General features: G+C 71.2%; 230 protein-coding genes and 4 tRNA genes (2 of these 234 cut by a window edge). 58 read left to right on the top strand and 176 right to left on the bottom strand.

Features of this window, described 5'->3' with window-relative positions; all coding sequences use genetic code 11:
• The 15 genes from BS80_RS25485 to BS80_RS25420 all read right to left on the bottom strand — a co-directional run.
• Positions 1-174, bottom strand: the start of a protein-coding gene (locus BS80_RS25485) for a sensor histidine kinase (protein WP_063772047.1). The gene continues 1,134 nt to the left of window position 1, outside the view; 174 of the gene's 1,308 nt are visible here — the first part of the coding sequence; it begins with the start codon at positions 172-174; its stop codon lies off the left edge, out of view.
• Positions 171-842: a response regulator gene (locus BS80_RS25480; RefSeq protein ID WP_051967207.1), complete on the bottom strand. Its 672-nt coding sequence runs from the start codon at positions 840-842 to the stop codon at positions 171-173. Before BS80_RS25480 ends, BS80_RS25485 begins: the two co-directional genes overlap by 4 nt.
• A 71-nt stretch (positions 843-913) precedes the next feature.
• Positions 914-1,723 carry a hypothetical protein gene (locus BS80_RS25475; RefSeq protein ID WP_157536564.1) on the bottom strand — a complete coding sequence of 270 codons (810 nt, stop codon included), beginning with the start codon at positions 1,721-1,723 and terminating at the stop codon, positions 914-916.
• Between the two features lie 106 nt (positions 1,724-1,829).
• The gene (locus BS80_RS42020) at positions 1,830-2,408 is read right to left on the bottom strand and encodes a class F sortase (RefSeq protein WP_051967026.1); all 579 of its coding nucleotides are present in this window, start codon (positions 2,406-2,408) and stop codon (positions 1,830-1,832) included.
• Between the two features lie 76 nt (positions 2,409-2,484).
• Positions 2,485-2,883 (bottom strand): hypothetical protein, encoded by a 399-nt coding sequence (locus BS80_RS42015; RefSeq protein ID WP_051967024.1) that lies wholly within the window; start codon positions 2,881-2,883, stop codon positions 2,485-2,487.
• A 145-nt stretch (positions 2,884-3,028) separates the two neighbouring features.
• On the bottom strand, positions 3,029-4,843 hold the full coding sequence (locus BS80_RS25460; RefSeq protein WP_051967206.1) for a GMC family oxidoreductase: 1,815 nt from the start codon (positions 4,841-4,843) through the stop codon (positions 3,029-3,031).
• 17 nt (positions 4,844-4,860) lie between these two features.
• Positions 4,861-6,489: a succinic semialdehyde dehydrogenase gene (locus BS80_RS25455; protein ID WP_035800915.1), complete on the bottom strand. Its 1,629-nt coding sequence runs from the start codon at positions 6,487-6,489 to the stop codon at positions 4,861-4,863.
• A gap of 78 nt (positions 6,490-6,567) precedes the next feature.
• The gene (locus BS80_RS25450; protein ID WP_051967023.1) at positions 6,568-8,358 is read right to left on the bottom strand and encodes a serine/threonine-protein kinase; all 1,791 of its coding nucleotides are present in this window, start codon (positions 8,356-8,358) and stop codon (positions 6,568-6,570) included.
• Positions 8,359-8,493: 135 nt separating this feature from the next.
• A complete protein-coding gene (locus BS80_RS25445; protein ID WP_035800913.1) occupies positions 8,494-9,588 on the bottom strand; it encodes a protein kinase domain-containing protein in 1,095 nt (364 codons plus the stop codon).
• 39 nt (positions 9,589-9,627) lie between these two features.
• Positions 9,628-10,458, bottom strand: a complete 831-nt coding sequence (locus BS80_RS41100) for a hypothetical protein (RefSeq protein ID WP_157536561.1) — start codon at positions 10,456-10,458, stop codon at positions 9,628-9,630.
• Positions 10,344-11,546, bottom strand: coding sequence for a serine/threonine-protein kinase (locus BS80_RS41095; RefSeq protein WP_051967019.1), 1,203 nt, complete (start codon positions 11,544-11,546; stop codon positions 10,344-10,346). The genes BS80_RS41100 and BS80_RS41095 overlap by 115 nt, the downstream gene beginning before the upstream one ends.
• A gap of 254 nt (positions 11,547-11,800) precedes the next feature.
• Positions 11,801-12,916: a GuaB3 family IMP dehydrogenase-related protein gene (locus BS80_RS25435; RefSeq protein WP_035800911.1), complete on the bottom strand. Its 1,116-nt coding sequence runs from the start codon at positions 12,914-12,916 to the stop codon at positions 11,801-11,803.
• 122 nt (positions 12,917-13,038) lie between these two features.
• Positions 13,039-14,541 (bottom strand): IMP dehydrogenase, encoded by a 1,503-nt coding sequence (gene guaB / locus BS80_RS25430; RefSeq protein WP_035800909.1) that lies wholly within the window; start codon positions 14,539-14,541, stop codon positions 13,039-13,041.
• Positions 14,542-14,861: 320 nt separating this feature from the next.
• Positions 14,862-15,554: an RNA polymerase sigma factor ShbA gene (gene shbA / locus BS80_RS25425; RefSeq protein ID WP_083975188.1), complete on the bottom strand. Its 693-nt coding sequence runs from the start codon at positions 15,552-15,554 to the stop codon at positions 14,862-14,864.
• Between the two features lie 279 nt (positions 15,555-15,833).
• A complete protein-coding gene (locus tag BS80_RS25420; protein WP_014136228.1) occupies positions 15,834-16,445 on the bottom strand; it encodes a response regulator transcription factor in 612 nt (203 codons plus the stop codon).
• A 528-nt stretch (positions 16,446-16,973) separates the two neighbouring features.
• On the opposite strand from BS80_RS25420, the gene BS80_RS25415 reads away from it, so the two are divergent.
• Complete coding sequence (locus BS80_RS25415; RefSeq protein WP_035800907.1) at positions 16,974-17,288, top strand: WhiB family transcriptional regulator; 315 nt, start codon at positions 16,974-16,976, stop codon at positions 17,286-17,288.
• A 75-nt stretch (positions 17,289-17,363) separates the two neighbouring features.
• On the opposite strand, the gene BS80_RS25410 is transcribed toward BS80_RS25415, so the two are convergent.
• The 3 genes from BS80_RS25410 to groES form a co-directional block, all read right to left on the bottom strand.
• Positions 17,364-18,359 carry a LysR family transcriptional regulator gene (locus BS80_RS25410; protein WP_035800905.1) on the bottom strand — a complete coding sequence of 332 codons (996 nt, stop codon included), beginning with the start codon at positions 18,357-18,359 and terminating at the stop codon, positions 17,364-17,366.
• Between the two features lie 110 nt (positions 18,360-18,469).
• Positions 18,470-20,101 carry a chaperonin GroEL gene (gene groL / locus BS80_RS25405; protein WP_035800904.1) on the bottom strand — a complete coding sequence of 544 codons (1,632 nt, stop codon included), beginning with the start codon at positions 20,099-20,101 and terminating at the stop codon, positions 18,470-18,472.
• Between the two features lie 121 nt (positions 20,102-20,222).
• Positions 20,223-20,531: a co-chaperone GroES gene (groES, locus tag BS80_RS25400; protein WP_035800903.1), complete on the bottom strand. Its 309-nt coding sequence runs from the start codon at positions 20,529-20,531 to the stop codon at positions 20,223-20,225.
• A gap of 236 nt (positions 20,532-20,767) precedes the next feature.
• On the opposite strand from groES, the gene BS80_RS25395 reads away from it, so the two are divergent.
• On the top strand, positions 20,768-21,937 hold the full coding sequence (locus BS80_RS25395) for a class I SAM-dependent methyltransferase (RefSeq protein WP_035800902.1): 1,170 nt from the start codon (positions 20,768-20,770) through the stop codon (positions 21,935-21,937).
• 11 nt (positions 21,938-21,948) lie between these two features.
• On the opposite strand, the gene BS80_RS25390 is transcribed toward BS80_RS25395, so the two are convergent.
• The 5 genes from BS80_RS25390 to tsaB are packed head-to-tail and all read right to left on the bottom strand — an operon-like array spanning position 21,949 to position 25,389.
• Complete coding sequence (locus BS80_RS25390) at positions 21,949-22,839, bottom strand: polysaccharide deacetylase family protein (RefSeq protein WP_035800901.1); 891 nt, start codon at positions 22,837-22,839, stop codon at positions 21,949-21,951.
• A gap of 49 nt (positions 22,840-22,888) precedes the next feature.
• On the bottom strand, positions 22,889-23,155 hold the full coding sequence (locus BS80_RS25385; RefSeq protein ID WP_035800899.1) for a hypothetical protein: 267 nt from the start codon (positions 23,153-23,155) through the stop codon (positions 22,889-22,891).
• Positions 23,152-24,240 carry a tRNA (adenosine(37)-N6)-threonylcarbamoyltransferase complex transferase subunit TsaD gene (gene tsaD / locus BS80_RS25380; RefSeq protein WP_035800897.1) on the bottom strand — a complete coding sequence of 363 codons (1,089 nt, stop codon included), beginning with the start codon at positions 24,238-24,240 and terminating at the stop codon, positions 23,152-23,154. The genes BS80_RS25385 and tsaD overlap by 4 nt, the downstream gene beginning before the upstream one ends.
• A complete protein-coding gene (gene rimI / locus BS80_RS25375) occupies positions 24,233-24,703 on the bottom strand; it encodes a ribosomal protein S18-alanine N-acetyltransferase (protein WP_051967205.1) in 471 nt (156 codons plus the stop codon). Before rimI ends, tsaD begins: the two co-directional genes overlap by 8 nt.
• A gap of 32 nt (positions 24,704-24,735) precedes the next feature.
• Positions 24,736-25,389, bottom strand: a complete 654-nt coding sequence (gene tsaB / locus BS80_RS25370; protein ID WP_035800892.1) for a tRNA (adenosine(37)-N6)-threonylcarbamoyltransferase complex dimerization subunit type 1 TsaB — start codon at positions 25,387-25,389, stop codon at positions 24,736-24,738.
• Between the two features lie 139 nt (positions 25,390-25,528).
• Here tsaB and BS80_RS25365 point away from each other — a divergent pair, with 139 nt between their 5' ends.
• Entirely contained in the window at positions 25,529-26,092 is a 564-nt protein-coding gene (locus BS80_RS25365; RefSeq protein WP_083975186.1) for a hypothetical protein, read from the top strand.
• On the opposite strand, the gene BS80_RS25360 is transcribed toward BS80_RS25365, so the two are convergent.
• The 7 genes from BS80_RS25360 to glmS all read right to left on the bottom strand — a co-directional run bounded on the left by BS80_RS25360 (position 26,038) and on the right by glmS (position 33,074).
• Positions 26,038-26,253 (bottom strand): hypothetical protein, encoded by a 216-nt coding sequence (locus tag BS80_RS25360; protein ID WP_035800891.1) that lies wholly within the window; start codon positions 26,251-26,253, stop codon positions 26,038-26,040. The genes BS80_RS25365 and BS80_RS25360 overlap by 55 nt on opposite strands.
• Before the next feature lie 98 nt (positions 26,254-26,351).
• Positions 26,352-26,870, bottom strand: coding sequence for a tRNA (adenosine(37)-N6)-threonylcarbamoyltransferase complex ATPase subunit type 1 TsaE (gene tsaE / locus BS80_RS25355; protein ID WP_035800890.1), 519 nt, complete (start codon positions 26,868-26,870; stop codon positions 26,352-26,354).
• A gap of 57 nt (positions 26,871-26,927) precedes the next feature.
• A complete protein-coding gene (locus BS80_RS25350) occupies positions 26,928-28,076 on the bottom strand; it encodes an alpha/beta fold hydrolase (RefSeq protein WP_035800889.1) in 1,149 nt (382 codons plus the stop codon).
• Complete coding sequence (gene alr / locus BS80_RS25345; RefSeq protein ID WP_035800886.1) at positions 28,073-29,275, bottom strand: alanine racemase; 1,203 nt, start codon at positions 29,273-29,275, stop codon at positions 28,073-28,075. The genes BS80_RS25350 and alr overlap by 4 nt, the downstream gene beginning before the upstream one ends.
• Before the next feature lie 5 nt (positions 29,276-29,280).
• Complete coding sequence (locus BS80_RS25340; protein WP_035800885.1) at positions 29,281-30,756, bottom strand: NAD(P)H-hydrate dehydratase; 1,476 nt, start codon at positions 30,754-30,756, stop codon at positions 29,281-29,283.
• Between the two features lie 28 nt (positions 30,757-30,784).
• Complete coding sequence (locus BS80_RS25335) at positions 30,785-31,153, bottom strand: holo-ACP synthase (RefSeq protein WP_035800884.1); 369 nt, start codon at positions 31,151-31,153, stop codon at positions 30,785-30,787.
• A gap of 64 nt (positions 31,154-31,217) precedes the next feature.
• Positions 31,218-33,074, bottom strand: coding sequence for a glutamine--fructose-6-phosphate transaminase (isomerizing) (gene glmS, locus BS80_RS25330; RefSeq protein ID WP_083975184.1), 1,857 nt, complete (start codon positions 33,072-33,074; stop codon positions 31,218-31,220).
• Positions 33,075-33,174: 100 nt separating this feature from the next.
• On the opposite strand from glmS, the gene coaA reads away from it, so the two are divergent.
• Positions 33,175-34,173, top strand: a complete 999-nt coding sequence (coaA, locus tag BS80_RS25325) for a type I pantothenate kinase (RefSeq protein ID WP_083975182.1) — start codon at positions 33,175-33,177, stop codon at positions 34,171-34,173.
• A gap of 7 nt (positions 34,174-34,180) precedes the next feature.
• Here coaA and glmM read toward each other — a convergent pair whose 3' ends face one another.
• The 36 genes from glmM to rpsJ all read right to left on the bottom strand — a co-directional run bounded on the left by glmM (position 34,181) and on the right by rpsJ (position 56,547).
• On the bottom strand, positions 34,181-35,548 hold the full coding sequence (gene glmM / locus BS80_RS25320) for a phosphoglucosamine mutase (RefSeq protein ID WP_035800880.1): 1,368 nt from the start codon (positions 35,546-35,548) through the stop codon (positions 34,181-34,183).
• A gap of 189 nt (positions 35,549-35,737) precedes the next feature.
• A complete protein-coding gene (gene rpsI / locus BS80_RS25315) occupies positions 35,738-36,253 on the bottom strand; it encodes a 30S ribosomal protein S9 (RefSeq protein WP_035800879.1) in 516 nt (171 codons plus the stop codon).
• Positions 36,254-36,297: 44 nt separating this feature from the next.
• A complete protein-coding gene (rplM, locus tag BS80_RS25310) occupies positions 36,298-36,741 on the bottom strand; it encodes a 50S ribosomal protein L13 (protein WP_035800877.1) in 444 nt (147 codons plus the stop codon).
• A 205-nt stretch (positions 36,742-36,946) separates the two neighbouring features.
• Positions 36,947-38,611 carry an ABC-F family ATP-binding cassette domain-containing protein gene (locus BS80_RS25305; RefSeq protein ID WP_035800876.1) on the bottom strand — a complete coding sequence of 555 codons (1,665 nt, stop codon included), beginning with the start codon at positions 38,609-38,611 and terminating at the stop codon, positions 36,947-36,949.
• A 42-nt stretch (positions 38,612-38,653) separates the two neighbouring features.
• Positions 38,654-39,553, bottom strand: coding sequence for a tRNA pseudouridine(38-40) synthase TruA (truA, locus tag BS80_RS25300; protein WP_232246594.1), 900 nt, complete (start codon positions 39,551-39,553; stop codon positions 38,654-38,656).
• Between the two features lie 79 nt (positions 39,554-39,632).
• Entirely contained in the window at positions 39,633-40,097 is a 465-nt protein-coding gene (rplQ, locus tag BS80_RS25295) for a 50S ribosomal protein L17 (protein ID WP_035800875.1), read from the bottom strand.
• Between the two features lie 125 nt (positions 40,098-40,222).
• Positions 40,223-41,245 carry a DNA-directed RNA polymerase subunit alpha gene (locus BS80_RS25290; protein WP_035800873.1) on the bottom strand — a complete coding sequence of 341 codons (1,023 nt, stop codon included), beginning with the start codon at positions 41,243-41,245 and terminating at the stop codon, positions 40,223-40,225.
• Between the two features lie 123 nt (positions 41,246-41,368).
• Complete coding sequence (gene rpsK, locus BS80_RS25285) at positions 41,369-41,776, bottom strand: 30S ribosomal protein S11 (RefSeq protein ID WP_035800872.1); 408 nt, start codon at positions 41,774-41,776, stop codon at positions 41,369-41,371.
• Between the two features lie 73 nt (positions 41,777-41,849).
• Complete coding sequence (rpsM, locus tag BS80_RS25280; RefSeq protein ID WP_035800870.1) at positions 41,850-42,230, bottom strand: 30S ribosomal protein S13; 381 nt, start codon at positions 42,228-42,230, stop codon at positions 41,850-41,852.
• Between the two features lie 177 nt (positions 42,231-42,407).
• Positions 42,408-42,521, bottom strand: a complete 114-nt coding sequence (gene rpmJ, locus BS80_RS25275; RefSeq protein WP_003956441.1) for a 50S ribosomal protein L36 — start codon at positions 42,519-42,521, stop codon at positions 42,408-42,410.
• Positions 42,522-42,582: 61 nt separating this feature from the next.
• The gene (infA, locus tag BS80_RS25270; RefSeq protein WP_003956442.1) at positions 42,583-42,804 is read right to left on the bottom strand and encodes a translation initiation factor IF-1; all 222 of its coding nucleotides are present in this window, start codon (positions 42,802-42,804) and stop codon (positions 42,583-42,585) included.
• Between the two features lie 158 nt (positions 42,805-42,962).
• Positions 42,963-43,388 (bottom strand): large conductance mechanosensitive channel protein MscL, encoded by a 426-nt coding sequence (mscL, locus tag BS80_RS25265; RefSeq protein ID WP_035800869.1) that lies wholly within the window; start codon positions 43,386-43,388, stop codon positions 42,963-42,965.
• A gap of 54 nt (positions 43,389-43,442) precedes the next feature.
• Positions 43,443-44,282: a type I methionyl aminopeptidase gene (map, locus tag BS80_RS25260; RefSeq protein WP_035802803.1), complete on the bottom strand. Its 840-nt coding sequence runs from the start codon at positions 44,280-44,282 to the stop codon at positions 43,443-43,445.
• Positions 44,283-44,431: 149 nt separating this feature from the next.
• Positions 44,432-45,091 (bottom strand): adenylate kinase, encoded by a 660-nt coding sequence (locus BS80_RS25255; protein WP_035800867.1) that lies wholly within the window; start codon positions 45,089-45,091, stop codon positions 44,432-44,434.
• Positions 45,091-46,398, bottom strand: a complete 1,308-nt coding sequence (gene secY, locus BS80_RS25250; RefSeq protein ID WP_035800866.1) for a preprotein translocase subunit SecY — start codon at positions 46,396-46,398, stop codon at positions 45,091-45,093. Before secY ends, BS80_RS25255 begins: the two co-directional genes overlap by 1 nt.
• Before the next feature lie 324 nt (positions 46,399-46,722).
• Entirely contained in the window at positions 46,723-47,175 is a 453-nt protein-coding gene (gene rplO, locus BS80_RS25245) for a 50S ribosomal protein L15 (RefSeq protein WP_035800865.1), read from the bottom strand.
• A 1-nt stretch (position 47,176) separates the two neighbouring features.
• Positions 47,177-47,359, bottom strand: a complete 183-nt coding sequence (gene rpmD, locus BS80_RS25240) for a 50S ribosomal protein L30 (protein ID WP_030300409.1) — start codon at positions 47,357-47,359, stop codon at positions 47,177-47,179.
• Positions 47,359-47,997 carry a 30S ribosomal protein S5 gene (gene rpsE, locus BS80_RS25235; protein WP_035800863.1) on the bottom strand — a complete coding sequence of 213 codons (639 nt, stop codon included), beginning with the start codon at positions 47,995-47,997 and terminating at the stop codon, positions 47,359-47,361. Before rpsE ends, rpmD begins: the two co-directional genes overlap by 1 nt.
• Positions 47,998-48,045: 48 nt before the next feature.
• Positions 48,046-48,429 (bottom strand): 50S ribosomal protein L18, encoded by a 384-nt coding sequence (rplR, locus tag BS80_RS25230; protein ID WP_035800862.1) that lies wholly within the window; start codon positions 48,427-48,429, stop codon positions 48,046-48,048.
• A 3-nt stretch (positions 48,430-48,432) separates the two neighbouring features.
• A complete protein-coding gene (gene rplF, locus BS80_RS25225) occupies positions 48,433-48,972 on the bottom strand; it encodes a 50S ribosomal protein L6 (RefSeq protein WP_035800859.1) in 540 nt (179 codons plus the stop codon).
• 22 nt (positions 48,973-48,994) lie between these two features.
• The gene (rpsH, locus tag BS80_RS25220) at positions 48,995-49,402 is read right to left on the bottom strand and encodes a 30S ribosomal protein S8 (protein ID WP_035800857.1); all 408 of its coding nucleotides are present in this window, start codon (positions 49,400-49,402) and stop codon (positions 48,995-48,997) included.
• A gap of 269 nt (positions 49,403-49,671) precedes the next feature.
• Positions 49,672-49,857, bottom strand: a complete 186-nt coding sequence (locus BS80_RS25215) for a type Z 30S ribosomal protein S14 (RefSeq protein ID WP_035800856.1) — start codon at positions 49,855-49,857, stop codon at positions 49,672-49,674.
• A gap of 3 nt (positions 49,858-49,860) precedes the next feature.
• On the bottom strand, positions 49,861-50,439 hold the full coding sequence (gene rplE / locus BS80_RS25210) for a 50S ribosomal protein L5 (RefSeq protein WP_035800855.1): 579 nt from the start codon (positions 50,437-50,439) through the stop codon (positions 49,861-49,863).
• A complete protein-coding gene (rplX, locus tag BS80_RS25205; RefSeq protein WP_035802802.1) occupies positions 50,439-50,750 on the bottom strand; it encodes a 50S ribosomal protein L24 in 312 nt (103 codons plus the stop codon). The genes rplE and rplX overlap by 1 nt, the downstream gene beginning before the upstream one ends.
• Before the next feature lie 15 nt (positions 50,751-50,765).
• Entirely contained in the window at positions 50,766-51,137 is a 372-nt protein-coding gene (rplN, locus tag BS80_RS25200) for a 50S ribosomal protein L14 (RefSeq protein WP_035800854.1), read from the bottom strand.
• A gap of 102 nt (positions 51,138-51,239) precedes the next feature.
• A complete protein-coding gene (gene rpsQ, locus BS80_RS25195; RefSeq protein WP_035800852.1) occupies positions 51,240-51,521 on the bottom strand; it encodes a 30S ribosomal protein S17 in 282 nt (93 codons plus the stop codon).
• On the bottom strand, positions 51,521-51,745 hold the full coding sequence (rpmC, locus tag BS80_RS25190) for a 50S ribosomal protein L29 (RefSeq protein WP_035800851.1): 225 nt from the start codon (positions 51,743-51,745) through the stop codon (positions 51,521-51,523). Before rpmC ends, rpsQ begins: the two co-directional genes overlap by 1 nt.
• Positions 51,745-52,164 carry a 50S ribosomal protein L16 gene (gene rplP, locus BS80_RS25185; RefSeq protein ID WP_035800849.1) on the bottom strand — a complete coding sequence of 140 codons (420 nt, stop codon included), beginning with the start codon at positions 52,162-52,164 and terminating at the stop codon, positions 51,745-51,747. The genes rpmC and rplP overlap by 1 nt, the downstream gene beginning before the upstream one ends.
• Positions 52,165-52,169: 5 nt before the next feature.
• Complete coding sequence (gene rpsC, locus BS80_RS25180) at positions 52,170-53,006, bottom strand: 30S ribosomal protein S3 (protein ID WP_035800847.1); 837 nt, start codon at positions 53,004-53,006, stop codon at positions 52,170-52,172.
• Positions 53,006-53,353: a 50S ribosomal protein L22 gene (gene rplV, locus BS80_RS25175; protein WP_033824229.1), complete on the bottom strand. Its 348-nt coding sequence runs from the start codon at positions 53,351-53,353 to the stop codon at positions 53,006-53,008. The genes rpsC and rplV overlap by 1 nt, the downstream gene beginning before the upstream one ends.
• 52 nt (positions 53,354-53,405) lie before the next feature.
• Positions 53,406-53,687 carry a 30S ribosomal protein S19 gene (gene rpsS, locus BS80_RS25170; RefSeq protein WP_030232469.1) on the bottom strand — a complete coding sequence of 94 codons (282 nt, stop codon included), beginning with the start codon at positions 53,685-53,687 and terminating at the stop codon, positions 53,406-53,408.
• A gap of 11 nt (positions 53,688-53,698) precedes the next feature.
• The gene (gene rplB, locus BS80_RS25165) at positions 53,699-54,535 is read right to left on the bottom strand and encodes a 50S ribosomal protein L2 (protein WP_035800844.1); all 837 of its coding nucleotides are present in this window, start codon (positions 54,533-54,535) and stop codon (positions 53,699-53,701) included.
• Between the two features lie 42 nt (positions 54,536-54,577).
• Positions 54,578-54,898 (bottom strand): 50S ribosomal protein L23, encoded by a 321-nt coding sequence (gene rplW / locus BS80_RS25160; RefSeq protein ID WP_035800843.1) that lies wholly within the window; start codon positions 54,896-54,898, stop codon positions 54,578-54,580.
• On the bottom strand, positions 54,898-55,575 hold the full coding sequence (rplD, locus tag BS80_RS25155) for a 50S ribosomal protein L4 (RefSeq protein ID WP_035800838.1): 678 nt from the start codon (positions 55,573-55,575) through the stop codon (positions 54,898-54,900). The genes rplW and rplD overlap by 1 nt, the downstream gene beginning before the upstream one ends.
• Positions 55,576-55,579: 4 nt before the next feature.
• Complete coding sequence (gene rplC, locus BS80_RS25150; RefSeq protein ID WP_035800835.1) at positions 55,580-56,224, bottom strand: 50S ribosomal protein L3; 645 nt, start codon at positions 56,222-56,224, stop codon at positions 55,580-55,582.
• A 14-nt stretch (positions 56,225-56,238) separates the two neighbouring features.
• Positions 56,239-56,547 carry a 30S ribosomal protein S10 gene (rpsJ, locus tag BS80_RS25145; RefSeq protein WP_012785157.1) on the bottom strand — a complete coding sequence of 103 codons (309 nt, stop codon included), beginning with the start codon at positions 56,545-56,547 and terminating at the stop codon, positions 56,239-56,241.
• 598 nt (positions 56,548-57,145) lie between these two features.
• On the opposite strand from rpsJ, the gene BS80_RS25140 reads away from it, so the two are divergent.
• Together BS80_RS25140 and BS80_RS25135 are read left to right on the top strand one after the other, a co-directional pair.
• Positions 57,146-58,783, top strand: a complete 1,638-nt coding sequence (locus tag BS80_RS25140; RefSeq protein ID WP_035800833.1) for a hypothetical protein — start codon at positions 57,146-57,148, stop codon at positions 58,781-58,783.
• Positions 58,784-58,950: 167 nt separating this feature from the next.
• A complete protein-coding gene (locus BS80_RS25135) occupies positions 58,951-60,492 on the top strand; it encodes a DUF2142 domain-containing protein (protein WP_035800832.1) in 1,542 nt (513 codons plus the stop codon).
• A gap of 59 nt (positions 60,493-60,551) precedes the next feature.
• Here BS80_RS25135 and BS80_RS25130 read toward each other — a convergent pair whose 3' ends face one another.
• From BS80_RS25130 to rfbB, 6 genes are all read right to left on the bottom strand, one after another.
• Positions 60,552-61,865 carry a polysaccharide biosynthesis protein gene (locus BS80_RS25130; RefSeq protein ID WP_063772045.1) on the bottom strand — a complete coding sequence of 438 codons (1,314 nt, stop codon included), beginning with the start codon at positions 61,863-61,865 and terminating at the stop codon, positions 60,552-60,554.
• A 19-nt stretch (positions 61,866-61,884) separates the two neighbouring features.
• Positions 61,885-62,778 carry a glycosyltransferase family 2 protein gene (locus BS80_RS25125; protein ID WP_035800831.1) on the bottom strand — a complete coding sequence of 298 codons (894 nt, stop codon included), beginning with the start codon at positions 62,776-62,778 and terminating at the stop codon, positions 61,885-61,887.
• A 3-nt stretch (positions 62,779-62,781) separates the two neighbouring features.
• A complete protein-coding gene (locus BS80_RS25120; protein ID WP_035800830.1) occupies positions 62,782-63,573 on the bottom strand; it encodes a glycosyltransferase family 2 protein in 792 nt (263 codons plus the stop codon).
• Positions 63,570-63,971, bottom strand: a complete 402-nt coding sequence (locus BS80_RS25115) for a DUF2304 domain-containing protein (protein WP_035800829.1) — start codon at positions 63,969-63,971, stop codon at positions 63,570-63,572. The genes BS80_RS25120 and BS80_RS25115 overlap by 4 nt, the downstream gene beginning before the upstream one ends.
• A 132-nt stretch (positions 63,972-64,103) precedes the next feature.
• The gene (gene rfbD, locus BS80_RS25110) at positions 64,104-64,997 is read right to left on the bottom strand and encodes a dTDP-4-dehydrorhamnose reductase (RefSeq protein WP_035800827.1); all 894 of its coding nucleotides are present in this window, start codon (positions 64,995-64,997) and stop codon (positions 64,104-64,106) included.
• On the bottom strand, positions 64,994-65,971 hold the full coding sequence (gene rfbB, locus BS80_RS25105; RefSeq protein WP_035800825.1) for a dTDP-glucose 4,6-dehydratase: 978 nt from the start codon (positions 65,969-65,971) through the stop codon (positions 64,994-64,996). The genes rfbD and rfbB overlap by 4 nt, the downstream gene beginning before the upstream one ends.
• 83 nt (positions 65,972-66,054) lie before the next feature.
• On the opposite strand from rfbB, the gene rfbA reads away from it, so the two are divergent.
• Together rfbA and rfbC are read left to right on the top strand one after the other, a co-directional pair.
• Complete coding sequence (rfbA, locus tag BS80_RS25100) at positions 66,055-66,930, top strand: glucose-1-phosphate thymidylyltransferase RfbA (protein ID WP_035800823.1); 876 nt, start codon at positions 66,055-66,057, stop codon at positions 66,928-66,930.
• Complete coding sequence (gene rfbC / locus BS80_RS25095; protein WP_035800821.1) at positions 66,927-67,523, top strand: dTDP-4-dehydrorhamnose 3,5-epimerase; 597 nt, start codon at positions 66,927-66,929, stop codon at positions 67,521-67,523. Before rfbA ends, rfbC begins: the two co-directional genes overlap by 4 nt.
• A gap of 168 nt (positions 67,524-67,691) precedes the next feature.
• Here the strand turns inward: rfbC and tuf are convergent, their stop codons facing one another.
• From tuf to BS80_RS25070, 5 genes are all read right to left on the bottom strand, one after another.
• Positions 67,692-68,885: an elongation factor Tu gene (gene tuf / locus BS80_RS25090; RefSeq protein WP_035800820.1), complete on the bottom strand. Its 1,194-nt coding sequence runs from the start codon at positions 68,883-68,885 to the stop codon at positions 67,692-67,694.
• 191 nt (positions 68,886-69,076) lie between these two features.
• Positions 69,077-71,182: an elongation factor G gene (gene fusA, locus BS80_RS25085; protein ID WP_035800819.1), complete on the bottom strand. Its 2,106-nt coding sequence runs from the start codon at positions 71,180-71,182 to the stop codon at positions 69,077-69,079.
• 39 nt (positions 71,183-71,221) lie between these two features.
• Entirely contained in the window at positions 71,222-71,692 is a 471-nt protein-coding gene (gene rpsG, locus BS80_RS25080) for a 30S ribosomal protein S7 (RefSeq protein ID WP_035800817.1), read from the bottom strand.
• 3 nt (positions 71,693-71,695) lie between these two features.
• A complete protein-coding gene (gene rpsL / locus BS80_RS25075) occupies positions 71,696-72,067 on the bottom strand; it encodes a 30S ribosomal protein S12 (RefSeq protein ID WP_014144289.1) in 372 nt (123 codons plus the stop codon).
• 322 nt (positions 72,068-72,389) lie between these two features.
• Entirely contained in the window at positions 72,390-72,950 is a 561-nt protein-coding gene (locus tag BS80_RS25070; RefSeq protein WP_198045604.1) for a DUF1707 and DUF4190 domain-containing protein, read from the bottom strand.
• Positions 72,951-73,110: 160 nt separating this feature from the next.
• Between BS80_RS25070 and BS80_RS25065 the strand changes: the two genes are divergently transcribed.
• The 3 genes from BS80_RS25065 to BS80_RS25055 all read left to right on the top strand — a co-directional run bounded on the left by BS80_RS25065 (position 73,111) and on the right by BS80_RS25055 (position 76,482).
• On the top strand, positions 73,111-74,433 hold the full coding sequence (locus BS80_RS25065; RefSeq protein WP_051967015.1) for a DUF2786 domain-containing protein: 1,323 nt from the start codon (positions 73,111-73,113) through the stop codon (positions 74,431-74,433).
• Between the two features lie 209 nt (positions 74,434-74,642).
• Positions 74,643-75,749, top strand: coding sequence for an ADP-ribosylglycohydrolase family protein (locus BS80_RS25060; RefSeq protein WP_035800807.1), 1,107 nt, complete (start codon positions 74,643-74,645; stop codon positions 75,747-75,749).
• Positions 75,727-76,482, top strand: a complete 756-nt coding sequence (locus BS80_RS25055) for a VWA domain-containing protein (RefSeq protein WP_035800806.1) — start codon at positions 75,727-75,729, stop codon at positions 76,480-76,482. Before BS80_RS25060 ends, BS80_RS25055 begins: the two co-directional genes overlap by 23 nt.
• Here the strand turns inward: BS80_RS25055 and BS80_RS25050 are convergent.
• The 3 genes from BS80_RS25050 to BS80_RS25040 are packed head-to-tail and all read right to left on the bottom strand — an operon-like array spanning position 76,479 to position 79,416.
• Positions 76,479-77,489, bottom strand: coding sequence for an ADP-ribosylglycohydrolase family protein (locus BS80_RS25050; protein WP_035800805.1), 1,011 nt, complete (start codon positions 77,487-77,489; stop codon positions 76,479-76,481). The genes BS80_RS25055 and BS80_RS25050 overlap by 4 nt on opposite strands.
• Positions 77,489-78,694 (bottom strand): cytochrome P450, encoded by a 1,206-nt coding sequence (locus BS80_RS25045; RefSeq protein WP_035800804.1) that lies wholly within the window; start codon positions 78,692-78,694, stop codon positions 77,489-77,491. The genes BS80_RS25050 and BS80_RS25045 overlap by 1 nt, the downstream gene beginning before the upstream one ends.
• Positions 78,691-79,416, bottom strand: a complete 726-nt coding sequence (locus BS80_RS25040; RefSeq protein ID WP_035800803.1) for an SIR2 family NAD-dependent protein deacylase — start codon at positions 79,414-79,416, stop codon at positions 78,691-78,693. Before BS80_RS25040 ends, BS80_RS25045 begins: the two co-directional genes overlap by 4 nt.
• Before the next feature lie 83 nt (positions 79,417-79,499).
• Here BS80_RS25040 and BS80_RS25035 point away from each other — a divergent pair, with 83 nt between their 5' ends.
• Positions 79,500-81,923 (top strand): helicase-associated domain-containing protein, encoded by a 2,424-nt coding sequence (locus BS80_RS25035; protein WP_051967012.1) that lies wholly within the window; start codon positions 79,500-79,502, stop codon positions 81,921-81,923.
• A 21-nt stretch (positions 81,924-81,944) separates the two neighbouring features.
• Here the strand turns inward: BS80_RS25035 and BS80_RS25030 are convergent, their stop codons facing one another.
• The 14 genes from BS80_RS25030 to BS80_RS24965 form a co-directional block, all read right to left on the bottom strand.
• Complete coding sequence (locus BS80_RS25030; protein ID WP_035800802.1) at positions 81,945-82,625, bottom strand: response regulator; 681 nt, start codon at positions 82,623-82,625, stop codon at positions 81,945-81,947.
• Positions 82,626-82,639: 14 nt separating this feature from the next.
• The gene (locus BS80_RS25025; protein ID WP_051967011.1) at positions 82,640-83,848 is read right to left on the bottom strand and encodes a sensor histidine kinase; all 1,209 of its coding nucleotides are present in this window, start codon (positions 83,846-83,848) and stop codon (positions 82,640-82,642) included.
• Positions 83,849-83,936: 88 nt separating this feature from the next.
• Entirely contained in the window at positions 83,937-84,617 is a 681-nt protein-coding gene (locus BS80_RS25020) for a DUF4097 family beta strand repeat-containing protein (RefSeq protein ID WP_035800800.1), read from the bottom strand.
• A 188-nt stretch (positions 84,618-84,805) separates the two neighbouring features.
• Complete coding sequence (locus BS80_RS25015) at positions 84,806-88,696, bottom strand: DNA-directed RNA polymerase subunit beta' (protein WP_035800799.1); 3,891 nt, start codon at positions 88,694-88,696, stop codon at positions 84,806-84,808.
• A 98-nt stretch (positions 88,697-88,794) separates the two neighbouring features.
• Positions 88,795-92,268, bottom strand: coding sequence for a DNA-directed RNA polymerase subunit beta (gene rpoB / locus BS80_RS25010; protein ID WP_035800797.1), 3,474 nt, complete (start codon positions 92,266-92,268; stop codon positions 88,795-88,797).
• Positions 92,269-93,103: 835 nt separating this feature from the next.
• Complete coding sequence (rplL, locus tag BS80_RS25005; RefSeq protein WP_456298581.1) at positions 93,104-93,487, bottom strand: 50S ribosomal protein L7/L12; 384 nt, start codon at positions 93,485-93,487, stop codon at positions 93,104-93,106.
• A gap of 108 nt (positions 93,488-93,595) precedes the next feature.
• The gene (gene rplJ / locus BS80_RS25000) at positions 93,596-94,168 is read right to left on the bottom strand and encodes a 50S ribosomal protein L10 (protein ID WP_035800793.1); all 573 of its coding nucleotides are present in this window, start codon (positions 94,166-94,168) and stop codon (positions 93,596-93,598) included.
• Between the two features lie 363 nt (positions 94,169-94,531).
• Positions 94,532-95,386, bottom strand: a complete 855-nt coding sequence (locus BS80_RS24995) for a hypothetical protein (protein ID WP_035800792.1) — start codon at positions 95,384-95,386, stop codon at positions 94,532-94,534.
• A gap of 85 nt (positions 95,387-95,471) precedes the next feature.
• A complete protein-coding gene (locus BS80_RS24990) occupies positions 95,472-96,266 on the bottom strand; it encodes a hypothetical protein (protein WP_035800791.1) in 795 nt (264 codons plus the stop codon).
• A 287-nt stretch (positions 96,267-96,553) separates the two neighbouring features.
• Positions 96,554-97,273 carry a 50S ribosomal protein L1 gene (gene rplA / locus BS80_RS24985; protein WP_035800790.1) on the bottom strand — a complete coding sequence of 240 codons (720 nt, stop codon included), beginning with the start codon at positions 97,271-97,273 and terminating at the stop codon, positions 96,554-96,556.
• A gap of 72 nt (positions 97,274-97,345) precedes the next feature.
• Entirely contained in the window at positions 97,346-97,780 is a 435-nt protein-coding gene (gene rplK / locus BS80_RS24980; protein ID WP_035800788.1) for a 50S ribosomal protein L11, read from the bottom strand.
• A 170-nt stretch (positions 97,781-97,950) separates the two neighbouring features.
• Positions 97,951-98,940: a transcription termination/antitermination protein NusG gene (nusG, locus tag BS80_RS24975; RefSeq protein WP_035800787.1), complete on the bottom strand. Its 990-nt coding sequence runs from the start codon at positions 98,938-98,940 to the stop codon at positions 97,951-97,953.
• A 237-nt stretch (positions 98,941-99,177) separates the two neighbouring features.
• Entirely contained in the window at positions 99,178-99,564 is a 387-nt protein-coding gene (gene secE / locus BS80_RS24970; protein WP_035800786.1) for a preprotein translocase subunit SecE, read from the bottom strand.
• Between the two features lie 151 nt (positions 99,565-99,715).
• A tRNA-Trp gene (locus BS80_RS24965) sits at positions 99,716-99,788 on the bottom strand.
• A 235-nt stretch (positions 99,789-100,023) separates the two neighbouring features.
• Between BS80_RS24965 and BS80_RS24960 the strand changes: the two genes are divergently transcribed.
• From BS80_RS24960 to BS80_RS41090, 3 genes are all read left to right on the top strand, one after another.
• The gene (locus BS80_RS24960; RefSeq protein WP_035800785.1) at positions 100,024-101,262 is read left to right on the top strand and encodes a pyridoxal phosphate-dependent aminotransferase; all 1,239 of its coding nucleotides are present in this window, start codon (positions 100,024-100,026) and stop codon (positions 101,260-101,262) included.
• Positions 101,263-101,367: 105 nt separating this feature from the next.
• Entirely contained in the window at positions 101,368-102,423 is a 1,056-nt protein-coding gene (locus BS80_RS24955; protein WP_035800783.1) for an adenosine deaminase, read from the top strand.
• Positions 102,420-102,626 (top strand): hypothetical protein, encoded by a 207-nt coding sequence (locus BS80_RS41090; RefSeq protein ID WP_157536557.1) that lies wholly within the window; start codon positions 102,420-102,422, stop codon positions 102,624-102,626. The genes BS80_RS24955 and BS80_RS41090 overlap by 4 nt, the downstream gene beginning before the upstream one ends.
• Here the strand turns inward: BS80_RS41090 and BS80_RS24950 are convergent.
• The 8 genes from BS80_RS24950 to BS80_RS24915 all read right to left on the bottom strand — a co-directional run bounded on the left by BS80_RS24950 (position 102,616) and on the right by BS80_RS24915 (position 107,412).
• Positions 102,616-103,656, bottom strand: a complete 1,041-nt coding sequence (locus BS80_RS24950; protein ID WP_035800781.1) for a UDP-N-acetylmuramate dehydrogenase — start codon at positions 103,654-103,656, stop codon at positions 102,616-102,618. The two genes, BS80_RS41090 and BS80_RS24950, sit on opposite strands and share 11 nt — an antisense overlap.
• A 95-nt stretch (positions 103,657-103,751) precedes the next feature.
• Complete coding sequence (locus tag BS80_RS24945) at positions 103,752-105,227, bottom strand: DHA2 family efflux MFS transporter permease subunit (RefSeq protein WP_157536556.1); 1,476 nt, start codon at positions 105,225-105,227, stop codon at positions 103,752-103,754.
• Between the two features lie 94 nt (positions 105,228-105,321).
• Positions 105,322-105,888, bottom strand: a complete 567-nt coding sequence (locus tag BS80_RS24940) for a TetR/AcrR family transcriptional regulator (protein ID WP_232246593.1) — start codon at positions 105,886-105,888, stop codon at positions 105,322-105,324.
• Between the two features lie 86 nt (positions 105,889-105,974).
• On the bottom strand, positions 105,975-106,397 hold the full coding sequence (locus tag BS80_RS24935; RefSeq protein WP_408607423.1) for a MaoC family dehydratase: 423 nt from the start codon (positions 106,395-106,397) through the stop codon (positions 105,975-105,977).
• A gap of 2 nt (positions 106,398-106,399) precedes the next feature.
• Positions 106,400-106,858, bottom strand: a complete 459-nt coding sequence (locus BS80_RS24930; protein ID WP_035800779.1) for a MaoC family dehydratase N-terminal domain-containing protein — start codon at positions 106,856-106,858, stop codon at positions 106,400-106,402.
• 116 nt (positions 106,859-106,974) lie between these two features.
• Positions 106,975-107,139 carry a 50S ribosomal protein L33 gene (rpmG, locus tag BS80_RS24925; RefSeq protein ID WP_006604855.1) on the bottom strand — a complete coding sequence of 55 codons (165 nt, stop codon included), beginning with the start codon at positions 107,137-107,139 and terminating at the stop codon, positions 106,975-106,977.
• An 83-nt stretch (positions 107,140-107,222) separates the two neighbouring features.
• Positions 107,223-107,295 (bottom strand) — tRNA-Met (locus BS80_RS24920).
• Between the two features lie 44 nt (positions 107,296-107,339).
• Positions 107,340-107,412 (bottom strand) — tRNA-Thr (locus BS80_RS24915).
• Between the two features lie 237 nt (positions 107,413-107,649).
• Here BS80_RS24915 and BS80_RS24910 point away from each other — a divergent pair.
• Entirely contained in the window at positions 107,650-109,059 is a 1,410-nt protein-coding gene (locus tag BS80_RS24910; protein ID WP_035800773.1) for an amidohydrolase family protein, read from the top strand.
• 3 nt (positions 109,060-109,062) lie between these two features.
• Here the strand turns inward: BS80_RS24910 and BS80_RS24905 are convergent, their stop codons facing one another.
• From BS80_RS24905 to BS80_RS24860, 10 genes are all read right to left on the bottom strand, one after another.
• Positions 109,063-110,511: a hypothetical protein gene (locus BS80_RS24905; protein ID WP_157536555.1), complete on the bottom strand. Its 1,449-nt coding sequence runs from the start codon at positions 110,509-110,511 to the stop codon at positions 109,063-109,065.
• A gap of 341 nt (positions 110,512-110,852) precedes the next feature.
• Positions 110,853-111,536 (bottom strand): response regulator, encoded by a 684-nt coding sequence (locus tag BS80_RS24900; RefSeq protein ID WP_035800772.1) that lies wholly within the window; start codon positions 111,534-111,536, stop codon positions 110,853-110,855.
• On the bottom strand, positions 111,533-114,106 hold the full coding sequence (locus BS80_RS24895; protein ID WP_035802784.1) for an ATP-binding protein: 2,574 nt from the start codon (positions 114,104-114,106) through the stop codon (positions 111,533-111,535). Before BS80_RS24895 ends, BS80_RS24900 begins: the two co-directional genes overlap by 4 nt.
• A 92-nt stretch (positions 114,107-114,198) precedes the next feature.
• A complete protein-coding gene (kdpC, locus tag BS80_RS24890; RefSeq protein WP_035794950.1) occupies positions 114,199-114,837 on the bottom strand; it encodes a K(+)-transporting ATPase subunit C in 639 nt (212 codons plus the stop codon).
• A 20-nt stretch (positions 114,838-114,857) separates the two neighbouring features.
• Positions 114,858-116,963: a potassium-transporting ATPase subunit KdpB gene (gene kdpB / locus BS80_RS24885; RefSeq protein WP_035794951.1), complete on the bottom strand. Its 2,106-nt coding sequence runs from the start codon at positions 116,961-116,963 to the stop codon at positions 114,858-114,860.
• Positions 116,963-118,624 (bottom strand): potassium-transporting ATPase subunit KdpA, encoded by a 1,662-nt coding sequence (kdpA, locus tag BS80_RS24880; protein ID WP_035794953.1) that lies wholly within the window; start codon positions 118,622-118,624, stop codon positions 116,963-116,965. Before kdpA ends, kdpB begins: the two co-directional genes overlap by 1 nt.
• A 1-nt stretch (position 118,625) precedes the next feature.
• Complete coding sequence (gene kdpF / locus BS80_RS38670) at positions 118,626-118,715, bottom strand: K(+)-transporting ATPase subunit F (RefSeq protein ID WP_035794954.1); 90 nt, start codon at positions 118,713-118,715, stop codon at positions 118,626-118,628.
• Between the two features lie 450 nt (positions 118,716-119,165).
• Complete coding sequence (locus BS80_RS24870) at positions 119,166-121,205, bottom strand: APC family permease (RefSeq protein ID WP_035800771.1); 2,040 nt, start codon at positions 121,203-121,205, stop codon at positions 119,166-119,168.
• A 287-nt stretch (positions 121,206-121,492) separates the two neighbouring features.
• Positions 121,493-123,367, bottom strand: a complete 1,875-nt coding sequence (locus BS80_RS24865; protein ID WP_035800769.1) for an APC family permease — start codon at positions 123,365-123,367, stop codon at positions 121,493-121,495.
• A 331-nt stretch (positions 123,368-123,698) separates the two neighbouring features.
• Positions 123,699-123,780 (bottom strand) — tRNA-Tyr (locus tag BS80_RS24860).
• A gap of 201 nt (positions 123,781-123,981) precedes the next feature.
• On the opposite strand from BS80_RS24860, the gene BS80_RS24855 reads away from it, so the two are divergent.
• The 3 genes from BS80_RS24855 (at position 123,982) to mug (ending at position 126,582) form a co-directional block, all read left to right on the top strand.
• Complete coding sequence (locus BS80_RS24855; RefSeq protein ID WP_035800768.1) at positions 123,982-124,470, top strand: YajQ family cyclic di-GMP-binding protein; 489 nt, start codon at positions 123,982-123,984, stop codon at positions 124,468-124,470.
• A gap of 434 nt (positions 124,471-124,904) precedes the next feature.
• On the top strand, positions 124,905-125,993 hold the full coding sequence (locus BS80_RS38030; protein ID WP_051967007.1) for a phosphatase PAP2 family protein: 1,089 nt from the start codon (positions 124,905-124,907) through the stop codon (positions 125,991-125,993).
• A gap of 37 nt (positions 125,994-126,030) precedes the next feature.
• A complete protein-coding gene (mug, locus tag BS80_RS24845) occupies positions 126,031-126,582 on the top strand; it encodes a G/U mismatch-specific DNA glycosylase (protein ID WP_035800766.1) in 552 nt (183 codons plus the stop codon).
• 17 nt (positions 126,583-126,599) lie between these two features.
• Here mug and BS80_RS24840 read toward each other — a convergent pair whose 3' ends face one another.
• From BS80_RS24840 to BS80_RS24775, 14 genes are all read right to left on the bottom strand, one after another.
• Entirely contained in the window at positions 126,600-127,001 is a 402-nt protein-coding gene (locus BS80_RS24840; protein WP_035800765.1) for a YccF domain-containing protein, read from the bottom strand.
• A 42-nt stretch (positions 127,002-127,043) separates the two neighbouring features.
• Positions 127,044-128,351, bottom strand: coding sequence for a CehA/McbA family metallohydrolase (locus BS80_RS24835; protein ID WP_408607422.1), 1,308 nt, complete (start codon positions 128,349-128,351; stop codon positions 127,044-127,046).
• Positions 128,352-128,813: 462 nt separating this feature from the next.
• Positions 128,814-129,110 carry a YciI family protein gene (locus tag BS80_RS24830; protein WP_035800762.1) on the bottom strand — a complete coding sequence of 99 codons (297 nt, stop codon included), beginning with the start codon at positions 129,108-129,110 and terminating at the stop codon, positions 128,814-128,816.
• Positions 129,111-129,151: 41 nt separating this feature from the next.
• Positions 129,152-130,012 (bottom strand): zinc metalloprotease HtpX, encoded by an 861-nt coding sequence (htpX, locus tag BS80_RS24825; protein WP_035800760.1) that lies wholly within the window; start codon positions 130,010-130,012, stop codon positions 129,152-129,154.
• A 117-nt stretch (positions 130,013-130,129) separates the two neighbouring features.
• A complete protein-coding gene (locus BS80_RS24820; protein WP_083975174.1) occupies positions 130,130-131,743 on the bottom strand; it encodes an NADH-quinone oxidoreductase subunit N in 1,614 nt (537 codons plus the stop codon).
• 3 nt (positions 131,744-131,746) lie between these two features.
• Positions 131,747-133,309: a complex I subunit 4 family protein gene (locus BS80_RS24815; protein WP_035800759.1), complete on the bottom strand. Its 1,563-nt coding sequence runs from the start codon at positions 133,307-133,309 to the stop codon at positions 131,747-131,749.
• A 64-nt stretch (positions 133,310-133,373) separates the two neighbouring features.
• Positions 133,374-135,437, bottom strand: coding sequence for an NADH-quinone oxidoreductase subunit 5 family protein (locus BS80_RS24810; RefSeq protein ID WP_035800758.1), 2,064 nt, complete (start codon positions 135,435-135,437; stop codon positions 133,374-133,376).
• The gene (nuoK, locus tag BS80_RS24805; RefSeq protein ID WP_035800757.1) at positions 135,434-135,805 is read right to left on the bottom strand and encodes an NADH-quinone oxidoreductase subunit NuoK; all 372 of its coding nucleotides are present in this window, start codon (positions 135,803-135,805) and stop codon (positions 135,434-135,436) included. The genes BS80_RS24810 and nuoK overlap by 4 nt, the downstream gene beginning before the upstream one ends.
• Positions 135,805-136,464, bottom strand: a complete 660-nt coding sequence (locus tag BS80_RS24800; protein WP_035802779.1) for an NADH-quinone oxidoreductase subunit J family protein — start codon at positions 136,462-136,464, stop codon at positions 135,805-135,807. Before BS80_RS24800 ends, nuoK begins: the two co-directional genes overlap by 1 nt.
• Positions 136,465-136,466: 2 nt before the next feature.
• Positions 136,467-136,952, bottom strand: a complete 486-nt coding sequence (locus tag BS80_RS24795) for a 4Fe-4S binding protein (protein WP_051967199.1) — start codon at positions 136,950-136,952, stop codon at positions 136,467-136,469.
• A 50-nt stretch (positions 136,953-137,002) separates the two neighbouring features.
• Complete coding sequence (gene nuoH, locus BS80_RS24790; protein WP_035802777.1) at positions 137,003-137,959, bottom strand: NADH-quinone oxidoreductase subunit NuoH; 957 nt, start codon at positions 137,957-137,959, stop codon at positions 137,003-137,005.
• A 2-nt stretch (positions 137,960-137,961) separates the two neighbouring features.
• Entirely contained in the window at positions 137,962-138,897 is a 936-nt protein-coding gene (locus tag BS80_RS24785; protein ID WP_051967005.1) for an NADH-quinone oxidoreductase subunit C, read from the bottom strand.
• The gene (locus tag BS80_RS24780) at positions 138,894-139,520 is read right to left on the bottom strand and encodes an NADH-quinone oxidoreductase subunit B (protein WP_051967004.1); all 627 of its coding nucleotides are present in this window, start codon (positions 139,518-139,520) and stop codon (positions 138,894-138,896) included. Before BS80_RS24780 ends, BS80_RS24785 begins: the two co-directional genes overlap by 4 nt.
• On the bottom strand, positions 139,511-139,927 hold the full coding sequence (locus BS80_RS24775) for an NADH-quinone oxidoreductase subunit A (protein ID WP_035800752.1): 417 nt from the start codon (positions 139,925-139,927) through the stop codon (positions 139,511-139,513). The genes BS80_RS24780 and BS80_RS24775 overlap by 10 nt, the downstream gene beginning before the upstream one ends.
• 348 nt (positions 139,928-140,275) lie before the next feature.
• Between BS80_RS24775 and BS80_RS24770 the strand changes: the two genes are divergently transcribed.
• A complete protein-coding gene (locus BS80_RS24770; RefSeq protein WP_035800750.1) occupies positions 140,276-141,502 on the top strand; it encodes a sensor histidine kinase in 1,227 nt (408 codons plus the stop codon).
• 97 nt (positions 141,503-141,599) lie between these two features.
• Here BS80_RS24770 and BS80_RS24765 read toward each other — a convergent pair whose 3' ends face one another.
• On the bottom strand, positions 141,600-142,670 hold the full coding sequence (locus BS80_RS24765; protein ID WP_035802774.1) for a S1C family serine protease: 1,071 nt from the start codon (positions 142,668-142,670) through the stop codon (positions 141,600-141,602).
• 308 nt (positions 142,671-142,978) lie between these two features.
• On the opposite strand from BS80_RS24765, the gene galE reads away from it, so the two are divergent.
• The gene (galE, locus tag BS80_RS24760; protein WP_035800749.1) at positions 142,979-143,965 is read left to right on the top strand and encodes a UDP-glucose 4-epimerase GalE; all 987 of its coding nucleotides are present in this window, start codon (positions 142,979-142,981) and stop codon (positions 143,963-143,965) included.
• 4 nt (positions 143,966-143,969) lie between these two features.
• Here galE and BS80_RS24755 read toward each other — a convergent pair whose 3' ends face one another.
• Positions 143,970-146,438 (bottom strand): serine/threonine-protein kinase, encoded by a 2,469-nt coding sequence (locus BS80_RS24755; protein ID WP_035800748.1) that lies wholly within the window; start codon positions 146,436-146,438, stop codon positions 143,970-143,972.
• A 380-nt stretch (positions 146,439-146,818) separates the two neighbouring features.
• Between BS80_RS24755 and BS80_RS24750 the strand changes: the two genes are divergently transcribed.
• A complete protein-coding gene (locus BS80_RS24750) occupies positions 146,819-147,466 on the top strand; it encodes a TetR family transcriptional regulator (RefSeq protein ID WP_035800746.1) in 648 nt (215 codons plus the stop codon).
• A gap of 200 nt (positions 147,467-147,666) precedes the next feature.
• On the opposite strand, the gene BS80_RS24745 is transcribed toward BS80_RS24750, so the two are convergent.
• The 6 genes from BS80_RS24745 to BS80_RS24720 all read right to left on the bottom strand — a co-directional run bounded on the left by BS80_RS24745 (position 147,667) and on the right by BS80_RS24720 (position 153,225).
• The gene (locus BS80_RS24745) at positions 147,667-148,611 is read right to left on the bottom strand and encodes a beta-ketoacyl-ACP synthase III (RefSeq protein ID WP_035800744.1); all 945 of its coding nucleotides are present in this window, start codon (positions 148,609-148,611) and stop codon (positions 147,667-147,669) included.
• Between the two features lie 126 nt (positions 148,612-148,737).
• Positions 148,738-149,724, bottom strand: a complete 987-nt coding sequence (locus BS80_RS24740; RefSeq protein ID WP_035800743.1) for a L,D-transpeptidase family protein — start codon at positions 149,722-149,724, stop codon at positions 148,738-148,740.
• A gap of 74 nt (positions 149,725-149,798) precedes the next feature.
• Complete coding sequence (gene mqnE, locus BS80_RS24735) at positions 149,799-150,962, bottom strand: aminofutalosine synthase MqnE (protein ID WP_035800741.1); 1,164 nt, start codon at positions 150,960-150,962, stop codon at positions 149,799-149,801.
• Between the two features lie 64 nt (positions 150,963-151,026).
• Positions 151,027-151,989, bottom strand: coding sequence for a threonine ammonia-lyase (locus BS80_RS24730; RefSeq protein WP_035800739.1), 963 nt, complete (start codon positions 151,987-151,989; stop codon positions 151,027-151,029).
• Positions 151,990-151,996: 7 nt separating this feature from the next.
• Complete coding sequence (locus BS80_RS24725; protein ID WP_035800738.1) at positions 151,997-152,458, bottom strand: Lrp/AsnC family transcriptional regulator; 462 nt, start codon at positions 152,456-152,458, stop codon at positions 151,997-151,999.
• A gap of 119 nt (positions 152,459-152,577) precedes the next feature.
• Positions 152,578-153,225 (bottom strand): UbiX family flavin prenyltransferase, encoded by a 648-nt coding sequence (locus BS80_RS24720; protein WP_035800737.1) that lies wholly within the window; start codon positions 153,223-153,225, stop codon positions 152,578-152,580.
• A 40-nt stretch (positions 153,226-153,265) separates the two neighbouring features.
• Here BS80_RS24720 and BS80_RS24715 point away from each other — a divergent pair, with 40 nt between their 5' ends.
• The 3 genes from BS80_RS24715 (at position 153,266) to BS80_RS24705 (ending at position 155,423) form a co-directional block, all read left to right on the top strand.
• Entirely contained in the window at positions 153,266-154,060 is a 795-nt protein-coding gene (locus BS80_RS24715) for a cyclase family protein (protein ID WP_232246592.1), read from the top strand.
• Between the two features lie 82 nt (positions 154,061-154,142).
• Positions 154,143-154,616 carry a hypothetical protein gene (locus BS80_RS24710; protein ID WP_035800736.1) on the top strand — a complete coding sequence of 158 codons (474 nt, stop codon included), beginning with the start codon at positions 154,143-154,145 and terminating at the stop codon, positions 154,614-154,616.
• Between the two features lie 96 nt (positions 154,617-154,712).
• Positions 154,713-155,423, top strand: coding sequence for an MOSC domain-containing protein (locus BS80_RS24705; RefSeq protein WP_035802771.1), 711 nt, complete (start codon positions 154,713-154,715; stop codon positions 155,421-155,423).
• A 23-nt stretch (positions 155,424-155,446) separates the two neighbouring features.
• Here BS80_RS24705 and BS80_RS24700 read toward each other — a convergent pair whose 3' ends face one another.
• From BS80_RS24700 to BS80_RS24680, 5 genes are all read right to left on the bottom strand, one after another.
• Positions 155,447-155,659, bottom strand: a complete 213-nt coding sequence (locus BS80_RS24700; RefSeq protein WP_035800734.1) for a cold-shock protein — start codon at positions 155,657-155,659, stop codon at positions 155,447-155,449.
• Positions 155,660-156,003: 344 nt separating this feature from the next.
• A complete protein-coding gene (locus BS80_RS24695) occupies positions 156,004-156,873 on the bottom strand; it encodes an alpha/beta fold hydrolase (protein WP_232246591.1) in 870 nt (289 codons plus the stop codon).
• Between the two features lie 34 nt (positions 156,874-156,907).
• Complete coding sequence (locus BS80_RS24690) at positions 156,908-157,297, bottom strand: VOC family protein (protein WP_035800732.1); 390 nt, start codon at positions 157,295-157,297, stop codon at positions 156,908-156,910.
• Between the two features lie 97 nt (positions 157,298-157,394).
• Positions 157,395-158,303, bottom strand: a complete 909-nt coding sequence (gene mqnP, locus BS80_RS24685) for a menaquinone biosynthesis prenyltransferase MqnP (RefSeq protein WP_035800731.1) — start codon at positions 158,301-158,303, stop codon at positions 157,395-157,397.
• A 64-nt stretch (positions 158,304-158,367) separates the two neighbouring features.
• The gene (locus BS80_RS24680) at positions 158,368-159,825 is read right to left on the bottom strand and encodes a menaquinone biosynthesis decarboxylase (RefSeq protein ID WP_035800730.1); all 1,458 of its coding nucleotides are present in this window, start codon (positions 159,823-159,825) and stop codon (positions 158,368-158,370) included.
• A gap of 103 nt (positions 159,826-159,928) precedes the next feature.
• On the opposite strand from BS80_RS24680, the gene BS80_RS24675 reads away from it, so the two are divergent.
• The 3 genes from BS80_RS24675 to BS80_RS24665 all read left to right on the top strand — a co-directional run bounded on the left by BS80_RS24675 (position 159,929) and on the right by BS80_RS24665 (position 162,694).
• Positions 159,929-160,399: a PLD nuclease N-terminal domain-containing protein gene (locus tag BS80_RS24675; protein ID WP_035800727.1), complete on the top strand. Its 471-nt coding sequence runs from the start codon at positions 159,929-159,931 to the stop codon at positions 160,397-160,399.
• Positions 160,400-160,854: 455 nt separating this feature from the next.
• Complete coding sequence (locus BS80_RS24670) at positions 160,855-162,447, top strand: acyl-CoA carboxylase subunit beta (protein WP_035800725.1); 1,593 nt, start codon at positions 160,855-160,857, stop codon at positions 162,445-162,447.
• 52 nt (positions 162,448-162,499) lie between these two features.
• Positions 162,500-162,694 carry an acyl-CoA carboxylase subunit epsilon gene (locus tag BS80_RS24665; protein ID WP_035800721.1) on the top strand — a complete coding sequence of 65 codons (195 nt, stop codon included), beginning with the start codon at positions 162,500-162,502 and terminating at the stop codon, positions 162,692-162,694.
• Between the two features lie 106 nt (positions 162,695-162,800).
• Here the strand turns inward: BS80_RS24665 and BS80_RS24660 are convergent, their stop codons facing one another.
• From BS80_RS24660 to hemL, 7 genes are all read right to left on the bottom strand, one after another.
• Complete coding sequence (locus tag BS80_RS24660) at positions 162,801-163,205, bottom strand: hypothetical protein (protein ID WP_035800720.1); 405 nt, start codon at positions 163,203-163,205, stop codon at positions 162,801-162,803.
• A gap of 203 nt (positions 163,206-163,408) precedes the next feature.
• Positions 163,409-164,563, bottom strand: a complete 1,155-nt coding sequence (gene ccsB / locus BS80_RS24655; RefSeq protein ID WP_035800719.1) for a c-type cytochrome biogenesis protein CcsB — start codon at positions 164,561-164,563, stop codon at positions 163,409-163,411.
• 3 nt (positions 164,564-164,566) lie between these two features.
• The gene (gene resB / locus BS80_RS24650; protein ID WP_035800717.1) at positions 164,567-166,330 is read right to left on the bottom strand and encodes a cytochrome c biogenesis protein ResB; all 1,764 of its coding nucleotides are present in this window, start codon (positions 166,328-166,330) and stop codon (positions 164,567-164,569) included.
• Positions 166,331-166,332: 2 nt separating this feature from the next.
• The gene (locus BS80_RS24645; protein WP_157536612.1) at positions 166,333-167,067 is read right to left on the bottom strand and encodes a cytochrome c biogenesis CcdA family protein; all 735 of its coding nucleotides are present in this window, start codon (positions 167,065-167,067) and stop codon (positions 166,333-166,335) included.
• 44 nt (positions 167,068-167,111) lie between these two features.
• Positions 167,112-167,594, bottom strand: coding sequence for a TlpA family protein disulfide reductase (locus BS80_RS24640; RefSeq protein WP_332262190.1), 483 nt, complete (start codon positions 167,592-167,594; stop codon positions 167,112-167,114).
• A 268-nt stretch (positions 167,595-167,862) separates the two neighbouring features.
• Positions 167,863-168,546: a histidine phosphatase family protein gene (locus BS80_RS24635; RefSeq protein ID WP_035800714.1), complete on the bottom strand. Its 684-nt coding sequence runs from the start codon at positions 168,544-168,546 to the stop codon at positions 167,863-167,865.
• Between the two features lie 13 nt (positions 168,547-168,559).
• Complete coding sequence (hemL, locus tag BS80_RS24630) at positions 168,560-169,888, bottom strand: glutamate-1-semialdehyde 2,1-aminomutase (RefSeq protein ID WP_035800712.1); 1,329 nt, start codon at positions 169,886-169,888, stop codon at positions 168,560-168,562.
• A 326-nt stretch (positions 169,889-170,214) separates the two neighbouring features.
• Between hemL and BS80_RS24625 the strand changes: the two genes are divergently transcribed.
• On the top strand, positions 170,215-170,697 hold the full coding sequence (locus BS80_RS24625; protein ID WP_083975168.1) for a hypothetical protein: 483 nt from the start codon (positions 170,215-170,217) through the stop codon (positions 170,695-170,697).
• 31 nt (positions 170,698-170,728) lie between these two features.
• Here the strand turns inward: BS80_RS24625 and BS80_RS24620 are convergent, their stop codons facing one another.
• The 4 genes from BS80_RS24620 to BS80_RS24605 form a co-directional block, all read right to left on the bottom strand.
• The gene (locus tag BS80_RS24620) at positions 170,729-171,844 is read right to left on the bottom strand and encodes a MerR family transcriptional regulator (RefSeq protein ID WP_083975166.1); all 1,116 of its coding nucleotides are present in this window, start codon (positions 171,842-171,844) and stop codon (positions 170,729-170,731) included.
• Between the two features lie 41 nt (positions 171,845-171,885).
• Entirely contained in the window at positions 171,886-172,299 is a 414-nt protein-coding gene (locus BS80_RS24615) for an ML domain-containing protein (protein WP_157536553.1), read from the bottom strand.
• An 85-nt stretch (positions 172,300-172,384) separates the two neighbouring features.
• On the bottom strand, positions 172,385-174,037 hold the full coding sequence (locus BS80_RS24610) for an RICIN domain-containing protein (protein ID WP_232246590.1): 1,653 nt from the start codon (positions 174,035-174,037) through the stop codon (positions 172,385-172,387).
• Between the two features lie 194 nt (positions 174,038-174,231).
• On the bottom strand, positions 174,232-174,471 hold the full coding sequence (locus BS80_RS24605) for a chaplin (protein ID WP_035800701.1): 240 nt from the start codon (positions 174,469-174,471) through the stop codon (positions 174,232-174,234).
• Positions 174,472-174,848: 377 nt separating this feature from the next.
• On the opposite strand from BS80_RS24605, the gene BS80_RS24600 reads away from it, so the two are divergent.
• The 3 genes from BS80_RS24600 to BS80_RS24590 all read left to right on the top strand — a co-directional run bounded on the left by BS80_RS24600 (position 174,849) and on the right by BS80_RS24590 (position 175,966).
• Complete coding sequence (locus BS80_RS24600; protein ID WP_035800699.1) at positions 174,849-175,091, top strand: chaplin; 243 nt, start codon at positions 174,849-174,851, stop codon at positions 175,089-175,091.
• A 94-nt stretch (positions 175,092-175,185) separates the two neighbouring features.
• The gene (locus BS80_RS24595) at positions 175,186-175,452 is read left to right on the top strand and encodes a chaplin (RefSeq protein WP_035800697.1); all 267 of its coding nucleotides are present in this window, start codon (positions 175,186-175,188) and stop codon (positions 175,450-175,452) included.
• A gap of 151 nt (positions 175,453-175,603) precedes the next feature.
• Positions 175,604-175,966, top strand: a complete 363-nt coding sequence (locus BS80_RS24590; protein ID WP_035800694.1) for a hypothetical protein — start codon at positions 175,604-175,606, stop codon at positions 175,964-175,966.
• A gap of 80 nt (positions 175,967-176,046) precedes the next feature.
• Here the strand turns inward: BS80_RS24590 and BS80_RS24585 are convergent, their stop codons facing one another.
• On the bottom strand, positions 176,047-176,706 hold the full coding sequence (locus BS80_RS24585; protein WP_035800692.1) for a hypothetical protein: 660 nt from the start codon (positions 176,704-176,706) through the stop codon (positions 176,047-176,049).
• Positions 176,707-177,097: 391 nt separating this feature from the next.
• Between BS80_RS24585 and BS80_RS24580 the strand changes: the two genes are divergently transcribed.
• From BS80_RS24580 to BS80_RS24570, 3 genes are all read left to right on the top strand, one after another.
• Entirely contained in the window at positions 177,098-177,436 is a 339-nt protein-coding gene (locus BS80_RS24580) for a hypothetical protein (RefSeq protein ID WP_051967003.1), read from the top strand.
• 137 nt (positions 177,437-177,573) lie between these two features.
• The gene (locus tag BS80_RS24575; RefSeq protein WP_051967002.1) at positions 177,574-177,912 is read left to right on the top strand and encodes a hypothetical protein; all 339 of its coding nucleotides are present in this window, start codon (positions 177,574-177,576) and stop codon (positions 177,910-177,912) included.
• A gap of 138 nt (positions 177,913-178,050) precedes the next feature.
• A complete protein-coding gene (locus BS80_RS24570) occupies positions 178,051-178,341 on the top strand; it encodes a hypothetical protein (RefSeq protein WP_157536552.1) in 291 nt (96 codons plus the stop codon).
• 62 nt (positions 178,342-178,403) lie between these two features.
• Here the strand turns inward: BS80_RS24570 and hemB are convergent, their stop codons facing one another.
• The 7 genes from hemB to BS80_RS24535 all read right to left on the bottom strand — a co-directional run bounded on the left by hemB (position 178,404) and on the right by BS80_RS24535 (position 185,622).
• Entirely contained in the window at positions 178,404-179,381 is a 978-nt protein-coding gene (gene hemB / locus BS80_RS24565; RefSeq protein ID WP_051967001.1) for a porphobilinogen synthase, read from the bottom strand.
• 15 nt (positions 179,382-179,396) lie between these two features.
• Positions 179,397-181,061, bottom strand: a complete 1,665-nt coding sequence (locus BS80_RS24560) for a bifunctional uroporphyrinogen-III C-methyltransferase/uroporphyrinogen-III synthase (RefSeq protein WP_035800685.1) — start codon at positions 181,059-181,061, stop codon at positions 179,397-179,399.
• Complete coding sequence (hemC, locus tag BS80_RS24555) at positions 181,061-182,068, bottom strand: hydroxymethylbilane synthase (RefSeq protein WP_051967194.1); 1,008 nt, start codon at positions 182,066-182,068, stop codon at positions 181,061-181,063. The genes BS80_RS24560 and hemC overlap by 1 nt, the downstream gene beginning before the upstream one ends.
• Positions 182,069-182,109: 41 nt before the next feature.
• Positions 182,110-183,456 carry a glutamyl-tRNA reductase gene (locus tag BS80_RS24550; RefSeq protein WP_051967000.1) on the bottom strand — a complete coding sequence of 449 codons (1,347 nt, stop codon included), beginning with the start codon at positions 183,454-183,456 and terminating at the stop codon, positions 182,110-182,112.
• Between the two features lie 73 nt (positions 183,457-183,529).
• A complete protein-coding gene (locus BS80_RS24545; protein ID WP_035800683.1) occupies positions 183,530-184,354 on the bottom strand; it encodes a redox-sensing transcriptional repressor Rex in 825 nt (274 codons plus the stop codon).
• A gap of 161 nt (positions 184,355-184,515) precedes the next feature.
• Positions 184,516-185,178 (bottom strand): 3'-5' exonuclease, encoded by a 663-nt coding sequence (locus tag BS80_RS24540; RefSeq protein WP_083975164.1) that lies wholly within the window; start codon positions 185,176-185,178, stop codon positions 184,516-184,518.
• A gap of 165 nt (positions 185,179-185,343) precedes the next feature.
• A complete protein-coding gene (locus BS80_RS24535; RefSeq protein WP_035802751.1) occupies positions 185,344-185,622 on the bottom strand; it encodes a glutaredoxin family protein in 279 nt (92 codons plus the stop codon).
• Positions 185,623-185,684: 62 nt separating this feature from the next.
• Between BS80_RS24535 and BS80_RS24530 the strand changes: the two genes are divergently transcribed.
• The 3 genes from BS80_RS24530 (at position 185,685) to BS80_RS24520 (ending at position 189,337) form a co-directional block, all read left to right on the top strand.
• The gene (locus BS80_RS24530; protein ID WP_035802749.1) at positions 185,685-186,608 is read left to right on the top strand and encodes an HAD family hydrolase; all 924 of its coding nucleotides are present in this window, start codon (positions 185,685-185,687) and stop codon (positions 186,606-186,608) included.
• A 373-nt stretch (positions 186,609-186,981) separates the two neighbouring features.
• On the top strand, positions 186,982-187,824 hold the full coding sequence (locus BS80_RS24525; RefSeq protein WP_083975162.1) for an ECF subfamily RNA polymerase sigma factor, BldN family: 843 nt from the start codon (positions 186,982-186,984) through the stop codon (positions 187,822-187,824).
• 250 nt (positions 187,825-188,074) lie between these two features.
• Positions 188,075-189,337, top strand: a complete 1,263-nt coding sequence (locus tag BS80_RS24520) for a DUF5667 domain-containing protein (protein ID WP_063772044.1) — start codon at positions 188,075-188,077, stop codon at positions 189,335-189,337.
• A gap of 129 nt (positions 189,338-189,466) precedes the next feature.
• On the opposite strand, the gene BS80_RS24515 is transcribed toward BS80_RS24520, so the two are convergent.
• The 10 genes from BS80_RS24515 to proC all read right to left on the bottom strand — a co-directional run bounded on the left by BS80_RS24515 (position 189,467) and on the right by proC (position 198,350).
• A complete protein-coding gene (locus BS80_RS24515) occupies positions 189,467-190,489 on the bottom strand; it encodes a lysophospholipid acyltransferase family protein (protein WP_035800681.1) in 1,023 nt (340 codons plus the stop codon).
• A gap of 7 nt (positions 190,490-190,496) precedes the next feature.
• Positions 190,497-191,582, bottom strand: a complete 1,086-nt coding sequence (locus BS80_RS24510; RefSeq protein ID WP_035800679.1) for an NAD-dependent epimerase/dehydratase family protein — start codon at positions 191,580-191,582, stop codon at positions 190,497-190,499.
• A gap of 142 nt (positions 191,583-191,724) precedes the next feature.
• Positions 191,725-191,823: a 30S ribosomal protein bS22 gene (locus BS80_RS39705; RefSeq protein ID WP_003948845.1), complete on the bottom strand. Its 99-nt coding sequence runs from the start codon at positions 191,821-191,823 to the stop codon at positions 191,725-191,727.
• Between the two features lie 120 nt (positions 191,824-191,943).
• Positions 191,944-192,153 (bottom strand): helix-turn-helix domain-containing protein, encoded by a 210-nt coding sequence (locus BS80_RS24505; RefSeq protein WP_035802745.1) that lies wholly within the window; start codon positions 192,151-192,153, stop codon positions 191,944-191,946.
• A gap of 132 nt (positions 192,154-192,285) precedes the next feature.
• Complete coding sequence (locus BS80_RS24500) at positions 192,286-193,125, bottom strand: phosphatase (RefSeq protein WP_051966997.1); 840 nt, start codon at positions 193,123-193,125, stop codon at positions 192,286-192,288.
• Positions 193,122-194,321: an acetoin utilization protein AcuC gene (locus BS80_RS24495; protein WP_051966996.1), complete on the bottom strand. Its 1,200-nt coding sequence runs from the start codon at positions 194,319-194,321 to the stop codon at positions 193,122-193,124. Before BS80_RS24495 ends, BS80_RS24500 begins: the two co-directional genes overlap by 4 nt.
• Complete coding sequence (locus tag BS80_RS24490) at positions 194,302-195,501, bottom strand: MFS transporter (protein WP_035800676.1); 1,200 nt, start codon at positions 195,499-195,501, stop codon at positions 194,302-194,304. The genes BS80_RS24495 and BS80_RS24490 overlap by 20 nt, the downstream gene beginning before the upstream one ends.
• 198 nt (positions 195,502-195,699) lie before the next feature.
• A complete protein-coding gene (locus tag BS80_RS24485; RefSeq protein ID WP_035800673.1) occupies positions 195,700-196,491 on the bottom strand; it encodes a peptidoglycan recognition protein family protein in 792 nt (263 codons plus the stop codon).
• Between the two features lie 372 nt (positions 196,492-196,863).
• Complete coding sequence (locus tag BS80_RS24480; RefSeq protein WP_035802739.1) at positions 196,864-197,517, bottom strand: HAD family hydrolase; 654 nt, start codon at positions 197,515-197,517, stop codon at positions 196,864-196,866.
• A gap of 5 nt (positions 197,518-197,522) precedes the next feature.
• Positions 197,523-198,350 carry a pyrroline-5-carboxylate reductase gene (proC, locus tag BS80_RS24475; protein ID WP_035802737.1) on the bottom strand — a complete coding sequence of 276 codons (828 nt, stop codon included), beginning with the start codon at positions 198,348-198,350 and terminating at the stop codon, positions 197,523-197,525.
• A 211-nt stretch (positions 198,351-198,561) separates the two neighbouring features.
• On the opposite strand from proC, the gene BS80_RS24470 reads away from it, so the two are divergent.
• Together BS80_RS24470 and BS80_RS24465 are read left to right on the top strand one after the other, a co-directional pair.
• Positions 198,562-199,005: a hypothetical protein gene (locus BS80_RS24470; RefSeq protein ID WP_157536551.1), complete on the top strand. Its 444-nt coding sequence runs from the start codon at positions 198,562-198,564 to the stop codon at positions 199,003-199,005.
• Positions 199,006-199,154: 149 nt separating this feature from the next.
• Positions 199,155-200,465 (top strand): SCO2583/SCO2584 N-terminal domain-containing protein, encoded by a 1,311-nt coding sequence (locus tag BS80_RS24465; protein ID WP_051966994.1) that lies wholly within the window; start codon positions 199,155-199,157, stop codon positions 200,463-200,465.
• A 1-nt stretch (position 200,466) separates the two neighbouring features.
• On the opposite strand, the gene BS80_RS24460 is transcribed toward BS80_RS24465, so the two are convergent.
• The 5 genes from BS80_RS24460 to BS80_RS24440 form a co-directional block, all read right to left on the bottom strand.
• Positions 200,467-200,955, bottom strand: a complete 489-nt coding sequence (locus tag BS80_RS24460; protein WP_051966993.1) for a hypothetical protein — start codon at positions 200,953-200,955, stop codon at positions 200,467-200,469.
• 62 nt (positions 200,956-201,017) lie between these two features.
• Positions 201,018-202,862: a dihydroxy-acid dehydratase gene (ilvD, locus tag BS80_RS24455; RefSeq protein WP_035800670.1), complete on the bottom strand. Its 1,845-nt coding sequence runs from the start codon at positions 202,860-202,862 to the stop codon at positions 201,018-201,020.
• 108 nt (positions 202,863-202,970) lie between these two features.
• Entirely contained in the window at positions 202,971-203,735 is a 765-nt protein-coding gene (locus BS80_RS24450; protein WP_035800667.1) for a class I SAM-dependent methyltransferase, read from the bottom strand.
• Positions 203,736-203,765: 30 nt separating this feature from the next.
• Entirely contained in the window at positions 203,766-204,569 is an 804-nt protein-coding gene (locus BS80_RS24445) for a sugar phosphate isomerase/epimerase family protein (RefSeq protein ID WP_232246651.1), read from the bottom strand.
• Between the two features lie 261 nt (positions 204,570-204,830).
• Positions 204,831-205,769, bottom strand: a complete 939-nt coding sequence (locus BS80_RS24440; RefSeq protein WP_035800665.1) for a Ppx/GppA phosphatase family protein — start codon at positions 205,767-205,769, stop codon at positions 204,831-204,833.
• Positions 205,770-205,888: 119 nt separating this feature from the next.
• Between BS80_RS24440 and BS80_RS24435 the strand changes: the two genes are divergently transcribed.
• Together BS80_RS24435 and BS80_RS24430 are read left to right on the top strand one after the other, a co-directional pair.
• Positions 205,889-206,641: an alpha/beta fold hydrolase gene (locus BS80_RS24435; RefSeq protein WP_035800663.1), complete on the top strand. Its 753-nt coding sequence runs from the start codon at positions 205,889-205,891 to the stop codon at positions 206,639-206,641.
• Positions 206,642-206,671: 30 nt separating this feature from the next.
• Complete coding sequence (locus BS80_RS24430) at positions 206,672-207,553, top strand: hypothetical protein (RefSeq protein ID WP_051966992.1); 882 nt, start codon at positions 206,672-206,674, stop codon at positions 207,551-207,553.
• Positions 207,554-207,605: 52 nt separating this feature from the next.
• On the opposite strand, the gene BS80_RS24425 is transcribed toward BS80_RS24430, so the two are convergent.
• Together BS80_RS24425 and BS80_RS24420 are read right to left on the bottom strand one after the other, a co-directional pair.
• On the bottom strand, positions 207,606-208,754 hold the full coding sequence (locus BS80_RS24425) for an NADH-quinone oxidoreductase subunit D (protein ID WP_035802729.1): 1,149 nt from the start codon (positions 208,752-208,754) through the stop codon (positions 207,606-207,608).
• 2 nt (positions 208,755-208,756) lie between these two features.
• Positions 208,757-209,761 (bottom strand): SAM-dependent methyltransferase, encoded by a 1,005-nt coding sequence (locus BS80_RS24420; RefSeq protein ID WP_035800662.1) that lies wholly within the window; start codon positions 209,759-209,761, stop codon positions 208,757-208,759.
• Between the two features lie 93 nt (positions 209,762-209,854).
• Here BS80_RS24420 and BS80_RS24415 point away from each other — a divergent pair, with 93 nt between their 5' ends.
• From BS80_RS24415 to BS80_RS24350, 14 genes are all read left to right on the top strand, one after another.
• Positions 209,855-211,045: a sensor histidine kinase gene (locus BS80_RS24415; protein WP_035800661.1), complete on the top strand. Its 1,191-nt coding sequence runs from the start codon at positions 209,855-209,857 to the stop codon at positions 211,043-211,045.
• Between the two features lie 7 nt (positions 211,046-211,052).
• Positions 211,053-211,742, top strand: a complete 690-nt coding sequence (locus BS80_RS24410; RefSeq protein WP_035800659.1) for a response regulator — start codon at positions 211,053-211,055, stop codon at positions 211,740-211,742.
• 67 nt (positions 211,743-211,809) lie between these two features.
• A complete protein-coding gene (locus tag BS80_RS24405) occupies positions 211,810-212,736 on the top strand; it encodes a Rossmann-like and DUF2520 domain-containing protein (RefSeq protein ID WP_408607421.1) in 927 nt (308 codons plus the stop codon).
• Positions 212,737-212,844: 108 nt separating this feature from the next.
• A complete protein-coding gene (gene panC / locus BS80_RS24400) occupies positions 212,845-213,744 on the top strand; it encodes a pantoate--beta-alanine ligase (RefSeq protein ID WP_035800657.1) in 900 nt (299 codons plus the stop codon).
• A gap of 63 nt (positions 213,745-213,807) precedes the next feature.
• Positions 213,808-214,227, top strand: a complete 420-nt coding sequence (gene panD, locus BS80_RS24395) for an aspartate 1-decarboxylase (RefSeq protein ID WP_035800654.1) — start codon at positions 213,808-213,810, stop codon at positions 214,225-214,227.
• Positions 214,228-214,272: 45 nt separating this feature from the next.
• The gene (locus BS80_RS24390) at positions 214,273-215,961 is read left to right on the top strand and encodes an L-aspartate oxidase (protein WP_083975158.1); all 1,689 of its coding nucleotides are present in this window, start codon (positions 214,273-214,275) and stop codon (positions 215,959-215,961) included.
• A gap of 3 nt (positions 215,962-215,964) precedes the next feature.
• The gene (gene nadC / locus BS80_RS24385) at positions 215,965-216,933 is read left to right on the top strand and encodes a carboxylating nicotinate-nucleotide diphosphorylase (protein WP_035800652.1); all 969 of its coding nucleotides are present in this window, start codon (positions 215,965-215,967) and stop codon (positions 216,931-216,933) included.
• 27 nt (positions 216,934-216,960) lie between these two features.
• Positions 216,961-217,746: a type III pantothenate kinase gene (locus BS80_RS24380; RefSeq protein WP_035800650.1), complete on the top strand. Its 786-nt coding sequence runs from the start codon at positions 216,961-216,963 to the stop codon at positions 217,744-217,746.
• 80 nt (positions 217,747-217,826) lie between these two features.
• Positions 217,827-218,657: a hypothetical protein gene (locus BS80_RS24375; protein WP_063772043.1), complete on the top strand. Its 831-nt coding sequence runs from the start codon at positions 217,827-217,829 to the stop codon at positions 218,655-218,657.
• Positions 218,658-218,737: 80 nt separating this feature from the next.
• Complete coding sequence (lysX, locus tag BS80_RS24370; protein WP_083975154.1) at positions 218,738-220,321, top strand: bifunctional lysylphosphatidylglycerol synthetase/lysine--tRNA ligase LysX; 1,584 nt, start codon at positions 218,738-218,740, stop codon at positions 220,319-220,321.
• A gap of 4 nt (positions 220,322-220,325) precedes the next feature.
• Entirely contained in the window at positions 220,326-220,487 is a 162-nt protein-coding gene (locus tag BS80_RS42010) for a hypothetical protein (RefSeq protein ID WP_035800647.1), read from the top strand.
• 115 nt (positions 220,488-220,602) lie between these two features.
• The gene (locus tag BS80_RS24360; protein ID WP_035800645.1) at positions 220,603-220,998 is read left to right on the top strand and encodes a BlaI/MecI/CopY family transcriptional regulator; all 396 of its coding nucleotides are present in this window, start codon (positions 220,603-220,605) and stop codon (positions 220,996-220,998) included.
• 10 nt (positions 220,999-221,008) lie between these two features.
• Entirely contained in the window at positions 221,009-221,536 is a 528-nt protein-coding gene (locus BS80_RS24355; RefSeq protein ID WP_035800643.1) for an amino-acid N-acetyltransferase, read from the top strand.
• Between the two features lie 128 nt (positions 221,537-221,664).
• Positions 221,665-222,015, top strand: coding sequence for a histone-like nucleoid-structuring protein Lsr2 (locus BS80_RS24350; RefSeq protein ID WP_035800641.1), 351 nt, complete (start codon positions 221,665-221,667; stop codon positions 222,013-222,015).
• A 40-nt stretch (positions 222,016-222,055) separates the two neighbouring features.
• Here the strand turns inward: BS80_RS24350 and BS80_RS24345 are convergent, their stop codons facing one another.
• A complete protein-coding gene (locus tag BS80_RS24345; protein ID WP_157536550.1) occupies positions 222,056-222,568 on the bottom strand; it encodes a hypothetical protein in 513 nt (170 codons plus the stop codon).
• Between the two features lie 527 nt (positions 222,569-223,095).
• On the opposite strand from BS80_RS24345, the gene BS80_RS24340 reads away from it, so the two are divergent.
• The gene (locus BS80_RS24340) at positions 223,096-225,612 is read left to right on the top strand and encodes an ATP-dependent Clp protease ATP-binding subunit (protein ID WP_035800630.1); all 2,517 of its coding nucleotides are present in this window, start codon (positions 223,096-223,098) and stop codon (positions 225,610-225,612) included.
• A 335-nt stretch (positions 225,613-225,947) separates the two neighbouring features.
• On the top strand, positions 225,948-226,735 hold the 5' portion of the coding sequence (locus BS80_RS24335) for an immune inhibitor A domain-containing protein (RefSeq protein ID WP_035800628.1). Its footprint extends 1,564 nt past the window's final position; only the first 788 of its 2,352 coding nucleotides appear in the window; its start codon is at positions 225,948-225,950; the stop codon falls past the right edge of the window.

Raw genomic sequence — 226,735 nt, 5'->3', positions numbered from 1 at the left:
CTCACTGTTCTGGTTGTAGCCGGAGATCACGGCGGTCAGCGCCGTCTGCGCCGACTTGCGGGCCTGCTCGGTGTGCTGACGGACCGAGGCCTGATGGACCAGCACGCCCACCGCGAGCGCCAGCAGAATGGAGACCACGGCGACGGTGGTGGCGATCTGCCGCCGCAGGTTCACCGCAGCTGCCGCAGCTTGTAGCCGAAACCGCGCACGGTCTCGATCCGGTCCGCGCCGATCTTGGCCCGCAACCGCTGCACATGGACGTCGACCACCCGGCTGTCCGCACCCCAGGAGTAGTCCCAGACCCGTTCCAGCAGGGTCTGGCGCTCCAGCAGGATGCCGGGGGCGGCCGTGAACTCCAGCAGCAGCCGCAGTTCGGTCGGCGTCAGCGGCACCTGACGGCCCGCGACCCGGACCTCCATCGCGTCGGTGTCGACCTCCAGGCCGTCGATCTCCCGGACGCTGCGCGGCGCCGCGGCCTCGGCCACCGGCGCGGCCGGGGCGTGGGCCGGCCCGGTCACCGCCGGCTGCGCGACGATCCCGGTGCGCCGCAGCACGGTCCGGATCCGCGCCACCAGGACCGCGATCTCGAAGGGCTTGACGATGTAGTCGTCCGCCCCGGCCTCCAGGCCGGAGATCACGTCGATCGGCTCGGTGCGCGCCGACATCATCAGGATCGGCAGCTGGCTCTCCTCACGGATCCGCCGGCACAGTCCGACCCCGTCCAGCAGCGGCAGCATCACGTCGAGCAGCAGCAGGTCCGGCGGCAGCTCGCGGAACCGTTCCAGCGCCTCCAGGCCGTCGCAGGCGGTGTCGACGGGGAAGCCGTAGCGCTCCAGCGCCATCCGGGTGGCCTCCCGGATCACCTCGTCGTCCTCCACCAGCAGGATCCGTGGCGTGCCCGGCAGCGGGGCGCTCACGAGGACCTCACCGCGGTCGGCTGTGCGGGCGCGGCCGACGCGACGGGTGCCGGCGCGCCGGGTACCGGCGAGGCCGCCACCGAGGGGGCCCCCGGGCGGGGGCCGCGTGGGGGGATGTAGGCCTGCGACGGTCCGGCCGACGGTGCCGTCCGGTTGGGTGTGCAGAGCGGGGCGTCGGCCGCCGGGCCGGTCGCCACCACGTTCTGGCCCTGGAACGCCAGGCGCACCGCGTTCCAGGCGTAGGTGCTGATGATCTCGGTCGCCTCGGTGGTCTGCTGGTGCACCACCAGGTCGGCGCCGACGGTGTCCGCGGTGAAGCCGGGCAGCACCACGAGGTCCAGGATCGGCACCACCTGACGGTCGTGCAACGTGTAGACGCGCAGATAGGCCTGCTGGTCGCCGGGCAGCACCGCGGTGATCAGCTCGTCACGGCCGTCACCGGTCAGGTCGCGGTACTGCGGGGTGCGCAGACAACTCGGGCAGTCGGCCAGCGCCTTGCGCTCGTCCGGGCGCAGCTGCGGGTCCTGCTTCAGGACGGTGGCGACCGCCAGGTCCTCGATCCGGTCGCCCGGCGCGGTGATCCCGGGCAGCGCGCTGGGCGGCGGCTGGCTGCTCGCCGTCGCGGAGGGCGCCGAGGAGGACGGCGCGTCGGCCGGCCAGAGCAGCGAAGGGGAGGGCCGGACGGCGATCGCGGGAGTCAGCCCGGCGTCGTGCAGCTGTCCGGCGTCGGCACAGCCCGTCGCGGCCCCGGCCAACAGGACGGCGGGCACGGCGAACAGGGCGGCGCGACTGGGCCAGGTCCTCACGCGGATGAGCGCCTTTCGGGTCGGTGGGGCGGCGACGCGACGCGTCGCGAGCAGGGGGTGCAAGTCTGCACGCCCGGGTCCCCGCTCCCGGCCGCACCCCCCGACCCTACGCAGTGACCAGATCCGCGTAGACGACGATGTTCTCGGTGTAGTGACCGTTGCTCGCCAGCGTCCCGCCGCAGGTGATCAGCCTCAACTGCGGGGTGCTGGTGTCGCCGTAGACCAGCGCGGTCGGGAAGGCGGTCTTGGCGTACTGCCCCAGGACGCGCACCCGGTAGGAGACGGTGCTGCCGTCCTGGCGCCGGATGTCGATCAGGTCGCCCGCCCTCAGGTCCGGCAGGCGCGCGAAGACCGCCGGGCCCTTGGTGGTGTTGATGTGGCCGAGCAGGACAGCCGGCCCGAGCTGGCCCGGCGCCGGGCCGTTGCGGTACCAGTCGACCTGCCCCGGCTGGTTCATCGGCGGGGTCTCGACCGTGCCGTCGGCGTTCAGGCCGCCGGCGGCCACCGGGGCGTCCACCCCGATCCGCGGGACGGAGATCCGGACCGGCGGCGAGGTGGGACCAGCAGGCGGGGACGACGGGGACGAGGGCGGGGGTGGCGTGGCGGGGGCGGGATCCGTCGCGGGCACCTGGGCCGCGGCGCTGATCCGCACCGGCGCGGGCTCGGGGTCGTGCTCAAGCACCACGCCGCTCAGCAGCAGGGCGAGGAGGCCGGCCGTCGCCGCCGGCGCCCACGAGGGACGCCGGCGACGCCGGACCGGACTAACCCTGTGCGCCGGCACGGCGACGCACGACGGCGAAGCCGATGCCCGCCACGCCCACAGCGGCCAGCGCACCGCCGGCCACCCAGGTGGAGTCGGAACGCCCGGTCGTCCCCTCACCGGTCTGCGCACCGCCCTTGGGGACGGTGACCACCTGCGGGCCGCCCGACCTGGCCGGCGCGGGAGCGGCGGACGCGCCACCCGCGGCGACCGACGGGGCGGAGCCGACCACGCCGGCCGCGGCGCTCGGCGCGGCGCTCGGCGCGGATGCCGAGGCGCTGGGCGCGACGCTCGGGCCGTCCGCGAAGGCGACCGCGCCGGAACCGGCCACCGCGGCGGCGACACCCAGCGAGACCAGCGCGAGACGCAGACCGCGTCGGACAGTCGTGGCACCTGACATGAGGAGTCCTCCGAAAGCTCGCCACCCCCGGCCCGACTGGCCGGGGGGTTGACATCGCTCACAGTAGGAACCGCCCGACTCGGTCCGCCGCCGACGCTGTAACACCTGTCGGCCGACTCTGTAACAGCCTTGACCTGCTGCGCTGTTACTTCTTCTCGGGCACCTTCGGGACCGGCAGCAGCGGCAGTCGCAGCTCCCCGAACGCGCCGGCCGGCACCGCCGCTCGCAGCGGCTCGACCGCCGCCACCCGGCGGTACGCCTCGCCCTGCGCCGGGCGCTGGTCCACCGCGCCCTTGTTGGGCCACATCGACATCGCCCGCTCGGCCTGCGCGGTGATCGTCAGCGACGGGTTGACCCCGAGGTTGGCGGAGATCGCCGAGCCGTCCACCACACTGATCCCCGGGTGGCCGTAGAGCCGGTGGTAGGGGTCGATCACGCCGTTCTCGGGACTGTCGGCGATCGGGCAGCCACCGAGGAAGTGGGCGGTCATCGGGATGTCGAAGACGTCCCCGACCGTGCCGCCGGCGAAGCCGTTGATCTCCGCCGCCAGCGCCTTGGCGCCCTCCTCCGCCGCCGGGATCCAGGTCGGGTTCGGCGTCCCGTGACCCTGGCTCGACGTCAACTTCCCCTTACCGAAGCCCTTCTGCTTCAGCGAGACGGTGATGGAGTTGTCCAGCGACTGCATCACCAGGCCGATGATGGTCCGCTCCGACCACTTCCGGTTGCTCAACGAGCGCGCGAACACCGTGGGTTGCTTGACCGCGGCGACCCCGGCCCGCAGCCAGCGCGGCCCGCGCCCGGCGCCCGGCACCTGGATGATCGACAGGAAGCCCATCGCGTTGGAGCCCTTGCCGTAGCGCACCGGCTCGATGTGGGTGTTCGCGTCGGGGTGGATGGAGGAGGTGATCGCCACGCCCTTGGTGAAGTCCACCGGCTGCCCGTACCGTCGGTCGGTGGTCTGCGCGCCCACCAGGGCCTCGGAGTTGGTCCGGGTCAGCTCGCCCAGCCTGGCCGAGATGCCGGGCAGCCGGCCCTGCTCGCGCATGGTGTGCAACAGCGACTGGGTCCCGTAGGTGCCGGCCGCGACCACCACCCGGGCGGCGGTCAGGGTCCGCGCCCCGGCCTGTTCCGCGCTGCGGGAACGGGCGTTGGTGCGCCGCACGTCCACGGCGAAGCCCTCGCCGAGTTCGCGGATCCGGGCCACCGTGGTGAGCGGGTGGATCTCGGCGCCGTTGGCCTCGGCCAGGTAGAGGTAGTTCTCGGTGAGCATGTTCTTGGCGCCGCGCCGGCAGCCCGTCATGCACTCGCCGCACTCGACGCAGGCCTTGCGTCGCGGCCCGGCACCGCCGAAGTACGGATCCTCGACCTCGGTGCCCGGCGCGGCCTTCGTGCTGCCGTCGGCGTCCCGGCCGTCCCCGAAGAAGACCCCGACCGGCGCGAGGTGGAAGGTGTCACCGACGCCCATCCGCTCGGCGGCGGCCTGCAGATGGACGTCCGAGGGGGTGGTGGTCGGGTTGGTGCGGACCCCGAGCATCCGCTGCGCCTGGTCGTAGAAGGGGCTCAACTCCTCCTCCCAGTCGGTGATGTGCTGCCACTGCCGGTCCTCGAAGAAGGCCTTCGGCGGCACGTACAGGGTGTTGGCGTAGTTGAGCGAGCCGCCCCCGACCCCGGCGCCGGCCAGCACCACGACGTTGGCCAGCAGGTGGATCCGCTGGATGCCGTAGAGCCCCAGGCCCGGTGCCCACAGGTAGTTGCGCACGTCCCAGGAGTTCTTGGGCAGTTCGTCCGCGGCGAACCGCCGGCCGGCCTCCAGCACGGCCACCCGGTAGCCCTTCTCGGTCAGCCGCAGCGCGGCGACTGAACCACCGAAGCCCGACCCGACCACGATCACGTCGTAGTCGTAGTCGAAGTCGAAGTCGCCGTCCCGCTGCTCTGCGTGGTCCTCCGGCACAGCCGTCATCTCTCCCTTGTCCGCGGTCACTTGAATCCGAGAGCCTTCATCGCCCGCAGCCCCTTGGTGAACAGCGTGGCGAAGCGCTGGTCGTCCAGGCCGAACGCGGGGCCGATCGGCATCAGTCGCTGGGTGGCGATGGTCTGCGCCTCGGTGTAGCGCAGGATGCCGTCGGATCCGTGCCGCCGGCCGAGCCCGGAGTCCCCCATGCCGCCCATCGGCGAGGCCACCGAGCCGTACGCGGCCGCGTAGCCCTCGTTGACGTTGACGGTGCCGGTGCGCAGCCGCGCCGCGACCGCCCGGCCGCGCCGCGCGTCCTTCGTCCAGACACTGGAATTGAGCCCGTACGGCGTCGAGTTGGCCTGTCCGACGGCCTCGTCCTCGGCGTCGAACCGGTAGACCGAGACCACCGGACCGAAAGTCTCCTCGGCGCAGACCGTCATCTCCGGGGTGACCCCGTCCAGGATCGTCGGCTCGAAGAAGAGCGGGCCGAGCTCAGGGCGGGCCTGGCCGCCGGCCAGCACGGTGGCACCTGCCTTGACCGCCTCCTCGACGTGCCGGGTGACCACCTCCAGCTGCCGCTCGGAGGCCAGCGAGCCCATGTCCGCGCCGTACGCGAGACCGCCGCCCAGCCGCATCGACCGGGTCCGCTCGGCGAACTTCTCCAGGAACCGGTCCGCCACCGAGCGGTGCACGAAGAGCCGCTCGACCGAGACGCAGAGCTGTCCGGCGGAGGAGAAGCAGGCCCGCACGGCGCCCTCGGCCGCCCGGTCCAGGTCGGCGTCGGCCAGCACCAGCATGGCGTTCTTGCCGCCGAGCTCCAGCGAGGCGCCGATCAGCCGGCCGGCCGCCTGCCGCGCCACCTCGCGGCCGGTGCGGGTGGAGCCGGTGAACGCTACGTAGTCCGCCCGCTCGACCACGGCCGGGCCGATCACCGGGCCGTCGCCGACCACGATCTGCCACAGGTCGGCCGGCAGTCCGGCCTCGATCAGCAGCTCACGGGCCCAGAGCGCGCTGAGCGCGGTCTGCGTGTCGGGCTTGTTGACCACCGCGTTGCCCGCCGCGAAGGCCGGCAGCGCGTCGCCGACGGAGAGTTCCAGCGGGTAGTTCCACGGCGAGATCTGGCCGATCACGCCCTTGGGCCGGCGCGCCTCGACGGTGTGCGTCAGGAGCGGCAGCGCACCGGCCCGGCGGCGGTCGCGCAGGTGGGCCGGCGCGGTCCGCCCGTAGTAGCGGGCCGCCATGGCGACCGCGAGGATCTCGTCGAAGGCGTGCAGCCGGGACTTGCCGGTCTCGGCCTGGATCAGGTCCAACACCTCGTCCTGGCGCTTCAGCAGCAGGTCGTGGAAGCGCAGCAGGACCGCGGCCCGACGCCGCGGCGGCAGCGCCGCCCAGGCCTTCTGGGCGCGCCGGGCGGTGGCGAACGCCGCCTCGACGTCCGCGGTGGTCGACTGCGGCAGGGTGGCCAGCAGCGCGCCGGTCAGCGGCGCGGTGGTCTGCACCGTGGCGGCCGGGCCCTGCGGACCGCTCGCGGTGACGCCACGGGCCAGCCGGGAGACCAGGGACTGGGGAACCGCCGAGGCGACCGTACGGCCGGCGCCCGGGGCCACAGGATTGCGGCCACCGCCGCGGCTCTCTGCCGAAATGTCCGTCATGGGCGCAGCCTAGGCCCTGGAGCCGCGGTTAGATACCCGTCGGTAACAGGAAACTGTCCGGGCCCGCGCCCGCCCTGGCTAGTGCGTGACCGTGAAGTTGTTGAGCAGCGCGATGAAGCGCGCCTCGGTCAGCGTGGAGTCCGACGCCGGCCCGGAGGAGAGCATCGCGTACGCGGTGCCGTCAGAGTCCTGGAACTCCTCCTCGAAGTCCTTGCGCGGCCCGGGGTTGGGGCAGGTCGAGGGGCAGGTGAAGGTCCACACCCACTTCGCCGCCGGGTGCCCGTGCACCTGCGTCGCCCCCATGCTGACCCGGTGGTAGTCCTTGTACGTCTGCATGTTGTCGGCCTCCAGGGACTGGAGGTGGGCGAGCGGCGTCTCCAGCTGGCCGACCGTGACCCCGAACTGGATCATGTGCCGCTGGAGATCCGGGGTGTAGTAGATGTTGTTGTCGCGCATCGTGCGGATCCAGTTGCCGCCGGTCGTCGGCAGCAGGAAGCGGAAGCCCTGCTCGTCCTGCTGCCAGACGTAACCGGCCGGCGGGGAGTCCAGCGGCGCGGGCGCGCCGGTGGCGTCGTCCGGGGTCGTCGAGGCGCTCGTGCTGACCGTCGGGGACACCGGCGGCTCCGCCGTGGGCGTGTCGGCCCGGTTCAGGCCGCCGGTCGCCACGAATGCGGCCGTTCCGGCCAGCACCGCGGCGAGCAGCCCGGTCAACGCCAGCCGCAGGCCCGACCGGCGGCGGCGCTCCGGCCGCTCGGGGGCGGGGGCCTGTTGCCGGGCCTGAGCCCTGGTCGGCCCGGTCGGCGAGAGCTCGCTCTGCCGAGGGGGCGGCGGACCGACCGGTCCCGGCTCGGCCTCGACCGCGCTGCGGTCCACCACCGGCACATGCTGGGTGGGCGTGCGCGGCACCTCGCGGGGGGTCCGCTTGATGTCGACGGTGTGCCCCGCGGTCACCTCGGCCAGCAACCGCAGCGCCTCGTCGGCGCTCGGCCGGTCGGCCACCTCGCGGGCCAGCAGCGCCGTCAGCACCGGTCCGAGCGCGCCCGCCCGCTTGGGCTCGGGCAGCGGCTCGGAGACCACCGCGGCCAGCGTGCTGATCGGCGAGTCGCGGCGGAACGGCGACTGGCCCTCCACCGCCGCGAACAGCGTGGCGCCCAGTCCCCAGATGTCCGAGGCCGGGCCGGGCCGGTCGCCCTGGGCCCGCTCGGGCGCCAGGTAGTCCGGTGAGCCGACCAGGTCGCCGGGCCGGGTCAGCTCGGAGGAGCCCTCGAATTTCGCGATGCCGAAGTCCAGCAGCACCGCGCGTCCCGTGCCGTGCTCCAGCAGGACGTTGGCCGGCTTGACGTCCCGGTGCAGCACCCCGAGCTGGTGACCGCGGTGCAGCGCGGCCAGCACCTGGGCGCCGATCTGCGCGGCGTCGCGCGGCGCGAGCGTGCCGTCCTGGGAGATCACGTCGGCGAGCGAGCGGCCGTCGATCAGCTCCATGACGATCCACGGACGGCCGTCCTGCTCCAGCACGTCGTGGATGGTGATCACGCCGGGGTGCTTGATCCGGGCGGCGGCCCGGGCCTCCTGCTTCATCCGGGACTGCAGGATCGCCAGGTCCTCCTCGGGGAGGTGGTTGACGGTCAGCTCCTTGACCGCCACCTCGCGGTCCAGCATCCGGTCCTTGGCCCGCCAGACCGTCCCCATGCCACCACGCCCGAGCCGCTCCCCCAGCTCGTAGCGTCCGGCCAGCATCCGCTCGGCGGGCTCGCCGGGCTCGACCCGCCCGGCGGCATCGGCGGCGGGCCGTCCGGCCGGCTCCGGGGCAGGCACGGGCTCCGGTGACTCGTCGACGCTCTCCGCCCCGACCTGGTCCTGTCCACTCATGGCGACCGCTCCCCCTCTTCGGTGCACCACGCGACTGATCACCGTTCGAACAATGTCTTCCCCACAGATTAGGCGCCCTGTCCAACGGCCGACATCGCGACCCGGTCACGTGATCCGCCCGTGACCGTCCGCCCGCTAACCACCCAGCAGGACCACTGCGGCGAGCGCCAGCAGCATCGCGGTCAGCACCCCGCCGACCAGCAGGACGGGCGAGGGCGCGGCCGGGCCGCTCCTGGCGTGCTTGGCCGTGTGCTCGGGTGCCACCACCTCGGCCGTCGTCCGCCTGCGCACGCTCAGCGGCCGGGCCGGGCGCAGCACCGGCAGGCTCGACGCCTCCTCGTCCGGCCGGTACGGCTCGGGGGCGGTGGCCAGCAGCTCGGTGAGCCAGACCCGGATCGCCTTGGCGTCCGGACGCTTCGCAGGATCGGCCGCGAGCAGCTGGTCGACCAGCGGCCGCAGCGGACCGCAGCCCTCGGTGGAGGCCGGCCGGCCCGCCCGCACCGCGGCGAAGAGCGCGGTCGGGCTCTGCTCGGGAAACGGCCCGTAGCCGGTCAGCAGCCGGAAGAGCAGCACCCCGAGCGCCCAGCAGTCGGCCGGCTGCTCGGCGACGCCGGGCGCGCCGAGCAGCTCCGGCGGCCAGCGCTCCGCGCGGACCCCGGCCTGCCCGGTGCGGGCGTCCGTCCAGCGCCGCCCGTCCGAGCCGCCGAGGGCCCGGGCCAGCGCCTCCTGGGCCACCCCGAGCGCGTGGCCGCCGAGCAGTGCCGCGCCGTCCTCGCAGACCAGCACCTGATCGATCCCGAGGTTGCCGTGCACCCGGCCCGCCGTGTGCACGGCCCGCAGCGCACCGGCCAGGTCGGCGGCCAGTTCGGCCACCCGGAAGGGCGCCAGCCGGCCGTCGGAGAGCAGCTGGGCCAACGGGACGGCGGCCGGCAGCTCCCCGCTGATCCAGACCGTGCCGTCCTGCGCGACCACCTCGTAGGCCTGCCGCAGCCGCGGGTGCTCGGGGCAGCTCGCGATCGCCGCCGCGACCTCCGCGACGATGCCCTCGGGGTCCAGCCAGCGCCCGGTGATCGCCTGGTCGGCGCGGTAGAAGTCCGCGACGACGACCTCGGGCAGGTCCAGCCCCTCCAGCAGCACCCGGCGGCCGGTGCGCCCGTCGAGCGCGTACCGGTCGTCGCCGTGCGCGGCCGACGGCTCCGGGCCGTCCGTCACCTGGTAGCGGCCTGCCACCGTCTGTCCCGGGCCGGGGCGCACGGCTGTCCCCTCTCGCTAGGGAGCGGGCTGGAAGCTGGCAAATCCGGTCTCCCGGGCCTGGCTGAGCTCGGGCGAGTTCCAGTCGCTGTCGTTCGCCGTCCAGTAGAGCGCATAACCGTACTTGCCGGTGACGAAGCCCCGGTTGAGCGAGTGCCGCAGCGTGCCCGAACCGAAGGTCCACTCCCAGTCGGAGGCGTTGCTCCACGCCCCGTAGGTGATCGCCTTGAGCTGGAGCCGCTGGTAGTTGCTGACGCTGTTGCGCACCGACGGCTCCTCCTGCTGCCAGGCGGCGACCGCGCTGGGCCCGGGCGAGGTGGTCCAGTCGACCTGGAGCCGCACACCGTTGCCGTCGAAGACGTGGCTGGTCGCGCCGGAGGCGGAGGCGTCGAAGGCGAGCCAGCTGGGGAGCTGGATCGAGAAGCCCGAGGAGTCCTTGTAGAGCTGATAACCCGCGGGGGCGTCGGGCGTGGCGGCCGGCGTCGGGGCGGCCGCGGCGCTCGCCGGCGCCGACGGCGCGGGAGTCGGGGGAAGGCTGGGGGACGGCTGGGCGGCGGTCGAGGCGGGGCTCGACGCGGCGGTGGAGGCGGCGGTCGCCGGTGCGACGGGCGGCGGCGCCTGGGAGGCGGCCGAGGCGGGCGCAGCTGCCGGGACCGAGGCCGCCTTCGAGGGGGCGGTGGCGGCCTTGGTGGCCGCGCCGTCGGAGCCCTGCGCCAGCCAGACCCCGCCGGCTATCAGCAGCAGCACCACCAGCAGCGCGGCCAGCACCTGCCAACGCCGCTTGCGGCTGCGGACGCCGAGCGTCCCGCTGCGCGACCAGGTGCCGGTCTCGGCGAGTTCCGGCGGCACCGGCGCGGCGCTGGGGCGGGCGCAGCGGCCACGGCCGCGGCGCCGTCCGGGGCGGCGAGCGCGCTGCCCAGCCGGACGGTGCTCAGCCCGGGCACCCGCTTGGTCGTCGGCTTCTCCAGGACCGGCTTGCCGGCCGCGGCCTGCTTCGGCTCGGCGGCTGCGGCGGCGGCGGCGGTCGCAGTCTCACCCTTCGCTGACGGCGCCTCAACAGCCGCCTGCGGCAGGGCCGACTGCGTCGTCGACTCCGCCTTGGCCGTCGCGTCGGCGATGATCCGCCGCAGCATCGAACGGGTCGTCGAGGCGTCCAGCCGCTTGACCGGGTCCTTGTCGAGCAGTCCCTCGATCACCGGCCGCAGCGGTCCGGCGTTCGCCGGGGGCGGCAGCTCCTCCGTCATCACCGCGGTGAGCGTGGCCAGGGCCGAGCCACGGTCGTACGGCGGGGTGCCCTCGACCATCGCGTAGAGCGTCCCGCCCAGCGACCAGAGGTCGGCCGGCGGCCCGGGCTTCTGGCCGCGGGCACGCTCCGGCGAGATGTACGAAGGCGCGCCGACCAGCATCCCGGTGGAGGTCACCGAGGTGTCGCCCTCCACGCTGGCGATGCCGAAGTCGGTGAGCACCACCCGGTCGTCCTCGCCGATCAGCACGTTGGACGGCTTGACGTCGCGGTGCAGGATCCCGTGGCTGTGCGCGGCGCCGAGCACACCGAGCAGGTCGAGCGCGATCTCGGCGGCCCGGGCGGGCGCCACCGGCCCGTCCTCCTTGATGACCTCGGCCAGCGAACGGCCGTCGACGAGTTCCATCACGATCCACGGCCGGTCGTCCTCCTCGACGACGTCGAAGACGGTGACGGCGGCGGCGTGCCGGATCCGGGCGGTGGCCTTGGCCTCGCGCAGCGTACGGACGATCAGACGGTGCTTCTCGTCGTCGTCGACGCCGCCGTGCATCCGCAGTTCCTTCACCGCGACGATCCGGCCCAGCATCTCGTCCTCGGCCCGCCAGACGGTCCCCATGCCTCCGCTGCCGAGGATCGAGCCGAGCCGGTAGCGGCCGGCCAGGAGTCGTCCTGAAGTGCCCTGCGGCTGGGTCATTCGGGCGTTCCCCCATGTGCTGCTGCCGGTCGGGTGACGAGCCGTCGGTTCTCCATGCGACACCGGGACGGCCAAGCCTCCATCATCCCCTGTACCCGGGGCGTTTGTTCACGCGGCCCCTGGGTTTGTCGCTGCCGGCCGGAAGTTCGCACCCGTCCGCCCCCACAAGCAGGCCGGTGCGGCCGCCCCATGGGCGACCGCACCGGCCTCGCACCCGTTCGCCCGAGTGATGACCCACCACCCGGAGAGTCTCATCAGCGGTGGCTGACCGTCACCTCGACGCGCTGGAACTCCTTCAGCTCGGAGTAACCGGTGGTGGCCATCGCCCGGCGCAGCGCGCCGAAGAGGTTCATCGTGCCGTCGGGGGTGTGCGAGGGACCGGTCAGGATCTCCTCGGTCGTGCCGACCGTGCCGAGGTTGACGCGCTTTCCGCGCGGGACCTCCTCGTGCACGGCCTCCATGCCCCAGTGGAAGCCCTGGCCGGGGGCGTCGGTGGCGCGGGCCAGCGCGGCACCGATCATCACCGCGTCGGCGCCGCAGGCCACCGCCTTGGCGATGTCGCCGCTGTAGCCGACGCCGCCGTCCGCGATCACGTGCACGTAGCGGCCGCCGGACTCGTCCATGTAGTCGCGGCGGGCCGCGGCCACGTCGGCGACCGCGGTCGCCATCGGCACCTGGATGCCGAGCACGGCGCGGGTGGTCTGCGCCGCGCCGCCGCCGAAGCCGACCAGCACGCCGGCCGCGCCGGTCCGCATCAGGTGCAGCGCCGCGGTGTAGGTGGCGCAGCCGCCGACGATCACCGGGACGTCCAGCTCGTAGATGAACTGCTTCAGGTTGAGCGGCTCGGCCGCACCCGACACGTGCTCGGCGGAGACCGTGGTGCCGCGGATCACGAAGACGTCCACGCCCGCGTCCACGACCGCCTTGGAGAACTCGGCGGTGCGCTGCGGGGAGAGCGCGGCCGCGGTGACGACACCGGAGTCGCGGACCTCCTTGATCCGCTTGCCGATCAGGTCGGCCTGGATCGGCGCGGCGTAGATCTCCTGGAGCCGGCGGGTGGCGACGGCCTGGTCGGGGATCTCGGCGATCTCGTCGAGCAGCGGCTGCGGGTCCTCGTAACGGGTCCACAGGCCCTCGAGGTTGAGCACCCCGAGGCCGCCCAGGTTACCGATGGCGATGGCCTGCGCGGGCGAGACCACGCTGTCCATCGGGGCCGCCAGGAACGGCAGCTCGAAACGGTAGGCGTCGATCTGCCAGGCGATCGAGACCTCCTTCGGGTCCCGGGTCCGGCGGCTGGGGACGACGGCGATGTCGTCGAAGGAGTACGCCCGACGGCCGCGCTTGCCTCGCCCGATCTCGATCTCAGTCACTTCGAGCCTCTCTGCTTCTTGCTGCTCACAATCGCCCCCCAGTATCCCGGACGCCCGGGCCGGTTGCGCACGAAGGCCCGCCACCTGGACAGTGGCGGGCCCGCGCGTGGTCACTTCGTCGGTCAGCGGCTGTGGTAGTTCGGTGCCTCGACGGTCATCTGGATGTCGTGCGGGTGGCTCTCCTTGAGACCGGCGGAGGTGATCCGGACGAACCGGCCCTTGCTCTCCATCTCGGCCACGGTGGCCGCGCCGACGTAGCCCATGGTCTGGCGCAGACCGCCGACCAGCTGGTGCAGCACCGCGGAGAGCGGGCCGCGGTAGGGCACCTGACCCTCGATGCCCTCGGGGACGAGCTTGTCGTCCGAGCCCACCTCGGCCTGGAAGTAGCGGTCCTTGGAGTACGAGCGGCCCTGGCCGCGCGACTGCATGGCGCCCAGCGAGCCCATGCCGCGGTAGGACTTGAACTGCTTGCCGTTGATGAAGAGCAGCTCGCCCGGCGACTCCTCGCAGCCGGCCAGCAGGCTGCCCAGCATCACGGTGTCGGCACCGGCGGCCAGCGCCTTGCCGATGTCGCCGGAGTACTGCAGGCCGCCGTCGCCGATCACCGGCACGCCGGCCGCGCGACAGGCCACCGCGGCCTCGTAGATCGCCGTCACCTGCGGGACGCCGATGCCGGCCACCACGCGGGTGGTGCAGATCGAGCCGGGGCCGACGCCGACCTTGACGCCGTCCACGCCGGCGTCGATCAGTGCCTGCGCGCCGTCCCGGGTCGCCACGTTGCCGCCGACGACGTCCACCCGGACCGCCGACTTGATCTTGGCCATCCACTCCAGCGCGTTGCTGTTGTGGCCGTGCGAGGTGTCCACCACCAGGAAGTCCACGCCCGCCTCGACGAGCGCCTGCGCCCGGTCGAAGGCCTCCGCGCTCGCGCCGACGGCCGCGCCGACCAGCAGCCGGCCCTCGGCGTCCTTGGCGGCCATCGGGTACTTCTCCGCCTTGACGAAGTCCTTGACGGTGATCAGGCCCTTGATCCGGCCCTCGTCGTCGACCAGCGGGAGCTTCTCGATCTTGTGGCGGCGCAGCAGGCCGATGGCGTCCTCGCCGGAGATGCCGACCTTGCCGGTGATCAGCGGCATCGGCGTCATGATCTCGCGGACCTTGCGACTGCGGTCCGACTCGAAGGCCATGTCGCGGTTGGTGACGATGCCGAGCAGCCGGCCGCTCTCGTCGGCGATCGGCACGCCGCTGATCCGGAACTTGGCGCAGAGCGCGTCGGCCTCGCCGAGGGTGGTCTCCGGGCCGACCGTGATCGGGTCGGTGACCATGCCGGACTCGGAGCGCTTCACCAGGTCGACCTGGTTGGCCTGGTCCTCGATGGAGAGGTTGCGGTGCAGCACGCCGACGCCGCCCTGGCGGGCCATCGCGATGGCCATCCGGGCCTCGGTGACCTTGTCCATCGCCGCGGACAGCAGCGGGATGTTCACCTGGACGTTGCGCGACACCCGCGAGGCGGTCGCAACCTGGTTCGGCAGCACCGACGAGGCCCCGGGCAGCAGCAGGACGTCGTCGTAGGTGAGCCCGAGCATCGCGAACTTCTCGGGTACACCTGCGGCGTTGTAAGACATTTGGGGGGGTACCTTCCCGTGGCCGGCCGTGTCGATCTGGTCGCGCCCTGCAGAGGGGTCGGAGGGCGCGTTGCTCGCTCCGTGCGGGAGGCCGGCTGCCGTGGTGACGGCCCGACGAACCCGCGCGCTCACCGACTCAGGTCCAGGCCGCCAGAAGCACCACACTTGGAGGAACATCCAAGGAAATCCCGCGCGCGGGTGCGAATCTTTGGCCACCTGTCCAGGCGCCGATACCCCATGGTACTGGCACCGGGAATGTCAGCTCGCGCCCCCTTGACAACGCCCCTCCCAGGTGAGCCATTCCGGCCACCGGACGAGCGTCAGGCCAACTCCTCCGCGAGCGCCCGCAGCCGGCTGAGCGCCCGGTGCTGGGCCACCCGGACCGCGCCCGGCGACATCCCGAGCACCTCGCCGGTCTCCTCCGCGGAGAGCCCGGCGGCGATCCGCAGCAGCACCAGCTCGCGCTGACGGGCGGGCAGGTTGGAGAGCAGCTCGCGCATCCAGGCGGCGTCGCTGCTGAGGAGCGCCCGCTCCTCCGGGCCGAGCGCCTCGTCGGGCAGCTCCGGCAGGTCGTCGGGCGGGATCACCGTCGAGCCGGGTCCGCGCATCGCGGCCCGCTGCAGATCGGCGATCTTGTGCGCCGCGATGCTGTAGACGAAGGCCTCGAACGGCCGGCCCTCGTCGCGGTAGCGGGGCAGCGCGCACAGGACGGCGACGCAGACCTCCTGGGCGACGTCGTCGACATGGTGCCGGGCCCCGCCCGGCAGCCGGACCAGCCGGCCCCGGCAGTAGCGCAGCACCAACGGGTGAACGTAGGCCAACAGGGCGTCAGTGGCCGGACCCTCGCCGCGCACGGCGGCCCCGACCAACTCCGCGACCAGCGGTGACGTGCCGGTGTGGGTGCGCTGACGGCGGCCCCTGCCGCCGCCGGACGACGGTTCAAGGGCCGGGTCATCGGGTACGGCCCCGCCCGGGTCTGCCTCGCCGGGGTCGGCGGCCTCGTCGTCACGCATCGGTCCATGGTGCCTGGTCGCGGCGGAAAACGTCGCACCGCGTCCGGAGTTGTGCACCTGAACGTTATCCACGACCGACACCGTCTCACCTACCCCGTCCCCGGCGACCGGGTCAGTCCCGATCACGGCCGCACGGTCCGCCGCAGTGCCTGTCCGCTGCTCCCCGAGGTGTTCCACCCCCCCATGGTGCAGCCTGTGGGCCGGAACGGCCTATATCCCGGCACGCCCCTCCCTCCGTTGCGGAGAAAAAGGGGCGCGCCAAGCCGTTCCGTCCGGGTGCTAGCGGACCAGGCCCCAGCGGAAACCGAGGGCCACCGCGTGCGCGCGGTCCGAGGCGCCGAGCTTCTTGAAGAGCCGGCGGGCGTGCGTCTTCACGGTGTCCTCCGAGAGGAAGAGCTCGCGGCCGATCTCGGCGTTGCTCCGGCCGTGGCTCATGCCCTCCAGCACCTGGATCTCACGCGCAGTCAGGGTGGGCGCCGCGCCCATGTCCGGGCTGCGCAGCCGACGGGGCGCCAGGCGCCAGGTCGGGTCCGCGAGCGCCTGCGTGACGGTGGCCCGCAGCTCGGCGCGCGAGGCGTCCTTGTGCAGGTAGCCGCGGGCCCCGGCAGCCACCGCGAGCGCCACGCCGTCGAGGTCCTCGGCGACGGTGAGCATGATGATGCGGGCGCCCGGGTCGGCCGACAGCAGCCGGCGGACCGTCTCGACACCGCCGAGTCCGGGCATCCGGACGTCCATCAGGACGAGATCGGAGCGGTCGGCCACCCAGCGGCGGAGGACCTCCTCACCGTTCGTCGCCGTGGTCACCCGGTCGACACCGGGCACGGTCGCGACCGCGCGGCGCAGCGCCTCCCGGGCGAGCGGTGAATCGTCGCAAACGAGAACGGATGTCATGACCGTCCTCCGCAGCTGATCCGCGTCACGTTGAGCCTCCTGGCTGGTACGAATCTCTCCGACACGGCCTCTTCGGCGCCGGAGTCCGTTCGGATCGCCGGTCACCCCGCGATCGTTCCCGTCTCCTGGCGCCCGCCAACCGCCTCCGCACTTCCAACGACCGTCACTCGAATGAGTTACGGCTTTCAGGGCCATCTCCACCACTGTACGTGGCCGACCCATTACCGATCAGTCGCATCGCGGGTCAGCGGCCGCTCTTTTGCGCACGTGGCGCGCGGTGGGCGCACGACGCGCACGCCGGAGTACGGCATCGAGAAACCGCCGCCGAGTCACCCCCGACGCGCCGCAGAACCCGGTCACGACACCGGCTGCCCTCAAACCTCATGCCCTCTTCGCCCGTTTTCACAGCTTTTGTACGATCATTGACTGTTGTGTAAGTCTGTGGGTGACTTGTCCAGTAGGTCGCCGTAAGTCATATTTCCAGGTGTCCATCCCGACGCCTTGATGCCTCGCCGAAGGGAATGAGCCATGGCAGATTTCTCCCGACTCCCCGGCCCGAACGCGGACCTGTGGGACTGGCAGCTCTCCGCCGCCTGCCGCGGCGTGGACAGTTCGCTCTTCTTCCACCCCGAGGGGGAGCGCGGCGCCGCCCGCAGCTCGCGCGAGCAGAGCGCCAAGGAGGTCTGCATGCGCTGCCCGGTGCGCACCGAGTGCGCGGCGCACGCACTCGCGGTCCGCGAGCCGTACGGCGTGTGGGGCGGCCTCACCGAGGACGAGCGCGAGGAGCTGCAGGGCCGTTCCCGCAACCGTCTGATCGAGGTACCGCTGACCGTCCGTCAGTGAGCAGAAACGTTTCTCCCCCGCACTCCCCCGCGTACGCCCCCCGACACACCGCCCGACAGCCCCGACAGCCCCGTCTCAGCGACCGGCCGCCACCTCGGCGAGCCGGTCCAGCATGAGCGCGACCGCCGGCACCTCCACCAGATCCGGCAGGGTCAGCGCGACGACCTCCCGGACCGCGGACCCGCCCGCCCCCGCGTGCACCGGGACCGCCGCCACCCCGTCGTGCCGGACCGCCGCCAGCGCGAGCCTCGGCAGCACCGCGACCCCCAGTCCCGCAGCCACCAGGCCGACCACCGCCGGGTAGTCGTCGGTCGCGAAGTCGATCCGCGGCTCGAACCCGGCCGCCGCGCAGAGCTCCACCAGATGCCCGCGGCACTGCGGGCAGCCCGCGATCCACTGCTCCCCGGCGAGCTCGGCCAGCGCCACCGGCCGCTGCTCGTCGCAGTCGGCGAGCCGGTGCCCGGCCGGCAGCAGGCCGACCAACGGGTCGTCAAGGAGCGGGCGCACCACCAGGTCGGACCAGTCGCCGGCGGCCGCGGTCTCGGCGGCCGCCAGCGTCGCCTCGGCCCGCGCCGCCCGGGTGCCGAAGTGCGCGGGGGCCGTCGGCGCCACCGCGTCCGGGTAGCGGAAGGCGAGCGCGATCTCGCACTCGCCGCCGCGCAGCATCGCCAGCGACTCCGGCGGTTCGGCCTCCACCAGCGACACGCGGACCCCCGGATGGGCGCCCCGCAGCTGGGCGACAGCGGGCGGCACAAGAGTGGAACTCGCGGTCGGGAACGACACCAGACGCACCCGTCCGGACCGCAGCCCGGCGATCGCCGCCACCTCGTCCTCGGCGGCCGAGAGGCCGGCCAGGATCCCGGTGGCGTGCTTCAGCAGCACCTGCCCGGCCTCGCTCAACTGCATGCCGCGGCCCACCCGGACCACCAGCGGCAGCCGCACCGACTTCTCCAGCGCCTTCATCTGCTGGCTGACGGCCGGCTGGGTGCATCCTAGTTCGCGGGCGGCGGCGGAGAAGGAGCCGGTGCGGGCGACGGCCCGCAGGACCCGGAGATGGCGAGCCTCGATCATGCGTTCACGCTACGCCCCCGGACCACCGCGCCCGTACCGCGCGGGCGCCGGGTACGCCGAAGGCCCGGCCGCCCCCGCCGAGCGGGGGTGGCCGGGCCTTCGGTCACGACTCAGTGCGAGTGGCCGTGGCCGCCGTGCGAGTGACCGGCAGCGGCCTCCTCCTCGGCGGGCTTCTCGACCACGAGGGTCTCGGTGGTGAGGAGCAGCGAGGCGATCGAGGCCGCGTTCTCCAGCGCCGAGCGGGTGACCTTGACCGGGTCGATGACGCCGGCCTTCAGCAGGTCGCCGTACTCGCCGGTGGCGGCGTTGTAGCCGAAGCCCGCCTCCAGCTCGGCGACCTTGTGGGTGATGACGTAGCCCTCGAGGCCGGCGTTCTGGGCGATCCAGCGCAGCGGCTCGGCCAGAGCCTTGCGGACCACCGCGACACCGGTCGCCTCGTCGCCGGTCAGGCCCAGGCCGCCGTCGAGCACCTTCTGGGCGTGCACGAGAGAGGCGCCACCACCGGCGACGATGCCCTCCTCGACCGCGGCACGGGTCGCCGAGATGGCGTCCTCCAGGCGGTGCTTGCGCTCCTTGAGCTCCACCTCGGTGGCGGCGCCGACCTTGATCACGCAGACGCCGCCGGCCAGCTTGGCCAGGCGCTCCTGCAGCTTCTCGCGGTCCCAGTCCGAGTCGCTGTTGGCGATCTCGGCCTTGATCTGGGCGACGCGGCCGGCAACGGCCTCGTGGTCACCGGCACCGTCGACGACCGTGGTCTCGTCCTTGGTGATGGTCACCCGGCGGGCGGTGCCGAGCAGGTCCAGACCGGCCTGCTCGAGCTTGAGGCCGACCTCCTCGGAGATGACGGTGGCACCGGTCAGGGTGGCCAGGTCGCCCAGGATGGCCTTGCGGCGGTCACCGAAGCCGGGGGCCTTGACGGCCACCGCGTTGAAGGTGCCACGGATCTTGTTCACCACGAGGGTGGAGAGCGCCTCGCCGTCCACGTCCTCGGCGATGATCAGCAGCGGCTTGGAGGCACCGCCCTGCAGGATCTTCTCGAGCAGCGGGAGCAGCTCCTGGATCGAGGAGATCTTGCCCTGGTTGATCAGGATGTAGGGGTCCTCCAGGACCGCTTCCTGACGCTCCGCGTCGGTGACGAAGTACGGCGAGAGGTAGCCCTTGTCGAACTGCATGCCCTCGGTGAAGTCCAGCTCCACGCCGAAGGTGTTGCTCTCCTCGACGGTGATGACGCCGTCCTTGCCGACCTTGTCGATCGCCTCGGCGATGAGCTCGCCGACCTGCGGGTCCTGGGCGGAGAGCGACGCGACGGCGGCGATGTCGTCCTTGCCGTCGATCTCGCGGGCGACCGAGAGAAGGTGCTCGGTGACGGCCGCGACGGCCTTGTCGATGCCCTTCTTCAGGGCGGCCGGGCCGGCGCCCGCGGCGACGTTGCGCAGACCCTCGTTCACCAGGGCCTGGGCCAGCACGGTGGCGGTGGTGGTGCCGTCACCCGCGACGTCGTTGGTCTTGGTCGCGACCTCCTTGACGAGCTGCGCGCCAAGGTTCTCGTACGGGTCGTCGAGCTCGACCTCGCGGGCGATGGTCACACCGTCGTTGGTGATGGTCGGAGCGCCGAACTTCTTGTCGATGACGACGTTGCGGCCCTTGGGACCGATGGTCACCTTGACGGTGTCGGCCAGCTTGTTCACACCGCGCTCCAGCGAGCGGCGGGCGTCCTCGTCGAACTGCAGGATCTTCGGCATGGTTCCGTTTCCTTGGGTTTTCTGCGCTACGTGAGCCAACAACCGCGCCCCGGGCCCCTGTCAGTGTTGACACGGATCCGGGGCGAGGCGAGGTGGCGGGCGACTGGCCCGCCGGACTTGCTTACTTCTCGATGATGGCGAGAACGTCGCGAGCCGAGAGGACGAGGTACTCCTCGCCCGCGTACTTCACCTCGGTGCCGCCGTACTTGGAGTACAGGACGACGTCGCCGACGGCGACATCGAGCGGAAGACGCTGGCCGTCCTCGAAGCGGCCCGGGCCGACGGCCAGGACAACGCCCTCCTGGGGCTTCTCCTTGGCGGTGTCCGGGATAACCAGGCCGGAGGCCGTGGTGGTCTCGGCGTCGAGCGGCTGGACCACAATGCGGTCCTCAAGCGGCTTGATGGCAACCTTGCTGCTGGCGGTGGTCACGTCCGAGTTCCCCTTCGGAGATTACGGGGTTGTCTTACAGGTAGGTGGCGACGTCTGCCGGTCTGCCGTCGCGGGGGTCAGACCTGCTCTGTCGCGTTAGCACTCTCCCTGGGGGGAGTGCTAAGCACGACCATAGGCCGCTGTTAGCACTCAGTCAACCAGAGTGCCAACGACGCGCCTGCCGTTTCGCTGTGACCGGTGTGCCCGGGCGCGCCGCGGGCAGGGACAATGGGCGCGTGGAGACCGAGATCTTTGAGGCCCTGCTGACCGACGGGGGCCGGCGGCTGCTGGACGAGCTGCGCGAGTACGCGCCCGGCCAGGAGCTGGCGCTGGCCACCCGGCTGCGCCGCGAGCACCCGGCCGAACTGGTCTCCGCCGCGCTCGCCCAGGCGCAGCTGCGCCAGCGCGCCCGCGCGAAGTTCGGCGAGGACGCCGACCGGATGTACTTCACCCCCAACGGCGTCGAGCAGTCCACCCGGCGCAGCGTGGCCGAGTGGCGGGCGCGGCGGTTCGCGGAGCTCGGGGTGCGGCGGCTGGCCGACCTGTGCGGCGGGATCGGCGGCGACGCCATCGCGCTGGCCCGGGCCGGCATCGAGGTCCTGGCCGTCGACCGCGACCCGCTGGCCTGCGCGGCCGCCACCGCCAACGCCGCCGCGCTGGGGCTGGCCGACCTGATCCGGGTGCGCTGCGCCGACGTCACCGAGGTCGACGTCACGGGCTTCGACGCGGTCTTCACCGACCCCGCCCGGCGCACCTCCAAGGGCAGGGTCTTCGACCCGGCCGCGTACTCCCCGCCGCTCTCCTGGGCCGTCGAGGCCGGCCGCCGCACCCCGTTCGGCGCGCTCAAGGTGGCCCCGGGCATCCCGCACGACCTCGTCCCCGAGGACGCCGAGGCGGAGTGGGTCTCCGACCACGGGGACGTCAAGGAGGCGGTGCTCTGGTTCGGCACCAAGGCCGCCGAGCCGCACCGGGCCACCCTGCTCCCCGGTGACCGGACGCTGACCGGCGGCCGGCTGCCCGACCCGCCGGCGGGCCCGGTCCGGCGCTACCTCTACGAGCCGGACGGCGCGGTGATCCGCGCCCACCTGGTCGCCGAGGTCGCCGAGCAGATCGACGGCACGCTGATCGACCCGATGATCGCCTATCTGACGTCCGACCAGCTGGTGGCGACCCCGTACGCGCACGCCTACGAGATCACCGACCAGCTGCCGTTCAACGTCAAGAAGCTCAAGTCCCTGCTGCGCAAGCGCGAGGTGGGCACCGTGGTGATCAAGAAGCGCGGCATCGGCCTGACCCCGGAGGAGCTGCGCCGCGCGCTCAAGCCCGAGGGGCCGAACGCGGCGACCGTCTTCATGACCCGGATCGGCACCACCCCGGTCATGCTGCTGGGGCAGCCGGCCGGCTGAACCGTGGGCGCTCAGGCGGGCGGCTGGATGTAGTCCTCCAGGCGGGCCACCGAGAAGCCCTGCTCCTGGATGCGGCTGAGCAGTTCGCCGAACATCTCGGTCATCGTCTCGCCCTTGAGGTCCTTGGGACCGCGGAAGTGCGCCAGGATGATGTCGCCGGGCTTCAGCTTCTTGTCGGCGGTCTGGTACTGCATGTCGTGGATCTGCATGGTCTCCTGCCAGAGCACGACCGCGCGCGGACCGCACTGCTGGACGGCGGAGTTGAGGGTCGGGGTGTGCGCACCGTCGCCGTACGGCGGGCGGAACAGGAACGGCGCGGCGCCGTACTGCTGGGTCAGCACCTGCTGGTCGCCGCAGACCTCGGCCTTCTGCTGGGCGGCGGACTTGGTGCTCATCGCCGGGTGGTGCAGCGTGTGGTTCTGGATCAGGTTGCCCTGCGCCTGCAGCGGCTTGAAGTAGCCGTAGTTGTTCTTGATGGCGTCGTCCATCAGGAACATCGTGACCGGGACCTTGAGGTCGTTCATCATCTCGATGAACTTGGGATCCTTCTCCTCGCCGTCGTCGATCGTCACGAAGACCACCTTGTCGGTGGTCGGGATCGAGCTGATCACCGGGACGGTACCGGTCTTGGTGAGCTTGACCGGCTTGTCCGCCGGAGCCGCCGGAGCCGGCTGCATCGGCTGGAGCTTCCACTTGGCCCAGGCCGCCGCCGCGGCGCCGGCCGCCGGGGCCGAGGAGGCGGGAGCGGGCGGCAGCGCGGTCTGCACCGGCTGCGCGGAGGCCGCGGGCGACAGCGCGCCCGGCGCGCTCTTGGCGCTGCTGCCGCAGCCGCTGATCGCGGCGACCAGCGCCAGCGAGCCGGCCAGATAGATCCTCGTCCGGCCCCAGTCGTACGTCTTCACCGCGTGGCGCTCCCCGGGCTGCTGTTCGGTCAGGTTTCGACCCCGAACGCTACCTTGCTTGCGCGACATACTCACTGTTGAACGACCAGCGGTGCACCGGCCTGGCGAGCAGCGCGGCCGGCGGCTCGGGGACGGCCACCGGATCGGTCCCCTCCCACCAGCCGATCAGCAGCACACGCTCGCCGGGCGCGCTGAACAGCTCGACCCGGGCCGCGCCCTGGAGTGCGGGGACCGCGTTCTCCCTTGCCCAGTCCAGCAGTTGGGCGGCCCGGCCGTCAGCGGCCCGGGCCTCCCACATCGCCGCGACCGTGCTCACGCGCCGCCGCCCAGCGCGCGGTACGCCTCGCCGTGAACGTCGTTGTGCGGCACCGAGACCTCGGTGACCGGCAGCGAGGAGTCCGCCGACAGCTCCAGCGAGGAGGAGGCGCGGCCCCGCCAGACCATCTCCGAACCGAGCGCCGCCACCATCGCGCCGTTGTCCGTGCAGAGCCCCGGACGCGGAACGCGCAGCGTGATGCCGGCCTTGTCGCAGCGCTGCTGGGCCATCTCGCGCAGCCGCGAGTTGGCCGCCACACCGCCGCCGATCATCAGGTGGTCCACGCCGTTCTCCCGGCAGGCCTTGACCGCCTTGCGGGTCAGCACGTCGGTGACGGCCTCCTGGAAGGACGCGGCGACGTCCGCGACCGGCACGTCCTCGCCGGCCCGCCGCCGGCCCTCCACCCAGCGGGCGACGGCGGTCTTCAGGCCGGAGAACGAGAAGTCGTAGGCGGGGTCCTTGGCGCCGCTCAGGCCCCGCGGGAAGGCGATCGCCTTCGGGTCGCCCTCGCGCGCCATCCGGTCCACCACCGGGCCGCCGGGGAAGCCGAGGCCCAGCACCCGGGCCACCTTGTCGAAGGCCTCGCCGGCCGCGTCGTCGATGGTCGCGCCGAGCGGGCGGACGTCGGAGGTGATGTCGGTGGTCAGCAGCAGCGAGGAGTGGCCGCCGGAGACCAGCAGCGCCATCGTCGGCTCGGGCAGCCGGCCGTGCTCCAGCTGGTCCACGCAGATGTGCGAGGCCAGGTGGTTGACGCCGTACAGCGGCTTGTCCAGCGCCCAGGCGTAGGCCTTGGCCGCCGAGACGCCGACCAGCAGCGCGCCGGCCAGGCCCGGGCCCGCGGTGACCGCGATGCCGTCCAGGTCGGACGCCTTGATGCCGGCGGTGTCCAGTGCGCGCTGGATGGTGGGGACCATCGCCTCCAGGTGCGCGCGGCTGGCGATCTCGGGGACCACACCGCCGAAGCGGGCGTGGTCGTTGACGCTGGAGGCCACCGCGTCGGCCAGCAGGGTGGTGCCCCGCACGATGCCGACGCCGGTCTCGTCGCAGGAGGTCTCGATGCCGAGGACGAGCGGTTCGTCAGCCATGGAGGGATTCCTTCAGATCATCGTTCGGGTGGTCGAGGCGCATCACCAGGGCATCGACGTTGATCGGCTGGTAGTAGCCGCGCCGGATGCCGACCGGCACGAAGCCGAAGCGCTCGTAGAGCCGCTGGGCCCGCAGGTTGTCGACCCGCACCTCCAGCAGCAGTTCGGTGCAACCGCGCCGGACGGACTCCTCGACCAGGTCGGTGAGCAGCAACGCGCCGAGCCCCAGGCCCTGGTGGCGCTCGTCGACGGCGATGGTCTGGACGTCGCCCTCGGTGCCGACGGCCATCAGGCCGGCGTAGCCGACGATCGTGCCGTCCTCGGTGGTGGCCACCGTGAAGTGGCGGTTGCCGCCGGGGTGGGTCTCGGCCAGCTCGGACCAGTACATGGCCGGCGACCAGGCGTCGTCGGGGAAGAGCCGCAGCTCCAGCGCCATCACCGGGTCGATGTCCCACCAGCGCATCGGCCGCAGCGTGGTGCGCACGTGCACAGCCGTCACGCCGGGAGCACCGCCTTGTAGCCCGCGGGCACCTGGGCGTCGGGGCGGCGCAGGTAGAGCGGGAGGGGGGCCAGGAGTTCGCGGCCGGCCGCCAGTTCGGTGGCGGCGAAGTCGGCCATCGCGCCCGCCGAGACGTGCTCGGGGGCGCGGGCGTCGGGGAACGCGTCGCGGTAGAGCAGCGCGCCGGCACCGACCGCGACCGGACGGGCCGTCAACTCGGCGGGCCGGTCGACCGAGGGACCCTCGGTGCGGACGCCGTCGGCGTCGTAGGAGGCCCAGTAGACCTCCTTGCGGCGCGCGTCGGTGGCGACCGTGAACGGGCCGGTCAGCCCCTCGGTGCGGGCCTGGTGGGCGATCGCGTCCAGGGTGCACACGCCGTACACCGGCAGACCGAGCGCATGGCCGAGCGCGGCGGCGGTGACCAGCCCGACCCGCAGACCGGTGTACGGCCCCGGGCCGACCCCGACCACCAGGCCGGTGAGCTGGTGTTTGTCGGCGCCGGCTTCGGCGAGTACCTGCGCGACGGCGGGCAGCAGCAGCTCACCATGGCGACGGGCGTCGACCTGGTGGGTCTGCGCCAGGACGGCCGTGCCGTCATGGACGGCGGCGGTGACGGCGGGGGTAGCGGTGTCGAACGCGAGCAGCAGCACGGTTCCAGGTTAGAGGGTCGGCGGCTCGACCTTTTGTCCCGGTACGGAACACACGTTCTCCAGGGCGCCGAGGAGGACCCCGGAGCTGGCACCATAAGACCGACCAGCACTACGGATGGTGGGAGCACTCGTGGCAAAGATGGGTCCTGGAGTCGTTGTCACCGGTCTGACCCTGGGCGCCCTGGCGGTGGTGAGCCTGCTCGCCGTCCAGGCGAACGGCGCCGAGACCCGCACCGCGGCCGCCGGGCCGCGCCCCAGCGCCAGCGCCTCCCCGTCCGCCCCGGCCGCGCCGAGCGCCTCGCCCTCGGCCGCGCTCGCCGCGCTGCCCGCGGTCTCCGGCACCGGGCGCCGGGTGGTCTACTCGGTGAGCGCCCACCAGGTGTGGCTGGTCGACCCGAAGAAGACCCCGCAGGTGCAGGCCGCGTTCCCGGTGGAGCCCGGTTCGGTCAGCCCGGAGCCGGGCAGCTTCACGGTCTACAGTCGCGCGGCGGCGACCACCGGCACGGACGGCCGGCAGGTCGAGCACGTGGTCCGGTTCGCCCAGCAGAGCGGGACGGTCTTCGGCTTCAGCGCCGCCCTCGACGGAGTAGCCCCCTCTCCCGACCCCAAGGCCAGGACCGGCGGCATCCGGGAGAGCCGGGAGAACGGTCAGACGCTCTGGGACTTCGCCCCGACCGGCACCCGGGTGACCGTGATCGCCTGAGCGCGCCGGCGCCCGGCGCCGGCCTCACCAGGTCGCGGCGGCGTACAGACCGCGGCGGCCGCCGCGGTCGCGGCCAGCAGCGCGCGCATCGGCACCGGGCGTGCGTCGCTCACCGCCGGGCCGCACGGGACGGTCTCCTGAGCGGGGGTGCTGCTCGACATGGCGCCTCCCTAGTTAGGCACACCTAACTGCCGCACCCATCCCATCACGCCCGATGCCGTACCCGCAACATTTTCCCGACAGCGCGTCGGAAAAACCTTCAGCGGGCGTCCAGGACCGCCAGATCGACGCCGTCCCAGCGGCTGCCCAGGCCGTTCAGGACCACCCGGCGCGGGTCCGGCCCGTCCACCGACGCGTCGGCGTCGGCCTCGGCGCCGCCCAGGGCGCGCTCGATCCGCACCTCCAGCCGGTTCTCGGAGAGGTCCTCGACCTTGCCCTCGCCCCACTCGACCACCACCACCGACTCGGGCAGCGACACGTCCAGGTCGAGGTCCTCCATCTCGTCCAGGCCGCCGCCCAGCCGGTAGGCGTCCACATGCACCAGCGCGGGGCCGCCGACCAGCGACGGATGCACCCGGGCGATCACGAAGGTCGGCGAGGTGACCGCCCCGCGCACCCCGAGGCCCACGCCGAGCCCCCGGGTCAGCGTGGTCTTCCCCGCGCCCAGCTCACCGGAGAGCAGCACCAGGTCGCCGGGCCGGAGCAGGCCGGCCAGCCGCGTGCCGAGACCGTTCATCTGTTCGGGGGTGGGGACAGTGAGAGTGGTGTACGAGCCCATGATTCCTCTGCCTGTGTCGGTCGGTCCACGCCAACGGTGCCACAACGCAGGGGGTCGCTACTGCGGCCCGGCCAACTCCCGGATGGCGGGCGGCGGCCGCAGACCAGCGCGGACGGCGGCGCGGCAGAGCAGCGCGGCGAGTCGGCGGTTCACCTCGTCCGGGCACTCCAGCATCACCAGGTGGCCGGCGTCGGGCAGCAGGACGAGCTCGGCGCCGGGCAGCGCGCGGGCGATCGCCTCGCTGTGCGCGGCCGGCGTCAGCAGGTCCTTGGTACCGGCCAGCACCAGGGCCGGGACGCCCGCCATGGTGCCCAGCGCGGTGGCCTTCTCGTGCGCCCCGAACGCCGGGTAGAACTCGGCCACCACGTCGATCGGCGTACTGTCCAGAAGCTGCTCGGCGAACCGGGCCACGGCCGGGTCGACGTCCTTCGCGCCGAACGAGAACCGGCGGTAGAGCACGGCGGCGAGGTCCGCGCCGACCCGCCGGGTGGCCTCCACCAGGCCGACCTGGCTGCCCAGCACCTTCAGCACGCCGGGGCCCAGCCGCCGCCAGACCCGGGCACCCATCGCGGGCAGGCCCAGCGTGACGGTGTCCCAGTCGCCCGCCGTGGTGCCGATCAGCGCGACGCCGACCACCCGCTCCCGGAACAGCTCCGGGTGCTGGTCGGCCAGCGCCATCACCGTCATGCCGCCCATCGAGTGGCCCACCAGCACGACGGGCCCGGTCGGGACGACCGCGTCCAGCACGGCCTTCAGGTCCGAGCCCAGCTGGTCGATGCTCGCGGGCTCGCCGGCCAGGTAGGAGCGGGAGCGCTCGGAACGCCCGTGGCTGCGCTGGTCCCAGCAGACCAGCCGCAGGCCGCCACGCAGCGCGGCCCGCTGGAAGTGCCAGCTGTCCTGGTTCAGGCAGTAGCCGTGACAGAGCACGACGGTGAGCGCGCCGGCGTCCGGCTCCCCCGCGTCGGGCGCGTCCACCTCGACGTACAGCTCGGTGCCGTCGGCGGCCGCGACGGTGCGCGGGCGGCCGCGCAGCGTGCCGAACGGCGCGGCCGCGTCGAGCTCCTCGCGGGCCCGGCGACGGGTCGCCCGGCCCACCGTCAGCCGGTCGATCGCGACGCCCGCGGCGGCCCCGGCCGCGACCACGCCGACCGAGATGCCGATCAGCCCGGCCCGGCTCACCCCGCCGCCCCCCGCCGACTCGGTCATCCGGCGGTTCCGGCGTCGCCGACCGTGCCACCGAGGTAGCGGCGCGGCACGCGGGCCCCGATCCGGGTGACGATCTCGTACGCGATGGTGCCGGCCGCGCGGGCCCAGTCCTCGGCGGTCGGCTCGCCGCGCTCGCCGTTGCCGAAGACCAGCACCTCCTCGCCGACCTCGGGCGTCTCGCCGGTGAGGTCCACCACGAACTGGTCCATCGCGATCCGCCCGGCCGCGGTCCGCCACTTGCCGTTGATCTGCACCGGCCCGGAGCCGCTGGCCTGCCGGGGCAGCCCGTCGGCGTAGCCGAGCGGGACCAGGCCCAGAGTGGTCTCACCGGGGGTGTGGTAGAGGTGCCCGTAGCTGACGCCGTGCCCGCCCGGCACGGTCTTCACCAGTGCCAGGCGTGCGTGCAGCGCCATCACCGGGCGCAGCCCGAAGTCGGCGGGCGTGCCGATCTCCGGGACCGGCGACACCCCGTACATGGCCAGCCCGGTGCGGACCAGGTCGTAGTGGGCGTCCGGGAGGAGCAGGGTGGCCGGCGAGTTGGCCAGGTGCCGCACCTCGGGCCGGACCCCGGCCCGCTCGGCGTGGTCGAGGGCGGCCGCGAAGGCGTCCTGCTGGGCCCGGATCGACGGGTGGCCGGGCTCGTCCGCGGCGGCGAAGTGCGACCAGAGGCCGACCACCTCGATCAGCCCCTCCGCCTGGGCGCGCAGGGCGGCGTCCACCAGGTCGGGCCAGTCGTGCGGCTGGCAGCCGTTGCGGCCCAGGCCGGTGTCGGCCTTGAGGTGCACCCGGCCGGGGACCCCGGTCAGCCGGACGGCCGCGAGCAGCTCGTCCAGCGCCCAGCGGCCGCTCACCGAGATGTCCACCGAGGCCCGCAGCGCCTCGGCCCACGGGCCGCCGGGCGTCCAGAGCCAGCACAGGATGCGGGCCCGCTCCGGGCCGATGCCCCCGGCGCGCAGCGCGAGCGCCTCGTCGGGCGTCGCGGTGCCGAGCCAGCGGACACCCGCCGCCACCGCCTCCAGGGCGCACGGCAGCGCGCCGTGGCCGTAGCCGTTGGCCTTCACCACGGCCATCAGCTGGGCGCTCGGCGCGCGCTCCCGCAGAGCCGCGAGGTTGCCGCGCAGCGCCGCCAGATCGATGGCGGCCTCGGCGCGCACTCCGTCAGCGAGCATGGCGGTCCCGGTCGTCGTCGCAGTTGTCATCCCGGTCAGTCTCCCAGACCTGCGGTGATTACCGTCCGACGCCCCTGCACCGCGCGCCAGGCGGCCGGCAGGGCGGCGGCGACCTCCGAGGCGGTGACCGGCGCGCCGGGGCCGCCCGCGCCGTCGGCCGCGGCGGCGAACCGGCCGGCCAGGCCGTGCAGGTAGGCGGCGGCCGGCGCCGCGTCCCACGGGTCCAGCCCGGCGGCCAACAGGGCGCCGGCCAGGCCGGCCAGCACGTCACCGCTGCCCGCCGTGGCCAGCCACGAGGTGCCGGTGGGGTTGACCCGGGCGGCGCCGTCGGGGCGGGCGACCACCGTGGTGGAGCCCTTGAGCAGGACGGTCGCGCCGAAGCGGACGGCCAGTTCGCGGGCGTGTCGCAGCCGGGCGGCGGCGACCTGGTCCGCCGTCACCCCGCCGCCGAGCAGCCGGGCCGCCTCGCCGGCGTGCGGGGTCAGCAACGTCGGCGCGCTGCGGCCGGCCAGTTCGGCGGGGCCGCGGCGGGCCAGTTCGGTCAGGCAGTCGGCGTCGACGAGCGCGGGGACCTCGGAGGCCAGCGCGTCGGACAGCGCGTCGGGGGCGTCGTCGCCGGAGCCCGGTCCGACCACCCAGGCCTGCACCCGGCCGGGGGTGAGCAGCACCTCGGGGTGGCGCCGGACCACCTCCTCGGCCGGCCGGCCCTGGTAGCGGACCGCGCCCGCGCCACCGTGCAGCGCCCCCGCGACGGCCAGCAGGGCGGCGCCGGGGTAGCGCTCGGAGCCCGCGAGCAGGCCCAGGACGCCGCGGCGGTACTTGTCGCTCTCGGCGGCCGGGCGGGGCAGCAGGGCCGCCAGGTCGGCGTGCTGGAGGGCCTCGACGGCGGCCCCGGCGGGCGCCAGACCGATCGGCACCAGCTGGAGCGCGCCGGCGTACGAGGCGCCGGGGTCCACCAGCAGGCCGGGCTTGTACGTCCCGAAGGTCACCGTGACGTCGGCGCGCAGGGCTGCTCCGGCGACCTCGCCGGTGTCGGCGTCGACGCCGCTCGGCAGGTCCACCGCGACCAGCACCCCGGTCCGCGGCGCCGTCGCGTACGGCTGGGCCGCCGGGCGCAGGCCGCCACTCCCGCCGATGCCGACGATGCCGTCGAGGACGAGGTCAGCGCGCCGGAAGTCGGCCAGGCCGACGTCCTGATCCGTGGTCACCTGGCCGCCGGCCGCCCGCAGCGCCGCCAGGCCGGCCGGGTGGGCGCGGTCCGCGCTGAGCAGCACGGCCCGGACGGCCGCCCCGCGGCGGGCCAGCCGGGCGCCCGCGAAGAGCGCGTCGCCGCCGTTGTCACCGCTGCCGGCCAGCACCAGGACGCGGCTGCCGTAGACCCGCCCCCGACGCTCCGTCAGCAGCCGCGCGCAGGTGGCGGCCAGGCCGGCCACCGCGCGGTCCATCAGCGGCTGCCCGGCCAGCGCGGCCTCGGCGGCGCGGACCTGTTCGACGGTGTGAGCGTGGCGCATGGCTCGACGCTACCCGCTGCGGGCCGACTCAGCCTTCGGCGATCACCACGGCGGTCGCCACACCCGCGTCGTGGCTCAGCGACAGGTGCCAGGAGCGGATGCCCAGCCGGTCACCCAGCGCCGCGATGGTCCCCTTGACGTGCAAAGTCGGCCGGCCCGACTCCTCGGCCCGCACCTCCGCGTCGTGCCACTCCAGCCCGCCCGGCGCGCCGACCGCCTTGGCCAGCGCCTCCTTGGCGGCGAAGCGCGCCGCCAGCGAGGCCGCGCCACGCCGGGCCCCGCTCGGGAGCAGCTGCTCCGCCGGGGTGAACAGCCGGTCGGCCATCTCCGGCGTGCGCTCCAGCGCGGCCGCGAAGCGCTCGATGGAGGCGACGTCGATTCCCACTCCGATGATCACCCCGCCGACGATACCGGCCCCCCACGGCGATGCGCAGGGGGCCGGGAACGTCGCTACGCCACCGCTACTCGACGGTGACGGACTTCGCCAGGTTGCGCGGCTGGTCCACCTCGTGGCCCTTGGCCGTCGCCAGCTCGCAGGCGAAGACCTGGAGCGGGACGGTGGACACCAGCGGCTGGAGCAGCGTCGGCGTCACCGGGATGCGGATCAGGTGGTCGGCGTACGGCACGACCGCCTCGTCACCCTCCTCGGCGATCACGATGGTCCGCGCACCGCGGGCCCGGATCTCCTGGATGTTGGAGACGATCTTGTCGTGCAGGATCGACCGCCCGCGCGGCGAGGGAACGACGACCACGACCGGCAGCCCCTCCTCGATCAGCGCGATCGGACCGTGCTTCAGCTCGCCGGCCGCGAAGCCCTCGGCGTGCATGTACGCCAGCTCCTTGAGCTTGAGCGCACCCTCCAGCGCCACCGGGAAGCCCACGTGGCGGCCGAGGAAGAGCACCGAGTTGGCGTCCGCCAGCGAGCGGGCCAGCTCGCGCACCGGCTCCATGGTCTCCAGCACCTGCTCGACCTGGCGCGGCGCGTCCGCGAGCTGCTCGATGACGGCGCGGATCTCGTCGCCCCACTTGGTGCCGCGCACCTGGCCCAGGTACAGGGCGACCAGGTAGCAGGCGACCAGCTGGGTCAGGAACGCCTTGGTGGAGGCGACCGCGACCTCGGGGCCGGCGTGCGTGTAGAGCACGGCGTCCGACTCGCGCGGGATCGTCGACCCGTTGGTGTTGCAGATCGCCAGCACCTTGGCGCCCTGCTCGCGGGCGTGCCGCAGCGCCATCAGGGTGTCCATGGTCTCGCCGGACTGCGAGATCGCGATCACCAGCGTGCGGTCGTCCAGGATCGGGTCCCGGTAGCGGAACTCCGAGGCCACCTCGACCTCGCACGGGACGCGGGTCCAGTGCTCGATGGCGTACTTGGCGATCATGCCGGCGTGGAACGCGGTGCCGCAGGCCACGATGACGACCTTGTCGACCTCGCGCAGCACCGAGTCCGGGATGCGCACCTCGTCCAGGGTCAGCCGGCCGTCCGTGCCGATCCGGCCGAGCAGGGTGTCCGCGACCGCCTTCGGCTGCTCGGCGATCTCCTTGAGCATGAAGTAGTCGTAGCCGCCCTTCTCGGCGGCCGAGGCGTCCCAGTCCACGTGGTACTCGCGGACCTCGGCGGGGGTGCCGTCGAAGTTGGTGACGGTCACCGCGTCGCCACGCAGCTCCACGACCTGGTCCTGGCCCAGCTCGATCGCCTCGCGGGTGTGCGCGATGAACGCCGAGACGTCCGAGGCGAGGAAGTTCTCGCCCACGCCGCGCCCGACCACCAGCGGCGAGTTGCGGCGCGCGCCGACCACCACGTCCGGAGCGTCCGCGTGCACCGCGACCAGCGTGAACGCGCCGTCCAGCTGGCGGCAGACGATCCGCATGGCCTCGGCCAGGTCGCCGGTGTAGGCCTCGGCCAGCAGGTGGGCGACCACCTCGGTGTCGGTCTCCGAGCGCAGCGTGTGGCCGCGCTCGGCCAGCTCGGCCCGCAGCCAGGCGAAGTTCTCGATGATGCCGTTGTGCACCACCGCGACCCGCAGCGCGTCGTCCAGGTGAGGGTGGGCGTTGGCGTCGGTCGGACCGCCGTGGGTGGCCCAACGGGTGTGGCCGATGCCGGTGGTGCCGCCGGGGAGAGGGGCCTCGGCGAGCGACTTCTCGAGGTTGACGAGCTTGCCGGCCCGCTTGTCGGTGGCGAGGCTCCACTGCCCTGAGGAGTCCGCCGTCTGGATGGCCACGCCGGCTGAGTCGTACCCTCGGTACTCCAGCCGCCGAAGCCCTGCGATCACTACGTCAAGCGCGGGCTGAGAGCCCACATATCCAACAATTCCGCACATGTGTGTCAGCATAAGGGCCGCCCGTTTTCACCCAGGCCAAGCCCGGGACAACGGTGCGTGACCGAGACCACACCACCGGCGCACCCGAGTACGGCCCACAATGGACGTTGTGCTGACCGAACTGTGTACGCGGGGCGCTGCCACCTCGCCCGGCCCGTCGCCGTCTCCGTACGTCGATCTCTCCCGGGCCGAGTGGAGTGCCCTGCGCGACCGAACGCCACTGCCACTCTCCGCGCAGGAGGTGGAGCAACTGCGCGGTCTCGGCACCGCGCTGGACCTGGACGAGGTGCGGGACGTCTACCTGCCGCTCTCCCGGCTGCTCAACCTCTACATCCACGCCACCCACGACCTGCGCGGCGCACTGGGCACCTTCCTCGACATGGGGGACACCGAGCGCACCCGGACGCCGTTCATCATCGGCGTGGCCGGTTCGGTGGCGGTGGGCAAGTCCACCAGCGCCCGTCTGCTGCAGGCCCTGCTCGCGCGCTGGCCCGAGCACCCGCGGGTCGAACTGGTCACCACCGACGGCTTCCTGCTCCCCAACGAGGAGCTGCGCCGGCGCGGTCTGATGGCCCGCAAGGGGTTCCCGGAGTCCTACGACCGCCGGGCGCTGATGCGCTTCGTCGCGGACGTGAAGGCGGGCAAGCAGGAGGTCACCGCGCCGGTCTACTCGCACCTGGTCTACGACATCGTGCCGGACCAGCGGCTCACCGTGCAGCGTCCGGACATCCTGATCGTCGAGGGACTGAACGTCCTGCAGCCGGCCCTGCCCGGCAACGACGGCCGCACCCGGCTCGCAGTGGCCGACTACTTCGACTTCTCGATCTACGTCGACGCCCGCACCGACGACATCGAGCGCTGGTACCTGTCCCGCTTCAAGAAGCTGCGGGACACCGCCTTCCTGGACCCGAGCTCCTACTTCCGCCGCTTCACCGAGGTCCCGGAGGACGAGGCGCTGGAGTACGGCCGGCAGGTCTGGCGGACCATCAACAAGCCCAACCTGCTGGAGAACGTGCTGCCCACCCGCGGCCGGGCGACGCTGGTGTTGCAGAAGGGCGCCGACCACAAGGTCCGCCGCGCCCTTCTGCGCAAACTCTGACCCGACGTCAGCCCAGGTGGGTGCGGACCGCTTCGGCGAGCCGCTCGGCGATCGCCCGGGCCTGCTCCTGGTCGGCCGCCTCCACCATCACCCTGACCAACGGCTCGGTACCGGACGGACGAAGCAACACCCGTCCGGTGCTGCCGAGTTCGGCCTCCGCGATGGCGACGGCCGCGGTCAGCTCGACGCAGTCGGCGACCCGGCTGCGGTCCACGCCCTTGACGTTGATCAGCAGCTGCGGCAGGCGCGTCATCACCGTGGCGAGATCGGCCAACGGCTGCTTGGTGGCGGCCAGTCGGGCGCCGAGCATCAGGCCGGTCAGCGTGCCGTCGCCGGTGGTCGCGTGGTCCAGCAGGATCACGTGGCCGGACTGTTCGCCGCCGAGCGCGTAGCCGTGCGCCTTCATCGCCTCCAGCACGTAGCGGTCACCCACCGCGGTCTGGATCAGCTGGATGCCCTCGCGCTCCATGGCCAGCTTGAAGCCCAGGTTGGACATCACGGTGCCCACCGCGGTGTTGCGGCGCAGCGTGCCGGCCTCCCGCATGGCGACCGCGAGGATGGCGAGGATCTGGTCGCCGTCCACCTCGTTGCCGTCCGCGTCGGCGGCCAGGCAGCGGTCCGCGTCACCGTCCAGCGCGATGCCGAAGTCGGCCTTGTGCTCGCGCATCGCGGCCTGCAGCTGGTCCAGGTGGGTCGAGCCGACACCGTCGTTGATGTTCAGGCCGGTGGGCTCGGCGCCCAGCGTGTAGACCACCTCGGCGCCGGCCCGGGCGAAGGCCTCGGGGGCGACCCGGGCGGCCGCGCCGTGCGCGCCGTCGATGACGACCTTGACGCCGTCCAGCCGGTTCGGCAGCACCGCGACCAGGTGGGCGACGTACTTGTCGAAGCCCTCGGTGTACTCGCGCACCCGGCCGACGGCCGCGCCGGTCGGGCGGGTCCAGTCCTCGGTGGTGCCGTGCGAGTAGCGGTGGTAGTGCGCCTCGATGGCGTCCTCGATGGCGTCGTCCAGCTTGTGGCCGCCGCGGGCGAGGAACTTGATGCCGTTGTCGGGCATCGCGTTGTGGCTGGCGGAGAGCATCACGCCGAAGTCCGCGCCCAGCGAGCCGGTCAGGTACGCGACCGCCGGGGTCGGCAGCACGCCCACCTTGAGGACGTCCACGCCCGCGCTCGCCAGACCGGCGATGACCGCCGCCTCCAGGAACTCGCCCGAGGCACGCGGGTCACGGCCGACCACCGCGACCGGGCGGTGCCCGGCGAACGATCCCGCGTCGCCCAGCACGTGCGCCGCCGCCACCGAGAGGCTCAGCGCCAGCTCGGCGGTCAGCCCCTCATTGGCCACACCACGTACGCCGTCCGTACCGAAGAGTCGTGCCACTGGTTCCGTCCTTTGTCGCCGGCCGCCGGCGGGGGCGCCCAGCGCCGACCCGGCCCGCGGGAAGGAGTCCCCCTGGCCGCCTGACCGGTCCAGGGAGCACGACGCCCCGGGGCACATGAAGTGCTCCGGGGCGTCACTGTCGCACCTGCGGGGTGCGCACCATGTTCCGGTACGCACCCTGCGGCGTGACTAGCGCTTGCTGTACTGCGGGGCCTTGCGGGCCTTCTTGAGACCGGCCTTCTTGCGCTCGACGGCACGGGCGTCACGCATCAGGAAGCCGGCCTTCTTGAGGGCGGGACGGTTGTTGTCCACGTCGACCTCGTTCAGGGCACGGGCCACGCCGAGGCGCAGCGCGTAGGCCTGACCGGAGACGCCGCCACCCGAGATACGGGAGATGACGTCGTAACGGCCGTCCAGCTCAAGGAGCTTGAAGGGCTCGTTCACGGTCTGCTGGTGCACCTTGTTGGGGAAGTAGTTCTCCAGGGTGCGACCGTTGATCTTCCACTTGCCGGTGCCGGGGACGATGCGCACGCGGGCGATCGCCTCCTTGCGACGGCCCAGGCCGGCGGCCGGGATGGCCTCGGCGAAGCGGCCGACCGAGGACTCGGTCGAGTAGGAGGTCTCTTCCTCAGAGGTGTACTCGGTGAGCTCCACCTCGTCGTTGAAGTCGACCTCAAGGGTGGTCTCAGCGGCAGTCTCGGCCACGGTGTTCCTCAGCTTTTCAGTGATGGGGGGCTTGGTGGCCGGAATTACTGCGCGACCTGGGTGATCTCGAACGGAACCGGCATCTGCGCAGCGTGCGGGTGCTGGTCGCCCGAGTAGACCTTCAGCTTCGAGAGCATCTGGCGGCCCAGGGTGTTCTTGGGGATCATGCCCTTGATGGCCTTCTCGACGGCCTTCTCCGGGTTCTTGTCCAGGAGGTCGTCGTAGCGGACCGAGCGGAGACCGCCCGGGAAACCGCTGTGGCGGTAGGCGAGCTTCTGGGTCTTCTTGTTCCCAGACAGGTGCACCTTGTCCGCGTTGATGATGATGACGAAGTCACCAGTGTCAACGTGCGGCGCGTAGATCGCCTTGTGCTTGCCCCGGAGGAGGTTGGCGGCCTGGGAGGCCAGGCGGCCGAGCACAACGTCTTGCGCGTCGATGACGTGCCACTGACGCTGGACGTCGCCGGGCTTGGGGCTGTACGTACGCACGGTCGTAGCCTTCGCTTTTCAGTGAGTGAGTCCTGACAGGAGCACCTGGACGAGGGATCAGCCCGGACCCGCTTGGACGCAATTCAAGGGGGAGCCGCTGGTCATCGGCCTGGTATCTCCGGCGTACCGACCTCTCACGTGAGATGGAGCGAGCCAATACGCACAACAAGGGCCTACCTTACCCGCCCGGCAGAGCAGGTCCAAATCACCGGTCGCGCTGCACCCGCGTCTCGTCCCAGACGGGCTCCGGGGACTCGTAGACCCGGCCGTCCGAGCCGAAGACCAGGAAGCGGTCGAAGCTCTTGGCGAACCAGCGGTCGTGCGTGACGCACAGGACCGTGCCGTCGAAGGCCTCCAGGCCCTCCTGGAGTGCCTCGGCGCTCTCCAGGTCCAGGTTGTCCGTCGGTTCGTCCAGCAGCAGCGCGGTGACGCCGTCCAGCTCCAGTTTGAGGATCATCAGCCTGGCCTGCTGGCCGCCGGAGAGCGACTCGAAGCGCTGCTCCTCCTGCTTGTCCAGCTCGTAGCGGCGCAGCACGCCCATCGCCGCCTTGCGGTCCAGCGCGTGCTCCTCCTCGACGATCGAGCGCACCGTGCGGCCGAACAGCTCGGGGTGCGCGTGGGTCTGCCGGAAGTGCCCGGCCACCACCCGGGCGCCGAGCTTCCAGGTGCCGGTGTGGGCCACCGACTCGTCGCCCGCCAGCATCCGCAGGAAGTGCGACTTGCCGGAGCCGTTGGAGCCCAGCACCGCGACCCGCTCGCCGTAGAAGACCTCCAGGTCGAAGGGCTGCATCAGGCCGGTGAGCCCCAGCTTCTCCAGGGTGACCGCCCGCACACCGGTGCGGCCGCCCTTGAGGCGCATGCTGATGGACTGCTCGCGCGGGGGCTCCTCCGGGCGGCCGGCGTCCTCGAACTTCTTGAGCCGGGTCTGCGCGGCGGCGTAGCGGGTGGCCAGCGCGTGGCTGACCGAGGCCGCCTGGCGCAGCGTGACCACCAGCTTCTTGAGCTTGGCGTGCTCCTCGTCCCAGCGCCGGCCGAGCTCCTCGAAGCGGGCGAAGCGCTCCTTGCGGGCCTCGTGGAAGGACTCGAAGCCGCCGCCGTGCACCCAGACGCTGCTGCCACCGCCGCCGAAGCCGGACTCGACGCTGATGATCTTGTCGGCGGCCCGGGAGAGCAGCTCCCGGTCGTGCGAGATGAAGAGCACGGTCTTGGAGGTGGCCCGGATCGCCTCCTCCAGCCAGCGCTTGCCTGGGACGTCCAGGTAGTTGTCCGGCTCGTCGAGGAGCAGCACCTCCTCGGGCCCGCGCAGCAGCGCCTCCAGGACGAGCCGCTTCTGCTCGCCGCCGGAGAGCGTGTTCAGGCCACGGAACTGGGCCCGGTCGAAGGGCATCCCGAGGGCCGCGGTGGTGCAGACGTCCCAGTCGGTCTCGTACTCGTAGCCGCCGGCGTCGGCCCAGTCGGCCAGCGCCTGGGCGTAGGCCATCTGGCTCTTCTCGTCGTCCTGCGCCATCATCGCCAGCTCGGCGGTGTCCACCGCCTTGGCGGCCAGCGCGATCCGCTGCGGCGCGACGGAGACCAGCAGGTCCCGGACCGAGGCGTCGGCCGGCAGGGCGCCGGGCGTCTCGCGCTGGTCCTCGCGGCCGGTGGTGCCGACGAACTGGCGCATCACGCCCAGCCCGCCGCTGACCGTCACCGTGCCGCCGTGCGGCTGGGTGTCGCCCGCGATCATGCGCAGCAGCGTGGTCTTGCCGGCGCCGTTGGCGCCCACCAGGGCGACCGCGGAGCCCTCGCCGACCCGGAAGGACGCGTCGTCGAACAGCACCCGCCCGTCCGGCAGGTAGTACTCAAGGTGCGAAATCTCGACGTGTCCCATGAGGGCGATTTTGCTATGCCGAGGGCTCCCGGCCCAAACGGATTACCCCTGGCCAGGCAACGTGCGCATCCGGCGGGCCTCACGGTTGCGCTCGGCGAGCTTGTCGTCGGCCGGATAGCCGACCTCCTCCAGCGTCAGCCCGTAGGGCCGCACGACGTTGACGGCGCTGTGCCGGACCCGGCCGGCCAGCACCTGTCCGGGGAACTCCACCGGCCGTCGCCCGTCGCCCACCAGCAGCATCGAACCGACCAGCGCCCGCACCATGTTGTGGCAGAAGGCGTCCGCCCGGACGGTGGCCACCGCCAGCTGCCCCGCCACCCCCGCCGTGTGCGTGTCCGCCGGGACCCGCTCCCAGAACAGATCCAGCAGGGTCCGGATGGTGGTGGCACCCTCGCGCTTCTTGCAGTACGCGGCGAAGTCGTGCTCACCGAGCAGCAGCCGGGCCGCCTCGTTCATCAGGTCGATGTCCAACGGGCGGTCGTGCCAGAGCACATGGCCGCGCAACAGCGGGTCCACGCCGCCCTGGTGGTCGGCCACCCGGTACGCGTAGCGGCGCCAGATCGCGGCGAAGCGGGCGTCGAAGCCGGCCGGCGCCTCGGAGAGCCGGTGGATCCGGACATCGTCCGGCAGCCGCCCGGCCAGCCGGCGAAGCAGCTTCTCGCCGTGCTGGGCCCAGAGTTCGACCGGCAGGTCCACGTGCGCGACCTGCCCGCGCGCGTGCACGCCGGCGTCCGTGCGACCGGCCACCGTCAGGGCGTACGGCTCGGCGGAGCGCGTGACGATCTGCAGCGCGCTCTCGATCTCGCCCTGCACCGTCCGGTACCCCGGCTGACGGGCCCACCCGGAGAACTCGGCTCCGTGGTACGCCAGATCCAGCCGGATTCGCACGGTCCCCTCGGCCGGCCCGTCCTGCCGCTCCGGCCGCTCGCAATCCTTCAGCACTGCCACTACTCCCGGTAGAAAGGAACGGGCCCGCTCCCCCATCGCTGGGAGAACGGGCCCGCACAACACCTCAGGGTGTTCAGGCGGTCTCGACCTCAGTGGTCTCAACAGCGGCGTCGACCTCGGCGTCCTTGGCGGCACGCTTGGTGGCGCCCTCGGCCTCGCCGACGGCGGTCTGCGCGACGGTCAGCGCCTCGACCAGCTCGATCACGGCCATCGGGGCGTTGTCGCCACGACGGGGACCGATCTTGGTGATACGGGTGTAGCCACCCGGGCGGTTCTCGTAGCGCGGCGCGATCTCGGTGAAGAGGGTGTGCAGCACGGAGACGTCGGTGATCGTCTTGCGGACGATACGACGGTTGTGGATGTCACCGACCTTCGCCTTGGTGATCAGGCGCTCGGCCAGCGGGCGCATCCGACGGGCCTTGGCCTCGGTCGTGGTGATGCGGCCGTGGGTGAACAGCTCGCGGCACAGGCCGGCCAGCAGCAGCGGCTCGTGGTGCGGGCCACCGCCGAGGCGGGCACCCTTCGTGGGACGGGGCATGGTAGCTCCTTGTATCTCCGAATCCGGCCGTATCAGGTACCGGAACGGGCGGCCGGGCACTGTTGCCCGGACGACTTTCCTTCATGAACCGGGACGGCTCCGGTGGGAGCCGTCCCGGACCAAACTCAGTACTGCTCGGTCTCCGCGTAACCCGCGTCGTCCAGGTCGTCGGCGCCGAAGGCGTCGGCGGCGGCGGTCGGGTCGAATCCGGGCGGGCTGTCCTTGAGCGCCAGGCCCATGCCGGCCAGCTTCGCCTTGACCTCGTCGATCGACTTCGCACCAAAGTTGCGGATGTCGAGCAGGTCGGCCTCGGAGCGGGCCACGAGCTCACCCACGGTGTGGATGCCCTCGCGCTTGAGGCAGTTGTAGGACCGAACGGTGAGCTCGAGCTCCTCGATCGGCAGGGCCAGATCGGCGGCCAGCGCGGCGTCCGTCGGCGAGGGGCCCATGTCGATGCCCTCGGCGTCGATGTTCAGCTCGCGGGCGAGACCGAACAGCTCCACCAGGGTCTTACCGGCCGACGCCATGGCGTCGCGCGGGCGCATGGCCGGCTTGGTCTCGACGTCGACGATCAGCTTGTCGAAGTCGGTGCGCTGCTCGACACGGGTGGCCTCGACCTTGTAGGTGACCTTCAGCACGGGGCTGTAGATCGAGTCGACCGGGATGCGGCCGATCTCCTGGCCGGAGGCCTTGTTCTGGACGGCGGAGACGTAGCCGCGACCGCGCTCGACGGTCAGCTCCATCTCCAGCTTGCCCTTGCCGTTGAGCGTGGCGAGGACCAGCTCGGGGTTGTGCACCTCGACACCGGCCGGGGGCGCGATGTCGGCGGCGGTGACGACACCCGGACCCTGCTTGCGCAGGTACATCACGACCGGCTCGTCGTGCTCCGAGGAGACGACCAGCTGCTTGATGTTGAGGATGAGGTCGGTGACGTCCTCCTTGACGCCCGGCACGGTGGTGAACTCGTGCAGGACACCGTCGACGCGGATGCTGGTGACAGCGGCACCCGGGATCGAGGAGAGGAGCGTGCGGCGCAGGGAGTTGCCGAGGGTGTAGCCGAAGCCCGGCTCGAGCGGCTCGATCACGAACCGCGAGCGGTACTCGTCGACGACCTCTTCGGTCAGCGAGGGGCGCTGAGCGATCAGCATTTTGGATCCTCCAGTTGTTCTCGACGCCCACTATTTGACGTCGAACAGAACCAAGCGTACGGGGTCCCGCAAGAAACGAGACCCCGTACGTGGTTTAAAGCACCAGTACCCGAAGGCGCTGCGTCAGACGCGGCGACGCTTCGGCGGACGGCAGCCGTTGTGCGGGGTGGGGGTGACGTCCTGGATCGAGCCCACCTCCAGGCCGGTGGCCTGGAGCGAACGGATCGCGGTCTCGCGGCCGGAGCCCGGACCCTTCACGAAGACGTCGACCTTGCGCATGCCGTGCTCCTGCGCGCGACGGGCAGCGGCCTCGGCGGCCATCTGCGCGGCGAACGGGGTGGACTTGCGCGAGCCCTTGAAGCCGACGTGGCCGGCGGAGGCCCAGGAGATCACGTTGCCCGCGGGGTCCGTGATCGAAACGATGGTGTTGTTGAACGTGCTCTTGATGTGGGCGTGCCCATGAGCGACGTTCTTCTTCTCCTTGCGGCGCACCTTCTTGGCGCCGGCAGCCTGACGACCCTTGGGGGGCATAAGTCTGTTTCTCCTACTGAGGTGATCGGTCCGCTAACCCGCGGGCCGGAGGGAAGTCCGGTTGAGGGGCGGACTACTTCTTGCCCGGCTTCTTCTTGCCGGCAATCGCGCGACGCGGGCCCTTGCGGGTACGCGCGTTGGTGTGGGTGCGCTGACCGCGGACCGGCAGGCCACGGCGGTGACGCAGGCCCTCGTAGCAACCGATCTCGACCTTGCGGCGGATGTCGGCGGCCACCTCACGGCGGAGGTCACCCTCGACCGTGTAGTTGGCGTCGATCCACTGCGCGAGCTTGACGAGGTCTTCCTCGCTGATGTCGCGAACGCGGATGTCGGGGTTCACGCCAGTCTCGGCCAGCGACTGCTGGGCGCGGGTACGGCCGATGCCGTAGACGTACGTGAGGGCGATCTCGATCCGCTTTTCGCGGGGGAGATCAACGCCGGCGAGGCGTGCCATTCATGGCTCCTGTGATTCTTCAGAGGTCTTACGAGCTGCCTACTCCTACAACTCTCGCTGAGGGAGCCCCGGCCTCTGACCGGGGGTGGCAGTCCGTCCAAGGGTGGACGGATCGGGCAGCCCGTGTATGACGTGGTGCGCGTCGCGCGAAGTACTACGAGAAATGCGGGAGAACGATCAGCCCTGGCGCTGCTTGTGGCGCAGGTTGTCGCAGATCACCATGACCCGGCCGTGACGGCGGATCACCTTGCACTTGTCGCAGATCTTCTTGACGCTCGGCTTGACCTTCATGGTTCAGGTTCTCCGGGTCTAGATCTGACAGACGCCCCGCGGTGAAGCGGGAAGTCATCCGTTACTTGTAGCGGTAGACGATCCGACCACGCGTCAGGTCGTAGGGGCTGAGCTCCACCACGACCCGGTCGTCCGGGAGGATGCGAATGTAGTGCATACGCATCTTGCCGCTGATGTGCGCGAGGACCTTGTGACCGTTCTGCAGCTCAACCTTGAACATGGCGTTCGGGAGAGACTCGATCACGGTGCCCTCGATCTCAATGGCGCCTTGCTTCTTTGCCATGAACTGCGAGATCCACCTTCCGGGACCGGCTACCGTATGCGGCACGCTCGTGCGAACCTGGGTTCACCCCGTCCCAAGGGAAGAGGGCGTGCAAGAGCACGCTACGAGTGAGCCGACAGTCCATCGTACGTTACCGGCCCACGGAACCCAAACCGGGACTAGTACTGCGCACCGATCCGGATCGGCTGGACCACCGCGGTGCAGGCGGCACAACGGCTGGCGGCCTCGGGTATCTCGGTGAGGCACTCCGGGCACGGACGCTTCGCGGTCTTCGGCTTCTTCGGCAGGTAGCGGGCGCTGGCCTTGGCCACCGGCAGCACCACGCAGAAGTACAGCACCGCCGCGGTCAGCACGAAGGTGATCAGCACGTTCAGGAACTGACCGTATGGGAAGACCACGCCGTTGGCGTTGAACGACTTCGTGCTGTAGTCGCCGGCCGCGCCGACCACCACGCCCACCAGCGGGGTCAGGAAGGCCTTCACGAAGCCGCCGACGACCGCCGTGAACGCCGAGCCGATGACGATTCCGACGCCCATGTCGACGACGTTGCCGCGCATCATGAACTCGCGGAAGCCCTTGAGCACTGTTGTCCCCTATATGTCCGATACGCCTGCTGTTCGAACCAGAGACGATACCGGCTATCCGAGGGGGTCCGGCGCCGCGGTCACGCCCAGCGCCGCGAGCTGCGCCTTTCCGCCGTCGAAGGCGGTCAGCACCAGCGGGCCCTGCTCGGTGACGGCGACCGAGTGCTCCCAGTGCGCCGCCCAGGTCCCGTCGTTGGTGACGACCGTCCAGTCGTCCTCCAGCACGCTGGTGTGCGGGGTGCCCAGCGAGACCATCGGCTCGATCGCCAGGACCGTACCGGGCGTCAGCTTCGGCCCCTTGCCGCGGCCGCGCTCGACGTAGTTCAGCACGTGCGGCTCCATGTGCATCGCGGTGCCGATGCCGTGACCGCCGTATCCCTCGGTGATCCCCCACTTGCCCTTGGGCGGCAGCGGCTGACGGCGGATGAAGCCCTCGATCGCCTTGGAGACGTCGACCAGCCGGTTGCCCTTCTTCATCTGGGCGATGCCGGCCCACATCGAGCCCTCGGTGACCTGGCTGAGCATCGCGACCTCGGGCCGCACCTCGCCGACCGGGACGGTGATGGCCGCGTCGCCGTGCCAGCCGTCCACGATCGCGCCGCAGTCGATGGAGATCACGTCGCCCTCGACCAGCACCCGGTCACCGGGGATGCCGTGCACCACCTCGTTGTTGACCGAGGCGCAGATCACCCCGGGGAACCAGAGGCCGCCGTGGTCGGCGCGGAAGTTGGAGGTGGCGCCGTGGTCGGCGATGACCTTGGCCGCGATGTCGTTCAGCTCCTGGGTGCTGATCCCGGGGGCGACCGCGGCGCGGCAGGCCTTGAGGGCCTCGGCGACGACCAGGCCGGCCACCCGCATCTTCGCGATCTGCTCGGAGGTCTTGATCTCCACCATCTGGGCCACGCCTTTCGTCTGTGTACCGCACGGTCCTTGCCGGGCGGCCCTTCGCTGAGACAACGGTACGACGCCGGACGGCCGCGGCGCCCCCGTCGGGGCGCCGCGGCCGTCGGGCACGCGGGTGTTGCTCGGCTGGGAGGGCTGTCTCAGCCCTGCTTGCGCTGCTCCAGAGCGTCGACCGCGCGCTGGGTGACCTCGTCGACCTTGCCGAGGGCCGGGATCGTGGTGACCAGGCCCTGCTGGGCGTAGTACTCGATGATCGGCTCGGTCTCGGTGTGGTAGACCTCGAGGCGGGTACGGACCGCGTCCTCGGTGTCGTCCGAACGCTGGTAGAGCTCGCCACCGCACTCGTCGCAGATGCCCTCGACGGACGGCGCGTTGTAGTGCACGTGGAACACGTGGCTGCCGTCGTTGCGGCACAGCCGGCGACCGGCGATGCGCTTGACGACCTCGTCCTCGGGGACCTCCAGGTCCAGCACGCCGTTCAGGGCGATGCCGGACTCCGCCAGGATCTCGTCCAGCGCCTTGGCCTGCACGAGGTTGCGGGGGAACCCGTCCAGCAGGAAGCCGTGGGCGGCGTCCTCCTGGGCGAGCCGGTCCTTGGCCATCCCGATGGTCACCTCGTCCGGTACGAGCCGACCTGCGTCCATGTAGCCCTTGGCCTCGAGCCCCAACGGGGTGCCCTGGCTGATGTTGGCCCGGAAGAGGTCGCCGGTGGAGATGTGCGGGATGGACAGGGTCTTGGCCAGAACGTGCGCCTGAGTACCCTTCCCGGCCCCGGGAGGTCCGACGAGGACGATACGCATCAGCGGAGGAACCCTTCGTAATTACGCTGCTGGAGCTGGCTCTCGATCTGCTTCACAGTTTCGAGTCCGACGCCGACGATGATGAGGATGCTGGTGCCGCCAAACGGAATGGTTGTGCTCTGCTTGAGGGCGACGAGGCCGATCATCGGGATCAACGCGATCAGGCCGAGGTAGAGCGATCCCGGCCACGTGATGCGGGTAAGCACGTAGTTCAGGTACTCGGCCGTCGGGCGGCCGGCCCGGATGCCCGGGATGAAGCCACCATACTTCTTCATATTGTCGGCAACTTCTTCGGGGTTGAAGGAGATGGCGACGTAGAAGAAGGCGAAGAACACGATCAGGACGAAATAGGTCGCCATGTAGATCGGGTGGTCACCCTTGGTGAAGTTGTTCTGGATCCAGATCGCCCAGCCCGCCTTGCTGCTCGTCAGCTGGGCCACCAGGGCCGGGATGTAGAGCAGCGACGAGGCGAAGATGACCGGGATGACACCCGCCTGGTTGACCTTCAGCGGGATGTAGGTCGAGGTACCACCGAAGGCACGTCGACCGATCATGCGCTTGGCGTACTGCACGGGGATCCGGCGCTGCGCCTGCTCGACGAAGATGACCAGGACCACCACCACGACGCCGACGCCGAGCACCGCGAAGAAGTCGATCCAGCCGCTCGCGAGCGTGCCGGCCTTCTTGATCGCCCAGAGCTGGCCCGGGAAGCCGGACGCGATCGAGGTGAAGATCAGGATGGACATGCCGTTGCCGATGCCGCGGTCGGTGATGAGCTCACCGAGCCACATGATCATCGTGGTGCCGGCGGTCATCGTGATGACCATGACCATGATCCGGAACACCGAGGTGTCCGGGACGACCTGGTTGCCGACCGGGCAGCTGGAGAACAGCGCGCCGTTGGACGCGGTCGCCACGATGCCGGTGCCCTGGAGGATCGCGAGCGCGATGGTCAGGTAGCGGGTGTACTGCGTGATCTTCGTGGTGCCGGCCTGACCCTCCTTCTTCAGGGCTTCCAGTCGCGGGATCACGACGGTCAGCAGCTGGAGGATGATGCTGGCGGTGATGTAGGGCATGATGCCGAGCGCGAAGATCGTCAGCTGGAGCAGAGCTCCACCGCTGAACAGGTTCACAAGGCCGAAGAGACCGTTGTTCGCCTGCTTCACGCATGTGTTCACGGCGACAAAGTTGACGCCCGGAACGGGAACGTGCGCACCCATCCGGAACAGCACCATGATGCCCAGCGTGAACAGCAGCTTCTTGCGCAGGTCGGGCGTCTTGAACGCCCGCGCGAACGCACTGAGCACGGTGCCTCCTGCGCCCCCCGCGCGTCGTCGGCGGGAGGGTCGGTCCTGATGGGGGGAGTAAGGGTGTTCCAGCTACCACAAGGCAGACTGTCGCAGCCTACAAGGGAACTCCACGGACTCTAACAGTGTGTGGCCACCCGAATGAAGCTCGTGCGCCATGCGCTTCGTCCGGCCGGGCCGGGATGCCCGGTTTTGGCCGGGGATGCGTCCAGATCACTGCGGATTCGCGTGCAGATGAACACACAAAAAGGCTGGGCCCCGTCTCTCTCGAAAGAGGGACGGGGCCCAGCCCGTGAAGCTGAGTCAGCCTCGCGTGACCTGAAGTCAGATCAGCTCGGTGACGGTGCCGCCGGCGGCGGTGATCTTCGTGGCGGCCGAAGCGGAGACGGCGTCAACCGAAACCTGCAGCGCGACGGAGATCTCGCCGGTGCCCAGGACCTTGACGAGCGAGTTCTTGCGAACCGCGCCCTTCTCGACCAGGCCCTCGACGGTGACCTCTCCACCCTGGGGGTAGAGCTCGGCCAGCTTGTCGAGGTTGACCACCTGGAAGGTGATCTTGAAGGGGTTCTTGAAGCCCTTGAGCTTCGGCAGACGCATGTGGAGGGGCATCTGCCCACCCTCGAAGCGCTGCGGAACCTGGTAGCGGGCCTTGGTGCCCTTGGTGCCACGACCAGCGGTCTTACCCTTGGATGCCTCACCACGACCGACACGGGTCTTGGCGGTCTTGGCACCCGGGGCGGGCCGCAGGTTGTGGATCTTGAGCGGAGAGTCGCTCATGTCAGTCAACCTCCTCGACCGTGACGAGGTGACGCACGGTCTGGGCCATCCCGCGGATCTCGGGACGGTCCTCCTTGACGACCACATCGTGCATGCGCTTCAGACCCAGCGAGCGCAGCGTCTCGCGGTGGTTCTGCTTGCTGCCGATGTAGGACTTGGTCTGAGTGATCTTCAGGCGAGCCATCAGACACCCGCCCCTGACGCGGCGGCCGTGCCGGCCGCGCGAGCGCGCAGCAGGGCAGCCGGAGCCACGTCCTCCAGCGGCAGGCCACGACGGGCAGCGATCTCCTCGGGGCGAACAAGGCCCTTCAGAGCAGCCACGGTGGCGTGCACGATGTTGATCGCGTTGTCCGAGCCGAGCGACTTCGACAGGATGTCGTGGACGCCGGCACACTCCAGGACGGCACGCACCGGGCCACCGGCGATAACGCCGGTACCGGGGGACGCCGGCTTCAGGAGCACGACGCCAGCGGCCTTCTCGCCCTGGATCGGGTGCGGGATGGTGCCCTGGATACGGGGGACCTTGAAGAAGTTCTTCTTGGCCTCCTCAACACCCTTGGCGATGGCGGCCGGAACCTCCTTCGCCTTGCCGTATCCGACACCCACGGTGCCGTCACCGTCGCCCACCACGACCAGCGCGGTGAAGCTGAAACGACGACCACCCTTGACAACCTTGGCGACACGGTTGATCGCGACCACGCGCTCAACGTAAGCGGTCTTCTCGACGGCGGGGGCGTTGCCCCGGTCGTCACGCTTACGGTCGCGCCGCTCGCCACCGGTGCCGCCGCCGGCGCCGCTACCGCGGCGCTGGGGTCCAGCCATTGGAATTACCTCTCTCGATTACGTCCGTCGACTGAGCCGACGAGCGGCTTAGAAGTCGAGCCCGGCCTCACGGGCGGCGTCCGCCAGGGCGGCGATGCGCCCCGCGTAACGGTTGCCCGCGCGGTCGAAGACGACCGCCTCGATGCCGGCGGCCTTGGCGCGCTCGGCGACCAGGCTCCCGACCTTCTTGGCCAGCTCGCTCTTGTCGCCCTCGTTGCCCTTGATGGACACGTCGAGGGTGGACGCCGACGCGAGGGTGTGACCCTTGGCGTCGTCGATGACCTGGGCGAACATGTGGCGGTTCGTGCGGGTCACGATCAGACGAGGACGAGCCTCGGTGCCGGTGACACGCTTGCGAACGCGGATGGCGCGGCGCTTGCGGGCAGCGTTCTTGTACGCGTTGCCCTTGCCGATCTTGACAGAAAGACCCATGGCTTACTTACCGCTCTTTCCGACCTTGCGGCGGATGACCTCGCCCGCGTACTTGATGCCCTTGCCCTTGTACGGGTCGGGCTTACGCAGCTTGCGGATCTTGGCCGAAATCTCTCCGACCAGCTGCTTGTCGGTCCCGTCCACGTGGAACTTGGTGGGCGACTCGACCACGAAGGAGATGCCCTCCGGGGCCTCGATCAGGACCGGGTGGCTGTAGCCGAGCTGGAACTCCATGTTGGAGCCCTTCAGCGCGACACGGTAACCAACACCGTTGATCTCCAGCGACTTGCGGTAGCCCGCGGTCACGCCGGTGATCATGTTCGCCACCAGCGTGCGGGAAAGGCCGTGCAGGGCCTTCGACTGACGCTCGTCGTTCGGGCGCGAGACGACCAGAGTGCCGGTCTCGTCCTTGCTGATCTCGATCGGCTCGGCAACGGTGTGCGAGAGGGATCCCTTGGGACCCTTCACGGCGACCGTCTGGCCATCGATGGTGACGTCCACGCCGGCGGGAACCGGGATGGGCAGCCGTCCAATACGCGACATTGCTGTACCTCCGTTTCCCGAATTACCAGACGTAGGCGAGAACTTCTCCGCCTACGCCCTTCTTGGCGGCCTGCTTGTCCGTGAGGAGACCCGAGGACGTGGAGATGATCGCCACGCCCAGGCCGCCGAGGACCTTCGGCAGGTTGGTGGACTTTGCGTAGACCCGCAGGCCCGGCTTGCTGATGCGCTTGATACCAGCGATCGAGCGCTCGCGGTTGGGGCCGAACTTGAGCTCGATGGTCAGCTTCTTGCCGACCTCGCCCTCCTGCGGCTCCTCGACCTTCCAGCCGGAGATGTAACCCTCCTGCTGCAGGATCTGCGCGACGTGCGACTTGATCTTGCTAGCCGGCATCGCCACGGTGTCGTGGTACGCCGAGTTCGCGTTACGCAGACGCGTGAGCATGTCTGCGATGGGGTCGGTCATGGTCATGATGGCCTCAGGCCTCTCTCGCCGTGGTTTCTCCGCGCCAGGTCCCCCCGTCGCACTCCGAGGAGTGCGACGGGGGCACAGACGCAGGGGACCTGCGGCGTTAGTAAGACTGGGTGCGAGCCTTCCGAAGAAGGTCACGACAGCTACGGAGCTGTCGCGCCAGGGGGCCCGACCCCACTACCTTACGGGATCCGGTACAGGAGCCCAAAAGGAGGTGCTGTGGGGTCGGACACCACTGTGTCTCGCGTTGGCGTGCCGAGGGTCCTGGACTACCAGGAGCTCTTGGTCACGCCCGGCAGCTCGCCGCGGTGCGCCATCTCACGGAGGCAGACACGGCACAGGCCGAACTTGCGGTACACCGAGTGCGGACGGCCGCAGCGCTGGCAGCGCGTGTAGGCACGGACCGCGAACTTCGGCTTACGAGCGGCCTTCGCGATAAGGGACTTCTTCGCCATGGTTTACGCCTCCTTGAACGGGAAGCCCAGAGCGCGCAGGAGCGCCCGGCCCTCGTCGTCGGTCTGGGCGGTGGTCACGACGGTGATGTCCATACCGCGCTGACGGTCGACCTTGTCCTGGTCGATCTCGTGGAACATGACCTGCTCGGTCAGACCGAAGGTGTAGTTGCCACGGCCGTCGAACTGCTTCGGGGAGAGACCACGGAAGTCACGGATACGCGGCAGAGCCAGCGACACCAGACGGTCCAGGAACTCCCACATGCGGTCACCACGGAGGGTGACGTGGGTGCCGATCGGCTGGCCCTCACGCAGCTTGAACTGCGCGATGGACTTGCGAGCCTTCGTCACCGCCGGCTTCTGGCCGGTGATGGCGGTGAGGTCGCGGATGGCACCGTCGATCAGCTTGGAGTCGCGGGCGGCCTCGCCCACACCCATGTTGACCACGACCTTGACCAGGCCGGGGATCAGCATGACGTTCTCGTAGGAGAACTCTTCCTTGAGCTGGCCCTTGATCTCGGAGTTGTAACGCTCCTTGAGGCGGGGGGCCACCTTCTCGACGTTCTCGATGGTCGTCTCAGACATCAGATGTCCTCACCGGTTCGCTTGGCAACGCGGATCTTGTTGCCCTCGTCATCGAAGCGGTAACCAACGCGAGTGACGACCTTCTTGCCGTCCTTCTCCACGACCAGCTGCACGTTGGAAACGTGCACCGGGGCCTCGACGGTGATGATGCCACCGGCGGTGCCCTGGCCGGGCTTGGTGTGCTTCTTGACCCGGTTCACACCCTCGACGAGAACCTTGTTGTCGGCGGGCATGGCCTGAATGACCTTGCCCTGCTTGCCGCGGTCCTTGCCGGTGATGACCTGAACCAGGTCACCCTTCTTGATCTTCATGCTGTTCGCCATGGGTTAGAGCACCTCCGGCGCAAGCGAGATGATCTTCATGAACTTCTTGTCACGCAGCTCGCGGCCCACCGGGCCGAAGATGCGGGTTCCACGGGGGTCACCATCGGTGTTCTTCAGAACAACCGCGGCGTTCTCGTCGAACCGGATGTACGAACCGTCGGGACGACGGCGCGACTTCACGGTACGGACGATGACGCACTTGACGACGTCACCCTTCTTCACCGAACCACCGGGGATCGCGTCCTTGACGGTCGCGACAATGACGTCCCCGATACCGGCGTAGCGGCGACCGGAACCACCGAGAACGCGGATGCAAAGGATTTCCTTTGCGCCCGTGTTGTCGGCGACCCGCAGTCGCGACTCCTGCTGGATCACAGCTTTCTCCTGATCGTCAACGAGAGCTGACGGGCCGGCCGCTGCTCACACCGGCGTCCACGAGGGACCCGATGCACATACGGCCGTACCCGGACAACTTCGTTACTTGGCCTTCTCGAGGATCTCGACGACGCGCCAGCGCTTCGTCGCGGACAGCGGGCGGGTCTCCGCGAGGAGGACCCGGTCGCCGATGCCGCAGGCGTTCGCCTCGTCGTGCGCCTTCAGCTTGTTCGTACGGCGGATGACCTTGCCGTACAGAGCGTGCTTGACGCGGTCCTCGACGGCGACGACGACGGTCTTGTCCATCTTGTCGCTGACGACGAGACCCTCACGGGTCTTGCGGAAGCCGCGCGCCTCAGTCTCGTTGGTGGTGTTCTCAGTCATCAGGCGTTCTCCACCGTCTCGATGCCCAGCTCGCGCTCGCGCATCAGGGTGTAGATCCGCGCGATGTCCTTACGGACGAGCTTGAGCCGTCCGTGGTTGTCGAGCTGCCCGGTCGCCGCCTGGAAGCGGAGGTTGAACAGCTCCTCCTTGGCCTCACGGAGCTTGGCAACGAGACCCTCGTTGTCGAGCTCACGGAGGTCAGCAGCCTTGGTAGCGGCCGACATCAGCTCTCACCTGCCTCGCGCCGGACAATCCGGCACTTCATCGGGAGCTTGTGAGCAGCGCGGGTGAGCGCCTCACGAGCAACCTTCTCATTGGGGTAGGACAGCTCAAACATGATCCGTCCCGGGTGAACGTTGGCAATCCACCACTCCGGCGAACCCTTACCGGAACCCATGCGGGTCTCGGCAGGCTTCTTGGTGAGGGGACGGTCCGGGTAAATGTTGATCCAGACCTTGCCGCCACGCTTGATGTGACGGGTGATGGCGATACGAGCGGACTCGATCTGCCGGTTCGTCACGTAGGCCGGGGTGACGGCCTGGATGCCGTACTCGCCGAACGCGAGTTCGGTGCCACCCTTGGAGGCGCCGCGGCGCTTCGGGTGGTGCTGCTTGCGGTGCTTGACCCGACGGGGGATCAGCATGTCGGTCAGGCCTCCGTTCCGGTGCTCTCGACCGCCGGCGCCTCAGCGGTCACCTGGGCAGCGCCCTCGGTGTTCGCCGGACGACGGCCGCCACGGGCTGCGCCACCGCGCTCGCCACCACGGCCACCGCGCTCGCCGCCACGCGCGGGGCGGGCGTCGGTGCGGGCCGGGCGGTTGCCCGAGCGGGCAGCAGCGTTCTCAGCGCGGACCTCGGCGATGTTCTTGACATCACCCTTGTAGATCCAGACCTTCACGCCGATACGGCCGAAGGTCGTCTTGGCCTCGAAGAAGCCGTAGTCGACGTTCGCGCGCAGCGTGTGCAGCGGCACACGACCCTCGCGGTAGAACTCCGAACGGCTCATCTCGGCGCCGCCGAGACGACCGGAGCACTGGACCTTGATGCCCTTGGCGCCGGACTTCATGGTGCCCTGCATGCTCTTACGCATGGCACGGCGGAACGACACGCGGGAGGACAGCTGCTCCGCGACGCCCTGAGCCACGAGCTGGGCGTCCAGCTCGGGGTTCTTGACCTCGAGGATGTTCAGCTGGACCTGCTTGCCGGTCAGCTTCTCGAGGTCGCCGCGGATGCGGTCGGCCTCGGTGCCACGGCGACCGATCACGATGCCGGGGCGGGCGGTGTGGATGTCGACCCGGACGCGGTCGCGGGTGCGCTCGATCTCAACCTTCGAGATACCGGCGCGCTCCATGCCCTTCGTCATCATGCGACGAATGGCAACGTCTTCCTTGACGTAGTCCGAGTACAGCTTGTCGGCGTACCAGCGGGACTTGAAGTCCGTGCTGATGCCGAGGCGGAACCCGTGCGGGTTAACCTTCTGGCCCATTACCGGGTCCCTTCCTTGCTGCTGACGACCACGGTGATGTGGCTGGTCCGCTTGCGGATCCGGTAGGCGCGGCCCTGGGCACGCGGACGGAACCGCTTCAGGGTCGGGCCCTCGTCAACGTACGCCTCGCTGATGACGAGGTCGTCCACGTTGTTGTGGTTGTAGTTGTGCACAGCGTTGGCAATGGCGCTGTCAAGCACCTTGCCGACCGGCACAGTCGCGGCCTGCGGAGCGAAACGCAGGACCGCCTGGGCCTCCGTGGCGTTCAGGCCACGGATGAGGTCCACCACGCGGCGGGCCTTCATGGGCGTGACGCGGATGTACCGCGCCTGGGCCCTGGCTTCCATGGTTGTCCCCTTGCTGGTGTAAGTCATGAGTCGTTGCTTATCCGCTTGGCGACTAGCGACGCTTCGACTTGCGGTCGTCCTTGACGTGACCGCGGAACGTACGCGTCGGCGCGAACTCGCCGAGCTTGTGGCCGACCATCGACTCGGTGACGAACACCGGGACGTGCTTACGACCATCGTGCACCGCGATCGTGTGACCGAGCATGCTCGGGCTGATCACGGAGCGACGGGACCAGGTCTTGATGACGTTCTGGGTACCCGCTTCGTTCTGGACATCCACCTTCTTGATGAGGTGGCCGTCGATGAAGGGGCCCTTCTTGAGACTGCGCGGCATCTGACCTGCTCCTAGCGCTTCTTGTTGGTCTTGCGGCGGCGCACGATGAGAGCGTTCGAAGCCTTCTTCGGGCTACGAGTGCGACCCTCCTTCTTGCCCCACGGCGAAACCGGGTGGCGACCACCGGAGGTCTTACCCTCACCACCACCGTGCGGGTGGTCGATCGGGTTCATGGCCACACCACGCACGGTCGGGCGAACGCCCTTCCAGCGCATACGGCCGGCCTTGCCCCAGTTGATGTTCGACTGCTCGGCGTTGCCGACCTCGCCGATGGTGGCGCGGCAGCGCACATCCACCATGCGGGTCTCGCCGGACGGCATACGCAGGGTCGCGAAGCGCCCCTCACGAGCCAGCAGCTGGATACCGGCGCCGGCGGAGCGGGCCATCTTGGCACCGCCGCCCGGACGCAGCTCCACAGCGTGGATGACGGTACCGACCGGGATGTTGGTCAGCGGCAGGTTGTTACCGGGCTTGATGTCGGCCTTGGGGCCGTTCTCAATCCGGTCGCCCTGCGACAGCTTCGCGGGGGCGATGATGTAACGCTTCTCGCCGTCCGCGTAGTGCAGCAGCGCGATGCGCGCGGTGCGGTTGGGGTCGTACTCGATGTGCGCGACCTTGGCCGGCACGCCGTCCTTGTCGTGACGACGGAAGTCGATCACGCGGTAGGCGCGCTTGTGTCCGCCACCCTGGTGGCGAGCGGTGATACGACCGGCGTTGTTACGGCCGCCCTTGCTGTGCAGGGGGCGAACCAGCGACTTCTCCGGCGTGGACCGCGTGATCTCTACGAAGTCGGCCACGCTGGAGCCACGACGGCCCGGCGTAGTCGGCTTGTACTTGCGGATGCCCATTTGGCTCTCTCGTCCTCGTCCTTATCGACGGCACGATCTCCGTTAGGAGACCGGACCACCGAAGATGTCGATGCGGTTGCCCTCAGCCAGCGTCACGATGGCGCGCTTGGTGTCCTTGCGCTTGCCAAAGCCCGTCTTGGAGCGCTTGCGCTTGCCCTGACGGTTGAGCGTGTTGACGGACTCGACCTTGACCGAGAAGACCGCTTCGATGGCCTGCTTGATCTGGGTCTTGTTGGCACCCGGCGACACGACGAACGTGTACTTGTTCTCGTCGAGGAGCGAGTAGCTCTTCTCCGAGATGACCGGCTTCACCAAGATGTCACGGGGGTCCGTGAACGTCTTGCTCGTGATCTCTGCAGCCATCAGGCGGCGCTCCCTTCGAGCTCGCCCTCAGCAGCCACAGCCTTGGCGGACGCGGCGGGACCCGCCACGAAACGCTCGAAGGCGGCCTGGGTGAAGACCACGTCGTCGGAGACGAGCACGTCGTAGGTGTTCAGCTGACCGGCGTCCAGGATGTGGACGTTCGGCAGGTTGCGGGCGCTCTTCAGACCCAGCTCGTCGGCACGCTCGACAACGAGGAGGATGTTCTTGCGCTCGCTGATCTTGCCGAACAGGCCGCGGGCGGCCTTGGTCGACGGCGCCTCGGTCGCGGTCACGCCGGTGACGACGTGAATGCGGTCGTGACGGGCCCGGTCGGTGAGCGCGCTGCGCAGAGCGGCGGCGATCATCTTCTTCGGGGTCCGCTGCGAGTAGTCACGCGGCTTCGGGCCGTGGACAACGCCACCGCCGACGAACTGCGGAGCGCGGGTCGAGCCCTGACGGGCGCGGCCGGTGCCCTTCTGGCGGTACGGCTTGCGGCCGCCGCCTCGGACCTCGCCACGACGCTTGGTCGAGTGCGTACCCTGGCGAGCGCCGGCGAGCTGAGCGACGACGACCTGGTGCATCAGCGGAACGCTGACCTTGGCGTCGAAGATCTCAGCCGGCAGCTCGAGGGTGCCGGTCTTGTCGCCCGCGGGCGACAGGATGTCAATGGTGCTCATATCCTCACAGCCCCTTCGCCGCGGTGCGGACGAGGATGAGGCCGCCGTTCGGACCGGGGATTGCGCCCTTGATCAGGAGCAGCCCCTTCTCCGCGTCAACGGCGTGGATGGTCAGGTTCTGGGTGGTCACGCGCTCGTGGCCCATCCGGCCGGCCATCTTCATGCCCTTGAACACGCGACCCGGGGTGGCACAGCCACCGATCGAGCCGGGCGAACGGTGCTTGCGCTGCACGCCGTGACCGGCGCCGAGGCCCTTGAAGTTGTGACGCTTCATGACACCGGCGAAGCCCTTGCCCTTGGAGGTGCCGGTCACGTCGACCTTGACACCCGCCTCGAACAGCTCGGCGGTGATCTCCTGGCCCAGCGTGTACTCGGACGCGTCCGAGGTACGCAGCTCGACCAGGTGGCGGCGCGGGGTGACACCGGCCTTGGCGAAGTGACCCGCGAGGGGCTTGTTCACCTTGCGGGGGTCGATCTCGCCGAAACCGATCTGCACGGCGTCGTAGCCGGTGCCATCGGCGGTGTGGATCTGGGTCACGACATTGGGCCCGGCCTTGACGACGGTCACCGGAACGATCCGGTTGTTCTCGTCCCAGACCTGGGTCATGCCGAGCTTCTCGCCCAGGATGCCCTTAATCTGCTTTGCCATCTTCGTCGCGCCTCTCAGAGCTTGATCTCGATGTCGACGCCGGCCGGAAGGTCGAGGCGCATCAGCGAGTCAACGGTCTTCGGGGTCGGGTCGAGGATGTCGATCAGACGCTTGTGGGTGCGCATCTCGAAGTGCTCGCGCGAGTCCTTGTACTTGTGCGGCGAGCGGATGACGCAGTAAACGTTCTTCTCAGTGGGCAGCGGCACCGGGCCCGCGACCTGCGCACCAGTGCGAATGACGGTCTCGACGATCTTCTTCGCCGAGGAGTCAATCACCTCGTGGTCGTAGGCCTTGAGCCGGATGCGGATCTTCTGTCCCGCCATGGCTACTCAGTAGTCCTTTGTCTCGTCTGCTGCTTCTACTGCCGGATTCATCCGGGTGGACTGGTCCGGTGGTACCCCTGGGTGGTTACCCTCCGGTCCACGCGCTCGGGCGTGTCGCCCTTACGCTCAAGAAAAAGGCAGAACAGTCAACCTTTTCCAGTGGATCTGGAGTGTCTTGCACCCATCGGGTACCGGGTCGAGGCCCTGCCCACGCTTCCCGGAAGATTCCCGTACGTCCGCCCCGCAGCTGCCGCGGTGTCGCTTACACACCACTGCGTTCACACACAGCACGTGAACACATGAACGGCCATCACGGGAACGACGAGTACATGGGACTCGCTTCCGGTCCTCCCGGTGGGAGGCGCGCAGCATCGGCACTCAACCGAGCAACCCAGGTAGTCTGCCATACCAGCAGGCACCGACGCCAATCGGGACAACTCACTGGGCCGTCGGAGGGATGTACGCACACCTGCGCGACCCCGCACGCGTTTGCGGCAGGTCGGCATCTTATGATTCGGGCTCTGGCGCTATTCCACTACCGGGCGAGATCACTGACGCCGCACCAGGCGAACCGCCCCACCTCTGAGGAAGAACGATCTTGACGACCCACCCTGCGCCACCGGTCGCCGCGCCGGCCGCCGTGCTCCCGATCTCACGACTCCGGGCGCGAACGGCCGGACTGCGCGACCGTGCGACCACCAGGTCAGCAGCAGGGTACGCCCTGGAGGCGCTGGTCGCCTTCCTCGCGGCGTTGATCCTTCCGATCTCGGTGCGCCACCTCAGGCTCGACCCGCTGGACCGGATCGGACAGGTCAGCGGCCTGGCCGCGCTCCAGCTGCGGTTCGCGCTGGTCGGCATCGTCCTGATCGCCGTGCTGATGGCGGCGCTGCGGCTGCGGGGCTCGCGGCACTTCCCCCTGATCGTCCGACTGAGCTGCGCTGCCGCGGCCGGTCTGGCCAGCGGGTTCGTGGCCGGCGGCGCGGTGATCTCGCTGCTCGGCACCCCGTGGCCGATGTTCGGCCTGAACGGGGACAGCGGCCGGATCGTCGAGTGGTCCAGCCTGGTCGCGCACGGTCACTCCGTGCCGCCGGAGGCCCTGGTCTACCCGCCCGGACCGCTCTACACGCTGGGCTACTACGCGGAGTGGTTCCGCGGCGGCAACACCGCCTACGCCTTCAAGGACCTCCAGATCCTCGGCGCTGCCATCACCGGCCCGCTCGCCTACCTGTGCTGGCGGCTGGTGCTCAGCCCGATCCGCGCGCTGGCCTTCGGCGTGCTGCCGGCCTTCGCCGTGATCGACGCCTACAAGCCGTACAGCGCCACCGTGCTGATCATGCTGGTGCCCGTACTGGCCGCGATGGTACGGGAGTTGAGCAAGAGCGCGACCCAGCGCTGGACCCCGGTGGTCCTCAAGGGCGCCGCCTTCGGCATCGTCCTGGGCGTGCTCTTCCTGACCTACTCCGGCTGGTTCGTCTGGAGCGCGGCGGGGGTGTTCGCGGCGGCCGCGATCTTCTTCCCGTGGCGGACCGGGCTGCTCAAGGGCGCGGGCTTCCTGAGCGCGACCGTGGTCGCCTTCGCGGTGGTCGCCGGCAGCTACACGGTGACGCTGCTCCAGCAGTCGGCCACCACGGTCGACAAGAACTTCTCGTTCGACACCAAGACCGACCCGGCGTACTTCCTGATGTGGCGCACCGACATGCCCGGCAAGGTCACCCAGTGGCCGCTGCCCGGTGAGCTCGGCGGCATCGGGCTGTTCGCGATCGTGCTCTTCGTCTGCCTGGGCATCTGCGTCTGGCTCGGCATGCGCAAGCCCTTCGTGGTCACCGTCGTCTGCATGTTCGCCAGCGCCTGGGTCATGCGGATGTACTTCGCCTCCGAGATGTTCTCCACCCAGACGGTCCAGCTCTGGCTGCGGACCGACAACCAGCTGCTCTACTGCGCCCTGATCCTGGGCGGGCTCGCCGTCCACCTGGTGGCGCGCGAGCTCAGCAAGCGCGACAAGCTCCCGAGCCCGCAGACCGCGGTGATCGGGGCCTTCGTCGGGCTGCTCTTCCTCTTCGGATCGGTGGCCTCCTCGATGTCGGACCGCTACATGCCGGCCAAGGAGAACACCTACAAGATCCTGCCCTGGGTCTCGCACACCGTGACCGAGCTGAACGGCAAGTGCCCCACCTACGCGCCGAACCACACCTGTAGCAAGGATGGCGACCAGAGCTGGCAGCAGCTCCTCCAGTAAGCACCAACCTTGCCTCGCCGCATCGGCGGCCCGAACTGCTGCCCTCCCGCATCCGGAGACCACTTTTCATGTCGGACGTATCACAAGACTCCAGAGCCGCGCGTATACAACGCCGGCTGCGGGCCTTCGTCGCCTGGCCGTCGGCATCCCGCCGCCGGCTCTGGGTCATGAGCTTCCTGCTGTTCTTCACCCTGGCCGGTGCCTGGTCCCTGGCCACCCCGATCGCCGGGTCTCCCGACGAGCCGTCGCACATCGTCCGGGCCGCCGCGGTGGTCCGCGGGCAGATCAACGGTCCCGAGGTGATGGAGCGCCAGAGCGTCGGCTTCATCCCGACCGAGTTCGCCAACTCCCAGTTCCAGCTGCCGGCTTGGTACCGGGAACTGGACGGCGTGCACAAGTGCTACCAGGACCAGTGGAACCCGGCCTCCTGCGCGCCGAAGATCAGCAGCAACCCCACGATCGAACCGGTGACCACCGCGGCCGGCCGCTACAACCCGTTCTACTACCTGTTCGTCGGCTGGCCCAGCCTGATCGTGCTGGGCCCCAAGACGATCTACCTGATGCGGCTGGCCTCGGCCGCGTTCACCGCCGCGCTGCTCGCCAGCGCGTTCGTGACCGCCTCGGAGTGGCGGCGCAACGCGCGGGTGGTCAAGATCGGCGTCCTCGTGGCGGCGACGCCGATGCTGCTCTTCCTGGGCGGCGCGGTGAACCCGAACGGCGTCGAGTCGGCGGCCGGCCTGCTGGCCTGGACGGCGATCCTCTCCGCCCTGATGGAGCACCGTCCGGAACTGCTGCGGCGGCGGGTGATCCGGGCCACCGTCGCGATGGTGATCGTCCTGGAGATCAGACCGCTGGGACCGATCTGGATCGCCGGAGCGGTCCTCACCGGCCTGATGGTCGTGGACCGGCTGGCGCTGCGCTCGATCCTGCGCGATGTCGGGGTGCGGATCTCGGCCGGGATCGGGGTGGTGGCCACCGGGCTGGCCCTGCTCTGGAGCCACACCCACCCGGACCACTCGTACATCGTGCTGCCGGAGCCGCTGGGAACGAAGCGGATCCTGCACGACACGTTGATCATGCAGTCGGACTACTACTACGGCATGATCGGCAACTTCGGCTGGCTGGACACCCCCAGCCCGTTCATGACGTACCTGATCTGGGGCGGCGTGCTCTGCACCATCGGCACCCTGGCGCTGATGTACGGCAAGCTACGGGAGATCGTCGCGGTGCTCGGCACCACGCTCGCCGTCATCGTCATCCCGATGGTCGCGATGGCGCTGGAGGCCGGCAAGCTCGGCCTGATCTGGCAGGGCCGCTACCTGCTGCCGCTGGCCGTGGGGCTGCCGCTGCTGACCGCGATGGTCATCTCGCGCCGCCTGCCCGAGCGCAGCGTGCCCCAACTGCGGCTGCCGCTGACCGTCGGCATAGCGCTGGCGATGGCGGGCACCGCGGCCTTCTACTGGGCGCAGCGCCGCAACGGGATCGGCAACGTGATGGCGCAGCCGATCCTGCACATGCAGTGGAACCCGCCGTTCGGCTGGTTCACCTGGACCCTGGTGTACCTGGTCGCCTCGTTCGCCCTGGTCTGGCCGTTGCTCGGGCGCACCGTCCGGCGCGTCCCCGGGGTGCCGGAGGCCGGCACCCTGCCGTTCGACCCGGGCCAGGCCCTGAGCGGCGAGTTCTCGTCCCGGATACCTGTGCGGCCGTGAGCTGAGCCCGGCATGGAGAAGGGCCCGGAGACATCGTCTCCGGGCCCTTCTCGCGTGGGTCAGCCCCGGGCGGCCTGCGGCTGCGGGCTCGGCGCCTCCTGCGAGGGCTGCTGAGCACCGCGGACCGCCGGGCTGCGGAGCAGCATGATCACCATGGCCGCGGCGGCGACCAGCGAACCGGCCGCGAAGGCCGCCGAGACCCGGGTGGCGATGTCGCCCGGCAGCAGGGTGACGCCGACCAGCACCGCGACCGCCAGCACCCACGCCAGCAGCTGCGAGCGGTGCCGGTGCAGCACCATCAGCGCCTGGCCCAGGACCATGGCGAGCATGTAGCAGGTGGTGCCCGCGGCCAGCCAGAGGAAGTCGAGGTGGCTCAGCACGTTCGCGGACTTGAAGAGCACCTGGATCAGCCAGGGTCCCAGCAGCGCCGCCGGCACTCCCCCGGACAGGCCCAGCACCAGCACGACCACGCCGGTCTTGCGCAGCATCCGCACGAAGCCCGGGTGGTCGCCCGCCGCCGCCGAGCTGGACAGCCCGGAGAGCAGCGAGGCCTGCAGCGAGCCGAAGACGAACAGCGGCACCCGCGCCAGCACCAGGGCGCTCAGCAGCGCGGCGACCAGGGCGACCTGGGTGGGCGCCAGCAGCTTGGTGCTCACCACGGCGGCGTTCACCACCACCTGGGCGAGCAGCGTCGAGCAGATCAGCAGACCGAGCCCGCGCACCAGCTCCGACCAGGCGATCGGCGCGCCCGGCAGGGCCGCCTTGAGCGTGGTCGGCAGGGTGCAGGCCAGCGCGACCAGCGGCGCCACCGAGAGGATCAGGCTGAAGGCCAGCGCCGAGTGCACCCCGGCCAGCGCGCAGCCGACCGCGAGCACGATCCGCAGGCCGCCGTCGATGGCCAGCTGGACGCCGTACGCGGTGAACCGGCCGAGCCCGGCGAGGATGCCGCGGGTCACGTAGCAGAGCGCCATCCCGACGAAGGCGCCGCCGAGCGCAACCACCAGTTGCATGTCGCCGCTGAAGAGCCGGTCGGCGATCAGGTGGGCGAAGGCCCCGATCAGGCCCAGCACCACCACCAGAATGCCGGCGGTGAGCAGCGCCGCCCGGCGCAGCACGGGTGCCGCGCCCTCACCGCGGACCGCGCGGGCCGCGACGATCCGGGTGAGCTCCTGCTCGATGGGGAAGAACAGCCCGATGCCCACCGACATCACCAGGGTCCACAGCAGCGAGACGCCGGCCATGTCCTGCTTGGACAGGCTGTGGCCGGCCGCCGCGATGTGCAGGTAGGAGGCGGCACCGAGCACCACCGTGCCACCGGCCACCACCTGGGTGCCGGGCGGCAGTGCCTTGAGCAGTTTCGCCAGGGGGTTCATCAAGCACGCTTCCAGAGGTTCAGCGGAGGGAGTGCCGGAGCATGGCGCCGACGCCGGGACGGCCGGCGTGCTTGGCCGCGCCCGGCAGCAGCGTCAGCGCGTGCAGGCGGGAGGACAGGTGCCGGCGGGAGGCCCGGGCGGCCGTCGGCCAGCCGAAGGCGTCCAGCCGGTCCGCGGTCTCCAGGAAGAACCGCTTGGCCTCGGTGAAGCGCTGGCCGGTGTACGCCTTGGCCGAGGACTCGCTCTCGGCGTGCCGGCGGTAGCTGAAGCAGACCTCGGGAGTGATCGCCAGGGTCGCGCCGTCCACCAGCAGGTCGACCACCAGGGCCAGGTCCTGGATGACCCCCAGGTCGGCCCGGAAGCCGAAGCGCTTGACCGCCTCGGTCCGCCAGCAGATCGAGGGGAAGTAGAGCCAGTTGCCGCGCAGCAGGCTCAGCGCGAGCTCCTGCCCGCCGAGCAGCGCCTGCTCCGGGCCCTTGGGCGCGTACAGCTTGCGCTTGGTCCGGTCCCCCAGCGTGTCGAACGGGAGGCCGTCGCTGCCGATCACCTGGACGCCGGGCTGCACCATGGTGGCGCCGGGCTCACGGGTGAGGGCGGACCGGACCACCTGGAGGTAGTTCGGGTGCATGATGTCGTCGCAGCCCATCAGCACCAGGTACTCGTACTCGGCCAGCGAGACGCAGTGGTTGAAGTTCCCGGTGACGCCGAGGTTCCGCTCGTTGCGGAAGTAGCGCACCCGCGGGTCGGCGAGCTCGGCGAACCACTCGGGCACACCGGGTTCCGTGCCGTCGTCGACGACGGTCAGCCGCCAGTCGTCGCCGTCCTGGGCCAGCACGCTGCGCACCGCGTCCTGCATCAGCGGCACGTCGCCGTAGTACGGCAGCAGGATCTCGAAGCGGCCAGTGCTGCTCATCGGCTACGCCTCGACCGGGAGCTGCTGCGCCGCGCGCTGCTTGTTCGCCGCGTAGGCGGGGGTGCCGGGGGCTATCGCCTTCAGGTCCTGCGGCATCCGGCGGATCATCGCGAGCAGCAGGACCAGACCGGCCCGGGCGAGGTAGACCATCGCGCGGAACGGGGAGGCGCTGGGGCGGCCGGTGGTGCGCGCGCGCATCGCCACCGGGACCTGGCGGACCTTGAAGCCCAGTCGGGCGGCGCCGACCATGCTCTCGATCGTGTCGCCCAGGTACTCCACGGGGTACCAGCGGGCGAAGAACTCTATCATCGGGCGGTTGCAGGCACGGAAGCCCGAGGTGGTGTCGGTCAGCCGGGTCCGGGCGATCCGGGAGAGCACCACGGAGAGCAGGCTCATCGCCCACTTCCGCGGACCGCGCACCTGGTAGTCGCCCTCGCCGTCGAAGCGGGCGCCGATCACCAGGTCGGCCTCGTCGAGCTGGGCCAGCAGGGTCGGCACGTACGACGGGTCGTGCTGACCGTCGGCGTCGACCTGGATCGCCACGTCGTAGCCGTGCAGCTTGGCGTACCGGTAGCCGCAGCGCATCGCGCCGCCCACGCCCAGGTTGAACGGGAGCCTGGCCACGGCCGAGCCGGCGGCCGCCGCCACGGCGGAGGTGTTGTCGGTGGAGCCGTCGTCGACCACCAGGGTGTCCACGTACGGCAGCTGGCGCTGGATCTCGGCCAGGACGGAGGGCAGCCCCTCCTCCTCGTTCCAGGCGGGGAGGATGATCAGAACCCGACGGTCGTCGATCACGAGAGCACCTCTGAATCGATGGCGTCGGCAGCGGCCGCGCGCGGCGTTGACGTGGGGTATCCGCCATGGGCGACGAGATGGGCGCGGATCAGCGCGACATCCTCCGCCAACGTCCTGGTCTCGGCCTCCAGGCGGCTGGCCTCCCAGCTCAGGTGGAGGCTCACCAGCAGGATCAGGACGAACCCGGCGAACAGCACCAGGCTCGCACCGGATGCGACTCCCAGCCTCTTGGCCGTGGAGTCGAGCAGGTCGGGGAAGAACCCGAGCGGCGCCACGAGCAGGCCGATGAGCAGCCAGATCGCCGCGTACTTCTCGCGAAGCTGCTGCCTGCGGAGCAGCTCGAGGATGTACCCGAGCACCAGGAGACCTGTGATCGAGGTGAGGATGGAGAGTTGCACGGCAGGTGGCGCCTTTCGAGCGCAGGGGCGGTCCTCGCGGTGGGGACAGCCTAGGGCAAGTGGGCAGAGCGCAAACGTCGAGGGGTCCGGCTCCCACCGGGCTCCAAACGGGTCACCGCTCTGTCGTACTTCTCAGTTGCTCGTGGGCACCAGATCGGCGAATCCGGGACGGCGCAGCGCCTCTGACAACATGTCCTGCCAGGGGGCGAGCGGCTCCAGGCCGGCCTCGGCCCAGCGGTCGTGGGCCAGCACACTGAAGGCCGGACGGACCGCCGGACGGGCGAACGCGGCCGAGGTGGTGGGGCGGATCCGCTCGGGGTCCAGACCACTCAGCCGGTACGCCTCGCGGGCGAGGCCGAACCAGGTGGTGCGGCCGCTGGCGGTGCCGTGGTAGACGCCGGCCGGTGCACGGCCGGCCAGCGCGGCCCGGCCGAGCACGGCCAGTCGCTCGGCGAGCGCGCGGGACCAGGTCGGCTGGCCGTGCTGGTCGTCCACCACGTCCAGGGTGTCGCGCTGGGCGGCCAGCTTGAGCATGGTGGCCACGAAGTTCGCGCCGTACTCGCCGTAGAGCCAGGCGGTGCGGACGGTGTAGCCGGTCTGCGGCAGCAGCTCGGCCACCGCCTGCTCCCCGGCCAGCTTGCTGCGGCCGTAGGCGTTGACCGGCGAGGTCGGGGCGTCCTCCGGGTACGGCTGCTCGGCGTCGCCGGGCAGCACGTAGTCGGTGGAGACGTTCAGCAGCAGCGCGCCGGTCTCGGCGCAGGCCTGCGCGAGGTTGCGGACCCCGGTGCCGTTCACCGCGGTGGCGGCCGGCTCGGCGCTCTCGGCGCCGTCGACGTCCGTCCAGGCGGCGCAGTTGACGACCACGTGCTGGCCCTCGACGGCGGCGCGCACGGCGGCCGGGTCGGTGATGTCCAGGTCGGCGCGCCGCAGCGCGGTGACCTTCGCCTCGGGGTCGGCGTCGAGCACCGCCAGCAGGTCGCGGCCGAGCATCCCCGCCGCGCCGGTCACCAGCCAGTTCGTCGTCACTTGGCCAGAGCCGCCTTCGCCTTGAGGGGCTCCCACCAGTCGCGGTTGTCGCGGTACCAGGCGATGGTGGCCGCCAGGCCGTCCTCGAAGCGCACCTGCGGGCTGTAGCCGAGCTCCTGGTGGATCTTGCTGATGTCGATCGAGTAGCGCAGGTCGTGGCCCTTGCGGTCCTCGACGTACTCGACCATCTCCCAGCCGACGCCGGCCGCGTCCAGCAGCAGGCCGGTCAGCTCCTTGTTGGTCACCTCGGTGCCGCCGCCGATGTTGTAGACCTCACCGGCCCGGCCGCCGCGCATCACGAGCTCGATGCCGCGGCAGTGGTCCGAGACGTGCAGCCAGTCGCGGATGTTGCCACCGTTGCCGTACAGCGGGACCTTGCGGCCGTCGATCAGGTTGGTGGTGAAGAGCGGGATGACCTTCTCCGGGAACTGGTAGTGCCCGTAGTTGTTGGAGCAGCGGGTGACCACCACGTCCATCCCGTGCGTGCGGTGGTAGGCCAGCGCGAGCAGGTCGGAGGACGCCTTGGAGGCGGAGTACGGGGAGTTGGGCTGCAGCGGCCACTCCTCGGTCCAGGAGCCCTCGCTGATCGAGCCGTAGACCTCGTCGGTGGAGACGTGGACGAAGCGGCCGACGCCGTGCTTGCGGGCCGCGTCCAGCAGCACCTGGGTACCGACGACGTTGGTCAGCACGAACGGTCCGGCGCCCTCGATGGAGCGGTCCACGTGCGACTCGGCGGCGAAGTGCACCACCACGTCGTGACCGGCCATCACCTGGTCGACCACCACGGGGTCGCAGATGTCCCCCTGCACGAAGGCGTAGCCGGCGTGGCCCGCCACCGGGGCGAGGTTGGCCTCGACGCCGGAGTAGGTGAGCTTGTCCAGAACGGTGATCCGGGCGGTCGCGTCCGCGCCCAACAGCTGGCGGACGAACTCTGACCCGATGAAGCCGGCGCCGCCGGTCACAAGGATGCGCATAGTGTGCGTATCGTACCGTCGCGCGTGTGTGCGGGCCGACCCGCCCCGGCAGCCGGGCCCGTGACATCGCCTAGGCTGCACGCATGCGTGGAATTCTCTTGGCGGGCGGTACGGGCTCCCGCCTGTGGCCCCTGACCCGTGCGGTCTCGAAGCAGTTGTTGCCGGTCTTCGACAAGCCGATGATCTACTACCCGCTGTCGACCCTGGTGATGGCCGGGATCAGCGAGATTCTGATCATCACGACACCGCAGGACCGGGACCAGTTCGAACGACTGCTCGGCGACGGCTCGCAGTTCGGCCTGCGGCTGGAGTACGCGGTCCAGGAGCGCCCGGAGGGTATCGCCCAGGCGTTCGTCCTGGGCGCCGACTTCATCGGGGACCAGCCGGTGGCGCTGATCCTGGGTGACAACATCTTCCACGGCAGTGGCCTGGGCACCCGTCTCGCCCAGCACACCGACTCCCCCGGCGGCCGGGTCTTCGCCTACCCGGTGGCCGACCCGACGGCCTACGGCGTGGTCGAGTTCGACCAGCACGGCCAGGCGATCTCCATCGAGGAGAAGCCGGCGCAGCCGAAGTCCCGCTACGCGGTGCCCGGCCTCTACTTCTACGACAACCGGGTGGTCGAGATCGCCCGCGGGCTGAAGCCCAGCGCCCGCGGCGAACTGGAGATCACCGCGGTCAACGACGCCTACCTGCAGGCGGGCGAACTGCACGTCACCATCCTGGACCGCGGCACCGCCTGGCTGGACACCGGCACCTTCGTGTCGATGGTGCAGGCCGGCGAGTTCGTCCGGGTCATAGAGGAACGGCAGGGCTTCAAGATCGGATGCGTCGAGGAGGCCGCCTGGCGGGCCGGTCTGATCGACGCGACGCAGCTGGCCGAGCTCGCCGAGCCGCTGCTCAAGAGCGGGTACGGCCAGTACCTGCTGGACCTGTTGGACGAGGAGAACGCCCGGTGAAGTTCCGCGAACTCGGTATCGAGGGTGCGATCGAGATCACCCCGCAGCTGCACGGGGACCCGCGCGGCCTGTTCACCGAGTGGTACCGCTTCGACCGGCTGGCCGAGGTGGTCGGCCACCCGCTGAACCTGGCGCAGGCCAACCTCTCGGTCTCGGCGCGCGGCGTGGTCCGCGGCATCCACTTCGCCGACGTGCCCCCCGGCCAGGCCAAGTACGTGACCTGCGTGCGCGGCGCGGTGCTGGACGTCATCGTGGACCTCCGGGTGGGCTCGCCCACCTTCGGTCGCTGGGAGGGCGTCCGGCTGGACGAGACCGACCGCAAGGCCGTCTACATCCCCGAGGGCCTGGGCCACGGCTTCTGCGCGCTGAGCGACGACGCGACGCTGTCGTACCTCTGCTCGACCACCTTCAACCCGACCGCGGAGCACTCGGTGCACCCGCTGGACCCGGACCTCGGCATCGAGTGGCCGGCCGACGCGCCGCAGCTCTCCGCCCGCGACGAGGCCGCGCCCTCGCTGGCCGAGGCGATCGCCACCGGCCTGCTGCCCGACTACGCGGCCTGCCAGGCCTTCACCGCCTCGCTGAACGGCTGATCGACCCGGAAGTGCAAAGCCCTCGACCCCCTGGGGGGTCGAGGGCTTTTCCGCGTCGCCGCGTTCCGGGCAACGCGAAGGGCCCCACCCACCGTCCGTGCGGACGGGGATGGGGCCCTTCGACTGCCTGCGGCACCCGCCGGGGCGGGCGGCCGGTCAGAGCATCAATTACTTGATGATCTTGGTGACACGGCCGGCGCCGACGGTACGGCCACCCTCACGGATGGCGAACTTCAGGCCCTGCTCCATGGCGATCGGCTGGATCAGCGCGACGGTCATGGCGGTGTTGTCGCCCGGCATGACCATCTCGGTGCCCTCGGGGAGGGTCACGACGCCGGTCACGTCCGTGGTACGGAAGTAGAACTGCGGGCGGTAGTTGTTGAAGAAGGGGGTGTGACGGCCACCCTCGTCCTTCGACAGGATGTAGGACTGGGCCTCGAAGTCGGTGTGCGGCGTGACCGAACCCGGCTTGATGATGACCTGGCCGCGCTCGACGTCCTCGCGCTTGATGCCACGGAGGAGCAGACCGACGTTCTCGCCCGCCTGGCCCTCGTCGAGCAGCTTGCGGAACATCTCGATACCGGTGACCGTGGTGGTGGTCTTGGTGGTCTTGATGCCGATGATGTCGACGGTCTCGTTGACCTTGAGGATGCCACGCTCGATACGACCGGTGACGACGGTGCCACGACCGGTGATCGTGAAGACGTCCTCGATCGGCATCAGGAACGGCTGGTCGACAGCGCGGTCCGGGGTCGGGATGGCCTCGTCCACGGCGGTCATGAGACCGAGCAGCTTCTGGCCCCACTCGGCGTCGCCCTCGAGCGCCTTGAGCGCCGAGACGCGCACGACCGGCAGGTTGTCGCCGTCGAACTCGTACTCGGAGAGCAGCTCGCGGACCTCGAGCTCGACGAGCTCCAGGATCTCCTCGTCGTCCACCATGTCGGCCTTGTTCAGGGCGACAACGATGTAGGGGACGCCGACCTGGCGGGCCAGGAGCACGTGCTCCTTGGTCTGCGGCATCGGGCCGTCGGTGGCGGCGACGACGAGGATCGCACCGTCCATCTGGGCCGCACCGGTGATCATGTTCTTGATGTAGTCCGCGTGACCGGGGCAGTCGACGTGGGCGTAGTGACGCGCCTCGGTCTGGTACTCGACGTGCGCGATCGAGATGGTGATACCGCGCTGCCGCTCCTCCGGCGCCTTGTCGATCTGGTCGAACGGCGTGAAGGGGTTGATCTCCGGGTACGCGTCGTGCAGCACCTTGGTGATCGCCGCGGTAAGGGTCGTCTTACCGTGGTCGATGTGACCAATGGTGCCGATGTTGACGTGGGGCTTCGTCCGCTCGAACTTCGCCTTCGCCACTGCAGTCCTCCTGAGGACAGTTCTGTACGCCGTACGACGTCAGTTGGTCTTTGATCGGGTTGGGTGCGGCGCGCGGTTGCGCTCCGTACCGTCCCGCGGGTGGGGGCGGAGACACCGGCGGGGTCGGGGTGGACCCCGCCGGGTTTGCCTCCTAATAGCCTAAGGGTTGCGATAAGTCCCGATTGCGGGACTTACTCTCCCTTGGCCTTGGCGATGATGTCGTCCGCCACGTTCCGCGGAACCTCGGCGTACGAGTCGAACTGCATCGAGTAGCTCGCGCGACCAGAGGTCTTGCTGCGCAGGTCACCGACGTAGCCGAACATCTCGGACAGCGGGACGAGCGCCTTGACGACGCGAGCACCGCTGCGCTCCTCCATGGCCTGGATCTGGCCGCGGCGGGAGTTGATGTCGCCGATCACATCGCCCATGTAGTCCTCGGGCGTGGTGACCTCGACGGCCATCATCGGCTCGAGCAGAGCGGGGGACGCCTTGCGAGCGCCCTCCTTGAAGGCCATCGAGCCGGCGATCTTGAACGCCAGCTCCGAGGAGTCGACGTCGTGCGAGGCACCGTCGAGCAGCGTCACGCGAACGCCCTGAAGCGCGTAGCCCGCGAGGACACCGAACTCCATGGCCTCCTGGCAACCGGCGTCGACCGAAGGGATGTACTCCTTCGGCACGCGGCCACCGGTGACCTTGTTCACGAACTCGTAGCCCTCGCCGGACTCGAGCGGCTCGATCGCGATCTGGATCTTCGCGAACTGGCCGGAACCACCGGTCTGCTTCTTGTGCGTGTAGTCGATACGCTCGACGGCCTTGCGGATCGTCTCGCGGTAGGCGACCTGCGGCTTGCCGACGTTGGCCTCGACCTTGAACTCACGCTTCATACGGTCGACCAGCACCTCGAGGTGCAGCTCGCCCATACCCGCGATGATGGTCTGGCCGGTCTCCTCATCCGTGTTGACCTGGAAGGACGGGTCCTCCTCGGCCAGACGCTGGATGGCGGTGCCCAGACGCTCCTGGTCGCCCTTCGACTTCGGCTCGATCGCGACGCGGATAACCGGGGCCGGGAAGTCCATGGACTCCAGGATGACCGGGTTCTTCTCGTCGGACAGGGTCTCGCCGGTGGTGGTCTGCTTGAGACCCATGACGGCGACGATGTCGCCGGCGCCCACCGAGTCGATCTCCTCACGCTTGTTCGCGTGCATCCGGTAGATCTTGCCGATGCGCTCCTTGCGACCCTTCACCGCGTTGAGGACGGCGGTGCCGGCCTCAAGGCGCCCGGAGTAGATCCGGACGAAGGTGAGCTTGCCGAGGTGCGGGTCCGACATGATCTTGAACGCCAGCGCCGCGAGCGGCTCGTCGTCCGAGGCCTTGCGGGAGATCTTCACCGAGTCGTCGCCGGGCTTGGTGCCCTCGATGGACTCGATGTCCAGCGGCGACGGCAGGTACTTGACGACCGCGTCGAGCAGGGGCTGAACGCCCTTGTTCTTGAAGGCGGTGCCACAGAAGATCGGCGTGAAGGCCGACTCCAGGGTGCCCTTGCGGATCGCGGCGACCAGCAGCTCCTCCGGGACGTCCTCGCCTTCCATGGCGAGTTCCATCACGTCGTCGCTGACGTTCGACACGGTGTCCAGGAGCGCCTCGCGGTACTCGTTGGCCTGGTCGACCAGGTCGGCCGGGATGTCGACGACGTCGTACATCTCGCCCTTGGCGGCCTCGGCCGTCCAGACGAGCGCCTTCATGCGGACCAGGTCGACGACACCCGAGAAGTCACCCTCGGCGCCGATCGGGAGCTGCATGACCAGCGGGGTCGCCTTCAGGCGGTCCACGATGGTGTCGACGCAGAAGAAGAAGTTCGCGCCCGTGCGGTCAAGCTTGTTGACGAAGCAGATGCGCGGAACCTTGTAACGGTCAGCCTGCCGCCACACGGTCTCGGACTGGGGCTCGACACCGGCAACACCGTCGAACACCGTGACGGCACCGTCGAGCACGCGGAGCGAACGCTCCACCTCGACGGTGAAGTCGACGTGACCCGGGGTGTCGATGATGTTGATGGTGTGGTCGTTGTCGTCGACCGTCCAGTGGCAGGTCGTCGCGGCCGACGTGATCGTGATGCCGCGCTCCTGCTCCTGCTCCATCCAGTCCATCGTGGCAGCGCCGTCGTGGACCTCACCGATCTTGTACGAGACACCGGTGTAGAACAGGATCCGCTCGGTGGTGGTGGTCTTGCCCGCGTCGATGTGCGCCATGATCCCGATGTTGCGGACCTTGGCCAGGTCAAGGGAGGTTGCAGCCATGGTGGCTCGTTCTCTCTCTGTCTAGTGACGGGGTTCGGACTACCAGCGGTAGTGCGCGAAGGCCTTGTTGGACTCGGCCATCTTGTGGGTGTCCTCGCGACGCTTCACGGAAGCGCCCAGGCCGTTGCTGGCGTCGAGGATCTCGTTCATCAGGCGCTCGGTCATGGTCTTCTCGCGACGGGCGCGGGAGTAACCGACCATCCAGCGCAGCGCCAGGGTGGCGGCGCGGCCCGGACGAACCTCGACCGGGACCTGGTAGGTGGCGCCACCGACGCGGCGGGACTTGACCTCGAGAGCCGGCTTGACGTTCTCAAGCGCGCGCTTGAGGGTCACGACGGGGTCCGAGCCGGTCTTCTCACGAACGCCCTCGAGGGCGCCGTAGACGATCCGCTCGGCGGTGGAGCGCTTGCCGTGCAGGAGGATCTTGTTGACGAGCGACGTCACCAGGGGGGATCCGTAAACCGGGTCGATGATGACCGGGCGCTTCGGGGCGGGGCCCTTACGAGGCATTTTTTACTTCTCCTTCTTGGCGCCGTAGCGGCTGCGGGCCTGCTTGCGGTTCTTGACACCCTGGGTGTCGAGCGAGCCGCGGATGATCTTGTAACGCACACCCGGCAGGTCCTTCACGCGACCGCCACGCACGAGCACGATGGAGTGCTCCTGCAGGTTGTGGCCCTCGCCCGGAATGTAAGCGGTGACCTCGATCCCGCTGGTGAGGCGCACACGGGCGACCTTACGGAGAGCCGAGTTCGGCTTCTTCGGGGTGGTCGTGTACACACGCGTGCAGACCCCGCGGCGCTGGGGCGAGCCCTTGAGCGCGGGGGTCTTGTTCTTCTCGACCTTGTCCTGCCGGCCCTTTCGGACCAGCTGCTGGATCGTAGGCACCGTTTCTCCGTTTTCTGTGTGCCATCGCTTGGTAGATCTAACCTGCGGTGTTCCCAGCTCACGCCGACCCACGAGGTCGGGTGTGTTGGGCTCCTTCCAACCGGTGGAGCTGGCTTCTCGGCCGACTCACACGGTTTGAGGGATCGCGGAATCCATGGTGCTGATGTGCAGCGACGGCGCTCGCGCGCGCGAGGCGCTGAAAGCGCTTCGGCGTGGCGCGGCAGCCGGTGTGGTTGCACGCACAAGGACCCGGGGACACCCCAGGCACAAGGTCAGAGCGTACCTAGCGCATCGAGCGCGGTCAAAACAAATGGGCCGCAGCTCAGCTGTGCGTCGCCGCCAGGAGCGCGCCGAGCAGCACCAGCCCTACCCATCCTGCCGTAACGACCCAGCCGATCACCAGGCCGATCGTGGCCATCAGATCGCCCTCCTCGCCGCGCTGGCGGATCTGGCTCTTCGCGACGTGGCCGGTCACCAGGGCCGGGATCCCGAGCAGGCCCATGGTCGGCAGGCTGAGGAGCCCCAGCGTCAGCGAGGCGACCGCCAGGCCGTTGGTCGCCCGGGGCCGGGGCGGCAGGAAGGTCATCGGGACGGACGGGGCCGAGGCGCCGAACGGCACCGCCATCGGGCCGCTCGGCAGGTCCGCGACCAGCTGGGACAGCTGGCCGTACGTCTGCGCACGATGGGCCGCGTCGAAGCGCTGGGAGTACTCCTCGGCCGACAGCCGGCCCTCCGCGTAGGCGGCCTTCAGCACGTCGACGGTGCGGTCCCGGTCCGTGTGGGCGGCGCGCATCGCGGCCTGAGGGGTCGCCAGTGGCTGCCAGCCGCCCGTCCCCTTGTCCCACGGTGGCGGCGAACCCTGCCAGGGCTGCATGCCGCTCATGTGGTCTCCTCCCGACCCTCAATGCCCGTACTCACACACATCATCGCCCCCTCGGTGGCCCGATGAGGCGTCACCAGACAGGACGTCCGGGCGCCGCGAATGGTTTCCGTCACACCTGGGCCCGGCCGGGCGGGCGCGGCCGGTGCTGCACTATTGCTGGATGAGCAGGGACAGCTGGGAGAGCGACGCGTCACAGACCGGGCAACTGGTCGAGCAGGCGGTCGGCGCGGTGATCGGCGCGACCGATCGACAGGTGGACGGCGCCCTGGACGGCAGCGCCTCGATGCTCGCCGCCTCGGCCGAGCAGTGGCCGCAGGTGAGCCGGGCGCTGCTGGCGCTGACCGACCGTTCGCTGGGCCGGCTGTGGGAGAACGGCTGGCGCCCGGCCGACCTGGCCCGGCTGGTCCGCCGCGACCTGGCGGCCGTGCACCTGGCGCTGCTGGTCGACCTGGTCGCCGCCGAGACCCGCCGCTACTCCCCCACCGGGCTGGACCGGCGCTGGCAGGAGCAGCTGCGGGAGCTGGCCGTCGAGGTCTGGTGGCCCGCCGACGACGCCTTCCTGCCCGGCTTCGCCGAGCGCCACCGCCTCGACCGGTTCGCGCTGGCGACCGCCGCCCTGGAGCTGCTGCGGCTGCTCGGACGGCTGCCGGTGATCGCCCCGGTCGGGCCGGCCCCCGGCGCCCGCAAGCTGGAGCACCGGGCGATGCGCCCGACACCGGGCGAGCCCCGGATGCTGGGACGGATCCGCGCGCTGCTGGCGAAGGCCGAGTCCACCGAGTTCCCCGAGGAGGCCGAACTGCTGACCGCCAAGGCGCAGCAGCTGATGGCCCAGCACAGCATCGACGAGGCGCTGCTCTCGGCCGACCACCGGGGCGACGACACCCCCGGCGCGCTGCGGATAGGCGTCGAGAACCCGTACGAGGGTCCCAAGGCGATGCTGCTGGACGCGGTCGCCGTGGCCAACCGCTGCCGCGTGGTCTGGGCCAAGGAGTTCGGCTTCTGCACGGTCGTCGGTTTCGACTCCGACCTGGACGCGGTCGAGCTGCTGTACACCTCGCTGCTGGTGCAGGCCACCACCGCGATGAACAAGGCCGGCAGCCGCACGCACGAGGACGGCTCCTCGCGCACCAAGGCGTTCCGGCACTCCTTCCTGGTCTCCTACGCCGCCCGGATCCGCGAGCGGCTGGTCGCCGCCACCGAGAAGGCGGTCCGGGCCGCCGCGGCCGGCCGGCGCGAGCGCGCCGACGGCACGGACGAGCAGCTGGTGCCGGACGAGCGGCTGCTGCCGGCGCTGGCCGCCCGCGGCGAGGCCGTCGACTCGGCCACCGGCCGGATGTTCCCCAAACTCACCTCGCAACGCGTGCGGGTGAGCGACGGCGAGGGCTGGGCCGCCGGCCGGGCCGCCGCCGACCGGGCCGCGCTGCACCGACGGGGTAAGGTCACGCGCGGACGCAAGACCCACCGGCACACGGAGGGTGGGTGATGGAGGGGGTCGAGGGCTGAGGCCAGGCGGCGCCGACGAGGGAGCCGTGGCGGAGCCCCGGGCCCCTCCTGCCCGTTGCCGGGCAAGGAGGGCGACTGAGGAGAAGCCGTCCGAGGGGGTCCCCCGGCCGAAGGCTGGGGGAGGAGCCATCGGCACGCGACGCCGCCCACCCCCCATGTGCCGGTCGGTCCAACTAGGAGGGGTTGCAGGTGGAGGGAATCGAGGGGTACCGGGAGCGGGTGCGGGGCACGCTGCTCGGCGGCGCGGTCGGGGACGCACTGGGGTGGCCGGTGGAGTTCCTCCAACTGCCGCAGATCCACGAGCAGTACGGGCCGGCCGGGATCACCGGGTTCGAGCCGCCCGAACACCGTAGCCGCAGTGGCCGCATCGACGACCGGCCCGGGGACGTCACCGACGACACCCAGATGACCCTGTTCAGCGCCGAGGGCCTGATCCGCGCCCGGCTGGCGGGCGGCCCCGACGGCGTCGGCCCGGCGCTGCACGCCGCCTACCGGCGCTGGTTCCTGACCCAGCAGCAGGACGCGCCCGACGCCGGACCGCTGCCCGCGCCCTACGACGGCTGGCTGCTGCGCCAGCCGTTCCTGTACGCGCGCCGGGCGCCCGGCCGGGCCTGCTGGAGCGGCCTGGAGGACCACCCCGCCTACCGTGCGGCGGTGCCGTTCGGGCAGGCCGGGCCGGTGAACGGGCACTCCAAGGGCTGCGGGACGGTGATGCGTTCGGCGCCGTTCGGCCTGCTGCGGCTCGGCCCGCTCTGGTCCTTCGAACTGGCCGGCCGGTGCGCGCAGATCACCCACGGACACCCCACCGGCTACCTGGCGGCCGGCGCGTTCGCCGCGCTGGTGGACCGGCTGACCTCCGGTCAGCCGCTGCGGGCTGCCGTGGCGGACACCCTCGCGCAGGTCGAACAGTGGCCGCAGAGCGAGGAGACCGCGACCGCGCTGCGCCGGGCGACGGCGCTGGCCGCCGAGGAGCCCTCGCAGGACGTCGTCGAGCGGGTCGGGCTCGGCTGGATCGCCGAGGAGTGCCTGGCGATCGCGGTCTACGCGGCGCTGGTCGCGGAGCGGGTGGGGGTGCGAGGCGCGCTGCTCCTGTCGGTCAACCACTCGGGCGACAGCGACTCGGTCGGCGCGGTCTGCGGCAACCTGCTGGGCGCGGCGTACGGCCTGGCCGCGCTGCCGGGCGAGTGGGTGGCTGCGGTCGAGGGGCGGGACGTCGTGCTGCGGGTGGCCGATGATGTGGTGGACCTGTTCGGCGGTGTGGGGAGTGAGTTGGATGGAAGGTATCCGACCGGCTGAGCGGGGATCCGCGGTCAGCCTGGAGAAGTTCGGCGCGGCCGCGCCCTCGCTGGTCAACCTGTACAAGACGGCCCGGGTGAGCCTGCGCAAGAGCGGCCTGGACGGTCTGCGCGCCGCCGTCTACCTGGTTCTGGACCGCTCGGGCTCGATGCGCTCGTTCTACGACGACGGCACGGTGCAGCACTTCGCCGAACAGGTGCTGGCGCTCTCCGCGCACCTGGACGACGACGGCGTGGTGCCGGTGGTCTTCTTCTCCACCGAGGTGGACGGCATCGCCGAGCTGAGCATCGACGACTACCAGGGCCGGATCCGGCAACTGCACGAGTCGTACGGGCACATGGGCCGGACCTCCTACCACCTGGCGATGAAGGCCGTGATCCGGCACTACCAGCTGTCGGGGGCCACCGAGCCCGCGCTGGTGGTCTTCCAGACGGACGGCGGGCCGATCTCGCGCGGCGCGGCGGAGGAGATGGTCTGCCTGGCCGCCGAACTGCCGATCTTCTGGCAGTTCGTCGGCTTCGGGGATCCGCAGGGCAAGGAGTTCACCTTCCTGCGGCGGCTGGACGAGCTGCCGGTGCCGGCCCGCCGGATGGTGGACAACGCCGGCTTCCTGGCAGCCGGCCGCGACCCGCGCGCGGTGGACGGCCAGGAGCTGTACGACCGGCTGCTCGGCGAGTTCCCGCAGTGGCTGACGGCGGCCCGCGCCGCCGGGCTGCTGCGGGACAGGCCTTAATCCCAGATAGCGCCGAGCGCGAGCAGCTCGTCGCGGTGCTCGATCCGGCGCACCCAGTCGGCGGGCCAGACCTCCGCGCCGCCGTGGGCGCCCGCGAAGGCGCCGGTCAGGCAGGCGATCGAGTCGGAGTCACCGGAGGAGTACGCCGCGCGGCGGACGGCGGCGACCGGGTCGTCCGGGAACAGCAGGAAGCAGAGCAGGCCGGTGGCCAGCGCCTCCTCCGCGATCCAGCCCTCGCCGGTGGCCAGACAGGGATCGCTCTCCCGGTCGGGCGCCGCGAGCGCCGCGTCGAGCCGGTCGAGCACGCCCAGGCAGTCGTCCCAGCCCCTGGCCATGAACTCCTCGGCCGAGTGGTCGTGTGCCCGGGCGACCAGGTCGCCGAGCCAGAACGCGTCGTAGCGGGTGCGGTTCGCCAGCGCGTACGCGCGCAGGGCGCCCGGCAGCCCGGCCGGCTCGGCGCCCTGGGCCAGCAGCCGGACGGCGTACGCGGTCAGGTCGCTGGCGGCGAGTGCGGTGGGGTGGCCGTGGGTCAGCGCGGACTGCAGCTGGGCCGCGCCGGAGAGCTGGCGCTCGGTCAGCTCGCGGACCAGGCCGAGCGGGGCCACCCGCATGTTGGCGCCGCAGCCCTTGGAGTCGACCTGGCTGGCCTGCTGCCAGGGCCGCTCGGGCTTGCTGAGCAGCTGGCAGCCGACCAGGCAGGTCCGGCCCGGGGCCCTGTTGTTCTCCGGGGAGCGCCACCAGTCGACGAACTCCTCGCGGACCGGGCGCTCCAGGCCAAGCGGGGTGAGCGGGCCGCGCTCCAGCGCGATCCGCAGGCCGCGCGCGAGGGCCAGCGTCATCTGGGTGTCGTCGGTGACCAGTGCGGGCGTGGGCAGCGCGAGTTCGCGCCAGTCGGGGCAGTAGGCGGCGATGTGCTCGATCTCGTCGAACTCGGTCGGGTGGCCGAGGGCGTCGCCGATCGCGAGGCCGAGCAACGCGCCGGTGGCCGGGGTGCGGGTGGTGCTCATCAGGTGCTCACCAGGAGTTCGGTCAGGCCGCGGATCACGTAGCCGGGCTGCCAGCTCGGCTCGTTCAGCAGCGTCAGGCGTGGTGCGCGGCGCAGCAGGGCGCCGTAGGACTCGGTCAGTTCGAGGCGGGCCAGCGGGGCGCCGAGGCAGAAGTGGATGCCGGCCCCGAAGGTGATGTGCGGGTTGTCGGTGCGGGTGACGTCCAGCCGGTCGGGGTCGGTGAAGCGGGCCGGGTCGCGGTTGGCCGAGCCGAACAGCAGCGCGACCTCCGAACCGCGCGGGATCCGCACCCCGGCCACCTCGATGTCCTCCAGGACCCAGCGCTCGAACATCTGCAGCGGCGTGTCGTAGCGCATCAACTCCTCGACTGCCGAGGGGAGATGGGCCGTCGGGTCGGAGCGCAGCAGGGCGAGTTGGCCGGGGTTGCGGAAGAGCGCCCACCAGCCGTTGCCGGTGGTGTTGACGGTCGCCTCGTGCCCGGCGTTGAGCAGCAGCACGCAGGTGGAGATCATCTCCTGCTCGCTGAGCGCGTCGCCCTCGTCCTGCGCCTGGATCAGCGCGGAGATCAGGTCGTCCCCCGGCGCAATGCGGCGGGCTCGGATCAGCTCGCGCAGGAAGTCGGAGAACTCGACGCTGGCGTCCACCGCGCGCCGGGCCGTCTCGGGCGTCGGATTCAGCTCGAACATCCCCGTGATCGCCGCCGACCAGGGGCGCAGCAGCCCGCGGTCGGACTCCGGCACCCCGAGCATCTCGGCGATCACCGCGACCGGCAGCGGCTCGGCGACGGCGGCGATCAGATCCCCGCCGCCCTCCGCGAGCAGCCCGCTCACCAGCTCGTCGGCCAGCCGGGCCACCGTCGGACGCAGCGAGGCGACCATCCGCGGCGTGAAGGCCTTGGAGACCAGGCGGCGGATCCGGGTGTGGTCCGGCGCCTCCAGGTCGAGCAGCCCGTTGCCGTTCAGGGTGTGGAACGGCTCGTGCGCCGGGTCGGGCGCCTGCTGTCCGAACTCCTCGTGGCTGAACCGGTGGGTGTACGTCCGCCCCAGCCGGCGGTCCCGGAGCAGCGCGCTGACGTCCTCGTAGCGGGAGATCAGCCACTGCCCGGTCGGCTCGTAGCGGCAGACCGGCGACTGCTCGCGCAGCTCGGCGTAGGCGTCGTACGGGTGCGCGATGAACTCCGCCGACCAGGGATCGAAAACCGTCATGCCCTCAGCCTATGGACCAGGGCCGGCAGCGCCGTCGAGATGGGGTCCCGGAGGATCTCGTCGGCCAGCTCGTCGTAGGGCGTCGGCTCGGCGTTGACGATGATCAGCCGCGCACCGCCCTCGACCGCCGTCTCGACCAGCCCGGCCGCCGGGTGCACCTGGAGGGTGGAGCCGATCGCGAGGAACAGGTCGCAGGCCTGGGCGACCGTCCGCGCCTGATCGAGGACGACCGGGTCGAGCGCCTCGCCGAACATGACCGTGGCGGGCTTGAGCACGCCGCCGCAGTCCAGGCAGGCAGGGTCCGGCTCGCCGGCCGCGACGCGGTCCAACGCGGCCGCCATGGTGGTGCGCCGATGGCACCGCAGGCACTGCACCTCGCGTGCGGTGCCGTGCAGTTCGAGCACCTTGCGGGCCGGCAGGCCGGCCAGCTGGTGCAGCCCGTCGACGTTCTGGGTGAGCACCCGCACGGGCAGCGTGTGGGCCAGGTCGACCAGCGCGCGGTGGCCGGCGTTCGGCTCCGCCGCGAGCGCTCCGGCGTCCCGTCGCATCAGCCAGGCGCGGCGGCGGACGTCCGGGTCGGCGCGGTATGGGCCGATCGTCACCAACTGCTGGGCTTGCGGGTCGCGCTGCCAAAGGCCTTGCGGGCCACGGTAGTCGGGGATTCCGGAGTCGGTGGAGATACCGGCACCGGTGAGGGCGGCGACGAGTGTGCGGCGGGTCATGGGGGCGACAGTATGGGCTGCCGGGCCGTACCGCATCCGAGTATCGGCGCACCCCGGACCGCAGATCTGACTACCCTGGCCGGGTGAACAGCACGACCGCCCTCACCTCCTGGCTGACCGGACGCACCCCCACGCAGCTCGTCGAACTGCTGGAACAGCGCGAACTGCCGTACGCCGGTGGGACCGGTCTCACCTCCCCCGCCCGACTCGCCAGACACCTGCTCGGCGACGCCTCGGTGACCCTGGCCCTGCGCGGCCTCGACCAGGCGCAACTCCAGGTCCTGGCAGCCGTCGCCGTGCTCGCCGAACAGCTGCACGGACCCGCGCCCGCGCCGGTCGAGCGGGCGGGACCTGCGGGCTTCACCGGGTGGGCACCGGCCGGCCAGTCGGCCGAACCGCCGCTGGAGTGCTCGGAGCGGGCGGTGCCGCGCGCGCGGCTGCGGGCCGCGCTGGCCGCTCCCACCGACGCTCCGGGCGCCGCGCTGGACGACGTGCTGGAGCAGCTCGCCGAGCGCGCCCTGCTGCTTCCGCCGCACGGCAGCGCGCTGACCGTCCCGCCGCTGCTGCACCGGCGGGCCGCCGAACTCCAGGGCTACGGACGGCCGGTGGCCACTCTGCTGAGCTCGGCGTACAAGGCCGCCGAGATCCACCGGGTGGCCGCCGAACTGCACCTCGGGGCGACCAGCACCCGGGACGTCGTCCAGCAGCTGATCGTCGAGCGGCTGACCGACCGGGAGGCGGTCCGCCGGCTGACGGCCCAGGCCCCCGCGGCCGCCGCCCGGCTGCTGGAGCGGCTGGTCCCGGGGCCGCCGCTGCTGCGCACCCAATGCTTCGTCTCCGAGCACGGCGTGTACTACAGCGCCACCAGCAAGTTCCGCTTCCGCGAGGCGGGCTCGGACGATCCCGGCGCCGACTGGCTGGCCGCCCGGGGCCTGCTGATCCCGGTCGGCCCCGACCTGTGCGAACTCCCGCACGAGGTGGCCGCCGCGCTGCGCGACGAGGGCGCGCCGCTGGCCTACGACCCCGCGCCGCCGCCCGTCCCGGCCGCCCGGCCGCTGCCCGCCCACCAGACGGGCGAGGCGCAGGCCGTCGCCACCGCCACCGCCACCCGCGTCGAACTGCTGTTGCGTGCCACCGCCGCGCAGCCGCTCGCGGTCCGCAAGGCGGGCGGCATCGCGGTGCGGGACACCCGGCGGCTGGCCAAGCTGACCGGTGCGTCGGACGCGCAGACCCGGCTCTGGCTGGACCTGGGCGCGAACGCCGGCCTGATCGCGCCGCACCGCGACGTCCCCCCGCCCACCCGCAGCCGCAAGCCCGCGCCGCTGCCGCCCGCCCGGATCCTGCCGACCGCCCGCTACGACCGCTGGCTGGCCGGTTCGCCGGCCGAGCGGCTGGTCCCGCTGATCGCCACCTGGGCCGTCACCCCCGAGGTGTTCAGCGCCTGGCCGGACGACTCGGAGATCCCGGTCGCGCTGGTCGCCCCGCAGGACCGCAGCGCCGTCGAGCTGCGCCGCACGCTGCTGGAGGCGCTGGCCGGGCTGCCCGCCGGCACCGGCCTGGGACCGGCCGCCGCGCTGGGCGAGGAGGCGCTCGCCGAGCTCGTCGTCGCCGCCTCCTGGTACCGCCCGGCCGTCGGCCCCGACCCCTTCACCCTGGAGCGGGCCGCCGCCACGCTGGCCGAGGCGGAGCTGCTCGGCGTGGTCGCGCACGGCGCGCTGACCCCCGTGGGCCACGCGACGCTCGGCTTGCTGCGGGCCGGCGCCGACCGCTACTTCCCGGCCGTACCGGGAGCCGGGACGTCGCTGGCCGGACGGCCCGCGCTGGCCGCCGCCGTCGCTGCGCTGCGCACGGCGTTGGAGGAGCTGGTGCCGCCGCCGCGCACCACGGCCCGCTTCCAGGCGGACCTGACGGCGGTCGTCTCGGGCCCGGCCGCCCCCGAACTGACCGAACTGCTCGGCTCGGTGGGCACCCGGGAGTCCGAGGGGCACGCGGTGGTCTGGCGGATCGGCGCGGCCTCGGTGCGCCGGGCGCTGGACTCCGGCGCGGACGCGCAGGAGCTGCTGACCCGGCTGGCCGAGGTGTCCGAGGGCGGCCGGGCGTTGCCGCAGCCGCTGACGTACCTGGTCAACGACGCGGCGCGGACCCACGGGCGGATCCGGGTGGTGCGCTCGGCCTGCTGCATCAGATCGGACGACGAGGCGCTGGTCACCGAGCTGTCGCAGGCCCGGGTGCTGGCGAAGCTCGGGCTGCGCCGGATCGCACCGACCGTCCTGATCAGCACCGCCTCGCCGACCGAGACGCTGGCCGCGCTCCGGCTCGGCGGCTACGCCCCGGTGTTGGAGGCTGAGACCGGCACCACCGTGGTGGAGCGCGCCCCGGACGAGCGGGCCGCCGTGGAGATGCCCTCGCTCGCCGGCGCCCGTACCTACTACGGCGGCGGCCCGGGCACGCCGGAGGCGCTGGCGGCCGAGCTGCTGTCCGGGAAACACGCCCGAGCGGGCGCCTGATCCCGGCGCGGGCGCGGTGCCTCAGGACTCGCCGACCACCACCGCGCCGGCCTCGTAGGCGAAGACCACCGCGTGCACCCGGTCGCGCAGGTGGAGCTTGCTCAGGACGTTGCTGACGTGCGTCTTGACGGTGTGCTCGCTGACAACCAGCGCGGCGGCGATCTCCGCGTTGGAGCAGCCCCGGGCCAGCAGCCGCAGGGTCTCCTGCTCACGGGCCGTCAACTGCTCCAGCAGCTTGGACGGCGCGCGCCCGCCGGCGCCCTGAGCGGCCGGCTTGCGGGCGGCGAACTCGCTGATCAGGCGGCGGGTGACGGAGGGCGCGAGCAGCGCCTCGCCGGAGGCCACCAGCCGGACGCCGTGCGCCAGGTCGTCCCGGCGGACGTCCTTGAGCAGGAAGCCGCTGGCCCCCGCGTACAGCGCGTCGTAGACGTAGTCGTCGATGTCGAAGGTGGTCAGCATGATCACCTTGGTCTCGGCGTACCGGGCGCAGACCTGGCGGGCCGCCTCCAGGCCGTCCATCACGGGCATCCGGACGTCCAGCAGCAGGACGTCCGGCCGGTGCTCGGCGACCGCCTCGATCGCCTCGACGCCGTTGCAGGCCTCGGCGACCACCTCGATGTCCGGCTGGGCGTCGAGGATCATGCCGAACCCGGCCCGCACCAACTCCTGGTCATCGGCGACCACCACCCGTATCGCGGCCATTGCGTTCCTCCCGTTCACAGTCTCTCGGCGCCCAGCGGCAGCTGCGCGGTCACCAGGAATCCCAGGCCGTCCGGTCCGGGTCCCGCGTCGGCCCGGCCCCCGCAGGCCGCGGCCCGTTCCCGGATGCCTACCAGCCCGCGCCCGCCGGACCAGCCGCTCACCGCGGCCCCGCCCGCAGCCACCCCCGGCACGCCGCGCCCGTTGTCCGAGACCGCGACCTCCAGCACCCCGCCCACCCGCGCGACCCGCACCTCGGCGTGGTCGGCGCCCGCGTGCTTGACGGTGTTGGTGAGCGCCTCCTGGACGATCCGGTAGGCGGCCGCCTCGACGTCCGAGGGCATCGTACGCGCCAGCTCGACGAGTTGGAGGTCCACCCGCAGGCCCGCCTGACGGACCCGGTCGACCACCGCCGGCAACTCGGCCAGGGTGGGCTGCGGGGCCAGCTCCGGCCCGGCCCCCTCCTCCTTGAGCACCCCGAGCACCCGGCGCAGCTGCACCATCGCGTCGCGGCCGGAGTCGGCGATGGTGTCGAAGGCCTTGATCGCCCGCTCCGGGTCCTTGTGCACGACCACCGGGCCGGCCTCGGCCTGGATCACCATCAGCGAGACGGCGTGCGCCAGGATGTCGTGCATCTCGCGGGCGATCCGGCCGCGCTCCTCGGCCACCGCGCGGGCCGCCTCGCTGGCCGCCCGCTCGCCCGCCTCGTGCGCCCGTTCGGCCTCGGCCCTGGCCTTGTTCCGCCAGCCCCGCACCACCGAACCGAAGACGAACGGGCCCAGCGAGGTGATCAGGCTGAACAGCGCGCCGTCCGGCGAGTGGGTGCCCAGGATGTTGGCGGGCACCACGATCGCCACCAGCAGCCAGCGCTGCCAGTCGTGGCAGCGGTCGCCGATGGTGTAGCTCATCAGCACCACGAAGATCGGGATCTGCGCCTGCGCGGAGTGCGCCACGATGCTCAGCGCGATCGCGGGCACACCGGCCACCAGGAAGACCGTGAACGGCGACCGGCGGCGCCAGGGCAGCGGCAGCGCGGTGGAGACCGCCAGCAGGTACACCCACGCTGCTGAGTGGGGGTTGTCGTGCAGCACCGACCAGGCCGAGACCAGCGCGGACGCCAGCGCCCACAGGCTGTCCGCGACGTACGGGTTCAGCCGGCCCGAACGCCACTGCCACCGGTCGAGCAGCTCCTTGCCGCGCGCTTCCCAGCGCGATATCCGTTCCACGTCCGCCCCTCCCCCGGGCGGGAGCGTCGCGCCCCCGCCCGGACGATCTTGCCGCACGGGCCGGCGGGCGCTGTGAGCGGGCACGAGGTCAGGCACCGGTGACCGTCACGTTGCCGGTCTGCGCCGTGGCGGTGATCGTACGAGCGGCGTCGCTCTGCTGCGGGACCGACACCTTGACGTCGCCGGTGTGCGTGTCGGCCCGGACCGCGTAGCCGGGGCCCTGCGGGAGGGAGATTTTGACGTCGCCGGTCTGCGTGACGGCCTGAACGTGCTGCGGACCGACCGTGAAGGCGGCCGTGACGTTGCCGGTCTGACTGCTCAACTCAACGCTGGCCGAACCGAGTTGGGAGGCATCCAGATCCCCGGTCCGGGTGTCGGCGCGGACCTCTGCGGTGAGCCCGGTCAGCCGTACGGTGCCGGTGTCCTCCTTCACCCGGACCACCGTGCCGGCCGGCACCTGGACGTCGTAGCCCACCCCGCAGTCGGAGCAGCTGTAGGTGAGGGTGAGCGTGCCGCCCGTCACCTCGTGGGTGGTGGACGGTGGCTTGTCGCGATAGTTCTGGTGCTCCGTCACCTGGACCGTGGTGCCGCCGCCGGTCACCCGGACGTCGCCGGTGTGCCCCTCGATCACCAGGGTGCGGACCTGGTCGGCCACCCCGTACCGGACGTCCTGGTTCTGGTTGTCGCCGAGGAAGCAGCCGGACATCCCGACCGCGACGAAGGCGGTGATGCCGGTGGTGGTGAGCAGTCGGACAAGGCGCGGGTTCATCTGTGGTCCTCTCGGCGACCGGTCCGAGGGCTCGGAACCGACACCCACAGACTGCCCGCCGCACCCCCTGCCCCGGATCCCCCGCGCGAGCGGTTCGCCGCCCTCCCCCGCGCGGGGGAGGGCGGCGCGAACGCCGCAGGGCGGCCACCCCGGTGGGGTGGCCGCCCTGCGGCTTGGTGCGGTGACCGTCAGCCCGTGTAGGGGCCGTAGTCGTAGTCGTCCAGCGGGACGGCCTGGCCGGAGCCGGCGCCGAAGGGCGACAGGTCGTAGTCGTCGTAGCCGACGGCCGAGTACATCGCGGCCTTGGCCTCTTCGGTGGGCTCGACCCGGATGTTGCGGTAGCGGGGAAGACCCGTACCGGCCGGGATGAGCTTACCGAGGATGACGTTCTCCTTGAGGCCCAGCAGCGGGTCCGACTTGGCGTGGATCGCCGCGTCGGTGAGCACCCGGGTGGTCTCCTGGAAGGAGGCCGCCGACAGCCAGGACTCGGTGGCCAGCGAGGCCTTGGTGATACCCATCAGCTGGGGACGGCCAGAGGCCGGGTGGCCGCTCTCCGACACCACGCGACGGTTCTCGGTCTCGAAGCGCCCACGCTCGACGAGCTCGCCCGGGAGCAGCTCGGCGTCGCCCGACTCGATGATCGTCACGCGGCGGAGCATCTGCCGGATGATGATCTCGATGTGCTTGTCGTGGATCGACACGCCCTGCGAGTTGTAGACCTTCTGGACCTCGGCGACCAGGTGGATCTGGACCGCGCGCTGGCCCATGATCCGCAGGACGTCGTGCGGGTTCATGGTGCCCTGGGTCAGCTTCTGGCCGACCGAGACCGCCTCGCCCTCGCTGACCAGCAGCTTGATGCGCTTGGAGATCGGGTAGGCGATCTCCTCGGTGCCGTCGTCGGGGGTGACGACGAGCTTGCGGGTCTTCTCGGTGTCCTCGATGCGGACCCGGCCGTCGGCCTCCGAGATCGGGGCCAGACCCTTGGGGGTACGGGCCTCGAAGAGCTCGACGACACGGGGCAGACCCTGCGTGATGTCGTCACCGGCCACACCACCGGTGTGGAAGGTACGCATCGTCAGCTGGGTACCGGGCTCACCGATGGACTGGGCGGCGATGATGCCGACCGCCTCACCGATGTCGACCAGCTTGCCGGTGGCCAGCGAGCGGCCGTAGCAGAAGGCACAGGTGCCGACCGCGGACTCGCAGGTGAGGATCGAGCGGGTCTTGACCGTGCTGATGCCGTGGCGGATCAGCTCGTCGATCAGCACGTCACCGAGGTCGGTGTTCGCGGTGGCGATGAGCTTGCCGTCGACGGTGATGTCCTCGGCCAGCATGCGGGCGTAGACGCTGGTCTCGACGTCGTCCGTCTTGCGCAGGACGCCGTTCTCGACCACGCCGATCGCCAGCTTGAGGCCGCGCTCGGTGCCACAGTCCTCCTCGCGAATGATGACGTCCTGGGAGACGTCGACCAGACGACGGGTGAGGTAGCCGGAGTCCGCGGTACGAAGCGCGGTGTCGGCCAGACCCTTACGGGCACCGTGGGTGGAGATGAAGTACTCGAGGACGGTGAGGCCCTCACGGAACGACGCCTTGATGGGACGGGGAATCGTCTCGTTCTTGGCGTTCGACACCAGACCACGCATACCGGCGATCTGACGCATCTGCATCATGTTTCCGCGAGCACCCGAGTCGACCATCATGAAGATGGGGTTGGTCTTCTCGAAGTTCGCGTTCATGGCCTCGGCAACCTCGTTGGTCGCCTTGGTCCAGATGCCGACGAGCTCACTGCTGCGCTCGTCCTTGGTGATCAGGCCGCGCTCGTAGTTCTTCTGGACCTTCTCGGCCTGCGCCTCGTAGCCCTCGAGGATCTGCGGCTTGCTCGGCGGCACGACGACGTCGGAGATCGACACCGTCACGCCCGAGCGGGTGGCCCAGTGGAAACCGGCCGCCTTGAGGTTGTCCAGGGTCGCCGCGACGGTGACCTTGGGGTAGCGCTCCGCCAGGTCGTTGACGATCGCGGAGAGCTGCTTCTTGCCCACCTCGTAGTCGACGAACGGGTAGTCCTCGGGCAGCAGCTCGTTGAAGAGCGCGCGGCCCAGGGTGGTGTTCAGGCGGAAGGGCTCGCCCTCGAACCAGGTCGACGCGCCGTCCTCGTCGACCGGCGGGGTCCAGCCACGGGGCGGGACGGTGCCGATCGGCAGGCGGATGTCGACCGGGGCCTGGACGTCCAGCTCGCGGGCGTCGAAGGCCATGATCGCCTCGGCGGTCGAGGAGAAGGAGCGGCCGGCGCCCTTCACCTTCTCGCGGTCCGAGGTGAGGAAGAACAGACCGAGCACCATGTCCTGGGTCGGCATGGTGACGGGGCGACCGTCGGCCGGCTTCAGGATGTTGTTCGAGGACAGCATCAGGATGCGGGCCTCGGCCTGCGCCTCCGCGGAGAGCGGCAGGTGGACGGCCATCTGGTCACCGTCGAAGTCCGCGTTGAACGCGGTGCAGACGAGCGGGTGGATCTGGATGGCCTTGCCCTCGACCAGCTGGGGCTCGAAGGCCTGGATGCCGAGTCGGTGCAGGGTGGGTGCACGGTTGAGCAGCACCGGGTGCTCGGCGATGACCTCTTCGAGGACGTCCCAGACCACCGGGCGGGCGCGCTCGACCATGCGCTTGGCCGACTTGATGTTCTGCGCGTGGTTCAGGTCCACCAGGCGCTTCATCACGAACGGCTTGAAGAGCTCCAGCGCCATGGCCTTCGGCAGACCGCACTGGTGCAGCTTGAGCTGCGGGCCGACGACGATGACCGAACGGGCCGAGTAGTCGACGCGCTTGCCGAGCAGGTTCTGACGGAAACGACCCTGCTTGCCCTTGAGCATGTCGGACAGCGACTTCAGCGGACGGTTGCCGGGGCCCGTGACCGGGCGACCACGACGGCCGTTGTCGAAGAGCGCGTCGACGGCCTCCTGAAGCATGCGCTTCTCGTTGTTCACGATGATCTCGGGGGCACCGAGGTCGAGGAGGCGCTTCAGGCGGTTGTTGCGGTTGATCACGCGGCGGTACAGGTCGTTCAGGTCGGAGGTCGCGAAGCGGCCACCGTCCAGCTGCACCATCGGACGCAGGTCCGGCGGGATGACCGGGACGCAGTCCAGCACCATGCCGTTGGGCTTGTTGGTGGTCTGCAGGAACGCCGAGACGACCTTGAGGCGCTTGAGCGCACGGGTCTTCTTCTGGCCCTTGCCGCTGCGGATGATCTCGCGCAGCCGCTCGGACTCCTCGGCCAGGTCGAACGTCTCCAGGCGGTCCTTGAGCGCCGCGGCGCCCATCGAGCCGGAGAAGTACGTGCCGAAGCGGTCGCGCAGCTCGCGGTAGAGCAGCTCGTCGCCCTCGAGGTCCTGGACCTTGAGGTTCTTGAAGCGCGCCCAGACCTCGTCGAGACGGTCGATCTCGCGCTGCGAGCGGTCCCGCAGCTGCTTCATCTCACGCTCGGCACCCTCGCGCACCTTGCGGCGCACGTCGGCCTTGGCGCCCTCGGCCTCAAGCTCGGCGAGGTCGGTCTCGGCCTTCTTCGCGCGGTTCTCCAGGTCGGAGTCGCGACGGTTCTCGATCTGCTGACGCTCGACCGAGACATGCGCCTCCAGGGACGGGAGGTCGCGCTGGCGACGCTCGTCGTCCACCCAGGTGATCATGTAGGCGGCGAAGTAGATGACCTTCTCGAGGTCCTTCGGCGCCAGGTCGAGCAGGTAGCCGAGGCGGCTGGGGACACCCTTGAAGTACCAGATGTGGGTGACCGGCGCGGCCAGCTCGATGTGGCCCATCCGCTCACGACGCACCTTGGCGCGAGTGACCTCGACGCCGCAGCGCTCACAGATGATGCCCTTGAAGCGGACGCGCTTGTACTTGCCGCAGTAGCACTCCCAGTCCCGGGTCGGACCGAAGATCTTCTCGCAGAAGAGCCCGTCCTTTTCCGGCTTCAGGGTGCGGTAGTTGATGGTCTCCGGCTTCTTGACCTCGCCGTGGGACCACTGGCGGATGTCGTCGGCGGTCGCGAGGCCGATGCGGAGCTCGTCGAAGAAGTTGACGTCAAGCACTGGTCGTCAAGCCCTCTTTCGTAAGTCGAAAGTCGTTCATCTGGTCTGAGGGGGGCCTGGGGGCGGGCCGGCCACTGGCGTGGCCGGCCCAACCTCCGTCAGACCTCTTCGACGCTGCTCGGCTCGCGCCGGGACAGGTCAATACCGAGCTCCTCGGCTGCGCGGAAGACATCCTCGTCGGAGTCCCGCAGCTCGATGTTGGAGCCGTCCGAGGACAGCACCTCCACGTTGAGGCAGAGCGACTGCATTTCCTTGATGAGCACCTTGAAGGACTCGGGAATGCCCGGCTCGGGGATGTTCTCGCCCTTGACGATCGCCTCGTAGACCTTCACGCGGCCCAGGACGTCGTCGGACTTGATGGTGAGGAGTTCCTGCAGCGCGTAGGCCGCGCCGTACGCCTCAAGGGCCCACACCTCCATCTCACCGAAGCGCTGACCACCGAACTGCGCCTTACCACCCAGCGGCTGCTGGGTGATCATCGAGTACGGACCGGTCGAACGGGCGTGCAGCTTGTCGTCGACCAGGTGGTGCAGCTTGAGGATGTACATGTACCCGACCGAGACCGGCATCGGGAACGGCTCACCGGAGCGGCCGTCGAACAGCTGGGCCTTACCGGTGGAGTTCACCAGGCGCTCACCGTCACGGGTGAGGGTGGTGTGGTCCAGCAGGCCGGTGATCTCGTCCTCGCGGGCGCCGTCGAAGACGGGGGTGGCGAGGTTGGTGCCACCCTCGACCGTGTCGGCGCCGATCGCCTGCAGGCGCTGGGCCCACTCGTCGGCGAGGCCGGAGACGTCCCAACCCTGCTTGGCGAGCCAGCCGAGGTGGATCTCCAGTACCTGTCCCGGGTTCATTCGGGACGGGACACCCAGCGGGTTCAGGATGATGTCGACCGGGGTGCCGTCCTCGAGGAACGGCATGTCCTCGACGGGGAGGATCTTGGAGATGACACCCTTGTTGCCGTGACGGCCGGCCAGCTTGTCACCGTTGGTGATCTTGCGCTTCTGGGCCACGTAGACCCGGACCAGCTGGTTGACGCCCGGGGGAAGCTCGTCGCCCTCTTCGCGGTCGAAGACGCGGACGCCGATGATCTTGCCCTGCTCGCCGTGCGGCACCTTCAGCGAGGTGTCGCGGACCTCACGGGCCTTCTCACCGAAGATCGCGCGCAGCAGGCGCTCCTCCGGGGTCAGCTCGGTCTCACCCTTGGGCGTGACCTTGCCGACCAGGATGTCGCCGGTGACGACGTCCGCGCCGATCCGGATGATGCCGCGCTCGTCGAGGTCCGCGAGGACCTCCTCGGAGACGTTCGGGATGTCCCGAGTGATCTCCTCCGGGCCCAGCTTGGTGTCACGGGCGTCGACCTCGTGCTCCTCGATGTGAATCGAGGAGAGGACGTCGTCCTGCACGAGGCGCTGCGACAGGATGATCGCGTCCTCGTAGTTGTGGCCCTCCCAGGACATGAACGCCACGAGGAGGTTCTTGCCCAGCGCCATCTCGCCCTCGTCGGTGCACGGGCCGTCGGCCAGCACCTGGCTGACCTCGACACGTGCGCCCTCGTCCACGAGCACCTTCTGGTTGAAGGCGGTGCCCTGGTTCGAGCGGGTGAACTTGGCGGCGCGGTACGTGGTGTACGTGCCGTCGTCGTTGGCCACGGTGACGTAGTCGGCCGAGACCTCCTGGACGACACCGGCCTTCTCGGCCACGATCACGTCGGCGGCGTCGACCGCGCAGCGGTACTCCATGCCGGTGCCGACCAGCGGAGCCTCGCTCTTCAGCAGCGGCACCGCCTGACGCATCATGTTGGAGCCCATGAGCGCGCGGTTGGCGTCGTCGTGCTCGAGGAACGGGATCATGGCGGTCGCGACCGACACCATCTGGCGCGGCGAGACGTCCATGTAGTCGATCTCGGAGCCGGGGATGTAGTCGATCTCCCCGCCACGACGACGGACCAGGACACGCGGCTCGGCGAAGTGCAGGTCGTCCGTCAGCGGGGCGTTGGCCTGCGCGATGACGTAACGGTCCTCCTCGTCAGCGGTCAGGTAGTCCACCTGCTCGGTGACGATGCCCTCGACGACCTTGCGGTACGGGGTCTCGATGAAGCCGAAGGCGTTGACCCGGCCGTACGAGGCCAGCGAGCCGATCAGACCGATGTTCGGGCCTTCAGGGGTCTCGATGGGGCACATGCGGCCGTAGTGCGACGGGTGAACGTCACGGACCTCGAAGCCGGCGCGCTCACGGGACAGACCACCCGGGCCCAGCGCGGACAGACGACGCTTGTGGGTCAGGCCCGACAGCGGGTTCGTCTGGTCCATGAACTGGGACAGCTGGCTGGTACCGAAGAACTCCTTGATGGAGGCGACGACCGGCCGGATGTTGATCAGGGTCTGCGGCGTGATCGCCTCGACGTCCTGGGTGGTCATGCGCTCGCGCACGACGCGCTCCATACGGGCGAGACCCGTACGGACCTGGTTCTGGATCAGCTCGCCGACGTTGCGCAGGCGACGGTTGCCGAAGTGGTCGATGTCATCGACCTCGACGACGATGTCGCGACCCGCGTTGTCGCGCCACTCGGTCTCGCCCGCGTGCAGCTTCACCAGGTACTTGATCGCACCGATGATGTCGGGCTCGGTGAGCACGCCGGAGTCCAGCGACTCGGCGTTGCCCAGCTTGCGGTTGACCTTGTAACGGCCGACCTTGGCGAGGTCGTAGCGCTTCGGGTTGAAGTAGAGGTTCTCCAACAGCGTCTGCGCGGCCTCGCGGGTCGGCGGCTCGCCGGGGCGCAGCTTGCGGTAGATGTCCAGCAGCGCGTCGTCCTGGCCCTGGGTGTGGTCCTTCTCCAGGGTGGCGCGCATCGACTCGTACTCGCCGAACTCCTCGAGAATCATCTCGTTGGTCCAGCCGAGGGCCTTGAGCAGGACGGTGACCGACTGCTTGCGCTTGCGGTCGATGCGGACACCGACCATGTCGCGCTTGTCGATCTCCATCTCCAGCCAGGCACCACGCGAGGGGATGACCTTGCAGGAGAAGATGTCCTTGTCGGACACCTTGTCCAGGGTGGAGTCGAAGTAGACGCCCGGGGAGCGGACCAGCTGCGAGACGACGACACGCTCGGTGCCGTTGATCACGAACGTGCCCTTGTGGGTCATGAGCGGGAAGTCGCCCATGAAGACCGTCTGAGACTTGATCTCACCGGTCTCGTTGTTGGTGAACTCGGCGGTGACGAAGAGCGGGGCCGCGAAGGTGAAGTCGCGGTCCTTGCACTCGTCAATGGAGTTCTTCGGCGGCTCGAAACGGTGGTCGCGGAAGGTCAGCGACATCGACCCGCTGAAGTCCTCGATCGGGGAGATCTCTTCGAAGATCTCCTCCAGACCGGACTTCGTGGGGACGTCCTGACCACTCTCCAGGGCCGCCTCGACCCGGGACTTCCAGGCCGCATTGCCGAGCAGCCAGTCAAAGCTCTCGGTCTGCAGGGCCAGGAGGTTCGGGACCTCGAGGGGCTCCTTGATCTTCGCGAAGGAGACGCGGAGCGGGGCGGTGGAATTAGCGTTGTTCGAGGCGTTGCGCGGCGCGGCCAAGAGGGGGGTCCTTCCGAGGGCTCGGAGCTCACTGCGCGCGTACCGGCCGGCTCTTGTCGGGCTGGTCCCGCCTCCGGCGCCGTGGGTCTCAGCCGGGAGGAAATCCCAGGTCAGAGCCGCTTTGCGGAGGCGATGCCAGGCCCCATCAGGGCAGCGCGAACTCCGGGCGACGAGTCACGGAGCAGCTAACAGGCAGCGCAAAGGGACAGTGTAGCCAATAGGCACACTGCTGTCCAGCCCTGATTCGGAGACCGAATCGGACACTCCCTCCGGTAGCCACCCGAACGGCCCCGCGCCCCCTGCCGGGGGCCGAACCGCAGGATGGTCCCTGCCTTACCGCCACTGCTGCGCACCCCGAGGGGTGGCACCTCGCACCACAGCGGTGCCCCACCTCGCTTCGAGGCCGGCACCGCGACTCACGTGGAGTCATTTCCCGCCGAGGCCCTGGGTTATGCATCCAGGGCCACTCAAACTAACGGCCGACTGCCTCCGCGGTGTCGGCGCGCGCCTTGAGAATCGCGCGCCGCGTGCGGTTCGTCAAGGCCCCGCCTGCGGCGAAGGCCTCGCGCAGTTCATCGCTCCCGGCGCCCACAGCGTTACAAGAACCCGTGGTGAGGACCCTGCGGCCGCGCCATGCGGCTCTGCGGCCGACGACAACGATCACGATACCGGGCCGGACCGACAGTGCCGAGGGCACAATCGGCCAGAGTCATACCGAACACATGTTCGCATTGGGCCGGCGCCCGGAACAACCCCCGGAAACGAAAGCAGGCCGGGCCGACCACCCCGTCAGGGGTGGCCGGCCCGGCCCGAGAGCTCCGTCAGGAGCGCTGGATCACTTGATGGTGACCTTGGCGCCGGCAGCCTCGAGCTGCTCCTTGGCCTTCTCGGCAGCGTCCTTGGCAACCTTCTCCAGGACCGGCTTCGGGGTGCCGTCAACGAGGTCCTTGGCCTCCTTCAGGCCGAGGGAGGTCAGGGCGCGCACCTCCTTGATGACCTGGATCTTCTTGTCGCCGGCCGACTCGAGGATGACGTCGAACTCGTCCTGCTCGTCCTCGACCTCGGCGACGGCGGCAGCGCCACCGGCGGCGATGGCGACCGGGGCGGCAGCCTTGACGTCGAACTTCTCCTCGAACGCCTTGACGAACTCGGACAGCTCGATGAGGGTCAGGGTCGCGAACTGCTCGAGCAGCTCGTCCTGGGACAGCTTCGCCATGATGGCGTCCTTCCACTTTTTCGGCAGGTGCCGGATGTACGGGATGGCGGGCGTACGGGCCCGCTGCGACCGGAGGTACCGGACGCTGAGCTCTTCAGGCCAGGGCCTGAATTACTCGGCAGCCTCGGTGGTGTCCTCGGCCTCGGCGGGAGCCGGCGTACCGGCACCGCCCTGCTCGACCTTCGCGCGGAGTGCCTCGGCAGTGCGGGCGAACTCCACCAGCGGAGCCTGGAAGGTCGCCGCGGCCTTGGCCATGGACGCCTTCAGGCCGCCGGCCAGCTTGGCGAGCAGCACCTCGCGGGACTCGAGGTCCGCGAGCTTCTTGATCTCATCGGCGGTCAGCGCCTTACCGTCAAGGACACCGCCCTTGATGATGAGAGCGGGGTTCTCCTTGGCGAAGTCACGCAGAGCCTTCGCCGACTCCACCGGGTCACCGGTGACGAAGGCGACAGCCGTCGGACCCGCGAACAGGTCGTCGAGCACAGTGATCCCGGCCTCATTGGCCGCAATCTTGGTCAGCGTGTTCTTCACCACGGCGTACTGGGCGTTCTCGCCCAGCGAGCGACGCAGGTTCTTGACCTGCTTCACCGTCAGACCGCGGTACTCGGTCAGCACTGCCGCGTTCGAGCTACGGAACTTGTCCGTGATCTCTGCGACGGCAGCGGCCTTGTCGGGCCTTGCCATAGGCTTACGCCTCCTTCCGTGATGTCGAGGTCGGCCGACCTTGGACAAGTCGACCTACTACGCCTCGGACCGCACGGGAAGGAGTGCTCCGCAGATCCGCGCCCCGGACGAACCGTGGTGCGAAAACACTGAGAGCCCCGGTGCGCAGGCGCACGGGGCTCATAAGAACCTCGACAGTCGCACGGCGAACCGCGCGGACCGGAAGTCCAAGCTCCAAACACTCCTGCGCGGGCTGCCTGCGACAAGTGCGCAGATCCTTCGGTCACCAGCACCCTTGCGGACGCACGGCGACAACCAGCGGTCTTTGGCTTCCCCCAGCGTACGGGTTGCGGCGTCGATAAACCAAATCACCCAGTCGGATCGCTAATGGCCCGCGTCCTGGGTGTCGCTCTCCGCCGGGGCCTGCACCGAGAAGGCGCCGCCGTAGTCGCTGTAGAGCACCGTCTCGTCGAAGCCGCCCTGACCGCCCTGACCGGAGCGCTCCAGCTTCACCAGCTGGTCGTGGTCGTTCAGCCAGAGATCCAGGCCGATCGTGCCCACCCCGCCCTTGGAGAGCGTCGTGGTGAGCTGCTGCTGGCGGTTGGCGGTCAGCAGGCTCTGCTGGGCCGCGACGTAGTCGGCCACCGAGACGCTCGCCTGGTAGTGCTGGACGGTGTTGTCGCCCAGCTTCTCCTCGCCCAGCAGCCGCAGGTCCGCGGCGCCGGCCGCGCCGGCCACCGCCACTTGCGGGTTGAGCTGGTCGATCAGCTCGGCGAACGGGGTCTCGGTCCGGCCGTCCGGCCCGGTGACCTCGGCGGACTTCTCCCAGTGCCGGCCGCCGAGGCGGGCCGCGGTGGCGGCGTCGCCGCCCTGGTAGGAGACGGTGTCCAGGACGATCAGCTGACTGCTGACGCCGTCGACGGTCCGCTGGAGCTGCATCACCGTCCGGGGCGCCCAGAAGAGCACCCCGTCGCCGCTCTCGGTGTCCGAGTGGCCGGCCAGGGTGCTGGTCTCCTGGTAGCTGAGCTTGGCCCGGCGGGTGCTCAGCAGCCCCTGCGCGACCGAGACCATCACCCCGTGCGGGGAGCGGTCGGCGGACTTGGAGCCGTCCGTGGGGGAGGCGCTGGAGGACGTGGCGGCGGGCCCGGGCCCGCCGGACCCGCTCCCGTCACAGGCCGCCAGCCCGCCGGTCAACGCGACCGCGACCGCCAGTGCCACCGCCGTGCGCCGTCCCGCCACCTTTGCCTCCTGGTCCACTCAGTCCCTTCAGGTTGCCACGTGCATCTGAGACACCCCGGGGCGGGCTGCGCCCATCGGGCCCCGGTCAGCCCGTCATCGCGCCCAGCAGCTTGAGCGCGTCGGTCGGGGCGACCTGGTCGCTCGCCGCAGGAGCCGCCACGACGACCTTTACGCCGAAGTCGGAGTACTTGGTGGTGGTGGCGGTGCTCTGGTCGGCGGACGGCGAGGCCGAGGCACCGTCCGAGCCGACCTCCTTCTGCTGGACCAGCTGGTGGTCAGCGTTCACCCAGAAGTCGGAGACGACCGTGGAGCCGTCCTGGCTCAGCGCGGTCAGCACGGCCTTGCGGTCGGCGTCCGAGAGGTTCGGGACGGCGGCCACCAGGGTGGCGGTGGGCATCGCGCTCTGGTAGTGCTGGGTGCTCACCCCGCCGAGCGACTCCACACCGACAAAGGTGACCTTGCCTCCCTGAGCCGCGGCGGTGAGCTGGACGGCCGGGTTCACCATCATGGCCAACGCCTGGAAGTTGGCGCTCAGGCTGCCGGCCGGGCCGGTGCCGTCGAGCTTGACCCAGTGCTTGCCGCCGACGGCGGCCGCCTGCTGGTCGCTCACCCCGAGGTACATCACCCCGTCGACCATCCGGACCTTCATCGCCTGGCCGGACTGCTGCTCGGAGATGTCCATCGCCGGCTGGGCGCCCCAGGAGTACAGGCCGCCACCGTCGTCGGACTTGTCACCCGCCGCGCTGATCGCGAGCTTGGCACTGCCGGCCTTCTGCATCACCGCGGCGGCCGAGAGCAGGTCGGCGTTCGCGTGCGCACCCCCCGCCGCCGCACCGCCGGCGCCGGCGGCGCCCGCAGCGCTCGCCACGGTGCTGGGCACCGCCTCCGCGCTCTTCTTCGCGCTACTGCCGCAGGCCGACAGAGCCCCGACCAGTAGAGCCGATGCCGCCACTGCCGACGCGATCCGCACCGCTCGCACGACGATTCCCCCTTGTAACTTCTTCACATCGAATGACCAGCGGACTCTAACTGACAGCGAAGACACCCGGTCACCCGGGTTTGGTTCCGTTTCCACTCCCCCACCGGAACGACGCAGGACCCGTACCCCCGGAAGGGGTACGGGTCCTGGTGGTGCGTCAGACCTACGGCACGTCAGACCTGGAGAGGTCAGATCGAGGCCGGGTCCTCCTCGACCATGAGGTTGCGGGTCTTGTTCGGGTCCACCTGGATGCCGGGGCCCATGGTGGTCGAGACCGCGGTCTTCTTGATGTAGCGGCCCTTGGCGGCGGACGGCTTGGCCCGGAGGACCTCGTCCAGCGCCGCGGCGTAGTTCTCGACCAGCTGCTCGTCGGTGAAGGAGGTCTTCCCGATGATGAAGTGCAGGTTCGAGTGCTTGTCCACGCGGAACTCGATCTTGCCGCCCTTGATGTCCGTGACAGCCTTCGCCACGTCCGGGGTGACCGTTCCGGTCTTCGGGTTCGGCATCAGACCACGCGGGCCGAGCACGCGGCCGAGGCGGCCGACCTTGCCCATGAGGTCCGGGGTGGCGACGACGGCGTCGAAGTCCAGACGGCCCTTGGCGACCTCGTCGATGAGCTCGTCGGAGCCCACGATGTCGGCGCCCGCAGCCAGCGCTGCCTCTGCACGGTCGCCGGTCGCGAAGACCAGGACCCGGGCGGTCTTACCGGTGCCGTGCGGCAGGTTGACGGTGCTGCGGACCATCTGGTCGGCCTTGCGCGGGTCGACACCCAGACGCATGGCAACCTCGACGGTCGCGTCGAACTTGGTGGTGGACGTCTCGCGAGCGAGGCGGATGGCCTCGAGCGGGGCGTACAGGCGGTCTACGACCTTGGCGTCTGCGGCCTTGAGGGCCTTGCTGCGCTGCACTTCTGCTCCTGAGTTGTGGAGTCGTGGTGTGTACGGGCCGCGCGGGCCCTACCACAGGGGAAAAAAGCGGACTTAGCCCTCGACCGTGATGCCCATCGACCGGGCGGTGCCGGCGATGATCTTCTCCGCCGCGTCCAGGTCGTTGGCGTTCAGGTCGGGAAGCTTGGTCGTGGCGATCTCACGGACCTGGGCGCTGCTGATCTTCGCGACCTTGGTCTTGTGCGGCTCGCCGGAGCCCTTCTCCACGCCCGCGGCCTTCAGGATGAGGCGAGCGGCCGGCGGAGTCTTGGTGATGAAGGTGAAGGAACGGTCGTCGTAGACCGTGATCTCCACCGGCACGACCATGCCACGCTGCGACTCGGTCGCGGCGTTGTAGGCCTTGCAGAACTCCATGATGTTGACGCCGTGCTGACCCAGCGCGGGGCCGACCGGCGGGGCCGGGTTGGCCGCGCCGGCCTTGATCTGAAGCTTGATAAGCCCCGTGATCTTCTTCTTCTTGGGAGGCATGTCTCTCCGGGTCCTTCCGTTGGATGGGTGTGTACGGACCGGGGCGACACCCGGGCGAGAGTACACACAGCTGACCAGGCTAACGCCAATGCGCCGCTGGGCCAAAACGGGTTCGGGGTGGGGCCACCGGCCCCACCCCGAACCCGAGGACTGTGAACCGCCTCGAAGGGCTAGTTCTTCTGGATCTGGTCGAAGGAGAGCTCGACCGGGGTCTCCCGGCCGAAGATCTCGACGAGGCCCTTGACCTTCTTCGAGTCGGGGTTGATCTCGTTGATGGTCGCCTGGAGGGTCGCGAACGGGCCGTCCGTGACGGTGACCGAGTCGCCGACCTCGAAGTCCAGGACCTGGATCTCGCTCGGCTTGACCGGCGAGGGCTTGCCGGCGTCCTTGGCCGCCTGGCGCTCCACGTCGGGCGCGAGCATCTTGACGACCTCGTCCAGGGTCAGCGGGTACGGGTCGTAGGCGTTGCCGACGAAGCCGGTGACACCGGGGGTGTTGCGCACGACGCCCCAGGACTCCGGGGTCAGGTCCAGGCGCACCAGCACGTACCCGGGGAGCTTGTTCTGGCGGATCGTCTTGCGGTCGCCGTTCTTGATCTGGACGACCTCTTCCTGCGGCACCTCGGCCTGGAAGATGTACTCCTCGACGTTCAGCGAGACGGCACGCTGCTCGAGGTTCTGCTTCACGCGGTTCTCGTAACCCGCGTAGGTGTGGATGACGTACCACTCGCCGGGGGCGGTGCGCAGCTCCTCACGGAACTTGGCGACCGGGTCGACGTCCTCCTCGGCCTCCTCCGCCTCCTCGACCAGCTCGGCCTCGGCGGAGTCGTCGAACGCCTCGGCGGCCTCGGCGTCCTCGTCGCTCACCTCGTGCAGCGCGGCCTCCTCGGCGGGCACGCCGGCCGCGGCCTCGTCAGCGGCGTCGACCTCGTCCTCGTCGCTGTCCACGGCGTCGACGATCTGCTCGGCGTCGCCCTCGTCGTCGGCGGACTCGGAGAACTCGACGTCGTCGCCGGCCTCGGAGTCGTCACCCTCCGCGGTGTCGTCGGCGAAGTCGGTGGCCTCGGGGTCGGCAGCCTCAGCCGCATCCAGCTCGGCGGCGACATCCGCATCCGCCTCGCGGACGGTCTCGTCGGCGTCGTACAGGGGGGACTCAGACACGGTGGCTGCTTCTTTCCTGGAGGTGTGGAGATGGTACGGCTCCGGGGCCGCTCCGGCTCCGCGCCGCTGGCGCGGGCGTGGGGGGGCGGTGCGGCTCGAAGTCTCAACAGTACCGAGTCAACGGTAGCGGGCTCGTCCGGCAGGTGCAGACAGCTCGACCCGGACCGGTCACTCCAGGTTTCTGGAGGGCCGATCCGGGTCGGGGAATGCTGTGTGCGCGAGAGGCTCCCGTCAGGGTCAGCCGAAGATCCAGAAGCTGAGCTTCGCGAAGCCCCAGTCGAGCGTCGCGACGACACCGATGATGACGGCCACGAAGACCACCACGACACTGGTGTAGTTCATCAGCTCGCTGCGGGTGGGCCAGACGACCTTGCGCAGCTCCGCGATGATCTGGCGGTAGTAGAGCCCGATGCGGGCGGCCAGGCCGCGCTTGGCGCGCTTGCCCGACGACTTCTCGGTACCGCCGCCGGCCTTGTTGGCCCGCTTGCGAGCGCGTCGCGAGAGAGTCTTGTCACTCTCGGCGCTCGCAGTGCCTTCCGCGGCATCCTCAACCGGCGCCGAGTCCTCGGCACCCTCGGGGTTGCCGCTCTCAGGCGTTGCGGTGGAGCCCGTGGTCTCCGTCACTCGTCCTCACCTGAATCCGGGTCCTGCCGAGTGTCACTGGCGTGCCGCGGGGAGCACGAGCGATCCGGCGAAAGGCAGTGCTAGTGGGGCCCTCTCCGCATCAAGCCCGCTCGCTCGGTCGGAGCGAACGGGCTGGACTTGGATCAAGCAGCAGGGCACGAGGGACTCGAACCCCCAACCGCCGGTTTTGGAGACCGGAACTCTACCAATTGAGCTAGTGCCCTACAGCGCCTTGCGGCGCTTGAGATGTCCCCTAACCTACCGCATCGGACCGGCTGCGTGGTGAACGCTTCTGGTGATGCTTGCGGGCCGGAGCCATCGATCAGTGAGTGTACGGGTTCGGAGGCGTTTGGTCGAACCTCTTCATCCGGCGCACCCCGGCGAACCTGACGAGACGCCAGAGGTACGGATGCTGAAACGGCGATGCCCGGGTCCGGTGGGGTCTGCGACGATGCAGGTATGAGCGCTTCCACCCCCGCGAACACCACTCCCTCCGACCGCCGGGTCTCGGCCCGGGTCGGCGCCATCGCCGAGTCCGCCACCCTCGCCGTCGATGCCAAGGCCAAGGCCCTCAAGGCGGCCGGCCGGCCCGTGATCGGCTTCGGCGCAGGCGAGCCGGACTTCCCCACCCCGGACTACATCGTCGAGGCCGCCGTCGCGGCCTGCCGGGAGCCGAAGAACCACCGGTACACGCCGGCCGGCGGCCTGCCCGAGCTCAAGGCGGCCATCGTGGCGAAGACGCTGCGCGACTCGGGCTACCGGGTGGAGCCCTCGCAGGTGCTGGTGACCAACGGCGGCAAGCAGGCCATCTACGAGGCCTTCGCCGCCATCCTGGACCCGGGCGACGAGGTCATCGTCCCGGCGCCGTACTGGACCACCTACCCCGAGTCGATCCAGCTCGCCGGCGGCGTCGCGGTCGAGGTGGTGGCCGACGAGACCACCGGCTACAAGGTCACCGTCGAGCAGCTGGAGGCGGCCCGCACCGAGCGCACCAAGGTGGTGCTCTTCGTGTCGCCGTCCAACCCGACCGGCGCCGTCTACAGCCAGGCGGAGGCCGAGGCGATCGGCCGCTGGGCCCTCGAGCACGGCCTGTGGGTGCTGACCGACGAGATCTACGAGCACCTGGTCTACGGCGACGCGACCTTCACCTCGCTGCCCGCGCTGCTGCCCGAGCTGGCCGACAAGTGCATCGTGGTCAACGGCGTCGCCAAGACCTACGCGATGACCGGCTGGCGGGTGGGGTGGCTGATCGGCCCGAAGGACGTGGTGGCCGCCGCGACCAACCTCCAGTCGCACGCCACCTCCAACGTGAGCAACGTGGCGCAGCAGGCCGCGCTGAGCGCCGTCAGCGGCGACCTGACCGCCGTCGACGAGATGCGCACGGCCTTCGACCGCCGCCGCCAGACCATCGTGCGGATGCTCAACGAGATCGACGGCGTGCTCTGCCCCGAGCCCGAGGGCGCGTTCTACGTGTACCCGTCGGTCAAGGGCCTGCTGGGCAAGGAGATCCGCGGGCGCCGTCCGAAGACCTCCGCCGAGCTGGCCACGCTGATCCTGGACGAGGCCGAGGTCGCGGTCGTCCCGGGCGAGGCCTTCGGCACCCCCGGCTACCTGCGGCTCTCCTACGCGCTGGGCGACGCCGACCTGGCCGAGGGCGCGGCCCGGATGCAGAAGCTGCTGGGCGAGGCCCGCGACTGACGTCGACCGCTGACGTCACGCTGAGCGGTACCGCCCCCTTCACCCTTCCGAGGGACTTGCAGGGGGCGGTTCCCGTTCGGGGGGTGGATACGGCAGGATCGGCGAATGGAACACCAGCCGCCGCGCCGAGACGTCCTGGGCCTGCCGAAGGCCCACCTCCATCTGCACTTCACCGGTTCGATGCGCCCGGCCACCCTGCTGGAACTGGCCGACAAGCACCGGGTCCGGCTGCCCGAGGCCCTGCTGGGCGGCACTCCGCCGAAACTGCGGGCGACCGACGAGCGCGGCTGGTTCCGCTTCCAGCGGCTCTACGACACCGCGCGCTCGGTGCTGCGCGACGAGCAGGACATCCGCCGGCTGGTCCGGGAGACCGCCGAGGACGAGGTCGCCGACGGCTCGCGCTGGCTGGAGATCCAGATCGACCCGACCTCCTACGCGCCGCGGCTCGGCGGCCTGATCCCCGCCCTGGAACTGATCCTGGACGCCGTGCGGGAGGCCTCCGCGGCCACCGGTGTGGGCATCCGGGTGCTGGTGGCCGCGAACCGGATGAAGTCGCCGATGGACGCCCGGACGCTGGCCCGGCTCGCGGTGCGCTACGCGGACCAGGGTGTGGTGGGCTTCGGCCTCTCCAACGACGAGCGGCGCGGCCTCGCACGGGATTTCGACCGGGCCTTCCTGATCGCCCGTAAGGGTGATCTGCTGGCCGCCCCGCACGGCGGCGAGCTGGCCGGTCCCGAGTCGGTGCGGGACTGCCTGGACGACCTGGGGGCCGGCCGGATCGGCCACGGCGTCCGGGCCGCCGAGGACCCGCGCCTGCTGCAGCGGCTGGCCGACCGCCAGATCACCTGCGAGGTGTGCCCGGCCTCGAACGTCTCGCTGGGCGTCTACGAGGAGGACTCCGCCGTGCCGCTGCGGACGCTCTTCGACGCCGGAGTGCCGCTGGCGCTGGGCGCGGACGACCCGCTGCTCTTCGGCTCCCGGCTGGCCGCGCAGTACCGGCTGGCGCGCGACGTCCACGGCTTCTCGGACGCCGAACTCGCCGAGCTGGCCCGGCAGTCGGTGCGCGGCTCGCGGGCACCGGACAGCGTGCAGAAGGAACTGCTGGGCGACATCGACGCCTGGCTGACCACACCGATCACCGAAAGAACCGACGCATCGTGAGCCACAGCCACAGCAGTCACAGCAGCCATCACACGACCCACCACATAGGCGGTTTCGACCCCCAGGGCGGAACGAGCGGCGGGAACGCGGGCGCTGTCGGCAGTGTGCTGACCGTCGTGCTGGTGGGGATCGCGCTGATCTTCGGCGCAGTGATCCTGCTGGTCCGGCGCGCAGCCCGGCGCGGGCGCCGGCTCAGAGCCTGACGCCCACCATCACCGGCTCGTTGACCAGTTCCACCCCGAACGAGGCGTGCACGCCGTCGCGGATCTCCCGGGCGAGCGCCAAGAGGTCCTCGGTGCTGGCCAGGCCGCGGTTGGTGAGGGCCAGGGTGTGCTTGGTGGAGAGGGTGGCCGGGCCGGTGCCGTAGCCCTTGGTGAAGCCGGCCCGGTCGATCAGCCAGGCGGCGGAGGTCTTGGTGTGCCCGTCCGCGGCGGGGTAGAGCGGCGCGTCCAGCCCTTCGACGCGGCCCAGGAAGGCCTGGTACTGCTCCGGGGTCAGGATCGGGTTGGTGAAGAAGGAGCCCGCCGACCAGGTGTCGTGGTCGGCCGGGTCCAGCACCATGCCCTTGCCGGCCCGCAGCGCCAGCACCGTTTCGTACGCGGCGCGCAGCGGGACCCGCTGCCCGGCCTCGGTGCCGAGCGTCCTGGCCACCTCGGCGTACCGGACCGGCGAGGACTGCCCGTCGGCGTCCTCCAGCGCGAAGCGGACCCGTAGCACCACATAGCGGTCGGGTTCGGCCTTGAAGCGGCTGTGGCGGTAGGAGAAGGCGCAGTCGGCGCCCGCCAGGGTGACCGTCTCGCCGGCCACCCGGTCGTAGGCGACCACCTCGGTGATGCCGGTGGACACCTCCTGGCCGTACGCGCCGACGTTCTGCACCGGCGTGGCGCCGGCCGAGCCAGGGATGCCGGCCAGGAACTCGATGCCGGCCAGCCCCGCGTCCACCGTCCTGGCCACCACCTCGGACCAGACCTCGCCGGCCGCCAGCTCCAGCGCGGTGCCGTCCAGCGTGAAGCCGGTGGTGGCGATCCGCAGCACCGTCCCCGCGAAGCCCGCGTCCCCGATCACCAGATTGCTGCCGCCGCCGATCACCAGCAGCGGCTCACCCGCGGCATCGGCCTCGCGGACGACCGCGACGACCTCGGCGTCGGTCTCCGCGGTGACCAGCCGGCGGGCGGGCCCACCGAGCCGGAGGGTGGTCAGCGGGGCCAGGGGAGCGTTTTCGAGTACCAGCACGCCACCAGCGTACGGGGCCGCCCGGCTGCTCCTCCCCCATGACCGGGGACGAGCCGGTGTGCGGGGTGCACACCGGCTCGGGTGGGGTGAGGGGGTCAGACGGACTGGAGGTCGCGGGCCTCGCCGGCCGGGTCGGCGGCGGGCTCGGGCCGGTCGGCCGTACGGCGGCGGGGGATCAGCAGGGCGCAGAGCGCCGCGACGCCGACGGCGGCGGCGCCCACGTAGAGCGCCGGGACCAGGCCGTCGGTGAAGTGCTGGGCGGAGCCGTAGCCGCCGCGGGCGGAGAAGACCGAGGAGAGCACGGCCACCCCGAGCGCCCCGCCGACCTCGCGCATCGCGTTGTTGGCGCCGGAGGCGATGCCCTGCTCCTGCGGGCGGACGCTGGCCATCACCAGGTTGGCGGTGGGGGCGAAGTAGAGCGACATCCCGATGCCGCAGACCACCAGCGAGGGCACCTGCGCGCCGTACGAGCCCCCGGCGTGCGCGACGGCGGCGAACATCGCCAGGCCGAGCGCCTGCAGGGCGAGCCCGGTGGCCACGATCGGGCGGCCGCCGATCCGGTCCGAGAGGATGCCCGCCAGCGGAGCGACGATCAGCGGCATGCCGGTCCAGGGCAGCATCCGGACGCCGGCCTCGGTCGGGGTGTAGCCGCCGCTGCCCTGGAGGGACTGGCTGATCAGGAAGATCGAGCCGAACATGCCGAGGAACATCAGCAGGCTGGCGGCGTTGACGGCGGAGAACGCCCGGCTGCGGAAGAGCCGCATCGGCAGCATCGGGTGGGCCACCCGTAGCTCGTACCGGACGAAGCCGACCAGCAGCGCGCCGCCCGCGATCAGGCCGGTGAGCACCGGGCCACTGGTCCAGCCGTCGGCGTTGCCGCGGATCAGGGCGAAGACGATGCCGAACAGCGCGCTGCTGACCAGGGCCGTCCCGACCACGTCCAACCGGGCCTCGGCGCCCCTGCTCTCGCTCAGCCGCAGCCGGGCCAGGGGGAGCAGGACCAGTCCGGTCGGGACGTTCAGCCAGAAGATCCACTGCCAGGAGAGGTGCTCGGTGAGGGTGCCGCCGATCAACGGTCCGGAGGCGACCGCCAGGCCGTTGACGCCGGACCAGATGCCGAAGGCCATACCGCGCCTGGCGGCGGGGACGGCGGCCGTGAGCAGGGTGAGGGTGAGTGGCATCATCACCGCCGCGCCGACGCCCTGCACGGCGCGGGCGGCTATCAGCCAGTTGATGGTGGGGGCGAGCGCGGCGGCGGCGGAGCCCGCGGTGAAGACGGCGAGCCCGGCGAGGAAGAAGCGGCGGCGGCCGAACCGGTCGCCGAGCGCGGCGCCGAACATCAGCAGCACAGCGAAGGTGAGCGTGTAGGCGCTCACCGTCCACTCCAGGTCGGAGAGTCCGCCGCCGAGGTCGGCGCGGATGGAGGGCAGTGCGGTGGTGACGACCAGGTTGTCCAGCGCGGCCATGAAACCGGCCACGCTGGTGATCACCAGGGTCCAGACGGCGGGGCGGCCGAATCCGGCCGGCGCGGCGGGCTCCTGCTTGACGGCGGTGGTGCTGACCCTTGCCATGAGCGTCGGTCCTGTCTGTGCGACGAGGTAGTTAGTAGTCACTAAGTTCTTGCGGCAGCAGAGAACCCGGGTCGCCCCGGCCGCCCGCCACCGATCACTGCGGCTGCGCGTCGTCCCCGTGGAGTCCGTCCCAGACCCGGTGCTGCTGCGGAAAGCCGAGCAGTAGCAGGACGTTCATCAGCATCCCGTAGGACATGAAGCCGGCGGTCGCCTGCGCATCCGCCCCGAGCTTGAGGTGCACCCAGTCGTACAGCTCCGTCCAGGACTCGCGGACGGCCGCGCCGAACTCGAGGTCGCCCTCGATCTCGGCCGAGCTGACCGCGACGTACATCTGCATCTGCATCAGCAGGCGCTCGCGGTCCTCGACCATGCGCTCGTACTCCTGGGACATCGCCACCTTGGCGTCCTCCCCCTCGCGCCCCTCGGTGGCCCGCTGGAAGCCCGCCAGGATGTCGGCCGTACAACTGCGGCCGGCTGCCAGGAAGATCGCCTGCTTGTTGCCGAAGAGCCGGAACAGGTACGGCTGCGAGACGCCGACCCGACGGGCGATCGCCTCGGTCGAGGTGCCGTGGTACCCGTGCTTCGCGAACTCGGTGATCGCGGCCCGGACGACGCTCTCGCGCCGCTCCTCGGCACTCATCCGCATGCTGGTCTTCGCCATGCGTCCCAAGTTAGTGGTCACTCACTACCTTGTCAACGGGAACGACGGGCCGGGGAGCCGCAGCTCCCCGGCCCGGCACCTGCGGTTCAGCCGAGCTGGACCACGGCCCGCGACATCCCGAGCACCTTCAGATCGCGGTTCTTCACCAGCAGGTCGACCCGCACCCGGCGGTCCTCCAGCAGGACGGCGACCTTGGCGGTGACGTCGATGCTGGTCCCCACCCCGTCGTTCGGCACCGGGACGGGCTTGGTGAAGCGAACGCTGTACTCGACCACCGCGCCCGGGTCGCCGACCCAGTCGGTCACCACCCGGACTGCCTCGGCCATGGTGAACATCCCGTGCGCGATGACGTCGGGCAGGCCGACCTCCAGCGCGAACTTCTCGTTCCAGTGGATCGGGTTGAAGTCGCCGGAGGCGCCCGCGTACTGGACGAGCGCGGCGCGCGTCACCGGGAAGGACCGGGCCGGGAGCTCGGTCCCGACCTCGACGTCGTCGAAGCTGATCGCCATCGTCACTCCCCCGCCTCGTCGGCGGCACGCGCCACCAGTGTCATGAAGGAGGTCACCACGTGCTCGCCGCTCGCCTCGTGCAGCTCGCCGCGCACGGTGAGGACCTCGTTGCCCGCCAGCGACTTGATGGCGTCGATGACGATCGTCACAGTCAGCCGGTCACCGGCCCGGACCGGACGGGTGTAGACGAAACGCTGGTCACCGTGCACGACCCGGCTGAAGTCGAGGCCCAGTTCGGGGTCCTCGACCACCTGCGCGGCGGCCCGGTAGCTCAGCACGAACGGAAACGTCGGCGGCGCGATCACATCGGGATACCCGAGTGCCTTGGCCGCCTCCGGGTCGGTGTACGCCGGGTTGGCGTCGCCGATCGCGACGGCGAACTCGCGGATCTTCTCCCGGCCGACCTCGTACGGTTCGGTGGGCGGATACGTCCGCCCGATGAAGGAGGGGTCGAGCGGCATGGCTACTCCTCGGAGTCCTCTGGGGCAGATACGACTTCAGGCCGCACCCCTCAGTGAGGGATGCGGCCTGGAGCCTATGACCTGATTGCACAGGCCCGCTTGAACGCCCTAGGGGGTCAGCGGGTCTCGCGGTGCGCGGTGTGCGAGTTGCAGCGGGGGCAGTGCTTCTTCATCTCAAGACGGTCCGGGTCGTTACGCCGGTTCTTCTTGGTGATGTAGTTCCGCTCCTTGCACTCCACGCAGGCCAGCGTGATCTTCGGGCGGACGTCGGTGGCAGCCACGGGAGTGCCTTCCTTGAACAATGATTGATGACACGACAAGAGTAGCCGATCGGGAGTTCGAACTCCCGATCGACTACGCGGGGTAGCGGTGACCGGACTTGAACCGGTGACACAGCGATTATGAGCCGCTTGCTCTACCAACTGAGCTACACCGCTTTGATGAACCGGACCCCCGCCGAAGCGGGGGGCCTGTCCATCAGAGCCCCCATGCGGAATCGAACCGCAGACCTTCTCCTTACCATGGAGACGCTCTACCGACTGAGCTATAGGGGCGAACGAGGAAGAGATTACACGTTTCCGGGCCAGAGGTGAAATCCGTATCCCGGCCGCAAGATCGCAGGTGGGCGGCCTGCACAGAGCAGCGAGCCAAGGCAGCACGTTCGACTCGGCCGTGACTTGCGCGAGCCTCCCGGCTCCGTACCCGAACTGACCATAGGCTCGACCGCCAGTGATCTTTCGGCGACCGGCCAGCGACTGGACGGGCGCGGCACAGCTGGGAGGAGCCGGCCGATGAGCGCGGACAGCGCACCCACTGACGGGCCGCAGCCCGGCAGCCCCGGTCCCGGCCCGCTGGGCGGCAACCCGCCCTCCTTCCCCCGCGCCGGGAAGGAGGGACCCCTCAGCCACGGACCCATCCTCCTGCTGACCGGCGCCCGGCTGGCCGACGGCCGGGTGGTGGACGTGCGGATCAGCGGCGACCGGATCCAGGCCGTCGGGACCGTCGGCAGCCTCGGCCCGCTGCCGCAGGCCGCACTGCCGCCCACCGCCTCGCCCGGCGGACCGGGGGTGGTCGCCACCGGGGCCCGGATCGACCTGGCCGGCTACCTGCTGCTGCCCGCCCCCGCCGAGCCGCACGCCCACCACGACACCGCCTTCTCCGCCGCCCTGCCGCCGCCCACCGCGCTGCCCGCCGTCGGTCCGGTCGGCCCCGCCACACCGGGCGGCCCGCCGCGCCTGGTCCGCCCGTCGGCCCAGGAGAGCCCGGCCGAGCTGATCCGCCGGGTCACCGAGGCCTCGCTCACCTCACTCGGCTACGGCGCCACCGCCCAGCGCACCCACGTCCGGATCGGCGACGTGCACGGGCTGCGCCGCCTGGAGGCGGTGCTCACCGCCCGCCAGGCCCTGCGCGGGCTGGCCGAGCTCCAGGCGGTGGCCGTCCCCCGGCTGCTCACCGGCGCGGCCGGGGCGGACGGCCGGGCCGCGCTGCGCGAGGCGCTCAGGCTGGGCGCGGACGCGGTCGGCGGCTGCCCCGAGCTCGATCCGGACCCGGCGGGCTACGTGCAGGTGCTGGTGGAGGCCGCGTTGGAGTTCGACTGCCCGGTGGACCTGCACACCCGGGGCTGCGACCCGGCCAAACTCGCCCGTACGGTGGCCGCGTTGGCTCCGCTGCGGCCCAGGGTCACGCTCGGCCCGTGCGACGGGCTGGCCGAGGGCGGCGCGGGCGCTCTGCGGGCCGCCGGCATGCGGGTGGTCTGCCTGCCGCAGAGCGGCTCGTGCTGCGGTGTGGACGGCCGCCCGGAGGGTCTGCGGCCCACGCTGGTACGGGAGCTGGCGGCGGCCCAGGTCCCGCTGGCGGCCGGCAGCGGCGCACTGCGGGACGCCGCCAACCCGGTCGGCCGGGCCGACCCGCTGGAGGCGGCCTACCTGCTGGCCGGCTCCGGCGCGCTGACCACGGCCGCCGCGTACGAGGCGGTCAGCAACCAGGCGCGGCTGCTGATGGGCCTGCCCCCGGTCCGGGTGGACGCCGGGTTCCCCGCCGAGCTGCTGGCGGTGCGCGGCGACAGCCTGGCCGGCGCGCTGTCCGGCGGGCACAGCCGGCTGGTGGTGCACAGCGGACGGATCGTCAGCCGGACCAGTGCGGTGCGCGAGTTCGCGGACACCGTCGCGCTGGCCCTGCCCCGCCAGAGCGGGCACCACTGAGCCCTACCGGTACTCGCGCAGCCGAGGCCGGACCGCGACCACGGTCAGGACGAGGCCGGCCAGCAGCAGAGCGCCGCCGGCGCCGGCCGCCCCGGCGCCCAGGTCGCCGTCGGACTGCTCGACCGCGTGGTCGAAGGCCTGCTGGTTGATCGCGATGACGCCCGCGAAGGCGTCCGAGAGCAGGCCGAAGTCGGCGTTGGACTGGCCGGGTGCGTTGCCGGTGTCAAAGGTGACGGCGTCCGCCAGGCGGCCCTGGGTGTTCAGCGCGCGGAGCTTGCGGTCGTCCGCCTGGTAGACCTGGAAGGTGGTCAACACCCGGTCTGCGGCGGCCTGTTCGCCGGGGAAGGTGATGTTGCGCAGCTCCGTGCCGAGGTAGCCGCCGAAGCCGACCTGCGAGGGGTCCTGCTGGTGGGCCGTGACGAGCCGGTCGAGGTCGGGGCTGTAGGTGAACAGCCCGGCGCCGTCGATCCGGGCGATCGACTGGGTCTTGTCGAAGAAGCTCTGCTGGTAGCCGTCGGCGCCGGCCGGGTCGCTGAGGTAGCGGCTCTCGTCCGCGTTGCTGTCGTAGGCCACCGCGCGGGCCCGGCTGAGCGCGATCACCGAGTCGTAGGCACTGCTCTTGGCCACCTTCAGGTGCTGGTCGGCCGCGGAGACCAGCGAGAGGCCGTAGACCAGGCCGGCCGCGGTGAGCACGGTCGCCAGCGCCAGCGGCGGGCTGACCCGTCGGCGGTAGCGGACGGCGAGGGTGCGTTGCAGCAGGCCGAGCGCCAGCAGCGCGGCCAGGCCGAAGGCCAGCAGCCACCACCAGCCGGACCCGAGGGCGGACCGCTGGGAGGCGTAACTGCCGTCCACGGTGGCCTCGCTGGCACCGGCCACCTGGTCGGCGCCGGGCAGCAGCTGCTGGCGCAGCAGGCCGGTGGCCTGGGTGTAGGCGGCCAGCGCGTCGGCGGACGGCTTGCCGGGCAGGTCCTTGCCCTGGTCCTCCAGCAGCTCGGAGCGGGCGACCAGCGCCTCGTACTGGCCCAGCGCGCCGAGCACCGAGCCGACCGCGTGCTCGGCCGCCGGATCCCCGGCGGCCGCCTCGGTGGCCTGCTGGAGGTCCCCGTCGGCCTGCGCCCGGCGCTGCTCGTAGACGGCCTCGGTGCTCTTGCGCCGCCCGGCGTCGGCCGGATCGGCGCCGACCAGCAGCAGGTTGGCCGCCTGGGCGTCCATGTCGCTGAGCGCGAAGTACAGGTCGGAGGCCCGGACGGCCTGCGGCGCGGCCCGGTGTCCGATGGTGTCGATGCTGCCGCGCGCACCGCCGAGCACGGTGGCGGCGACGGCCGCGAAGGCGAACAGCGCCGTCAGGCAGAGCGCGGTGAGTGCCTGGACCCGGCGCGGAGTCGTCCAGGTGGCGCCGTGCAGCAGCCGCCGCAGGAGCGCCGCGGCCGGCCCGGTGCGGGGGACGCGCACCGGCACGGGAGTCCGCCCGGTCGCACCCGAACCCGTCTGTGCCGACGAGCGCTTCCCCGGTACGACCTTTGTTCTGACTCCCGCAGCCATGGCGCGCGTCCCCTCCCCCTTCACCTGGCCGCCGGTCGGGACGGGCCCCGGTCGGGGCCCGCCGTCCTCCGGCGCTGGTTCTGCTCCTGACCCGGCCGTTGGCCGGGCTCCCCCACGGAGCGGAGCGGAACCCTCTGTGCACCGCTGACGCTATCCCCGCAGAGATCGCATTCTGCGCTCCCCTGACGCGCTCTTGGCGATCTTCGAGCCGGTCTTGACGCATCATTAGCGCCCGCTCCGGCTCCGGGCGCTCAGGGCTCGTAGCGGTAGCCGATCCCGGGTTCGGTGATCAGGTGCCGGGGCCTGGCCGGGTCGCGTTCCAACTTCCTGCGCAGCCCGGCGAAGTAGACCCTGAGGTAGTTGCCGCGGTGCTCGTGGTCCGGCCCCCAGATCGCCCGCAGGATCTGCCGGCCGGGCAGCAGCCGGCCCGGGTTGGCCAGCAGCATGGTGAGGATCCGCCACTCGGTCGGGGTCAGCCGCAGCTGCCCCTCACCGCCGTCGGACGGGACCACCGTGCAGGCCGCCAGGTCGATCAGGTGGTCGCCGAGCAGCACCCGGGCGACCGGCTCGGAGGCGGTCGGGCGGCGCAGCACCGCGCGCAGCCGGGCGAACAGCTCGTCCATCAGGAAGGGCTTGGTGACGTAGTCGTCGGCGCCCGCGTCCAGCGCCTGGATCTTGTCGTCGGCGCCGCTGCGGCCGGAGAGCACGATGATCGGCGCCGGGCTGCGGCTGCGCAGCCGGTGGATCACCTCGACGCCGTCCAGGTCGGGCAGGCCGAGGTCGAGCAGGACGGCGTCCGGCCTGGTCCGCTCGGCGGACTCCAGTGCGCCGCCGCCGGTGGCGGCGGTCGCCACGTCGTACTTGCGCGCCCGCAGGTTGATCCGCAGGGCGCGGAGCAGCTGGGGTTCGTCGTCGACGACCAGGATGTGCGTCATGGTCCCTCCTCCGCGGCGGGCAGGGTGAGCAGCATGGTGGTGCCGCCGCCGGGGGTGTCCTCGACCTCCAGGGTGCCGCCCATCGCCTCGGCGAGACCGCGGGAGAGCGCGAGGCCGAGGCCGACGCCGGTGGTGTTGTCGGTGTCGCCCAGGCGCTGGAACGGCAGGAAGACCCGGTCGCGGTCGGCGGCCGGGATGCCCGGGCCGCGGTCCGCGATCCGGATCTCCACCCGGTCCAGGTGCGCGCCGGCGGTGACCAGGACGGGTTCGCCGGGGGCGTTGTGGCGCAGCGCGTTGGTGATCACGTTGGCCAGCACCCGTTCCAGCAGCGGCGGATCGGCCAGCACCGGCGGCACGGCGGCGAGGCCGACGGGCCGGACGGGCGCGTCGACGGGGGTACCGCGTTCGGCCGGCGACTGCGGGGAGAGCGAGTCCAGCGCGCGCGGCAGCACCTCGTCGAGGTGGACCGGGATCAGGTGCAGGGTGAGCGCGCCGGCCTGCAGGCGGCTCATGTCCAGCAGGTTGTCCACCAGACGGGTCAGTTTGACCAGCGACTCGTCGGCGGTGGCCAGGAGTTCGGACTGGTCCTCCGCGGAGAACTCGACGTCCGGGCTGCGCAGCGAGCCGACCGAGGCGCGCGCGGCGGCCAGTGGGGTGCGCAGGTCGTGGCTGACGGCGGCCAGCAGCGCGGTGCGCATCCGGTCGGCGGCCTTGATCGGCTCGATCTCGGCGGCCACCGCCGCCAGCCGGTCGCGTTCCAGGGCGGCGGCGACGTGGGCGGCGAAGGCGGTCAGCACGCGCTGCTCGTCGGCGGGCAGCCGGCGGCCGGAGAGGATGAGCAACGCGCCTGTGCCGACCGGGACTTCGGTGATCTCCCGGTCGACGGCGGCCGCCCCGCCGGCGTCGCTGCGGGCCATCACCTCGCCGCTCTCGCGGGACAGCAGCGCGACCGAGTCCAGGCCGAAGGTGGTCCGGGACTGCTCCAGCAGGGTGGGGATGGCCGAACCGCCGCCCGGGACGCCGTCGTGCCCGCGCAGCACGCTCCCGGCCAGCGTGCTGAGCGCCTCCGCCTCGGCGGTGGCGCGGGCGGCGCGGCGGGTCTGCCGGGTGGCCCGGTCGACCACGGTGGAGACGGTGAGCGCGACGGCGGCGAAGACCGCCAGCGCGATCACGTTGTTCGGTTCGCCGATGGTGAAGGTGTGGACCGGCGGGATGAAGTAGTAGTTGAGCAGCAGCGAGGCGACCAGCGAGGCCATTAGGGCGGAGGCCGCGCCGCCGAGCAACGCGACCGCTACCACGCCGAGTTGGAAGAGCAGTGCGACGGTGGTCAGGTTCAGCGAGTGCGGCAGTCCGGAGAGGACCGCGGTGAGCCCGCAGGGCAGTAGCAGGCCGGAGGTGAAACCCGCCACGGTCCGGCGCCGGGAGTGCCGGCGGCCCAGCGAGGGCAGTCGGCCGCGCCCGGTGAACTCGTGGGTGACCATGTGGACGTCGATGTCCTCGGAGGCGTCGACGGTGGTCTCGCCGATGCCGGGACCGGTCAGGAAGCGGGTGATCCGGCCGCGCCGGCTGGTGCCCAGCACCAGCTGGGTGGCGTGGTTGGCGCGGGCGAAGCTCAGCAGCGCGGTGGGGATGTCGTCGCCGACCACCACGTGGTAGCTGCCGCCCAGGCTCTCCACCAGCTGGCGCTGGGTGGCGAGCGCGCCCGGCGAGGCGCCGGCCAGGCCGTCGCTGCGGGTGACGTGCACGGCCAGCAGCTCGCCGCCGGCCGTCCGGTCCGAGATCCGCGCCGCGCGACGGACCAGCGTCTCCCCCTCCGGCCCGCCGGTGAGCGCGACCACCACGCGTTCGCGGGTCTCCCAGACCCGGTCGATGTTGTGCTGCACCCGGTAGTCGCGCAGGCCCTCGTCGACCCGCCCGGCCACCCAGAGCAGGGCCAGTTCGCGCAGGGCGGTCAGGTTGCCGACCCGGAAGTAGTTGGAGAGCGCGGCGTCCACCTTCTCGGCCTTGTAGACGTTGCCATGGGCCATCCGCCGGCGCAGCGCCTGCGGTGCCATGTCGACGAGTTCGATCTGATCGGCCCGCCGCACGACCTCGTCGGGGACGGTCTCGCGCTGCGGGATGCCGGTGATCTTCTGGACGACGTCGTTGAGGCTTTCCAGGTGCTGGATGTTCACCGTGGTGATGACGTCGATGCCGGCCGCGAGCAGCTCCTCGATGTCCTGCCAGCGCTTGGCGTTGCGGCCGCCGGGGATGTTGCTGTGCGCCAGCTCGTCCACCAGCGCCACCGTGGGGCGCCGGGCGAGCACCGCATCCACGTCCATCTCGCGGAACTCGGAGTCCCGGTAGGTGCGGGTGAGCCGGGGGACGACGTCCAGGCCCTCCAGCATGCCCTCGGTGTGCCGGCGGCCGTGGCACTCGATGTAGCCGACCACCACGTCCGCCCCGCGTTCCTGTCTGCGCCGCGCCTCGTCCAGCATCCGGTAGGTCTTTCCCACACCGGGGGCCGAGCCGAGGTACACCCGTAGCCGGCCGCGCCGGGGCAGGGTGTCGGAGCCAAGATCGCGGGCCATCATTCCTCTTCGTTTATGGGGTCGGAAACGCGGACCGACCGGTCCGGGTGACAACCCGGACCGGCCAGCCTTTCATCCATCCTGACCTGCGGTCACTTCGTCTCGCTGAGTGCCTTGTTGAGCAGGACGACGTTGACGCCGGGGTCGCCGAGGAAGCCGAGCGAGCGGGCCTCGGTGTACTTGGCGACGAGCGCGGAGACCGTGTCGGTGGACAGGCCACGGGCCTTGGCGACCCGGGCCACCTGCTCCTTGGCGTAGGCCGGGGAGATGTGCGGGTCCAGGCCCGAACCGGAGGCGGTCAGCGCGTCCGGCGGCACGCTGGCCGCATCGACGCCGTCGAACGCGGCGGCCGCGGCACGGCGGTCGTTGACCGCCTTCAGCAGGTCGTCACTGTTCGGACCCAGGTTGGAGGCCGAGGACCCGTGCGGGTCGTAGCCGGTACCGGCGGCCGAGGGGCGCGGCTGGAACCACTGCGGGTCCGGCTGGGCCTGCTCGTTCGGGTCGTTGGGGTTCTTCTTCGGCAGGTTGTAGTTCTGGCCCAGCAGGCTGGAGCCGATCTCCTTGCCGTCGGCGGACTTCACGACCGAGCCGTTGGCCTTCTGGCTGAAGGCGACCTGGCTGACGCCCGTCACCAGCAGCGGGTACAGCACCCCCAGGATCACGGTCATCACCAACAGGGCGCGCAGCGCGGTGAGATGGGTACGGACGGAGGTGGGCAGAGGCTTGGACATGGTGGGGTCTCCTTCCGTTTCTAGCGCAGGCCGGGGATGAACTGGACGATCAGGTCGATCGCCTTGATGCCGATGAACGGCACCACCAGGCCGCCGAACCCGTAGATCAGGATGTTCCGGCGCAGCAGTGAACTGGCGTCGGAGGGGCGGTACTTGACGCCGCGCAGGGCCAGCGGGATCAGGCCGATGATGACCAGGGCGTTGAAGATGATCGCGGAGGTGATCGCGGACTTGGGGCTGTGCAGGGCCATGATGTTGAGGTGGCTCAGGCCCGGGTAGACGCTGACGAACATCGCCGGGATGATCGCGAAGTACTTGGCGACGTCGTTGGCGATGGAGAAGGTGGTCAGCGCGCCGCGGGTGATCAGGAGCTGCTTGCCGATCTCGACGATCTCGATCAGCTTGGTGGGGTTGGAGTCCAGGTCCACCATGTTGCCGGCCTCCTTGGCCGCCATGGTGCCGGTGTTCATCGCCACGCCGACGTCGGCCTGGGCGAGCGCCGGGGCGTCGTTGGTGCCGTCGCCGGTCATCGCGACGAGCTTGCCGCCCTCCTGCTCCTTCTTGATCAGGGCCATCTTGTCCTCGGGGGTGGCCTCGGCGAGGAAGTCGTCCACGCCGGCCTCGTCCGCGATCGCCTTGGCGGTCAGCGGGTTGTCGCCCGTGATCATGATGGTCTTGATGCCCATCCGGCGCAGTTCGTCGAAGCGCTCCTTCATCCCCTCCTTGACGACGTCCTTGAGGTAGATGACGCCGAGCGCGCGCGGTGCGGCCGAGCCGATCCGCGAGGCGACCAGCAGCGGGGTGCCGCCGGCGGCGGAGATGCCGTCGACCAGTTCGGCGACGTCCTTGCCGACCGTGCCGCCGTTCTCGGTGACCCAGTTGGTCACCGATCCGGCCGCGCCCTTGCGCACCGAGTGCACGCCGTCGGCCTCGTCGAGGTCGACGCCGGACATCCGGGTCTGGGCGGTGAACGGGACCCAGGTGGCGTGCGTCAACTCGCCCTGGGCGCGGGCCCGCAGGCCGTAGTCGGTCTTGGCGAGGACGACGATGGAGCGGCCCTCGGGGGTCTCGTCGGCGAGGCTGGAGAGCTGGGCGGCGTTGGCGAGCTCGTCGACGCTGACCCCGGCGGCGGGCTGGAACTCGGCGGCCTGGCGGTTGCCGAGGGTGATGGTGCCGGTCTTGTCGAGCAGCAGGGTGTTGACGTCGCCGGCGGCCTCGACCGCGCGGCCGGACATCGCCAGCACGTTGCGCTGCACCAGGCGGTCCATACCGGCGATGCCGATCGCGGAGAGCAGTGCGCCGATGGTGGTCGGGATCAGGGCCACGACGAGGGCGACCAGGACGATCAGGGTCTGCGGCGCCCCGGCGAAGCCGGCCATCGGCTGCAGGGCCGAGACGGTGACCAGGAAGACGATGGTCAGCGAGGCCAGCAGGATGTTGAGGGCGATCTCGTTGGGCGTCTTCTGCCGGGCGGCGCCCTCGACCAGGGCGATCATCCGGTCGATGAAGGACTTGCCGGGCTCCGAGGCGATCTTGACGACGATCCGGTCCGAGAGCACCTTGGTGCCGCCGGTGACCGCGCTGCGGTCACCGCCCGACTCGCGGATGACCGGGGCCGACTCGCCGGTGATGGCCGACTCGTCGACCGAGGCGACGCCCTCGACGACGTCGCCGTCGCCGGGAATGATCTCGCCGGCCTCGGCGACCACGTGGTCGCCGAGCTGCAGCTCGGTGGCCGCGACCTGCTCCTCGGCCTGCGAGGCGGGCCAGTCGAGCAGGCGGCGGGCCATCGTGTCGGTCTTGGTGCGGCGCAGCGTCTCGGCCTGGGCCTTGCCGCGGCCCTCGGCGACGGCCTCCGCCAGGTTGGCGAAGATCGTGGTGAGCCAGAGCCAGACGGTGATCGCCCAGGCGAAGACGCTCGGGTCGGCGATCGCCGAGACGGTGGTGACCACCGAGCCGACCTCGACCACGAACATGACCGGGTTCTTGATCATGACGCGCGGGTCGAGCTTCTTCACCGCGTCGGGGACCGCCGCGAGAAGGACCTTGGGGTCGAGCAGGTTGCTGGAGACCCGGTGGACCGCCGCCTCCTGCTGGGCAGGGGTGGTGAGAGTGGGGGTGGACATCAGTGCAGACCCTCCGCGAGCGGCCCGAGAGCCAGGGCAGGGAAGTAGGTGAGGCCGACGACGATCAGCACGACGCCTGAGAGCAGGCCGACGAACAGCGGCTTGTGGGTGGGCAGGGTGCCCTCGGTGGCGGGGACCGGCTGCTGCTGCGCGAGCGAGCCCGCCAGCGCCAGCACGAAGATCATCGGCAGGAACCGGCCGAACACCATCGCCAGACCCAGCGCCGTGTCCCACCAGGGCGAGGTGACCGTGATGCCCGCGAACGCCGAACCGTTGTTGTTGCCCGCCGACGTGAAGGCGTAGAGCACCTCGGAGAAGCCGTGCGCCCCCGAGTTCAGCATGTTCGCCCGCTCACCCGGCAGCGCCATCGCGACACCGGTGCCGACCAGCACGATCGCCGGCGTGGTCAGGATGTACAGCGAGGCGAACTTCATCTCCCGCCCACCCAGCTTCTTGCCCAGGTACTCCGGGGTGCGCCCGACCATCAGACCGGCCACGAACACCGCGACGATCGCCAGCACGAGCATCCCGTACAGGCCCGACCCGGTACCGCCGGGCGCGATCTCGCCCAGCATCATGTCGAAGATCGCGACACCGCCGCCGCCGGGCGTCAGCGAGTCGTGCGCGCCGTCCACCGCACCGGTGGACGTCAGCGTCGTGGAGGACGCGAACAGGCTGGTCGCCCAGGGTCCGAAGCGGACCTCCTTGCCCTCCATCGCCGCGCCGGCCGCCTTCAGCGCCACACCGCTCGCGTGGGTCTCGAAGAACGTCATCAGGGCGGCCGAACCGGCCCAGAAGATGCCCATCACGGACACGATCGCGTAGCCCTGGCGGTGGTCGCCGATCATCTTGCCGAAGGTGCGCGGCAGCGAGAAGGAGATCACCAGCAGCAGGAAGACCTCCAGCCAGTTGGTGAAGCCGGTCGGGTTCTCGAACGGGTGCGCCGAGTTGGCGTTGAAGAAACCGCCGCCGTTGGTGCCCAGCTCCTTGATGACCTCCTGCGAGGCCACCGGCCCGCCGGGGATCGACTGGGTGTCCCCGCCCAGCGTCGCCAGGTCGTGGAAGCCGTGGAAGTTCTGGATCACACCGTTGGCGACCAGCACCAGCGCGAACACGACCGACAGCGGCAGCAGCAGCCGCAGGCAGATCCGCGTCAGGTCCACCCAGAAGTTGCCCACCCGGTCGGTGCGGCTGCGGGTGAACCCGCGGATCAGCGTCGCCACCACCGCGATGCCCACCGCCGCCGAGACGAAGTTCTGCACCGCCAGGCCGGCCATCTGGACCGTGTGGCCCAGCGTCGCCTCACCGGCGTAGTCCTGCCAGTTGGTGTTGGTGACGAACGAGATCGCGGTGTTCCACGCCCCGTGCTCCCCCACGGCCTTGAAGCCGAGGCTGAGCATCAGGTGGTTCTGGATCCGCTGCAGCAAGTAGAGGAAAAGGACGGAGACCAGCGAGAACGCCAGCACCGACCGCAGGTAGACCGGCCACCGCTGGTCGGCGTCGCCGTCCACCCCGATGGTCTTGTAGATCCCGCGCTCCACCCGCAGGTGCTTCGCGGTCGTGAGCAGCTTGGCGATGTAATCGCCGAGGGGGCGGTAGCACAACGCCAACGCGCCCACCAGGGCAAGGGCCTGCAACCAGCCCGCAAGAGTGGAACTCATGTCAGAACTTCTCCGGGAAGATCAGCGCCACGACGAGGTAGCCGACGAGGGCGACTGCGACGATCAGGCCTGCGATGTTCTCGACACTCATGAGGCCACCTCGCGCACCTGGAAGGGGACAGGGGTACGGAGAGCGGTCACAGCTTCTCCACCCCTCGGGCGATCAGGGCGAGGACGGCGAACACGGCGACCGTGATACCGACGAAGACGACGTCGAGCATGGGCTCCACCAAGGTGGTTCAGGGGACCTGGGCCGTGCGTGGCCACTGGGCCTCACGACACCGGCGGCAGGCCGGCTCATGCAGCAAACCAGCCGGACGGCGACGGTTGGCGGCTCCTGACGCCGTCCATACGGGGGAAATTCGAACGTTGACGCGCCCTTGATGGGGTTCTCCGCGCCGTTGTCGTTCCGTAGTCGTCCCGTTGCCTTGGCCGGGCGGCCGACGGGCCCCGCGCCGGCCATGGCGAAGCCCCCGGCACCGCGGTTGAAACCGCGGCGCCGGGGGCTCCCGGATGCCCCGCTACGGGGGCGTCAAGGTGCTCAGCCGACCTTGTCGACCGGGGTGCCGACATCCTTGTTGGCGGCCGGCTCGCCGCGGCGCACCGAGCCCGGGGCCCGGCGGGCCGGGTGGTCGGCGCGGCTGGAGGAGGAGAGCTGCCAGGGGACGCTGATCACCATCACGCCGGGGGTGAAGAGCAGTCGGCTCTTCAGCCAGAGCGCCGACTGGTTGTGCAGCAGGTGCTCCCACCAGCGGCCGACCACGTACTCGGGGATGAAGACCGCGACGGCGTCGCGCGGGCTGGAGCGCCGCACCGAACGGACGTACGCGACCACCGGTTTGGTGATCTCGCGGTAGGGCGAGTCCAGCACCTTGAGCGGCACCTGGATGTCGAACTCGGCCCAGCGCTCGCGCAGTTCGTCCGTGGAATCCTTCTCCACCGCGACGCTGAGCGCCTCCAGGGTGTCCGGCCGGAACGCCTGGGCGTAGCCGAGCGCCCGCAGCGTGGGCTTGTGGATCTTGGAGACCAGGACGATGCCGTGCACCTTGGAGGGCCGCACCGACTCCCCGTGCGGGTCGTCCACCGCCAGCTCGTCCGAGACCGAGTCGTAGTGCCGGCGGATGCCGCGCATCATGCCGAACAGCAGCAGCGCGGCGACCACCGCGAGCCAGGCGCCCTCGGTGAACTTGGTGATCATGACGATCACCAGCACCAGCGCGGTGACCCCCGCGCCGAAGGCGTTGATCACCCGGGAGCGCAGGGCGGCGCCGCGGATCTTCGGATCCGTCTCGGTGCTCAGCAGCTCGTTCCAGTGCTTGACCATGCCGATCTGGGACAGCGTGAAGGAGGTGAACACGCCCAGGATGTACAGGTGGATGAGGTTGGTGACGTCCGCCTTGTACGCCCAGAGCAGCGCGATGTTCACCGCGGCCAGCGCGATGATGCCGTTGGAGAACGCGAGGCGGTCGCCGCGGGTGTGCATCTGCCGGGGCAGGTAGCGGTGCTGCGCCAGGATCGAGGCCAGCAGCGGGAACCCGTTGAAGGCGGTGTTCGCGGCCAGGATCAGGACCAGCGCGGTGACCGCCTGGATGAAGTAGAAGAGGAAGCTGTGGTCGCCGCCGAAGATCGCGGCGGCCAGCTGGGCGATGACCGTCGGCTGCGAGGCCGTGTGGCAGTCGCCGGGATAGTTCAACAGCTGGCAGGTGTCGGTGGTCTTGTGCACCTTGGCGATCAGCGCCAGCGCGGTGATCCCGACGAACATGACGACGGCGGTGATGCCCATCACCGACAGGGTGGTGGCGGCGTTCTTGGACTTCGGGGCCCGGAAGGCCGGCACGCCGTTGGAGATCGCCTCGACGCCGGTGAGCGCGGTGCAGCCGGAGGCGAAGGCCCGCAGCGCCAGCATCAGCAGGCCCAGGCCCGCCAGGGTGTCCTTGTGGTCAATCGGGATGATCGGGTACTGCGCACTGGAGGCGACCGGCGGGTGGCCGAAGGCGGCCTTGATCAGCCCGGTGATCACCATCAGCATGATGCCGCCGATGAACAGGTAGGTCGGCGCGGCGAACGCCTTGCCCGACTCGCGCACCCCGCGCAGGTTGACCGCGGCCAGTATCACCACGAACAGGACCGCCATCAGGACCCGGTAGTCCCCCAGGCCGGGGAAGGCCGAGATGATGTTGTCCACCCCGGAGGCCACCGAGACGGCCACCGTCATCACGTAGTCGACCAACAGCGAGGCCGCCACCACCAGGCCCGCGTGCGGTCCGAGGTTGCTGGTCACCACCTCGTACGAGCCGCCGCCGCTCGGGTAGGCGTGCACGACCTGGCGGTAGGACATCACCACGACCGCCATCAGCGCCACCACGCCGGCCGCGATCCACGGGGTGAGGTAGAGGAAGGCGGTGCCGCCGACGGTCAGCACCAGCAGGATCTCCTCCGTGGCGTAGGCCACCGAGGAGAGCGGGTCGGACGCGAAGATCGGCAGCGCCACGCGCTTGGGGAGCAGGGTCTCCCCCAGCTCCTCGCTGCGCATGGCCTGACCGATCACGAGGCGCTTGAGCGCCGAGGGCACGTTGAACACAAGCGCGAGCGTATGCGTCCGAGCCGTTAAGACGACCATCGACTCGCGGGGGCCCCGGACGGCCGACACACCCATCCGGCCCAGGGTTTCCGCAGGCCAGACGGGATGTCACCGTGCGTCGACCCAGGCCGGGACGGGCGTTAAGGCCTGGCGTTAAGAAAACGTCAAAATATCGAGTCGTGACCACTTATCTAGGTCAATCGTGACGTTTCGACTGGGTTCACAGTGTGTAAGGCCGCTTACGCCTCACATCCACAGGTAACACCGGGTCACCGGCCCGTCCGAGGTCACATCCGCAACCGCAGCCGGCACACCACCGCGTCGGTGCCCCGGCGCAGCGCCCGGTCGATCAGCGCGCCGCGCTGGTTCTGCAGCGCCCGCTGCCAGAAGTGCACCGGCTCGACCTCCGCGATCAGCACGGTGATCCGGTCGTATGCGTGCTCGGTACCGAGCTCGTTGACGAACGAGACGAGCGGGCGGCCCAGTCGGCGGTGCGCGTCCGTGGCCTCGACCAGCGGCACGCCCGGCTGCCACAGCTCCCAGTCGCGGCGCAGCGTCTCGGTGGCCTGCCGGTCCTCGGCGTCCGGATCGGTGTGCACCACCGTCACCGCGAGCACCTCGTCGCCGAGCGAGACGGCCGTCGACAGCGCCTCCCTGGTCAGCCGCGAGATCGACATCACCGGCACCACCACCAGCGAACGCTGACGGACCACCGGCCCGGGGATCCGGCCGAGCTCCAGGCGGTCCCCGATCCGCCCGTAGGCCCGGTGGATCAGCTCGAAGAGCAGCACCAGCAGCGGCAGTGCGACCACGATGCCCCAGGCGCCCTCGGTGAACTTGGTCCCGGTCACGACGAGGGTCGCGACACCGGTCAGCAGCGCGCCGAAGCCGTTCAGCAGCGCCCGGCCGCGCCAGCCGGCGCCGCGCTCCCGGTACCAGTGCTTCACCATGCCGACCTGGCAGATCGTGAAGCCGACGAAGACGCCGATCGAGAAGAGCGGCACCAGGCTGTTGACGTCGCCACCCGAGCAGACCAGCAGCGCGGCCGAGACCACCGCCAGGAAGAGCACGCCGTGCCGGTGCACCTGGTGGTCGGCGCGCAGCGCGAAGACGTGCGGCAGGTGGTTGTCGCGGGCCAGCAGCCGCAGCAGCACCGGCAGGCCGCCGAACGAGGTGTTGGCCGCCAGCGCCAGCAGCAGCACGGTGGCGAACTGGACCAGGTAGAAGCCGAAGCCGTGGCCCAGCGAGGCGTCCGCCAGTTGGGCGAGCACGGTGACACCCTGCACCGGCTGGAGGTGGAAGCGGCCGATCAGCACGGCGAGACCCACCAGCATCACCCCGAGCACCGCACCGAGCGCGATCTCGGTGTGCTGGGCGCGCTTGACCCGCGGCGCCCGGAAGGACGGCACGGCGTTGGCCACCGCCTCCACCCCGGTCAGCGCCGAGCAGCCGGAGGCGAAGGCCTTGAGCAGCAGCAGCGCGCCGACGCCCGTCGCGTTGTCGGCCAGCGCCGAGGCGTGCCCGGCGGCGGCCGCCGTACTGGCCGGCCCGGAGCGGAAGAGGCCGATCACGATGATCGCCATGATCGACAGCACGAAGACCGCCGTCGGCGCCATGAACCAGCGGGCCGACTCGGCGATCCCGCGCAGGTTCACCAGGGTGACCACCGCCAGCACCGCCAGGCAGAGCCAGACCCGGTCGTCGTAGAGGCCCGGCAGGGCCGAGGTCAGCGCGGCCACCCCGGCGGTCACCGAGACCGCGACGTTCAGGATGTAGTCGACGATCAACGACGCCGCCGCCGTGAGCGCGGTGCGCCGGCCCAGATGCGCCTTGGCCACCGCGTACGATCCGCCGCCGTCCGGGAAGGCCGCGATCACCTGGCGGTAGGAGGCGGTCAGCACGCCGAGCAGCAGCGCGATCGCCGCGGTGACCGGGAGCGTGAAACCGAGGCCGTAGCTGCCCGCGGCCGCCAGCACCAGGACGATCGACTCCGGCCCGTAGGCGACCGAGGCCATCGCGTCCAGCGAGAGCGCGGCCAGGCCGCCCAGTGCGGACAGCTTGTCGGGCTCCTTCGCCGACTTGGCGGGCCCGGCCGGCAGGCCGGTATCGGGGGGCTGCTCGGCCTGCGTCGCGAGCAGGTCCGGGTCGGGCGTGGCGGACATCGGGCGGCCTCCAGGAATCGGGTGCTGTGCTGATCGTCCGCGCCGACGGGAGGCGATCGTCCGGTGGCTACGCGTTCGATACGCCGGTCCCGGGACCCCTGACGCCGTCTTGACGCGAGATCACGCCACGCGCCGTCAGTTCCACCCCCGCACCACCCGGACCTGGGAGAAGGTACCGGTAGCCACCCCGACCCCCCTCACCCTGCGGGTACCGGCTCGAACGGCAGTCGCGAACGGCACCCCCGCCGCCCCTCGGGAGGGGTCCGCCCGGAACAGCAAAAAGACCGGCCCCGAACCGCGTTTCCGCAGTTCAGGGCCGGTCTCGATCCTGTGGCTGGTGTAGGGTTCGAACCTACGTAGGCTGAGCCGGCAGATTTACAGTCTGCTCCCTTTGGCCACTCGGGCAACCAGCCAGGATGTGCGTCTCGCGGTGGCTTGCGCCCCGTTCGACCTCGTAAACGATACCTGATGACAGGGGGTGCTCCGCCACTTGATTGGTCACGCGATGATCAAGAGGTCGGCGGGCGGCGCCGCTGGATAGGCTGGGGCCGTGACCGCTCCGCATCCGGCGGAGCGCCGACAGTGCCGCCGACACCGCAAGGAGACCACCACAGATGGCCGACTCCAGTTTCGACATCGTCTCGAAGGTCGAGATGCAGGAGGTCGACAACGCGATCAACCAGACCTCCCGCGAGATCGCCACCCGCTACGACTTCAAGAACGTCGGGGCCACCATCGGCCGGACCGCCGAGAAGATCGAGATGAAGGCGAACGGCGAGGAGCGGGTCAAGGCGATCCTCGACGTGCTGCAGACCAAGCTGATCAACCGCGGCATCTCGCTGAAGGCACTGGACGCCGGCGAGCCGCAGCTGTCCGGCAAGGAGTACAAGATCTTCGCGACGATCCAGGAGGGCATCTCCCAGGACAACGCCAAGAAGGTCTCGAAGATCATCCGCGACGAGGGCCCCAAGGGCGTCAAGGCGCAGATCCAGGGTGAGGAGCTGCGGGTCTCCTCCAAGAGCCGGGACGACCTGCAGGAGGTCCAGGCGCTGCTCAAGGGCAAGGACCTGGACTTCGCGCTCCAGTTCGTGAACTACCGCTGAGCCGGCGGGCATCGGCCGCCGAGGGCGGCGGCGGGGGATGACAAAGGGTGAGGGCGCCGCGGTAGTGGCGCCCTCACCCTTTGTCATCCCCCGCGCCCGGGGCGGTGGGGCGAGGGTTGCGGGCGGGGCGAACGGGAAGACGCCATGTGGGGGAGGTGGAGATTCCGGGTGGATCTACGGTCGGAGCCGTGAAGAATCGTTTCTGCCTCGGAACCAAGTCCGCCAGGTGATCCTACGGACTACCCGCTCGAACAGTTTTCTGAAAATTTGGTGTGCGCTCGTCGACCCACCCTGGGCAGACGGCAGAGCACGACGGTGTTGGCCGGGTCCGGCAGAGGGCGAAAGAAGTACTTCCGCGCTCAGTGATTCTTAAAGATTGCGCTGCTACGTTGACCCGGCTCGACCGACCTGACCTCGCGAAGGGGACGCCACCGGTGACCAGCCTGTTCCACTCCGCACGCCCCACCGCCGACACGGTGCGATCCGAGGCGCCGCGCGCCACGCTCCGGGGCGCGGGCTGGAGATCCCATCTGGGTACGGTACGGGCCAAGGCCCGGTACCTGCGTCTGCTGGCGTGGCCCGTCTACGGCTTCCTGCTCTGGCGGTACGTCGACAAGAACGGCCTCCCGTACAACAACGACCTGGTCTTCGTCTGGCTGATCGGCGCGCTGATAGCCGCCGCCGTGCACAGCGGCAACCGCTTCGGCTGGCTGCGCGTGCTCCGCGACTGGGTACCGGTGATGGGCGCGGTCTGGGCCTACTCGTTGCTGCGCGGCTACGGCTCGCACACGCCGTGGGCCGTCCACTGGGCGCCGCAGGTGGCGTTCGACAAGGTGGTCGGCGGCGGGCAGGTGTGGACCGTCCACCTGCAGCACTGGCTGTACACCCCCGGTCACCTGCACTGGTACGACTACGCCGCGACCACCGTCTACATGTCGCACTTCTTCGCGGTCTTCGTGGTGATGGCCGCGCTCTGGCGCAAGCGGCACGAGCGCTTCACCCGGTTGGTGGCGCTCTACCTCGCGCTCACCTTCGCCGCCTTCGCGACGTACGTCCTCTTCCCGGCCGACCCGCCGTGGCTGGCCGCCCAGAACGGGCACCTGCCGGCCATCACCCGGATCGTCCAGGACGTGCTGAACCAGAGCGGGTTGCCGCGCGCGGGGTCGCTGTTCGAGAACGGCAGCCGCTTCGACAACGACGTGGCCGCGATGCCCTCGCTGCACGCCTCGTACCCGCTGCTGCTGACGCTGTTCTTCTGGCCGGTCGCCAAGCGGCGCTGGGTCAAGGTCCTGCTGGTCGCCTATCCGCTGGCGATGGCGTTCAGCCTGATCTACGGCGGCGAGCACTTCGTCATCGACATCCTGGCGGGCTGGACGTACACCTCGGTGATCTTCTTCGGCCTCAACCACATCCTCGACCGCCGGGCAAAGCGCCGCGCGGAACGCCTCGCGGCGGCGGGGGCGGACGACCACGGCGGGCTGTCGCACCCGGAGAAGCGGCCTGCGGAGAAGATCCGGACATAGGCCCGCGGGCAGCCCGGGGACGGGCAGACTGGGCCTTGTGCAGACTCCCCTCCGGCCCACCGCCGAGCAGCTCCTCGCCGCCCGTGACGTGACCATCCCCGACATCGCCGCCCCCGGCCTGCGGGTGCTGTTCTGCGGCATCAACCCCGGGCTCTGGTCCGGAGCGACCGGCCGGCACTTCGCGCGGCCCGGCAACCGGTTCTGGCCGGCCCTGCACCGGTCTGGGTTCACCGACCACCAGTACCGGCCCGAGGAGCAGGAGCAGCTGCTCGCGCTGGGCCTGGGCATCACCAACGTGGTCGCCCGGGCCACCGCGAAGGCGGACGAGCTGACCGCGGACGAGTTCCGCCAGGGCGGCGCCGCGCTGGTCGAGCGGGTGACCCGGCTACGACCGCGGGCGCTGGCCGTACTGGGCATCGGCGCGTACCGGACGGCGTTCGGCCGCCCGCGCAGCACGGTGGGCCGGCAGCCGGACGGGCTGGGCGACACCGAGGTCTGGGTGCTGCCGAACCCCAGCGGCCTCAACGCGCACTACACGCTCGACGCGCTGGCGGCGGAGTTCGGCGCACTGCGCGAGGCGGTCGCCTGAGCAGACGGCGGCGCGGCTCAGCGCCCGCCGAACCCGTGGTCCGAGGGGACGACCTCGCGGCCGAGCGGCATCAGCGAGATCGGGATCATCTTCAGGTTCGCCCACCCGAACGGGATCCCGATGATCGAGATGAACAGCGGGATGCTCGTCACCAGGTGCGCGAGGGCCAGCCACCAGCCCGCGAAGACGAACCAGATCACGTTGCCGATGAAGGAACCCGCGCCGGCATCCGGCTTGTCCACGGTGGTGCGCCCGAACGGCCACAGGATGAACCCGGCGATACGGAAGCTCGCGATGCCGAACGGGATCGTGATGATGAGGATGCAGCACACGACCCCGGCGATCGCGTACCCGATGGCCATCCAGATCCCGCAGAAGACCAGCCAGATCACGTTGAGGACGAACTCGATCACCTTCATAGGTCCAGCCTCCCACGCTCACGACCCGCGTGCCGGGTGCGGTCAGCCCGTGGTGCCGCGCAGCAGGATCGGGTTGGTGAGGGCGGCCATCGGGCCCCACGGGAGGGTGGTGCCCATGGTGTTGCCCGCGCCGGGGGTGCCGTCCGGGAGCGGGTGGCGGACTTCGGCGCGGACGTAGGCGGCGAGCGAGGCGGTGGTGCGCCAGGTCACCGCGCCGGTACCGGCGGCGGGCAGTGACTCCTGGTGGAGCTGGCCCTCGTCGGTGATGAACCGGACGGTGCCGCCGGGCACCCCGGAGACCACCAGCCGGACGTCGACCGGGGCGTCGGCCGGGACGGTCAGCGACTCGCCGATGCCCACCTGCCGACCGGCACCGGTGGCCGTGAAGTCCACCTGGACGCCCGCGGATTCGGCGATCCAGCTGCGGCCCGAGCGCAGCCCGCCGATGATCGCGTCCCGGCTCAGGTCGTCGGCCCGCACCACGTTGTGGGGCAGGCCGATCACCTGCGGCACGCTGTGCGCGTCGCTGTTGCCGAGGGCGGGCAGCCAGGGGCGGCCGCTGCGCAGGTCCTCGCCGAGGCGGGCGTCCCAGCTGTCGACGGCGGACTCGTCGTCGTACGTCCACGGGCCGTTCCACACCTCGACCGCGTCGGCGCCCTGGTAGCCGAACTTCCACTGGCAGGCGATGTACGGGCAGAACGGGTGCGCGGGCACCACCAGGCCGCCGTGGCCGTGCACCTGGCGGGCGAAGCGCGGGTAGGCGTCGTCGCGGGAGCGGTAGCGCCAGTCGATCCAGGTGCCGGGCGGCAGGCCGAGCGCGAGCCAGTGGCCGTTGCGGGTGGTGACCTCCTCGCCGGTGATGATCAGCAGGTCGGGGCCGGCCAGCGGGCCCCAGACGCCGTGCGAGGAGCTGGTGTTGTGGTCGGTGGAGACCATGAAGTCCAGCCCGGCGGCGCGCGCTCCGGCGGCCACCTCGGCGGGGAGCCGCCGTCCGTCCGAGTAGACCGTGTGCAGGTGGCAGTCGCCCCGGTACCAGGCGCGGCCCCGGCCGCGGGCCCGGCCGGCGGGGTAGTCGGGCTTGAAGTCCGGCCCGGGGGTGCCGAATCGCACGGTCACCTGGACCTGGTAGTCCAGGCCCTGCGGCGCCACCTGGTACGGGCCGAGCACCACGTGCCAGCGGCCCGCGTTGACCGGGCCCGGCAGGTAGCCGGGGGTCGCCTCGGTCCGGCTGATCGCGAACGAGGTGCGGAACCCGCCCGACCAGCCGCGGAAACCCGGGCCGCCGAGATCGGTGCCGCGCTCGTCGAAGATGCCGATGTCGCAGGAGTTTCCCGGGGTTCCGGCCGGCACCCCGGGCTTGTCGTAGCTGTAGGTGACGGCGATCTCCCGGACACCGTGCGGCAGTTCGATCGGCAGGTAGACGAAGTCGGCTGCCCCCGTATCGAGATGGCCGGTGATCAGCTGGGTACGGTCCGCGCCGGCCGGATCGGCGGCGGACCGTATCGAGATGGCCGGTGATCAGCTGGGTACGGTCCGCGCCGGCCGGATCGGCGGCGGCGAACGAAACCGGGGCCAGGACCAGCGCCGCTGCCGCTCCCGTCCCCAGCCCGGCCTGGAGCAGCCGGCGCCGGTCGACGACGGGGTCGACGCCGGATCCGTGGTGCGAGCAGGTCTCGTCGGCGCACACAGCAGGCCTCCCGGGCCGTCCGGGCGGGCCACCGCCTGCGGCGCCGCCTCCACCCCCTCACCTTCCCCCGGAGGTGAACGCTTGATGAGGCGGACATGACATACGGCACCCGGCCGAGCGAACCCTCAGGGCAGCGTCACGGCCAGCGAGGCGAGCGCGGGCGCGGTCTTGGTGGGCAGGAACTCGGTCACCTGGTACTCGGCCACCCCGGCCTGCGCGAACGGGTCCCCGGCCAGGATCGCGTCCAGCGCGGCCGGGCTCTCGGCGTCGGCCAGGATCACGCCGCCCACCCGCGGGACCCGCCGGCCGGAGGCGAGGAAGGCGCCGGCCTCGTACTGCGTCTCCAGCCACCCGACGTGCGCGGGCAGCAGCGCGTCGATCCGCTCCAGCGGCGCGGTGTAGGTGATGGTCACGACGAACACGTCGTCCTCCGTTGGTCTCGCAAGCCGGGTACGGGCCGACGCTACCCCCGCCCGGCGAGCCGTTCCAGCCGGGCGATCCGCTCCTCCATCGGCGGGTGCGTGGAGAACAGCCGGGTGCCCGCCTCGCCCGGGCGGAACGGGCTGGCGATCATCATGTGGCTGGCCGTCTGGAGCTGCGGCTCGGGCGGCAGCGGCAGGCGCTGGGTGCCGTCCTCCAGCTTGCGCAACGCGCTGGCCAGTGCGAGCGGGTCGCCGGTGATCCGGGCGCCGTCGGCGTCCGCCTGGTACTCCCGGGACCGACTGACGGCCAGCTGGATCAGCATCGCGGCGAGCGGGCCCAGGATCATGATGGCAAGGGTGCCAACGAGCCCGGGTCCGTCGTCGTCCTCGTCGCGGCCGAACGGGATCAGCCAGGCGAAATTCACCAGGAACATGATCACCGAGGCCAGCGCTCCGGCCACCGACGAGATCAGGATGTCGCGGTTGTAGACATGGCTCAGCTCGTGGCCGATGACGCCGCGCAGTTCGCGCTCGTCCAGCAGGCGCAGGATGCCGTCGGTGCAGCAGACGGCGGCGTTGCGCGGGTTTCGGCCGGTCGCGAAGGCGTTCGGGGCCGGGGTCGGCGAGATGTAGAGCCGGGGCATCGGCTGGCGGGCTGAGGTGGAGAGCTCGCGGACGATCCGGTAGAGGGCCGGAGCCTCGATCTCGCTGACCGGGCGGGCCCGCATGGCGCGCAGGGCGAGCGTGTCGCTCTTCCAGTACGCGTAGCCGTTGGTGCCGAGCGCGACCAGCAGGGCAATGATCAGGCCCGTCCGTCCGAAGAGACCGCCGATCAGCAGGATCAGTGCCGACAGGGCGCCGAGCAGTACGGCCGTTCTCAACCCGTTGTGCTGGCGGTGCACGGCAGGCCCTCCAAATGGTGCGGTGGGAAGCCCTCGGTTCACATCCCTCTGCCCTGGTCAACGGAGGGGTGCCTGGTCCTGGTTCCCTTCGCGTACACCGGTGGGGTCACGCCCGGGTCAGAACAGCGAGCCGCTGACCACCTGGAGCACCAGCTGCGGCGCCACCGAGAGCACCACCGCGCCGACCGCGGTGAGCGACAGCGTGGCGGTCAGCGAGAGCGGCACCCTCGCCTCCCCGGCCGTCGCGATCGGCTCGGTCGACGGCGTGACGAAGAGTTTCGCGGTCCACTGGAGGTAGTAGAACAGCGCGATCACCACGTTGACCGCCATCACCACGGCCAGCCAGCCGAGGCCGGCGTCCACGGCGGCGCGGAAGACCACGACCTTGCCGAAGAGCCCGACCACGCCCGGCGGCAGCCCCGCGAGGCAGAGCAGGAAGAAGGCCAGCGCCAGCGCGGCCCAGCGGCGGCGGGCGAACAGGCCCTGGTAGTCGTCCAGCCGGTTGGCGGGCGCGGTGCGCCCGACCAGGGCGGCGACCCCGAAGGCCCCGAGGTTGACGAGGCCGTAGATCAGCGCGTAGGCGACGGTGGCGCCCAGCGGGTGGTCGCTCCCGGCGTAGCCGGCGGCGGCGAGCGGGACCAGCAGGTAGCCCGCCTGGGCCACCGAGGACCAGGCCAGCAGCCGCACCGCGCCGTGCGCCGTGTCGGAGCGCTGGCGCAGCGCCGCCACGTTGCCGGCCGTCATGGTGACGGCGGCCAGCACCGCGAGCAGCAGGCCCCAGGTGTGGCCGTACGGGCGGAAGGCGATGCTGGTGACCAGCGCGAGCCCGGCGAAGCCGGCCGCCTTGCCGACCACGGAGAGGTAGCCGGCCACCGGCAGCGGGGCGCCGGTGTAGGTGTCGGGCACCCAGAAGTGGAACGGGACGGCCGCGACCTTGAACGCGAAGCCGACCAGGGTCAGCGCGGCCCCCGCCTCGGCCAGCGGCTTGAGCTGCCCGGGCGCCTGGCCCAGGCCCTCGGCGATGGCGGACAGGTGCAGGCTGCCGGTGGCGGCGTAGACGAAGCTGACGCCGAGCAGCATCACGGCGGTCGCGGTCACCGAGGAGAGGAAGAACTTCAGCGCCGCCTCGCCGCCGCGCCCGTCGCGCCGCAGCCCGACCAGGGCGAAGGAGGGCAGCGAGACCACCTCCAGGGCCACCACCAGGGTGGCCAGGTCACGGGAGGCGGGCAGCAGGGCGGCGCCGGTGGCGCTGCTGAGCAGCAGGAACCAGTACTCGCCGGAGGGCAGCTTCTCCTCGTCGACGGTGTGCAGCGACAGCAGCGCGGCGATCAGCGCGCCGCCCAGCGCGAGCAGCTGGAAGACCAGGGCGAAGTGGTCGGCGACATAGCTGCACCCGGCGTTGTCAGTGGCGCCTGCTACGTTCTGTAGGCAGAAGGTGGACCGAGGGTGACCACCGGTGAGCGGGAGGAGGGCGAGCAGGGCGAGGGCCAGGCCGGCGGCGGTGAGCCGGCCGAGCAGCTTCTTGTGCCGCTCCGGGAGGAACAGGTCGGCCAGCAGGACGGCGATCGCCGTCAGCGCGGCGATCAGCGGTGGGGCGATGGCCACCCAGTCGACGGACTGGATGAGCCCGCCCGGGTTGCTCACGGCGAGAAGGGTCGGATGCACAGCGGGCTGCCCCAGGAGTTGGTGGCCGGCGGCGGCGGACACAGGCGCGGACACAGAGCTGATCATCGGTCAGCCACCCCCGAGGAGGTGCTTCACGGCCGGGTCGGAGAGACCCAGCAGCAGGGCCGGCCAGAGCCCGGCGACCAGCGTCAGCGCGGCCAGTGGGGTCCAGCTGACGGCCTCGTACGGGCGCAGGTCGGCGATGTCCGCGACGACGGCGGTCTGCTTGGGGTCACCCATGCAGACCCGGCGCACCACGATCAGCAGATAGGCGGCCGTCAGGAGGGTGCCGAGTCCGGCCAGCACCATGTACGTCACGAAGGCGGGGCGGGACAGCCCGGCAGCGGGGTCGAACGCGCCGAACATCGCGAGCACCTCGCCCCAGAAGCCCGCCAGCCCGGGCAGGCCCAGGCTGGCCACGGCGGCGAAGGCGAGCAGCGCGCCGATCCGCGGTGCCCTGCCGTAGAGCGCGGCGCCGGTGGCACCCGACAGGGTGTCCAGGTCCGCCGTGCCGTAGCGGTCCTTGAGGGCGCCGACCAGGAAGAAGAGCAGACCCGTGATCAGACCGTGGGCGATGTTGGCGAAGAGCGCGCCGTTGACGCCCACCGGAGTGAGGGAGGCGATGCCGAGGAGCACGAAGCCCATGTGGCCGACCGAGGAGTAGGCGATCAGGCGCTTGAGGTCACCCTTGCTGCCCTGCCGCGCCAGCGCCAGGCAGGCCAGCGAACCGTAGACGACGCCCACGGCGGCGAGCGCCCCGAGGTACGGGGCGAGGGTCGCCGTGCCGTCCGGCACCACCGGGAGGAGGACCCGGACCAGACCGTAGGTACCCATCTTCAGCAGCACACCGGCGAGCAGCACCGAGCCGACGGTGGGGGCCGAGGTGTGCGCGTCCGGCAGCCAGCTGTGCAGCGGCCAGGCCGGCGCCTTGACGGCCAGGCCGAGGCCGATCGCCAGCGCGGCCAGCACCTGGGTGGTGTGCGAGAGGCCGTGGCCGTGGGCGGCGGCCAGCGCCGTCATGTCGAAGGTGCCCGCGTTCAGGCCCACCAGCAGGAAGCCCAGCAGCATCACGGCCGAGCCGAGCAGCGTGTAGAGGATGAACCGGTTGGCCGAGGCCACCTTGGCCCCGCTCCCCCACCGGGCGATCAGGAAATACATCGGGATCAGCACGATCTCGAAGGCCAGGAAGAAGAGCAGCAGGTCGAGCACCAGGAAGGTGGCCAGCATGCCGACTTCGAGCAGCAGCAGCAGCCCGACGAAAGCCCGCGCGGACGGCACGCCGGGGCCGTCCGGCAGGCGCCGGGTGGAGTACACCGCGCAGAGGAAGGTGAGCAGCGCGGTGAGCACCACCAGCGGCAGCGAGATGCCGTCCACGCCGAGGTGGAAGCGAACGCCGATGGCCGGGATCCACGCGGTGTCGGTGACCGCCTGCATCCGGCTGGAGTGCGCCCGGTCGAAGCCCGCCGCCAGGGCGACGGTCAGCACCAGCACCAGGCCGGTGACCAGCGCGCCGAGTCGCAGGGCGCGCTTCTCCTGCGCCGCGTGGTCCGGCCCGAAGACGGTGGCCGGGGCCAGCGTCAGGGCGGCGCCGAGCAGCGGCAGCACCAGGAGGGCGATGAGGACCGCGTTCATCGGAGGCTCCCTGGACGTGCTGCGGTGGACGGGTTGGCGAGGTGGTGGCAGTGCCGGCGGCGCGTCATGTGCCGACCGCCACGAAGACGGCGATCAGCACCACGCCCGCCAGCAGCGCGCTGAGGTACGTCTGGGCGTTGCCGGTCTGGGCCCGCCGGACGGCCCAGCCGAGCAGCCGGGCCCCGCCGCCGGAGGCCTGCACGTACCCCTCGACGACCTCGCGGTCCAGGAACCGGACGAGCCGCGCGGCACCGAGGGTCGGCAGGACGAAGAGCCGCTCGTAGAGCCGGTCCACGCCGAAGCCGTGCTGGGCCGGGCCGTAGAGCGGGCCGAGCAGGGCGCGGCCGGGGTCGACGGCGTCCGTCGACTGCGGCGCCGCCGCTCCTGCGGCCTCGGCCGCCCGGGCGCGGGCGGCGCGGGCGGTGACCGTCCGCCAGGCGGCGTACGAGATCAGCACGCCGGCCAGCGCCAGGCCGGTGCCGAGCACGGCGGTGGCCGGGCTCGGTCGCAGCGAGCCGCCGTCCAGCAGGGCGGGCAGCCAGTTCGGGCGCAGGCCCGCGATGCCGAAGACCATCGTCGGCAGGGCCAGCACCCAGAGCGGCCAGCGCATCGCGGCCGGCTCGGTGGCGTGCACCGAGGGCGCGGTGGCGGTGCTGCTGGCGGCGACCGGCAGGTCCTCACCGGTGTCGGCGAGCGCCGCCGCGTGTCCCTCGGCGGCCTCGCCACGCGGCACGACCGTACCGGCGGCGGCGACCGCGCCGCGGCCCGGGAAGGCCAACAGCCAGAGCCGGGTGGCGTACGCGGCGGTCAGCAGCGCGGTCAGCAGGGCCGCGACCAGGACGATCCAGCCGGCCGCCACGGGCACGCCCGCGGCCGGGCCGACGCCGTTGGTCAGCGCCTCGCCGCGGGTGGTGGCGTGCTCGGCGGCGCTGAAGACCGCCTCCTTGCTGAAGAAGCCCGAGAACGGCGGCAGGCCGACCAGCGCGACCAGGCCGATGCCGAGCGTCCAGCGCGCGTCCGGGACCCGCTCGGCGAGCCAGGGCATCCGGGACATCGCGGAGAGCGAGTTGGTGTGCGCCGCGTGGATCAGCACACCGGCGGAGAGGAACAGCAGTGCCTTGAACGCGCCGTGGCTGACCAGGTGGAACACCGCGGCCTCACGGTCGCCGACGGCCAGCGCGCCGGCCATGTAGCCGAGCTGGCCGACCGTGGAGTACGCGAGCACCCGTTTGATGTCGTCCTGGGCGAGTGCGCAGAGCGCCGACCCGATCATCGTCACGGCGGCCATCACCGCGAGCACCACCAGCGCGGCGCCCGACAGCAGGAAGACCGGCAGCAGCCGGGCCACCAGGTAGATACCGGCCGCCACCATGGTGGCGGCGTGGATCAGCGCGGAGACCGGCGTCGGACCGGCCATCGCGTCCGGGAGCCAGGTGTGCAGCGGGAACTGCGCGCTCTTGCCCGCGACCCCGCCGAGCAGCAGCAGCGCGATCAGCGTCGGGTGGGCGAGCCGCCCGTCGGCCGCCGCGGCCAGCACGCCGTTGATCCGGAACGTCCCGGCGTCCGCACCCAGCAGGAAGAGGCCGAACAGGAACGGCACATCACCCAGCTTGGTGACCAGGAACGCCTTCAGCGAGGCCGAACGGGCGTCCGCGGTCTCCCAGTGGTGGCCGATCAGGAAGTACGAGCAGATGCCCATCACCTCCCAGCCGACCAGCAGCACGATCAGGTCGCCGGAGTACACCACCAGGAACATCGCGGCGGTGAAGAGCGAGACCAGCGCCGCGTAGGAGGCGTAGCGCGGGTCGTCGCGCAGGTAGGCCGTCGAATAGACCTGCACGCACGTGGCGACCACCCCGACCAGGACGGTGATCAGCGAGGTGTAGCCGTCCAGGTGGATCGCGAGCGAGATGTCGGGGCCGCCGGTCGGGGTCAGCCGGGTGGCGGCGTCCAGGGTCCGGCCGGTGCCGAGCTGCAGCGCCGTCACCAGGGCCAGCACGGCCGAGATCAGCACCGGCAGGATCGCCAGCGGCCGGGCGAACCGGGGCGCGCGGCGGCCGGTGGCGAAGAGGGCGGCGGCGCCGAGCGCGGGCAGCGCCGGGACCAGCGCGGGGAGGGCGGTGTTCACGAGACGGCCTGGCCCTTCGACGCGTCGACGGAGTCGTCGGCGGAGTTCTGGCGCTCGGCGACCCGGTCACCGAGGGCGGTCAGCCGGTCGATGTCCGGGGTGCCGCGGGTCCGGAAGACCAGCAGGACGATGGCCAGGCCCAGACCGATCTCGGCGGCGGCGATGGTGATGGTGAAGAGGGTGAGCGCCTGCCCGGCGTGCAACGCGTCGCGCAGCCAGGCGTCGAAGGCGACGAGGTTGAGGTTGACGGCGTTGAGCATCAGCTCGACGGACATCAGCACGAGGACGGCGTTGCGCCGGGCGAGCACGCCGTAGACGCCGACGCTGAAGAGCAGCGCGGCGAGGACGGCCGGGTAGGCGAGGTGCATCAGCTCTCCCGCTCGGAGGACGGCGACTGCGCTGCCGGTGACTTGGCGGCCGGGGCCGCGCCGACCGGCTTGCCGGTCCGCAGCCTGCCAGCGCGCGGCTTGGGCGCGGCCGCCTGCCGGGAGCGCGACAGCACGATCGCCCCGATCAGCGCGGCCAGCAGCAGGACGGAGAGCGCCTCGAAGGGCAGCACCCAGTTCCGGAACAGACTGGCGCCGGTCACCGAGGCACTGCCACCGCCCGCACCCAGATCGATCCAGGAGGTCCGGAAGGCGTCCACCACGAGGGTCACCAGCGTCCCGGCGGCGGCCAGCGCGACCAGCAGCGCGACCCAGCGGTTGCCCGAGTCGGCGTCCGGCGAACGGCCGATCGGCGCCTTGGTGAGCATCAGACCGAAGAGCACCAGGACGACCACCGAGCCGAGGTAGATCAGCACCTGCACCCAGGCCACGAACTCGGCCGTGAGCAGCAGGAACTCGATCGCCAGCCCGCCGAGCGCGACGACCAGCCAGAGAGCGGCGTGCACCAGCTGCCTGGTACCGACCGAGATCACGGCGGCGCCCAGCACGGCCAGGCCGACCAGGACGAAGACGATCTCGGCCCCGGTCGGGGACAGGAATCCCCGGGTCGCGGGCGCGAGGGAGCCCGCTGCGGCAAGGATGTTCACGCCGGGTCACCCCCGGCAGCGGCCGCCAGCTTGTCGGCAGCCTTGCGCGCGGCGGCGATCTCCTTGGGCTCCTCGGCCCCCGGGTCCAGCGCGGGCGGCGCGGGCACCGTCCACATCCACTCGCGGAGCTTGTCCCGCTCGTGGGTCAGTTCCAGGATGTCGGTCTCGGCGTACTCGAACTCCGGCGACCAGAAGAGCGCGTCGAAGGGGCAGACCTCGATGCAGATACCGCAGTACATGCAGAGCGAGAAGTCGATGGCGAAACGGTCCAGCACGTTGCGGGTGCGGGCGCGCGCGTTCGGGTCGACCGCGGGGAGGGTCTCCTTGTGCGAGTCGATGTAGATGCACCAGTCCGGGCACTCCCGGGCGCAGAGCATGCAGACCGTGCAGTTCTCCTCCAGCAGCCCGATCACACCCCGGCTGCGCGGGGGCAGGTGCGGCTGCACCTCGGGGTACTGCGCGGTGACGGTCTTCTTCGTCATCGTCCGCAGGGTGACGGCGAGGCCCTTGGCCAGGCCGGAGCCGGGGAGGTTCACTGGGAGATCGCCACCTTGATGATGCCGGTCAGGGCGAGCTGGACGAGCGCGAGCGGGACCAGGACGGTCCAGGCGAAACGCATCAGCTGGTCCTCGCGCAGACGGGGGTAGGTGACCCGCAGCCAGATCACCACGAAGGCCAGCGCGAAGGTCTTCAGGATGGTCCAGAGCCAGCCGAGGCTGTCGGGGAGCGGGCCGTGCCACCCACCGAGGAAGAGCACCGTGGTCAGCGCGCAGACGACCAGAATGCCCGCGTACTCGGAGAGCAGGAAGAACGCGAAGCGCAGGCCGGTGTACTCGGTGTACGCGCCGAAGATGATCTCGGAGTCGGCCACCGGCATGTCGAACGGCGGGCGCTGCAACTCGGCCAGACCGGCCGTGAAGAAGACGAACGCGCCGATCGCCTGCCACGGCAGCCACCACCAGTGGAACGCCTCCACGATGCCGGTCAGCGAGAGCGTGCCGGCCGCCATCGCCGCGGAGGCGGCGGCGAGCACCATCGGCAGCTCGTAGGACATCAGCTGGGCGGCTGTCCGCAGACCGCCGAGCAGCGAGAACTTGTTCGCCGAGGCCCAGCCGGCCATCAGCTTGCCGATCACGCCGACGCCCATCACGGCGAGGACGAAGAAGATCCCGGCGTCGACCGCCTGCCCGACGAACCCGTGCGGGCCCACCGGGACGACCAGCAGCACGAAGAGGTACGGCAGCAGCGAGACGGCCGGGGCCAGCTGGAAGATCCGCCGGTCGGCACCGGCCGGGACGATGTCCTCCTTCTGCGCGAACTTCACGCCGTCGGCGACCAGCTGCGCCCAGCCGTGGAACCCGCCCGCGTACATCGGACCGAGCCGGCCCTGCATATGGGCCATGACCTTGTGCTCGGTCTGACCGATGATCAGCGGGAAGGTGAGGAAGACGACCAGGGCGGCGACGCAGCGCAGCAGCGTGTCGAGCAGGTTCACGCGCTGTCTCCGTCCTGGGCCGGTGTTTCCTGGGGGGTCTCTGCGGGGCTGTCCTCGGGTGCCGCCTTCGGCTCCGGCTCCGCCCGCGCGGGCACCGGGGAGTGCCAGGGAGCGTCCGAGGCGGGCGCGGCGGGCGGGGTTTCGGCCGGAGAGCCCGGAGAAGCCGGAGCGACCGGAGCGACCGGAGCGACCGGAGCGACCGGAGCGGCCTCGGCGGCCTGGCTCGTCGACCCCTCGGTGATGCTGCGGGTCCGCCGCGGCCGGTCCGCCCGCACCGCGGGCGCGCCCTCGGCGGCAGCCGCCGGAGCGGCCCCCGGGCGGGCCGCCCGCGCACCGCGCGCCGGACGTTCGGCGACCGGCGGCAGCGTGCCCTTCAGCGGGCCCCACTCGTTCGGGTCCGGCACCCCGGGCGGCTGCATCTTGCGCCGCGCCGGGCCGTCCCCGTGATCGCTCTCGCCCGGCTCCTTGGCGCCCGGCCAGGCCTTGGCCACCCGCGCCGCCAGCACGAACTCCTTGCGCAGCGGGTGGCCCTCGAAGCCGTCCGGCAGCAGCAGCGTCACCAGGTGCGGGTGGCCCTCGAAGCCGATCCCGAACATCTCGTGGGTCTCCCGCTCGTGCCAGCCCGCGCCCGCGTACACGTCCGCGGCCGTCGGCAGCGAGGCGCCCTCGCGCGGCACCCGGGTGCGCAGCAGCAGGTGTCGCACCGCGCCGCCGTCACCGGCGGCCGCCAGGTGCGCGCAGACCGAGAAGCCCTCGCCGAGCTCGTCCACCGCGCTCAACCAGTCGAAGTAGGCCAGGCCGAGGGTGTCCCGGGCAGCGGTCAGCGCCTCGATCCAGTGCTCGGCCGGCACATCGACCGTCACCAGCTGGTACGCCTCGGCGGCCGTGGCCCAGGGACCGATCGCGGCCGCGGTCTGCTCGACGGTGCTCACTGCGCACCCCCGGGCCCCGGCACGAGCGGGCGCCGCAGGGCGCCGGCCGACGGACCCGCGTAGCGCTCGGGCAGCGACTCGGCGGCGATCTTCTCCTGGAGCTTGAGGATGCCCTGGAGCAACGCCTCCGGCCGCGGCGGGCAACCGGGCACGTAGACGTCGACCGGGATGATCTGGTCGACGCCCTTGGTCACCGAGTACGAGTCCCAGTACGGCCCGCCCGAGTTGGAGCAGGCGCCGAAGGAGATGACGTACTTCGGCTCCGGCATCTGCTCGTAGAGCCGCTTGACGGCCGGGGCCATCTTGTCCGTCACCGTGCCCGAGACGATCATCAGATCGGCCTGGCGCGGTCCGGGCGCGAACGGGATCACTCCCATCCGGATGAAGTCGTGCTTGGCCATCGAGGCGGCGATGAACTCGATCGCGCAGCAGGCCAGGCCGAAGTTGAAGCACCAGAGGCTGTAACGGCGGCCCCAGTTCAGCACCACCTTGACCGGGTCCGGCGCGAGCCGGGCCAGCGGTCCGATCCGGCGCTCCGCGAGCGCGCCGGCCCCCGGCTGGGAGGCGTCGGGCATGCCGAGCGGGATCGGTCCGCCGGAGCCGTGTGCGTGGGTCACGTCCATTCCAGAACGCCCTTCTTCCAGGCGTAGAGCAGCCCGACCGCGAGGAAGCCGAGGAAGATGAACATCTCCACCAGGGTTCCCATGCCGTATCCCGCACTGGCGAACACGGTCGCCCAGGGGAACAGGTAGATCGCGTCGACCGCGAAGATCACATAGAGGAAGGCGTAGACGTAGTAGCGGACCTGGGTGTGCGCCCAGCCCTCACCGACCGGGTCCACGCCGCACTCGTAGGTCAGCAGCTTCTCCGGCGACCAGATCGCCGGGCGCAGCAGCCGGTTGGCCGTGAAGGCCACCATGACGAAGAGCACGCCGACCACCGCGAGCAGGCCCACCGCCGCATACGCGTCGAAGTAACCACCGCCCACCGCAGGATCGGCCGCGAGGGCGGCGGCCAAGGGCCCCTCCATGCTTTCGCCTCCAGATCGCGTCTTTACACTTCCATAACCTCGCTACGGCGTGAGTCTAAGTCCCCGGCCGGATCACTCCGGCACGGTGCCCGGACTGCAAGACACCTGGTGGACACCCGCCGCGTTCCGGGTCGTATCGGCGCCCCTCCCCAGGTGGGGTTATCCCCCCTCGGAAAAGGGGTCCCAACCCCCGTGCGCACGACCCCCCTGGCAGGCCAAGCTGTCACCCCGGGCAACCCCGGTACTGCGTACCCAGCCGCAGGACGTCCCGAACGCCCCGGCTTCCCCAATTTTCCCAACCTCACCCACCTCCCCAGCCTCCCCAGCGACCAGGACGGACCGCAGCCGATGAAGGACCCCCGCGACCAGCTCCGCGACCAGCGCGGCGACCGCAGGCCGCTGTACGGCGCGCAGATGTGGCGCGAGGTGCGGCACCTGCTGGTGAACCTGCCGGTCGGCATCGCCTCGTTCGTCTACACCGTGGTCACCCTGTCCGTGGGCGCGGCCCTCTCCGTGACGGTGATCGGGCTGCCGCTGGCCGCCGCCGGGCTGGCCGGCGGGCGCCGGCTCGGCGTGCTGGCCCGGCTCCGCGCCCGGCGCTCGCTGGGCGCCGAGGTGGCCGAGCCCGAGCCGCTGCGGCCGGCCAAGCCGGGGGTCGTCGCCTGGGTGATCGCCTCACTGACCGACGGGCTCAGCTGGCGCTCGGCGCTCTTCTCGCTGCTGATGCTGCCCTGGGGCATCATCAGCTTCACCGTGACGCTGGTCTTCCTGATCGTCGGCTGGCCGCTGCTCCCGTGGGTGGCGCGCTACCTGGGGGTCGGCAACCGGCTGGTGGTGGAGCTGCTGCTCTGCCCGGACTCGCTGACCGAGCGGGTGCGCGAGCTGGAGGACGACCGCGGCGCGGTGGTCGACACCGCAGCCGCGGACCTGCGCCGGATCGAGCGCGATCTGCACGACGGCGCGCAGGCCCGGCTGGTCGCCCTGGCCATGGACCTGGGCCTGGCCAAGGAGAAGCTGCTGGAGACCGAGATGACGGCGGACCAGCAGGCCGCCGCCAAAATGGTCGGGGCCGCGCACGGCGAGGTGAAGCTGGCCCTGCAGGAGCTGCGCGACCTGGCCCGGGGCATCCACCCGGCCGTGCTGACGGACCGCGGGCTGGACGCGGCGCTCTCCGCCGTGGCGGCGCGCTGCACCGTCCCGGGCGGCGTGAAGGTCCATGTGGACCTCGCCGGCCCGGACGGCCAGGTCGAGCGGCCGGACTCCGCCGTCGAGGGCATCGCCTACTTCACGGTCAGCGAGCTGCTCACCAACACGTCGAAGCACGCGGCGGCCCGCAGCGCCACCGTGGACGCCTGGCGCTCCGCCGATCGGCTGATGATCCAGGTGACGGACGACGGGCGGGGCGGGGCGGTGGCCCCGGACGGCGGTTTCCGGCCCGGCGGCGGGCTGGCCGGCCTCGCCGAGCGGGTCCGCGCGGTGGACGGGGTCTTCCTGGTCGAGAGCCCCGAGGGCGGCCCGACCACGGTGACCGTCGAACTGCCCTGGCACACCCGCACCGCGCGAACCGCCCGCTGACCCCCGGGGGGCAAGCGGGCGGTGGTGGCAGACCCGGCGGCGGCGACCCTTGCGCGGTGCACCGCCGCCGGGTCGGCAACGGGGGACGGACCTGCCGTCAGGAGGTGGCGCTCAACGTTCCCAGCGTGACGTCGGCGGTCTTAGTCTGGCCGGCGCGCTGGTAGGTGACGGTCACCTTGGAGCCGGGGGTGAGCGAGGCCAGCGCCGTGGTCAGCGAGCTCAGCGTGGTGATCTGGGTGCTGCCGAGCTGGGTGATCACGTCGCCGGACTGCAGCCCGGCGGAGGCGGCCGGTCCACCCGCCGTGACGCTGACGATCACCGCGCCGGACGGCTTGAAGTTGCTGTCGAAGTAGGTCCGCGCCGTGATGCCCAGGGCGGCCCGGCCCGAGTTGGTGACGGTGCCGCTCTTGATCAGCTGGTCGGCGATGTTGGTGATGGTGGCGCTCGGGATCGCGAAGCCGATCCCGGGGGCCGCGCTGCCGTTGGTCTCCTGGTCGACGGCGGCCAGCGTGTTGATCCCGATCACCTGGCTGGAGAGGTTGACCAGCGCGCCGCCGCTGTTGCCCGGGTTGATCGCCGCCGAGGTCTGCACCATGTTGCCGATGGTGGCGCCGGGCGAGCCGCCGCCGCTGGGCTCGGAGACCGTCCGGCCGGTGGCCGACACGATGCCCTCGGTCACGCTGCTGGAGAGGCCGAGCGGGCTGCCCATCGCCAGGGTGATCTGCCCGACCTCCACCTTGCCGCTGTCCGCGAAGACGGCGGGCCGCAGCCCGCTGGGCGGGTTGCTGAGCTTGACGACCGCGAGGTCGGAGTCGGGGTAGCTGCCGACCAGGGTGGCGGGCAGCGTGGTGGTGCTGTTGGCGAGGGTGACGTCGAAGGTGGTCGCGGTGCCGACCACGTGCGCGTTGGTGACGATGTCGCCCTTGTCGTCGTAGACGATGCCCGAACCCAGCCCGGAGGCCGTGGTGATCTGCACCACCGACGGCAGCACGTTGCCGATCACCTGCTGGTAGTCGTTCTGCAGCTGGTCGCTCGTGGAGGGCGCCGCGCCGGGGGAGGACGACCCGGACGAGGAGGACGTGGAGGAGGACGAGGTCGACGGCTTGCTGCTGCTGCATCCGCCGACCACCAGGGCCGCGGCCAGGGCGGCGGCACAGGTCAGCGCCAACCGTCCGCCGGCGACACGCCCACGAGCGCTCGGCCCGGCGGCCGCGCCGCCGTCCGCCTTCGGCCCGGTGGGGCGCGGGCCGGCCGGGAACGGGCGGTTGTGATCCTTGGTGGGGTGCACCTGAGCTGCCTCCGGTTCCGAACGCGTGGGACGGCACCTGGCTCCTGCGGCCGAGGGGCGCCGGAGCGCGCCAAAGCCGGGCGCCGGGCCGACTTTTGTCAGCATTTCACCGTTATGTCCCGTTCCTGCTCAACGGCGCGCCGAAGCCGGAAGTCGGCCCGTCGGTCCCGGGCTCTTACGATCCCTGCATGACTTGGTTGATCACGGGCGGCGCCGGCTACATCGGCGGACACGTAGTGCGGCAGCTGCTCGACGACGGTCAGCGGGTCGCCGTCCTGGACGACCTGAGCAGTGGCGCCCGAACCCGGCTGCCGGCCGGGGTCGCCCTGGTCGAGGGCTCGATCCTGGACCGCGGCGCCGTGGACCGGGCGATCCGCGAGCACGAGGTCGAGGGCGTGCTGCACTTCGCGGGCAAGAAGCAGGTCGCCGAGTCGGTCCAGCGCCCGCTGCACTACTACCGGGAGAACCTCACCGGCCTGCAGACGGTGCTGGAGGCCTGCGCCGAGGGCGGCGTCCGGCGCTTCCTGTTCTCCTCCTCCGCCGCCGTCTACGGCATGCCGGACGTCGACCTGGTCACCGAGTCCACCCCCTGCGCGCCGATGAACCCCTACGGCGAGAGCAAGCTCGCCGGCGAGTGGATGGTCGCCGCGACCGGCCGGGCGTACGGGATGTCGACGGTCGCGCTGCGCTACTTCAACGTCGCGGGGGCGGCCGCCCCCGAGCTCGCGGACGGCGGGACCTCCAACCTGGTCCCGATGGTCTTCGAGCGGCTGACGGCCGGCCGGGCCCCGCTGATCTTCGGCGCCGACTACCCGACGCCCGACGGGACCTGCGTGCGCGACTTCATCCACGTCGACGACGTGGCCTCGGCGCACGTCGCCGCGACCCGCCGACTGGCCGGGGACCCGCTCGGCGAGACCTCACTGGTGCTCAACATCGGCCGCGGCGAGGGCGTCTCGGTCAAGGAGATGCTGGACGTGGTGAGCCGGGTCACCGGCTACGACGCGACCGGCGAGATCGCCCCGCGCCGCCCCGGCGACCCGGCCCGGGTGGTCGCCTCGGCCGCGCTGATCGCCCGCGAGCTGGGCTGGAGCGCCCGGTACGGGGTGGCCGAGATGGTGGCCTCGGCGTGGGAGGGCTGGTGCGCCCGCCACCCCGAGGCCCGTCGGCTCTGAGCGGCTACCGCTGCTCCGGCACCGCCGTGCCGTAGCGGGCGTCCAGCGCGTAGACGCAGCGGTCCTTGCTGCTCACGAAGACCCGCCCACCGACCGCCACCGGGGAGCCGGTCAGCTCGCCCTTGGTGCCCAGCTCCCAGCGCAGCCGGCCGCTGGCCAGGTCCACCGTGTGCAGCGAGTGGTCACGGCTGCCGAGGTGCACCAGACCGTCCGCGACCGCGGGCGCGCCGACCACCTCGCCGCGTGCCGCGTAGCGCCACAGCTCGCGCCCGCTCGCCGTCTCGAACGCGTACAGCGTCTCGCCGCTGGCGATCAGCGCGGCCCCGTCCGCCACCACCACCGGCTCGGCGCCCTGGCGGCTCGCGGTGCGGCCCTGCCAGCGGACCCGGCCGGAGGCACCGTCCAGGGCGTACAGGGTGCCCAGGTAGTCGGCGACGTAGACGGCGGGGGTGGCCGACTCGTCCAGGGTGGGCGGGGTGAAGAGCACCACCGGTGCCTCGAAGCGCCAGTGCTCCGCGCCGGTGGCCGCGTCCAGGGCGTAGACCCTGGTCCCGGCCGTCACGTAGAGCACCCCGCCCCGGGCGACCGGGCGGGACGGGACGTCCTCGCCGACCGGGAACGTCCAGCGCAGCCGTCCGCTGCGGGGGTCGACGCAGCGCAGCCGCCCGCCGCCGTAGTAGTGCACCGCGCCGGCCACCAGGGCGGGCCCGGACTGCGGGTTCTCGTAGTCCTGCTGGGCGTCGTCGGCGCGCCACAGCTCGGCGCCGTTGGCGCTGGAGCGGACGTGGACGCCGCCGCCGCGCAGGCCGCAGCAGAGCACCCCGTCCGCGGCGTCCAGCGAGTAGACCCAGCCGTCCAGCGAGGTGCGCCAGCGCTCGGTGCCGTCCGCGACGTCGACCGTGTAGAGGTGCGGGCCGTCGGCGGCGTGCAGCCGGCCGGCGTCGACGGCGACCGCCCAGGCCACGTCCCGGGTCTTGTAGCGGCGCCGGCCGGAGCCGATGTCGAGGGCGTGCACCTCGAAGCTGGAGATGAAGAGCGTGCCGTCGGCGACCAGCGGGGTGCCCCAGACGTCGTTGGACATCCGGAACCGCCAGGGCCGCCAGCGCGGCTGCGGCGGCGCGACGGGCACCGCGGGCTGCGGCGGGACGGCGCCGCGGCGGACCCAGTCGGTCTCGGCGGGCGCCGGGCCGGGCGGCCGGGCCGGCTCGACGCCGTGCGCCTGCGGGCCGGGCCCTATCCGCACCGAGGCCCCGGAGAGCTGGATCTCCTCAGCGGCCGGGCCGCCGCGGTGGCGCCGGGCCGAGCCGAGCTTGGCCGTGGCCGCCTCGCTCTCGTCCCCGCCGGCCGTGGGCTGCGGCCGGTTCGGCCGGGCGAGCGGGCCGTGCGCGCCGGTCCGCGGGTCGACCGCCTCCGGCCGGCGCTGCCCGGCCGCCGGTGAACCGCCCCAGCGCGCGTCGGGCACACCGAGCGACGGGTTCGCCGAGAGGTAGGGCTCCGGCACGGGCGACGGGATGGCCGGCGGCGAGGTCGGCGGCGGCGGGGCCTGCACGACGGCCGGCACCTTGGCCGGCGCGGCCGGCTGCCGGCGCCCGCGCTTGCGCTCGATCAGGTCCAGCGCGTTCGGCGGCAGCCACTCCCCCACCTCCTCGCCCGCGTCGTCGCGGGAGAACAGGTGCGGCGCCAGCTCGGCCTGGATCTGGGCGGGCGTCGGCCGGTGCTCGGCGGCCGGACGCATGCAGGCGTGCACCAGGTCGGCCAGCTCGACCGGCAGCCCGGACAGGTCGGGCTGCTCGCGCAGCAGCTTGAACACCGTCTCGACCGGGTTGCCGCCGTGGTACGGCGGATGCCCGGTGGCGCAGAAGACCAGCAGCGAGCCGAGCGAGAAGACGTCGCTCGCGCCGGTGACGCTGCGGCTGTCCTTGGCCTGCTCGGGCGACATGTAGGCGGGGGTGCCGACCGCGACGTTGGTCATGGTCAGCCGGGAGCTGGAAACCCCGGCGGCGATGCCGAAGTCGATCACCCGCGGACCGTCCTCGACCACCAGCACGTTGGACGGCTTCAGGTCACGGTGGACCAGCCCCACCGCGTGGATCGACTGCAGCGCCTCGGCGATGCCCGCCACCAGCCAGCGCACGGCGTCCACCGGCAGCGGCCCGCATTCGCCGATCAGCTCCTCCAGCGAGGGCGCCGGCACGTACGCGGTGGCCAGCCAGGGCACCCTGGCGTCGGCGTCGGCGTCGACCACCGCCGCCGTGTAGAAGCCGCCGACGGTCTTGGCCGCCGCGATCTCGCGGGCGAAGCGGACCCGGAACAGCTCGTCCTCGGCCAGCTCCCCGCGCACGGTCTTGATCGCCACCCGGCGGCCGGACGCGGAGCGCGCCAGGTACACCAGCCCCATCCCACCGGCGCCGAGGCGTCCGAGCACCTCGAAGGGCCCGATCCGTCTCGGATCCTGCGCCGTCAGCTGGTCCACTCCGCTGCCACCTCCCCGTCAGCACGCCACCCGATCGGGCGCCCGGAGTTGATTCTCCAATGCACCTGGCGTCTGAGCCAATCTCCCCCCGTCCGGGCCCGTCTCCGTGTCGCGAACCGGTGGCCGGTTCCCGCTGTCATGTCGTCGGATCCGGCCCGGACCGTGCGATCTGACGCACCTTCCGGAGTTCACCGCATTCATGCGCAGGACTACACAGAGCTACCCGATCGCCCTTCAGCCCACTGGCCGTCACTCTGTGCCGTCATCAGCACACGGGGGGGCTTCGAATATCGCTATCGTCTCCACGATTACCACCCCCGAGCGGAGTAATAGTCGCATCACCGAATCGCGCCATGATCGGTGCGCGGTAAGCTGACGGCATGACAGGACAAGTTCGCACCGTCGACGGTCGCGTCGCCGGGCGACGCGGACAGGAGACGCGGCAGAAGCTGCTCGACTGCCTCCGCGAGATGCTCAGCACGTCGCCGTACCGGGACGTCAAGGTCATCGACGTCGCCCGTATGGCGGGAACCTCCCCCGCGACCTTCTATCAGTACTTCCCAGATGTCGAGGGCGCAGTCCTTGAGATCGCAGAGGAAATGGCCAAGGACAGCGTCGAGCTCAAAGAGCTCGTCGACGGAAAGTCCTGGGCAGGAAAGTCCGGTACCACCACCTCGGAAGAACTGGTGGACGGATTCCTTGCCTTCTGGCGCAAGAACGACGCCATTCTGCGTGTGGTCACCCTCGGTGCCGCGGAAGGGGACAAGCGGTTCTTCAAGATCCGCATGACCGTCCTCAACTCGGTGGCGAAGCCGCTCGCTGATGCCGTCAAGGACCTTCAGGCCAAGGGCCAGGCCGACAAGGCGCAGGATGCCGCCGCCGTCGCCGGGTCCCTGATCTCGCTGCTCGCCTCGGCAGCGGAGCATCAGAAGGCCTTCACCTCCTGGGGGGTCAAGATCAAGGATCTGAAGCCCACCCTGGCTCCCCTGGTGTACCTGGGCGTCACCGGCAAGAAGGCACCCAGGTAGACCGTCCTACAACCCTTCAGTACCTGTGGCTCGCGCGTGGCCCCGGCCTCCTGTCCGGTGGAACGTCGGGCGGCGGCCGTGTCCTCGGGGGAGGTTCGCCGACGTACCGCAACGCGTCGGCCGCAGGCATGACGGTGGGCGGGACCCCGTGCAGGGGTCCCGCCCACCGTCATGTGCGGAGCAGGTCGGCAGCGGGCCGGTCAGGGGCAGCGGACGACCTGTCCGGCGTAGGCGAGGCCGCCGCCGAAGCCGAAGAGCAGCACCGGGTCGCCGGTGGTCAGCTCGCCGCGCTCGACCAGCTTGCTGAGGGCCAGCGGGATGGAGGCCGCCGAGGTGTTCCCCGAGTCGACCACGTCGCGGGCGATCACCGCGTTCGGCGCGCCGAGCTTGTTGGCGATCGCGTCGATGATCCGCAGATTGGCCTGATGGGCCACGAAGCCCTTGAGCTCGCTCGGGTCGATCCCGGCCTTCTCGCAGGTCCGCCGGGCCAGCGGGGCGATCTGCGTGGTGGCCCAGCGGAACACCGACTGGCCCTGCTGGCTGATCACGGGCTTCCAGCCGGTGATGGTCACCGCGTCGTTCTTCTCGGGCTCGGAGCCCCAGACCACCGGGCCGATGCCGGGCTCGGCGTCGTCCGGCTGGGCCTCGACGACGGCGGCGCCGGCGCCGTCCGCGAAGATCACGGCGGTGGTCCGGTCGCTCCAGTCGAGGGTGTCGGACATCCGCTCGGCGCCGATCACCAGCGCGCGACTGGCCGCACCCGCCCGGATCGCGTGGTCGGCGGTGGCCAGCGCGTAGGAGAAGCCGGAGCAGACGGTGTTGATGTCGTAGGCCGCGGGCGCGGGAATGCCCAGGCGCGCCGCGACGGCGCAGGCCGTGTTGGGGCTGCGCTCGACGGCGGTGCAGGTCGCGACGACCACCAGGTCGATCTCGTCGGCACGCCGGCCGCTGGCGGCCAGCGCCTTCTGGGCGGCCTCTGTGGCGAGGTCGACGAGGGTCTCGTCCACCGCGATGTGCCGCTGCCGGATGCCCACTCGGCTGCGGATCCACTCGTCGTCCGTGTCGACCACCTGGGCCAGGTCGTCGTTGGTGAGGACCTTGGGCGGCTGGTAGTGGCCGAGCGCCACGATGCGGGAACCGGTCATGATGCCACTCAACCCGTTACCCGTGCGTCTGCTGCTCACGGCCGGTGACAGGATACCGACCCGGATGCTGTAGGGGCTCGACAAGAGCCCTTGTCCCGCAACGGGTCCGGCCGGGTCATCAACTGGTCAAGCCGCCAGCGAAGCGGCGTCGCCCATGGCTATGACGGGGTGCGCGGCCGGATCGAGGGTCTTCAGCAGCTCGATCATATGGTCCTGGGAGAGCGAGACACAGGCGTGCGTCGGCCCACCGTGGTCGACATGCAGCCAGATCCCGCCGCCCTTGTCCGTACCCAGAGGTTCGCGCGGGTCCAGCGGGGAGTCGCCGGTGACCCGGTTGTAGTCGATCGCGACCACGTAGTCGAAGGCACCGGCCAGCGGCTCGCCGGAGAAGCCGGTGCCGGGCGCCACGAAGCCGCGGTCCTGGTGGTACGGGAGATGACTGCCGGGATCGGGCTTGAGGCCGCCCGCGTCGCTGAGCGTGAAGACCCCGATCGGGCTGCGCAGGTCGCCGCTGGAGTGGTCGGCGGTCCAGCCGGCGTAGCCGTTGTGGGCCGCCCAGGTCTCGCCGGCGCGCCAGCGGCCGTCGGGGGTGCGGCTCCACAGGGTCACGCTGGAGTCGGAGGAGTCCTTGCCGGTGCCGGAGGCCAGCACCACCTGGTTGCTGGTGGCCGGGATCTTGGCGCTGAAGCCGGCGCCGAGGCCGGGTATCGACGCGAAGGTGCCGTCCGCCCGGTCGGAGCGGTCCGCGGTGGGCGCCTCGGTGTGGTCGCCGGCGGGACTCGGGTGGGCGGGCGCGGGAGCGCTGTCCGCCGTGGGCGCGGGGGCGTCGGGGACCGAGAGGGCGCTGTCCCTGCTGTGGGCGACGAGCAGCCCGCCGGGCCCGACGGTGAACCAGCCCACCGCCGCGGCCACCAGCATCGCCGCCGCGCTCGCACCGGCCGCCCCGCGGCGTTTGCGGGCCTTGCGGCGGCGTCCCCGCCCCTGCGGCGGCCCCGGCGGCGCCTGCCGCTCGCGCCGCCTTGGGCCCGGTACGGCCGCGCCGCCGGGCGGGTCCACGGCGGCGGGACCGGCACTGCGGCGGCGCTGTACAGAAGCACGATGGGATCCGGACATGCGATCGATACTCCCAAATCCGGCCGCAGTTGGGAAACCCGTGCTGCGGCCGGACCCCGTTTCCGGGCGGTCCGTCAGAGCCGCATCGCCTGCGGCTGCTCACGACGTCCCAGGTCAGGACCGTCGTACTCGCGGATGACCTCGTAGCGGGTGTTCCGCTCGGCGGGGCGGAACCCGGCGTCCCGGATCAGGTCGAGCAGGTCCTCGCGGCTGAGCTTGTTGGGCGTGCCGAAGTTGTCCGCGTCGTGCGTGATCTTGTACTCGACGACCGAGCCGTCCATGTCGTCCGCGCCGTGGCTGAGCGCCAGCTGCGAGGTGGTGACGCCGTGCATCACCCAGAAGACCTTGACGTGCGGCACGTTGTCGAAGAGCAGCCGGGAGACCGCGAAGGTCTTCAGCGCCTCGGCGCCGGTGGCCATCTCCGTACGGGCCATCAGCTTGTTGCGGACCACGCCGTCCTTGGAGTCGTGGAAGTCGTGCTGGTAGCGCAGCGGGATGAAGACCTGGAAGCCGCCGGTCTCGTCCTGGAGCTCGCGCAGCCGCAGCACGTGGTCCACCCGGTGGCGGGGCTCCTCGATGTGGCCGTAGAGCATCGTGGCGGGGGTCTTGAGGCCCTTGCTGTGAGCAAGGCGGTGGATCCGCGACCAGTCCTCCCAGTGGGTGTCGTGGTCGACGATGTGCTGGCGGACCTCCCAGTCGAAGATCTCCGCGCCGCCGCCGGTCAGCGACTCCAGGCCGGCCTCGATCAGCTCGTCCAGGATCTCGGAGGCGGTCAGGCCGCTGATCTTCTCGAACCAGTGGATCTCGGTGGCCGTGAAGGCCTTCAGCGAGACGTTCGGCAGCGCCGCCTTCAACTCGCGCAGGCTGCGCGGGTAGTAGCGCCACGGCAGGGTGGGGTGCAGGCCGTTGACGATGTGCAGCTCGGTGAGCGAGTCCACCTCCATCGCCTTGGCGAGGCGGACGGCCTCCTCGATCCGCATGGTGTACGCGTCCTTCTCGCCCGGCTTGCGCTGGAACGAGCAGTAGGCGCAGGAGGCCGCGCAGACGTTGGTCATGTTGAGGTGGCGGTTGACGTTGAAGTGGACGACGTCGCCGTTCTTCACCGTCCGCACGTGGTGCGCCAGGCCGCCCAGCCAGGCCAGGTCGTCGCTGTCGTACAGGGCGATGCCGTCCTCGCGGGTCAGTCGCTCACCCGCGTAGACCTTCGCCTCCAGCTCCCGCTTCAGCCCTGCGTCCATGCGGCGACCCGCCTCCTCGTCCTTGGATCCGATGGCCGAAAAGCGGCCGGAACCGAGACTACGCCTAAGCGGCCAGCAACTCCGACAGCAGCGTGGGCTCCAGGTTGCCGCCGCTCACGACGGCCGCGAAGACCCGGCCGCCCAGCTCGGCGCCGTGGTGCAGGTAGGCGGCGGTGGTGACGGCGCCGGACGGCTCGGCGACCAGCCGGCCGCGGCGGGCCAGCACCGCGACCGCGTCGCGGATCTCCGCCTCGGAGACCGTCACCATGTCGTCGACGTAGGCCTGCAGGTGCTCGAAGTTGAGCTCGCCGAGCGAGGGGGTACGCAGCCCGTCCGCGAGGGTGCGGTAGGTGTCGGCGACCGGCCAGCTGACCCGGGTGCCGGCGCGGAAGCTCGCGGTCGCGTCGGCGGCCAGCTCGGGCTCGACGCCGATCACCCGGACGCCGGGGGTGGTGAGCTTGATCGCCGCGGCGGTGCCGCTGATCAGCCCGCCGCCGCTGACCGGGACGAGCACGGTGTCCAGCTCGTCCGGGGCGTCCTCACCGATCTCCAGGCCGACCGTGCCCTGGCCCGCAATGATGTACGGATCGTCGTACGGCGGCACCCAGACGTAGCCGTGGCGCTCCGTCAGCTCGACCGGCGTGGTGTCCCGCTCGGAGGGGGACACCAGGACCACCTCGGCACCGAAGGAGCGGGTGTTCGCCACCTTGACGGCGGGCGAGGTGTCCGGCATCACGATGACGGCCTTGATGCCGAGCAGCTGCGCGGCATACGCGATCGCCTGCGCGTGGTTCCCGCTGGACTGGGCGACCACGCCGCGAGCCCGCTCGGCCTCGCTGAGCACGGCCAGCCGGTTGTAGGCACCGCGGATCTTGAACGCCCCGGTGGGCTGGAGGTTCTCGGGCTTGAGCCAGAGCCGGCGACTGCCGTCGTCGGCCCACGGGCAGGGCATCAGCGGGGTACGGACCGCGACCCCGGCTATCCGCTTCTGGGCGGCGCGCACATCCTCCAGGCTGACCAAGGCCATGCCGGTCTCACTCTCCCGCGTCGAGGGGCAGCTCGCTGACCCGGTTCTCCCACTTGGTGGACAGTACGACGGTGGTACGGGTGCGGGCTACACCCTTGGTGCCGGAGAGACGCTTGACGACCGATTCCAGGCCCTCGACATCGGAGACCCGGACCTTGAGCATGTACGAGTCGTCCCCCGCGATGAACCAGCAGTCCTCGACCTCGCCGAGGTCCTTCAGCCGGTGCGCGACGTCCTCGTGGTCGGCGGCGTCGGTCAGTTGAAGACCGATCAGGGCGGTGACCCCGAATCCGAGCGAGGCCGGATTGACGGTGGCGCGGTAGCCGGTGATCACTCCCGCCTGCTCCAGGCGATTGATCCGGTCCGTGACGCTCGGGCCCGACAGGCCCACCAGACGGCCCAGTTCGGCATAGGAGGCACGTCCGTTCTCACGAAGTGCCTGAATGAGCTGCCTGTCCACCGTGTCCATAAACCGTCCGCGTCCTTCCGAACCTTGCCAGACCCAGAGATCATTATCCGGATTCCAAGGGCCCACCCATGGACCAACCCGGATATCGCAGAGAACATACTCTCCCGGCGCGGGGGTTCCTACGCCCCCTCCTTGCGTGCGGCACCCAGTTCGCCCCTCCAGCGACGGTAGAGCCGGTGCTCCACGCCGACCGCGTCGAGCACCCGGCCCGCCACGAAGTCCACCAGCTCCTGTGCCGTGGAGCCGCCCGCGTAGAAGCCGGGCGAGGCGGGAAGCACGACCGCGCCGGCCGCGTCGAGTTCCACCAGGTGGCGCAGCGTCACCCCGTCGAGCGGGGTCTCCCGGACGCAGACCACCAGCGGGCGGCGCTCCTTGAGGGTGACGGCGGCGGCCCGCTGGAGCAGGTCCTTGCTCAGCCCGAGCGCGATCCCGGCCACCGCGCCGGTGGTCGCGGGCACCACCAGCATCCCCTTGGCCGGGTACGAGCCGCTGGACGGGCCGGCCGCGAAGTCACCGGCCGGCCAGTAACGGACGTTCTCCACGCCGCGGCCGAGCCACTGCGTGAGGTCCTGCTGCCAGTGCGCGTCGCGGAACGTGATGCCCGTCTCGTCCAGGATGGTCAGCCGGGCCGCCCGGCTGACCACCAGGTCCACCGCCTCGCCGGCCTCCAGCAGCGCCCGGATCACCGAGGCCGCGTACGGGGTGCCCGACGCGCCCGACACCCCGACCACCCACGGCCGCCGAACGCCGTCTTCTTCCTTGCCCATACCCAGCACCCTAGAGCGTGGGAAGCGGGAGGATGGGCCCGTGACTCCGGCTGCGACTCCTGCGCAGGCGCCGACCGACCAGGCGCCGACCCTGATCGACCTGACCCATCAGGTCACCACCGGTATGCCCGTCTACCCCGGCGACCCCGAGGTCGCGCTGACCCCGGCCCTGACCACCGACACGGCCGGCGTCAACGTGCTGAGCGTGCACCTCGGCTCGCAGTCCGGCACCCATGTGGACGCGCCGTACCACGTGGACGTCACCTGGCCGACGCTGGACGGGCTGCCGCTGGAGCTCTTCACCGGCCCCGCGGTGATCGCCGACCTGCGGGCGCTGCCGGCCCGGACGGAGGTCACCGCGGACCAGCTGGCGCCCGCGCTGGCCCGGCTGACCGGGCTGGCCCCCGGCGCCGTCCTGCTGCTCGCCACCGGCTGGCCGAGGTTCTGGGGCACCGACCGCTACCTCGCCCACCCGTACCTCAGCCCCGCGGCGGCCGAGGCGATCGTCGCGGCGGGCGTCCGGACGGTCGGCGTGGACGCGCTCAGCGTCGACCCCACCCCCGACCCCGGGCCGGCCGACCCCGCCGTCGCCGTCCTGCTGGCCGGCCTCACCGACGAGCACGACAGCGCGCCGGCGGCCGAGGAGCCCACCCTGGCCGCCCACCGGGTCCTGCTCGGGGCCGACGGCGGCGCGGTCATCGCGGAGAACCTCACCGACCTGACCCCGCTGCTGGAGGCCCAGGCGCGGGACAAGCCGATCTCGGTCAGCCTCTTCCCGCTGCGCCTGGCCGCCGCCGACGGAGCGCCGATCCGTGCGGTGGCGAAGGTCGGCTGAGCTGTCCGGAGTGTCGTGACTGTCCGAACTGTGATGTGGATCGGATCGGCACTGTGACCTGCGGGTAAGTACCCTCGCTCAGGTGGACACCCTGACTTTCACCCTCTCCTCCGGCCGCTTCCTGCGCTTCATGACCCGGATCGTGCTGCTCCTCGGCGGCCTCACCGCCGTCTCCCTGCTGGTCAACCACAGCAACCTGGTGCCGCTGGTCTCCGTGATGGCGCTCGTGATCGCGGTCTTCGCCCTGGGTGCGGCCGGCGGCCGGACCACCCTCAGCAGCGAGGGCATCCGGGTCCACCGCTTCTTCGTCCCGATGCGGCAGCGCCCGTGGAGCGAGATCGCGGCGGTGGCCGAGAAGCAGGCACGCACCACGTCCGTGATGACGGTGCGGACGACCGGCGGCAAGGACTTCAACCTGCCGTACCCGATCAACACCTCGGCCAACCCCGACCCCGAGTTCGCCGCCCACCGGGACGAGGTCATCGCGTACTGGCGCAAGCAGGTGCGGGCGGCGAAGGGCGCGCAGGGCCGCAAGTCGGCCAAGCGGCGGGGCTGAAGAGCCCAACACCCGGTGATCGCCGAGGAGTCGGGCGGCCTGCCGACATCGATAGGTCTAGACCATGGGCCGTCGGGGCAGATAGGCTGCATGCCCATGGCAGAGATCATCGGAGTAGTCGAGCGACTCTGGCGCTACCCCGTGAAGTCCACCGGCGGTGAACGCCTGTCGGAGGTCCTGGTCGACGAACGGGGGCTGGCGGGCGACCGGTTGTACGCCGTGCGGGACGGCGAGGGGAAGTTCGGCTCGGGCAAGAACACCCGGCGCTTTCGCCGGATGGACGGCCTGCTCCGACTCGGCTCGCGCCTCGGACACCGGCTCGACGGACCCGAACTGCTCGACCCCCTCGGCCGGCCGGTGGCCGACCCGAACGCCTTCCTGCGCGCCTACCTCCAGCGGGACGACGTCGAGTTGGCCCGCGAGGACGCGATCTCGCACTTCGACCAACTGCCGGTCAGCCTGCTCACCACGGCCACCCTGGACTGGGTTCGCGAGGCCGTCCCCAGCGCCCTGGTGGACGAACGACGGTTCCGCCCCAACATCGTGCTGCGCACGCCGCCCGGCACCCCGCCGTTCGTCGAGGACGAATGGTTCGGCGAGGAGGGCCAGTTCACCTCCGGCGCCCGGCTGACCTTCGTCCGCGCAAGCGAGCGCTGCGCGATGACCGGCACCGCCCAACCCGGCCTGCCGCACGCCCCGGAGATCCTGCGCACGATCGCCAAGGCCCACGGCAACCGGCTGGACGCGCTGGCCACCGTCACCGTCGCCGGGCCGCTGCGGGTGGGCGACCGCCTGCGGCTGGGCTGAGGGTCACGCCGGGTCAGGCCGGGTCAGACCTCGGGCTGGACCTCGTCGGCCTGCATGCCCTTCTGACCCTGGACGGCGACGAAGGTCACCTTCTGGCCCTCCACCAGGGACTTGAAGCCGTTGCCCTGGATCGCCCGGAAGTGCACGAAGAGGTCCGGGCCGCTCTCGGGGCTGATGAACCCGTAGCCCTTCTCGTCGTTGAACCACTTCACGACGCCGTTCTGCCGCTCGGCCATGCTCTGCTCCCTGGGGTGCGTTCAACCTGTGACGGCCGGACGGCCCCACGGGGCTGATCATGCCTCAGGCGCCGCGCTGTGTAAACGACTTCCTACGGAGAGTTATGGCTCTGCCCGTCCCACTGGGAGGGGTGGGGACGAGGATGGGGAGGTCAGAGCGCGCCGAAGCGGCTGTCGCGGGTGGCGGCAACGAAGGACAGACCTGGGCAGCGCGTCGACCTGTCTCCCTGTGAGGTGGTCGAGTCCGAGCACCCGTCGCACGACCCGCTCAGCTGGCCGAGTTGCCGATGCCCGCGCCACCGGACCGCGTCCGAGGAGCAGGACACCGGCTGACCTGTCAGTCGTCAGCCGGCGATGAACTCCAGGAGGTCGTCGTTGAGTTCGTCCGCGTGCGTCAGGAAGAGGCCGTGGCCGGCGGTCGGGTACTCGGTGTAGATCCGGCCCGGGATCAGCTCGGCCGTGCGCCGCGCGGTCAGGTCGATGTTCGCGGAGAAGTCCGCGACGCCGTGGATGATCAGCACGGGGATGGTGATCTTGCGCAGCCCGTCCCGGAAGTCGGTGCGGACGAGCGACTCCATCAACTTGACGGTCGCCCACGGCGACGCCGACATCGTCTGCTGGATCGTCGCCTCGATGGCCGCCGGAGAGATCGCGTTGCCCAACTGGGTGGCGAAGAAGGCCTGGGACTGGCGGGTGAACCAGTTCGCCCGGTCCCGGCGCAGGTCGTCCACGCCGGCGATCAGGATCTCCTCCGGGACGCCGCCCGGGTTGTCGTCCGTCCGCATCAGGAACGGCAGCGTCGCCGAGACGAACGCGACCTTGGCCACCCGGTCCTCGCCGTGCCGCGCGAGGTAGTGGGCCGCCTCGGCGCCGCCCATCGAGTGGCCGACCAGCACCGCGTCCCGCAGGTCCAGGTGCTCGAACAGGGCGGCCAGGTCATCGGCGGTGGTGTCCAGGTCGTAGCCGGTCGACGGACGCTCCGAGCGGCCGTGGCCGCGGCGGTCCAGCGCGATGCAGCGGTAGCCGCGCTCCGCGATGTACGGGATCTGGCGCTCCCACATGTCCGCGTTGAGCGTCCAGCTCGCGTTGAAGACGACGGGCCGGCCCGTCCCGTAGTCCTCGTAGGCGAGCCGGGTTCCGTCGGTGGTCTCGAAGTACGGCATCAGGATCTCCTGCAACTCGTCACCGCGGCCGGGGTGTTCCGTCCGCTGCACGGAGTCTGTCGGAGCCCGCGGAAAGCCGAATCAGTCATCCGTCAGTACGACCGCCGGTAGCCGGCTCGTACACCAGACAGAACGGGTGCCCGGCCGGGTCCGTGTAGACACGGAACGTGTCCTCCCGCTGGAGCGGGGCCGCGCCGAGGGCGACCACCTCCCGCTCGGCCGCGTCCAGGTCGGGGACGGCGATGTCGAGGTGGAACTGCTGCGGGTGGGCGGGATCGGGCCACTGCGGCGGGTGGAAGTCGGCAACCCGCTGGAAGGCGAGCAGTTGGCCGTCCGGCGTGTGCAGGGTGGACCAGTCCTCGTCGACCGACGGGTCCGGCCGGTCCACCTCGCCACCGAGCACGGCGGCGTAGAAGCGGGCCAGCGCGGCCGGGTAGTGGCAGTCCAGGACGACGGACTGCAGGGTACCGATCATCGCGATCTCCTCCGGGCTCGGATACCGGAATCATCGCGCAGAAGCCCCCGCGCGGTCGGGATTGACCGTCCACGCGGGGGCTTCGGGGAGGAGCGGCTCAGCCGATCCGCAGGCCGCGCAGGATCAGGTCGAGCAGGGCGAAGGCGAAGAGCGACATGCCGACGAACCCGTTGGTCGTGAAGAAGGCCCGGTTGAGCCGCGACAGGTCGCCCGGCTTGACGATCGAGTGCTCGTACAGGAACGCGGCGACCACCACGACCAGCCCGACGAAGAAGGCCGGCCCGGCGTGGGTGAGCACGCCGTACCAGGCCAGCAGCCCGGTGGTGACGACGTGGCAGCCGCGCGCGCCGTACAGCGCGGCGGGGACCCCGAAGCGGGCCGGCACCGAGCGGACGCCCTCGGCCCGGTCGGCGGCGACGTCCTGGCAGCCGAAGATCAGGTCGAAGCCGCCGATCCAGATGCCGACCGCGAGGCCGAGCACCACCGCGTCCCAGGACCACGAGCCGGTGACCGCCAGCCAGGCGCCGACCGGGCCCATCGCCTGGGCCAGGCCCAGGATCGCGTGCGGGAAGTCGGTGAACCGCTTGCCGTACGGGTAGACCACCATCGGCACCACCGCGACCGGCGCCAGCGCCAGGCAGAGCGGGTTGAGCAGCGCCGCCGCGCCCAGGAAGACCAGCAGCGCGATCGCCGAGCCGGTGTAGGCGGTGCGCAGCGAGACCGCGCCGGTGACCAGCTCACGGCCGGCCGTGCGCGGGTTGCGGGCGTCGATCTCGCGGTCGATGATCCGGTTCGCCGCCATCGCGAAGGTCCGCAGGCTCACCATCGCGACGGTGACGATCAGCAGCTGGCCCCAGTGCACCCGCTTGTCGGCCAGGAACATCGCGGTCAGCGTGGCGATGTAGGCGAACGGGAGGGCGAAGACGGAGTGCTCGATCAGGACCAGGCGCAGGAAGGCCTTCGCCTTGTTCGGCGGGGCTTCGAAGGCCTCGGCGGTGGCGCTCATGCGGCCACCTCGCTGCGCTCGGCAGGCGCTTCGCGCAACACGCACCTATCCACGGCTCGCTCGCTCACAGTCCGTATTCCTTCCAGCGCTCGGTGACCAGCGCCGCGGTGGCGGGGTCGGAGGTGACCATCTCGGGCCAGCCGCCGTCGCGGGTGTAGCCCTCCTCGGGGAGCTTGCGGGTCGCGTCGATGCCCGCCTTGCCGCCCCAGAACTGCTGGTAGGAGGCGTGGTCCAGGTGGTCCACCGGGCCCTCGACCACGGACAGGTCGCGGCTGTAGTCGGTGTTGCCCAGCGCCCGCCAGGCCACCTCCTGGTAGTCGTGCACGTCGCAGTCGGCGTCCACCACGATGATCAGCTTGGTCAGCGACATCATGTGGGCGCCCCAGATGGCGTGCATCACCTTCTGCGCGTGCTTGGGGTACTTCTTGTCGATCGAGACGATCACGCAGTTGTGGAAGCCGCCGGCCTCGGGCAGGTCGTAGTCGACGATGTCCGGGATGATGATCTTCAGCAACGGCAGGAAGAACCGCTCGGTGAACTTGCCCAGCGGGCCGTCCTCGGTCGGCGGCCGGCCGACCACGATGGACTGCAGGATCGGGCGGCGGCGCATCGTCACGCAGTCGATGGTGAGCGCCGGGAACGGCTCCTGCGGCGTGTAGAAGCCGGTGTGGTCGCCGAACGGGCCCTCGGGGAGCATCTCGCCGGGCTCCAGCCAGCCCTCCAGGACCACCTCGGCGTCCGCCGGGACCTGGAGCGGGACGGTCTTGCAGTCGACCATCTTGACCCGCTCACCGGCCACGAAGCCCGCGAACAGGTACTCGTCGATGTCGCCCGGCAGCGGCGCGGTGGCCGCGTACGTCACGACCGGCGGGCAGCCGAAGGCGATCGCGACCGGCAGGCGCTCGCCGCGCTTGGCGGCCACCGCGTAGTGGTTGCGGCTGTCCTTGTGGATCTGCCAGTGCATGCCGATGGTCCGCTTGTCGTGCCGCTGGAGGCGGTAGAGGCCGAGGTTGCGGATACCGGTGTCGGGGTCCTTGGTGTGGGTCAGGCCCAGGTTGAAGAAGGACCCGCCGTCCTGCGGCCAGGTGAAGAGCGCGGGCAGCGCGTCGAGGTCGACGTCGTCACCGGTCAGCACGACCTCCTGCACCGGCGCCTCGGTCGGCTTCACCTTGCGCGGCGGCACGTGCGCCATCGAGGCGAGCTTGCCGAAGGCGTCCCGGAAGCCGGTGAAGCCGTGCGGCAGCTCGGGCTTCAGCAGGCCGGCGATCTTCTCCGCGATCTCCTCCGGTCCCTTGAGGCCGAGCGACTTGGCGAGCCTGCGCTCGGTGCCGAAGACGTTCATCGCCAGCGGCATCGAGGAGCCCTTGACGTTCTCGAAGAGCAACGCCGGGCCCTTGGCCTTCTGGACGCGATCGACGATCTCCCCGATCTCCAGATGGGGGTCGACCTCAGCCTTGATGCGCTTGAGGTCACCGTCTCGTTCGAGAGCCCGCAGAAACGAGCGGAGATCGTCGTATGCCATGCAGGCAAGTATCGGGTACGCGCTAGCCTGGGCTGGTCAAGAGGGTCCCCGCTGCCGTTCCGGTGGCGCCTCGACCCGCCAGTCGCTGGGGGAAACAAGCGCCGTGCTGAGACTGCTGCCGTACGTCATCGTGCTGGGCCTGTGGGCCTGGGCGTTCATCGACTGCCTGACCACACCTGAGCAGGAGGTCCGCCACCTGCCGAAGGTGGTGTGGGTGATCATCATCCTGCTGTTCGGCGAGGTGCTGATCGGTCCGATCGCCTGGCTGGCGGCCGGTCGGCAGCGCGGCGCGGGTGCGCGGGCCGGCGGACGGCTCTCCTGGTCGACCGGCGAGGCCCCGGGCGACGACGACCGGCCGACCCCGCCCCCGACCGGGCACAGCCGTGGCGGCCGCCCGCTGGCCCCCGACGACGACCCCGAGTTCCTGGCCTCGCTGGGCCGGGAGAACAAGCGGCACGAGGCCATGCTCGCGCAGTGGGAGGCCGATCTGCGCCGCCGCGAGCAGGACCTGCGGGGCTCTGACCAGCCGGAGGACGAGCACCCCGAGGACGGCGCGGGCCGACCCAAGGCCTGAAGCACCCGCGTGATCAGCGGCTTCGGTGAGGCCCGACAAATTTTTTGGCGCATCCCTACGAGCCCGAACGAGAAACCTGGCATCGCGTACGGTTTCCGGCGACGCGCCGCGGCGCTCCCGCCGAACCCCCCGCGGGCCTGCGCCGAGCACCGCCGATCACCCGCCGCACCGCCGCTGAGCTGCGCAATCACCGCATCACCGGATCACCCGGTCACACCGGAACCCCGCCGCCGGCGTGACCTTCGCCATACCCCCCGGCTCGCCCCTGCCAACCCCTGCCCACAGGCGCTTCTGTACGGCTCCGACATGTAATCAGCCTTGACCTTGTACGGAACCAACGCCGAAACGGAGTGGTCACCCCTCGTACTGTCATAGGTGAAGATGCGAATCGCAGCCGGGGGAGACAAAGCCGACACCGACTGCTCGGACACTCGCCTCATACCTTGGAGTTCGAGATGACGGTGCTGCACGGGGCCCCCGCCGACGCTGACGGGCCGGCCGATACTCGTGGCCGGGTGGCGGAGTTGCACGAGCTGCGTGAGCAGGTGCGGCGCGGCCCGAGCGACAAGGCCACCGAGGCGCAGCACGCCAAGGGCAAGTTGACGGCGCGTGAGCGGATCGACCTGCTGTTGGACGCGGGGTCGTTCCATGAGGTGGAGCCGTTGCGTCGGCACCGTGCGTCGGGTTTCGGGCTGGAGGGGAAGAAGCCGCATACCGATGGTGTGATCGTGGGTTGGGGCACGGTGAACGGCCGGACGGTGTTCACCTACGCGCATGATTTCCGGATCTTCGGTGGGGCGCTGGGTGAGGCGCATGCGCAGAAGATCCACAAGATCATGGACATGGCGATCGCGGCGGGTGCGCCGCTGGTGTCGCTGAACGACGGTGCCGGGGCCCGGATCCAGGAGGGCGTCACGGCGCTGGCCGGTTACGGCGGTATCTTCCAGCGCAACACCCGAGCGTCGGGGGTGATCCCGCAGATCTCGGTGATGCTGGGCCCGTGCGCGGGCGGCGCGGCCTACAGTCCGGCGTTGACGGACTTCGTGTTCATGGTCCGTGAGACGTCGCAGATGTTCATCACCGGTCCGGACGTGGTGCAGGCCGTCACCGGGGAGAAGATCAGCCAGAACGGTCTGGGCGGCGCGGACGTGCACTCGGCGGTGTCGGGGGTGTCGCACTTCGCGTACGACGACGAGCAGTCGTGCATCGAGGAGGTGCGGTTCCTGCTGTCGATGCTGCCGCAGAACAACCGTGAGATGCCGCCGGCCACGCCCGCCGAGGACCCGGTGGAGCGGCGCTGCGAGGCGCTGCTGGACCTGGTGCCCGCCGACGGCAACCGGCCCTACGACATGCGCAAGGTGTTGGAGGAGATCGTCGACCACGGCGAGTACCTGGAGGTCCACGAGCGCTGGGCCACCAACGTCATCGTCGCGCTGGCCCGCATCGACGGCCACGTGGTGGGGCTGATCGCCAACCAGCCGCAGTCCCTGGCGGGCGTCCTGGACATCAATGCGTCGGAAAAGGCCGCCCGCTTCGTGCAGATGTGCGACGCCTTCAACATCCCGCTGGTCACCCTGCTGGACGTGCCCGGCTTCCTGCCCGGCGTCGACCAGGAGCACGAGGGCATCATCCGCCACGGCGCCAAGCTCCTCTACGCCTACTGCAACGCCACCGTCCCGCGGATCCAGCTGATCCTGCGCAAGGCCTACGGCGGCGCGTACATCGTGATGGACTCGCGCTCGATCGGCGCGGACCTGTCCTACGCGTGGCCGACCAACGAGATCGCCGTGATGGGTGCCGAGGGCGCCGCCAACGTGATCTTCCGCCGCGACATCAACGCCGCCGAGGACCCCGAGGCGATGCGCGCCCAGAAGATCAAGGAATACAAGAACGAACTCATGCACCCGTACTACGCGGCCGAACGCGGCCTCGTCGACGACGTCATCGACCCCGCCGAGACCCGCACCGTCCTGGCCGCCGCCCTCGCCATGCTCCGCACCAAGCACGCCGACCTGCCCTCCCGCAAGCACGGCAACCCGCCCATGTAGCACCACGCGAGCGCCACACCGCAGGACCGACCCGCCGAGCGAAAGGATCAGCATGAACATCACCATCACCCGCGGCACCCTCACCGACGAGGAACTCGCCGCGCTGACCGTCGTCCTGCTGGCCCGCGCGGCCGCACAGCAGACCGCGGCGGCCGCCGCCGTCCCGCTGGAGCCGATCGCCCGGTGGCAGCGCCTGGAGCGCCGTCCGGCGTACTACTCGCCCGTCAGCTGGCAGCAGGCCGCGTAGCGCGAGGCCGCACGGCACTGCACGGTACGGCACGAACGACGAAGCCCGGCCCTGTTGGGGGCCGGGCTTCGGTGTCTGCGCGGGTCGGTGCCGGACGGTTCGGCGGCTACGCGGCGACCAGGCCGACCGGCCGGCCCGCGTGCATCACCCGGAGGTTCCCGGCGAGCAGCTCGGGGTCCTGCGACAGCCAGAGCCGCAGCGCCGCCCCGAGCATCGCCGACCCCGACCCCAGCCGCACGCCGGTGGCCAGCGCCACCTGGGACGCGGCCGGCACCAGCAGGTCGGCCAGCGGGGCCGGCAGCCAGACCGTCAGCGCGCAGGGCGCCGGCTCCGCGAGCGCGGCGAGCAGCCCGTACGCCCGCGCGGTGCCCTGCAGCGTCGGCAGCACGTCGAGCAGTCCGTCGGCCACCACCTCGGAGAGGTCGCTCCGGTGACCCTGCGCCAGCTGCCGCAGCAGTGAGCGCTCTCCGACGGTGATGCGGACCGTCAGCATGACCTCTTCGCTGTCCATGGCGCGGCCTCCCCGCAGTCTCCGGTACACGGCATCAGTGGTCAGTGCCGGTACGTACTACCTTGTCACAGCCGATTCGTCGGTCCATCCGGAGACATCCCCACCATCGGCACGCTGACACCTGTTCAGCCAGGTGTTCACGATCGGAAACGGTGCAGGTGCCCGAGGGCGCCTGCACCGTTCCCGATGGCGGGGCGGGACGGCTATCCGACGCCGGCGTACGAGTGCTTGCCGGTGACGAAGATGTTGACGCCGTAGTAGTTGAAGACGAAGCAGGCGAAGGCCAGGCAGGCCAGGTACGCTGCCTTGCGGCCCTTCCAGCCGGCCGTGGCGCGCGCGTGCAGGTAGCAGGCGTAGGCGACCCAGGTGATGAACGACCAGGTCTCCTTCGGGTCCCACTCCCAGTACTTGCCCCAGGCGGACTCGGCCCAGATCGCGCCCGCGATGATGGTGAACGTCCACAGCGGGAAGACCATCGCGTTGATCCGGTAGGAGAGCTTGTCCAGCGTCGCGGCGGCGGGCAGCCGGTCCCAGACGGAGGCGGCGGTGTTGAACGGGCCGGTGGTCTTGCCGGCCGCGATCCGCTTGTCGTAGGTGTCCTTGCCCAGGTAGAGGGCAGTGACCACGAAGGCCGCGTGCAGGGCGCCACCGGAGATGATCGCGGTGGTCACGTGGATGCCCAGCCAGTACGAGTGCAGGGCGGGCACCAGCTGCTCGGAGTCGGTGTAGAGCACCGTGGTGGCCAGGCCCAGCGTCAGCACGGCGGTCAGCACCACCGGCAGCCCGAGCCAGCGGACCGGCTTCTTCGCCAGCAGCAGCATCAGGAACGCGGCCACCGTGGAGACGGCGAACGCGCAGGAGAACTCGTACATGTTCCCCCACGGCCAGCGCATCACCGACAGGCCGCGGGTGAACACGCCGCCCGCGTTGATCAGGAAGCCCAGGACGGTCAGCGAGACGGCCATCCGGCCCGCCATGTCGCCCTTCTCGCTGGTGCCGGCCGCACCCGGGCCGTCCAGCACGTCGCCGTCGCCGCGGCCGCTGGTGACCACCGTGGCGCCTTCGCCGGCCAGCGCGGTGCGGGTCAGCGTGGTGGTCCCGCCACCGGGCGAGGCCACCGTGACGGTCACCGACTTGGCGGCCTTGGCCACCTTCGCCTGCTGGGGCAGGGTGGCGGCGGCGGCCGTCTCGGCCAGCGTGGCCTGCTCGGCGGAACGTACCGCCACCGCGCCCTTGCTGCCGAAGGTCCACTCGAACATGTAGGCGAACATGGCCAGCAGGTACACAGCCATGGCCGAGTAGATGAGCTTGTTGGAGAGCTCAGCCAGATGGGGATTGACCCCGGAGGCGAGAATCACCGTCTACTCCTTGGATTCCGAGTCGGCAGGGCGGGCGGGGGCAGATGTCGCGGGAACTGATGAGGCGTCGGGCGTGTCGGACGTCTCGGACGTGTCGGGTGTCTCAGCGGGGAGGGGCTCGGCGGGCTCTTCCAGGGCCGGCGCGTCGTCCTGGAGGTCCACGGCCAGTTCGGCCAGCTCCTCGGCGATCCGCGCGGACTCGCTGCGGGCCAGGCCCGCCAGCTCCACCAGCGTCCGGCCGTCCGGGCCGACCACGGCGCGGACCCAGATCCGGCGGCGCTGCACGAAGAGCGAGCCGATCAGGCCGAGCACGGCGAGCACCGCACCCGTCAGGGCGACGGAGTTGCCCGGGCGGTGCGAGACGCTGAAGGTCGCCCACTGCTTGTAGGAGTCGAACGAGATGGTGCCGTAGTTGTTCGGCAGCTGCCAGACCTGGCCCGGCGTCATCTTGGCCTTGGCCGGCCCGCCGTCCTGCTGCAGCTGGGTCAGGTGGGTGAGGTCCAGCTGGTAGACGTTCTGCGGCAGACCGGAGTCGGTGCCGAGGTCGCCCGCGTAGGCGGTCAGCACCAGCAGCGGGGACGCGTCACCCGGGAAGAGCGAGATCGGGCCGGTGGTCGGGCCGAAGTTGGCCGGCGCGGTCGGCAGGAAGAAGCCCTGGAAACCGAGCTGGACCTTCTTGCCGTCCTTGTCCCCGTAGTCGCCGACCTTGACCACACCGGTCGAGGTGAGGTTGCTGTCCTGCGGCAGGAAGGGGACGGTGTCGTGGTAGACCACCTTGCCGGTCGCGTCCCGGACCGTGATCACCGGGGCGTAGCCGTGGCCGATCAGGAAGACCTTGCTGCCGCCGATGTCCAGCGGGTGGTTGACCTGGATGTCACCGGCCTTCAGCTTGCTGCTGTCGTCGCCCTCCCAGTAGCGGATGTGCGCGACGAACTCGCGCGCATTGCCCATCTGGTCGCCGGTGGTCTGGTAGCTGGCGGTGAAGTTGTCGAGCTTGAAGCCGAACGGGTCGAGATCCTCGGGCCCGTAGAACGCCGAGCCGGTGAAGTCGTCGAGCTGGGTCATCGTGTTGGCGAAGCCGTCGCCCTCGACCACCAGCTTGCCGCCCTGGCCGCTGGCCAGGCTGGCCCAGGCGAACCCGGCCAGCAGGGCGAACAGCGAGAGGTGGAAGAGCAGGTTGCCGACCTCGCGCAGGTAGCCCTTCTCGGCGGCGACCGCGCCCTTCGTCCCGGTGCTCAGGTGCGCGCGGAACCGGCGCTTGCGCAGCAGCCGGTGTGCGGCGGCGTTGACGGTCTCGGGGTCGGCGTCGGTGTGCCAGGCGGCGTAGACCGGCATCCGGGTCAGGTTGTGCGGCGCGGCCGGCGGATCGGCCCGGATCACGCCGACGAACTGCCAGGTGCGCGGGATGATGCAGCCGGCCAGCGAGATGAAGAGCAGGATGTAGATCGCCGAGAACCAGACCGAGCTGTAGACGTCGAACAGCTGGAGCTTCTCGTAGACCGGCGCGATCGACTGGTGAGCCGCCTTCCAGGTCTGCACCTTGAAGGCGTTCTGGCTGTTCTGCGGGATCAGCGAACCGGGGATGGCCGCGAGCGACAGCAGGAAGAGCAAAATCAGCGCGACCCGCATCGAGGTCAGCTGACGCCACATCCAGCGCGTCCAGCCGATGACTCCTATGCCGGTAGGAGCGTCCGCCTCGACCGGGGCGCTGCTCATCCGCTCGGCGGACTCCTCGTCCGCCGGGGGCTTGAGGTCGGTGTCACTCACGGTCAGATTCCGATCGAGGAGTCGTTGGGTGCCAGGTACTGGAGCTGGTTGATCAGCTCGTTCCAGGCACCGGTCACGAGGAGCAGGCCGACCACGACGAGCATGCCGCCACCCAGGCGCATGACCCACTGGTAGTGGCGCTTGACCCAGCCGAACGCGCCCAGGGCACGCCGGAAGGTCAGCGCGGCCACGATGAACGGTACGCCCAGACCGAAGCAGTACACCGCCGTCAGAAAGGCGCCGCGCCCCGCGCTGGCCTGACTGGCCGACAGGCTCAGCACCGAGGTCAGGGTCGGGCCGATGCACGGGGCCCAGCCCAGGCCGAAGACGATGCCGAGCAGCGGGGCTCCGACCAGCCCGACCACCGGACGGCGGTGCGAGCGCAGTTCGCGCATCCCGAACCCGGGCAGCAGGCCCATGAAGGCCAGGCCCATCAGGATGGTCAGCACGCCCATCACCCGGTCGATGGCGGTCTGGTGCTCCCGCAGGGTCAGGCCGAACTCGCCGAACAGGGCGCCGAAGGAGACGAAGACGGCGGCGAAGCCGAGGATGAAGAGCATCGAGCCGGCCAGCATCCGGCCGCGCCGGGCGCCCTGGGCGTCGGCCAGGTCGGCCGCGGAGAAGCCGGTGACGTAGGAGAGGTAGCCGGGGACCAGCGGCAGCACGCACGGGGAGAAGAACGAGACCAGGCCGGCTGCCACCGCGATCGGCGTCGCGAGCAGCAGCGGCCCGTTCATGACGGTGCCGTTGGTCTCCCCCAGGGCGACCAGGACGCCGGCACTCACGACGTCGGCTCCGCCAGGATCGGCGTGAGCATCGACTCCAGGTCCTCGGCGGGCAGCGCCTTCATCGCGCGGGCGGCGAGCCGGCCCTCGCGGTCGATCACGATCGTGGTCGGGATGGACTGCGGGTTCAGGCTGCCCTTGGGGAACTTGAGGATCTGGGTGCCGTCCGGGTCGAACAGGCTCGGGTAGCTGATCCCGTTGACGTCCTCGAACTGCTTGGCGTTGGTGATGCTGGTGTCCCGGGTGTTGATCCCGAGGAACTGCACCCCCTGGCCCTTGTACTTCTCGTAGACCTGCTCCAGGCCCTTGGCCTCGGCCCGGCAGGGCGAGCACCAGGAGCCCCAGATGTTCAGGACGACGATCTTGCCGCGGTAGTCGGAGAGGGCGGCGTTGGAGCCCTCCAGCGTCTTGCCGGAGATGGCGGGCGCGGGCTGCCGGCCGGCGATCGGCGCGGTGTCGATACCGCCGTTGCCGATCACGAATCCGGCCTGCGCGTCACCGCCGCCCGAGCCTGACGAAGAGCACCCGGCGAGCGTGAGCGCAACGGCCGAGGCAATCAGGGCCGCAGCGAGGCGGAGGCGGGAGGGGGTCCGCCCGACCGAAGGCTGGGGGAGCGACGTACCAGACATGTGAAAAGTTTCGCATGGGACTTTGGGAGGCTTTAGGGGGGTCCGACCTTGCGGGTCGGACCCACCCTGAGCTGCGGGTGTAAAGACCGGATCAGGTCCTGACAGGCTGGTCGGACGGTCAGGCGCCGAAGCTCTTGCCCACCGGCACGTCCCCCTTGGAGCCCTTGCCGGTCAGGTGCGCCGGCAGCAGGTCGCGGGCCGGCTCGCGGTAGCCGACCGAGACCAGCTTGTCGCCCTCGTAGGTGAAGCTGGTCAGCGAGGCCAGCGAGCACTGCCGCTTGCGCGGGTCGTGCCAGAGCCGGCGGCGCTCGGCGAACGAGCGGGCCGTCCAGATCGGCAGCTGGTGGCTGACGCAGACCGCCTCGTGCCCGCGGGCGGCGTCCCGGGCGGCGGCCAGCGCGCCCATCATCCGCACGGCCTGCTCGACGTACGGCTCGCCCCAGGACGGCCGGAACGGGTTGACCAGGTGCGGCCAGTAGCGCGGGTTGCGCAGCGAGCCGTCGCCGACCCCGAAGGTCTTGCCCTGGAAGACGTTCTCGGCCTCGATCAGCCCGTCGTCGGTGGCGACGGTCAGCCCGTGCGACGCGCCGATCGGCGCGGCGGTCTCCTGGGCGCGCTCCAGCGGGGAGGCGACCACGTGGGTGATGTCGTGGTCGGCCAGGTGCTCGGCCACCCGGTCGGCCATCTGCCGTCCGAGCTCGGAGAGGTGGTAGTCAGGCAGCCGGCCGTAGAGCACGCCCTCGGGGTTGTGCACCTCGCCGTGCCGCATGAGGTGCACCACGGTGATCTCTTTGGCGCTCATCTGGTTCGCGTCCTCAGTTCTGGGTGGGCTGGGCCTGGGCCGCCGCGCGGGCCGCGGCGGGGAGGGCGGCGGCGATCTTCTCGATCGCCCGCTCGTCATGGGCCGCCGAGACGAACCAGGACTCGAAGGCGGACGGCGGCAGGTAGACGCCGTCCGCGAGCAGGCTGTGGAAGAACCCGGTGTAGCGGAAGGCCTGCTGACGCTTCGCCGAGTCGTAGTCCGTCACCTGCTCGTCGGTGAAGAAGACCGAGAACATGTTGCCCGCCTTCTGCAGGCGGTGCGTCACACCCTCCTTCGTCAGCGCGTCGCCGACCAGGCCGGAGACCGTGTCGGCGACCCGGTCGACGGTGGCGTACGTCTCGTCGGTGCAGCCGCGCAGCTGGGCCAGGCCCGCCGCGGTGGCGATCGGGTTCCCGGAGAGCGTGCCCGCCTGGTAGACCGGGCCGGCCGGCGCCAGGTAGGCCATCACGTCCGCGCGACCGCCGAAGGCCGCCGCCGGGAAGCCGCCGCCCATCACCTTGCCGAAGGTGAGCAGGTCGGGGGCCCAGCCCTCGTGGGCGGCCTCCAGGCCGTACCAGCCGGCCTTGGAGACGCGGAAGCCGGTCATCACCTCGTCGGAGATGAAGAGCGCGCCGTTCTCGCGGCAGAGCCGGGACAGGCCCGCGTTGAAACCGGCGGCCGGCGGGACGACGCCCATGTTCCCGGGCGAGGCCTCGGTGATCACACAGGCGATCTCCCCGGCGTGGCGCGCGAAGGCCTGCTCGACGGCGGCGAGGTCGTTGTACGGCAGCACGATGGTGTCGCCGGCCTGAGCGCCCGTCACACCGGGCGTGTCGGGCAGGCCGAAGGTCGCCACGCCGGAACCGGCCGCGGCCAGCAGCGCGTCCACGTGACCGTGGTAGCAGCCGGCGAACTTGACGATCTTCGCCCGGCCGGTGAAGCCGCGGGCCAGCCGGATGGCCGACATGGTGGCCTCGGTGCCGGAGGAGACCAGCCGGACCTGCTCCACCGGAGCCACCCGGGAGACGATCTCCTCGGCCAGCTCGACCTCGCCCTGGCCGGGCGTGCCGAAGGAGGTGCCGCGCGTCACAGCCTGCTGGACGGCGTCGATCACGGCGGGGTGCGCGTGGCCGAGGATCATCGGTCCCCAGGAGCAGACCAGGTCGACGTACTCACGGCCGTCGGCGTCGGTCAGGTAGGGGCCGGTGCCGGACACCATGAAGCGCGGGGTGCCGCCCACCGCGCGGAAGGCGCGCACCGGGGAGTTCACCCCGCCGGGGGTCACGATCGAGGCGCGGTCGAAGAGCAGCTGGGACTGAGGTGCTTCATACGGGTAGCTCACGAGACCACATCCTCTCAAACGGGTCCGGTCTCAAATCGTGTCCTTTACCTCTGCATGTCGGAGCCGATCATCTGGAACGATGATCCGTGTGCGGCCGCTGTCCCGTCGTCCCGCACACTGGGGAGAGCACGGTCGACGTGCAAGGGCCTCCGGAGGGACACCGGTGGCCCGAAGGTCTGTCGGTTCCGGCGAATTCCGGTGAGGATGGTCCGAGAGTGTCCGAGGCGCACGACGGCTTCGAGGAGGCCACGGCGGCGGATATGGATCCCGGCCCACGGGCAGGCGGGTCCAGAGGAAGGGGAAGGCGGGGTGAAGGACGGGTGGGGGTGACCTACAAGTACTTCGGCGCACCCGACCGCGCCACCGCCGCGAGAGTCCCCACAGCGCTGGGCCCCGGCGGCCTGGGGCTGGACGCCGGCGAGCTCGGCTCGCTCGGCCGCCTGGGCGACCTGATGGAGACCAGCGGCTCACCGAACGGCCACCTCTCCACCAAGATCAAACCTGAGACCATGAGCGCGATGGTGCTCACCGGCATCCAGGGCGTCCCGCTGCACCAGGTACCGCCGCTGGAACTGGTCGTCCTGCACCCCGACTACGCCGTCGTGCAGCTCCCGCACACCGTCGTCGAGCCCCTGCGCAAGGCGGACGAGACCGAGCTCGGCGCCGCCGCGTTCATCTGGTCCACCGTCCCCGACCGCCGCGGGCCGCGCGACGCGTTCGTCATCTACTCGATGCTGCACGAGTGGCAGGACTTCGCGAACCGGCTGCACGACGCGGGGCACCAGCTGTACTGCCTGGTCTGGCCCTGAGCCGGGAGGCCGAAGGATTCTGAGGGGGGGATCAGGCGATGAGCAGGCGCAGGCCGAGTTCGGCTGCGTCGAGGGCGACGAGCTCGGGGTTGCGGTCGGCCCAGCGGCCGGAGGCGAGGTCGGCGCGGAGGTTGGTCACGGCGCGCTGTTCGGCTTCGGGGCCGACGCGGGTCCAGACCGACACCGCGCGGCGGACGTGTTCTTCGAGGTAGGCCTCGGGGCGGCGCCAGTAGGCCTCGAAGAAGCCGTCGGCGCAGTCCCAGGGGATGAGGACGGGCTCCAGGCGGGCGCCGATGGCGGCGGCCAGCCGGTCGACCGAGGGGCGGCCGGCGACCATGGCGGCCACCTCGGGGAGGTAGTCGCGGCTGAGCCAGAAGCGGTTGCGCCAGCCGACGTCGCTGGCGTCGTGCGTGAACACCACCACGCGCCGGGCCACCCGTCGCATCTCGCGCAGGCCGGCGATCGGGTCCTGCCAGTGGTGGATGGTGCTGAAGGCCATTGCGGCGTCGAAGGACTGGTCCGCGAACGGGAGGCGCTCGCCGCTCGCGTCCACGCACGGCGCGGCGCCCGCGGGGCGCAGGGCCCGCATGACGGCCGACGGTTCCACTGCGGTCACCTCACGGCCGGGGGGCTCGTAGGAGCCGGTGCCGGCGCCGACGTTGAGTACCGTCCGGGCGTCGCCCAGGGCGGCCCAGACCTGTTCGGCGATCCGCGGCTCGGTGCGCCGGGTCGCCGGGTAGGCGGAGCCGATGACCTCGTACAACTCTGCTCCGAACACCTTGAGTTGTTCCTCCGGCGTCGTCCTGATCCCCATCGCCCGTCTCTCCAGTTCGTGGTCTATGGCGGTCACCGTGGCGGCGGCGCGATCGCGCTGTTCCAACAGCAGGCCGCGCAGCCGGTGCAGGTGTGCCACCGCGTCGGTGTTCGGGTCGTCCACCAGATCCGCGATCTCGCGCAGTCCGAAGCCAAGCCGCCGGTAGGCCAGGACCTCCCGCAGTCGCTCCACCTCGCCCGCCGCATAGGCCCGGTAGCCGGCTGCGGTGCGCGCGGAGGGCTGGACGAGGCCGATCTCGTCGTAGTGGTGCAGCGTGCGCACGCTCACTGCGGCGAGCTCGGCCACGCGTCCCACGGTCAGGTGTTCTTCCACGCCCCCGAGAATGCGGCATCACGCCGCGTGAGGGTCAAGCGCTACGGCGCTTCGAAGTCGACCGTGATGTAGACGGAGGCGAGCAGTTCGTCCTCGGCGGCGTGGGCGTTCACCAGGACGACGTACCTGCCCGGGCGCGTGTCGTTGAGCAGGGAGCGCAGTGGGGGGAAGGCGAGGGTGAGCGGGCCCGGCGGGATGTGGTGCTGCCAGGGTGAGACCGTTCCGTTCGCCTGGAGCTCCTTCAGGAGGTCGAAACTGTGGGCGACCAGTTTGACCCGGCCGAGCCTGACGGTGACGTCGAGGTAGGCGCCGTCCTCCAACGGGCGCTGCAGGTCGGCGTTGATGACGATCTGGGTGTGCCGGGGGTCGGCGGGCGGGTCGGGGCGCAGCTCCACCGATCGGACCACCATGGGGTCGTCCGGTCCGCCTGCGTCGCTCCAGTTCCACGTAGCCACGTCGTCAGTTTTGCTCTGTGGAGCCCGGCATAGCAACTGCGGTGCGGGAAGTCGGGGATGCCGACTTCCCGCACCGCAGAAGCTGTCAGCCGTGCAGGTAGACGATGCCGAGCTTGGTGAGTCCCCAGAGCTGGGTGGATGCGCCGGTGTCGGGGGCGAGTTGGATGACCGGGTTGCCCTGGCCGTCGACGGAGGTGCTGACGGTGGCGACCTTGGTGGTGTCGGCCGAGTCGGCGAGCTTGTACTGGCCGCCGCCTGCCGGCTCGATCACCCAGTGCTGGTTGGCGCCGCCGTTGCAGCTCCACTGTTCCAGGACGGTTCCGGGGGCGGTGGAGGCGCCGGTGGCGTCCAGGCACATGTTCCGGTTGCCGCTGAAGTCCATCTCGTAGCTGCCGCCGGGCTTGGCCTCCAGGACGAAGGACTGGTTGAGCCCGCCGGTGGCCGGGTAGCTGATCGCGGTGCGGCCGTTGGTGCTGTCACCGTAGGTGCCGCCGCCCGAGAGGTCGAGTGCCTTGCCGTTGGCGGCGCTGGTGAGTTGGTACCAGGCGCCGTCCTCGGGGGCGTCGTTGAACGGCTGACCGGCTGTCAGCGGCATCAGCGACGTGCCGTCGGACTGGTTGAGCGTGCAGTACGCCTCCTGCTGCGCGGCACCGGTGTAGAACGCGCCCAGGCAGGCGCCCTCGCCCTGGTAGCCCGCGACCCGCAGGTGGTAGGACTGCCGGATCTCGTTCTCGCAGAGCGAGAGGATGCCGACCGAGAAGTCGCAGCCGTTGCGGGTGTTCTCGGAGAGGTCGATGACGTCGCCGTTGGTGTACTCGTACGGCGAGGTGGTCCACTCCGCGCAGACCTCGTGGCCGTAGCTGACCCGGCGCTCGTCCAGGAACCGGACGCCCGGGACCTGTTCGGCCGCCTGGCGCAGCGCGTCGTCGAAGGTCGGGACCACCCAGTTGTGGCCCCAGGCGAGGTCCTCGGGGTAGGCCGGGCAGCCCTGCGCGATCTTGCTCCCGTAGTCGTTGGCGCGGATGTCGGGGGTGATCGGGGTGAAGTACGACTGGTAGACCAGCTGGTAGGAGCCGTCGGCGTAGCCGGCGTTGCGCATGGTCTGGCGGACGTCGGTGATCGCCGCGGTGACCTTCGGGATGACGGCCGCGGCCCGCTGGGTGATGGCCGCGCTGCCGATGGTGTCCCGGCAGCCCTGCGACTTGGGAATCGGGAAGTACTGCCCGAGGCAGCTCTCCATGATCCCGCTGAAGTCGAAGTTGTCGTTGGCGCCGATCGTGACGACGACCATCTTGACGTTGTACTTGGCCGCGGTCTGGGCGAGTTGGACGTCCTGCTTGGGCTCGCCGTAGTCGCCGCTGCCGCCACCGGTGATCTTCGCCAGCGTCGGGTCGCTGGTCAGGTCACCGGTCTGCGCGCCGGAACAGGCCAGGTCGACGGGCGTGACCCCGGTCAGGCCGGTGTCGAAGATCTCGGACTGCGGGTGCCGGTGGCAGTAGTTGGACGGGCCGTCGGTGCCGGCGAAGTAGCCGTCGCTGGTGTCGGTTCCGGCGCCCTCGCCGGAGATCGCACTGTCGCCCATCGAGACGATCGCGCTGGGCAGGTCGGCTCGGGTGGTGCTGCTGGAGCCGGCGGCGGCCTGGGCCGACGGGGCGCCGGTGGCCAACCCGAGGGCGGCGACCAGGGCGGCGACGGCGAGCAGGGCGGTGGGGGGACCTGAGATGCGTTTCCTGATCACGTAGGACTCCTGGGGTGGGGGCGGAGTTTCACTGTGAGCGGGTTCACATCGTAGGTACTGACAAGTAACACAACAAGACAGATGACAAGGAAAGTTGAGGAGTCCTCAGGTTCTGTGATGCGGTGGGCGCACGACAGAACCGCCGTCCACCGCCTCAGGAGGAGAGGCGGTGGACGGCGGCCCGATGGGGCGGATCAGCCCTGGTTGACGCAGGTGTTGCCGAACGCCGGGTTCAGCAGGCCGATCACGTCGACACTGTTGCCGCACAGGTTGACCGGGATGTGGATCGGAACCTGGAGCTGGTTGCCGGAGAGCACACCCGGCGATCCGACAGCGGCGCCCTCGGCACCGGAGCTGGCGAGGGCGGTCCCGGCACCAGCGGCCACGATGCCGACCACGGCGGCGCCGACAACGGCAGCCTTCTTGACGCTCATTTGAGTCTCCTTGTTACTGAGCACGATGCGTGCATGATCGTCAACGACGCCCGCGGCACGGAGGTTGCGCCCAGGCCTCGACCATCACCCGTTTGTACGTATCCCGCTGCGCCCGCGATCCCAGCGCACCGCCACCCGTTTCCCGTCGCGCCCGCCGTCGTTCTCCCTTCCGGAAGCTGTTCCACACGCACGCACGCGGCCGGGTGCACCGGGCGTACAGAAAAGGGTCCGACCCGCAATCGGCGTCGAGACCGAAGTTCGGGCATCCGCCGCCTGAGTGACAATCGGCGGCTGCCCGAAACCTTTCGGGCAGGTTTCCGGTTTCGCCCGGTGCCCGGGAAATACCGTCCCTGGAAATCAACGGAGGATTAACTCTCATGCGCAAGTTCTCGAAGTCCCTCGTCCTCTCCGTCGCCGCGGCCGGCCTGATCCTCGGCGGCGCGGGTGCGGCCGCCGCCAGCTCGGGCGCCGAGGGCGTCGCGGCCGGCTCCCCCGGCGTGCTCTCCGGCAACCTGATCCAGGTCCCGGTGCACGTCCCGGTCAACGTGTGCGGCAACAGCATCGGCGTCATCAGCATCCTCAACCCGGCGTTCGGCAACACCTGCGTCAACAACGGCTGACAGCGACCCGTTCGCCCTCGCGGCAACCGCCGCGCGCCCGGTTCGCCCCGCGCGCGCGGCGTCCCCTCTCGTGATGATCCACAAGGAGATCCCCATGCAGAAGACCAAGAAGCTCGCGATCCTGTCGACCGCGGCGGTCGGCCTGATCCTCGGCGGCGCGGGTGCGGCCGCCGCCAGCGCGGGTGCGGAGGGCGTCGCCGCCAACTCCCCCGGCGTGCTCTCCGGCAACAACGCCCAGGTCCCGATCCACATCCCGGTGAACCTCTGCGGCAACTCGGTGGACGTGGTCGGCCTGCTCAACCCGGCCTTCGGCAACACCTGCGTCAACGCCGAGGCGATGCACCACGACGACGACTGCTGATCGGCGGACGTCTCGCGAGCACTGCCCCTCGGACTCCCGCGTCCGGGGGGCAGTTCCGTTTCCGGTGAAAGCCCCGGTGAAAGCTCGGGTGAGCGCTCCGGTGAAAGCTCCGACGAACTGCCGACGAAGTGTCCGACGAAAGGATCCCGCGTTGACCGCCAAGACCACCGCGAGCGGCCTGCTCGCCGCGCTGGGGGCCGTACTGCTGCTCGGCCAGGCCGGGCCGGCGGCGGCTGCCGCCGCGACCCCGGCGCCCACCGGCTCCCTCCAGCCGATCCAGGCCGGGCCGGCCCTGGGCGCGCTCCCGTACGTGATCGCCCCGGCGAAGGACCTGCGGCTCGACCCGTTCGCGCAGTCGGGCGCCGACCCGCTGAGCAACGCCGTCGCCGTCAAGCCCGACAACCCCGGCATGGCCCCGCTCAGCAGCACCGGGCTCACCGGCGGGCTGAGCCACGGCGGCGGGGCCAAGGACATCCCCGGCGCCGGCCTGCTGCTCTCGGCCCTGCCGGGCTGAGCTCCCCCCGTGCGTACGGCGAGGCCCGGTGCGAGCAGACGCACCGGGCCTCGCCGTACGGACGGGACTGGACGGGACGGTCAGCCCTCGGACTCGGCCGCCGTCGCGTCGGTGGCCATCAGCAGGTCGTGCGCCGCGTCGGTGAGCGAGAGCCGCTTGTCCGCGCTGCCCAGCGAGGCCTTGGCGCCGGGGACGGCGGAGACCGCGGCCGGGATGAACCGCGGGTCCAGGTCACCGGCCGAGAGCGTGCCGTCGTGCAGCGAACCGTCCGGGCCCTCGGCGAAGGCGAGCGGGTGACCCAGGCCCACGGCCGGGCCGACCGCCTTGAGCGGCGCGGCGGGCGCGTCCAGCGACAGGTCGCCGGGGCGCACGCCGTCGGCGACGGCCGGCAGCGGCAGCGCGGTGTTCAGGCTGGGGCCGACCTTGCTGAAGTTCAGGGCGGGCACCACCCGGTCCGGCACCATCTGGTGGCGGTCCTGCTCGGCCGGCACCGGCGGCAGCACCGGGGAGGCCGGCACCGCGCCCGTGATGTCACCGCCGAGCGGGAGCAGGGGGGCCTTCTCGCTCACCGTCTCCAACGGCACCCGGAAAGGCACCGACTTGGTGGCGAGACCGTTCTCGAGGGACGCCACCTGGCTCGGGGAGAGCGGTCCCGCCGCGGCGGCCACACCCTGACCCGCGACCGCCGAGGCGCCGACGGCGAGCAGCAGCAGCGCACCGGTCCGCTTGGAGAAGTTCATCGTGTTCCCAGCCGATCTTTTGAGAGCTTCCGGACAGTGCCTCGCTGACGAATACAGCCGAGGCCAATCTGCCTCAACGATCCGGAGCCCCCGGAGTGGGCGGACCGTAGCCCGAACGGAGTATTAGTCCGATCGACACGCCGACGGCTGCGCGACTCGGCAAAGTTTCTCCACGAGCCTCGCGTAACTTTCCGGCCCGCCATTCTTTGATATCGATGTCACCGCACGACAACGGCCGGATCGGACAGTCGACCAGCCGGCAGCCCGAGTATCTGTCGGACGTGATCGCATTCCTGAATACGCCGTTCAGTCCACGGTGGCCACAGACCAGAACTATTCCGCAACGCCCGACGCAGCGGCAGCGCACGAAGTAATCCCGAGAGGAATCATCATGATCAAGAAGACCCTCGCCTCCGTCGGCCTGGTGGCCGCGGCTCTGGCCGCCGGCGCCTCCCCCGCCATGGCGATCGGCAACGCGGACGGTTCCGCGGCGTCCATCCAGGGCAACGGTGGCACCAACACCACCGGCACCTGGGGCGACCACAGCCCGAACTTCCACTTCCTGGACAACCCGAACATCTGCCTCCCGGAGATCCACCACGTCCAGGTCGGCCTGATCCCGGTCCAGGCGGACATCCCGGTCGGCGACCAGCAGCTGCACCAGACCTGCAACGTCGGCCAGGCCACGCAGTCCAACGGTGACGGCATCGCCTCGCACCTGATCGGCTGATCAGCCCCAGCCTCCGGGCCCGGACGGCCGCTCCCCCAGTGCCCGTCCGGGCCCCGGTACCCGCAGCACCACCGCAGCCAGCGGTGCCCGGCACCACCCGCCCGTCCTCACCGCGCTACCTCGAAAGAGAGCTCCCCATGCTGAAGAAGGTTTTCGCCGTCGCCGGCCTGGCCGCTGCCGCCGTCGCCATGTCCGCCGCCCCCTCCCTCGCCATCGGTGACGCGGACGGCTCCGCCGCCTCCGTCCAGGGCGCGGGTGGCACCAACACCACCGGCACCTGGGGCGACCACAGCCCCAACTTCCACACCCTGGACAACCCGAACATCTGCCTGCCCGAGGTTCACCACGTCCAGGTCGGCCTCATCCCGGTCCAGGTCGACGTGCCGGTCCTGAACCAGCAGCTGCACCAGACCTGCAACGTCGGCCAGGCCACGCAGTCCAACGGTGACGGCGCGCTGTCGCACCTGATCGGCTGATCCAGCTCCCACGAGCTGCGCACCACCTGACCCTCCAGAGCGGTACCTGACTCAACGGAGCAGTACAGCGGGGCCGGGGAGACCTCTCCCCGGCCCCGTTTTTGGGAAAGCGGCGTCCACTCCCGGACGCCCTGTCAGATGAGAGGACCGAACCTCATGAAGATGCTCGGCAAGGCCGCCGCCGTCGCGGCCGGCGCACTGATGATCGCCGGGATCGCCGCCCCGGCCTACGCCCACGTCACGGCCGGTGGCGGCGGTGGCGGCGTGGTCTCCGCGCACCCGGTGTTCGTGGCCGGCGGGGGCGCGGGCTGGGCCGGCACCCACCACGTGCACACCGCCGGTGAGCACAGCCTGTGGGCGACCGACACCGCGACCGGCGGCGAGGGCGCGGGCGAGGTCCAGATCGACGGCTGGCACCACCACAGCTGAGTTCTGTGGCGAAGGGGGTGTCGGCGTGGTTCGCCGGCACCCCCTCCGTCATGCCACCGGTGTCAGTGCAGCTGCCGGGCGACCTCGACCGCCCAGTAGGTGAGGATCTGCTCGGCCCCGGCGCGGCGCAGCGAGGTCAGCGTCTCCATGATCATCCGCTCGCGGTCGATCCAGCCCTTGGCGGCGGCGGCCTCCACCATCGCGTACTCGCCGGAGACCTGGTAGGTGACCACCGGCACCGGTGAGGCGTCGGCGACCTGACGCAGGATGTCCAGGTAGGCCATGGCCGGCTTGACCATCACCAGGTCGGCGCCCTCGGCGATGTCGAGCTCCAGCTCGCGCAGCGACTCGCGGGTGTTGGCCGGGTCCTGCTGGTAGCTCTTGCGGTCGCCCTTGAGCGAGGAGCCGACCGCCTCGCGGAACGGGCCGTAGAACGCCGAGGCGTACTTGGCGGTGTAGGCGAGGATGCCGGTCTCCTGGTGGCCCGCCGCATCCAGCGCCCGCCGGATCACGCCGATCTGACCGTCCATCATGCCGGACGGACCCACCAGGTGGACACCCGCGTCGGCCTGCACCACGGCCATCTCGGCGTAGCGCGCGAGGGTGGCGTCGTTGTCCACGCTGCCGTCCGCGGCCAGCACACCACAGTGGCCGTGGTCGGTGTACTCGTCCAGGCACAGGTCCGACATCACCACGAGCGCGTCGCCGACCTCGGAGACAACGTCGCGGATCGCCTGCTGCAGGATGCCGTCCGGGTTGGTGCCCTCGCTGCCGATCGCGTCCTGCACCGCCGGCACGCCGAAGAGCATCAGCCCGCCGAGTCCGGCCTCGGCCGCCTCGACCGCCGCCTTGCGCAGCGTGTCGCGGGTGTGCTGGACGACACCCGGCATCGAGTCGATCGGCTTCGGCTCGGTGATGCCCTCACGGACGAACAGCGGCAGGATCAACTCGGCCGGGTGCAGCCGGGTCTGCGCCACCAGCCGGCGCATCGCGGGACTGTTGCGCAGCCGGCGGGGCCGGACGGACGGGTAAGCGGACAACTCTTCCTCCAGAGGTCAGCGCGCCTTGCGCCGGGAGCCCGGGCGGCGCTCGCTGGGGCGATACACCGGCTCGCCCGCCGAGGTGGCGGCGTCCCGGCGTCCCGCGCCGAAGTCCGCCAGGGCCTGCGCCAGCGCGGAAGCGGACGGCGCGGGGGCCATCACGTCGACGCGAAGGCCGTGCTCCTCGGCGGTCTTGGCGGTGGCCGGACCGATGCAGGCGATGATGGTGACGTTGTGCGGCTTGCCGGCGATGCCGACCAGGTTGCGCACGGTCGAGGACGAGGTGAAGAGCACCGCGTCGAAGCCGCCGCCCTTGATCGCCTCGCGGGTCTCGGCCGGCGGGGGCGAGGCGCGCACGGTGCGGTACGCCGTCACGTCGTCCACCTCCCAGCCGAGTTCGACCAAGCCTGCCACCAGCGTCTCGGTGGCGATGTCGGCACGCGGCAGCAGCACCCGGTCGATCGGGTCGAAGACCGGGTCGTACGGCGGCCAGTCCTCCAGCAGGCCGGCCGCGGACTGCTCGCCGGACGGGACCAGGTCGGGCTTGACGCCGAAGTCGACGAGCGCCTGCGCGGTGGTCTCGCCGACCGCCGCGACCTTGATCCCGGCGAACGCGCGGGCGTCCAGGCCGTACTCCTCGAACTTCTCGCGCACCGCGCGCACCGCGTTCACCGAGGTGAAGGCGATCCACTCGTAGCGCCCGGTCACCAGGCCCTTGATGGCCCGCTCCATCTGCTGCGGGGTGCGCGGCGGTTCGACCGCGATGGTCGGCACCTCCTGCGGCACCGCGCCGTAGGAGCGCAGCTGCTCGGAGAGGCCGGTGGCCTGCTCCTTGGTCCGCGGCACCAGGACGTTCCAGCCGAACAGCGGCTTGGTCTCGAACCAGGAGTGCGAGGAGCGGTGCGCGACCTGCTCGCCGACCACGGCTATCACCGAGGTCGCCGGGTCCACCGGAGCGGAGACCGGCGAGGGCAGCACCCGGGCGGCCTTCAGCTCGGCGGCTATCGTCGCCAGGGTGGCGGTGAAGGTCCGCTGACGGGTCGTCGTGCCGGAGAGCGTGGCGCAGAGCGCGGCGTCCGGCTTGCGGCCGTGCGTGACCAGCGCGGCCGCGGTGGCCGGCAGCTGGCCGAGCGTGGTGCGCACCACCAGGGTGGTCTCGGGCGCGCCGAGGTCCACCAGGGCGCCGGCGACCAGCGCGGCGCCGTCCACGAAGCGCACGTCGGCGCCGTTGCTGCCGCGCAGCGGGACGCCGGCGTAGGCGGGCACGCCGACCGACTGGGCGACCCCGGGGATCACCTCGAAGGCCAGTCCGGCCTTGGCGCAGCAGAGCATCTCCTCGGCGGCGCGGCCGTCCAGACCCGGGTCGCCGTCGACGGTGCGGACCACGTGCTTGCCGGCCTGGACCGCGTCGGCGACCAGCTTGGCGAGCGAGGCGGCGTCGCCCCACCCGCCGATGTCGGTGGCGGTGGCGCTCTCCCCGTCCGGTCCGGCGGGGGTCCGCACCTGCACGCCCTCGGGGCAGTGCGTGCGGACGGCCGCGGCGGTGAGCGGGTCGGCGATCAGGATGTCGGCCGAGGCCAGCACCTCGACCGCACGCAGGGTCAGCAGACCGGGGTCACCCGGGCCCGCGCCGAGGAAGGTGCAGCGTCCGGACCGATCGGCGGTGGCGGTGGGGCTCATCAGGCTCGCTCCCCCATCAGACCGGCCGCTCCGCCGTCGAGCAGCCGGGCGGCGAGGGCGTGGCCGAGGGCCGCCGCCTGCCGTTCGGCCGTCTCGTCGAGCACGAGCGGGCCAGTGGTGGACATCATCAGCAAGGTGGCGCCGTCGATGGTGCCGACGACGCCCTCCAGCCGCAGTTCGGATCTGCTGCTCACGGTCGCCAGTGCGGCGACGGGGGCGGAGCAGCCGGCCTCCAGGGCGGCCAGCAGGGCGCGTTCCGCGACGACGGCGACGCGGGTGGGTGCGTGGTCGAGCGCGCCGAGGGCGGCGGCCAGCTCGACGGCGTCGGCCCGGCACTCGATGGCGAGTGCTCCCTGGCCGGGGGCCGGAAGCATCAGCTCGGGGTCGAGGTGCTGGGTGACCTCGGTGCCGCGGCCGAGCCGGTTGAGACCGGCGGTGGCCAGCACGACGGCGTCCAGCTCACCGGAGTGCACGAAGCCGATCCGGGTGTCGACGTTGCCGCGGATCGCGACCGTCTCGATCGAGGCGCCGTTGGCGGCGGCCCAGGCGTTCAGCTGGGCCATCCGGCGCGGGGAGCCGGTGCCTATCCGGGCCGGGCGGCCCACGCACTTCTCGACCAGCTCGGCCAGGTCCAGGCCCTCGCGGGCGACCAGGGCGTCCCGGACGTCCTCGCGCTCGGGGACGGCTGCCAGCAGCAGGCCCTCCGGGTCGGCGGTGGGCAGGTCCTTCAGCGAGTGCACCGCGAGGTCGATCCGGCCCTCCAGGAGCGCGTCGCGCAGGGCGGAGACGAAGACGCCGGTACCGCCGATCTGCGCGAGGTGCTCCCGGGAGGTGTCGCCGTAGGTGGTGATCTCCACCAGCTCGACGGGCCGCCCGGTGACCCGGGCGACCTCCCGGGCAACCATGCCCGACTGGGCCATCGCCAGCGCACTGCGCCGGGTGCCCAGCCGCAGCGGTATCGTTTCGGCGTCCAACTGGCCCTGTCGGGTACTCAGCTGACCATTCATCACGTGATCATCCCGGTCGTGCTGGTGGTCGATATGGTGGTTCATCGGGCCGCTCCGCCCGCGAGACTACCGCCGGCGGCCTGCGCCTGCGGTACGACCGGCGTTCCGGACACCGCGTGCACGGCGCCCGGGTCGAGGTCGAAGAGTTCGCGCAGCGCGTCCGCGTAGGAGGCGCCGCCCGGTTCGGCGGCGAGCTGCTTGACCCGCACCGTCGGTGCGTGCAGCAGCTTGTCGACCACCCGGCGGACGGTCTGCGCCATCTCGGCGCGGGAGCGTTCGTCCAGCGTGGGCAGTCGCGCGTCGAGGCGGGCCAGCTCGGCGCCGACCACCTCGGAGGCCATCGCGCGCAGGGCGACGACGGTGGGGGCGATCCGGGCCGCGCGCTGCGCGGCACCGAAGGCGGCCACCTCGTCGGCGACGATCTTGGTGACCGCGTCGACGTCGCCGGCGCCCGGCGTCGCGGCGTCGGCCTGCGAGAGCGACTCCAGGTCGACCAGCAGCGCGCCGGGCAGCTCGTGGACCTCGTGGTCCACGTCGCGCGGCATCGCCAGGTCGAGGAAGGCCAGCGGGCTGTCCGCCGCGCGGGAGGCCACCGCAGCGGCGACGTCGGCCGCGGCGATCACCGCGCCGGCCGAGCCGGTACAGGAGATCACCAGGTCCACGTCGGCCAGCGCCTGCGGCACCTTGGCGAACTCGACGGTACGGGCGCCCAGGCCGGCGGCCAGCCGCTCGGCGCGCTCGGGCGTCCGGTTGGCGATCAGCAGGTCACTGACACCGGCCCGGGAGAGCGTGGCGGCGGCCAGCGAGCTCATCGAGCCCGCGCCCACCACCAGCGCCCGCTTGCCCGCGATCGGTCCCGCACCGGCGGCGATCTGGTCCAGGCCGAAGGTGACCAGCGACTGGCCGGCCCGGTCGATCCCGGTCTCGCTGTGCGCGCGCTTGCCGACCCGCAGCGCCTGCTGGAAGAGCTCGTTCAGGCCGCGGCCCGCCGTGTGCTCCTCCTGGGCGCGGGCCAGCCCGTCGCGCAGCTGACCCAGGATCTGGCCCTCGCCGACCACCATCGAGTCCAGACCGCAGGCCACCGAGAAGAGGTGGTGGACGGCGCGGTCCTCGTAGTGGACGTAGAGGTGGGCGGTGAGCTCCTCCAGGTCCACCCCGCTGTGGTGGGCGAGCAGCAGCGACAGCTCGGCGACGCCGGCGTGGAACTTGTCCACGTCCGCGTACAGCTCGATGCGGTTGCAGGTGTTGAGCAGGGCCGCCTCGGAGACGGTGGCCGTGGCGGCCGCGTCGTGCAGCAGGCGGGTGGGGACGTCCCCGGTGAGCGCTGCGCGCTCCAGGACGCCGACGGGGGCGGTGCGGTGGCTGAGACCGACGACGAGCAGACTCATGCGCCCGCCTCGCTTCGCTCGGCAGCCGACGAGTCGGACGCGCCGCTTTTCATGATGACCTCGCTGCGCTCGCTCATGCCGGCATCACCGCGGGCCGGTCCGAGTCGCTCTCGGCCTTCTCGGCCTTCGCGTCCTTGGCCGCACCGGCCGCCCGGCGCAGCTTGGCGGCGGCCGCGCGGACCGGGCCGGGGGCGCGGTCCAGCACGGACTCCTCGGCGCTGCGGCCCTGGTCGGGCTCCTCGCCCGCCTTGCGCTGCTCGTGGAAGGCCAGGATCTGGAGCTCTATCGAGAGGTCCACCTTGCGCACGTCCACGCCGTCCGGGACGGTCAGCACGGTCGGCGCGAAGTTCAGGATGCTGGTGACGCCCGCCTCGACCAGCCGGTCGCAGACCTGCTGGGCGGCGCCCGGCGGCGTGGTGATCACGCCGATGGAGACGTGCTGGCTCTCCACGATCGCCTCCAGCTCGTCCATGTGCCGCACCGGCAGGCCGGCCGCGCTGCTGCCGACCACGGTCGGGTCGGCGTCCAGCAGGGCCGCCACCCGGAAGCCGCGGGAGGCGAAGCCGCCGTAGTTGGCGAGCGCGTGCCCGAGGTTTCCGATCCCGACGATCACGACGGGCCAGTCCTGGGTCAGGCCCAGCTCACGGGAGATCTGGTACACGAGGTACTCGACGTCGTAGCCCACGCCCCGGGTTCCGTACGAACCCAGGTAGGAGAAGTCCTTGCGGAGCTTGGCGGAGTTGACCCCCGCGGCGGCGGCCAGCTCCTCCGAGGAGACGGTCGGCACCGAGCGCTCGGAGAGCGCGGTCAGCGCGCGCAGGTAGAGCGGGAGTCGGGCGACTGTCGCCTCGGGGATACCGCGGGCGCGCGTCTGACGTCCCACAGGGGTGCGGCGCATGGAGCCTCCGTCGGCAGGGCTGGGGGGCGAGGACTTCGGGGTGGATCGGCCGATTGCCACGGTGCTCCTGTGGGTGAAGCTGGGCTTTGGCTGCCAGGCTATGCGTTTGTGAACGTGTGCACAAAGATGGTGTCCGTTTTGTCCCGCCACAGTGACGCGCATCACGCTTCGTACCCCACCTGCCGGCGGAGCTGCGCCCGACCTCGGCCCCGGACCTGACGCGGCACGCCCAGCCGGGGCCAGGCCAGCGCCGATGCCTCGCGGAGCTGCTCGGTCCAGTCCGCGGGCGGACCGGCCGGCGGGTGCGTGAGGTGCCGCAGCAGGGCCGCCGACGCCCGGGCGTCGGCGAGTGCGCAGTGGGCGGCGAAGGCGCCGAGTCCGGCCGCCGCCACACAGGCGGCGAGGCCGAATCCGCCGGCCTCGGGGAGGTGACGGCGGGCCAGGCGCATGGTGCAGAGCAGCGGGACCGGCGGCAGCGGCACCCCGATCCGGGCGAACTCGCGCTCCAGGAAGGCCCGGTCACAGCTGACATGGTGGCCCACCAGGACGCGTCCGGCCAGCAGTTCGAGCAGAAACGGTGCGATCTCGCGAAAACGCGGCGCGCCGACGACGTCGTCCTGCGCTATCCGGTGCACGTGGGTGGGGCCGACCGGACCGTTCGGGTCGACCAGGGTGGCGAACTCCGCCTCGACCCGCAGCGCGCGGTCCAGCAGCACCACGCCGACCTCCACCACCCGGTGGCGCCACGGGCTGCTGCCGCTGGCCTCGATGTCGACCACCGCGAACCCGCCGGCCGCCGGCGAGAGGGCCCGCCCGGGAACCATGGCTGCCCTCCTCCGAGTTCGACCCCTCCAGTAGTGCGGAACGAGGTAGATCGTAGGCAGAGCAGAGCCCGGATTCATCGACGTTATCGAGTCGTTCCGGCAACGATTCGGCCTAGCGCACCCGCCGAACGGCGGGGGTAGGACGGTGTATCGGAGCCGGCCGACTCAGCGCAGCAGGGCCGCGCGCAACCGCTTCTCGTCGACCCGCCAGAAGTCGTGCTGCCTGCCGTCGATCAGGGTCACCGGGATCTGCTCGGCATAGAGGCGGTAGAGCTCGGGGTCCTCGGTGATGTCGCGCTCCTCGAAGGAGCTGCCGAGTTCGGCCACGACCTGAGTGATCACCTCACGGGCCTGGTCGCAGAGATGACAGCCGGGCTTCCCGATCAGGGTGACCGTACGGTCGGCGGGCTCGGGACTCTTGGCACGGCGCAGCAGTGGGCTCACCGCCCCATTGTGCGCCGCCACCGCGCTCACCCCGGCCATCTCGGCTGACTATGCTCGGTGCCATGGCCGCGCTGCGAAGGCTCACTCAGGCAAGGCGTTCCTCCTCCGAGCGGACCGCCCTGGCGGGCGAGGCCGCCGCCGACGCCGCCGAGCAGGCGCTCCGGGCGGCTCCCGCACCCGCGGAGGAGGTCGAGGACGGCGCCGCTCCGGCGGACCACCCGCACGCCGCCGCGTTCTTCGACTGCGACAACACGATCCTGCAGGGCGCCGCGGTCTTCTACCTCGGCGTCGGCCTCTACCGGCGGAAGTTCTTCAGCCGCCGCGACGTCGCCAGGTTCGCCTGGCAGCAGGCCTGGTTCCGGCTGCACGGCACCGAGGACCCGGCCCACATCGCCGACGCCCAGCACACCGCGTTGTCGCTGGTGGCCGGCAAGCGGACCGCCGACCTGGAGGCGATCTGCGAGGAGATCTTCGAGGACATCGTCGCCGCCAAGGTCTGGCCCGGCACCCGGGCGCTGGTGCAGATGCACCTGGACGCCGGGCAGCGGGTCTGGCTGGTGACCGCCGCGCCGCTGGAGGTGGCCCGGATCATCGCCCGCCGGCTCGGCATGACCGGCGCGCTGGGGACCGTCGCGGAGGCGCAGGACGGCGTCTACACCGGGCGACTGGTCGGCCAGATGCTGCACGGCCCGGCGAAGGCGGCCGCGGTCGGCGCACTCGCCCGGCGCGAGCGGCTGGAACTCGGCCACTGCGCCGCCTACAGCGACTCGGCCAACGACATCCCGATGCTCTCGCTGGTCGGGCATCCGTTCGTGGTCAACCCGGACGCCGCGCTGCGCCGCCACGCCCGGGCTCAGGGGTGGCGGGTGCAGGATTTCCGGACCGGCCGGAAGGCGGCCCGGATCGGCATCCCGGCGGCGGTGCTGCTCGGTGCGGTGGCAGGGGCGACGGTGGCGGGCGTGGCCCTGCGACGCCGCCGGAGCTGACGTTTCGTCACCGTCCCTGCTGGCAGGGTCCGATGACCGGATCTGATCGTTCGAACGCGCCGAAAAGTCTGGGGTTGGCGGGCCTCCGGGCAGGGAAACCGCCGCGCCGACCTCGAAATTGGTCACAGTAGGCCACCGAGCGGTCACGTTCAGCGGGCAGTTCGGAGCTTTGTTCGGTCACTTTCAGCTCATATACCACGCGAAGTGGATCCCAATCGACCACTTCGGCCACAGGGTGTAGCTGTCATTGCACAAAGCGTTATTCTCTCCTGGATGCACGCCCAACCCACGTGTCCCCCCGGCGGGGTGACAAGGAGTGTGCACTCCGCGCAGGCGGAGGTGATCCGTCCACAGTTCTGCCTCTGGGAGTCCCGTGTACCCACCCGTCCGGAACGACGCGCCTGCTCCCGCCCGCCCGTCGCCCGCCGCCAACGCCAGCACCGTTCCCGCCATCGCCTCGCGCAATCTCCGCCTGCTTCGCTCCCTGCTCCGCAGCCAGCTGATCCTGGCCTCGCCCCAACTGGTCCCGGCCGGCGTCCCGTTCGCACCGGGTGTCGCGCTGCGCAGTACGGCGGCGGGCGGTGCCGGCACGCGCAGCCGCAGCGCCACGCCCGGCGGCACCGGTACCCGCGGCCGCTCCCGGACGCTGCCACCGCCGGGGGTCGAGTCCGAGAACCCGATCATGGATCTGGTCGAACGGGCCCAGGCCGGCGAGAGCGAGGCCTTCGGGCGGCTCTACGACCACTACTGCGACACGGTCTACCGCTACATCTACTACCGGGTCGGCAGCCGGGCCACCGCCGAGGACCTCACCAGCGAGACCTTCCTGCGGGCGCTGCGCAGGATCGGCACCTTCACCTGGCAGGGCCGGGACTTCGGCGCCTGGCTGGTGACCATCGCCCGCAACCTGGTCGCCGACCACTTCAAGTCCAGCCGCTTCCGGCTTGAGGTCACCACGGGCGAGATGCTGGACTCCAACGAGTGCGAACGCAGCCCCGAGGACTCGGTGCTGGAGTCACTCTCCAACGCGGCCCTGCTGGACGCCGTCCACCGGCTCAACCCGCAGCAGCAGGAGTGCGTCACGCTGCGTTTCCTGCAGGGCCTCTCGGTGGCCGAGACGGCCCGCATCATGGGCAAGAACGAGGGGGCGATCAAGACGCTGCAGTACCGCGCCGTCCGCACCCTGGCCCGGTTGCTGCCGCCTGACGCGCGATGACCATATCTCCACACGAATCAGCTCAACAGTCACCCCACGGGCCGTTCTTACACATCCGGGTGAATGGGCGGTCACATGATCACTCGTGCGTAACCGACCCCCCTCGCCACTCGTTGCCCAGCGTGCAAACCACCTCGGGTCGCGCGGTCAAGCCAAGTCGCGCACAGTCACCCGATGGAGTGGATTTGGCCCGCCGAGGCAACCGTCCGGCAGGCCGGGGAGTCGACAACGACGAAGGGAGGTGTGGCCCGTGACGGCAAACGTGCTGGAGCACCGGCGGGCGAAGGCCTTCGCCGATGCGCTGGAGGCCCACCGGACAGGACAACCGGCGAGCAATCCGGGGATGGGTGAACTCCTCGACACGGCGCAGGCATTGCGTGCGACCACCGTGCCGGGCCTGGACCTTGAGGTCCGGGTCACCCAACGCGCCCAACTGATGGCCGCGTTCGAGCAGGCGATGGCCGGCGGCGGACTGCCGACGGTGCCGAACCAGCGCAGCCACCGGGCAGAGCGGGTCGGCCGACGGCGGCGCTGGGGCAAGCGGTTCGCGATCGGCGGGCTGGTGGCGGGAGTGACCGTCGGCAGCTTCGCGGGGGTCGCCGCCGCGAGCACCGCGGCGCTGCCCGGCGACACCCTCTACGGCATGAAGCGCGGCCTGGAGGGCCTGCGACTGGACCTGGCCGGCTCGGACGCCGAACGCGGCGCCCTGCTGCTCGACCAGGCCTCCACCCGGCTGGCCGAGGCGCGCAGCCTGGTCGGCCGCACGGACAGCCCGGCGGCGCTGAGCCCGGCCACGGTGGCCAAGCTCGGCGAGGCGCTGGACGACATGCACGCCGAGGCGGCCAAGGGCCGGGAGCTGCTGCGCTCGGTCTACCGCTCCAACGGCTCGCTGGACCCGATGCGCAAGCTGGCGGCCTTCTCCGAGGGCCAGGACGACCACTGGGCGCAGCTGCAGGGCCGACTGCCCTCGCAGCTGACCCCGGTGGCCGGTCAGATGGACCAGCTCTTCGGCGACATGAGCGAGGACGTCGCACCGCTGCACCTGGACCCGCAGGCCGGCCACGGCTCGACGGCCCAGCCGGCCGGCGCGCCGAGCGGCTCGTCCCCGTCCGCGACCGGCGACGGCCTGCCGGGCGCGGACCAGGGCTCCGCACCGGCGGCCGGGTCGTCCGGCCAGGCGGGCGACGGTCACCCGTCGGCCGACAGCAGCGCTGGACAGGGCGCGCAGCAGGGCGGTCAGGGCTCCGGCTCGACCTCCGGCGGCGCGGTCGGCGGCCAGGTGAACGGCCTGGTCAACGGACTGACGGGCAGCCTGACGGGGGCCGGCAAGTCGGCGGCCACCCCGTCCGGTTCGCCGCAGGGCGGCGCCGTCGGCGCCCCCGGCGCGGGTCAGCAGTCGGGTGCTCCGGTCACCGGCGCCTCGCCGAGCGGCGCACCGCAGCTGGACCCGGGGCTGAACCTGCCGCCGCTCATCCCGGGCCTGCTGCCCGGGCTCGGGCTGACCGGGGGCTGAGCAGGTCACCGCTGAGCAGGTCACCGCTGGGCAAGTCCGCAGGGCCCGCACGCTCGTCGAGTGTGCGGGCCCTGCGGACTGTGTCGGTCAGTGGAGGCTCAGGAGGCCCGGCACGGGCTCAGGAGGGCTTCAGAAGAAGACCGAGCGCCGCTGCACCAGCAGCCGGTAGAGGGTGTGCTGGATGGTCTCGCGCACCTCGTCCGTCAGGTTGAAGACCAGCATCGGGTCGTCCGCCGCCTCCGGCGGGTGGGTGTCGGTCCGGATCGGCTCACCGAACTGGATGGTCCACTTCGTCGGCAACGGGATCGCGCCGAGCGGCCCGAGCCACGGGAAGGTCGGCGTGATCGGCACGTACGGCAGGCCCAGCAGCCTGGCCAGCGTCTTGGCGTTGCCGAGCATCGGGTAGGTCTCCTCCGCCCCGACGATCGAGCAGGGCACGATCGGCACCTGCGCCCGCAGCGCCGAGGCCACGAAGCCGCCGCGCCCGAAGCGCTGCAGCTTGTAGCGGTCCGCGAACGGCTTGCCGATCCCCTTGAACCCCTCCGGCCAGACCCCCACCACCTCGCCGCGCTCCAGCAGCGCCTGGGCGTCCTCGTTGCAGGCCAGCGTGTGCCCGGCCTTGCGGGCCAGCTCGCCGACGCCCGGGAGCACGAAGACCAGGTCCGCCGCGAGCATCCGCAGGTGCCGGCGACCGGGGTGGTGGTCGTGGATGGCCACCTGGGTCATCAGCGCGTCCAGCGGGACCGTCCCCGAGTGGTTGGCGACCACCAGGGCGCCGCCCTCGGCGGGGATGTTCTCGATCCCGCGGACCTCGATCCGGAAGTACTTCTCGGCCAGCGGGCGCAGCGCCGAGAGGAAGACCTCCTCGGTGAGCTCACGGTCGAAGCCGAACTCGTCCACCTCGTAGTCGCCGGTGATCCGGCGGCGCAGGAAGGCCAGGCCGTTGGCCGCGCGGCCCTCCCAGCCCTTGCCGAGCACCGACTCCGCCACCGGCCCGAGCCGGCCGGACAGCGCCCCGCCGACCGCGTCGGCCAGCATCGAGGCGAAGGCGCCCACCCCGGCGCCGTCCCCGTCGTTCGGGGTCCAGCTCGGTGCCGTCTCGATCGGGATGACCTTGGCCTGCCCGGTCGCTCGCTCTCTCGCCGCCGTCATCCTCGGTTCAGCTCCTGTCGGTTCGGGTCGGGTGCTCGGGGCCCAGCAGTGCGGTGAGGCGGTCGGTGACCGCGGCCAGCCGCTCCGGGGGCAGCAGGCCGCCGTGCTGCGACGCGGCGAAGTCGCCGAACGCCTCCGGGGTGCTGAACCGCGGCTGGTAGCCGAAGGTCTCGCGCAACTGGGTGGTGTCCACCACACGGCCGTGCGTGAGCAGGCCGATCTGCTCGGGAGAGAAGTCGGTGACGCGGGTCTGCCGGGCCAGCGCGGCCACCCAGCCGAGCGCGGGCAGCAGTATCGGCACGGTCGGCCGGCCGAGCCGGCGGGCGCACTGGGAGAGCAGCAGGACGCCCTCGCCCGCGACGTTGAAGGTCCCGGTGTTGGTGGTGCCGCGGGCCGGGTCCAGGGCGGCCAGCCGGAGCACCTCGACGGCGTCGTCCTCGTGGACGAACTGCAGCCGCGGGTCGTAGCCGAGCGCGGTGGGCAGCACCGGCAGCGCGAAGTACTCGCTCAGCGGCGTGTCGGCGGCCGGACCGACGATGTTGGCGAACCGCAGCACGCTCACCGCGACGTCCGGCCGGCGCCGGCCGAAGCCGCGCACGTACCCCTCGACCTCGGCGGCGTCCTTGGCGAAACCACCGGACGGCAGGTGTTTGGGCTGCGTCCGCTCGCCGAAGACCGCCGGGTCGCGCGGGGTCGAGCCGTAGACCCCGGTGGTCGACTTCACCACCAGCCGCTCCAGCGTGCCCGACTGCTGGCAGGCACCGAGCAGCTGCATGGTGCCGATGACGTTGATCTCCTTGACCGCCGCGCGGCCGGGAGCGCCCGGGTTGGTGGCGCTGACGTTGAGGTGCACCACGGTGTCGACGTCGTGCTCGGCGAGGACCCGGGCGATCGCCGGGCGGCGCAGGTCGGCGCGGGCGAAGACGTACGGCGCGACGGGCGTGTCGGACTCCGGGAACTGCTCGGGAGTGTGCCGGGCGGGTTCGACGTCGACGCCGACCACCAGCTCCACACCCGGCTGCCGGCGGATCCGCTCGGCGAAGCGGGCCCCCAGGTGGCGGGCCACCCCGGTGACGAGCACGACCTTGCCCACTGTGTGCCGCCCTCCCTGTGCCGGACCTGTACCGGACCGTGTCTGCACCGTACCGCTTCAGGGCCCGGAAAATGACGCTGCCCGCCCCGGCCAGAAGGCCGGGGCGGGCAGCAGCACAGCTGGAGCGAGGCTCAAGCAGGTGTTACTTCTTGTTACGACGCTGCACGCGGGTCCGCTTCAGAAGCTTGCGGTGCTTCTTCTTGGCCATACGCTTGCGACGCTTCTTGATGACAGAGCCCACGGAACAACCCTCGCTCACTGAGACTCCCGCCCGTGAGAGACGGAGTCCATACGACTGACGGAGGGCCTAGCCTACCGTCCGCGCGCCCAGCCCTGTAATCGGGACCTGCCGACCCCTCCGTCAGGCGCTCTGGCGCCCCACGTAGGAGTCCTTCAGGTAGTCGTGCACAGCCTGCTCGGGGACCCGGAAGGAGCGGCCGACCCGGATGGCCGGAAGCTCTCCACCGTGCACCAATCGGTACACCGTCATCTTGGACACCCGCATGACCGAGGCGACTTCCGCCACGGTCAGGAAATTGACCTCTTGCAAGGGGCGTTCGCCGGAACCCATGACCTCACCCGACCCTTTATCCGTGTGCAAGGCACCGGCTTCCCCTCCGGTGACTCCACCGACACACGCGTATCCCCAGAGTAGTTGCGGGTGGTACCAGTGGGAAGAGGGGGGTAACGAGTCCTTGGACGGTCAGAGATCCGCCTGTTGCAGTACATAGTCGGTCAGCGGTCTGTAGCAGGCCGGCTGCGCTCCGTCGTCCATCGGGACGGCCACCGCGACCGTCCGCTCGGCCTCGCCGACGAACGGGGCGGGGTCGTTGGAGTCCGCCGGGCCGCCCGCCGGCACGCCCAGCCGGCCCGCGCCGCAGAGCCAGCCGTGGTCGCCCAGCAGCAGGTCGGGCGGGGGGTGCCCGGCCTCGGCCAGGGCCGCCAGGAGCAGCCGTACGGGCTGCGCCGAGTGGGTGTGCAGCAGGTCGGATCCGGAGCCGAGTCTCCCAGTCCTGGCGGGCCCGTCAAGCGCCCGCAGCACGGCCACCGGGCCGAGGTAGTCCACGGCGCAGAGCCGGTCGCCGGAGGGCGTGGGCGTGCGGAGGCGCGCGCCCCGGGCAGGCGTGCGAACGGCGCACCCCGCGCCGGCGAGCGCCGTCACGAGCGCCCCGTGGAAGCCCGCCAACTGGGTGGGATGCCCGGTACCGGCCAGGACGCTGCCCCGCCGCTCGGCGGTTCGGCGCAGCAGCGCGGCCAGCCGGTCGAGGGCGGCCACCGTGCGCTCCGGGTCGATCCGGTCCGGCCCCTGCCCGTAGCCGAACTCGGGACGCACGCCGCACCGTTCGGCCATCAGGTCGAGCACCGCGGCCGGTCCCCAGCGCCCCTCCGGGTCCAGCCCCATCAGGGCCTCCGGGTCGCCCTGGCCGAACAGCCGGTAGCTGCGCAGGTTCTTCTGCCGGGGCGTCGGGATGTTCGGACCGGCCAGCCGGCGGCGGACCAGGTGGTCCAGGAGTTCCGCGCGGTCGGGCGCGGACCGGGTCACGGCAGCAGGCCGTGCTGGGGGAAGACCGCCCGGCGGGTGGCCAGGATCGCCTGGTCGAGGCGGTCCCCCGGGTCGTAGCCGGAGTCGGTGAAGTCCCGCCAGAGCGGCTCTGCGCCGTCGGTCATCCGCGCCGGGGCCGGTCTGCGGGTCAGCCGGTAGACCTCCGCGCGCCACTCCTCGGGCGTCTCGGTGGCCGGGTCCACCGGACGGCCGGCGGCGGTGGCCACCAGATGCGTCCAGGTGCGCGGCACCACGTCGGCGATCGCGTATCCGCCCCCGCCCAGGGCCACCCAGCGGCCCTCGCAGTGCCGGTGGGCCAGCTCGTGCAGGCTGCGGGCCACCTCGCGCTGGGCGTCCACGCTGACCGTGAGGTGGGCCAGTGGGTCCTCGGTGTGGGTGTCCGCGCCGTGCTGGGTGACCAGGACCTGCGGGCGGAAGCCGGCCAGCAGCTCGGGCACCACCGCGTGGAAGGCGCGCAGCCAGCCCGCGTCGCCGGTGCCGGCCGGCAGCGGGAGGTTGGCGGCCGAGCCGGGGGCCGACTCGCCGCCGGTCTCGGTGGGCCAGCCGGTCTGCGGGAAGAGCGTGCTGGGGTGCTCGTGGAGCGAGACGGTGAGCACCCGCGGGTCGTCCCAGAAGGCGTGCTGGACGCCGTCGCCGTGGTGCACGTCCATGTCCACGTAGGCGACCCGCTCGGCGCCGAGTTCGAGCAGCCGGGCGATGGCGAGGGCGGCGTCGTTGTACACGCAGAAGCCGGAGGCCTGGCCGGGCATCGCGTGGTGCAGGCCGCCGGCGAAGTTGACGGCGTGTCGGGCCGGCCCGCGCCAGACCGCCTCGGCCGCGCCCACCGACTGGCCGGCGATCAGCGCGGAGGCGGTGTGGATGGCCGGGAAGGCCGGGTTGTCCTCGGTGCCCAGGCCGTGGCGTTCGTCCAGCTCACCCGGGTGCAGGGCCGCGTGACGGACCGCCTCGACGTACTCGGCGCGGTGGACCAGCCGCAGCGTGGAGTCGCCGGCCGGCGGCGCGGCGGACACCGTCACGCCGGGGGCGTCCGGCAGCCCCAGCGCCTCGACCAGCCGCATGGTGAGCGCGAGCCGGGTCGGGTCCATCGGGTGCCCCGGGCCGAAGTCGTAGGCGGTGACGGCCTCGTCCCAGAAGAGGTGCAGGCCACAGGGCTGGTCAGGCTCGGCTTGGGGCATGGTCCAACGGTAGCGGGCGGACCGCGGCGGGTGCGAAGTGCCCGGCGAGCGGGACCACCAGCAGGACCAGCAGCATCGGGGCGATCAGCGCCCACCGGTACGAACTCGCCCCGGCGATCGCGCCGACCAACGGCGAACCGACCAGGAAGCCGACGTAGTTGAAGAGGTTCAGCCGGGCCACCGCCGCGTCCGAGTCCTGCGGGAAGAGCCGCCCGCCGGCCGCGAAGACCTGCGGGATGATCGCGCAGATGCCGATCCCCAGCACGGTGAACCCGGCGATCCCGGCCCAGGCGGCGGGCGCCAGCGCGGCCAGGCCGAAGCCGACCGCCGCGACCCCGGCACCGGTACGGACCACCGTCACCGCACCCCAGCGCTGCACCGTGCGGTCGCCGACGGTCCGTCCCAGCAGCAGCGCCACCATGTAGCCGGCGTAGGCCAGCGCGGCCACCTGGTCGGAGCTGTGCAGCGTCTCGGTGAGGTACTTGGCGCTCCAGTTGGAGACCGTCGAGTCGGCGATGTACGCGAACGCCATCGCGGCGCAGAGCGGCAGCAGCGGGCGCCACGGGATCGAGCGGGCGGCGGCGGCCACCGCCTCGCGGACCGCGTCGCCCAGCTCCGCCGGGCCGGCGAAGAACCGGCCGGCCACCAGCGCGGCCGGGATCAGCACCGCCGTACTCGCCCCGAACAGGGTGAGCAGCGACAGGTGCGCGCCGGCGCTGGCGAGCAGCGCGCCGATGATGCCGCCGAGGCTGAACGCCGCGTGGAAGCCGAGCATGATGGAGCGTCCGTAACGATGCTGGAGGCCGACGCCGAGCATGTTCATGCTGGCGTCCAGCGCCCCGACCAGCAGCCCGAAGGCGGACAGCGCCAGGCCCAGCGCCCAGAGCCCGTCGCCGGCCCCCACTCCCACCAGGGTCAGACAGACGGCCGGCTGCACGATCCGCAGCACCGTGCGCGGACTGGTCCGCTTGACCAGCTGCTCGGAGGTGATCGAGCCGACGCCCGCCAGGATCGGCACCGCGGCCAGGAAGATCGTCAGCGTCCCGTCGCTCAGCCCGTAGTGCCGCTGGATCCCCGGGATCCGGGTGACCAGCAGCGCGAAGGTGGTGCCCTGGAGCAGAAAGCTGACCAGCAGCGCGGTGCGGGCCTGCCGCAGCCGGGCCGTGACCTCGGTGGACATCCGACACCTCGCTCACCACCGGCACAGTCCTACTGACCGGTACGAAGATATTGGCGCGAGCGTAGGGGGTCCGCCGGATTTTGGGGAGGGGTCGAACACAACGATCGGGAGGGGGCACCACGTGGGTGCCCCCCTCTGCGCGGAGCAGCGGACGTCAGGAGGACGTCAGGCGGAGGTCAGGCGGAGGTCAGGCGGAGGTCAGGTCACCGGGGCGGTCCAGGCCGCGTCCCAGGTCTGCGGGCCGACCACGCCGTCGACCCCAAGGTTTTTCTCCTGCTGGAACTGGCGGCAGACACTCGCCGAGGCCGGCCCGTACCAGCCGTCCGCGGTGATCGACCAGCCTCTCTGCGCCATCTGCCGTTGCCAGGTCTGCACGTTGCCGTCGTGCAGCATCGGCGTCTGGACGCGCAGGTACTCGCCGGGCCAGGCGGGGTAGCCGGCGGCGGGGGCGGGCGCCGGCGGGGCGGGCGGGGTGACGGGCTGCGACGGCACCGAACCGCCGGGGCGAGGGGCCCCGGAGTGCACCCAGGCGTACAGCGCATCGCCGGGGCAGTCGGTGTTGTAGCCGTCCCGGTGGCCGAGGATCTCGCCCCCGGCACCGTTCTGCTGCAGGTACTCGATGGCATCACGCAGGCCGTTGAGCAGCGACGCGCTGTCCTGCTCGTCCGTACCGACGATGGCGCAGACCGCGTAGTCCGCGCGGTTGAGCGCCTGGTCCCCGTTCGCGCCGGACTCCTTGCCCGCACCACGCCCCTCGAAGACGTAACCATGTCCGCAGACAAGCAGGTTGTACGCGATGTCGACCCAGCCCTCCGTGGGGTTGCTGAGGTGCTCCTGGCGGATGGAGCGGACCTCGGCCGCGCACTCGGAGTGGTCGGGAGTCGAGTACGGCCCCCCGATCCAGTGGACCTTGACGCCCTGTGCGCTCGGAAGATCGGCGGCCGGGGTGGTGGAAGGCGCGCCCCACTGGGCGCGGGTGACGAACTGCATGATGGCTCCTGTTCATGAGTGGTCCCCGGCCGACGACCGGGGGCACGAGTGAGTGCAGGGGTTTCAGCCCGCTCGGAGAGCAGCCGCCTTCGGGTACTTCGCGGCGCTCGTCAACCGGTCGGCAGAGTCTGCGAAATGACCTATCCCCACCGCGACACCCGCCGACCCCCTCCACTCGGCTCCGGGCATACGTGCCATCAGCGGTGTTCCTTCGTGCGGGAGTTGGGGCCGGCAGACTACCTGCGCCGGACCCGCGGCGAAGACGATCTGTCCAGTGACCTGGTAGTACCCCGATCCGGGCACGAACTACCGGACCGGATTGACCGATTTGTCACCGGAGTTCACCGAGCGCCCCACCCCGCCACCGCCAACTCACGCCGCCAGCAGGGCGAGCACCTCTCCCAGTGAGCCGAGCAGTCCGGTCGCGCCCGCCGCCGTGAGGCGGGCGGGGTCGGTGAGGGCGGCGTAGCCGTAGACGTCCATGCCGGCCGCGCGGGCGGCCAGGACGCCGTTGCGGCTGTCCTCGATCACCAGGCAGCGCCCGGGGTCGACGCCCAGTGTCCGGGCGGCGTGCAGGAAGAGGTCGGGGGCGGGCTTGCCGACGCCGACGTCCTGGGCGCTGAAGATCCGCTGCTCGGGCAGGTAGCCGCGCAGTGCGGTGAGGTCGAGGGCGGTGCGGATCCAGCTGTGGTGGGCCGACGAGGCCAGGCAGTACGGCACGGCGTGTGCGCCCAGCGTCTTGAGCAGCTCCCCGGCGCCCGCGACCGGCGTCAGCTCGGTGGCGAAGGCGGCGAACACCCGGGCGTGGAAGTCCTCGTCGAAGCCCGCCGGCAGCGCGGCGCCGTACCGCTCGGCGATCACGTCGTGCACGGTGTGCGCGGCGCAGCCCATGAAGTCGCGGTAGGAGTCCGCCTGCGTGGTCGGGTAGCCCAGCTCGGTCAGGTACTCGGCCAGCACCCGGTTGGAGATCGGCTCGCTGTCCACCAGTACGCCGTCGTTGTCGAAGATCACCAGGTCGTAGTCCACGGCGGTCACTTCCCGCCCGAGGCGAGCTCCTGGGAGCGGTTGCGGGCCGCCTCCAGCGCGCCGAGCAGGGCCGCCCGCACACCGTGGTTCTCCAGCTCGCGGATGGCCGCGATGGTGGTGCCGGCCGGCGAGGTGACCGCCTCGCGCAGCTTGACCGGGTGCTCGCCGGAGTCGCGCAGCATCACCGAGGCGCCGACCGCCGACTGGACGATCAGGTCGTGCGCCACCTGCCGGGGCAGGCCGAGCAGGATGCCCGCGTCGGTCATCGCCTCGACCAGGTAGTAGAAGTACGCCGGGCCCGAGCCGGACAGCGCGGTGGCCGCGTCCTGCTGCGCCTCGGGCAGCCGCAGCGCCTTGCCGACCGACTGGAAGATCTCCTCGGTGCGCACCAGGTGCTCCTCGCGGGCGTACGAGCCGCCGGAGATGACGCTCATGCCCTCGTCGACCAGGACGGGCGTGTTGGGCATCACCCGGACCACCGGGGTACCGGCCGGCAGCCGGGCCTCGAACCAGCGGGTCGGGATGCCCGCCGCGGCCGAGATGACCAGCCGGTCGGCGGTCATGTGCGGGCCCAGCTCCTCGATCAGGGTGCCCATGTCCTGCGGCTTCACGGCGAGGATCAGCGTGTCGGCGAGCTTGGCCGCCTCCCGGTTGGTGGTGACGCCCACCCCGTACTTCGCGGCCAGCTCGGCGGCCCGCTCCGGACGGCGCGCGGTGACCAGGACGTCCGCCGGATCCTTCCCCGCCCGCAGCAGCCCGGAGAGCAGGGCTTCACCGATCTTGCCGGTACCGAGGAAGGCGATCCGCTGGGCTTGGACGGCGCTGCTGGTCATGGCGTGGGTCTCCTTGATCATCGCGGCGGTGCTGGCCACATCCTCGCACCCGGGGCCGCCGGGAGCGGGGTGCGTCCGCTCTGCGGACCCGCACCGTCCACCACCCCGCCGGGGCGATCACCCGGGTGATCGCCCCGGCCATCGCCCAGTAGGGGAAAACTCGGGGGTTACCCCTATGGCTTCAGGGACCGCCGAGGAGCACGGTGGAGATATGGCACACGGAGATTTGTCGCGGAGTGAGAACCGGCAGCTGGCCGTAGCGTCGACGGCCCTCGGGTCGTGGCGGGTGGGCGCGGCGGTCGGTGCGGTGGTGGGCGCTGCGGCGCTCGGGGTCGACGTCCTGACCGGGAGCTGGTCGACGAGCATCCTGGCCGGGCCGGCCGGGCTGGCGCTGTTCTTCTTCTTCCTGGTCGGCACGGTGGGCGGCCAGCTGCGCAAGGACACCGGCGACCGGCGGCTGCGCCGCTGGGCGGACGCGCACCCGTGGAAGGCGGCACTCCCCGCGAGCGGCGCGCTGCTGGTGCTCAACACGCTGGTGCTCAGCATCCTCGGGGACTGGGGGCTGATCGGCGCCTTCTTCACCTCGCTGCTGCCCGCCGGGGTGCTGCTGGTGATCGCCGGCGTAGTCGGCTCGGTCAAGGGCGCCCGCAAGTAGGACGCGAGCAGGTCCGACCGGCCGCAGGCACGGAACCGGGCGGGGCGTTCCGGGCAAGTGGGTCCCAATCGGCACAGATTGATCACCCCGGGCGCACGATTCCGCCTCCCGGCGATCGAACCGTGCGCCGCCATCTGCATACTGACGGCGTGCCGATAGCCGAAGACCCCGATTTCCCGCCGCCCTCCTCCGAGCAGGAGCAGGAGCCGGACCCGTTCGCCGGGCTGGTCCTGGACGACGATTTCGTCAAGGCGGCCGCCGTCAAGGAGCAGTCCGGCCGCGCCCGGCACCTCGCCGCGAAGTGGAAGAACAACCCGCCCGAGGAACCGCAGCCGTGGCGCCCGCCGACCGAGATCCGGCGCGGGCGTTTCGACCGCAAGGCGAAGCGGGTCGACGCCTGGGGCAATCCCGTCCGCCGGTCGAAGCGCAACTGGCAGACGCCGGTCTTCGTCCTGCTGGCCGCCTCGGTGGTGCTGGCCGGGCTGAACGTCGACCGGCTGCACACCTGGTACGACACCCACATCGGCGCGGGCCCCGGCAACGGCGGCACCGCGGGCGCCCCGATGAGCCCCAAGCCGATCACCACCCAGGCCCCCGAGACCGCAGCCCCGAGCGCCGCGCCCTCCACCGAGGCCCCCGACAACCCGACCGTGGACCACCCGTGGGCCGGCTCGCCGGCCCTGGCGTGGCCGGCCGGGGCGGACGGCATCGCGCTGCCGCCGGGTCAGGCCACCGGGACGTTCGGGGCGGACGAGGTCACCGCGAAGCTCCAGCTGGTGAAGGCCTTCCTGGTCGCGTCCAACCTGGACCCGGCGGTCGTGGCCGGCGGCAGCCCGCAGGCGGCGCTGGGCATGCTGGACCGCCAGGAGCGCGACACGGCGACGGCGGCGCTCGCGCACCCCTCCACGGACCACGACCCGACCATCTGGTTCAGCCGGTTCAACCCCCGCACCGCCGTCCCGGCCGGTGACGTGGTCAAGGTCCAGGGCCACACCAGCTTCGAGAGCGACGGCGACCACGGTCTGCTGGTGCACACCGACTACACCTTCGTCTACGCGCTGGTGCCGGGCCCCGACGTGTACTGGCCGTCGGCCGCCCCCTCGCCCTCCCCGCAGGGCGGCGGCTCGGGCGGCGCCGGCGGCGGAACCCAGTCGGTCGGCTGGCTGCAGCTGAAGGGCAGCACCGAGGTCACCCGCGACATCGTCCGCCGCGAGCAGGACTTCCGGTTCGCGGACCCGGCCCGGTACGACGTCGACCCCACGAAGCTGGAGCTCGGCAAGGGCTACAGCGACATGGGCAACAACTACTGCCAAACGGGGGACGGCTGGCTGGAGCCGACATTCCCGCAGACCGACGCGGGCGGCGGCCGGGAGGCGCAGACCGGGCCGACCAGCGACCCGTACGACCACAGCAAGCCGCTGCCGGAGAATGACAAGTGCGGGACCATCAGCCGCAGCTGATTCAGCCCTTGCGCCGCTTGCCCGGACGCCCCGCGCGGCCGGTCGAGCGGCGCTCGTGCCGCTCCACGGCGCGCTCGTAGCGGGCCCGCCGGACAGCCTCGCCGGGGGCCTCGGTGAGGCTGCGCAGGAAGTACGCCGCCGCCGCGCCCACGCAGCCGATCAGCCAGACCGCGCCGAGCGACTTCTCCTCGGCCATCCAGCCGGTGAGCGCGTCGCGGCCCTCGGAGAGCTGCTTCCAGTTGCGCAGCGCCGCCAGGCACGAGCAGACCGCGATCGCGCCGATCAGCAGTCCGTTGACGAACCCGCCGGACTTGGACAGCTGCACCCCGCTGACCGCGAAGCGCAGCACGAACGCCCCGGCGAGCACCGTCAGCAGCGCCCCGACCGGAACGAGAGCGCGCCGCAGCCAGTAGTCGCGCCCGCGGTCCACCCAGCTGGTGCCGAAGAAGCGGATGGGTTCGGGCGCGGGGGCGGTGCGGTCGTCGGTCACGGGTCCGATTATCACCCGCGCAGCGGAGGAAACCGGAGCCCGGACCGACCGACCTGCCGGGCTCAGCCCAGCTTGCTGATGTCGCGCACCGCGCCCCGGTCGGCGGAGGTGGCCATCGCCGCGTACGCCCGCAGGGCCTGGCTGACCTGCCGCTCACGGTTCTTGGGCCGGTAGCCGCCCTCGGCTTCCAGCTTGAGCCGGCGCTCGTGCAGCTCCTCGAAGGAGACCTCCAGGCTGACCTTGCGCCCGGGGATGTCGATCGAGATGACGTCGCCGTCCTCGACCAGCGCGATGGTGCCGCCGGACGCCGCCTCGGGCGAGGCGTGGCCGATCGAGAGGCCGGAGGTGCCGCCGGAGAAGCGCCCGTCGGTGATCAGCGCGCAGGCCTTGCCCAGGCCGCGGCCCTTGAGGAAGGAGGTCGGGTAGAGCATCTCCTGCATGCCGGGGCCACCCTTGGGACCCTCGTAGCGAATCACCACGACGTCGCCCTCCTTGATCCGCTTGGTCAGGATGGCGTCGACCGCGTCCTCCTGGGACTCGACCACCACGGCCGGCCCGCTGAACGTCCAGATCGACTCGTCGACGCCGGCCGTCTTCACGATGCAGCCGTCCTCGGCGAGGTTGCCGTAGAGCACGGCCAGGCCGCCCTCGACGGAGTAGGCGTGCTGGACGCTGCGGATGCAGCCGCCCGCGGCGTCGGTGTCCAGCGTCTCCCAGCGCTCGGACTGCGAGAACGCGGTGGCCGAGCGGACGCAGCCGGGGGCCGCGTGGAACATCTCGACGGCCTCCGGGGACGGCGAGCCGCCCCGCAGGTCCCAGGTCTTCAGCCACTCGTCGAGCGAGCCGGAGTGCACGGTGTGCACGTCCTCGTTCAGCAGCCCGCCGCGGTACAGCTCACCGAGGATCGCCGGGACGCCGCCGGCCCGGTGGACGTCCTCCATGTAGTAGTTGCCGTTGGGCGCGACCTTGGACAGGCAGGGCACCTTGCGCGAGATGGCGTCGATGGCCCGCATGTCGAAGTCCACCTCGGCCTCCTGCGCGGCGGCCAGCAGGTGCAGGATCGTGTTGGTCGAGCCGCCCATCGCGATGTCCAGCGCCATCGCGTTCTCGAACGCGGCGCGGGTGGCGATGTTGCGCGGCAGGACCGAGTAGTCGTCCTGGTGGTAGTGGCGCAGCGTGATGTCGACGATCGTCCGGCCGGCGTCCTCGTAGAGGTCCTTGCGGGCGGTGTGGGTGGCCAGCACCGAGCCGTTGCCGGGCAGCGCCAGGCCGATGGCCTCGGCGAGGCAGTTCATCGAGTTGGCGGTGAACATGCCCGAACAGGACCCGCAGGTCGGGCAGGCGTTCTCCTCGATGATCGCGATGTCCGCGTCGGAGACGTTCTCGTTGACGGCGTCCGAGATCGCGTTGACCAGGTCGAGCTTGCGGACCGTGCCGTCCACCAGGGTGGCCTTGCCGGCCTCCATCGGGCCGCCGGAGACGAAGACCACCGGGATGTTGAGGCGCAGCGCGGCCATCAGCATGCCGGGGGTGATCTTGTCGCAGTTGGAGATGCAGATCAGGGCGTCCGCGCAGTGCGCGTTGACCATGTACTCGACCGAGTCGGCGATCAGGTCGCGGGAGGGCAGCGAGTAGAGCATGCCGCCGTGGCCCATCGCGATGCCGTCGTCCACCGCGATGGTGTTGAACTCGCGCGGGATGCCGCCGGCGGCCTTGATCGCCTCGGAGACGATCCGGCCCACCGGCTGGAGGTGGGTGTGCCCCGGGACGAACTCGGTGAAGGAGTTGGCGACCGCGATGATCGGCTTGCCGAAGTCCTCGCGGGCTACACCGGCCGCCCGAAGAAGCGCCCGGGCGCCTGCCATGTTGCGTCCGTGGGTGACCGTACGGGACTTCAGCTCGGGCACTGGGCTCCACTCCTTCGGTGGCTCTGCGCGACCCGCCACGAGCGGGCCGCCGTAACACTCGAGCCTACGCCCCGGTCCCGCCTGCCGGACAGCGCGTCCGGATGGCGGTCAGCCGCACTTGACCGCCACCGTGAGGTCCACCGAGTACGGCTCGACGACCTCGCCGTCGGGGAACACCTCCAGCAGCGCGGCCCGCTCGGCGGCCAGCACCGGCCCCTTGCGGTCCTCGTCCAGGACGGCGAAGTAGGACTTGGACCGCAGATCGGTGATCACGTCGTCCACGGTGAGCCGGCGCTCCCAGCGCAGCTCGGTGCGGGACACCTCGAACGGGTAGTCCCCCAGCGCCTCGATGACCACGTTCATGGCGCCGTAGTAGTGGTACGAGGGCAGGGCCGCGGTCAGCCGCTCCTCCTGCGCGCGCAGCCAGCCGACCGAGCGGTCCTTGAGGTTCCAGATCAGCGCCAGCGCGCCGCCCGGGCGCAGCACCCGCAGCGCCTCGGGGATCGAGCGGGCCGGGTCGGTCCAGTGGAAGGCCTGCGCGTAGGTGATCAGGTCGGCGGTCGCGTCGTGGAACGGCAGGTCGTTGCCGTCCCCCTTGACCAGCGCGATCCGGGGGCTGACGGCGTGCAGCCGGGCGGCCATCCCGGCGCTCGGCTCGACGGCCGTCACCCGGGCGCCGCGCTCGTGCAGCAGCCGGGTGGCGATGCCGGTGCCGGCGCCCACGTCCAGCACGTCGGCGCCCTTGAGCGGACGGCCCGTCAGGCGCTCGATCGCGTCGAACACCGCGGCCGGGTAGGACGGCCGGGCCCGGTCGTACTCGGCGGCGACGGCGCCGAAGCTCGCCGCGTGCGCCTGCAACTGGCTGTCCGTCACCGTCGGCCTCCCGAAGTCGTCGTGGTCCTGTCAGCGTACGCGCGTAGCGCTGGCGAGATGGAGCCGGGTGAAGGCCAGCGCCTCGGCGAGGTCGGACTCCCGCTCGGCCGGCGACCCGGAGCGGCGGGTGTTGACCTCCAGCACCACGTGGCCGCCGAATCCGGTGCGGGCGAGGCGTTCCAGCAGCTCGGCGCAGGGCTGGTTGCCGCGGCCGGGGATCAGGTGCTCGTCCTTGCCGGACCCGGAGCCGTCGGCGAGGTGGACGTGGGCCAGCCGCGCGCCCATCCGGTCGACCATCTCGAAGGCGTCGATCCGCGAGGTGGAGACGTGCGAGAGGTCGATGGTGAAGTGCCGGTACTCCTCGTCGGTGACGTCCCAGCCGGGGGCGTAGGCGAGCATCTCGCGGTCGCGGTAGCGCCAGGGGTACATGTTCTCGACGGCGAACCGGACCTCGGTCTCGTCCGCCATCCGGTTGATCCCGCGGACGAACTCCCGGGCGTACTGGCGTTGCCAGCGGAACGGCGGGTGGACCACCACGGTGTCCGCGCCGAGCTTCTCGGCGGCTGCCCTGGCCCGCACCAGCTTGGTCCACGGGTCGGTGGTCCAGACCCGCTGGGTGATCAGCAGGCAGGGCGCGTGCACGGCCAGGATCGGCAGCTGGTGCTTGTCGGAGAGCGCCCGCAGGGCGTCCAGGTCCTGGCTGACCGGGTCGTTCCAGACCATCACCTCGACGCCGTCGTAGCCGAGCTTGGCCGCGAGCTCGAAGGCGATCGAGGTGCTCTCCGGGTAGACCGAGGCGGTGGAGAGGGCGACCTTGGTGTCGGGGACGTGCAGCGCCGGGTGCCGCGGCAGGACGAGCCGGTCGGTGGTGCGCAGCAGTGGGGCGGGGCGCTCGCTCCCGGCCGCCTTGCGGATCGCGCGCCTGCGCACCGGCCGGGGCGGTCTGGGTGGTTTGGCCGCGCTCGCGCCGCCCATCCGCGCCGCGCGGCGCGGGCCGCGGGCGCGCTCCTCGCCGTCCGGCTCTTCGTCCTCCGGTCCGCCTGCTCGCACCACGGGGACAGCGTATGCGGCCCGCGCCCCCGGCGGGGATCCCGGCTAGCCGTTCTGCGCGGCCAAGGTGTCCAGCCGGCGCAGGATGATGCCCTCCCGCAGCGCCCAGGGACAGATGTCCAGCTCGTCGAGGCCGAACAGGTCCATCGCCGCGTCGGCCACCAGCGCGCCGGCCAGCAGCTGCTTGGCCCGGCCCTCGGAGACGCCGGGGATCCGGGCCCGCTCGGCCACCGTCATGGCGGACAGCCGGGGCACCCAGGCGGACAGCCCGGAGCGGGTCAGCCGTCTGGTCACCAGCAGGCCGGCCTCGGCGGGAGCGGCGCCGGTCATCCGGGCGAGCTGCTTGAAGGTCTTGGAGGTGGCCACCGCGTGGTCCGGCGGCCCGAGCCGGGCGACCTCGCCGACCACACCGGCGATCTCGGCCCGGATGTGCCGGCGCAGGTCGCGCAGCCGCTCGGGGTCGGCGACCTCGTCGGGCAGCCAGCCGGCGGTGAGCCGGCCCGCGCCCAGCGGCAGCGAGAAGGCCGCGTCGGGCTGCTCGTCCAGGCCGCAGGCGATCTCCAGCGAGCCGCCGCCGATGTCCAGGTCCAGCAGCCGGCCGGACGACCAACCGAACCAGCGCCGCACGGCGAGGAAGGTGAGCCGCGCCTCCTCCTCGCCGGAGAGCACCTGCAGCTCGATGCCGGTCTCGTCCTGCACCCGCTTGAGCACGGCCTCGCCGTTGGCCGCCTCGCGCACCGCGGAGGTGGCGAACGGCAGCAGGTCGACCACGCCCTTGTCCTCGGCCACCCGGATCGAGGAGGCGATCATGCCGATCAGCAACTCGATGCCCGCCTCGCTGATCGCCCCCTGCGCGTCGAGCAGCTCGGCGAGCCGCAGCTCCGCCTTGTGCGAGTACGCGGGCAGGGGGGCAGCACCGGGGTGGGCGTCCACCACGAGGAAGTGGACGGTGTTGGAACCTACGTCGAGCACACCGAGTCGCATAATTCACCACGCTACGGCACCCGACCTGAGGAAATCCCGCGTGTTCGATTGCCCGTCGAGCGGCAGCGGAGGAGGCTGTTCACCGAACGCCCCGTCCATCACCTTGGGAGAAGCCGGACATGACGATCAGTCACCGCCTGCTGGGCAGCGGCGAGCACCAGGTCATCGTGCTGCACGACTGGTTCGGTACCAGCGCCGGGTGGGGTCCGTTCCTCGACTGCCTCGATCCGGCGGCCTTCAGCTACGCCTTCCTGGACTACCGCGGCTACGGCGACCGGGCCGACGTCCCCGGCGAGTACACGGTGGCCGAGATCGCCCAGGACGCGCTGGCGCTGGCCGACCAGCTCGGCTGGCGGACCTTCTCGCTGGTCGGCCACTCGATGGGCGGCAAGGCGGTGCAGCGGGTGCTGGCCGAGGCGCCGCACCGGGTGCGCAAGCTGGCCGGGATCGCCCCGGTGCCGGCCACCGGCTTCCCCCTGGAGGGTGACGCGTACGACCTGTTCCACGGCGCCGCGGAGCAGCCCGCCAACCGCCGCGCCATTCTCGACATGGTCACCGGCCACCGCGCCGGCGCCGTCTGGCTGGACCGGATGACGGCGCAGTCCGTGGCACTCTCCCGCAAGGAGGCCTTCGCGGCCTACCTGACCGACTGGAGCACCCAGGACTTCGCCGCCAAGATCACCGGCAGCACCCTGCCGGTGCGGCTGTTCGCCGGCGAGCACGACGCCGCGCTCTCGGAGGCGGTGCTGCGGGCCACCTGGCTGCCGCACTACCCCCAGGCCGAGATCGAGGTGCTGCCGGCCAGCGGGCACTACCCGATGTACGAGGTGCCGGTCGCCTTCGCCGCCGCGCTGGAGGCCTTCCTGCGGTGACCCGGCGGCGGCCGTGCTGTGTCTGCCTCGATGCCCGCTTCGCGCAGGGCCTACCCTTGCCGGGTGGCAGCCATCGACATCCCCACCCCCAAGCTCAAGACCAAGGTCAAGAAGCCCGGTCCCGAGGTCCCGCTGGACTTCCCGCGCGCCTGGGTCGAGTTCGCCGACCCCGCCGACGAGGAGCAGGTCTTCCGCTGCGACCTGACCTGGCTGACCTCGCGCTGGACCTGCATCTTCGGTCGCGGCTGCCACGGCATCCGTCCGGGCCGCGGCGCCTCGGACGGCTGCTGCACGCTGGGCGCGCACTACTCGGACGAGGACGACGAGAAGCGCGTCACCGGCCACGCCGCCCGCCTCACCCGGGAGACCTGGCAGCTCTTCGACGAGGGCACCGACGAGAACGGCAAGCTCGTCATCGACGGCGGCATCACGATGCTCGACGAGGACGGCGACCGGCAGACCCGCCGGGTCGACGGCGCCTGCGTCTTCCTCAACCGCCCCGGCTTCGCGGGTGGCGAGGGCTGCGCCCTGCACACCCTGGCGCTGGCCGAGGGCAAGGAACCGCTGGAGACCAAGCCGGATGTCTGCTGGCAGCTGCCGGTCCGCCGTACCTACGACTGGATCGACCGCCCCGACGACACCCGCTACCTCCAGGTCACCATCGGCGAGTACGACCGCCGCGGCTGGGGCCCGGGCGGTCACGACCTGCACTGGTGGTGCACCGGCAGCCCCGAGGCGCACGACGGCCCCGACCCGGTCTTCGTCAGCTACCGGCCCGAGCTGACCGAGCTGATGGGCCCCCAGGGCTACGCCGTGCTGGCCGAGCTGTGCGAGCAGCGGATCGCCGCCAAGGGCGACCGCAGGCTGGCGCCGCACCCGGCCGACCCGAAGCCCAAGGCCAAGAAGAAGTAGCGCCGCCCGGCGGGCCGCCGCGCCCGAGGCGGCGGCCTGAGACCGGTCGGTCTTACTTGTCGATGTCCCCGACGACGAAGAACATCGACCCGAGGATGGCGACCATGTCGGCGACCAGGGTCCCGGGCAGCAGCTCGGTGAGGGCCTGGATGTTGTTGAAGGACGCCGAGCGGAGCTTGAGCCGCCACGGCGTCTTGTCGCCGCGCGAGACCAGGTAGTAGCCGTTGATCCCGAGCGGGTTCTCGGTCCAGGCGTAGGTCTCGCCCTCGGGGGCCTTGAGCACCTTGGGCAGCCGCAGGTTGACCGGTCCGGCCGGCAGGCCGGCCAGCCGGTCCAGGCAGGCGTCGGCCAGGTCGAGCGCGTTGACGGTCTGCTCCAGCAACACCTCGAAGCGGGCCAGGCAGTCGCCCTCCTCGCGGGTGACCACGGTCAGCACGTCGCGCAGCTCCCCGTACGCGAGGTACGGCTCGTCGCGGCGCAGGTCGAAGTCGACGCCCGAGGCGCGCGCGATCGGGCCGCTGATGCCGTACGCCTTGACGTGCTCGGCCGACAGGACGCCGACGCCGGCCGTCCGGGCCCGGAAGATCTCGTTGCCGAGCACCAGGTCCTCGAAGACCGGCAGCTGGGCGCGGACGGTGGCCACGGCGGTCCGGACCCGGCCGAGCCAGCCGGCCGGCAGGTCCTCCTTGAGGCCGCCGACCCGGTTGAACATGTAGTGCATCCGGCCGCCGCTGGCCTCCTCCAGCACGTGCTGGAGCTCCTCGCGCGAGGTGAAGGCGTGGAAGACGGGCGTGATCCCGCCGAGCTCCAGCGGGTAGGAGCCGAGGAACATCAGGTGGTTGAGGACCCGGTTGAGCTCGGCCAGCAGGGTGCGCACCCAGACCGCCCGCTCGGGGACCTCCATGCCGAGCATCCGCTCGACGGCCAGCACCACGCCCAGCTCGTTGGCGAAGGCGGAGAGCCAGTCGTGCCGGTTCGCCAGCATGATGATCTGCCGGTAGTCCCGCGCCTCGAAGAGCTTCTCGGCGCCGCGGTGCATGTAGCCGATCACCGGCTCGGCCTCGACGATGCGCTCGCCGTCCAGCACGAGTTTGAGCCGCAGCACGCCGTGCGTGGACGGATGCTGCGGGCCGATGTTCAGCACCATGTCGGTGGCGGTCTGCTCCGCCCCGGCACCGATGCCGACCGTGGTCTCCCTGATGCTCATGGGGTCAGAGTCTGCCATCCCGAGAGGCCTCGCAGGCTGTTCGGTATCGGAATTCGGACGGCCTGCACCAGCCAGCCGAAGTCGCCAAGGCCGCCGACGGAGGTCAGTTCGGCGGCCTCACCTGCGGCGCCGAGCGCGCGGAGGTAGCCGACGGGGTCGCTCGACGCGAGCGCGAGCGGGGGGCGTGCGCCGTCCACCCCGAGGGCCCTGAGCGCCTCGCGCTGCGTCGTCCACAGGGTGTGGACATCCGCGGCGCCGCGCACCGCCGCCGAGTCCAGCGCCACATGGGCGGTCAGGTCGCAGCTGCCGTCCGGGACCGGGCGCACCTCGCGGCCGGCCCGGAAGCCGGTCAGCGACCCGAAGACCGGCCGGTCCGACTTCTCGTGCGCGTAGTCCACCGCGACCGCGAGACCGCGCTCCAACGAGCCCACCGCGGCGGCCCAGGCCGCGTCGCGCGGGCCGCCGAGCTCCACCCGGGGCGCGTCGGACGGCCACCAGCGGGCCGCCCAGGCGGCGTCCTCGGCGCTCAGCGGCGGGCCCGGCCGCTCCTCCCCCGCGGGCGACACCTCGACGTAGCGCAGCCGCCCGTCCGGGTCCGGCTCGGCGACGTCCAGCGGCACGTTGTCCAGCCACTCGTTGGCGAAGAGCAGACCCACCGCCCCGCGCGGCGGCTCGGCCGTCCAGCGCACGCCGTCCGGCAGCCCGTCCGGCCGCGCGGCCAGCTCGACCCCGTACGCGCGCAGCCGTCCGGGCAGCAGCCCGGCCAGCGCGGACACCAGCTCGCCACGCCCGGCGCCGACGTCGACCAGCGCGAGCTCCGCCGGGTGGCCGAGCGCCTCGTCCACCTCCAGCAGCAGCCGGCCGACCGCCTGCGCGTACTGGCGCGAGGCGTGCACCGAGGTCCGGAAGTGCCCGGCCGGCCCCTCCGGGCTGCGGTAGAAACCGCCGTCCGTCCCGTACAGGGCCTCCTCCATGGCGGGCCGCCACCGCATCCAGCTCATGCCCGTGACGGTACCGGGCTCCGACCTGCGGACGAGAGCGGATCGCCCTCCCGGCGGACGGGAGCAGGCCTTTCGACTGCCTAGGCTGGTCTGGTGCATCGACTCAACGCCTGGCTTCGCGGACACCCCCTGGTGGTCGATGGCGGCTGGGCGCTGCTCGTGCTCTCCTTCGTCGCCCTGTCCGCCATCGACTACCAGAACTCGCTGCTGCCCGTCGCCGCCTTCGGGCTCACCCTCGGCGGACTCATGGTGGTGCGCCGGCGCTGGCCGAACGCGACGGTGGTCGCCGCCCTGGTGCTCGGGCTCGCCCAGGTGCTGCTGAACGTGCCGCCGGACGCCTCGTCCATCGCCTACCTGGTCTTCGTCTACACCGGCGCGGCCTTCGGGGCGGCCTGGGCGTCCCGGCTGGCGCTGGCCGGCGGTCTGGCGGCCGGACCGCTCACCTACCTGCGGTTCCAGGGCGACGCCGACCAGCACGGGAGCACCACCAAGGCCGTCTTCTACGCTGTTCTGCTCTCCACCCCCTTCATCCTCTGCTGGGCCTGGGGGCGCCTCACCCGGGTGCGCCGCGCCTACCTGGTGGAGCTGGAGGACCGGGCCGCCCGGCTGGAACGCGAGCGGGACGCCCAGGCCAAGGTGGCGGTGGCCGCCGAGCGGGCCCGGATCGCCCGCGAGCTGCACGACGTGGTCGCGCACAACGTCTCCGTCATGATCGTCCAGGCGGACGGCGCCGCCTACGTGCTCGACAACTCGCCGCAGCAGGCCAAGGAGGCGCTCGGCACGATCGCCTCCACCGGCCGCCAGGCGCTGGTGGAGATGCGCCGGCTGCTGGGCGTGCTGCGCACCTCCGACGCGGCCGGGGAGTACCTGCCGCAGCCCAGCGTCGAGGAGCTGCCCGACCTGCTGGACCAGGTCCGCACCGCCGGACTGCCGGTCGAGTTCACCAGCACCGGCGAGGTCCGCGAGCTGCCGCGCGGCGTCGAGCTGACGGTCTACCGGATCGTCCAGGAGGCGCTGACCAACGTCCGCAAGCACGGCGGCCCCGGTGCCAGCGCCCGGGTCGCGGTGGATTTCGGGGACCGCGACCTCAACGTGCTGATCGAGGACGACGGCCGGGGGGCCACCGACGAGAAGCTGGCCCACGGCGGAGTGGACGGCCTCGGGCATGGTCTGATCGGCATGCGCGAGCGGATCGGCATGGTCAGCGGCAGTCTGGACGTCGGCCCGCGCCCGGGCGGCGGCTTCCGGATCCGCGCCGTCCTCCCCCTGAAGACCGGCAAATAGGAGAACCATGACCATCCGCGTGATGCTCGTCGACGACCAGGAACTGCTGCGCACGGGCTTCCGGATGGTGTTGCAGTCGCAGGGCGACATCGAGATCACCGCCGAGGCGGGCGACGGCGCCCAGGCGCTGGAGGTGCTGCGGCACACCGAGGTCGACGTGATCCTTATGGACGTCCGGATGCCGCGGCTGGACGGCGTCCAGGCCACCCGGCGGATCTGCCTGGCCGCGGACGGCACCCCGCTGCACGAGGCGCCGCGGGTGCTGATCCTGACCACCTTCGACCTGGACGAGTACGCCTTCGCCGCGCTCAAGGCCGGGGCCAGCGGCTTCCTGCTCAAGGACGTGCCGCCGACCGAGCTGGTGGCCGCGATCCGCTCGGTGCACGCCGGGGACGCGGTGGTCGCCCCCACCACCACCCGCCGCATGATCGACCGCTTCGCCGAGGTGCTCCCGGTCACGCACACCGCCGGCACCCCGGCCGTCCTTGACCCGCTGACCGACCGCGAGCGGGAGGTGTTCCTGCTGGTGGTCCAGGGCCTGTCGAACGGCGAGGTGGCCGCCCGGCTGGGCCTCTCCGAGGCCACCGTGAAGACCCACGTGGGCCGCATCCTGGCCAAGCTGAACCTGCGCGACCGAGTGCAGGCCGTGGTGCTGGCCTACGAAGCCGGGCTGGTCCGGGCCGGTAGCTCCGACTGAGCGGACCCGCCAGGGCCGTACCATGGTGCGGTACGTCTGGTACCCGTAGAGGACTGGAACGCGAACCGTGGACACACCCGACCTGTTCGACCCCGCCGCCGGGGACCCGGCCGGCCGTCCGGCCCGACTCGCCGTCGGCGTGGTGGGGACGGGCCGGGTCGGCCCCGCCCTCGGCGCCGCCCTGCAGCTGGCCGGCCACCGGGTGGTCGCCGCCTCCGGCGTCTCGACCACCTCCCGCCGGCGCGCCGAGGCCCTGCTGCCGGGCGTCCGGGTGGTGACGCCGCCGCAGGTGCTGGCCGCCGCCGACCTGGTGCTGCTGACCGTCCCCGACGATGTCCTGCCGGACCTGGTGGCCGGGCTGGCCGCCACCGGCGCGATCCGCCCGGGCCAGCTCCTGGTGCACACCTCCGGCGCGATGGGCGTCGCCGTACTCGAACCCGCCACCCGGGCCGGCGCGCTGCCGCTGGCGCTGCACCCCGCGATGACCTTCAGCGGCACCTCGGTGGACGTGGCCCGGCTGGCCGGCTGCCCGTTCGGGGTGACCGCCCCGGACGAGCTGCGCCCGGTCGCCGAGGCGCTGGTGGTGGAGATGGGCGGTGAGCCCGAGTGGGTGCCCGAGGACGTCCGCCCGCTCTATCACACGGCCCTCGCGCACGGCGCGAACCACCTGGTCACGCTCGTCGCCCAGGCGCTGGAGCTGCTGCGGACGGCCGGTGTGGCCGAACCCGGCCGGCTGCTCGGCCCGCTGCTCGGCGCCGCGCTCGACAACAGCCTGCGCTCCGGCGACGCCGCGCTCACCGGCCCGGTCGCCCGCGGCGACCTGGGGACGGTCCGCCGTCACCTGGAGCAGCTCAGTACGGTGTCCCCGGACATCGATCAGGCCTACCGGGCGATGGCCCGCGCCACCGCCCAGCGCGCGGTGGCCGGCGGGAGTCTCGCCGCGGACTCCGCGGCCGCCCTGCTGGCCGTCCTCGACGAGGAGGTCAAGCGGTGACCGCGCCGCCCTCGGCCACCGCCGACGTCGTCCCACTCGGCTACCGTGACGGCCGCATGACCGGTTTTCCCCAGCCCTCCGGCTGGACCCAGCGAAGGAGTGCATGACATGGCGGGCAAGACCCAGCGCGGCAAGCAGGCGACCCAGCCCCGCAAGACCGCCCTGACCCACACCATCGCCGACTTCGAGCCCGCCTTCTGGCCGGACGAGCAGCCGGTGGACAACGCCGTGGTGATGACCATGGGCGCCCTGCACGAGGGCCACGCCGCGCTGATCCGGGCGGCCCGCAAGGAGGTCGGCGCGGACGGCCGGGTCGCGGTGACCGTCTTCGTCAACCCGCTGCAGTTCGCGGCCGGCGAGGACCTGGACCGCTACCCGCGCACGCTGGCCGCCGACGTCCGGCTGGCCGAGGAGGCCGGCGCGGACGTGGTCTTCGCACCGCTGCCCGAGGAGGTCTACCCCAACGGCGAGCCGCAGGTGCGGATCACCGCGGGCCCGATGGGCGAGCGCTTCGAGGGTGCCAGCCGCCCCGGCCACTTCGACGGCGTGCTGACCGTGGTGGCCAAGCTGCTGCACATCACCGACCCGGACTTCGCCTTCTTCGGCGAGAAGGACGCCCAGCAGCTGGCGATCGTCCAGCGGATGGTGGCCGACCTGGACTTCGACGTGGAGGTCATCGGCGTCCCGACCGTCCGCGAATCCGACGGCCTCGCGCTCTCCTCGCGCAACCGCTTCCTCTCCGAGGACGAGCGCGCGCGGGCGCTGACGCTCTCGGCCGCCCTGTTCGCCGGCCGGGACGTCGCCGCCCAGGGCCCGAAGGCCGTCCGCGCGGCCGCCGCGGCCGTCCTGGACGCCGCGGAAGGCATCACCCTCGACTACCTGGCCCTGATCGACCCCGACGAGTTCGTCGAGGCCCCGGACGACTTCCAGGGCGAGGCGGTGCTGGCCGTGGCCGCCACGGTAGGGTCCACCCGCCTGATCGACAACGTTCGCATCATCGTCAGGTAGCACAGCATCGTTTCGACAAGCACCGCCGTAGTAGGCATGCACTCACCTCTGGAGGCGTGACCAATGCTTCGCACCATGCTCAAGTCCAAGATCCACCGTGCCACCGTCACCCAGGCCGACCTGCACTACGTCGGCTCGGTGACGGTGGACGAGGACCTGCTCGACGCCGCCGACCTGCTCCCCGGTGAGCTGGTCCACATCGTCGACATCAACAACGGCGCCCGGCTGGAGACCTACACGATCGCGGGCCCGCGCGGGACCGGCGTGATCGGGATCAACGGCGCCGCGGCCCGCCTCGTCCACCCGGGCGACCTGGTGATACTCATCGCCTACGGGCAGATGGACACCGCCGAGGCCAAGTCGTACCGGCCCAAGGTGGTCTTCGTGGACGCCGACAACCGGGTCACCGGAACCGGCGCGGACCCGGCCGAGGCCCTGCCGGGCACGGACACCGTCCGCGGCGACGCCGTCCACGCCCTCTAAGCAGCAACCTCCGGCAGCCGCCGGATCGCAGACCGGAGCAACACCATGCCAGTGACCCACCGCCTCACCGCCCCCGCCCCGGGTTGGACCGCCACCACCGACGTGGTCGTGGTCGGCTCCGGGGTGGCCGGCCTGACCGTCGCGCTGGGCGTCCGCAAGGCCGGTCTGCGGGTGACGGTGGTCACCAAGGCGATGCTGGACGACGGTTCCACCCGCTGGGCCCAGGGCGGCATCGCCGCCGCCCTGGGCGAGGGCGACACGCCCGAGCAGCACCTCGCCGACACCCTGGTGGCGGGCGCCGGGCTCTGCGACGAGGAGGCCGTGCGCTCCCTGGTCACCGAGGGGCCGGAGGCCGTGCGGCACCTGATCGCCACCGGCGCCGCGTTCGACCAGGACGCCGACGGCGAGATCCTGCTGACCCGCGAGGGCGGCCACCACCGGCGCCGGATCGCGCACGCGGGCGGCGACGCGACGGGCGCCGAGATATCGCGCGCCCTGGTCTCGGCGGTGCGCAGCGACCCCGGCCTGGAGCTGATCGAGCACGCCCTCGTGCTCGACCTGCTCACCGACGCCACCGGCCACGCGGCCGGCCTGACACTGCACGTGATGGGCGAGGGCCAGCGCGACGGCGTCGGCGCGATCCGGGCCCGCGCCGTGGTGCTGGCCACCGGCGGCATGGGCCAGGTCTTCTCCGCCAGCACCAACCCGGCGGTCTCCACCGGCGACGGCGTGGCGCTGGCGCTGCGCGCCGGCGCCGAGGTGACCGACCTGGAGTTCATCCAGTTCCACCCCACCGTGATGTGGCTGGGCCCGGAGTCCGAGGGCCAGCAGCCGCTGGTCTCCGAGGCCGTCCGCGGCGAGGGCGCCCACCTGGTGGACGCCGCCGGCACCCGCTTCATGGTCGGACAGCACGAGCTGGCCGAGCTCGCCCCGCGCGACATCGTCGCCAAGGCGATCACCCGGCAGATGCAGGCGCAGGGTGCCGACCACATGTACCTGGACGGGCGGCACTTCGGCGCGGCGATGTGGGAGGAGCGCTTCCCCACCATCCTGGCCTCCTGCCGCGCGCACGGCATCGACCCGGTCGAGGGGCTGATCCCGATCGCCCCGGCCGCGCACCACGCCTCCGGCGGCGTCCGCACCGACCTGCACGGCCACAGCACCGTCCCGGGCCTGTACGCCTGCGGCGAGGTGGCCTGCACGGGCGTGCACGGCGCCAACCGGCTGGCCTCCAACTCGCTGCTGGAGGGCCTGGTCTTCGCCGAGCGGATCGCCGCCGACCTGGTCGAGCGGTACGCGGCCGGCCGGCTGCCGGAGCGCTCGGTGGACGTCCCGGCCGCGTACGCCGCCCGGCCCGTCCCGCTGCCCGCGCCCGAGGCCCGGGCCGAGATCCAGCGGCTGATGACCAACGGCGCGGGTGTGCTGCGCTCGGCCGCGAGCCTGGCCGGCGCCGCCGAGGGCCTGGCCGCACTGGGCCGCGCGGCCGCCGCGCAGGCCGCCGAGGAGAAGCCCGCCGACCCGCGGGTGGAGACCTGGGAGGCCGCCAACCTGCTGCTGGTCGCCGCCGCCCTGGTGGCCGCGGCCGAGCTGCGGGCCGAGACCCGCGGCTGCCACTGGCGCGAGGACTTCCCCGAGCGGGACGACGCGCGGTGGCAGCGCCACCTGATCACCACCCTGGACGCCGTCTCCGGCACCCCCGCAGTAGCACTCAACAGCACTTCCGAGGAGCAGTAAGCCATGTCGCACACGCACGAGGAACTCCCGCTGGCCGAGCAGGACGGCTGCGGCGACGGCTGCGCCTGCGGCGACGGCGAGGGCTACGAGACCGGCCTGGACCCGGCGTTGGCCGAGCTGCTGGAGGCGGCCGGCCTGGACCCGGTCGAGGTCGAGGACATCGCCACGCTGGCGCTGGCCGAGGACCTGGCCGGCGGCGAGGACGTCACCTCGATCGCCACCGTGCCGGCCGACGCGGTCGCCACCGCCGACTTCACCGCCCGCGAGGCCGGCGTGGTGGCCGGCCTGCGGATCGCCGAGGCCGTCGTCTCGCTGATCTGCGAGGAGGAGTTCGAGGTCGAGCGGCACGTCGAGGACGGCGACGCGGTCGCGGCCGGCCAGGTGCTGCTGTCGGTGCGCAGCCGCACCCGCGACCTGCTGACCGCCGAGCGCAGCGCGCTCAACCTGCTCTGCCACCTGTCCGGGATCGCCACCGCCACCCGCGCCTGGGTGGACGCCCTGGAGGGCACCGGCGCCAAGGTCCGGGACACCCGCAAGACCCACCCGGGCCTGCGCTCGCTGCAGAAGTACGCGGTGCGGGCCGGCGGCGGCGTCAACCACCGGATGGCGCTCTCGGACGCGGCGCTGATCAAGGACAACCACGTGGTCGCCGCGGGCGGCGTGGCCGAGGCCTTCCAGGCCGTCCGGGCCGCCTACCCCGAGCTGCCGGTGCAGGTCGAGGTGGACACCCTGGAGCAGATCCCGCCGGTGCTGGAGGCCGGGGCCGAGCAGATCCTGCTCGACAACTTCACGGTCGATCAGCTCAAGGCGGCCGTCGAGCTGGTGGCCGGCCGGGCCACCCTGGAAGCTTCCGGCGGCCTGACCCTGGCCACCGCGCATGCGGTGGCCGAGACTGGTGTCGACTACCTGGCCGTCGGAGCGCTCACCCACTCCTCGCCGATCCTGGACATCGGCCTGGACCTCCGCCCGTAATCCACCCACCCACTCGGAAAGCGGCTCATGCTCCTCACCATCGACGTCGGCAACACCCAGACCACGCTCGGCCTGTTCGACGGCGAGGAGATCGTCGAGCACTGGCGGATCTCCACCGACCCGCGCCGCACCGCGGACGAGCTGGCGGTGCTGATGCAGGGGCTGATGGGCTCTCACCCGCTGGCCTCCGAGGGGCGGGTCGACGGTCTGGCGATCTGCTCCTCGGTGCCCGCGGTGCTCCACGAGCTGCGCGAGGTGACCCGCCGCTACTACGGCGACGTACCCGCGGTGATCGTGGAGCCCGGGGTGAAGACCGGGGTGCACGTCCTGATGGACAACCCCAAGGAGGTCGGCGCCGACCGGATCGTCAACGCACTGGCCGCCAACCACCTGTACGGGGGACCGTGCATCGTGGTCGACTTCGGCACCGCGACGACCTTCGACGCGATCAACGAGCGCGGCGACTACATCGGCGGCGCGATCGCGCCCGGGATCGAGATCTCGGTCGAGGCGCTCGGCGTGCGCGGCGCGCAGCTGCGCAAGATCGAGCTGACCCGGCCGCGCAACGTGATCGGCAAGAACACCGTCGAGGGCATGCAGTCCGGCATCCTGTACGGCTTCGCCGGCCAGGTGGACGGCCTGGTGGCCCGGATGTCCAAGGAGTTGGCGACCGACCCGGAGGACGTCCAAGTGATCGCCACCGGCGGGCTGGCCCCGCTGGTGCTCGGCGAGGCCGAGGCGATCGACGTCCACGAGCCGTGGCTCACCCTGATCGGCCTGCGGCTCGTGTACGAGCGCAACAAGCCCAGCTGAGGGATCGTCAGCTGACCCGATCGGGGCGGCCCTGCGCGAGGTTACCGACAAATCGGATATTCCTCACGTAGGGTCATTTTATGCCTACGCCACATGGGTCCCGCGGCGGCATGGCCTTCAGCGCCGACGAAGTGCGCGTGCTGCGCCGTGCCCTCGCCCAAGCCCTCCACCCCGCTGTCCCCGCCCAACTGACGCTCGGCCCGAACGGCGCTGATCTCTGGGCGGAGGACGTCCAGGAGGCCCTGCGGCTGGCCGAGGCGATCGACGAGGCCGCCCAGGAGGGCGGCCGGCTGCGGAGCTTCCTGCTGGACGAGCTGTCCCGCTACCGGTCCGCGCTGCCCGGCAGCGCCCGCGGGTACCTGGAACGGCTGGAGGAGGCCGTCACCGACGGCTACCTGCCCGGTCCCGACGACCTGTCGGCGCTGCGCTCGCTCTCCCGGCTGCCCTGCGGCCCGGGCGAGCGCTCGCGGCGCTCGCGCCTGGCGGGCCGCTGCCACGAGCTGGCCGAGGCCGCCGTCCGCGCGCGGCTGGCGCTCAGCACCGGCTTCCCGCACCCCGCGTCCGCCCCGGCCCTCACCGCGCGCCACCTCGCCGCCGTGCCCAGTCCGACGCCGGCACCGGCGTCCGGCCACCTGTCCGCTCTCGCCGCCGTCGCACCGAGCAGTCCCACCGACCGAGCTGGAGGACCGATTCCGATGAGCAGCCCCACCGAGCCGCGCAGCACCGACACCGCAGTGAGCGGCGTACCGGACGAGCCCGGCCACCACACCCCGCGGGTGCCCACCCCCTCCGAGCTCTTCGCCCGCCGCCCCCGGCCCTCCGCCGCGCACCCGCCGGTGCACGCCACCGCTCGTACGCCGGTCCGCACGCCGCTGCGCGAAGGCGGCGAACTCGCCACCGGCACCGGCTGACCGCCGCCCCTCGCACCCGTGGTCCGCGACCCGCGATATCCGGTGGCGGACCACGAGGTGCCGGTCGTTACCCTGGTGAGGTGAGCGACCAGAACAGCCTTCCCGCGACCGACGACCTCCCCGAGCAGATGCGCGTCCGGCGCGAGAAGCTCGACCGGCTCCGCGCCGCCGGGGTCGACCCTTACCCGGTGGGCTTCCCCCGCACCACCACCATCGCCGACCTGCGCGCCGAGCACCCCGACCTGGAGCCGGACACCGCGACCGGCCGGCGGGCCGGCGTCACCGGCCGGGTGATCCTCGCCCGCACCGGCGGCAAGCTCTGCTTCGCCACCCTGCGCGACGGCTCCGGCGACCTCCAGGTGATGTTCTCCCTGGACAAGCTCGGCCCGGAGCGGCTGGCCGACTGGAAGACCGACATCGACCTCGGCGACCAGGTCGGCGTCGAGGGCGAGGTGATCACCTCCAAGCGCGGCGAACTCAGCATCATGGTGGACAGCTGGGCGCTGACCGCCAAGTGCCTGCGCCCGCTGCCGGACAAGCACAAGGGCCTGACCGACCCGGAGGCCCGGGTCCGCCAGCGCTACGTGGACCTGATCGTCAACCCCGAGGCCCGCGAGATGCTGCGGCTGCGCAGCACGGTGGTCCGCTCGATCCGCAACACCTACGAGGAGCGCGGCTACCTCGAGGTCGAGACCCCGATGCTGCAGCCGATCCACGGCGGCGCCAACGCCCGCCCGTTCATCACGCACATCAACGCCTACGACATCGACCTCTACCTGCGGATCGCCACCGAGCTCTACCTCAAGCGGCTGGTGGTCGGTGGCGCCGAGAAGGTCTTCGAGATCAACCGGAACTTCCGCAACGAGGGCGCCGACGCGACCCACAACCCGGAGTTCACCGCGCTGGAGTCGTACGAGGCATACGGCGACTACGACACCCAGGCCGAGCTGATCCGCGCGATCATCATCAACGCGGCCAAGGACGCGCTGGGCACCACGGTGGTCCGCGGCACCGACCCGCACGGCGTCGAGCACGAGATCGACCTCGCCGAGCCGTGGGAGGAGATCAGCGTCTACCCCGGCATCTCCGAGCGGCTGGGCACCGAGGTCACCCCGCAGAGCACCGTCGAGGAGCTGCGCAAGCTCGCCGACGCGGCCGGCGTGCCCTACGAGAAGGAGTGGGGCCACGGGCAGATCATCCTGGAGATGATCGAGCGCCTGCTGGAGGAGAACGCGATCCGGCCGACCTTCCTCAAGGACTACCCGACCGAGGTCTCCCCGCTGACCCGTCAGCACCGCTCGATCCCGGGCGTGGCCGAGAAGTGGGACCTGGTGATCTTCGGCACCGAGATCGGCACCGCCTACTCGGAGCTGATCGACCCGGTCGAGCAGCGCGCCCGGCTCACCGCGCAGTCGCTGCTGGCGGCCGGCGGCGACGTCGAGGCCATGCAGATCGACGAGGACTTCCTGCGGGCGCTGGAGTACGCGATGCCGCCCACCGGTGGTCTCGGTCTCGGCGTGGACCGCCTGATCATGCTGCTCACCGGCAAGAACATCCGCGAGACGGTGCTCTTCCCGCTGGTCCGCCCGGACCACGCCCGGGCCGAGGCCAAGTCGGACGCGAAGTCCGCAACCCAGTCCGCCGAAAAGACCGAGGGAGAGTGACCTGATGCAGTACATCAGCGCGATTGTGCCGCCACTGGTGATGGCGATCGGTTTCGGATTCCTGGTGCGCGCCATCATCCGCACCCAGGGCGGCGACCAGAAGGGCAAGGAGGACGCCGCCGCCGATGCGCTGGCGGCCGCCGCCGCGCCCCGCGTCGCGGAATAACAGCACCTCGCAGCACTCTCATCGCAGGCCGTCGCCCATGCCCGGGCGGCGGCCTGCGGCGCGCCGCCGAAGTGGCGGTCATGCGTTTTGTCCGATTTTTCCCTAAGGTTGCCCCATGGTGCGGCAGCTCGGTGAACTGGAGAACGCCATCATGACCCGGGTGTGGCAGTGGAACCGCCCGGTGACCGTTCGCGAGGTGCTGCTCGATCTGCGCGAGGAACGCGATATCGCCTACACCACGGCGATGACGGTCCTCGACAAGCTCTACAGAAAGGGCTGGCTGCGCCGGGAACGCGACGGCCGCGCCTATCGATATGAGCCGGTCTCCTCACGCGAGGCCTACACCGCGGCGCTGATGAACGAGGCCTGGGCCACCAGTGACAATCCGGCGGCGGCCCTGGTGCACTTCTTCGGGCTGATGTCGGCCGAGCAGCGCGAGGCGCTGCGGGACGCACTGCGGGTCGCCGGGCCGGGCCGGACCGGGGAGACCGAGGACGGGCCGACGCGATAACGTCCGGCCCATGGAGGTCACCATCCGCCGGGCGCGGACCAACGATGTCAGGACCGTTCGACGGCTCATCGACGCTTACTCACAGGACGGCATTCTGCTCGACAAGCCGACCGTGACCCTGTTCGAATCCGTCCAGGAGTTCTGGGTCGCCGAGCGCGTGGACACCGGCGAGGTGGTCGCCTGCGGCGCGTTGCACGTGATGTGGCTGGACCTCGCGGAGGTGCGTACCCTCGCCGTCGATCCGATCTGCCGAGGTCACGGCGTCGGACACCGACTTCTGGAACAGTTGGTGGAGACTGCGCGGGGGCTGGGTGTACGTCGGATTTTCTGCTTGACGTTCGAGGTGGCGTTCTTCGCGAAACACGGCTTCGTCGAGATCGGTGAAACCGATGATGGTACGACAGATCCGGCGGTCATCGCTACGGAAGTGTATGAAGAACTCCTTCACTCCTACGACGAAGGAGTCGCCGAGTTCCTCGGCCTGGAGCGCGTGAAGCCCAACACCCTGGGCAACTCGCGCATGCTACTGCATCTCTGAACCGCCGTCCGGCGGACTTGCCAGAGCGGTAGCCGGTCACGGCCCGAACAGTCCGGGGTTTGTGTTTTTCGAGAAAAGGCGGTTTCCTTTCCCTAAGGCATTGGGTCGTTAAGCGGAAAGGGAAGCCCGTGGCACAGAGGGTGCAGGTCATTCTTGAAGACGATCTCGACGGCGGTTCGGCGGACGAGACGGTGACGTTCGCCCTCGACGGCGTTGCCTACGAGATCGACCTCACGTCCGCGAACGCGGACAAACTGCGCAGCCTGTTGGCTCCGTATGTCGACAAGGGCCGCAAGCAGAGCGGCCGGCTCACCAGCGTCCGCCGCTCCGGCGCCCGTGGCACCGCCCGGCCGGCCGCCGGTGGCGCGGACACCGCCAAGATCCGCACCTGGGCGAAGGACAACGGCTTCTCGGTCAACGACCGCGGCCGCGTCCCCAGCAACGTGCGCGAGGCGTACGAGGCGGCCAACGTCTCCTGAGGCGGCGCGGCTGCCGCCGTGCACTGGTGGTACTCGGCCGTCAACGGGCCGGCGGCAGGCCCATCCGGTCGCGGAGGCAGGCCTCGGCCAGCCCGTCCAGCAGCCGCAGCAGACCCGGCGAGGCCAGGTCGAGACCGAGCGGCGGCCCGGCAGCCGCCCGAGCGCGTACCCAACGGACACCGCACAGCGCGTGCCCGTCGGTCACGGGGCGTGGAGGATCATCCTCCACGCCCCGTGGCCGTGGCACCGTGGCGGGGCGCTGCGGGCGCCCGGGGCGGGCGCGGAGGTCCAGGCCGAGCTCCGGCCCCCAGCCGAGCCAGCACAGCAGTCCGGGCACCAGCTCGGCCGTCCCCGCCGCCAGCAGGTAGAGCGACCGCTCCCCGGCCTCGGCGGCCGTCGCCTGCAGCACCGGTCCGGTCGGCCGGCCCAGCCGCTCCGAGCGGGCCAGTACGGCCCGGCCGGCCCCTGCCGGGAGCTCCAGCCGGTCGCAGCGGAGCAGCATCGCGACCGGGTCTGCTCCCGACGACCTGGTCGGGGACTGCGGGGCACTCACGGACTGTGCAACGCTGGTAGGAGCGGCCCGGTCACGGCGTCCGCCCCGATTGGCCCTACCGGGCCGTCGCCACCACACTGAGGCCCCGTCACCTGGGGCCCGGATCGGCAGACTTCTCGCCGAGCGAACAACACCACCTGGGAAACTGCACGAGAACCGTCGCAATTTCCGGTATGAATGCAGGTGGGACGGGTTCAGGCCCGAACCGGTGGCAGGCCGCGAAGCCGGCGATCGAGGTGGATGCACACCGTTCCACGGATCGGAGCGGAGCGTGTTCGCCATTGGCGTAGCGGCAACACGTGCATCGGGCGGACTAGCGGGAACACCGTCTCCCAGCATCAGGTTGGGAAGGGTGTCGGCTGGTCGTGCAGCATGATTCCCCCACACACGTGGGGGGAGATCCACCCTCCTTTGCCCACCATCGGGCGGGAGGGGCCCCTGCCGCGCCGCTGAGCGGGACTAGCATGCGGAAGGACAGGGCGGGGACCGACCCCGAACTGACCGACCGCTCTGAGGAGCGATTAACGATGTTCGAGAGGTTCACCGACCGCGCGCGGCGGGTTGTCGTCCTGGCTCAGGAAGAAGCCCGGATGCTCAACCACAACTACATCGGCACCGAGCACATCCTCCTGGGCCTGATCCACGAGGGTGAGGGTGTCGCCGCTAAGGCCCTGGAGAGCCTCGGGATTTCTCTTGAGGCGGTCCGCCAGCAGGTCGAGGAGATCATCGGCCAGGGCCAGCAGGCCCCGTCCGGTCACATCCCCTTCACCCCCCGGGCGAAGAAGGTCCTGGAGCTGTCGCTCCGCGAGGCCCTTCAGCTGGGCCACAACTACATCGGCACCGAGCACATCCTGCTCGGCCTGATTCGCGAGGGCGAGGGCGTCGCCGCCCAGGTCCTGGTGAAGCTGGGTGCCGACCTGAACCGCGTCCGCCAGCAGGTGATCCAGCTGCTGTCCGGTTACCAGGGCGGCGGCAAGGAGTCGGCCACCGCAGGCGGCCCCGCCGAGGGCACCCCGTCGACCTCGCTGGTCCTGGACCAGTTCGGCCGCAACCTGACCCAGGCCGCCCGCGAGGCCAAGCTCGACCCGGTGATCGGGCGGGAGAAGGAGATCGAGCGGGTCATGCAGGTGCTGTCCCGCCGCACCAAGAACAACCCGGTGCTGATCGGCGAGCCCGGCGTCGGCAAGACCGCCGTCGTCGAGGGCCTGGCCCAGGCGATCGTCAAGGGCGAGGTCCCGGAGACGCTGAAGGACAAGCAGCTCTACACCCTCGACCTGGGCGCGCTGGTCGCCGGTTCGCGCTACCGCGGTGACTTCGAGGAGCGCCTGAAGAAGGTGCTCAAGGAGATCCGCACCCGCGGCGACATCATCCTGTTCATCGACGAGCTGCACACCCTGGTCGGCGCGGGCGCCGCCGAGGGTGCCATCGACGCCGCCAGCATCCTCAAGCCGATGCTGGCCCGCGGCGAGCTGCAGACCATCGGTGCGACGACGCTGGACGAGTACCGCAAGCACCTGGAGAAGGACGCCGCGCTGGAGCGCCGCTTCCAGCCGATCCAGGTCGCGGAGCCGTCGCTGCCGCACACCATCGAGATCCTCAAGGGCCTGCGGGACCGCTACGAGGCGCACCACCGGGTGTCCATCACGGACGCCGCCCTGGTCGCCGCGGCCACCCTGGCCGACCGGTACATCTCGGACCGCTTCCTGCCGGACAAGGCGATCGACCTGATCGACGAGGCCGGCTCCCGGATGCGCATCCGCCGGATGACCGCGCCGCCGGACCTGCGGGAGTTCGACGAGAAGATCGCCGACGTGCGCCGCGAGAAGGAGAGCGCGATCGACGCGCAGGACTTCGAGAAGGCCGCCTCGCTGCGTGACGACGAGAAGCAGCTCCTGAACGCGAAGGCCAAGCGCGAGAAGGAGTGGAAGGCCGGCGACATGGACGTCGTCGCCGAGGTGGACGAGGAGCTGATCGCCGAGGTCCTGGCCACGGCCACCGGCATCCCGGTCTTCAAGCTGACCGAGGAGGAGTCCTCCCGCCTGCTGCGCATGGAGGACGAGCTGCACAAGCGCGTCATCGGCCAGAAGGACGCCATCAAGGCGCTCTCGCAGGCCATCCGGCGCACCCGTGCGGGCCTCAAGGACCCGAAGCGTCCCGGCGGTTCGTTCATCTTCGCCGGCCCGTCCGGCGTCGGTAAGACCGAGCTGTCCAAGACCCTCGCCGAGTTCCTCTTCGGTGACGAGGACGCGCTGATCGCCCTCGACATGTCCGAGTTCAGCGAGAAGCACACCGTCTCGCGGCTCTTCGGCTCCCCGCCCGGCTACGTCGGGTACGAGGAGGGCGGCCAGCTCACCGAGAAGGTGCGCCGCAAGCCGTTCTCGGTCGTGCTGTTCGACGAGGTCGAGAAGGCCCACCCGGACATCTTCAACTCGCTGCTGCAGATCCTGGAGGACGGTCGCCTGACCGACTCCCAGGGCCGGGTGGTGGACTTCAAGAACACCGTCATCATCATGACCACCAACCTCGGCACCCGGGACATCTCCAAGGGCTTCAACCTGGGCTTCGCGGCCCAGGGCGACACCGCCTCGGGCTACGAGCGGATGAAGAACAAGGTCGGCGAGGAGCTCAAGCAGCACTTCCGCCCCGAGTTCCTCAACCGTGTCGACGACATCGTCGTCTTCCACCAGCTGACCGAGGACGACATCATCCAGATCGTCGACCTGATGGTCGACAAGGTGGACGGCCGGCTCAAGGACCGCGACATGGGTCTGGAGCTGAGCATCGAGGCGAAGCAGCTGCTGGCCAAGCGCGGCTACGACCCGGTGCTGGGTGCGCGTCCGCTGCGCCGCACCATCCAGCGCGAGATCGAGGACCACCTCTCGGAGAAGATTCTCTTCGGCGAGCTGCGGGCCGGTCAGATCGTGGTGGTCGGCGTCGAGGGTGAGGGCAAGGAAGCCAAGTTCACCTTCCGTGGCGAGGACAAGTCGGCCGTGGCCGACACCCCCGCCGCTGTGGCGGCCCCGGGTCCGGACCTGACGAAGTAACACCTCCCGCTCGAAGGGCCCCGGCCCCGGCTGATTTTCAGCCGGGGCCGGGGCTTTTTTCTGCCCAATCCGGCAATGTGATCCACCTCACATTCGACCGGTTCGCCATTCCGCTCTTCTCCGTCGCGGCAGGCCAACACCTCTCCGTGCGATCGGATATGACGCTACGTCATCCGGAAGGCCGACTCCCGTACCGCACTGTGCGCACGGCGGTCAAGGTCTTCCATTTTTACTATCCATTGGGTCAAATTTGTCCTCACCTTGGCTTCATCGGTTCACCGGACGGCCACGAGCCGGACCGGTTAGGGGAGGACGTCACCACGTTGAAGACACCCATGAAGGCTTCGGCCACGGTCGCGAGCGCGGCGCTCGTCGCCGTACTCGGCCTGGGAATGCTGCCCGGCAGCGCGAGCGCCGCGCCGGGCGCCCCGGCCGCCGCCGCGGTCACCGTCGACCCGGTGGACGCGACCCAGACCGCCCGGGTCGACCACGACCTGCCCGGTCCGCTCAGTGAGAAGACGGCCGCCGAGCAGAAGGCCGCCACCGAGCAGCTGGTCGCCGGCACCGCCACCATCGAGCAGCACGGCGGGAGCACCAGCATCAAGCTGGGCCGCGACAAGTACGTCGAACTGGCCCGCCAGCGCACCGACAAGATCTTCACCATCCTGGTGGACTTCGGCGACCGGGTCGACAGCACCACCAAGCTGCCGGACGGCACCCTGAAGTACGGCGGCGCCCCCGGCCCGGCCCACAACCAGATAGCCAAGCCGGACCCGGCGAACAACAACTCCACCGCCTGGCAGGCCGACTACAACCAGCAGCACTTCCAGCAGCTCTACTTCGGCACCACCGGCGACTCGCTGAAGACGTTCTACGAGAACCAGTCCTCGGGCCGCTACTCGGTCGACGGCCAGGTCACCGACTGGGTGCGGGTGCCGTGGAACGAGGCCCGGTACGGCTCCAACTACTGCGGCGGGCACATCTGCGACAACGCGCAGGACCTGATCCGCGACGGGATCGACGCCTGGGTGGCCGACCAGAAGGCCAAGGGCCGCACCGACGCCGACATCAAGGCCAACCTGGCCGAGTACGACCAGTGGGACCGGTACGACTACAACCACGA

The organism is Kitasatospora mediocidica KCTC 9733, from assembly GCF_000744225.1.
GTDB classification, from domain to species: Bacteria; Actinomycetota; Actinomycetes; order Streptomycetales; family Streptomycetaceae; genus Kitasatospora; species Kitasatospora mediocidica.
Note: the sequence above shows the minus strand (reverse complement) of the source record. Positions and strands in the feature narration are given on the sequence as shown.

Coding starts and splice junctions, on each gene's coding strand:
- BS80_RS25480 (WP_051967207.1), bottom strand. CDS start 842: ATGGCGCTGGAGCGCTACGGCTTCCCCGTCGACACCGCCTGCGACGGC.
- BS80_RS42015 (WP_051967024.1), bottom strand. CDS start 2,883: ATGTCAGGTGCCACGACTGTCCGACGCGGTCTGCGTCTCGCGCTGGTC.
- BS80_RS25460 (WP_051967206.1), bottom strand. CDS start 4,843: ATGACGGCTGTGCCGGAGGACCACGCAGAGCAGCGGGACGGCGACTTC.
- BS80_RS25455 (WP_035800915.1), bottom strand. CDS start 6,489: ATGACGGACATTTCGGCAGAGAGCCGCGGCGGTGGCCGCAATCCTGTG.
- BS80_RS25450 (WP_051967023.1), bottom strand. CDS start 8,358: ATGAGTGGACAGGACCAGGTCGGGGCGGAGAGCGTCGACGAGTCACCG.
- BS80_RS41095 (WP_051967019.1), bottom strand. CDS start 11,546: ATGACCCAGCCGCAGGGCACTTCAGGACGACTCCTGGCCGGCCGCTAC.
- guaB (WP_035800909.1), bottom strand. CDS start 14,541: ATGTCTTACAACGCCGCAGGTGTACCCGAGAAGTTCGCGATGCTCGGG.
- shbA (WP_083975188.1), bottom strand. CDS start 15,554: ATGCGTGACGACGAGGCCGCCGACCCCGGCGAGGCAGACCCGGGCGGG.
- BS80_RS25420 (WP_014136228.1), bottom strand. CDS start 16,445: ATGACATCCGTTCTCGTTTGCGACGATTCACCGCTCGCCCGGGAGGCG.
- BS80_RS25415 (WP_035800907.1), top strand. CDS start 16,974: ATGGCAGATTTCTCCCGACTCCCCGGCCCGAACGCGGACCTGTGGGAC.
- BS80_RS25410 (WP_035800905.1), bottom strand. CDS start 18,359: ATGATCGAGGCTCGCCATCTCCGGGTCCTGCGGGCCGTCGCCCGCACC.
- groL (WP_035800904.1), bottom strand. CDS start 20,101: ATGCCGAAGATCCTGCAGTTCGACGAGGACGCCCGCCGCTCGCTGGAG.
- tsaD (WP_035800897.1), bottom strand. CDS start 24,240: ATGGCTGACGAACCGCTCGTCCTCGGCATCGAGACCTCCTGCGACGAG.
- rimI (WP_051967205.1), bottom strand. CDS start 24,703: ATGCGCTGGTGGGACATCGACCCGGTGATGGCGCTGGAGCTGCGGCTC.
- BS80_RS25365 (WP_083975186.1), top strand. CDS start 25,529: ATGGGTCCTGGAGTCGTTGTCACCGGTCTGACCCTGGGCGCCCTGGCG.
- BS80_RS25360 (WP_035800891.1), bottom strand. CDS start 26,253: ATGTCGAGCAGCACCCCCGCTCAGGAGACCGTCCCGTGCGGCCCGGCG.
- tsaE (WP_035800890.1), bottom strand. CDS start 26,870: ATGGGCTCGTACACCACTCTCACTGTCCCCACCCCCGAACAGATGAAC.
- BS80_RS25350 (WP_035800889.1), bottom strand. CDS start 28,076: ATGACCGAGTCGGCGGGGGGCGGCGGGGTGAGCCGGGCCGGGCTGATC.
- alr (WP_035800886.1), bottom strand. CDS start 29,275: ATGACAACTGCGACGACGACCGGGACCGCCATGCTCGCTGACGGAGTG.
- BS80_RS25340 (WP_035800885.1), bottom strand. CDS start 30,756: ATGCGCCACGCTCACACCGTCGAACAGGTCCGCGCCGCCGAGGCCGCG.
- glmS (WP_083975184.1), bottom strand. CDS start 33,074: ATGTGCGGAATTGTTGGATATGTGGGCTCTCAGCCCGCGCTTGACGTA.
- coaA (WP_083975182.1), top strand. CDS start 33,175: ATGGACGTTGTGCTGACCGAACTGTGTACGCGGGGCGCTGCCACCTCG.
- BS80_RS25305 (WP_035800876.1), bottom strand. CDS start 38,611: ATGGGACACGTCGAGATTTCGCACCTTGAGTACTACCTGCCGGACGGG.
- rplQ (WP_035800875.1), bottom strand. CDS start 40,097: ATGCCCCGTCCCACGAAGGGTGCCCGCCTCGGCGGTGGCCCGCACCAC.
- BS80_RS25290 (WP_035800873.1), bottom strand. CDS start 41,245: ATGCTGATCGCTCAGCGCCCCTCGCTGACCGAAGAGGTCGTCGACGAG.
- rpsK (WP_035800872.1), bottom strand. CDS start 41,776: ATGCCCCCCAAGGGTCGTCAGGCTGCCGGCGCCAAGAAGGTGCGCCGC.
- rpsM (WP_035800870.1), bottom strand. CDS start 42,230: ATGGCACGCCTCGCCGGCGTTGATCTCCCCCGCGAAAAGCGGATCGAG.
- rpmJ (WP_003956441.1), bottom strand. CDS start 42,521: ATGAAGGTCAAGCCGAGCGTCAAGAAGATCTGCGACAAGTGCAAGGTG.
- infA (WP_003956442.1), bottom strand. CDS start 42,804: ATGGCAAAGAAGCAAGGCGCCATTGAGATCGAGGGCACCGTGATCGAG.
- map (WP_035802803.1), bottom strand. CDS start 44,282: ATGGTGGAGATCAAGACCTCCGAGCAGATCGCGAAGATGCGGGTGGCC.
- BS80_RS25255 (WP_035800867.1), bottom strand. CDS start 45,091: ATGCGTATCGTCCTCGTCGGACCTCCCGGGGCCGGGAAGGGTACTCAG.
- rplO (WP_035800865.1), bottom strand. CDS start 47,175: ATGAGCGACTCTCCGCTCAAGATCCACAACCTGCGGCCCGCCCCGGGT.
- rpmD (WP_030300409.1), bottom strand. CDS start 47,359: ATGGCTCGCCTGAAGATCACTCAGACCAAGTCCTACATCGGCAGCAAG.
- rpsE (WP_035800863.1), bottom strand. CDS start 47,997: ATGGCTGGACCCCAGCGCCGCGGTAGCGGCGCCGGCGGCGGCACCGGT.
- rplR (WP_035800862.1), bottom strand. CDS start 48,429: ATGGGTCTTTCTGTCAAGATCGGCAAGGGCAACGCGTACAAGAACGCT.
- rplF (WP_035800859.1), bottom strand. CDS start 48,972: ATGTCGCGTATTGGACGGCTGCCCATCCCGGTTCCCGCCGGCGTGGAC.
- rpsH (WP_035800857.1), bottom strand. CDS start 49,402: ATGACCATGACCGACCCCATCGCAGACATGCTCACGCGTCTGCGTAAC.
- BS80_RS25215 (WP_035800856.1), bottom strand. CDS start 49,857: ATGGCGAAGAAGTCCCTTATCGCGAAGGCCGCTCGTAAGCCGAAGTTC.
- rplE (WP_035800855.1), bottom strand. CDS start 50,439: ATGTCTGAGACGACCATCGAGAACGTCGAGAAGGTGGCCCCCCGCCTC.
- rplX (WP_035802802.1), bottom strand. CDS start 50,750: ATGAAGATCAAGAAGGGTGACCTGGTTCAGGTCATCACCGGCAAGGAC.
- rpsQ (WP_035800852.1), bottom strand. CDS start 51,521: ATGACTGAGAACACCACCAACGAGACTGAGGCGCGCGGCTTCCGCAAG.
- rpmC (WP_035800851.1), bottom strand. CDS start 51,745: ATGTCGGCCGCTACCAAGGCTGCTGACCTCCGTGAGCTCGACAACGAG.
- rplP (WP_035800849.1), bottom strand. CDS start 52,164: ATGCTGATCCCCCGTCGGGTCAAGCACCGCAAGCAGCACCACCCGAAG.
- rpsC (WP_035800847.1), bottom strand. CDS start 53,006: ATGGGCCAGAAGGTTAACCCGCACGGGTTCCGCCTCGGCATCAGCACG.
- rplV (WP_033824229.1), bottom strand. CDS start 53,353: ATGGAAGCCAGGGCCCAGGCGCGGTACATCCGCGTCACGCCCATGAAG.
- rpsS (WP_030232469.1), bottom strand. CDS start 53,687: ATGCCGCGCAGTCTCAAGAAGGGCCCCTTCATCGACGGCCACCTCATC.
- rplB (WP_035800844.1), bottom strand. CDS start 54,535: ATGGGCATCCGCAAGTACAAGCCGACTACGCCGGGCCGTCGTGGCTCC.
- rplW (WP_035800843.1), bottom strand. CDS start 54,898: ATGGCTGCAGAGATCACGAGCAAGACGTTCACGGACCCCCGTGACATC.
- rplD (WP_035800838.1), bottom strand. CDS start 55,575: ATGAGCACCATTGACATCCTGTCGCCCGCGGGCGACAAGACCGGCACC.
- rplC (WP_035800835.1), bottom strand. CDS start 56,224: ATGGCAAAGCAGATTAAGGGCATCCTGGGCGAGAAGCTCGGCATGACC.
- rpsJ (WP_012785157.1), bottom strand. CDS start 56,547: ATGGCGGGACAGAAGATCCGCATCCGGCTCAAGGCCTACGACCACGAG.
- BS80_RS25135 (WP_035800832.1), top strand. CDS start 58,951: ATGAGCTTCCTGCTGTTCTTCACCCTGGCCGGTGCCTGGTCCCTGGCC.
- BS80_RS25130 (WP_063772045.1), bottom strand. CDS start 61,865: ATGAACCCCCTGGCGAAACTGCTCAAGGCACTGCCGCCCGGCACCCAG.
- BS80_RS25125 (WP_035800831.1), bottom strand. CDS start 62,778: ATGAGCAGCACTGGCCGCTTCGAGATCCTGCTGCCGTACTACGGCGAC.
- rfbB (WP_035800825.1), bottom strand. CDS start 65,971: ATGCGCATCCTTGTGACCGGCGGCGCCGGCTTCATCGGGTCAGAGTTC.
- rfbA (WP_035800823.1), top strand. CDS start 66,055: ATGCGTGGAATTCTCTTGGCGGGCGGTACGGGCTCCCGCCTGTGGCCC.
- fusA (WP_035800819.1), bottom strand. CDS start 71,182: ATGGCTGCAACCTCCCTTGACCTGGCCAAGGTCCGCAACATCGGGATC.
- rpsG (WP_035800817.1), bottom strand. CDS start 71,692: ATGCCTCGTAAGGGCCCCGCCCCGAAGCGCCCGGTCATCATCGACCCG.
- BS80_RS25070 (WP_198045604.1), bottom strand. CDS start 72,950: ATGAGCGGCATGCAGCCCTGGCAGGGTTCGCCGCCACCGTGGGACAAG.
- BS80_RS25065 (WP_051967015.1), top strand. CDS start 73,111: ATGAGCAGGGACAGCTGGGAGAGCGACGCGTCACAGACCGGGCAACTG.
- BS80_RS25055 (WP_035800806.1), top strand. CDS start 75,727: ATGGAAGGTATCCGACCGGCTGAGCGGGGATCCGCGGTCAGCCTGGAG.
- BS80_RS25050 (WP_035800805.1), bottom strand. CDS start 77,489: ATGAGCACCACCCGCACCCCGGCCACCGGCGCGTTGCTCGGCCTCGCG.
- BS80_RS25045 (WP_035800804.1), bottom strand. CDS start 78,694: ATGACGGTTTTCGATCCCTGGTCGGCGGAGTTCATCGCGCACCCGTAC.
- BS80_RS25040 (WP_035800803.1), bottom strand. CDS start 79,416: ATGACCCGCCGCACACTCGTCGCCGCCCTCACCGGTGCCGGTATCTCC.
- BS80_RS25030 (WP_035800802.1), bottom strand. CDS start 82,625: ATGGCCGCGATACGGGTGGTGGTCGCCGATGACCAGGAGTTGGTGCGG.
- BS80_RS25020 (WP_035800800.1), bottom strand. CDS start 84,617: ATGAACCCGCGCCTTGTCCGACTGCTCACCACCACCGGCATCACCGCC.
- rplJ (WP_035800793.1), bottom strand. CDS start 94,168: ATGGCAAGGCCCGACAAGGCCGCTGCCGTCGCAGAGATCACGGACAAG.
- rplK (WP_035800788.1), bottom strand. CDS start 97,780: ATGCCTCCCAAGAAGAAGAAGATCACGGGGCTTATCAAGCTTCAGATC.
- BS80_RS24960 (WP_035800785.1), top strand. CDS start 100,024: ATGAGCGCTTCCACCCCCGCGAACACCACTCCCTCCGACCGCCGGGTC.
- BS80_RS24955 (WP_035800783.1), top strand. CDS start 101,368: ATGGAACACCAGCCGCCGCGCCGAGACGTCCTGGGCCTGCCGAAGGCC.
- BS80_RS24945 (WP_157536556.1), bottom strand. CDS start 105,227: ATGGCAAGGGTCAGCACCACCGCCGTCAAGCAGGAGCCCGCCGCGCCG.
- BS80_RS24940 (WP_232246593.1), bottom strand. CDS start 105,888: ATGGCGAAGACCAGCATGCGGATGAGTGCCGAGGAGCGGCGCGAGAGC.
- BS80_RS24935 (WP_408607423.1), bottom strand. CDS start 106,397: ATGGCGATCAGCTTCGACGACGTCGAGGTCGGGACCGAGCTCCCGGCC.
- BS80_RS24930 (WP_035800779.1), bottom strand. CDS start 106,858: ATGCCGCTCGACCCCTCCTTCATCGGGCGGACGTATCCGCCCACCGAA.
- BS80_RS24910 (WP_035800773.1), top strand. CDS start 107,650: ATGAGCGCGGACAGCGCACCCACTGACGGGCCGCAGCCCGGCAGCCCC.
- BS80_RS24900 (WP_035800772.1), bottom strand. CDS start 111,536: ATGACGCACATCCTGGTCGTCGACGACGAACCCCAGCTGCTCCGCGCC.
- BS80_RS24895 (WP_035802784.1), bottom strand. CDS start 114,106: ATGGCCCGCGATCTTGGCTCCGACACCCTGCCCCGGCGCGGCCGGCTA.
- kdpC (WP_035794950.1), bottom strand. CDS start 114,837: ATGTCCAAGCCTCTGCCCACCTCCGTCCGTACCCATCTCACCGCGCTG.
- kdpB (WP_035794951.1), bottom strand. CDS start 116,963: ATGTCCACCCCCACTCTCACCACCCCTGCCCAGCAGGAGGCGGCGGTC.
- kdpA (WP_035794953.1), bottom strand. CDS start 118,624: ATGAGTTCCACTCTTGCGGGCTGGTTGCAGGCCCTTGCCCTGGTGGGC.
- kdpF (WP_035794954.1), bottom strand. CDS start 118,715: ATGAGTGTCGAGAACATCGCAGGCCTGATCGTCGCAGTCGCCCTCGTC.
- BS80_RS24865 (WP_035800769.1), bottom strand. CDS start 123,367: ATGTCCGCCACGCCCGACCCGGACCTGCTCGCGACGCAGGCCGAGCAG.
- BS80_RS24855 (WP_035800768.1), top strand. CDS start 123,982: ATGGCCGACTCCAGTTTCGACATCGTCTCGAAGGTCGAGATGCAGGAG.
- BS80_RS24840 (WP_035800765.1), bottom strand. CDS start 127,001: ATGAAGGTGATCGAGTTCGTCCTCAACGTGATCTGGCTGGTCTTCTGC.
- BS80_RS24820 (WP_083975174.1), bottom strand. CDS start 131,743: ATGATCAGCTCTGTGTCCGCGCCTGTGTCCGCCGCCGCCGGCCACCAA.
- BS80_RS24815 (WP_035800759.1), bottom strand. CDS start 133,309: ATGAACGCGGTCCTCATCGCCCTCCTGGTGCTGCCGCTGCTCGGCGCC.
- nuoK (WP_035800757.1), bottom strand. CDS start 135,805: ATGCACCTCGCCTACCCGGCCGTCCTCGCCGCGCTGCTCTTCAGCGTC.
- BS80_RS24795 (WP_051967199.1), bottom strand. CDS start 136,952: ATGACGAAGAAGACCGTCACCGCGCAGTACCCCGAGGTGCAGCCGCAC.
- BS80_RS24780 (WP_051967004.1), bottom strand. CDS start 139,520: ATGGACGTGACCCACGCACACGGCTCCGGCGGACCGATCCCGCTCGGC.
- BS80_RS24775 (WP_035800752.1), bottom strand. CDS start 139,927: ATGGAGGGGCCCTTGGCCGCCGCCCTCGCGGCCGATCCTGCGGTGGGC.
- BS80_RS24770 (WP_035800750.1), top strand. CDS start 140,276: ATGAAGGACCCCCGCGACCAGCTCCGCGACCAGCGCGGCGACCGCAGG.
- galE (WP_035800749.1), top strand. CDS start 142,979: ATGACTTGGTTGATCACGGGCGGCGCCGGCTACATCGGCGGACACGTA.
- BS80_RS24750 (WP_035800746.1), top strand. CDS start 146,819: ATGACAGGACAAGTTCGCACCGTCGACGGTCGCGTCGCCGGGCGACGC.
- BS80_RS24745 (WP_035800744.1), bottom strand. CDS start 148,611: ATGACCGGTTCCCGCATCGTGGCGCTCGGCCACTACCAGCCGCCCAAG.
- BS80_RS24740 (WP_035800743.1), bottom strand. CDS start 149,724: ATGTCCGGATCCCATCGTGCTTCTGTACAGCGCCGCCGCAGTGCCGGT.
- mqnE (WP_035800741.1), bottom strand. CDS start 150,962: ATGGACGCAGGGCTGAAGCGGGAGCTGGAGGCGAAGGTCTACGCGGGT.
- BS80_RS24730 (WP_035800739.1), bottom strand. CDS start 151,989: ATGGCCTTGGTCAGCCTGGAGGATGTGCGCGCCGCCCAGAAGCGGATA.
- BS80_RS24725 (WP_035800738.1), bottom strand. CDS start 152,458: ATGGACACGGTGGACAGGCAGCTCATTCAGGCACTTCGTGAGAACGGA.
- BS80_RS24720 (WP_035800737.1), bottom strand. CDS start 153,225: ATGGGCAAGGAAGAAGACGGCGTTCGGCGGCCGTGGGTGGTCGGGGTG.
- BS80_RS24705 (WP_035802771.1), top strand. CDS start 154,713: ATGGCAGAGATCATCGGAGTAGTCGAGCGACTCTGGCGCTACCCCGTG.
- BS80_RS24700 (WP_035800734.1), bottom strand. CDS start 155,659: ATGGCCGAGCGGCAGAACGGCGTCGTGAAGTGGTTCAACGACGAGAAG.
- BS80_RS24690 (WP_035800732.1), bottom strand. CDS start 157,297: ATGATCGGTACCCTGCAGTCCGTCGTCCTGGACTGCCACTACCCGGCC.
- mqnP (WP_035800731.1), bottom strand. CDS start 158,303: ATGAGCGCCACCGCCGAGGCCTTCGAAGCCCCGCCGAACAAGGCGAAG.
- BS80_RS24680 (WP_035800730.1), bottom strand. CDS start 159,825: ATGGCATACGACGATCTCCGCTCGTTTCTGCGGGCTCTCGAACGAGAC.
- BS80_RS24670 (WP_035800725.1), top strand. CDS start 160,855: ATGACGGTGCTGCACGGGGCCCCCGCCGACGCTGACGGGCCGGCCGAT.
- BS80_RS24665 (WP_035800721.1), top strand. CDS start 162,500: ATGAACATCACCATCACCCGCGGCACCCTCACCGACGAGGAACTCGCC.
- BS80_RS24660 (WP_035800720.1), bottom strand. CDS start 163,205: ATGGACAGCGAAGAGGTCATGCTGACGGTCCGCATCACCGTCGGAGAG.
- BS80_RS24645 (WP_157536612.1), bottom strand. CDS start 167,067: ATGAACGGGCCGCTGCTGCTCGCGACGCCGATCGCGGTGGCAGCCGGC.
- BS80_RS24635 (WP_035800714.1), bottom strand. CDS start 168,546: ATGAGCGCCAAAGAGATCACCGTGGTGCACCTCATGCGGCACGGCGAG.
- BS80_RS24605 (WP_035800701.1), bottom strand. CDS start 174,471: ATGAGCGTCAAGAAGGCTGCCGTTGTCGGCGCCGCCGTGGTCGGCATC.
- BS80_RS24600 (WP_035800699.1), top strand. CDS start 174,849: ATGCGCAAGTTCTCGAAGTCCCTCGTCCTCTCCGTCGCCGCGGCCGGC.
- BS80_RS24595 (WP_035800697.1), top strand. CDS start 175,186: ATGCAGAAGACCAAGAAGCTCGCGATCCTGTCGACCGCGGCGGTCGGC.
- BS80_RS24585 (WP_035800692.1), bottom strand. CDS start 176,706: ATGAACTTCTCCAAGCGGACCGGTGCGCTGCTGCTGCTCGCCGTCGGC.
- BS80_RS24580 (WP_051967003.1), top strand. CDS start 177,098: ATGATCAAGAAGACCCTCGCCTCCGTCGGCCTGGTGGCCGCGGCTCTG.
- BS80_RS24575 (WP_051967002.1), top strand. CDS start 177,574: ATGCTGAAGAAGGTTTTCGCCGTCGCCGGCCTGGCCGCTGCCGCCGTC.
- BS80_RS24570 (WP_157536552.1), top strand. CDS start 178,051: ATGAGAGGACCGAACCTCATGAAGATGCTCGGCAAGGCCGCCGCCGTC.
- BS80_RS24560 (WP_035800685.1), bottom strand. CDS start 181,061: ATGAGCCCCACCGCCACCGCCGATCGGTCCGGACGCTGCACCTTCCTC.
- hemC (WP_051967194.1), bottom strand. CDS start 182,068: ATGAATGGTCAGCTGAGTACCCGACAGGGCCAGTTGGACGCCGAAACG.
- BS80_RS24550 (WP_051967000.1), bottom strand. CDS start 183,456: ATGAGTCTGCTCGTCGTCGGTCTCAGCCACCGCACCGCCCCCGTCGGC.
- BS80_RS24545 (WP_035800683.1), bottom strand. CDS start 184,354: ATGCGCCGCACCCCTGTGGGACGTCAGACGCGCGCCCGCGGTATCCCC.
- BS80_RS24540 (WP_083975164.1), bottom strand. CDS start 185,178: ATGGTTCCCGGGCGGGCCCTCTCGCCGGCGGCCGGCGGGTTCGCGGTG.
- BS80_RS24530 (WP_035802749.1), top strand. CDS start 185,685: ATGGCCGCGCTGCGAAGGCTCACTCAGGCAAGGCGTTCCTCCTCCGAG.
- BS80_RS24515 (WP_035800681.1), bottom strand. CDS start 190,489: ATGACGGCGGCGAGAGAGCGAGCGACCGGGCAGGCCAAGGTCATCCCG.
- BS80_RS24505 (WP_035802745.1), bottom strand. CDS start 192,153: ATGGGTTCCGGCGAACGCCCCTTGCAAGAGGTCAATTTCCTGACCGTG.
- BS80_RS24495 (WP_051966996.1), bottom strand. CDS start 194,321: ATGCCCCAAGCCGAGCCTGACCAGCCCTGTGGCCTGCACCTCTTCTGG.
- BS80_RS24490 (WP_035800676.1), bottom strand. CDS start 195,501: ATGTCCACCGAGGTCACGGCCCGGCTGCGGCAGGCCCGCACCGCGCTG.
- BS80_RS24485 (WP_035800673.1), bottom strand. CDS start 196,491: ATGCAGTTCGTCACCCGCGCCCAGTGGGGCGCGCCTTCCACCACCCCG.
- proC (WP_035802737.1), bottom strand. CDS start 198,350: ATGACCAGCAGCGCCGTCCAAGCCCAGCGGATCGCCTTCCTCGGTACC.
- BS80_RS24470 (WP_157536551.1), top strand. CDS start 198,562: ATGGCACACGGAGATTTGTCGCGGAGTGAGAACCGGCAGCTGGCCGTA.
- BS80_RS24440 (WP_035800665.1), bottom strand. CDS start 205,769: ATGCGACTCGGTGTGCTCGACGTAGGTTCCAACACCGTCCACTTCCTC.
- BS80_RS24435 (WP_035800663.1), top strand. CDS start 205,889: ATGACGATCAGTCACCGCCTGCTGGGCAGCGGCGAGCACCAGGTCATC.
- BS80_RS24430 (WP_051966992.1), top strand. CDS start 206,672: ATGCCCGCTTCGCGCAGGGCCTACCCTTGCCGGGTGGCAGCCATCGAC.
- BS80_RS24420 (WP_035800662.1), bottom strand. CDS start 209,761: ATGAGCTGGATGCGGTGGCGGCCCGCCATGGAGGAGGCCCTGTACGGG.
- BS80_RS24410 (WP_035800659.1), top strand. CDS start 211,053: ATGACCATCCGCGTGATGCTCGTCGACGACCAGGAACTGCTGCGCACG.
- panC (WP_035800657.1), top strand. CDS start 212,845: ATGGCGGGCAAGACCCAGCGCGGCAAGCAGGCGACCCAGCCCCGCAAG.
- panD (WP_035800654.1), top strand. CDS start 213,808: ATGCTTCGCACCATGCTCAAGTCCAAGATCCACCGTGCCACCGTCACC.
- BS80_RS24390 (WP_083975158.1), top strand. CDS start 214,273: ATGCCAGTGACCCACCGCCTCACCGCCCCCGCCCCGGGTTGGACCGCC.
- nadC (WP_035800652.1), top strand. CDS start 215,965: ATGTCGCACACGCACGAGGAACTCCCGCTGGCCGAGCAGGACGGCTGC.
- BS80_RS24380 (WP_035800650.1), top strand. CDS start 216,961: ATGCTCCTCACCATCGACGTCGGCAACACCCAGACCACGCTCGGCCTG.
- BS80_RS24375 (WP_063772043.1), top strand. CDS start 217,827: ATGCCTACGCCACATGGGTCCCGCGGCGGCATGGCCTTCAGCGCCGAC.
- BS80_RS42010 (WP_035800647.1), top strand. CDS start 220,326: ATGCAGTACATCAGCGCGATTGTGCCGCCACTGGTGATGGCGATCGGT.
- BS80_RS24360 (WP_035800645.1), top strand. CDS start 220,603: ATGGTGCGGCAGCTCGGTGAACTGGAGAACGCCATCATGACCCGGGTG.
- BS80_RS24355 (WP_035800643.1), top strand. CDS start 221,009: ATGGAGGTCACCATCCGCCGGGCGCGGACCAACGATGTCAGGACCGTT.
- BS80_RS24340 (WP_035800630.1), top strand. CDS start 223,096: ATGTTCGAGAGGTTCACCGACCGCGCGCGGCGGGTTGTCGTCCTGGCT.